This window comes from Marinobacter sp. ELB17 (assembly GCF_000169375.1).
GTDB lineage: Bacteria > Pseudomonadota > Gammaproteobacteria > Pseudomonadales > Oleiphilaceae > Marinobacter.
Genome location: NZ_AAXY01000004.1, coordinates 173015 through 343129, shown reverse-complemented (window position 1 = coordinate 343129; position 170115 = coordinate 173015). Strand labels below are relative to the sequence as shown.

Sequence of the window (170115 nt, the reverse complement as noted above, 5' to 3'; positions counted from 1 at the left end):
GCTGTCGCCGGGCAGGCACGGTTAAAGCCTGATGAAAACGATCCATCTAACCAGGTTTTTCCACGCCCCACAGGCCCCCATAGATACACACCTTGAACATCCGCGTCGCCTGATTGCAACTTTTCATAGCAGCGCTGCAAACTCAAGGCAGTCCGGTGCTGAGCGGGGTCGTCTTTAAAACCCGCGGCCAGTGCCTGCTGGTAGGCCGCATAGGGGGAAAGCATGGTCATTCAGGTTGTTTTTCCTCAGTTGGCACGCCCAAACACTCTTTCGAAGAAACCGGCGGTTTTTACCTCTGGTATGGGCAAGCTGTCTACTTCGGCCGTTGCCTTGCGCCAGAACTTCTGCGGGTCGTCCAGTTCTGCCACCAACGCCCGCTGCTCTGCCGTGTAATGGTTATGTTCGCCGGTCAAACCCTGTGCAACCAGTGCTTTTGCCCACAGATAAAGGGCGCCGCGAACGATTTTGAGAATTGTGCTGTATTCCTCGCGACTTACATTAATCGCAAGCTCCGCGCTCAGGTTGATTTGCTTCTGAAGAACGGCGGTTATCTCTTTACTCAACTGTATCCGTTTGCCGTTGCCTTTTTTGCTGGTCAGGCAGAATTTCTCCAGATCGTTGACGCCTTCGGTCAGGTCAAGCCGGCCAAAGTCCGTTGTTTGCTGCGGGTTCACCGGCGCTGGAATCCAGCCATATTGGGGAGAGTTCGCAACAATGTGGCCGGGCAAACCGCGGCGATACGGCGGTGCGGCATCCGCATTCTCATAGCCGTCAAATTCAGTCCTTAACCAGGCCGACATATTCTTGTGTCGCAGCATCATGGCAAAGGTGATCGCTGAGGGCATAATGCCTTCAAGCAACTCCGATGAATCCTGAGTTCGTTCCTCAAGCTGGGTAGCAGATACTGGCATAATTTCCCCTAAAGCAACCGGTGTTATCTTATTCCTGTCGCCAGAAATTGTTGTTTTTTATTTAGTTCGCTTAATCGAATATCAGCACTAAAAAATAGCCAATACACCGGTCGGCCACTGTTGTTAAAAGGTTGTTAATTTGTAACATTGCGTATTAGTAGCGGCTATAAATTGCAATTTTATGGTGCACTCGCATTCAATCTCTCAAAAATGGATTTGCTCTGGCTTTTGTTTCACGTTTTATACCGCCCGCGTAGCGATAACGTCTAACTCTACCCAAATAGGGTCTGTTCCAACTGTCATGTGTTTGTCCTGTTCAAACCCGTAGGTCAACTCCGGCCAGCTTCCGACTTGAGCTGTTTTAATCGGCGCCACAACGTGGTCTGGCTAATGCCCAAATACTCCGCAGCGCGGGTTTTGTTGCCTTCAAACTGATTCAGTACTTTCAGAATTTCCTCCTGTTCCAGAGCCTGAAGGTGGCCGCTTTCCGCCTGGCCTGGCACCTGCTTCGCGACCGTTTCAAATAGCTCGGGAATCAGGCTGGGCAAGTGCGCTGAAAACTGACTGATGGAGTCGTACAGTGTCGAAGACACCAACAGACGCTCAAGCAGATTTTCAAGTTGACGAACGTTGCCGGGCCAGTGATATCTGAAAAAGTGTGGAACCAGAATGGCGACCAGAGAATCCTCATCTGCGTCAATCTGATAGCGTTGGCCAAGCAACGAAATAAAGTGCCGGGTAAGCGGTTCAATATCTTCCGGGCGCTCTTTTAAAGGAGGAAGGTTAACGATGAATACATTAAGCCGATAGTAGAGGTCTTCCCGGAAACGGCCCGTCCGGACCTCTTCAATAAGATCGTGAGTCGTGGCTGCTACAAATTTGATGTTCAATGCAATCAATCGGCGTGACCCAACCGGCCGGACTTCCCTTTCCTGGAGAACCCTCAGCAGTTTTGCCTGCTGGGGCATTGGCAGCGAATTGATTTCATCCATGAAGAAGGTGCCGTTGTTTGCTGACTCCAGCAGACCGGACTTACCACCACTACGGGAGTTGGTGAAGGCTCCGTCAGCGTACCCAAACAACTCGGATTCAAACAACTCTCCGGGAATGGCGGCGCAATTGATGGCGACGAAAGGACCGTCATGGTTGGCACTCGACTCATGAACAATGCGGGCAGCAAGCTCCTTGCCGGTTCCGGTTTCGCCCCTAACCAGAACCGCTCCGGGCGTAGCTCCGTAAATCCGCAGAAATGCTTCACTTCGGCCATGGACAACGATTGAGAAACAAGCCGCTCTGCCGACGAATGTCTGTCCACACTTTTTTGAGGAGCGGCCTTGATGGAATAGAGATGGCCTACACGTTTGCCATCGATATCAAACGCCGCTTTGTCGACCCGACATAAACGGTCATCGAGCAGTATGGCTTCCGCCACCGTATTCGGTGTCTGCAAAAAGCGACCGTCGAGGAAACGGTCAACCCGCTTGTTACGAACCAGCCCGTTCACCAACTGCAAAGCCTGGCGGTTGAAACCAATAACCTGTTCATCACGGTTGGTGATGATTGCTGCCACTGGCGACTGATCCAGCAGGAACTGGCCAAATGCCCGCTGTTCTCCCTCGCGCTTAAACTCACCCGCGACAGTAATAGCCTTTCGAATCATTTGACGACAGGCGTTACGAGAATAAATCAGGATGTACGGAATACCGGCCTGCTCAGCAAGATCACAAACATAGCTCGTCCCGATCACCACCCCGAAGCCGTCTTTGTCGATCCCGTTGAAAATGTCTTTTGCCTCTTCCGCCGTCTGATACGTGCGATGGACAATCTCGACCCCCTCAACATAATCCAGAAACTCCGTCCACGCGCCCTGGTGTTCATGGGTCAGTATCAGCATTGTGCGGCTGACCTGCCGGGCCTTGAGCACAGCATTCACAAGATCTGACTGCAGCACTTCTAACGCCACCACCGGAACCGGCAGCGTATCCTGAAGGTAGAACGCGTTGGCACCGGCACTGACAAACACATCAACGGCATCATGCTCCACCAGCCTTCGTGCAGACATCAGTGCATCGTTGAAAATACTGTCGATAATGATGACGTCTGCAATGGATGCATATTCCGGTATCAACGAATGAACCAATTTGCTGAGCTTGGAGTTGCCAATAAGGCACACTCTTACCCGGCTGGTTGCGGCATTATTGAAATCCAAGGCGGCTCTCCTTCGTGTAAGCTACTTAACGAAATATCCAGGGCTCAAGGGGAAGTCGCCGAACCTCGTATTCACGAATGGTTTCGCCAAAAGCCAAAGTGCGGCCAATATCGTCCAGGCCACTCAACAGATTATCCCGGCGACCTGGCTCCACCACAAACGGCCACACATCTTTACCGTGACCAAGCTCGCACTGCTCAAGATCAACATTCAGGACACATTCGCCCGGCTGGTTCGCAAGTTCGAACAACCTGTCTATTACAGACTGCGCAAGAATCACCGGTAGCAGGCCATTGTTGAAACAGTTGTTAAAGAAGATATCACCGAAGCTGGGAGCCAGCACCACGCGAATGCCATAATCATGCAGCGCCCACACAGCATGCTCGCGAGAAGATCCACACCCGAAGTTTGCACCCGCAAGCAGAACAGTCCCGTGATCATATGGGGACTGATTCAGAATAAAATCAGGATTCGGTCGTCGTTCAGTGACGGGAATATCCACATCGCCGGGGTCCAGGTAGCGTTCGTCATCAAACAGAAAATCACCGTAACCGGTTTTCCCCAGCATCTTCAGATACTGTTTGGGAAGGATGGCATCTGTGTCTACGTTGGTTCGGTTGAAGGGAATAACCAGGCCCGAATGTGCTTTGAAGGGCTCCATATCATAGCTCCCGAACATCGGTGAGTTTACCGGTCAGCGCTGCTGCAGCTGCCATCAGAGGACTCATTAGATGAGTTCGGCCGCCCTTACCTTGCCGCCCTTCAAAATTTCGATTAGAGGTGGATGCACAGCGCTCGCCGGGCTGTAAGCGGTCATCGTTCATCCCAAGGCACATCGAACAACCTGCCGAGCGCCATTCAAAACCGGCTTTCTGAAATATCGCATCCAGGCCCTCTCTCTCAGCCTGAAGCCGAATCTGACCGGAGCCCGGAACAATCAGCGCCTGGGTAATTGAGCGGCTTACCTTCTGGCCCTTCACAAGATTCGCAACTGCCCTGAGATCTTCCATCCGGGCATTAGTACAGGAGCCGATAAACACCTTGTCTACAGGCAAATCTTTCAACGCCTGCCCGGGCTCAAGCCCCATGTAGTCCAGTGTGCGCTTGAACGAAGCCCTTGCGGCCTCGTCAGATCCGGCCGATTCAGGCACACATCCGTCAATGCCCACCACCATCTCAGGGGACGTGCCCCAGGTTATCTGCGGTATCAGCGCGGAGACCGGAAAGTACTCCTCACGGTCAAAAACCGCATCATCGTCTGAGTGCAGCTTTTGCCAGTAGCGACAGGCATCCGCATATTCAGTGCCCTTAGGCGTATAGGGCCGGCCACGCACGTAAGCCTCGGTGGCCGCATCGTAAGCGATCATGCCTGCCCGGGCGCCAGCCTCAATACTCATATTACAAATGGTCATACGCCCTTCCATGGACATATTTCGTATGGTTTCTCCCGCATATTCTATGGCGTAGCCGGTTCCGCCAGCGGTACCAATGCGACCGATCAATGCCAGAATCAGGTCCTTGGGTGTCACGCCAAATCCCAGGGTTCCATCAAACACCACTCGCATATTTTTCTGGCGATGAGTACGCAGTGTCTGGGATGCCAGCACATGTTCAACGTCGCTGGTGCCAATACCCATGGCCAACGTTGCAAACGCACCATGGGTCGCGGTGTGGGAATCACCACAAACGATGGTCATACCGGGCAGAGTCAGGCCCTGTTCGGGGCCCACCACATGCACAATGCCCTGGCGTTCGTCTTCAAGCTCAATAAGCGGAATACCAAACTCACGACAGTTATGGGTCAGCGTTTCAACCTGAATCCGCGCCACCCGATCGGCGATTCCCGCAACGCCAAGCTCCCGCCGCATGGTCGGTACCGCGTGGTCCGGAACCGCTACGTTAGGGCTTATGCGCCACGGTTTACGGCCAGCTGAACGCAAACCTGAAAACGCCTGGGGAGACGTCACTTCGTGGAGCAGGTGTCTGTCAACGTAAAGCAAAGCGGAACCGTCTGCCAGCTCAGCTACCAGGTGCCTATCCCAAAGTTTGTCGTAAAGCGTCTGTGAAGCCATACCGCTATCCTCGTTGTGAACGCTTCAGTGCCGTCTGAACCGTCTCCCAGTCAAGCCACTGATAAAGGTCATCGCCCTCGTCGGCATCAAGCCGATAACCGCACCAGGTGTCCAGCCGGCCATTTTGCAACGGCTCAATAATGCAGTAGGGGCGCAAGCAACCCGTTTTCGTCAAACCCTCGGCCTCAAGCTTCTGTTGGCTGTCTGACAGTCGCATTTGCGCCTGACCCTGAGCCTCCGCATTTTCGGCCGCCAGAGCTGCCACATTTTCACCAAAGCCACTAACGTAGGCCTGCCTGTAGGTCTGGCACGCCGCAGGTGTGCGAGCAAGCTCCTCAATAAACTGCACCCGATTGTCGCCACCCGCTTTCATTCCAGGCTGCGCGGCGCATCCGGATAGGCCCAGCAGCATCGCCAGCGCCGCCAGAGCCGCCGTTCTGTTAAGCCAGGAACCGAAGAGTTTCTTCAAGGGAAAGTACATCGACATATTTGATTCCCAAGTCTCGCAGATTGGCCTCATGCGCCGCAGCATCACGATCACCCACGGCTTCCCGCGGAACTAACGTACGGTAGTTGTATTGCAGACTGTCCAGGGCCGTTGCGCGCACGCAACCGCTGGTTGTGAGCCCGGTCACGACCGTGCCGTCCACACCGGCGGCCTGAAGCCTGTCATGCAAATCGGTTGCAAAAAAGCCGCTGGCCCAATGCTTGACCAGCACCGGCTCATTCTGCTGAGGCGTAAGCCTTGCATCGATGTCTTCGAGGCCGGAGCCAATCTGGAGCACATTCAGCGCCGGCAGTTTTTCCCGGAACACCGTGGCTTGCGATTCATCGGAATAGGCAACTGTGGTGAAAAACACCGGCCAGCTCCGTTCCCGAAAAAACGCGAGCAGCTGTTGATTGGCTGCCACCACACTGTCCGCGTCCGAAGCCAGCGGGCTGAGCGCCGGGTTGGTAAACCCGACGCACATGTCCACCAGGATCAAGGCGTAGCGATTACCACGCCTCAATACGTTGGATGTGAGTTGCATCAGTGCACCCCGGAGGTTTTCCAGACAGGTGTTGCAGGTGCCGGTAATCCGGTCTCCGCCTCGCACCTGGCTTTGATCTCTTCAATGGTTCCCCCTCTTGAGAACAGATCGTCGCTATTGCGAGAGAGTGCCATTTCGGCGCGCAGCTCCGCGGTATCTCCCGCATCGAACTTGCCCATTCTGTCCAGAACAACGCCGTAACGACGGGCGCCTTCAACACTGACCAGACCCTTTAGGACGTCCGTTGCGACCGTCGCAGGGTCACGTTCCAGCGGGTTACCCCAACCGCCACCGCCCCAGGTATCAAAGATCACCAGATCTCCGGCTTCAACCTTGATATGGTCGCATTTAGACGGAAGAATCCGGCTCTCACCGTTGGCTTTTATCAGCTCCTTGCGACTGCGCATTCCAGGATCACCACCGATGACGCCCCAGGGATACGTCAGCCAGCGGTCATCATGGATGGATATCTCACCGTCAGCCAGAAGGCGATAAGCCATCCGAATGCCGTTACCACCACGGTGCTTACCTGCGCCACCCGAATCGGTAATCGTTTCGTAAGTCTCGATCCGAAGCGGGAAGTAGGCTTCTACAAACTCGTTGGGCACGTTGGTGAAGTTAGGCCAGAGGCTGTGGCCATCAGGGCCATCTCCAATCGGACGACCGGGAATTCCGCCAAAGCCAATCTGGAACAATTGGAACCACTCGCCTTTCGAGTCATACCCGGAATACATAAAGTGCGGCGAATCCGAAAAGCCGGCCGCATTCATGGCATCCGGTGTTCCTTGCCCCAACAAACCGCCCATCACGTCAAAGATGCGACCAAGCAGGTGCGTACGGCAGGAAAGTGCCGCAGGGAAATTCGGTTTCAAGATAGAGCCTTGCGGAATGCGCACATCCACCAGATCGTAAAACCCGTCATTGAACAGAATCGAGGGGTCAAACAGATTAATGGTGAACGCGCCGAAGAACATCTTGAACATTTCCTCGTTGAGGAAGTAGTTCACGGATGAAGGCGCCTGAGGGTCGGTCCCCTCAAAATCAAAAATGGCTATATCACCCTCGCGCCACATGGTGCAGCGAATGGTGTAAGGCCCCAGGCCCGCACCGTCATCACAGATGTAGTCTTCAAAAGACCGTTTTTCTTCAGGCACAACACTGCGAATGATCTCGCGCATCGCCACGTAGTTACGCTGCAACATCATGCCCAGGGCGCTGGCAAAAATGTCGTCACCAAAACGGTCGGCCAGTTCCACACAGCGGCGCCCCGCGATGCGGCAGGATGCAACAATGGCGTTGAAGTCAGAACGGTTCCAGCTGGGCATCCGCACGTTGTGCAGGATGAGCTCCAGAACGTCGTGATTCAGCACGCCTTTTTTGTAGATCTTGACCGGCGGAATCCGAATGCCCTCTTCGAAAATCGTCTGGGCATCGGTTGGCAGACTGCCGGGCACTTTACCGCCAACGTCGGACATGTGGCCAAACATGGCGGCCCAGTTGATCAGGCGGCCATCCTTGAACACCGGCACAAGAACCAACCAGTCAGGAAGGTGGCTCACCGCTCCGTCGCACATGTACGGGTCGTTCGTCAGGAAGACATCGCCTTCTTCAATATCTCCGCCGTAGGACTGCGTAAACCCGGTAATGAACGAGCCAAACTGACCGACCACCATTTTGCCTTCGTGGTTAGCGATCATGGGAAAGGCATCACCCTGTTCCCGGATGCCCGGAGACATGGCCGTTCGTATCAGTACCGCATCCATCTCATTACGGGCGTTAGCCATAGCATTCTCGATAATATCGAGGGTAACGGTATCGACATCAATCCGCTTGAGCGGAGTGGTATTTGGTTGAATAATATTCGCAGGCATACGATTACTCCTTACCTTGGTAGCCAACGGGCTCTATCAGCAGGTTGCCGACTTTGTCCACGGTTGCCTGATGGTCCGGGAAGATAACGGTAGTGGAGTCCATTTCCGTCACAATGGCGGGGCCAGGCACAACGTGACCCGGGCAGAGCTTGTCACGGTCGTACAGCGTCGCCTGATAGTCCGTGCCGCGAAGATAGATCGGGCTGTGCCCTGTGACGGCATCCGCAAGTGCTCCGGCCTCTGCTTCCCAAACACGATCGGCGATATTCGGCCGCGGCGCACGGGCAATAGCGCGCACGTTGACAAGCTCTCGGTCCTCCTCAAGAGAGAAGCTGAACAACTTTTCGTGCTCTGCATCGAATGCTTTTTGCAGTAACTCAAGGCCGTCTTTACGCAAATCGTCAGGCGATACATCCTGAGTCAACAACAGCGCCTGCCCTTGATAACGCAAATCCGCCTGCCAAATAACAGTCTGTTCATTGGCGGGTATTCCCTGTTTTTCCAGTGAAGCGCTGACCTGCCTGGTCAGGCCATCAAGAAGGCCCACCACCTCGTCCAGACTGAGTTCAGAGAAGTTCTTCACCAGCGAGCGAGATGCTTCATCCTTAACCCGTGTTGTCGCATCGCCATAGGCGCAAAGCACACCGGGCGATGGCGGCACAATAACCGGCCATGCGCCCATAAGAATGCCGAGCGCATTGGCGTGGAGAGGTCCCGCGCCGCCGAAACCACACAGAGCAAACTCTCGCGGATCGTAGCCCTGTTCAACAGAAATAAGGCGCAAAGCACCAAATATGTGTTCGTTGGCAATGCGTACAATGCCTTCGGCAGCCTCTTTTAGTGAGACCCCCATGGCATCCGCAACTCTTTGAACGGCGGCTTCGGCGAGGTCCACGCAAAGCGCCATTTCACCACCGAGCTTCTGGCTTGCAGGCAAGTAACCCAGCACAACGTTGGCATCTGTTACCGTCGCCTTCTCACCGCCTTTGTTATAGGCAGCAGGTCCTGGCTCTGCTCCGGCGCTGTCTGGCCCGACACGCAGGGCTCGAGTCAGTTCCGGTACGAAAGCAATGGATCCGCCACCCGCACCCACCGTTCGAACGTCCACCGAAGGCGCACGAACGGCTACATCACCCACTCTGGTTTCACGTCTTAAGCGCGCGCTGTTGTTCTCTATGAGAGCCACGTCGGTGGATGTGCCGCCCACGTCAAATGTCAGAACCTTGTCGAAACCGCCGCGAGAGCAAAACCAGATTGCGCCAGCCACACCGCCGGCAGGGCCAGAAAGCAGAAGGTTCACCGGCGTATAAGATGCCGACTCACCGTTGGCAAGGCCACCGTCTGAACGCAAGATTGAAAGCTCAACATCATCGGCCAGCCGCGCTCGAATCTCGGTTTCAAGGTGGTTCAGGTAGTTGGAAACTTCCGGGCGAACAAAGCTGTTTACCACGGTGGTTTCTGTACGCTCATACTCTTGCATCTCGGGCACGACGCGAGACGACAGAGAGACGGGTATTCCCGGCATTACCTCCGCCGCGATCTCGCCAATCCGCTCTTCGTGAACCCCACTGACATAAGCATTGATGAGCGATACAGTTAACGCCTCAATGCCTGCATCCTTCAGAAACTCGAGCTGTTTGCGGATATCAGCCTCGTCCAGGGGCGTTACAACTTCACCGCCCGCGCTCAGCCGCTCTATTGCTTCTACGGTATGCTCCAGTGGTGCAAGCAGGGGCTGCTTTTTGAACGTCACCCAGCCGCCCAGGCCACCCGGCACAAACGAGCGGGCAATGTGCAACACCTGCCTGTAACCGCGAGTCGTGACAAGGCCGACCTTTGCACCTCTTTGCGTAAGAATGGCATTGGTTGCCACCGTGGTTCCGTGCATGACCGAGCGAATCTGCTTTGGGTCAATTCCGGATGTCCGGCAAATTTTTTCAATGCCGTTCAAGACCCCCACGGACGAATCCGCAGGGGTAGAGGGTACTTTAGCCGTGTAGGTAGCACCCGTGTCGTCGTTGATGAGGAGCAGGTCCGTGAAGGTTCCACCGACATCAGCCCCAAGTCGAAAGCTCATACTTCTCTCCTGACTCTGTAATAGGGTTTGTGCCGGTTCAGCGAACGGCTGCCTGTTCAAGCTGGCGCAGACTTATGGAGTTACCATCAACACCCGGCGTGTTAAATTTTGGTATAGGGTTCAAAAAGACAGTGGCATGGCGACGTTGGTAATCGATGGTAAAGCCAGCCATTGAAACGATGCCGCGATCGCCATCTTCTGTATCTATGGTGCGAAGGCTGTAGTTCATCCATTTCCAGAACTCACCCTTGCGATCATAGACATCCGCCATATAAAACCGCGGAAACTCGGTATCCATATACATCACTTTTTTGCTGTACGGATGCTCCGGCGGCGCAATGGCTTCAACTACCCATACTTCACGGGGCTCCCACTGTTCCTTCGGGTTCCAGTAGGGTGCGTTATCCAGATCAACAATGGGGAATCTGGCGTTGCCACTGGCATCAAAGTCCCACGGATTGATAGTGCTATTTGCGACCACCAGGATCTTGCGCTTACCCAGCAGTTTGTATTCCGGATACCAGGTTGGGTGAGCATTAAAAATTTCAATATCGTCGTTGAGCTGATCGGTTCCACCGATCGGGTCCATCCAGGTTCCCCCGGATAAACGGCGGGTACGGCGTACCGATTTAATGTACGCCCAGCTGTCATCGAGCTTTGGGCTGTCATAACGAACCGTGTAAAGACCCAGCCCGCGAATATCCGCTGGATAGGTGGCGTACAACAATTGCTTCCAGAGCACGTCGTCATTGCCCTCAACAGTGTCCTCTTCGCCCAGGCGCCCTTTCATGTAATAGCGAAGCAAAGCCCACTCCTGAGTTCGTTCCAGGCCGCGTTCGTCATCTATAAACAAATAAGTAAACTGCGAGTAGTCCTGATAGTTCTTGATCGGCTGAGCAACGTTATGATTCCAGATCAGCTTTTCAGCGGCATTCGGTGTGTCTTCAGTGATATTTGGAAACGGTATGCCTGCCTTCCAACCCTCCATCATCCGGGTATCGGTGTTGAAGCTGACACCACCGGAATACTTCCGGGTGGCCGCCAGGTAATCGTCGCCCAAACGAATAGGTTCAGGATCTTTCAGAGTTATCACCAGGCCTTCGTCGCGGATCAGTTGCTGCTGAACATCCGTTAACAAGGTGTCTATTCCGTCGCCCAAAAAGGTATCAGAAAGACGCTGGTCAAGATTGCTCGCATTGATGACATCACCGGCAGACAGGTCCGCCGCCGACAGAAAACCCGAGCTCGTTATCAAACCCACAGCAAGGGCGAGGCTTTTAACAGAAGTAATTGTTTTCATTATTATTCTCCTTGAATCCTCAGAACTGATAAGTCAAACGGGCGACGAGTTGATCGTTGCCAGAGAAATATCCGAACAGATTGGTATCGTTGAAGCCCTGAAGCGGGCGATCCTGATCTTTTTCATGGAAGAAGATATCCGCTTCCAGACGTACTCGCACATGGTTACCGTAAGCAAACTCCACCGCAGGAATGATGAAGCCGCCGCCGTAGGTAAGGTCTGAACCCAGTGCCAAAGATGGATTGATCTGATCGTTAGCATAGTTGGCTGCAAGAACGGCCGTGAGAATACTGCTGAACTCTTTGGTTTCACCGCCAAAGCCGGCAAGGTTTACAATCTGCTCGTCTTTTTCAAAATCCGTTATCCAGTTATTGAACAGCTGAACAGTGAAGAAAGACGGGCGACTGGTACCCAGCGCACTCTGGAGATCAAGCTGCTTGTCTACGCGAAGCATTGAGCGGAAAAGGCTCTTTTCCTCGATGCCACAAAAACCCGGGAAAAATCCGCAACCCGCGCCTTCTGCGATGCTCTGGATACCCACGTTGTAGGGTGCATTGGGGATATAGGCCAGTTCGGCACTGAAGACCAGGTCGGGGCCGGCAAAGTAGTTGTTGGCGGTTACGCCAAAAACATCAATGTAGGGGAATATAAACTCGCCCGCTTCCGTGGCACCGCCTTCATAGACTCCTTCATAAGCGCCCGTCTGAAGTTGTGGCTGGCCGGGGTTTGTCGCCGGGTTGGCGTTCGCAACCGGATTGGGGTTAGGCCCATGAAAATAGCCCAGAGAATAACCCCAGTCACCCGCCAGACCACTCCAGCGCAAACCAAAAGAGTCATCGTCCATATCGGCATCGGGATGGTCGTAGTTGTAGCGTACGTTGGCGCCAAAAGGTGCCGAGGCAAAGGTGATACCCTTGTTCGGATTGTTCGCCCAGCGACCGCCTTCAACATCGTAATTATTGCCCCGGTCTTTACCGTCATTCAGTTTGCCCGGGATGTAGAGCACCTGAAGGGTTCCATCCAGATCATAGATCTGCTGAGTCAGGTTGATCATGTTCAACGGTTTGCGCAGTTCCTCGTTCTCAGGTTCAAGGAACGAACGCCAGCGGAAGTCATAACCATGAACAACGTCCAGCAGCTGGAAGAAGTCAGTTTCGCCCCAGACAACCTGCTGCCGCCCAATCTTTATATTGGTTGTTTCGGTCAGGTTGCCCTGTACCCAGAACTCGCGCAGCTCTTCAGTATCGTATACATCGTCTCGTAGATTCACCGCAGAGCCGGAGGCACCGCCGGTAACCGCCCACTCATCCATTACATCCTGCAAGTCGTTGCCATAATCCGTTGGCGATTCCCGGCTAATTCGCCCGGTTATTTTCGTCCGCCAATTACCAAAGTCGCGGTAAAGATCGAGTTTCGCCACTGAGCGAGCCATCGACAAATCGTATCGATAGTCATCCCTTTGCTGCCCATCGGGGCCTATCAACGTTGGATTCTCAAGATTCCAGGACAGGTGCTGGCGAAGATACCCGTTTACTTCCCAATCCCGGGTCAGCCAGTCGCCCTCATCGGCAAACACCGCCTGGGGCGTGCAAACTGTCGCTGCCATAACACCAGCAGCCAACAGCCCTCGCTTCAAAGGCCCGCCGCCCAAATATCTATTTTTGTTATCACTTTTCATGTTGGTACCCATTTCACTGAGTGGATTGCGCCAGCCGCTCCGTCTATTGACCGGATTCAGCATTTTTGATGCTGTCACCGAAGATAAACTTCGGTTTCAGCACTCGGATCAGGGATGGCATAACGAACAGCGATGTAAACGCTGCCACGAGCAACCAGAGCCCAATCAATGTCCCCATCTCCGCCTGGAACCGCAGCGAAGAAAGAGACCAGAACAAAACGCCAGCCGCGAGGGTCACAGAGGTGAGGAGCACGCCGCGGCCAGCAGAAAACAGAGATTGCCGAACAGCCTCCATGAGCTCCGACTCAGGATATCTCTCAATATATTCTTTAACAGAATCAACGATATAAAATGCATAATCGACGCCCAGACCAATACCAAGCGCGACCACCGGCAGGGTGCTGATGCTCATGCCAATGCCCTGCCACGCCATAAAGGCAAAGGTCACCACGTTGGAGATAAGTACCGGGACGATGAAGAAAACACCGCTGGCTGAAGAACGGTAGACCAACAGACAAGAGAGAATGACCACCAGCAGAGCAAGCGCAATCGCTTCAATCTGGTCGGACAGAAGGATTTCATTGACCGCAGCAATAATGCCGAGAGAGCCACCCGCCAGGCGAACGTTCACGCCTTCCAGAGGGTGCTCGTCTATGTATCTCCGAATCTGATAGGTCGCCTGGCGCAGGGTTTCACCCTGGCGATCACGGAAAAACAGAATGACAGAGCCATTGCGGAACAAGGGGTCTGCAAACTGTGCCAGGTCATCAGGTGCAGCACCCTGCATGTAAAAACTGATCAGTTCGCCATTCTCGAGTTGTGTTGCGCCTAACTCGCTGTAACGGGGATTGCCTTCGTAAAGGTTTCTGCGCACACCCAGCACGATGTCGGCCAGAGAAACACTGCCACCCACTTGCGGCAAGCGCTCCATCCGTCGCTGAAACCCCTGCATCCAGGAGAGCACGTCCGGGCGTTTCAAAGCATCAATATCGTCCGACTCAATCACAATGAACATCTGTTCTGTGCCCGGATAACTCGCGTTGATCCGTGCGCTATCACGATTAAAGGCCGACTCCTCCCAGAGCACCGGTGAGCCGGTGGTGGCGTCACCGATCGTCAGATCCGTCGCCTTGAATACAAGCAGGCCGACAACCAGCAGGGTCACCGGTATCACGAAAAAGCGCGCCCGGGTTTCCACAACCCGAACCGCAAGTGAGAGAACCGCTGTCTGCAAAAAGCGCAGATTGAGCGGGTGTGCATTACGCAGAGGGGTCTTTACCCAGCTCAGCATGACGGGCGTAAGGATAACCGCCGAGAAACCGATGGTGACAACCCAGATTGCACCGATAATAGCTACTTTCTGGATCAGCGGGATGGGCGTGAGCAGCACGCAAAGGATTGCACCCGCATCGGAAACCAACCCAAGCAATCCGGGACGAAACAGCTCCTTCATGGTCTGTTCGGCAGACTTGCGGGGAGAGATGCCCTCACCCTCGCAAATATCATCAAATCGGGTGATCAGTTGTACTGCATGACTGAAACAGCGCGCGGTGATGATGAACGCCACAACAATAACCAGTGGGTCGAAGTTGAACCCAAGCAGCACGCCGATGCTCAGTGCCCAGATTGCCGACACAACGCCACTGAGCAAGGGAAGCAGTGTTCCACGCCAGGTGCGGTTGAGCAGAAAGAGCGCAAACAGCATGGCTCCAAGGGAGACCAGTGCGATCGTGACGGTTTCGTCGAGGAAATGATCCACCCAGCCATAAAGAATCGGTTCACCAACAACATGATATGTAACCTGATCGGCTACCGGTGAGGCATCCAGAATGGCCTGAACCTGCGGGAAAATACGGCTGTAATCCACCAAATGGTCATAGAAATCCATCTGGATGAGGGTTGATGAAAGGTCTTGTTCAACGTAGATCCCGTAAACCAGCGGGTTGTTGACGATGGCTTCCCTCAGTTCATCAATTCCTGCCCCAGTCTCCGGCACATCCGGCCACATCAGTGGAACGCTTTCAATTCCCATGGAGGAAGCGCGGACAGACTTCAGTTTTCGAGAGGCAAGGGAAACAATCTGGAACGAGTTTACGCCACTCACTTTCGCCAGTTCTCGGGTTACCCGCTGGACTTCCTGCAATATCGGGAGGGTCATAATGTCCCCTTCCCGGGCCTGAACCAGAATAGAAACCTTGTTACTGCCGCCGAAGGTTTCTTTGTAGGCCTCATGCACGTCCACGTATTCGTGGTCGCTCGGGATCATGTCGCTGAACACAGTGCGCACATCGATTTTGAGCAGGTTCAGAGCCATCAGCGCGGTGCTGACGAAAATAACAATCGCAACCCAGCCCCGATGGCGGATAGAGAATTCAGATAGAGAACGCGCAATCTCACTAATCATGATCAGCGTCCTCCTGCCAGCGAATCAGGTAAGCTCATCCAACGCTCGCCAGACAGCAAACCGATGGACTGGCCAGCAATAAGAACACCGTTTTCTGTCGCTAATAAGCGCGTGTGGTAGCCGTCTGCGAAACCTTCGGGAGAGAGCAGGTTCCAGCTTTCACCATCTTGTGAGCTCAACAGAGCGCCGCCGTTACCGGTCGCCAGCCAGCGCCCATCGTCTTTGATCACATCGTAAAGATGCTCTGTTGTGGGTGACGACACCTCCGCCCAGTTCAGGCCGGAATCGTCTGTGCGGAAAATCACCCCACCGTTGCCGACTATGACGCCTTTGGTTCCGTAAAATGCCAGGGAGCGCAGGCTTTCGTAACCGAGCTCCTGACTTTCCCAGCTATCGCCTTGGTCAACAGAGTGATAAAGCGTGCCAAACTCAGCGGTGATCCACAGATCACCATTTTCTGTTCGGGCAATATCATTAAGCGCTACATCGCCCTCAATACTGAGATCTTCCCACTCAGTGGCTGCGGCGTCCGTGCGGAAAATGGCACCCATCTCGCCGATCACCCAGAAGTAACCGTCCTGCCACGTAACTTCGATCAATTTTCCTGCAATGTCGGAAACCGGCAGGTGATGCGATGCCCACTCTCCGTTACCGTGGTGCCGGAATGTCCAGCCGGAATTGCCAACCGCCAGCACCGTTCCATCGGTGGAAGCAGCAATGCCCTGAAGATTCACGGGCTCCGACATGATGTGGCGTTGCCATTGCTCTATCGTCTGTCCACCTTCGAGAATCAGGCCGCTATTACCCGCGAACCAGAACTTGCCAGGTGCAGATTCACTCACGTCATAGAACAGGTCGCGAGGCTCGTTAAGCGGTTGCGGCAACGGCAAAGCCTCGACACCGGGCTTGATGAACGCCGCTGCGTAAGCCAGCCCACCCACGATCGCCCAAGGCGCTATTTGCGCTGCAAAACCCAGGACCTTACCCACCATGAGAAGTCCCCGCGGTAGAAGCTTTTGACAACTGCTGACTGAGCCAGCGAAAACTCTTCCCACCCAGGGGCACGCCGGTTAGCTGTTCGGCCAGACATACAACGGGAACGAGATCGAAGGGATTAATGCCCGTGTCATGGCCCATACTGTTGAGTAACAGCACCACATCTTCGGTGGCCACGTTACCGGTGGCGCCCGGCGAGAAAGGGCACCCGCCAAGACCACCAATAGAGGTGTCGAATTCCCGTATGCCGTGATCCAGGGCCGCCGTTATATTGGCTAAAGCTATACCCCGAGTATCGTGGAAATGACAGGACAGAATGTCCGAACCCACTTCGCTGATGACCCCATTGAGCAGACGACGAACATGTTCCGGATTGGCGGCACCAATGGTGTCGGCAATGATGATCTTGCTTGCCCCGGCCTGTTCCAAACGTTTGGCCAACCGCGCAACAACCGCTGGCTCCACCAACCCCTCAAACGGACACTCGAATGCCACCGCCAGATAAGCCTGAACCTCGACTCCCTCGCACCGGCCGCGCTCAATAATCGCCGTACAAACCTCAACGGTCTGCGGCAGAGACATGCGGATGTTTTTCTGATTCATGGTTTCAGTCACAGAAAGAACGACATTTACCACATTTGCGCCGGCAGCGACTGCAAGCTCATAACCTTTCATATTCGGCACAAGCCCGGCGTAACGGACCGCGCTTCGCTCTGGAAGCAGCGCAAACAGATCATCCGTACCCGCCATTTGCGGCACTGCTTTTGGTGATACAAAGCTGCCTGCCTCGACGTTTTTCAGTCCGACCTTCACCAGCGCCTGGATCAGCGACAGCCGGTCCTCAACCGACAACGTTTTGCCCTGGCTTTGCAGCCCGTCGCGGGGGCCTACTTCATTGATACGAATTTTCATGCTGCGCCCTCCGTTACCCGACGGCCTTACTGGCCTTTAACTCGCTTATGCGCTGATCGCTGTAACCGAGTGCTCTGAGCACCTCCTCCGTGTGCTGCCCCAACAAGGGTGGCGCGGTGAAGGAATCCGAGGAGTCAACGCTGAGTTTGATCGGGTTGCCGGGCGCTTTGACCACACCGCCATCGGACTGGGGTATATCTACAACCATTTTGCGGAACAGTACTTGAGGGTCCGTCAGGGCATCAGAGAACTTGTTAACCGGCCCGCAGGGAATGCGAGCACTGGAGAGCTGTTCAACCCAGTACTCTGTGGTGTTGGTTTGCAGCAGTTCAGAGAGAATTCCGTTGATTTTGTGCTTGTCGGCAAAACGACCAGGCTGAGTTTTGTATTTCGGGTCCCTAAGCTCATCAATGCCGAGCAACTCGACCAGGCTGTCCCAGAAACTGTCGAAAATAACCGCGATGATCACAAAACCATCGTTGGTTCTGAATGAGTCGTATGGCACATGAACAAAATGACCATTACCAATGGGCGTCGGGTTATCACCGCTGAGGAAGTGCATGGTCGCCATGTAATTCAGCATGCTGATCTGGCAATCCAGCATTGATATATCCACATGCTGGCCGAAGCCCTTGGCGCTTCGTGACTGCAGCGCCGCAAGAATACCCATGGCTGCGAACATGCCACCTCCAAGGTCACCAATGGGCACACCTGAACGCGCTGGATGTTCTGAATCATGGCCTGTAATGGACATGCCACCGCCAATACCCTGCACCACCAGATCAAACGCCGGCCGGCTGAAGTTGGGGCCATCCTGACCGAATCCGGTAATAGAGCAGGTAATAATGCGAGGGTTTATTTCTGAGAGGTGTGTGTGATCGATTTTAAGTTTGGTCGGGACACCTGCGGAAAAGTTATCCAGAACGATGTCTGCTTCCCGAACAAGATCGTAGAAGGTGTTAAGACCGCTCTCGCTTTTCAGATCAATACAAACGCTTTTCTTGTTCCGGTTGAGCGTTATAAAGTAGGCGCCCTGACCGTTGTGGGAGTTTCGGGGGTCTTTAGCGAGAAGCGCGCGAGTGCCCTCTCCATTAAGAGGCTCTACCTTTATGGTGTCTGCCCCCATGTCAGCAAGGAGCATTCCCGCGTAGGGACCAGATAGCATATGCGTCAGATCGAGGATCCGGACGCCTTCCAGAGGTTTGGTCATGTTCAGTCAGCACACTGTTGTCGAATGAATTATTGTTGCCCTTCGCAACGGGGCTTTTAAATCATTTAGAGCAAAGGCGGTGCCAACTCATAAAAAAAGACGAAAAAATTCGCAACCAACTGAAAAACAGTTATTTTATAGTACGTAGAAACCGAATAGGCATAACTCGAAACATAAAAAATTATTTCATAATGAAATAGGTGAATTTCATTATGAAATCAATCGGAGCTATTCCTGATAAAGCAGTGTGCAAAATGAAGAAGCTGCGCGCAGTTCCGATGACTTTTTATCGGACTGAACGCCATACATTGCGGCTCGTCAAAACAGATACCGCAAAGCAGCCGCGGCGAAGACACCGGCACCAATCGCTGGCAAGGGTTTTTGAAGGACAAGCATAGTAACAGCGGTCACTGACAAAGCAGCAAGCGCCCCTGCATCGCCCTCAAATGCCATGGGCACGATGATAGCGATAAGCACAGAGCTGGCCATGGTGTTGATAAAGCTCTCTATACGAGGGTTTATCCGCACGAAGGACATGATAAACACGCCGCCAAAACGGGTCACCAAGGTCACCAGCGTCATGATCAGTATCAGTATCAGAACGCCCGTTGTGGTGGTTTCAATGGTCACGTGGGTGTCTTCCCGGCAGTCTCTTTACCCGGTTTTTTCTCAAGCCAGAAGAAACCGACCACACCGCCAGCAAGGGCGCCTGCGACGACGTGCGTGTTGGCGGGCAGCCATTTCCACGCGGCTAACGACGCCAGCGCTGCCGACGCCCAGGCAACAAGAATACGCGGGCTCTTCTTCCCGCCTAAAGCCATGGCCAGCAGAAAGCAGCCCAAAACCATGTCTAACCCCAGGTTCTTCGGGTTCTGCAACAGCCCGCCAAAGTAAACGCCTAACCAGGTGCCCACAATCCACGCCAGCCAAAGCACCAGACCACCGCCCAGAATGACCTCCAGGTTGCGATTACCTCTTTGGTAATCCTGAGCGGCTACGGCCCAGTTGGCGTCGGTAAGAACCAAAAGCACGCCATAACGTTTGGCGGGCGCTACGTCTTTCAACATGGGGTAAAGCGACGCGCCCATCAGCAAATGCCGGGAGTTGATGGCAAATACCACGACCATAACCGGGATAACAGACACTTCCGCTCCCCACATGTCGATCGCGGCAAACTGAGCTGCCCCGGCGAACACCAGGGCGCTCATCAGAATGGTGTCTAAAGGAGCCAACCCCTTCTGCACTGCAGCCAAACCAAACGCAGCACCAAACGCCACCACAAATAGGGAAATGGGGAGCATCCGCATGAGCTCGGAGCGAATCCTGGCGGGTTGAAACCGGTATGAATACAACGTGCTTTTCATAGGCGCAGGCTAAGTAGGTTTTAAGGGCGCGTGTGTCAGTCGTTTTTCTACAAGCCGATCTACAACCTGGAGCCAGTATGCCCCTGGTTGTCATCAGCAAGCCTTTAGAGCCAGGTAAGGCCCGAAGCCGTCATTACGCCCATAATACCGGCGTAGAACGGAAACTGAAAACGATACCTGAGCCACCTTTAACCGCTTCGTGCAGGCTATCAAGTAGCCTCTTCGGCGTCTGGTGCAGAATAACGGCCATGAACAGAAACATGAAATTGACGATGTTCAAGTTCAAACCGCCGCCATCCATAAAATACTGAAAAATAAACGCCAGCCCACTAAAGCCAATCAGCCAGGCCAATACCCGGCTGTTTTCCAAATGATCTGCCGGGCGTTTTATAGAAATGCTGGTGTCTGGTTCGTCATTCAACACCGCTGGGTCTACGTAAACGCTGTCTTCTTCTTTTGGCAACATCAGGCGATTCACCAGCGGAACAACAATAAACAGCGCCCCGATGATGGCAAGATTGAAGAATGCAAAGATTGTTTCGCCCGAACCAATAACGCCAATAATATCCTGGCTAAAGTGCCCCTCGGTCGCTATAACCAGCGGAATTGAGCCGGCAAGGCCCCCGTGCCAAACAATAAAACCAGAGTAGGCGCTTGCGATCAAAAGCGGATAGTGAACCCTGACTTGCCGGGCTAGAGCCTTGGCAAAAAGAGCGCCCACAACCAGGCCGAATCCCCAGTTAATCCAGCTTGCAATAAGCGCTACAAAGGTAACCAGAATAATAGCTTGGCCCGGCGTACTGGCCAGTGCGGCAAAGCGGTTCAGTATTCCCCGAACAAACGGCGTGCTCGCCAACATGAACCCTGTAACCAGAACAAGCAGCATCTGCATCGAGAAGGTGAGCAGGCTCCAGAAACCGTCGCCCCACATTTCAATCACGGCCATTGGGCCGTGACCTTCAAACGCCATAGCCGCACCGAAAGAGACCAAGGTCAGAATAATGACAAAGATGTACGGATCTGGCAGATATTTATCGACCAGACTGACCATAGGCCGGGCGGCTCTGTCGAGCATTGATATTAACCTTATTTTTTATTAATTTACAGGAGCTTAGGTTGTTCTGAGCCGGAATTCAAGGAATAAGTGCGGCACTAATGATTCGGGAGCTTGGTACTCAAAGTGCTGTATCGAGAAGCATCATTAAAACAAACCCGATTATAAGCCCACCCGTTGCCCAGCTTTCATGCCCGGCGCGATGGGACTCGGGAATAATTTCATGACTGATCACAAACAGCATTGCACCTGCCGCAATCGCCAACCCCCAGGGCAGAAGATGAACCGAAAGGCCGATCAATGCCACGCCCAACAGGGCCGCGACAGGCTCCACCAGACCAGAAAGAGCACCAACGCCAAGGGCTAACCCTTTGCTGTAACCAACGCTCATCAAGGCCAAAGCAACCACAAAGCCTTCGGGAATATCCTGTATCGCAATACCCACCGCCAGAGCCTTTGCACCCACCAGATCCGGCCCGGCAAATGAAACACCAATCGCCATGCCTTCAGGAAAGTTGTGCAACACGATTGCCGTGACAAAAAGCCAGACCCGCTTAAGCCTTGTTGCCTGCTCGATATTGACTTCAGATCGGGCGCCGCCTTCAAGGCCTTTGACAAAATGCTCATGGGGCACAACCCGCTCAATCATCAGCAAACCCAGAGCGCCCAGTATGATGCCTCCGCCAACAATACCCCCGGCCAGCCAGGAACCTGCGCCCTGATCAGCGGCAGTATCCAGTGCCGGTATAATCAATGAAAACGACGTTGCTGCCAGCATAACCCCGGCGCCAAAGCCCATTAGCGTATCGATAAGACGCTGCGAAAGCTGGCGCGTTAAAATAGCAGGAATCGTACCCAGCGCCGTCGCCCCAGCGGCAAACAAACCGCCCAGCAGCGCGCCTGTCATGTGTGGATCACCCGCAGCCAAACGCACGTATATGCCGGGCAACAACGCGACGAAACCGCCAATCAGAATCGTCAGAACTACCCAGTATCGCAATGCCATAAAATCACCTTGTGTTCATTATGTCGCCAGCGTGGCGCCCAACGCCTGTAACTGGCATCCGCAGGCGTTCATCATGCTTGAGTTACGCCATTTGCACAAAACCTGGGAATCTCGCAGAGAGTGCTAAAAAGGCTGACGGGCGAGCCAGGCAGCGGGACTAAGACTTGCGGGTTATCAGGCAGAGTCTTTTTTGGTGCCGGGCACCGGCACCGCAGATACGAAAACATCCCGCACAGTAATGGGCTCACCTTCGGCGTTCTGTACCTGAACCATTTGAATCGGTTGCCCTGTTGTCCGGTCGCGCAAATCCAGCGAGGCGTCGTCGGGCGCAGGGTTCCACTTGTTTCCCCACTGGCGCAAGGCAATAACCACCGGAAACAGATCCCGGCCTTTCTCGGTAAGCCGGTACTCAAAGCGGGAGCCGTGTTCGCCAACATCTACTTTTTTCAGCACGTCGTTGTCCACCAGGCGAGCCAAGCGGTCGCACAGGATATTTTTGGCGATACCCAGTTCCTGCTGAAAGTCCACGAAACGCCGGGTGCCATACATGGCGTGCAGCACAACAAGCAGAGACCACCAGTCTCCCACTTGATTCAGGGCGCGGGCGACGGAGCAGTTAGAATCATCAAAACGTTTTTTAGTCATAAGCTGGAGTTTACAGAATTTGGTTGCATATTGAAACCAGATTAAATAGAGTTGCGTTAAGAGACTAAATTAGTGAGGTAACTACCGGTTTTCCCCGCCATCTTATTCAGCATCGAAATGCTTCAAGGAGTCGTAACGAATGACCATGAACCTGGGCCCAATGTTTGAACCTTTCAACGTTCATAACCTGACACTTCGCAACCGCGTTGCCATGGCACCCATGACCCGGAATTTTTCGCCCAACGGCGTTCCCGGCGAGAACGTGGTTGCCTATTACCGGCGCCGTGCCGAAGCCGGTGTGGGCCTTATCATTACGGAGGGCACCACGGTGAATCATCCCGCGGCCAGTGGCTATCCCGATGTACCCACGTTTCACGGTATTGATGCGCTGTCGGGCAAGCCCACCATGTCTGTTGGCAGCGTTGGCCTGACAGAAGATTTCATTAGCGGCACTATGGCCAGCAAGCAGGAGTCGGTTGAACAGTCTGGTATCGACGAGCTGGTAAAGCGCATGAACAGCCACGAATTCGAGCTTATTGCTGTCGGCAGAGCACTTCTTCAAGACCCGGAATGGCTCACCAAAGTGAAGGAAGGGCGGCTTGGCGAGGTGGACGATTTCGCCCGTAAATCCCTCACCAAGCTTTACTGAATCTGTTGACTATATAACGACTCAATTACCTCCGCGTATTTTTCATAAATTTTGCCCCGGCGTACTTTCATGGTGGCGGTCACCTCGCCGTCATCGTGATCCAGCTCTTTGTTTAGCAGATGAAAACGCTTGATCTGCGCCACCTGTGGCAGCCTGTCATTGCCTTTGGTAACCTCCGCCTGAATCAGCTCCCGCACCTTCTCGTGCTCCGTCAGGCTGCGGAACGTGGTGTAGACAATCCGTTCTTGCTCCGCCCATTTTGCTGCTGAATCAAAATCGACCTGGATCAGCGCCGAAACATACTTTCGGGCCTCGCCCACAACAATACACTCCTTGATGTAAGGGCTCGCCTTGATGGTGTTTTCAATTTCCGTGGGCGACAGATTCTTACCCCCGGCAGTAATCATAATGTCCTTGAGCCGGTCGACGATTCGCAGCTGCCCGTCCTGCCACTCACCGACATCGCCGGTATGCAGCCAGCCGTCTCTGAGGGTGGCTTTCGTCGCCTCATCGCTCTTGTAGTAGCCTTTGAATACTGTGCCGCCGCGCATGAGGATCTCGTTTTGCTCCCCCAATGCTACCTCCAACCCGGCAAGCGCTATGCCGACAGTGCCAAGGCAAACATTGTCAGGGCGCTGGGCCGTCGCTACACCCGTGCTTTCAGTCTGGCCGTAAACCTCAACCAGGGGCACACCCAGGGTTCGGAAGAACTGGAGAATGCCCGTTGAAATCGGGGCCGCGCCGGTTAGCGCAATGGAACAACGGCGCAACCCGATAAAATTCTGCAAAGCACGGAACACCAGCCAATAATAAAGGCTGTAGGTAAACCGTTCCCCCATGCTCCACTGAGCCTTTGGCTTGGTCGCCAGAGGCTCACAGGCGCTCATTGCGCGATTGAAAAGCCCCTGCCGCAAACGCCCTGTCTCCTGCATCTTGATATAAATGGCGGAATGGAGCTTTTCCCAGATTCGCGGAACGCCCAGAAAAAAAGTGGGTGCAATCTCCCGAAGATCTTCCTGAATTGTGCGCAGACTTTCACCAAAACTCACTGCGCTGCCCACATAGACAGGCGCAATATTGGTCAAAGCCTGCTCTGCCACATGGCACAGCGGCAGATAGGACAGGCTGGTACTGTGCTGATCCACACCCAACAATTCGATCAGTCCCGGCGCGCCCGCCTGCAGGTTGCCCCAGCTGATCATTGCCCCTTTGGGCCGGCCGGTAGAGCCGGAGGTGTAAATCATCAGAGCGATATCATCCATCTGCTGGTTGTCGAGCAACTCGTCAATTAACTCGGGATGGCTTTTCTCGAACTGGCGCCCAATGGTCTCGATTTCTTCAAACGCGGACGGCGGCGACGCATAGGAACGCAGCCCTTTAGGGTCAATAACAATATTGTGTTTTAGCTGAGGCAGTTCGGGCCAGGCTTGCAGAACCTTATCGGTCTGCTCCTGATCTTCACACAGCACCATTTCTGCATCGCTGTGCTCGAGCACATAGGCCACTTCATTCCAGGGGCTGGTGGGATAAACGCCAACACAAATGCCTTTTACCAAACCAATACCCATCTGCGCGATGACCCACTCCACCCGGTTTTCCGCAATAATGGCAACGTGGCCACCTTCGGAAAGACCGAGCGCATGCAAGCCCAGGCCAAAGTGCCGCGCGCGCTGATAATAATCCTGCCAGGAATAAGCCTGCCAAATGCCGAAATCTTTCTGCCGAAGCGCCAGCATGTCCGGGCGCTCGCTTGCGTGAGCACGGAGCATTTGGACAAGCGTGAGATCACGAACCTGCGGTGTTGTCATGATAGCCACCGCTTTCGGCGTTTGTAATGCTTGATGTCCCGGTAACTGCGGACCTCCCCTTCCTTGCCTCCAACCCCAAGGTAGAATTCCTGTACGTCCTCGTTGGTTGCAAGCCTATCCGCTGGGCCGTCAATCACGATTTTTCCGTTTTCCATGATGTAGCCATAAGACGCAATCGCCAGAGACACGGCCGCATTCTGTTCCACCAGCAATATTGCTGTGCCCTGCTCCCGGTTTATGCGGGCAATTATGGTGAATATTTCCTCCACAAGCTGCGGGGCCAGGCCCAGGGACGGCTCATCCAGCATGATCAGTTCCGGCTGCGCAATCAGTGCACGGCCAAGCGCCAGCATCTGTTGCTCCCCGCCAGACAGGTAACCCGCCAATTGCTTACGGCGGTCCCTGAGGCGGGGGAAATAATCGTAGACCAACTCGTAGGAATCGTGCAGCGAATTCTTGCGCCCACTCAGCGCATAGGTTGCCGCAACAAGGTTTTCCTCAACGGTCAGATCCTCGAATACCCGACGCCCTTCCATCACGTGAAAAAGGCCACCGCGAACCAGCTTTTCCGGTGCTACTCCTTTCAAGGACCGGCCCTTGAAGCGGATCTCTCCGGCCGTCACCTCGCCGTTCTCAAGAGCTAGCAACCCTGACACACTCTTCAGTGTCGTGGATTTCCCAGCACCGTTGGACCCCAGTAGCGCCACAATGGCGCCATGGGGAACACGCAGTGACAGGCCCCGGAGAACCTGCACCGCCTTGTTGTAAACCACTTCGATATTATCGATTTCCAGCAAGGCTTCCATACAGCGTCTCAGTCGAGGTGAATCCAGTCAGATACCGGCTCATAGCGGGCCTCTTTAGCGTTCACGCGCCAGATACGACCAACCGGGAACGACATGTCCTGCACCGAAACCGGAATACCGATAATGCCGCCGGTGTCCCAGTCTTTGATAGAAGCCAGAGAATCGGCCATGTTCTCGGCGGTCAGCTCCTTGCCGGCATCCATGGTGCGCTTGATCACCTCAGTCCAGACCATGGCGTTGAACCAGCCCTGTATATAGCCAGTGGGGCGGTAGCCGGCATCCGGATCGCTCTTTTCTGCCTCGGCACGCAGCGCGTCGAGCATAGGTCCGCCTTCAGCGCTGTCATAATAGTTGTAAGGCATAACACCCATATAACCATCAGCATCTGCACCCATCTTGTTGATGATGAGTTTGTCAGAAGACCAAAAAGTGCCCATAAATTGGGTATCAAGGCCCATCTGCCGCATCTGCACCATGAACTCGTTTATAGGCGACAGCACATAGCCGTGGAATACCACAAAGTCGGGGCGTACCCGGCGCAGCTTTAGAATCTCTGCGGACACATCCACACTGCCGGGCTTGGTAACAATCTCTTCTACGACTTCGATGCCCATCTCGGCGGCTTTGGCCTTGCCGTTTTCAATAGGGTCTTTGCCAAACTCGGTATCGCTGTATACAAAGGCAACGGTAGGCATATCGCCATCTTTGCCCTGAGTCGCAATGTACTCAAGAATAATGCCAAACATCTGGGTGTAGTTCGGGCCGGGAATGAACTGATACGGGTACTGTTCATTGTCGGTCAGCGCGGTCGCAAACGATGCGCCGCTCATCAGCGTGGTGCCTCTGCTGTTCAGTTCCGAGGCGATTGTTTTCATGAACCCGGTGCTGTCGCCGTAGTAAACCGGCACTTTGTTGCTGCCGGTGATTTTCTTGAAGGCGGCCACGGAACGGTCTACTTCATAACCCGTATCTTCCATTACATATTTCACCGGATGGCCGTTGATCCCGCCCTGGCTATTGATCCAACTTGTATAGTCGGTCAGGCCTGCGTGGAGGTGCACGCCGGCAAAGGCGAACACACCAGACAGCGGAATGGAGCCGCCGAATACAATGGGCTCCTTATCCTGTGCCATGGCTGGCGCGGATGCCACCAGAACAGCGGCAATACTACCGATCCCTGCGAGCCTGCGGCCTTTGTTAAGGATGCTCTTGAACATGTTTATTCTCCTTGCGGCTTTTTGTTGTTAAATCCACTAATTTCTGAAAGGCCATAAGCTGAAAAAGCGCCGAATTCGATGCCAGATCTCCGCCAGCCCGTGCGGTTCAAAAATAAGGAAACCGACAATCAGCGCGCCGAAAATGATTTCAAGCATCGGCGACATGAATATCGGTGCGTTCGGGTAAAACGGTGTCAGGGCTGCGGTGAGCAGTTGGAGAACCTCTGGAATCAGCGTCATGAAAGCAGCACCCAGGATTCCGCCCAGCAGGTTGCCCATGCCGCCAACAATGACGGCCGCCAGATAGAAAATAGACATGGAGAGCGGGAAGCTTTCCGGTGTCACAACCCGGAAGAAATAAGCAAACAGGCCACCGGCAACACCGGCATAAAATGAGCTGAGCGCGAACGACATCAATTTGTAATGCAGCAGGTTAATACCCAGAATTTCGGCCGAAATATCCCGGTCCCGGATGGCGATAAACGCCCGGCCGATGCGGGTGCGGAACACATTTTTGGCGGCAAGCACCATCAGTACCGCCAGCGGAACAATGATGAAGTACATCGCAAAATCGGTCTGGAACGTCAGCCCGAACAGATGCGCCGGCTCCAGGCTCAAGCCACCCATGCCTCCGGTTACGGACTCCCACTCGGCGAAAATAAAATGCAGGAAAACACTGGCTGCCAGCGTAGCAATCGCCAAATAAAGCCCTTTTACCCGGAGAGAAGGGAGCCCCACCAGAATACCGACGGCGGCCGCCAGCAGCCCGGCAAGCAAGAGCGTTACCGGGAAAGGTAACCCGGTGTTCATGGATAACCAGGCTACGGTATAACCGCCCACACCCATGAAGCCGGCCTGGCCAAGGGAGATCAGGCCAGTAAATCCGGTCAGTATGTTCAGCCCCGTGGTACTTATAACCGCAATGCCGACCAGACAACCCAGATACATCAGGTAGGAGTCCGCCATAAACGGAAAAATCAGCAGCGCAAGCAGGAAAAGCGCGAACCAGATTTTCTGCGTGGAACTGCTCAAAATGGCCTCATCGGCCTCATAGTTCTGTTTGGCGTCACCGATGCGCATCTTACACTCGCTCTATTTCATGGGTGCCGAAAAGGCCGTAAGGGCGAAAAATCAGAATGACGGCCAGCACGGCGAATGTAGCCGGCATGCGATACTCGCCACCCAGGTAAGCGCCAGCCACGGTTTCCAGCCAGCCAATAAATATCCCGGCAACAAGCGCACCGACGATGCTGTCGAGACCCCCAACAATAACCACCACCAGCACGCTCAGGCCAATAGCACCAAACTGCGGGCTAAGCCCACCGGTTGCAGCCACTAGTACACCCGCAAGTGAGGCTGCGAGAGAGCCAAAAACCCACGAAAGATTGAACACCCGCCGCACATTAATACCCATGGAATAGGCTGCAGCCTGATCTGACGCGGTAGCGCGTAGCGCCACGCCGCCTCGGGAGAAACGGAAATACAGCAGGTAAACGATCAGCAGGGCGGCGCCAATGAGGAAGCCGTAGGCAATTTTAGGTGCCAGATACATCTCGCCAATGAACACCGGTTTACGAGGTAGAAAACCTGGCAGAAGCTGCGGGTCTGCGCCCCATAAAAGCTCTACCAGCCCCACCAAAATACTGGCAATACCGATAGTGACCATCACAACTGAAATGGATGACTCTCCCAGCATCGGGCGGATCATCGTTTTTTCAATCACACCACCCAGAATACTACCCCCGAGCACCGCCAGCGGAAGCGCAATCCAAGGCGACATTTCCATACCCCCGGCAAAGGTCAGAAACAGGTAGGCAGCGAACATCATGATCTCGCCGATGGCAAAGTTGATAACCCGGGTGGCTTTGTAAATGATCACAAAACCCAACCCGATCAGAGCATAAAGCCCGCCCATCGCAAGGCCCGCAAGGCTGATTTCTCCAAAAAATAGCCAATCCACTCAAGCCACCTCCCGTTCGGAGTTTAGTTTCTTGCGCAGGCTGTCCATATCACTGGTGCCCAGATACGCCTCAATGACTTCGGGGTTCTTCTGCACTTCCGCAGGCAGGCCTTCGGCAATCACCTGACCAAAATTGAGCACGGCAATGTGGTCGGAAATATCCATGACCATGCCCATATCATGCTCCACCATCAGCACCGTAATACCCCACTCTTCGCGAATATCGAGAATAAACCGGGCCATATCTTCTTTTTCTTCCCGATTCATGCCTGCGACCGGCTCGTCCAGCATCAGTACCTTCGGCCGCATAGCCAGAGCACGGGCCAGTTCCACCCGTTTCTGCAGGCCATAGGACAAGCTGGCTACCGGCTGGCGTCGGATATGGTCTATCTCTAGAAAATCAATAATATGGCGCTCAACATCGTGACGCACCGCCATTTCCTCGCGACGGGCCGCACCGAAATAAGCCAGTGAGCCTAGCAGGCCGCTTTTCATGTGCACGTGAGCGCCAAGCTTGATGTTATCGAGCACTGTCATGCCCCGAAACAGGGCTATATTCTGGAAGGTTCGCGCAAGACCCAAGGCAGCGCGGGCCGGCGGTTTTACACCCGTGAGCACTTTACCCTGATAACTAATGGTGCCTTGCTGAGGCTTGTAGAAGCCAGAGATGCAGTTAAAAAGCGATGTCTTACCAGCGCCATTCGGACCGATCAATGTGGTCACAGTATTTTCCGGCACCCGGAAACTAACATCCTGTAACGCCTTTAAACCGCCGAACGAGAGCGAAATATTATTAATTTCGAGGATACTAGACATGATTCCTCGCACTTCCTGGTTTATGTTTATTGTTGTTTACGTAAACGTTAGGTGAATCCCCTAATTCAAACAAAACATAGTCTATTACCATCAAAAAACACAAGAAAATCTGACCTATAGTTACTTGATTACTCTCTGCGAAGGAACTCACAACGATGACAGCCAACCCATTAGTCCCGTTATTTGATGAAAAACCGGGATTACGCTGCATCGTGTTAACCGGCGCAGGGAAAGCATTTATGGCCGGTGGCGATGTCGCCAGCATGGCCGGCACCCCGGAACAGACCCGAGACTTGATCAATGGTTTACTGGTGCCGCTCCATGAAGCGATTCTGCTGCTACGGAGCATGGATGCTCCGATAATTGCCGCTGTGAGAGGTGCCGCCGCGGGTGCCGGGCTGAGTCTCGCGCTGATAGCAGACATAATCGTAGCTGAAGAAAACGCGAAATTCCTGATCGCCTACAACGGTATAGGCGCCGTACCGGACTGCGGCGGCAGCTGGTCGTTGCCGCATAAGATCGGCGCAGCACGTGCTACGGCGATGATGCTGTTGGGCCGCCAGCTCACAGCCACTGAAGCCAAAGACTGGGGCCTGCTGACCGAGGTCGCCCCTTCGGATTCCTTTGACGAAACACTGGTGGCTATCGTGAGGCGTGTGGCCACCGGGCCAACCCGGGCCTTTGGTGCTTTTCGCCGGCTTGTTGATCAAGCCAGCGGAAGGCCATTGGCCGCGCAGCTTGAAGCTGAGCGGCTGGCATTTTTGCAAGCAGCGGAGACCAGCGATTTCAAGGAAGGCGTGTCCGCTTTTGTCAGCAAGCGGCCCGCTGAATTTGCCGGTACGTAGCCGCTCACTAACACCCCTCAGCCCCGCAACGCACCCACCAGTTTGTCGATGCTGTCTTTGGCATCGCCAAAGAGCATGCGAGAGTTGTCTTTGAAAAACAGCGGGTTTTCCACCCCGGCATAACCCGTGGCCATTCCGCGTTTAAGAATCACCACCTGCCGTGCCTTCCAAACCTCAAGCACCGGCATGCCGGCGATCGGGCTGCCAGGATCTTCTGCTGCGGCCGGGTTCACCGTGTCGTTGGCACCGATAACCAGCACCACGTCGGTCTGCGGAAAATCGCCGTTGATTTCGTCCATCTCCAGCACTATGTCGTAAGACACATTCGCTTCCGCCAACAGTACGTTCATGTGCCCGGGCAGCCGGCCTGCAACCGGATGGATGCCAAAGCGCACCGTTGTTCCGCGCGCCTTCAGCAGTTTGGTCATCTCGCTAACCCCATTCTGGGCCTGAGCTACGGCCATGCCGTAACCCGGTACGATAATCACCGAATCGGCGTTACGCAGCTCCTCGCATACCTCATCGATATTGGTTTCCAAAGCCGTTTGATCAGATCCGGCAGCGGCAGAGCTGCTGCTGGTTTGACCGAAGCCACCCAAAATAACGCTGACAAACGACCGGTTCATGGCCTTACACATAATATAACTGAGGATCGCGCCGCTGCTGCCAACCAGCGCACCGGTTACGATCAGCAAGTCATTGCCCAGCATGAAACCGATAGACGCTGCGGCCCAGCCGGAGTAGCTGTTGAGCATCGAAACCACCACTGGCATGTCGGCACCGCCAATGGCCATGATTAAATGCACACCCAAAGCGGCGGCAATCACCGTCATCAGTACCAGTGCAATCACGCCCAGGGCAATGCTGTCGGTGCCCAGGAACCAGGCACCCAGAAGCACCGACGCCAGCAGCGCCACCAGGTTCATCAGGTGCCTGCCTGGCAACGTCAGGGCTTTACTGTCGATACGGCCATCCAGTTTGCCGCAGGCAATCAGTGAGCCGGTGAAGGTAACGGCGCCAATAAACACACCTAGAAACACTTCCACCAACTTGATGGTGTGCTCGGCACCGGTTGTTTGTATCAGCGGCTCGATGTAACCAGAAAAGCCCACCAGCACCGCAGCCAAGCCGACAAAGCTGTGCAGCAGCGCCACCAACTGTGGCATTTGGGTCATTTCCACCTTATTGGCGATAACAATGCCAATGCTGGCCCCCGCCAGCACCGCAATCACAATAGCAACAAGCCCGCTGTCGCTAACGCTGGCCACAGTAGCCACCAGCGCAATGAGAATGCCGGCAACCCCGTAAAGATTGCCGCGGCGCGACGATTCCTGATGGCTCAAGCCTCCAAGGCTGAGAATAAACAGCACGCTAGCGACCACATAGGCCACACTGACAAGTCCTGAACTCATAGCGGGTGCCTCCTAGCGGCGGAACATTTTGAGCATGCGATGGGTAACCCGAAAGCCGCCCCCTACGTTGATGCTGGCAATCAGCACCGCCACAAACGCCATAATTCCAACCGCAAGATTTTCCGCCTGCGCCAGGTGCAATATGGCGCCAATCACGATAATGCCGCTGATGGCGTTGGTCACACTCATCAAGGGTGTGTGCAAAGAAGGCGTTACATTCCAGACAACCTGCCAGCCAATAAAGCAGGCCAGCACGAACACGGTGAAGTGCCTCAGAAAGCTATCCGGTGCGTGAGCGCCGATGCCATAAAGCGCGGCAACGGTGACAATCAACAGTACGCCCTTGCCTATTAAACTGCGGCGCTCGGAATCTTTGCGCGCCGCCGCTTTCTGTTCCGCTGAGGGTTCTTCCGTTCCGGGCGCAGCCTTGGGACTGACCGGCGTGTGCGGTTGCGGCGGTGGCCAGGTTATTTCTGAATCCAGCACTACGGTCAGGCCACGGATAACATCGTCTTCCATGTTCACCTGTGGCTGGCCGTTTTTCTCTGGCGTCAGTTCGGTGACAAGGTGAAACAGGTTGGTGGCGTAAAGGTCACTGGCCACTTTGGCCATGCGGCTTGGCAGATCTGTGTAGCCGATCAGCGTAACGTCATGCTTCTCGACGATTTTGCCAGGCTCGGTGAGCTCGCAGTTGCCGCCGCGTTCGGACGCCAGGTCGACAATCACGCTGCCGGGCTTCATGGATTTCACCATGTCCGCGGTAATTAACTTAGGTGCGGGTCTGCCGGGAATAAGAGCGGTGGTGATGATGATATCCACCTCTTTGGCCTGTTCCGCGAACAGCGCCATCTCCGCCTTGATGAACTCATCGCTCATCTGCTTGGCATAACCGCCGGTGCCGCTGCCCTCTTCCTCACCAAAATCCAGTTGCAGGAATTCGGCGCCCATACTTTCAATCTGTTCTTTCACTTCCAGCCGGGTGTCGAACGCCCGCACAATCGCACCCAAGCTGTTGGCAGCGCCCACAGCCGCAAGTCCGGCCACACCGGCACCTATGACCATCACCTTGGCCGGCGGCACCTTTCCTGCGGCCGTCATCTGGCCAGTAAAAAAACGCCCAAAATGACTGGCCGCCTCCACCACCGCGCGGTATCCGGCAATATTCGCCATGGCGCTTAGCGCATCCATTTTCTGGGCCCGGCTGATTCGCGGCAGGCTGTCGATAGCGAAGGTGGTGATTTTACGGGCGGCGAGATTTTGCAGAAGCTCAGGGTTTTGCCCCGGCCAGATATAACTGACCAGAAAACCACCTTCCTTCATCAGATCGGCTTCGTGCTTACCCAGCGCCGGATTTTCCATGGGTGCGCGAACTTTTAGAATAAAGTCCGAGTCACTCCACAAAGCGCCGGCATCCGCTGCAATGGTCGCGCCAACGGCCTCATAGGCCGAATCGTGATAGTGCGCCGCCTCGCCTGCACCCGCCTCTACCGTAACCTGATAGCCCAGCCCAATCAGTTTGTGCACCGAGGGTGGCGTTGCCGCAACTCGTCGCTCGTCTAAGTAAATTTCCTTTGGAATACCGATCTTCATGTGCAGATACCCTTCAGCTGAACCGATGAATCGAATGAATGGCTATCTATAGCCTAGTGCAACTTCAGGACATTGCTCAGGAATTGCTGTGTTGCGAAAGGCAAAAACCCGGTTTAAAACCATAAATCTGCTTCGTTATACGCTCAACTTATCTCAGCGTGCCTTCAGGCACCGAACACGGTGCGCAATCGCGCCCGCCTGTTGTGCTGTTTGCCTTTTATTTCCGAGGCATAGCGACCACTCAGGCGGAGAGTTCTGTGCTAGCTAAACACTAAAGCGCCGTGTGCTTTCGGAAATCACATTAGCCTGCTCGGACAAACGCTGATTCTGCCTGCCAAGCTCAGCGCCAATGGCTTGCGTTTCGACACTCTGCCCGCGGATTTCTTCCATTTTTTGCGCAATGTCCTCAGTGGTGACGGAAATTTCCTCCACGGCAACCACAACCTGATCCATTTCTGAGTTCAAGGTGACAATCGATTGAGCCACCCCACCCATAGCGCCTGCAATCTGCGACGCATGGTGTTCACCTTCTTTCGCAATTTTGAGCCCGTTGTTAGCCAGGGTGTCCATGCTGGTGGTCTGCAAGTTGAGCTCGTCAATAATGCCAACAATGTTGGTGGTGGCGGCAACGGTTTTTTGTGCCAGGGTGCGAACTTCGTCAGCCACCACTGAAAAACCGCGCCCTGCGTCACCCGCCCGAGCAGCTTCAATCGCAGCGTTAAGCGCCAGCAGATTGGTTTGGTCCGCCAGACTGTTGATGACGCCAATAATGCCGGTGACCTTGGCGCTGGCCTGGTTGAGCAGTTTGACATGGCCATGGGTATCTTGAATGACCCCCGACAGCAGGCGCATGGAGGTCACGCTGGCTTCAACCACGTGAGCCCCAGACTGCGCCGACTCGTTGGCGGCTTGAGTAGCAACACCCACCTGCGATGCGCGTTCGGCAACATCGTTCAGGGTGACGGATATTTGCTGACTGGCAGTGGCCACCAGGATAGTTTGGGATTCAACTATCTCGTTGTTGTGTGCCAGTCGAACCATGGTTTTTTCAAGCTCGCGATGAACCTCGATCAAATCCCGGGTGCCGGCAATAGACTCTCGCATCAGCGCGCCGATTTTATCGATCATCTGGTTGGTGGCCCTGCCCAGAATGTTGAATTCATCGTTGGCATTGTCGCCGAGTGTCAGTTTCTTTGTGAGGTCGCCCTCTGACACCCGCGACAAGAGCTCAACCACCCGGTTGAGCTGGCTAACCAGAGCCCGCGAGGTAAGGAACAGCACCAGAACCAACAAAGGTGCAAACAGTAAAATAGAGCCAATGCTGACCATTTTGGCCGACACTTTGGCGTTTTCGGCGTTCAAAAGAGTGCTCGCAATAAGACCGGATTGTAGAGCCTCACTTTGAGCTATAACTTGCTGCTGAAGGTTTCCGCCGGCTTGTTCCGCATTGTTGGAAGCGGTGGCAATTTGTTGCAGAACGGCATCAGCTCGGTCAAACGCGTCACGGTACTCGCGGGTTTTTTCGCCAATCACGATGTTTTCCCACTCGTACTCTTTAACAAAATCTTCCAGCACCTTAATGGCTTGGCTTGAGGCTTCCGCCAGCGCGGGATCGCGAGTGTTCATGTAATTATAGGATGTTCTCTCGATTTCAAGAATAGCCTCATCAATCAGGCCGAATGACTCCTCCTGGAGTTGTGCCATAACGACAGCGAGCTCCTGGCGAATCCCGGCCGAGTCAGACAAACCGAGCACCGTCGTCTGCCGCAGCCCTTCCCGACGCAGCGTCACATAACGTTCGGCTTCCGTATAAATGGACTCCGCAAAGCGGATACTGCCTGGATCGTTCAGCTGGTTTGCTTGGCGTTGCAGTGCCTCGGCGTCTGATGTTAGCTCATCCAGCTTCGCCAGCAGCTCATCCTGGTCGCCCCCGGAGAGCGTGCTGAGTTGTTTTTCAACCGTGTTCAATTTGGTGACAAGCTTACTCGCGCTCGTTTCGTAGCGTGATATCTGATAAACGGACTCATAGGACGATGAAACGGCCTCTAATCCCCAGAAAATAGCCCCGGCGATAATGGTCAAGCCTGTCAATGTTACGACGATGAGCATCCGGAACTTCTGGCGCCAGGACAAGTTGAACTTCACGGTAGAATCTCCATTGTTGTTATGATTGTGGCGTTTACAAGCAAGACATCTAATCTAGAGACCCGGCTCGGGTCAACACAAAAACCCCAATCCTGTTATCGACGTATCGGCATCGTGGAAGATAACTTGAGCTTCTCAGGCTTAAACGGCCACCCAGCAAAAACGCCGCAGCCCAAGATGTGCTAAGGTGCCGCCCCTGACGTGCGAGTCACCAAGCATTTTTCTTATGCTTTAGCCATCCGAGCGCTTCCCTCAGGCGTTTTCTCGACATCTCGCATTCAGATCTGTGGTCTTCCCACTCCTGACTCTCTGTCTCTTCCGACAGTTGCTGTCTGCATCCTATTCCGCCATCGGTCAATCCGAATTTGGTGTGTCTCACTGCGAAACCTCATGGGTTGATCGTTACCGGTCAAAGCTGAGCCCTTTTTCGCTTCCAGTTGTCGCCCTGGCCGCTCTTGCCCGGTGCTCGATACAACGCCTTAAACAGGAATCATTATGAGTTTTAAAATTGCCATTTTAGGTGCAGGCCCCAGCGGCTTGGCCCAATTACGTGCTTTTGAAGCAGCCCGCGACGCCGGTGCAGATATCCCCGAAATCGTATGCTACGAAAAACAGAGCGACTGGGGCGGTCTTTGGAACTACACCTGGCGAACGGGCCTGGACGCCTATGGCGAGCCCGTGCACAGCAGCATGTACCGCTATTTATGGTCAAACGGCCCCAAGGAATGTCTGGAGTTCGCGGATTACAGCTTCGAAGAACATTTTGGTCGCCCTATCCCATCTTACCCGCCCCGCGCGGTGCTGCGCGACTACATTATGGGCCGTGTGGCCAAGAGCAATGTACGACAGTACATCCACTTTAACACCGCGGTGCACTGGGTTGACCACAACGAAGCCACCGACAAGTTCGCGGTTACGGTGCGGGACCTAAAACAGGACGAATTGAGCACCGAAGAGTTCGACCATGTCATCGTTGCTACCGGGCACTTTTCGACCCCCAACGTGCCCTATTTTGAAGGTCTGGAGCAGTTTCCCGGCCGTGTGCTGCACGCCCACGATTTCCGCGACGCTTGCGAGTTCAAAGGTAAGGATCTTTTGCTGATCGGCAGCAGCTATTCCGCAGAAGACATAGGCACACAGTGCCACAAGTACGGCGCCAAATCGGTCACCTTCAGCTATCGTTCACAGCCCATGGGCTTCGAGTGGCCGGAGTCCTTCACCGAAGTGCCGTTGCTAACGGAAGTGATCGGCAAGACGGCCCATTTCAAGGATGGCTCCAGCAAAAAAGTCGACGCGATCATTCTGTGTACCGGGTACCAGCACCACTTCCCGTTCCTGCCCAACGAATTGACGCTGACCACGCACAACCGGATGTACCCGGAAGGCCTGTACAAGGGCATCGTTTCCCTGCCCAATCCCAAACTGATATTCCTTGGCATGCAGGATCAGTACTACACCTTCAACATGTTCGACGCCCAGGCCTGGTATGCCCGTGATGTGATGCTCGGCCGCATCACACTGCCGGCAAGCGACGCCATGGCGGCCGATAGCCGTGAATGGGTCGCCCGCGAGCTGAAGCTCGCCGATCCCGTCGACGAGATCGATTTTCAGGCCGCCTACATACAGGATCTGCTTGAACCGACCGACTACCCGGCGTTCGATGTAACCGCCGTTGCCGATATTTTCAAGCAGTGGGAACACGATAAGGAAGAGGACATTCTTGGGTACCGCAACAAGAGCTACCGCTCCACGCTGACGGGCACCCTGGCGCCTGTGCACCATACGCCCTGGATGGATGCGATGGACGATTCTCTGGATGCCTTTCTCAAAGTGAAGCAAACCCAGCCAGCAAAGGAGACTGTATGAATCAACCAAGCCTGAGCCAGGCTCGGTCGCGTTTCACCTCCAGCAGCATACGCTGGGGCTTTATGTGGGCTATGTGGGCCGCCGTGCTCTGGGGTGCCTGGTATGTACCAGGGTCCGCTGTGTGGTTTGAAGCGCCCTATATTAATTTGAGTTTCGATACCAACGCCCAGTTTCTGCTGGCTGCAGCGGTGCTGACAACCTTCAACGCCATTGCCGTGTTGTTCTTTCTGTTTGTCTGGAACGGGGTATTGGGCAAACTGGGGGAATACGTTCGCACCATCAGGCAGATGCGTTTTATATCCAAGTGGTTCTTCATCGGCGCTATATTTGGTGGCCCGATGGCCATCTTTGGTTCGTATCTGGCGATAGGCTACATCGGCGGAGCCTTCGCGGCCATTTCAGCGCTGATGTACCCCATCATCGGCGCCACCCTGGCCAGGCTCTGGTATCAGGAGAAGATCACCAAACGCGCAGCGGTGGGCATTTTTATCATCCTGGCAGGTGGCGTGACAGTCTATGCACCCGGCATTATTGCTGAAATCACAGGCACCGGCGACGCCGGCTGGCTTGGCTATCTGGGCGGCGCAATGGCAGCCATTGGCTGGGGTGTAGAGGGCGCAATCGCAGGCCGAGGGCTGGATGTGGCCGATCCGGATGTGGGTATTACGGTCAGGTTCACGGCCGAAGTCCTGTATTGGGTTGTGCTGATTTTACCAGCGATCTACCTCTTTACCGACCAACCGGTTGTGGAACTGGTCATCGCCACGTTCAACTGGGCGGTCATCGGCTGGCTGATGCTGGCGGGCGTGAGCTTCGCCTTCTGCTATGTCTCCTGGTACAAGTCTTTCCCACTGATAGGCGTTGGGCGAGGGCAAGCGATTGCGGCGTTGTACGGGCTTTTTGCCGTCATCTTCCTCGCCGCGTTCACCCTCGAATTTCCGGATTGGAACTTCCTTGCAGGCTTGGCCCTGTTCGTAATAGGCGGGTTTGTCATGTTCACGGAAAGCGACGAAGTGCTTGAGGTAGTCCGTGCCGTGTCGAGCGACACCAAAACGTCCACCGCTACGGCGAGTGCGGCCAACTCATGATCATTGGAGCAACCCATGAATAAATTGCACATGAAAGGCCGCATTCTACAGCTGATCCATGACCGGCAGAATAGCGGCATATGGGACTGGCAAATCACCGATGCGGTGATGAGTGAATACGGCCTCAGCGGTGCCTACTGGCGTGGCAATACCCGTGTCACACTGACTGACCTGTTCTCCAGCGGCATCATCGAAAGCGTTGAGGAAGAGCTCGACCATCAAGCCTATTTTGGCGCTGGCCGCGTGTTGTTCAAATTCAGGCTCAACGACTTCGGTCGTCAACGGATGCGCGACACCGCACTGGCCTGATAGCCGGTGCCACCTAAAATTTTGACCAAGGAGACACTATGTCTGATTTCTGGGGTTATCCGGGGGCTGACATGCTCGCCGTTGCCGTTATTATTGTGCTCAGTGGCCTGGCCCTGTACCAGGCACGCACCTTTGTAACCAAGCTTTAAACGCAAACGCTGGCCGCCCTTTCGGGCGCGCCAGCACCCATTGTGGTCACACCTTCCCCGTATGATTTCCTTCAAACGTTGATATATACAGGTCTTCAACCTTATCTCTGGCCCACTGAGTTCTGCGTAAAAACTTCAACGACGATTTGATGGACGGATCGCTCTTAAAACAATTTATGTTGATTCTTTGAGCCAACCCCTCCCAGCCGTAATGTTGTTCCAGCCTGGTAACAATCTTCTCAAGCGTCACTCCGTGCAATGGGCTATTCGGTTGTTCTTCACTCATGCTTTTAATACACCGTTATTTATTGAAGGGGTAACCGATGGCATCCAGACCGAAGACTAATAAAACCTTCGAGCCTGACTGATCCGGCCGCGCCAATAGTAGCCATTAAGGGATGAGCGCATAACGCCGGACGATGTCGATGCGTGAATAAAACTGTCATCGCCCATGTAGATGCCGGCGTGCTGATCCTTTCCCTTTATATTAAAAAACACCAGATCGCCGGTGCGCAGGTTGTCCAGGGGAACCCTTTCTCCGGCGGCCAGCATCTGATGAGTGGTGCGGGGTAAACGGCGCTCTATGGCTTCGTGGTATGCAGTGGTGATGAAGCCGGAGCAGTCAAAACCGCTGGCAGACGTACCTCCGTAGCGGTAAGGCGTACCTTCATAGCGCTCGAACACCTGCCAGAATTGCTGAGCTGCAGCCATTTCATTACCGGTAGCGGGCCGCTCTGACGGCTGCCAGCGATTATTGTCTGATGTACGAAGATCCTGAGTGCTGGCGCAGCCGCCAAGGCCAAACAGTATCGCGATAGTAAACAGCGGTAGCAGCGATCGCCATGTCATTGGAATTGCCCTCGAAACTTTCAATATTGGCCTACTGTAGAAGCCCGTGTGCTCCGTGTCAGGTTAAACATTGCGTTTAAGTGTGTCTTGCCCGCCAACTGAAAGAAGCTGGCGCATAACAGAATCACTGTTCCGTTTGCTTGCGCCCCGTAACCGCAAATGCCACACCGGTGATAGACACCACACCACCGGCTATGGCCAAGACACCCAGGTGCTCATCGAACAACCAAAAAGCTTGCAGCGCGGTGACCGGCGGCACCAAATAAAACAGACTGGCCACCTGCGACGCCGCACCCCGACGAATCAGCAGCATGAGCAATAGAATGGCACCGATCGATACCCCGAACACCAGCCACGCCATAGACAACTGTAATTGGATGTTCCAGACCACCTCGCGGGTTTCAAGCGCGAATGCACCAATCGCGAAAAACACCGAGGCGGCGCTGTACTGAATAAAGGTCCCCGCCACCAGGTTAACGCTCTCGCCATGGCGCTTCTGGTAAACCGTGCCTACCGAGATACCAAGCAATGACAGCATCGCCCACCCCAGAGTCCAAAGGGGAAAGCCCTCTATGCCAGGCCCGCCACCCAGCTTTTCCATCAGTACCAAGCTTACGCCCAGCAATCCCAGCGACAAACCCACCCACTGCCGCAGAGTAACCGACTCACGTAATATCACGACCGCCGCCAACGCCGTGACCAGCGGCTGCAACCCAACAATCAGGGAAATAATCCCGGACGGCATGCCACCCTGAATGGCGTAATAGACACCGCCCAGGTAACAGCCATGCACCAGCAAACCGGTAACCGCAGTGTGTCCCGCCCCGCGCCAAGACGGCCAGGTAACCTTTAGCACCAAGGCCAGCACGCCCAACAGCACCAGCGTGAACAGCATCCGGTAAAGCAACAACGTGAAAGGTTCAGCGTAGGGTAAGCCGTACTTGGCACCAATAAACCCGGTGCTCCAGAGCCATACAAACACGGCAGGCACAACATAAATCTGGAACGCAGAACGCATGCAAATAGCCTTATAAACGTGGAGTAGTGACGGAAATCCGGAACGCACCTATTTTCCAGCCATAGAGCTGGTAAAGCAAAAGGTTCCAAAATGAACTTGAGTTTGGAGGAGATTTTCCGGTTAACGATTGACCCCTGAGCTCACAGCGATTAGCTTACAGTCAACCCGACCCCACAAGGGCAATCCCCTTCGGGAGATCCGGGCGCATGAAATCAAACGCCGGCCATAAGCCGGACGACAAAAACAATACCGCCACTGCCGCCGAGATCCGGCCAGGTGGAGAGGATTTCAAAATGTCTATATCAACACGTCCCCAAGGCGTATTGTGCCGTGCACAATCGCGTCTACCTGTTCAGATAATCACCTTTTATTTCCGCGAGTCAGCATCCACTTGGGCCAAGGAAGAGAGGTGATCCCCCATGACCGTATTCAGCCATCCCGAATTTGATAACCACGAACACCTGTCGTTCGTCTGTGACCCGGAAACCGGGCTCAAAGCTATTGTAGCCGTGCACAACACCTCCCGTGGTCCCGCTCTGGGCGGTTGCAGAATGTTCCCGTATGCCAGCGATGAAGAAGCCCTGCGCGATGTACTGCGTCTTTCGAAAGGCATGACTTACAAATCCGCACTGGCCAATCTTGACCTTGGCGGCGGCAAATCGGTGATCATCGGCGACCCGCGCAAGCAAAAAAGCGAATCCTTGCTGGAAGCCATAGGTAAACACCTCGAAGGGCTTGGCGGCCAGTACATTGCCGCCGAAGATTCCGGCACCAGCGTGGCAGATCTAAAAATCATGGGGCGGCATACGAAGCACGTCGCCGGCCTTGTCGAGCGCATCGGTTTTGACGGCCAGCCCAGTAATGGAGACCCCTCCCCCACCACAGCCTACGGCACCTTTGTGGGTTTGAAAGCAGCAGTAAAGCACAAGCTCGGCCGCGAGGATCTAACCGGGTTGAAGGTGGCTATTCAGGGTGTGGGCAACGTGGGTTACCGCCTGGCCCGTCATCTGAGGGAAGCCGGCGCAGAACTCTGGGTATACGACATTCATCACGCGAACATGCAACGTGCGGTGGATGAACTGGGTGCCCACGCGGCTTCAGCCGAGGACATTCTGTTCCTGCCGGTGGACGTGATTGCCCCCTGCGCCATGGGCGCCGTGCTGAACGACGACAGCATTCCCAGCCTGAAAGCCACGATCATTGCGGGCGCCGCCAACAATCTGTTGCAACGCCCGGATCACGATCAGGCATTAAAGGACCACGGCATCCTTTATGCACCGGACTTCGCCATTAACGCCGGCGGCATCATCGACGTGTTCTACGAACGCACCGGCGCTCCACCAGAGAAGGTAAGCGCCCATGTGGAAGGCATAGGCCGCACGCTTACCGAGATCTTTACACGCTCGGATCGCAGTGGCGTGCCAACCGGTGCGGTGGCCAACACGCTCGCCGAAGAACGTTTCCGAAAACACTCCGGCGTAGCTGCGGCATCGCCCGAGCGGCTTGTTGCCGCCGGATGATGAACGCCATTTGCTCTCCCAAACAAAAACAACGATCTAGCAGGAAACAATTATGTCTGAATCACATGCGCCCACTGCGGAAGCAATAGAAGGCTCCAACGCCAAACGGGGGCTATGGTCCTCACGCTTTGCTTTTATTCTTGCGGCCACGGGTTCTGCCGTGGGCTTGGGTAATGTCTGGAAATTCCCCTACATCACCGGTGAAAATGGTGGTGGCGCCTTTGTACTGGTTTATCTTCTGTGTATCGCCGCGATCGGCCTGCCGATCATGATGGCCGAAGTGTTGATTGGTCGCCGCGGTGGCCGCAGCCCGGTTAACAGCCTGAAGGCGATCGCCGGGCGCGACAGGCTGAACCCGGCCTGGCGCATGGTCGGTGCCATCGGAGTGATCGCCGGTTTCCTGATTTTGTCGTTCTACTCGGTGATTGGTGGCTGGGCGGTATCCTATGTGGGCACAGCGGCCAGCGGGCAACTCACAGGCCAATCTGCGGATGCCATTGGCGCCATCTTCTCTGACCTTCTGGCCGATCCGGTAACGCTGCTGATGTGGCACACCCTGTTTATGGCTCTGGTTATGTTTGTGGTCGCAAAGGGCGTTCGTGCGGGGCTTGAGCGCGCGGTCACCTTTCTGATGCCGGCCTTGTTCCTGCTGCTGCTCACGGTTGTAGGCTACGCCATGACCACCGGTGAGTTCGGCCGAGCCGTGACATTCCTGTTCCAACCGGACTTCTCCAAGCTCACCACCTCGGGCATTCTGGTGGCGCTGGGCCACGCGTTCTTCACTCTGAGCCTTGGCATGGCGGTGATGATGGCTTATGGCTCTTATCTGCCGAAAGGCATATCCATCGCCAAAACCTCCATTGCCGTCTGCGTCATCGATACCGGGGTGGCGCTGCTTGCCGGCCTGGCCATCTTCCCGATTGTGTTTGCGAACGGCCTTGAGCCCGGTGCCGGCCCTGGGCTGATCTTTCAGACCCTGCCGCTGGCATTCGGCCAGATGCCCATGGGCAGCTTGTTCGGAACCCTGTTCTTTGTATTGCTGATATTCGCCGCCTGGACGTCGGGTATTTCCCTGCTGGAGCCCATCGTTGAGTGGCTGGAAGAACAGAAAAGCATGAACCGGATGACTAGCACGCTGGCCGCAGGCTTCGTGTGCTGGTTACTGGGCATTGCATCGATTCTTTCCCTGAACCTGTGGTCCGATTTTGCGCCACTGGGCTGGATCGGCATGCTTGAGGGCAAAACGATCTTTGATCTTCTCGACTTTTTCACCGCCAACATTCTGCTGCCCCTGGGCGGACTTCTGGTTGCCGTGTTTGCCGGCTGGGTGATGTCGCGGGAGGCGATGGAGAAGGAGCTGGCGCTGTCAAAGCCTATGTTCCGCCTTTGGTACATCACCGTGCGTTACATTACGCCAGTGGCTGTGGGCGCTGTGTTTATCTACAACCTGTTCGGATAATAAGCAGCGTCGGGCAAGTAGACTGTCGATAACGGATCGGGGAGGCCTGCGGGGCCTCCCCGATAAACGCCTTCAAAAATAAATCCAAAAATAAATCTGTCCCGGTTTTCCGTCGGTCCCGGTTTTCCGAAAAGGCGATAGGGCCCTTTAAGATTTTCGATAATCGCCATAGCTTCGTCGTGGAAGACCACTTAGCGATCTGTCTGGTTTTAGGGGTTTAGTTCTATGAGCCCTAAATTGTCAGGCGCTGTAATGTTGCTTTTTTGAAGTGTCACGGCCTTTTGTGCCAGCAATCTGCCATTAACTGACGCACCCGTGTTCACTGCGATCAATGTTTTACCCAGTATCACACCTTCAAAATGTGCATGGGTTCCAATCGTTACTGAACCTGCAACCTGCCAGATAATATTCTTAGCTAAGGCGCCACCCGCTAAGGTTACTTTTACTGCACTGGCCTCGGTCAGTTCGCCTGACACCTGCATGATCCAGACATCATTCGGACCGCCAGAAAAAGTGACGTCAGTGCTAATGTTAAGATCTGAAGACCATTTGTAAAGTCCGGGAGCAAGGGTTAATCCGCCAATTTCACCCGCACCAAGTTCTGTGAAATCGGGCGATGTTCGTCCTGCTGCGTTTTCGTATGCAAATCCCATATCGTTTATTGCTACAGACAGCGAGCTAGGAGCAATGGCGTAACAGGGAAGCGGACCAGCCGCATCGACGGTATATATATTTCCGGTTACTTCGTCGCACTCAAGGAGTAACGCTGCACCAGTAATAGGACTTGTACCCACATCGCCAACAATTGCCGAGCGGTAAACATCGGTAATACCGCTCTGACTAAGAACGGCAAAACTTCCTGCACTTCTCAAATTTATGGGAGACGGGCCAGACGCTGCTATTGTACTTCCTGAAAACAAACCACCTATAATTAGCGGTAACAGTATTTTTTTTGAAATATTCATAGTTATTTTTTCCTTGTTTTAGTGTGTGATAATTAAATTATTAAAGGTGAATATTGTTTATTGTCATTTACCTGACAATATTGCAATGAGCATTCCAATGCAGACTTTAACTTATATAAATAATATCAAACTGATATTAAATAGACAATGTGGTTAGCTAGCGCCTCCAGCCACTATATGATGAGGCATCATTGGCCTCAGCCGTAACCGCATTAACCCTCTAAAATTAAGCGCTGACAGTAGATTATGGGAGCCGAGCCTTCCTATTTGGATTTCTAAATATTAACTCTTAAATAGTAGGCCTTGATCACAGAAATATCTGCAATAAATATGTTTTTAATTGTCAGTATTTGTAACGAAGGGGTGTCTTAATATAAGCCCAGGGAACCTCTAAATAACTTTCCCAAATCATTGAACCACTACAGTCAGAGAAGGCCGTTAAAACAGATCAGTCAGCTATCAGGGATTGCAAAAGCTCACCATTGAAGACCCTGTAGCCGGTTCCAGGGCCCCGGCTGTTTATCGGTCAGTCCCCAACCCCGGCTTGCTCTTCCCAATGTATGGCCTGCTCCGCATTTTCTTGCACGCCCTTGCCTGTACGGTAACCCTTCGCGGTTTCATCTATACCGAAACGGTCGCCTGATTCTGCCAGTCTGAGGAACCATTGAAAGGCATTTGCGTCACTTTGCTCAACCCCTTTGCCTTCCGCGTACATGTTGGCGACGTTCAGCATGCCCTGGCGGTTGCCATCTTTAGCTAGGGTCATATAGCGTTCAAACGCCAGATCATACTGGCCCATTTTGTACACTGCGTAGGCTTCCAGGACCCGGATCATATCCCGGGCAACACGCGTCTGGTCGTCTGCCGGCTGTGCCTGTGCCTGTGCCTGTGTTGTGTACGGCACCAAGGCGATCAGGACCACAAGCGCCATCGCCTTGAGTGCGTGCCTGGTGGGTTGCATAAGAGCGTCCTTTACGGGTGGCGTGAAGTTTGTTTGATCAATTCACGTTAGCAGCACCGGCGGGCAAGGTGAACGGTACTTAAGTACCTTATCGCTCGATTAAACACGCCTAAACGCTAGCTGGCAGCTTCAATCCTGCGGAAAGATAGGGCACTGATGGTTTGCGAAGCCCGCGAGCGTTGTGCCGCGGGCCGGGATGGTGAAGCAGCGCTAGCTCTGTTGCCGCTTTGCCTCTCCTGGACGCTGACGTACCTGCCATTGTTCATCCATGACAACAGGTGCATCTAAAGATTGGAGGGGCTCCTTGCCCCGGATCAGATCGGCGGCTCGCTCAGCAACCATGATGGTAGGCGCGTTCAGGTTGCCATTGGGTATGGTTGGGAAAATCGATGAATCCACAACACGCAGATTTTTGATGCCATGAACCCGGGTTTGCGGGTCTACCACTGCGCGCTCATCGATGCCCATCTTGCAAGTGCAGGATGGGTGATAAGCGCTCTCTACCGTCTGCCGAACGAAAGCGTCAATTTGCTCGTCGCTGTCAACCGCGGTACCTGGCTGAATTTCCTCCCCGCGGTACTCATCCATTGCTGGCTGGTTAATAATCTCCCGGGTCAGGCGAACGCACGCCCGAAAACCTTCCCGGTCGGCGTCGTGCTGTAAATAGTTGAACTGTATCCGTGGTGCTTCTTTTGGATCAGCAGACTTTACGTTTACGGTGCCGCGGCTTTTGGGTTTGTTGTGGCCAACGTGCAACTGAAATCCGTCGCCGTCAAATGCTTCTTTGCCGTCATAACGCATTGCCGCAGGCAGGAAATGGTATTGCATATCTGGCCATTCCACGCCCGCTTTGGAACGGATAAAACCGCAAGATTCGAAGTGGTTGGTGGCGCCAAGGCCATCTTTTTTCAGAATCCAGCGCACGCCTATTTTCAGTTTGTTCCACCAGTCGAGCTTGCGGTTTAACGACACCGGCTGTTCACAGCGGAACTGAAAATAAAACTCCAGATGATCCTGCAGGTTTTCACCCACTCCCGGCAGCTCGTGCTTCACCTCAATGCCGGCCTTTTCCAGAACCTCGCGGTTACCAATGCCGGAAAGCTGCAACAGGTGCGGAGAACCAATGGACCCTGCCGACAAAATCACCTCTTCAGTGGCTTTCACCTCATGGATCTTACCGCTCTGTTCGTAACGCACACCCGTAGCGGTATTGCCGTCGAGAAGCACTTTGTGCACCAGAGCATGGGTAACCACGGTCAGATTAGGGCGATCCATAGCCGGCCGCAGATACGCATTCGCAGTAGACCAGCGACGACCATTTTTAACCGTCATGTGCATGCTGCCAAACCCTTCTTGCTGGGCGCCGTTATAGTCCTTTGTGGGCAAATAACCGGCGTCCTGACCTGCGTTAATAAAGGCCTTATACAGTGGGTTTTGCATGTTGTTGCCGTTGTTTACGCCCAACGGACCGTCACCGCCACGGTAGCGATCACCGCCGAATGCCCAGGTCTCCGCTTTTTTGAAATATGGCAGTACCTGTTGGTAATTCCAGCCTTCTGCGCCTTCCGATTCCCATTCATCAAAGTCGCGAGCGTGACCACGCACGTACACCATGCCATTGATGGACGACGATCCGCCCAGCACTTTGCCGCGTGGGCAATGCATGCGCCGGTTGTCCAGATAAGGCTCCGGTTCGGTTTCGAACTGCCAGGCGAACTTTTTGGTGTTCATCGGAATGGATAAGGCGGTCGGCATCTGAATAAAGATGCTTTTGTCGCTACCACCGGTCTCCAGTAGCAGAACCTTACGCTGGGTATCTTCGGTCAGGCGGTTAGCCAGCACACAGCCAGCAGAGCCCGCGCCCACAATGATGAAGTCGTATTGGTTTTCTTTCACACACGTTCTCCTTTGTATCTCCGAAATTAAAATGGTGCGTCGATGTCTTCCATACCTACATACACAGCCTTGAGCTGGGTGTAGTGAGAGATCGTCTCGCGGCCATTTTCGCGGCCAATACCAGAGAGTTTGTAGCCGCCCACGGGCATTTCTGCCGGCGAAGCTCCGTAGCTGTTAATCCAGCAAATACCAGCCTGCATCTGATGAACAACCCGGTGGGCACGGCGAATATCATTGGTAAACACGCCCGCCGCCAGTCCGGTTTCAGTCGCATTAGCGCGATCAATCACTTCATTTTCGGTGGTGAACGTGAGCACCGACATCACCGGCCCAAAAATCTCTTCCCGCACGATGGCCATATCGTCAGTGCAGTCAGTGAAGATGGTCGGCTCCACAAAGTAGCCGCCCTTGGAATCTTCCGGCTCAAACGCATGACCTCCATGACGGAGTGTTGCGCCTTCTGCCACACCTTTAGCGATATAGCTCAATACCAGCTTGCGGTGCTTGTCAGAAATAAGCGCACCAAAGTTGGTTTTTGGGTTCATCGGATCGCCCGGCAGGATGTTGTTGCGGGTACGCTCCAGCAAACGCTCCATGAATTTCGGATAGATATCCTCATGCACGAACACTCGGGTGCCGTTGGTACAGATTTCGCCCTGGGTGTAAAAATTACCCACCATGGCGGCCGAGATGGCATTCTCCAGATCAGCATCGTCAAAAATAATGAGCGGGGATTTGCCACCCAGTTCCATGGTGACACTTTTCACAGTGGTCGCCGCCGCGGCCATGACTTTCTTGCCGGTGCCTACTTCGCCGGTAAACGACACTTTGGCAATTTCAGAGTGGTGAGTCAGCCAGGAGCCGACTTCCGCCGCGCCCTGCACGACGTTAAACACACCGGCGGGAACACCTGCTTCAATATAAATTTGGGCCAGTTTGGTGGCGCCCATTGGGGTTTCTTCAGACGGTTTGAAGATCATCGCGTTGCCACACGCCAGTGCCGGAGCAGACTTCCAACAGGCGATCTGTAGTGGGTAGTTCCAGGCGCCGATACCGGCGCAGATGCCCAGCGGCTCTCGGCGGGTGTAATAGAAATCACCCCCAAGATCCTGCTGGTTACCCTCAATCGACGGCGCCAGGCCAGCAAAAAATTCAATAGAGTCTGCACCGGTTACGATGTCCACCGCTTGCGCTTCCTGCAAGGGTTTTCCGGTATCCAGAACCTCAATAGCGGCCAGCTCGTCGTTACGTTCACGCAGTAATGCGACGGCTTTCAGCAGAATACGGCTGCGCTGCACGGCGGGCATGGCAGCCCACTCTATAAATCCAGCCCGCGCGCTCTCAATGGCGGCCTGCTGCACAGATTCATCCGCTATTTCTACTTCGTAGATCACTTTGCCCGTGGCCGGATTGACAACCGGAAACACCTCACCGGTATGGTTGGCAAAGAAGTGACCGTGAATGAAGTTCTGTAAACGAGGTATTGAATGGGACATAAAAACTTACAACCTTAACGTGAATAATGGATTGTTCTCTCTAACGGTTGTTCTCTCTGAGTGACGCTAACGGATGTTGTCTGGGGCCGGGCCAGCGTGTCCTGTACAAAGCGCTTGCACAGCCGCTCACCCGCTTCGAAACTTTCCTGTGGGTCCAGACTCAAGGCACTGCGCAACCAGAAGCCGTCTATCATCGCAGCCGTTTGCCTCGCTGCCTCGGTCGCTGCCGTAGGCTCCATCACTTGAGCGAAGGCGTAGCGCAGGTTGCTATAGAGACGCGCATTGTTGATCTGTTGCAAACGCTGCAGCCCGGGCTCATGCGTGGACCGCGCCCAGAAACTCAACCAGGTTTTTGCCGCCAGTGCCGAGCGCTGGAAATTGGAAAAGTTGGCATCAACGATGCAATTGAGACGCTGTTCCGGCGACCCGTCGGTCTTCGCCATACGTTCAAGCAGCTCTTTTCCGAGCTGGTCCAGTAAATATCGTAGCGCTGCTTCAATCAGGCCCTGCTTACCACCGAAATAGTGGCTGATGATGCCCGACGACATTCCCGCACGTTTGCTGATGCTGATAATGGTGGTCTTCTGCATCCCCAGTTCGGCAATCGACTCCATCGTTGCTTCAATAAGCTGCTGTTTTCGAGTGTCTTTTACTCCAACTTTTGCCATGATTATCCGCTGTTTGATCGTCCTGAAATTATTAATTGATCGTTCAATTAATTTTAAGGCTACAGAAACCAAGAGGGAGCTGCAACCTGCAGAAATGCAAGAAATAGCCGATCAAAGCCTGGTAAGGCGGTGAACGAGGATCAAAAAGATACCCACTACCACCAGGGCGAGCATGTCACTTACGAAGTAGGAATACAGCCTCACCAGCTAATGGTCTCGCCGGATGAATGATCGGTCTTGCCATTGCATCTGATCCCGAGGGCAGTTCAGGCTCTCTACCTTTTTTTCTTTAAGCCAAACCGTCTGCCCTTTATAATCATGCGCTTTCCAGTTTTCTGTCACTTCTATACAAAAGCCGGGGCGGTCAGGAAGAGACTTGATAACCGTTTTTGGATACCCCTCCGGCTTTTCGCCAATGACAGCGGAGTCCACGTCATTTACGTTAATGACACCTTGTTGCGATGAACAACCGCCGAGAAAAGCGGCAAGAGCAATAGTGATGATTTTTTTCAATGTTCTTCCTCTTCATCGCCAGCACATCGACTACTGCTCCGCGTAGTCTGCGGAACAATGCCCCAACGTTAGTTGGCCATGACAATCTTGTTCACAGTGGGCCTTTAGCGCCTGATTGTTGGCCGGACAAAATGTGGTGCAAGCTGCGGCACTCCACCATAGGATCGTCACAGTTGACGACAATATCGGAACGGGCAATCACATAACTCTTGCCGGTAATCTGGTTCTTCACCATCTGGATCTCGCCGCTCTGCTCCACGGCACTGAACTCGCCGATGAAGCTGGTTTCCCGCAGAGAAACAGTTTCCAGCCGATCGCCGGGTTTGATGCTGCCTTCATAATTCATCAATGCCAGCCGCGCCGACGTCCCGGTACCGGTGGTGCTGCGGCAGATGACGCCGGGATGCACATAAGTAGCTGAACGGGAACGGTAATAGCCTTCGCCCACAGGCTCCACCGGCCCCATGAAGTGGAGGAACGGCAAGGGCCCCACATCGCCTAACGTGTGATGGGAAAAACGTCGTTCCGCCTGCACCGCCTCCACAATGGCATGAGCCGCTTCGGTAAGCCTGCGCTCTTCGTCCAGCGTAAGGTCAAACCCCAGCTCTTTCGCATCTACCAGAGCATAGAAACCGCCACTGTAAGCAACGCTGTAGGTCACCATCCCCAAACGCGGCACCTCAACGGTAGCCCTGTAGGTGTGAATGTAGCTGGGCAGACCTTCACAGGTGATGGATTCCACCACCCCGTCACGCACCGTTGCGTCTATTTGCACCAGCCCGGCCGGCGATTCCAATAGAAACTGTTGCCGGCCTTCCTGCTTCGGCACAATGCCCGCTTCCAGAACTGCGGTGGCGGTGCAGATGGTGTTGGAGCCGGAGTAAATCGGATAGCCCATCACTTCCATGATGATGTATCCGGCCGCTGCTCGCGGATCTGTCGGCGGCACCAGCAGGTCTACAGACATCTCGGGAATACCGTGGGGCTCTTCCAGCAACAATCGGCGCAAGCCATCGGCATGGTCCCGCAGGTATTCCATCTGGGCTCGCACGGTGTCCCCCGGCAGCGGAGCAATACCGCCGGTGACAATCCGGCTGACATCGCCACCGGCATGGGTATCCATCAACTGAATGGTCAGTTCCGGTTTCATCACACATTCCCCAGGGTGAAAGGCTTGCCATGCTCGTTCCACTGCGCGTCTGGAACAATCACGATCTTGCCGAGGTAATTGCTGCCCCGATTCTCAAAATAGACCTCGGCATGATGCAGATCCGACAGTTTGAACGCGCCGTGAAGCACCGGCTTCAATTGCCCGCCGCGAATCCAGGCCATGAGCTGATCGGCTTCCTCACGGGTACCGTGAGACACCCCAAAAATCTGTACCTGATAAAGGTAAATGCGGGTCCAGAGAATCTCGCTGATGTTGCCACCACTGGCACCGGCGATGCTCAACCGCGGGTAGGTACTGCGGGCATTCATATCAAAGATCATGGTGTCGATGAACGTGTCAGTCATCTCTCCACCCACCAGATCCATCACCGCGTCAAACGGTTTGCCGCCCGTTACCGCCTTTACCCGGTCAACAAAGCTGCTCATATCAGAGCGGTCCAATACGGCCTCGGCCCCAAGCTTAAGCAACGCATCGGCCTTGTCGTCTTTACTCAGTGCATAGGGGATAGCGCCCACAATGCGGCACAACTGGATCAGCGCGGTACCCACGCCGCCACTGGCACCGCTTACAAGTACCCGCTCGCCTGCCTGAATATTGGCTGAGGTAACCATGTGGTAGGCGGTCTGGTACGAGCACATACCCATGGAGGCCAGTTCAGCATCAGACAGTTCCGGGTTGGGAATGTGATGAAATTGGTCCGAAGGCAGTGCGACATACTCTGCATAGCCACCGTCTGCACCGTGGCCGTAGTAATCAGGGGTCAGGTTGATGTCCCTGCGGGCATTGGCGTAGATGTTAAAATCCAGTAACCCACGCGCGCCCAGGCAGCTTTCACTCACGCCCTCACCCACCGCCACCACGCGACCCGCTATGTCGGCGCCCTGGATGCGGGGAAAAATCAACGTTGGCTTGCCACCCATCTGGAAAGACGTCATCTCTCCCTTTTTGGTGGGATAAAGCCCTTCGCGAGCTTTACGGTCGGTATTGTTCTTGGCGGTTGCCGTCACCTGCACCAGCACCTGCCCAGGCGCCGGATGCGGTGTCGATACGCTCTGGTATTCGAGCTTGTCGATCCCACCGTGACCGGTTAGAACCATCGCTTTCATAGTATTAGGAATCATAGGCGAACCCTCCGTGTCAGGTTACAAATTGAACCTGAGATAGATCTGGTCCGGTTTGTGGTAACTCTTATTCCAGCACCCCGGGCCAATTTGCGTTGGCCTTGAGAATAAAGCCTTCCGGGTCTGCAAGCCATTGGTCGTGCACTGATTCGTTGAAGTTCAGATACAACCGCCCGTTTCTGATAGCCCAATGCTGCGGGTCGCCCTTGGCCAGATAGCCTTGGCTTACAGCCCAGGCGCAATAACCTCCGTAGGAAGGCGCGTAGCGTTGTGGATCGTTTTTGAATCTGGCAAGATTTTCGGCGTTCGTGAATCGCCAGGTGGCGCCGCTATACTCTGTTGCGTGCCTGGCAGAGCCCTTGGCTGGCTGCCCTGACTCAAAGTAGCTTACGGTGTCGTAGCCACCCACAGCGGTATGACTTAGCAAGCCGGTGTAAACGGGCGGTTCAGACGCCAGCGCGCTGCTGGTGAAGAGCAGAATTATCGTCGCAAGAGAGAAGAGCCCAGTCATGTCATTTTTCCTTCGAATGGAGGGGGGTAATGACTAGACACCATTGAATAAATTTTGTTACCAACGGCTTTGAATATTTTGCTTCGAGTTGCAGGCCAAACACTCGAATCATGCACAGCTGGCTAATGCAACGGCCGCGTCAAACCAGCGTGCTGGCCTGACGCGGTCTACTCAGGGATGCATTTCCAGGCCTTAACCAACCGCTCTCTGTACCGCCACATAATGCGTGACCTTAGCCCCATCCATCACCGGTGATACCTTCCATTCAATGTTGAAAGGAGTACCGTCCTTGCGATAATTAATGGTGCTGCCGTGGAAGGTCCGATTGTTCTTCAGATCATCAGACAAACGATCTGTCTCCGCTTTGTCGGTCTCCGGCCCCTGCAGCAGACCAGGCGTTTTACCCAGCACATCGTCTGCCGAGTAACCCGTCAGGTCGGTGAAGGCCTGGTTGACATAAATGATCACTGAATTCTTATGGTTATCGGTCACGTCCGTCACCATCACCGACTCGAAAGCCAGACCCGCAACAGACTGAAAAAGTGGGGATTGCAGTAATTCTTTGGAATGATTCATACATTTCCTTTTGTATTACGAAACTGATCCGAGTTTTAAGGATCACCCGGAAATTATACGCACAGCAGCCCGTGCTGTATCAACCCCGGCAACACGATAGACAGGGGTACATTTATTTTTCAGAATTGGCTCTAACCGGTTTTCCTCAAGTGAAAAAACGCTGACAGCCAAGATGTGTTAGCCTTAGGGCTCTGGTATACGAGTTATCAAGTAGTTTTCCTGCTTGACCAGTTCGAGCGCTCTCTTCCGGCGTATTCTCGAGATCTCGCGTTTCATCGGCGGCCTGCCCGCCCTCGGCCCTCTGTTTCACCGACAGATACAGCCTGTTCAAAGACAGATACAGCCTTCATAGAATTGCGCCATTGATACATTCGACCCTGGCGCGCACTGCCTAAAAACCGAAGTCATTGTGACTTTTAGAAGTGTCATTTTGGGCGCCGGATTAATGACGTGCTTTTAAAAAAGCTCACGACGCCATCATTGTCGTCTATTTTTTTGCCCAGATATAATTTTGCGTTGAAAACGAGACAGGACTTTGCCTGTAATCAAAGAAAGTACGTAATCATCCATTACGGATAATAATACTTTTCGGAGATGTGTATGAGATTTTTAAATAAACTTGCTACTGCCGCTGCCGTTAGCTCACTGGTGCTTGGCGCGACTGTAGCCCAAGCAGATTCAAAAGAGCCTATTGTAATTGCCACCCATAACTGGACCAGCCAAATTACTATGGCTTACGTTATTGGCGGTATTTTTGAAAGCATTGGCGATAACGTTTCTTACGTACCTGCTGATAGCCAAGCAGTTTACGAATCTGTTCGTAACGGTGACGTCACTATTGCTCACGAAGTATGGCAATCTACCTTTGGCAAGTCTTTTAACAATGCTTTAGACGCCGGCGGTATTATTGATGTAGGCACGCACGCCTCTGCTACTCAAGAAGAGTGGTGGTACCCTGCTTATGTAGGCGATTTGTGCCCGGGCCTACCCTCTTGGGAAGCACTGAACGATTGTGCCGAACTGTTTGCAACGCCAGGCAGTGGCGGTAAAGGGCGTTATCTGGACGGCCCTATGGACTGGCATGGCCAGGAAACCCTGGATCGCATTGAAGCACTGGACATGAACTTTACAGCCAAGTTTGCCGGGTCATCCGGTGCACTTTGGGCTGAACTGGAGTCTGCGGCTAAAGACAACCGTGCCGTGGTGGTATTTAACTGGTCACCTAACTTCACCGATGCCGGTGACGGTGGCAGCTTCGTTAAATTCCCCGCGTATACAGATGGCTGCAAGAAAGCAGACGGCGGTGATGGCAAGTGTGGCTCGCCCCCAGCAGGTTGGTTGAAGAAGGCGGCGTATTATCAAATGCCCGCAAAATGGCCAACTGCTTATAAAATCTTTAACAACGTATCCTTTACCAAAAGTGATATCGGCAATATGGCAGCATTAGTAGACATCGATGGTATGACCCACGAAGCAGCCGCTACTAAATGGCTGGCTGATAACGAAGCAACCTGGAAAGCCTGGTTGTAAGAAAAACACGCTAACCTGAGCGCGCTGCGCTCAGGTTAGCTCTTGTATTCAGAATCTCTATTTATTTATTCTGTTTTTTCAGTAACAGCAGTGCTTTTGACGCGGTGCAACAATAATCTATTGCGCTTGTTAGTCCGATATATTCACTGAATTATTGCCATCAACCCTATCTCTTAGCACCTCTTTTTTTACAGGAATTTGATTATGTCAACGTCAGCTCAGCGGGTCATCAAGTGCGAGTCTGTCTATAAAATTTTTGGCGCTAACGCTGTAAAAATTCTGGAACAATCAGGCGGAAAAGTAGATACAGCATCGTTACTTGAAGCAGGATGTGTTATTGGTGTCAGCAACGCTTCTTTTGAAGTGCACAAAGGTGAAATGCTCGTCATCATGGGCCTGTCAGGCTCTGGCAAATCCACACTTCTGCGCTGTATTTCACGGCTAATCGACACAACTGCAGGCGATATTTTTATTGATGGTGAAGACCTGCTTGCTATGAATGCAAAGGAACTCATCAACATTCGCCGTAATAAAATGGGCATGGTATTCCAAAGTTTTGCCCTTCTGCCTCACAAAACCGTTCTAGAAAACATTGCCTTGCCATTACAGGCAAAAGGCATAAGCACTCGCGACAGCATGGCCCGTGCGATGGACATGGTGAACCTGGTAGAGCTCACAAATTGCGAAAACGATTTTCCCCGCCAGCTCTCCGGTGGTCAACAACAGCGTGTCGGCATTGCCCGCTCATTGGCCGTAGAACCTGAAATCTGGTTTCTCGATGAGCCCTTCTCAGCCCTGGACCCACTGATTCGCAGGGAAATGCAAGACGAATTCCAGCGCTTACAAAGTGTATTGCACAAAACCATCTTATTCGTTACCCACGACTTCGATGAGGCGCTACGCCTTGCCGACCGCATCGCCATTATGAAAGACGGCGTCATCGAACAAATTGATACCCCAGCCAACATCGTACTCAAGCCAGCCACGGAGTACGTCGCCAAGTTTACCCGTGGCGTGCCGCGTGAGCGCGTACTTTCTTGCAAAGCCATCATGGAAGAATACGACGCAACCGCCACGATGAGCGACGTCACTGTCTCTGCCAATGCCATTATCGAAACCGTAGCTGGATCCGTGCTAACCGAGCAAAACCCAGTGGCTGTCATTGATGCCGAGGGCAATATTGTTGGCGCTTTAAATCGCAACATTATGATAGACGTCTTGTTTGGTGAAACTAACAGCATGCCAGTTAATAACTAAGTTATGAGCAACGCCTAATGCAATATTTTACCGAACATAAATGGATGCAGTTTGTCGCCCTATTGGTGGTGTTCTTTGCGCTTGTAATGGCCATAGATCCAGCCACAGGTGGCAACCTGTGGCGCCTGCAAGAAACCCGATTCTGGTTGCTGCCTGACGTTGTCAACGATGGCCTTAAGTTCCTCATCGATGATTTTTGGGTGGTCGAGACTTACGATGCCGAGTTAGACATCATCGAACAGTCGACCATGATGAAAGAGTTTACTCGATACCTGTCTGGCGTGGTTCTGTTCAGCATCAATTTGATTCGTGAGCTCCTGTTAGGGGGCGTCAAAACCGTTGTGGCGTTCACCAGCTGGGACTTTATCAGCGAAAACGAGTGGGCTCGAATCCCGGCACTGCCGTGGCCCGCTGTTGCTGCGGGTGCCTTTTTAGCAGGACAGTATCTTGGTGGCCGCAACCTGTCACTTTTAGCCGGCATCAGCACCATTTACATTGCCGTGTTTGGTCAGTGGACACCCGCCATGCAAACCCTATCGTTTGTGTTGGTGGCCGTACCTTTATCGGTTTTGCTGGGGTTAACCCTGGGCATCATCGCCTTCAGGAACAAAACCTTCGAGGCTGTCCTCGCACCACTGCTGAACGTGGCTCAAACTATGCCCCACTTCTCGTACCTGATTCCGGTGGTGGTGTTCTTCGGCATTGGTGACCATGCGGGTGCTATTTCAACGGTTATTTTTGCCACCCCCCCAATGATTCGCCTCACCATTCTCGGCCTTAAAAAGGTCTCTCCAGAAGTGGTGGAAGCCGGCATGATGAGTGGCTGCAACTCGCGCCAGCTTATGTTTAAAGTACTCATCCCTACCGCACGCCATGACATTTTAATCGGCGTTAACCAGGTCATCATGCAGTGTTTGGCCATGGCCGTTATCGCATCGTTTATTGGCGCAAAGGGCTTAGGCTACGACTTACTTGTGTCTTTGAATATGCTCAAGATAGGCCAGGCCCTCGAACTTGGTATATCCATTGTCCTGATTGCGGTGGTTCTGGATAGGTTATCCCTGGCCTGGGCAAAAAAACAGGTTGATTACTTTGCTGACGTACCGTTTCATTTGCGTCACAAGTACTCACTCGCCTTCGTGGGGATTTTGATATTCACCTCCATTGTTGCCTATATCGCGTCCATGGCTTTTCCAGACAAGGCCAACTACTTTTATTTTATTCATGAATCACAAGGGCTTACTACCGAAAAGTTCTGGGATTCTATTGTAGACTGGATCATCACCAACACTTACGACAGTGTGCAAAGCTTCAACTTCTTCATGATTACCTCGATTTTGATGCCCATGAAAGAAGCCTATTTATCGATGCCCGTCGCAGCCACTCTGTTCCTGGTTGCAGGTACCGGTTACATCGTTGGCGGCCTTCGCTCTGCGATTGTTGCGACGGCTTTTATTGCCTTTATTGCCCTGACACCCTGGTGGGACCGCGCTCTGATTACGGCCTACATGACCACCTTTGCAGTGATCATTTCCGTAACGATTGGCTGTAGCGTCGGCATTTTGTGTTCGCGAAGCCCCAAAGCAACCAAGTTTATGTTGCTGGTGTGTGACACGTTTCAGACGTTTCCGTCGTTCGTCTACTTAATCCCGGTCATCATGCTGTTTGGTGTCAGCGATTTATCAGTGCTTATTGCGGTGATCGTGTACGCCACTATTCCTGCCACACGTTACACCGTGGAAGGGCTGAGTAACGTGCCGAAAAGCTTGCAGGAAGCCGGCTCCATGTCAGGGGTTAACCGCACGCAGCGTTTATTGAAAATTGAGCTGCCTCTGGCGTTTCCGCACATTATGCTGGGCATCAACCAAACCGTTGTATTTTCACTGTTTATGATCATCATCGGCGCCTTTATCGGTACCGACGACTTAGGTCAGCTGATCATGCAGTCTTTGTCTGAAGCCAACGGCATGGGCCAAGGCATCGTGCTCGGCTTATGCGTTGCCTTTATTGGCCTGGCGGTCGACCACTTAATTAATACCTGGGCAGAGCAGCGTAAGAGAGTGCTGGGGCTTAGTTAACCGATAAACCGGGGAGTCGGAAAGAAGCAAAACGAAACCCAAAACTGTCGATTTAGCGACGCTTACACAATCGCGGGGATGAGTGCCATACTGCACGTACGCAATAGTTCCGCAGACAGGGAATCGGATATATGGCAAATGGCACATGGAACTGGGATCCGCACAGTTTCCTCGATGATTTTCCAGTCGAAGATACCCCCGGCATAAAGCTTTTGCTTAACAGTACTGGCGTGCTTGTGGCCGGCAGTGGCGAAAGTATCGACAAGATTCTTGATTCAGATCAACATTCGCTCGGGCAATGCATCGACACTTTATTCCCCGAAACGGCGGGAAACCGGGGACTACGAGAGGCCCACGCCAAGGCTACGGAGGGCGACCTACAGAACTGTCGCCAGCGAGTTGGTGGCATGGATGTAGCCTGGGAACTCATTCCTGTGAATACAAAAAGAGGCCGGGAAGTGCTCGCGTTGGCCATTGTACTGACCGACGACCAACCCCTGGAGAATAACCCGCACCAACTCCCGGATATGGATCCGACCACGGGTATTCCAACCCGGCACGTGGTTATGGCGCAAGCTGAAGAAGCATTCAACCGCCACCCCAACACTCAATGGGCCGTCCTTCGGCTTAAAATCGAAGGCCTGAGGCGCGTTAACCAGGCCTTGGGCCAGGATTCGGGTGATCACGCGTTCCATCAGGCTGTCGGACGTATCGTGCGATCGCTAGCCAAGGGTGAGTGCGTTGGCCGGGTAGCCGGCAACGAGTTTATTCTGCTCATCCAGCATAAAAGTGACGACCATACCGTTGAGCGCATTCAGGCCATGGACCTGTTGTTTGATGAACCACTGAAGGTTGGTCTGCTTCAGTTCATGCTTCGCATAAATGTGGGCATCGCCCGCTCTCCTCAGGACGGCTCAACTGCAAAGGATCTGGAACGGCGGGCCACCATCGCCCTTGAGCGGACCCGGCGTTCCGGCCTCAACCACTCATTTTTCAGCCTGGCCCTGGAAGACCACGTATTAGCCCACAGCTGGGTACCGGCTGAAGCCCAACGCGCCCTTCGTGAATCTGAGTTTCAACTCTATTACCAGCCTGTGGTTGACACACGTACCGGGGAAACGGTTTCTATGGAGGCCCTGATCCGCTGGCAACACCCGTGGCGGGGGATGATCCTGCCCGGGCACTTTATTCCAGTGATTGAAGAAATGCAGCTTATCGTTAATCTCGATCTTTGGGTCCTTGAGCGTGCGTGTCATGAAGCGATGTCCATGGGCAAGCCGGTAGCGGTCAACATTACAGCCAATACCATTACGGCCCCAGACTTTTTGACAAGACTGGACGCCGCCCTGGCCCAGAGCAAGCTGCCACCAAGCTGGTTGACCCTGGAACTCACAGAGCGGGTATTCAGTTCACCGGAACTGGTGCTGGAGCCTTTAAAGGCAGCACACGAGCGCGGGGTTCAGATTGCTGCCGACGACTTCGGTGTGGGCTATTCGTCGTTGTCTTACCTTTGGCAGTATCCGCTGGATAAGCTCAAGCTCGATGGTTCTTTTGTCCGCGCGGCGGTGCTGGATCCGCGTGCCCAGGAGCTGGTAACCGGTCTTGTGCCACTAATAGATACCCTTGGAATGACGCTGATTGCGGAATGCGTTGAGACGGAAGAGGACCGGGCCTGGCTGCACGAAGCAGGCGTGTTTTTCCAGCAGGGATACTACTTCGCACACCCCGCTCCTTTCTCATAACTTGCAGTACAGCTGGCGCAGCCCAGCTCTATGGCGAGTGCCAAGTCTGTTCTGGGAACCACCGGCATGACGGCTGCGGCACTGGGCTCAAGATGGGATTACCGGACGGTTTTGAGGGCCTGGCTTTCTTGGGCATGAACCAGCGTTAACGTCACCGCGTTCAACCTCGTGTTAGCTTAGCGGAGTATCGTGATTTTAGGAGTTAATAGATTATGAAGTCTATTCTGATGTTTGCCCTGTTGGGCGTAATGATTGGCGCAGCACCGGCAATGGCGAAGTCATCTCATAGCGATCAGCTACCGCCGGGCCTGCAGAAGAAAGTCGAGCGTGGCCAGCCACTGCCGCCGGGCTGGCAGAAAAAGCTGAACTATCGGAAAGGTGATCATTTCGACCGGGAGTTGCTGCGCTTCGGCACTATCCGCGACGTCGATGGCAACCGTCAGCGGGTAGAGATCGAGGGTCGCGTCTATACGATTATCAAGGATACCCGCGAAATCATCGATATTCTCAACCAGTAACATCAAAAAAGCCGGGACAGATTTATTTTCCAATCCCGGACTCCCTGAAGTTACAGAGCCCTGTGGGTCACACCAAAGCACCATTCACAATGGCCCGCAACTCCTGCCGGATCGGGTAAGACGACGAGGGAATCAGTTGCGTCATGAAGATCATGACCAGCTCCTCCACCGGATCGATAAAAAAGTTGGTGCTCGCCAGGCCGCCCCAACCGTACTCGCCGGCCGATCCGTTGGTCTGGGATTTGGCAACGTCTGTCTTAACCGAGAAACCCAGGCCAAAGCCGGTTCCGGCATAAGGCGTTTCACTGAAGGCTCCAACCGCAAGGCCCGGCAGGTCCTGATTATCCGGCAGGTGGTTGCAACGCATGAACTCCAGAGTTTTTCGACCAATAATCCGCCGCCCCCTAAACTCTCCGCCCTGGCAAAGTGCCTGGGCAAAATGGAAATAATCGTCAATGGTGGAAACCAGCCCGCCGCCGCCTGACACAAACTTATTTTTTTGCCGGAAATGTGACGTTTCCGGATCGTCCTGCAGCTTAAGCTGATCACCCGACTGGTACTGATAGCAGGCGGCGAAGCGGTCAAGCTGATCGTCACGAACCTGGAAGCCGGTGTCTGGCATGTCCAGAGGGCCAAAGATATTGTCGCGCAGATACTCGTCTAAAGGCTGGTCTGCCAGCAACTGCACCAAATACCCCAGCACATCCGTGCTGACGGAATAGTTCCAGGCCGTACCCGGTGAAAACTCGAGCGGCAGTTCCCCAAGCTGGTTCACCAGTGCTTCCAGCGTCAGGTTCCGGCTGCCATCAAGCCCTAACTCGCGGTAGGCCGCGTCAACGTTGGTGCGGTTCATGAATCCGTAAGTCAGGCCCGACATATGGGTGAACAGGTCGCGGATGGTCATGGCGCTGGTGGCCGGCGTGGTCAGAAAATTGGGATAAACACCGCTTTTATAAACCAGCAGGTTTTTCCACCCCGGAATGTACTTGTGTACCGGGTCATCCAGCAAAAACCGCCCCTGCTCGTAAAGCTGCATCATGGCGATAGATGTGATCGGTTTGGTCATCGAGTAAATGCGGAAAAGCGTATCCCGGCAGACAGGTTTGTTGCGTTCCACATCCATCAGTCCCTGGGCTTTCACGTAGGCAATTTCCCCTCGCCGGGCTACCAGTGTCAGCGCGCCAGGCAACTTTCCTGGCTGGATGTAGCGACGATCAAGATGACGTTCAATGTTGCGAAGCTGGTCTGCTGAAAGGCCGGCAACCTGTTTGAATTCCGTCATAGAGAAAGCACCTTGTCGTGTGGTTTTTAAAATCGTTGTGTGGCTTTGAAATCATTGCGTTACAATGAACCAATGACCCTGAAACTCGCGAAAAACCGCAATCATACAATTTACTGATCAAGGGCAGCATCTGGATCATCCACCAGCCGCGCCCGAACCCTTGGTAAATATTCCGGATAGCTGCCCTGAACAAAGGTCACCAACCCCTCCCGCACCGCGCAACGTAAATCCCAGGCCTTGCTGGAATTCGAGGCACTCATCAGGAAACGTACCTGTAACGCCCGCTCGTTCGAGTCGGTCACCTGCACCGTCTCCGTTTTTCCGTCCCACAGGGAAGAGTGTCTGAGCAGCCGCGCGAATTCCTCGCGCAACGGCTGCACCGGCATGGCGTAATCGAGTGAGAGAAAAACCGTGCCCATCATGTCGGCCGTATTACGCGACCAGTTCTCAAACGGGTTCTCGATAAACCATTGCAACGGTACGATCATCCGGCGCAGATCCCAGACCCGCAACACCACGTAAGTCGCTGTCACTTCCTCGACCCAGCACCACTCATCCTGAACATGGAGTACATCGTCTATACGGAACGGTTGGGTCAGCGCAATCTGCACGCCCGCCAGCAGATTGCCCAGCACCGGGCGAGCCGCGAAACCCAAAACAATACCGCCAATGCCTGCGGAAGCCAGCAGGCTGCCACCAACGTGGCGCACGCCGTCAAAGGTCATCAGGGCGCCCCCCAACCCTATAATCACAATCAGGACATTGAGGCCGCGAACCAAAAAACGGGTCTGTGTTTCAACTTTTCGGGCACGTTTCCATTGGTGCTCAAGTGCCGGGTTGAGTATAACAACCACATCCCCGATGGCCGAGGTGCAGCGCACCGCCGCCCAGGTCATCGACAAGATCAGCAGCAGCGTGGCGAAATGCTGCAGCTCCGCCAACAGGGGAAGACCATCAGGTGCGGTTTCCAGAACCCCATTCAGCACCAGCAAACATAAAAAGACGCCCAGGGCGCGGGCGGCAGCGTCCAGAAAGATACGGGGAACGGCCTTGGAGCGGGTAACCCGACGTGTCACTCCCAACGCAACGCGAAAGGTGGCGTAGGTTGCTACCAGCGCCAGTAACGCAGATGCGCCCGGCAATAGCCACGCGGTTAGACCGGCCTCGATCGACTCCAACATCCCGTACTCCCGCGACAATAACTCTGAAGTCGTCAAACTAGCGCATGCCGCGGGTGCTAGCAAAAAAAAGTGCCAAAAGAGGTAATAGGAAAGTCAAAGTTCACGAGTCTGCTACCATGAGCCAACTTCCACACAAGAGCAGACGCATAATGGATACAACCAAGTTCTACATTAACGGAAAATGGGTAACGCCTGAGGGCACCCAAACCATAGACGTTATCAACCCTTCTGATGAAACCAGATTTGCCAAGATTACTTTGGGTTCTGAGGCTGATACGAATATGGCCGTCAGCGCCGCAAAAAGTGCGTTCCCGGCCTGGTCGATGTCGACCAGAGAACAACGTATTGACCTGCTAGAGCGCTTGCTGGAAACCTACAGCGCGCGTGCTGAAGAGATGGCACAAACCATCAGTAAAGAAATGGGAGCGCCCATCAATTTGGCAAGAACGGCCCAGGTAGGCGCCGGCGCTACGCATCTAAAAAACACCATTCGTGCTCTAAAAACCTTCAACTTTGAGCACGCCCTGGGTGACCACGCGCCAGAGAACAGAATCATGCACGAACCGGTGGGCGTTTGCGCTCTGATAACTCCCTGGAACTGGCCGATGAACCAAATAATGCTGAAAGTGCCGGCTGCAATTGCGGCTGGCTGCACAGTGGTTCTCAAGCCGTCAGAGATTTCACCCTTGTCGGCGATGCTGCTGGCAGAAATGATCGACAGTACGGGCTTTCCAGACGGCGTGTTCAACCTGGTTAACGGCGATGGCGAAGGCGTTGGCTCGCAACTTTCAAAGCACCCGGATATCGATCTGGTCAGCTTTACCGGTTCAACCCGTGCCGGCAAAGCCATCACCATTGCCGCAGCAGACACCGTGAAGCGAGTTGGCCTGGAACTGGGCGGCAAAGGCGCTAACATCATCTTTGCAGACTCCGATGAAAAAGCCATAACGCGTGGCGTGCGCCATTGCTTCGCGAACTCAGGCCAGTCCTGCAACGCGCCCACACGGATGCTTGTCGAGAAGTCACTTTACAAACAGGCTGTTGAAACCGCCGCATTGGTTGCCAGTCAGACAGATGTTGGCCCCGCCGACGTAGACGGCCGCCAAATCGGCCCCGTGGTCTCTGAACAACAGTTCCAGAAAATTCAGGCACTGATCAAAAAGGGTATTGCAGAAGGCGCGACGCTGGTATCCGGTGGCGAAGGCCGGCCAGAAGGGCTGAACAAGGGCTATTTTGTAAGGCCAACCGTTTTCGCAGACGTCACGCGCGAAATGACCATCTGGAGCGAAGAGATTTTCGGCCCGGTTCTGGCCATCACACCGTTTGAAACAGAAGAAGAAGCGGTAAAGCTGGCGAACGATACCCACTACGGGCTGACCAACTACATCCAGACCTCCGATAAAGAAAAAGCCCACCGACTGGCGCGGCAATTGCGGTCGGGCATGATCGAAATTAACGGCAAATCCGGATCGTCAGGTTTCCCGTTCGGCGGCATGAAACAGTCGGGCAACGGCAGCCGGGAAGGCGGCGTGTGGGGGCTTGAAGAGTTTTTGGAAGTGAAATCTGTCACCGACTGGTAACTAGCCGGTCGGGTTAACCACCCACTCCGGATCTTCAAACTCACCAAGGGGCCGGATTTCACAGAAAGGCGCCGCACTGCGGATAATGTCAGCCACGTCGGGATTGTGTTGTGACTCCATCGCATCCCGGCTGGCTTTGCTGTCCCAGTGGGCAATGGCTATAAGCGTATCCGGCTCACCGGTCTTGCGGTGCAATTCCGTTCCCCGCGCGCCCGGTGCGCGCTGAATCAACTCGCTTGCACGCATCCAGGCATCCGCGTAATCCTCGGCGGTATAGCCCTCCCTGATATGCACTTCGAAGATGTATTTCATACGAGCCCGTCCTTCCTGATAAACAGATCCGACATTCGCGTAAGTCGGTCAATCGTCGCTGTCCTGCAAAATAAGTAGATTCTTCTGTTGGCCTTTGAGTCTAGCCCAAAACTCTCACAGAAAATAAATCTGTCCTGTTTTTCACTCGGCTATGCGCCATTATCCGAGCTATGCTGTTCGTGGACATGCCAATCAATAACCAAGGAGAAGGACGTGGATAGCCTATTTAGTAGTGTAGGTAATGCCTTCGGTGGTCTGCTGAGCCTGGTTTGGCTGGTCATCGTTATCTTGGCCATCGTTAAAGTAGCGAAGAGCCGGGCAAGCACTGTCGCCAAAGTGATCTGGATTATCGTACTACTTGCGTTTCCCTTGATCGGCTTAATCATCTGGTTACTGTTCGGCCCCCGAGGGTAGTGATTGGGGCTAGGACTGGGGTTAGGATTGGGAGCAAGGTGCTACAAGCCTATTTGCGACTGAAAACGAACAAACTTGACCGGGGAAGCACATGAGCACTGCAAAAAGCCGCCGACGTGTATATAAAGGCGGAACGCGTCATCGGCGTTTATGGCATGGGACTCACCCAGCACACCCACGGCTCGGTCAATGTGGGCATGCAGGTTAATTTGCTAGTGCTAAGAGGCAATATTGGCAGGCATGGCGCAGCAGAACCTGACGGTGATGATTTCCACCAAGCTTAATCGCAGTCATATTTTCCCAGGCAAATCAGCCTATGTATTGCCCTGCCCTGCGGCTTTCGCGAAAGCGACTCAAAGCGCGATGGTGGTGAACCAAAAAGTCATTTCCAGCCTACTTTACTGAGGTACACTTTTTTTGACGCGAACAGGATTTCAGCATGATTACAGTTCACCACCTCAATAACTCCCGCTCACAACGTATTCTCTGGATGCTGGAAGAGCTGGGAGTGCCCTACGAGATCCAGCGCTACGAGCGTGATCCCAAAACCATGCTGGCGCCTGACAGCCTCAAAAAAATACACCCGCTGGGTAAATCACCGGTGATCACCGACGGCGACTTGGTTATCGCGGAGTCTGGCGCCATTATCGAATACCTTGCCCACACCTATGGCAAAGACACCATGCTGCCGAAGAGCGGCGGCCAGGCTTGGCTTGATTACACATACTGGCTGCATTACGCCGAAGGCTCTTTGATGCCACCGCTGCTGATGCGCCTAGTATTTGAAAAGGTAAAAACCAGCCCGATGCCGTTTTTTGTCAAGCCGGTGGCAAGAGGCATTGCGAACAAAACCAATGAGGTTTTCATCGGCCCGATGATCAAAACGCACCTGGATTTTGTTGAATCTCACCTGGCAAAAAACACCTGGTTTCTTGGCGATAACCTGAGCGCTGCGGATATTCAGATGAGCTTTCCGCTGGAAGCCTCAGTGGCCAGGGGCATCACCGGCAAGAACCGGCCTGGTATCACAGCCTGGGTGAAACGCGTGCACGCCAGACCGGCTTACCAAATCGCCCTTGAAAAAGGCGGGGAATACGATTTTGCCTGAGTAGACGGTGGAGAGAGCTCTGCCGCCCTCCCCGCTTTGTGCCACTAGCTCAGATCCACCGAATGCTTCTTCAGGTCTGCCAGGTCACAAACCTCCAGCGCGGCTCGATGCGTCGCCTTCAGCCGAACCCGGGGTGCACAGCCCGCATCCAGCGCTTCACGCCAACGGCCCGCGCACAGGCACCAGCCGTCTCCAGCTTTTAAACCCGGGAAGCCGAACTCCGGCCGGGCTTCGGTCAGATCGTTACCCCGGCTGCGGGAAAACGCCAGGAAATCGTCAGTCACCACCGCACATACCGTATGGTTGCCCATGTCCTCGGGCCCCGTATTGCAGCAACCGTCCCGAAAAAAGCCGGTCACCGGATCTTTGCCGCAGACTTCCAATGGTTCACCAATAACGTTGGTGGGTTCTTTCTTTGCCAGCATGCTGGGTTGCTCCTCATACAGATGATAAACGTGGTGATCAATATACCCCATTGACGGTTTTTCAGAGCAATGAAAAGGAAGGGGTTTGTCGTCGTCTCTTAAACTATCACAGAAAATAAATCTCTTCTGGTTTCTGAAAAATACGACCGCAATGTGGCATTTTTAGCGACCTTCAAAATTAATCACTTGTAACTCCTACCCAAATCATTACTCTGGTGGCTACGTATTAACCGAGGTCTCAACATTTGCACTGCCTTTCAAATACGCTTTCAAAGTGCGAAACCATCTCCCGAGAAGTCTTCAGGACTCCCTCATCGGCCCCTGTGCCGTGTACGTTTAAACCCAAAATGGAGTACCCATCATGCGTAAACTAACGCCCGTGGCGCTTTTGTGCGCCCTGTCTGCACCCTCGCTCGCTGCCGCCGAATGCGGTGAAGTATCCATCACCCAGATGAGCTGGGCCTCCAACGCCGTCGTAACAGGCGTCGCCACCTTTATTATGGAACAAGGCTACGGCTGTGACGTAACCGTGATTCCTTCTGACACCGTTCCTGCCGTCACATCGGTCGCTGAAAACGGCGAACCAGACATCGTGACCGAGCTGTGGCTGAACTCTGCTGGCGAGGCCTACCTGCGACTGGAAGAGCAAGGCAAAATCAAGCGCGTGGCCGAAGTACTGGACCCGGGTGGTATTGAGGGCTGGTGGATTCCCACGTATCTGGCCGAGAAACACCCGGAACTGAAAACCATCGAAGGCATCATGGCAAATCCGGAACTGGTAGACAGCCGCTTTAACAACTGCCCGAGTGGTTGGGGCTGCCGTGTTGTCAGTGACAACCTGGTCCGCGCTCTTGATCTCGAAGCGTCAGGCATCACGGTATTCGATCACGGTTCCGGTGAAACCCTGGCGACGTCTATGGCATCCGCGGTTCAGAGCGAAGAGCCCTGGTTCGGTTACTACTGGGGCCCGACTGTACCACTCGGCAAGTACGACATGACTCGGGTTAAAATTGGCGATTACAAGCCAGAAGTTCATACCCGTAACCAGACCCAAATGGCAGACAATCCCGGTGTTTCCGAGTTCCCTGCTGCCACCATTCTGACCGCAGTCACCACCAGTTTCGGTGAGCGCGAACCAGAAGTGGTTGAGATGCTGGGCAACATGACCTTCAAAACCAGCACCATGAGTGCCTTGCTGGCCTGGATGGATGAGAACAACGCCTCCGCCGAAGAGGCTGCCGTTTACTTCCTGAGTAACAATACCGACGAGTGGTCTAGCTGGCTGAATGCTTCAGCCACCGAGAAACTCGCCAACGTGCTTGGCCAGTAGATGTTATTAAGAAGAGCCGGTTCGCCGGCTCTTCTTTTATTGATCCAATAAAAATCACACCGAATACCCCATTCTGAATGCGCAAGGAATATTGAACGCTCATGGCAACCTATGACTTCCTATTTTCATCGCTTGGACTCACGGAGTGGTGCGCTGAAGGCAAGAGCGACGCGCCCATGTCGATGGCCGCATTACTCAACAAATCCAAAGGTACGGAAGCCGAGCAATCCCTATGGGACGTGCCGTTTCCATCCATGGATGCACTCAATGACTCCTGCGCAGCCTTCCCTCAGTCCCGGGAATTAACCCAGGGGCTGGAGCAAGGTTTTCTTGCCGTCAAAGACAACCTCAGCGTTGTGCTGGACCCCATCACCCAGCCCTTGAGCTGGGCCCTTGATGGCACTCTTTACGGCATGATCACGACGCCCTGGTGGATCGTTATTCCGATTCTGCTGGCGGTTGTTCTGCTTGTCACCAAATCCTGGAAGCTGGTCGGCTTCGTGGCTGGCAGCCTGTGCCTGCTTGCCTTCATCGACTACTACGTATACGCCATGCAAACACTGGCGATTATATTTGTCTGCGCGTTCATCTGTGTGCTGCTGGGCGTGCCCATTGGTATCGCCATGTCGCGAAATAACATGATGCAGAGGCTGACGATCCCGGTACTCGACATGCTGCAGACCCTGCCGCCTTTTGTGTATCTGATCCCGCTGATTTTTCTGTTCAGCGTGACCGAGTCCAAACTGTACGGCATCGCCATTATTCTTTACGCCATTGTGCCCGTTATACGCATGACCAACCTGGGTATCCGGCTGGTAGACCCAGACGTGATTGAAGCGGCGAATGCCTTCGGCATGACCAGTCGGCAAAAGCTGTACAAGGTACAGATTCCACTGGCGCTCCCTAACATCATGGCAGGGGTAAACCAGACCATTATGATGAGCCTGGCCATGGTTGTTATTGCCTCCTTGGTGTCGGCGCCCGGCCTTGGCGTGCTGGTACTTCAGGGCATACGCAATCTGGAACTCGGTGTTGGCCTGGTAGCGGGTCTTGGCATTGTTATTCTGGCGGTCATTCTGGACCGGGTAACCAAAGCATCGCTGGCGCGTATTAACGCCTCGCAAAAACAGTAAGGAAGCGCATTGTGGATCGGGACATCAAAATTTCAATCCGGAACCTGTACAAGATTTTCGGCCCTACTCCCGACGTTGCCCTTGAGTACGTAAAACAAGGCATGGGAAAGGCCGAACTGCTCGAAAAGCACCAGCACGTGCTGGGCCTTCAGGATATCAACGTGGATATGCGCGAGGGCCATGTAACCGTCATCATGGGGCTGTCAGGATCTGGCAAGTCCACGCTCATTCGGCATCTCAACCGGTTGATTGAGCCCACCGGCGGTGAAATTGCAGTCGATGGCGAAAACGTGCTGGCGTTTGACGAAGACCAGTTGCGTAACCTGCGCAGGGAACGCATGTCGATGGTGTTCCAGAAATTCGCGCTGCTGCCGCACAAAACCGTTCTTGAAAACGCCGGGATGGCGCTTTCCGTGCGCGGCCATAAAATTGAGGAATTCGAAGCGGAAGCCAAAAAATGGATCGCCCGCGTGGGTCTGGAAGGCAACGAATACCAGTACCCGCACCAATTGTCTGGTGGCATGCAACAGCGCGTTGGTATCGCCCGGGCACTGGCCTCTAACTCACCGATCATGCTGATGGACGAGGCCTTCTCGGCGCTGGATCCGCTGATACGGTCCGACATGCAAGACCTGCTGCTGGAGCTTCAGGACGAGTTGCACAAGACCATCGTTTTCATCACCCACGATCTGGATGAGTCACTGAAACTGGCAGACCACCTGGTCATACTCAAGGAAGGTTATATTGTTCAACAGGGTGAGCCGCAAGAAATACTGATGCACCCGAACGATCCTTACATCGTCAACTTTATCAGCGACATCAATCGCGCTCGGGTACTGCGGGTTCGGTCCATCATGAAGAAAACCACGGAAGCGCCTGACAACGTGGCCGGCGATATCGGTGAAAGAGACAACCTGGAATCTGTGATTGCGCGGTCTGGAGGCGACACCAGCCTCACCTATCGCGTGGTTCGCAAAGGTAAGCAGGTCGGGGTTCTGGAAGTCCAAGACCTGTTCAAGGCTCTGGTGCCTACCGAAAGCCCAGAAGGCGACACCCGCTCGCATTATTGAAAGAACAAAAACCGGGGCAGGTCTGGTCTTCAGAATCAGGCCTGCCCGGCTTTCGAGTTTTGCAGTGCCTGCTATGCCCCCGGACGATGAAGTGCCCTGTAGCGCTCCTCTAACTCAACACGAATCGCACGGCGTTCCTGGCCGTTCGCAAATCGCCTGATTTGATCATCAGTGACGGGTTCCATTTTGGGCACTTCGACGGATTTTCCATTTTCATCAACCGCCACCATCGTGAAAAAGCAGCTGTTGGTGTGCCTGACCAGTTTTTCACGGATGTTCTCCGTGATCACCTTAATGCCCACCTCCATTGACGTGCGCCCGGTGTAGTTAACGCTGGCCAGAAAGGTCACCAGTTCGCCCACATGAACGGGTTGAAGAAACATAACCTGGTCGACAGACAGGGTAACAACATAAGCACCTGCATACCGGCTGGCGCAGGCATAAGCCACTTCATCAAGATGCTTAAGCAAGGTACCACCGTGCACATTGCCGGAAAAGTTGGCCACATCCGGCGTCATCAAAACGGTCATGGTCAGTGTTGCAGATCCGGGTTCCATAGCGTTCTCTTTGTTATCGGGCCTTTCAGTGTATGCGTAGAACGCAGGTCATGGAACTGGCAAAACCGGGGACAGATTTCAAATCTGTCCCCGGTTTTGCCGTTTTCTCTAGCGTTATATTCCAGCTTTATGATTGAACATCAGCGAATGGATCCGCGGGGGCACACCTATAGGAACCGGCTAGGTGTAGTAAGCTTCAACCGTACCTTTTAGCGTGATCAGCATAGGCTGGCCACGCCGATCCAGTGCTCTAGGCGATGCAATTTTTACCCAACCCTCGCTGATGCAGTATTCATCGACATCTTTACGCTCTTTACCATTCAGCCTAATGCCGATTTGGTGCTCGAAAAATTCTTCCAAATGGTGTGGGCTACGAGGATTGCCCGCAAGACGGTCTGGCAAGGTTGGTTTTGAGTTTGTGTCGCTCATGTTCATGGCCTGAAGTCTGTGAAAAGTGCGCCATTGTAGATAATGCGCGGCTTTCGCTCAAGAAGCTTACTGACAACACGCTAAAGAGTAAGCAAAGCGCAGTTCGGCAGAAATTAGTTGACTCGCAATGGTCGAGCGAAGTGAATGCAAAGCCAATGATAAGAAGGTGGCTGCACCGTCTCCGACTTACCGTTCCAGTGTCACGGCGGGTGGCCGACACGAACGCACAGCTGGGCACCAGATTACTCAAGCGCCCCCAGCCGTGTCGTAAAACCAACGGAAATCGACCAACTTACTCATACACATCAAGCAGCGTCAGCTTCTCAAAATCCGGAACCACACCCAACCCGGGGCGATCACTGAGGATCATCCGGCCGGAACACACCTCAGGCACTCCGGTTGCCAACTGGGAGGTGTTGTAATTGTGGAGATCGGTTGTCGTCAGCAACGCTTTTGCCGGGGTGCTGGCCGCCAGATGCGCATAGGCTGCTGTGGCTATGCCACTGCCCCAGGCATCTTCAATGGTCATCGCTATGCCGGCATCTACGCACACGTCCCGAATGACCCGTGATGGCGTCAGACCGCCAACCCGACTGACCTTCAGGGCCATGGCGTCCATCGCATCGTCGCGCAAGGCCCGTTGCACATCGGCCAGGCAGTTCAGGCTTTCGTCCAGTTTAACCGGGTGGCGAATTCGACGGCGAACCGACAGGCACTCCTCGTAGCTGTAACAGGGCTGTTCAAGATAGATCTCCAGATCTTCAAGCGCCCGCGAGAATCGCACGGCTTCATCCTGCCGCCAGGCCCGATTGATGTCGCACATCCAAAACTCATCTGCATGTTTAACCTTGCTCAGAGTGCGAACCAGATCGATATCTTCCTCAACACTGCGCCCAAGCTTGATCTGAAACCGGCGGAACCCTTCTGACCGAAACTGGCGCAAAGATTCTTCCATCTGATCCGAGTCCGCCAACGGAACATTTCGGTGCAGCGGCATAGACGGCGACAGCAGCCCGCCGAGCAAAGCGTAAACTGGCAGCCCGGCATGCTTGCCCAACACATCCCAGCAGGCAATATCAATGGCCGCCTTGGCAACCGCGTGCCCGGTCAGCGCCTGGTTCATGCACTCGTGAATACGCGTGATGTGCGTGGGATCTTGGCCGATCACACTGGGCGCCAGCAGCGACAGGCAAGAGGGAACCCCCTCGGAAAAGGCCGCCATATAGTTAGGGCCGCAGGGGCAGACTTCACCGTAGCCATGCAGCCCCGTATCCGTGGTCACCACCACCACTGTACTGGTAAACACCTGATGCGATCTTCCCCCCGCAAAGGCATAAGCCTTACCCGTGTAGGTTAAATCTGCCGTATACACCGCAATACTCTCAATACGCATGTCGCGCCTCCTCGTCCGGCAGCATTCAGTTTCTCTTCAGCATAGTCGTCACAGGCATATGGCGCCGAGATTTCCTTACCTGAATCCGCGGTTTCGCATGGCCCGGGTGGGTCATTGCCTGAACATGCAAAAGCGACAGTTTAAGGTAGAAAAATCGAGGTAAACTGTAAAGAACAGACTCACTGTGGGATTACTGGACGCTTACCGAAAAGCGACAAAAAGGCGCAGCGGTCTGGCCATTCCTTGGCTACTTCCGTGGTTCTGGTTGAGGCGGGATAGAATGAGACGATTACAACGAAACGGCAAGGTAGAGGCAAAACGCTAGACCTGACCCCGGTACTTATATTTTTGCTCAGTCCTATCAAAATCGATCCGCTTTGGGCTTTTCTACAACCTCAACGCCCGGCTCACGCGCCGGTTTGAAGCCGCGAAACGACGGAAAATCGGTCGTTGTGCAGCCGTTGGTTATGCCCTGTGCCCAATTTCCGACACGGAGTTCCACGGACGAATATTTTTCAACTGACCCTCAAGAGCCTCTTCCGCAATCTCTGTATCGTAGGCTGCCTGGGCCCGCAGCCAATACCCGTTGGACAAACCAAAGAAGCGGCACAGGCGCAGGTCAGTGTCTGCGGTTATTGAACGCTTACCCGCAATAATCTGGCCTATTCTCTGAGCAGGCACGCCAATTTCTTTAGCAAGGCGATATTGAGAAATGCCCATCGGCTCAAGAAACTCTTCTTTCAGTAACTCGCCTGGCGTTACGGGATCAATGTTGCGCATGAATTACCTCCTAATGATAATCAACAATTTCGACCTCTTCCGCACCGGCTCGGGTCCAGCGAAAGCAAACTCGGAACTGCCTGTTGATTCGAGTGCTGTGCTGACCCTGCCTGTCGCCATGCAACGGCTCCAACATATTGCCGGGCGGTACTTTAAGATCACCCAGCTGGCTTGCAGCCTGAAGTTGCCGAATTTTCCTCAAGGCAACGCGTTCGAAATTGACAAAACGCCTGACGCGGCGACCGCTTGCCAGCTTCTCGGTGTCCTTACACTTGAACGATATGATCATGGGCCAATAATGACGCAACACATTAATAACGTCAAGCGTTACTATATGCGAGCCATGGCTGCCATCCCCCACCCGACCATGAGTTCGATTGAAGTGTTGGGTATACACCCCGTTAAGTTGGCGCACACCTCTCGAAAGATTGCCGTCAGGTGTTTCAATCAAAGGAGGGTAGTGATTGCCCATTAGGCAGTAGGCGTGACATTCCCAGTTGAAAGTCTCACACACTTCGTCGAAAACTGACAAAAAGACGCGGCGGTCATCGTCAGATTCAAAAAACATCTCACGCTGATTTCGGCGAAACCTCAAAGAGAAAAACGCACCGGCAATTTCCAGTCGCAGCGGTCTGGCCATTCCTTGGCTCCTCCGTGGTTCTAATTGATGCCGGATAGAGTGAAAGATTACGACGAAAGGGCAAGGCAGGGGCAAAACGCAAGACCTGAGCCCCCGGAACTATTCTTGGTCATGTGTTGCTTCAGGCAGCGACAAGCTTCTTAACCTTGAGCTCATTGCGATGTTGCTCAGCATGCCAGAGTTCATATTGAGACTGCTGGTTCAGCCAACTCTCTGCCGAGGTATCAAACGCGATAGAAAGCCGAATAGCCATTTCGGGACTAATACCAGCCTTGCCGTTCAGCACGGCGCTCAGAGTTTTGCGGCTTACCCCCAATGCTTCTGCGGCAGCCGTTACAGACAAGCCAAGGGGTTCCAGACAAAGCTCTCGCAAGACTTCACCCGGGTGGGGAGGGTTGTGCATCAACATCGGCGGTACCTCAGTGGTAATCTTCGTAATTCACTATCTCGGCATCTCCGTCCTCAAACCAGAACGTCACTCGCCAGTTACCACTGACCGTCACTGACCAAATTCCGGTGCGATTCCCCGAGAGCTCGTGCAGTCGAAGGCCTGGTAAGTCCATATCATTAACGTCTGACGCTGCGTTTAGCCTACCGAGAATAAGCCGAAGCCTCTTTGCATGAGCGGCCTGAATCCCTGCAGTGCTGCCGGACTTGAAGAATTTAGCCAGGCCCTTATGTTTGAAACTTCGAATCATTCCTTGAATGTACCCTGTAACGTATCGGGTGTCAAAAACACATAACACCCGCCGCATCCACGACTTTGGAATGAGGGTAGGTGCGGCGGTCTGGCCATTCCCTGGCTCCTTCCACGGCTCTAATTGAGACGGGACAGAGTGAGACGGTTGCAACGAAAGAGCAAGGCAGGGGCAAAACGCAAGACCTGACCCCGGGACTCTGTATACCCCTTTTTCCAGCGTTCGCCCGCAGAAACGCCCAGCTCCTTTAGAATGGCTGTTTTTCAAGCACCGAACCAGGCGGAGATGGGTTACCCCGTTAGGATCACTGCTGGTCTAAATCGTGGAACCTGGCGAACCATGCGAACCACACCGCTGTCACAGAGAAGACACGGCCAGCATCGTTGAGACGCCGGGTTCTCCAGTGTCGCTTCTGATTTGGGCGGCTGCGATAAACAGTGCAGGATAACCGCCAGTTTGCGGCGTCGAGTGCAGTTGCTCAGGTAGCCAAAATGACGAATTCGCATAAAGCCCTTCGGCAGGATATGCATCAGGAATCGCCGTACGAACTCCTGGCCATCCAGCCATTGGGTCTTCAAGGTAGCGTAAACACCAAATGGAAGTAAGGCACTTGCAGTAACAGGGAGCGCTGACGTGCGCTCCATTGTTCAGTTGCATGGCCCTGGCATTGCGGACAATGGCGATCCCGGCATCCGTAGTAGCAGATGGAGCGGGCCTGGCAATGATCACAACGCACCTCCGAAACTTGCGATCAGGTCTGCAGGACCCCCGTTTTGGGGTGTGACGCCCGGCAACCAGTGCAGATACCGTTGAGTGCTGCGCACATCGCTATGCCCCAAGAGCCGTTGCAGCTCATGAATGGGCAACCCCCGCTCCAGCTGGTGCGTGGCGTAGGCATGGCGCAAGGCGTGAATGCCACCGCATTTTTCAATGCCACTGGTGGTCTTGGCGGTGTGGTAGACCTTCTGGGGCGTGGTGATATGAAGGTGTCTGTCTGGCAGTAAATCACTGGGAAATAACCAGAGCATGGGATGACGAATCCGCCAATAGCGACGGAGGCTATGTTGTGCCTGTCCATCAGGCTATCTTCATCAGGCTAACTTTAGTTGAACGGCTTGCTCTCGTAGCGGCGTTCTATGCTCTCCACCAAATCACTGATCCGTAGCATTTAAAGCTTCGTCCATTTTCTTCAACTCCTGGATCATCTCATTGAACGTCCATGGCAGGTCACCGGGAAACATGTCACCCATCTTATCCCAGTCCTTCTCTAGGCTTTCTGCAACAGCTCCCTCTGGAATCAGAAAGAGGCTGCCCGGCACCGCTTCACTCCACTTGGACGCCCCTCGCTTGAAATACTTCTGTTTATGTTCGACGACTTGCGCTAGCAGTCCTGTGTCCCCAATAAATTCGGGATTGGATCTGTTGATCGACACCACATCATAGATATGTCGGGATTGCCGCTCCCCTAGAGCCTCCACGCCCCGATGGTTTATCTCATGAAGGGCTGTAATTTTCTCAAAAAAGGTACGATCGCAGCCGAGGACATCTACCAGGCAATCATCGACGGTAATATCGAGACGAGACAAGGCAATGGGACTGATCATGTGGGTCGCAGAGGGCTCCAGACCCGCCTTTCCGCCGCATTCGAGCAGCACCCTTTGTTGGATGTAGCCACCGCCTCTGAAAATCCGAGGGTATTGAATCTCAAGGTCAGTCCCGGTTTCCAACACCTTAACGGTGAATTCTTCGTCGTATTCTTTGAAGCATTTATCCAGAAAAGGCTTCAAAACGTCCGCTACTGTCTCTTTGGTTGCCGCATCCAGTCTCTTCAACCGGGCCTTCAACTGGCTGCCAGACTCCCGCATGTCTGGGGCAGGGTGGCCCAGTAACTTCATATCGAGAGACAGATCGATATCCTCGGACATGCGATCGATGCAACCGAACACTTTACTCAGCGTGGTTCCCCCTTTAAACATGAAGGGAGTAGCGGTCTTCCCCAGACAATCTGGCTTCAGCTGCTCGAAAAAGGTCTACCCGATCTTTGTTGTTAAGACTAAACAGATACGGCACGCTCACTGGAACCCTCCACAACGGACTTGGCCCATTTCATTCTTCCTTCAAAAACACCCAGTAACTTGGACTGTGCTTTCTCTGACAGGTGCTCAAATGCGCTCGAAAATGCCTTCAATTCTCTACGAGCGTGCTCTTCCCCGGCGTAATGAAGGGCAACCCATAGTTTTGCGGCCTGTTTCTTCTCTGCGGCAGGCAACCCAGCCAGCTTGGACTCTACTGATCCCAGTGAACGGCTGTATTCGAACTTGATTATCGTTTTACCCAGCTGGATCGGCTTGATTCGCTTGGTTGAGATATAGGATGGCTTCATGGCCATTTGAGTGGAGGCCCCAATCTCGTTAAGAGCGGTGGCGCCAGCAGAGACAATGAACGCCTCACGGATCTTTTCCAGAACCGAGACCACGGTCTGCGGTGACGCCTGGACAATGCCAAAGCGTGTTTTCTTGGGGCGCTGCCACAACCCACGCTCAATCGGCATGACCACCTGGGTTTTTTGCAGCTCAGCCAAGCTCTGGGAGATACGGCTACCATGCCCCCCAAAGCGAACGACCAACTGTTGGTGCGTGAATACACTCCCGAACGATCTGTGCTTCACGTATTCCTCAACTCGCTCACCAATGTTCATTGCTCTAATCTCAGTGTTAGCAGAACCTATAACGCTTTTTTACTAAACACATTGTACACTTTTTGCGCCGTTTTTCACTGTGTTTGGAAAACTCACCCGTTTAGGAATACTGGCCCCAGCGTCCGTGAAAATGCCCTTTGTCGATGCAGATGCCCTTATCAAGCGGATTCGGTAGTCCAACACTCTGTCTATTAGCCTATATACCGTTTTAGGATCTGATTTGAGCGCCTGGAATCCGACAACAAGAAGGAAAGCACCAGGAAAGCACCAGGGTGTTCGGCGACAATTAGGATGACCGGTTAACGACAATTATCTTGGCCGGTTGGGTGTAACAATCGGTACTTTGTTTTCCACTGTGGAGCACAAGGTGCCTGGTCAACACATAACCAACCGACAAGAGGAGCTGTACATGCAGCACCGACAAAATGGCGCAAGCCAAGAAGTAGCTGCCGCCAAGGCAGGCGTTTCTGTCCGATCTGGGCGACGCATCGAGACATCAGCACAAAAACCCTGCCTTGACACCGAGCGGCAATGGCGTACCCGAGAAGATCCACTGGAAGCGGTTTGGGAAACAGAGTTGCTCCATCTGTTAGAAAATGAGCCTAAGCTGACCGGTACAACTCTGCTTGATTATCTGCAAGAGCATTACCCTGAGCACTACGATCAGACCATTCTGCGCACCCTGCAACGCCGTGTGAAGCTCTGGCGGGCGCTACACGGGCCGGAACGCGAGGTCATTTTTCGCCAGCAGGCGGTTGTGGCGCAACAGGGGTTTTCTGATTTTACCCACCCCGACAACCCGGTTACGATTCAATCCAAGACCTTTCCACACCTGCTCTATCAATTTCGATTGGCCTACAGCGGTTGGCGCTCGGTTACCGTCGTTCAAGGTGGTGAGAGTTATGCGGCTCTGGCGGCGGGCTTGCAGCGAGCCTTACAACAGGTGGGTGGCAGTCCCATTGAGCACCGCACCGACAGCTTAAGCGCGGCACGCAATAACCGTCAAAACGTGTGGACTGAGGCTTACAGCGAGCTGTGCCAGCATTACCGCATGACACCCACTCGCAATAATCTGGGGCAGTCCCATGAAAACGGCGTGGTGGAGTGCGCCAATGGCTCGCTCAAGAAACGCTTGGCACAACAGTTGTTATTGCGCGGTCACAGTGACTTCGACGGTGTTGCGCACTATCAGGCTTTTATTGATCGCGTTGTCGACAAGCTCAATCAGCGCAACCGATCGCGCGCGCTTGAAGAGCAGGCGGCCTTGCAGCCTCTGCCGGAGTTTACGGCGGCCGAGTATCAGACCCTCCACCTTAAGGTGACGCGCAGCTCAACGATCGAAGTCCGGCGCGTTGTTTACACCGTGCCATCGCGGCTGATTGGAGAGTCGGTACAAATCCGGTTGCACCACGACAAGCTGGTGCTGTTCGTCGGACAGCAGCCGGCACTGACATTACCGCGCATTTACCCCAAACCTGGCGAGAATCGCGCCCGCAGCGTCAATTACCGGCACGTTATCCGCTCGCTGGCCTCGAAGCCGCAGGCCTTCCGTTACTCTCAGTTGCGTGATGACTTACTCCCGGACGACAACTACCGTCAACTCTGGCAGCTTGCGGATACGCACCTTGAAGCCCGAGAAGCCTGCAAATGGATCGTGACAACATTGCGACTGGCCTTCGAGTACGATGATGAACAGTCGCTGGGGGAGGATCTGCTGATTGAGGCCCAAGCAGGCCGGTTCGCGTCCATTACCGAGATTCAGTCACGCTACCTTCGCGGCAACCCAGACCTCAAGTGCTCTGCATCAAGCCAACACACCTTAGTGAGCTACGACGAGCTACTGTCCTCGATCAACAGTCAGGAGGCACAGATATGACAGGCTCTGTCGCTTTACTGTTAAAAGAACTCCGTCTGCCGGCCTTCCACCGTCATTACCAATCGCTCTGGGAAACCGCCATTGAGAAGAACTGGTCACACACCGATTACCTAGCGGCATTGTGTGAGTACGAGCTCTCAGACCGCTACCAGCGCCGGACCCAGAAGTGGGTACGCGAGGCAAAACTTGCCGCCAACAAGACCTTCTCAGCGCTTGATCAAAGCGCGTTCAGCCGCCCCTGCAACACCGCACTGGCAAGGCTGCAACAAGACAGTGACTGGGCACACCATGCCGACAATGTGCTGTTGATTGGCCCCAGCGGCACTGGCAAAACCCATATCGCTAATGCACTGGGTCATCAACTCACCGAACAGGGGGTACGCTGCAAACTGTTCCCTGCCATAGCGCTGGTTCAGCACTTACAACAGGCCAAGCGCGATCTCGACTTGATGACAGCCATGACACGGCTGGATAAATACAGGGTCGTCATCATCGATGACATCGGTTATGTAAAAAAGACGGATGCAGAAACCCAGGTACTGTTCGAGTTCATCGCCCATCGCTATGAGAGTGGCAGTCTAATCGTCACAGCCAACCAACCATTTAGTGAGTGGGATCAAATCTTCCCAGACAGCATGATGACTGTAGCGGCCATAGACCGGCTGATACACCACGCAACTATTATCGAATTAGAGGGGGAAAGTTACCGAAGACAGCAGCATCTCAAGCAGGCTGCAAAGAGTAAGAAGTAAGACCACCCAACCGGCCATCATAGTTGTCGCGGACCGGACAGGATAGTTGACGCCGAACACCGGGACAGGCACTCTACACATTGTGATAAAAAGCTGGACATTTACGCCGAACACCAGGGACAGGCACTCTACACATTGTGATAAAAAGCTGGACATTTATACAGCCTTTTGTGATAAACCTTACAGGGACAGAAAACGACAAGGAGTCATTATGCCCAGGCCACGCAGCGAGCAGATCAGCATTGCCGACACCCCCTTCTACCATGTCATTTCACGCTGCGTACGGCGCACATTCCTGTGCGGCAAAGATCGGGCTACCGGGCGCTGTTACGAACACCGGCGCGGCTGGATTGAAGAGCGGATTCGCCTACTGGCCTCTGTGTTTTCGCTGGATGTAGCGGCCTATGCGGTTATGTCGAACCATTATCACCTGGTGGTGAAACTCAGCCCGGCAGAAGTAGACTGTTGGAGCAATGATGAGGTGCTAGCGCGGTGGTGCAGCCTGCATAAGGGGCCGCCTCTCGTTCAACGTTACCTCCGGGGCGACAATCTCTGCCCGGCAGAGTTGCGGCGGGTGGACGAATATGCGGACCGCTTTCGGGCTCGGCTCGGGGACTTGAGCTGGTTTATGAAGTGTCTGAATCAACCGATTGCGTGGCAAGCGAACCGGGAAGACCAGTGCACCGGACATTTCTGGGAAAGTCGTTTCAAGTCCCAGCCCCTGGATACCGAAGAAGCCCTGCTCTCCTGCATGGCCTATGTGGATCTGAATCCGGTTCGTGCTGCGATGGCAGAGACTCCAGAGCAGTCAAACCACACCAGCATCAAAGAGCGCATTGCTCCGCAGTTCGATCTGGCCGAAGCCATTCGCCGCCAGACCCAGCAACAGGCGCTGAACGAATTTGCAGTGCCCCTGAAACCACTGTTGGGCTTTGAAGGCGTCATCCGCAACGGCTTCCAGCGCGGCATCCTGTTCAGTTTTGAAGATTACCTGGAATTGGTCGACTGCACCGGCCGGATTAGCCGGGACAACAAGCGTGGGACCATTGATGAGAAGGCCTTGCCGATTCTGGAGCGGTTGAACCTTGATCCTGACCGATGGTGCGAAAGGGCCACTAGGTTTGAGGATACCTATCAGGATTACCGACAGAGCCGCCGACGACAGGCAGCCTGAGCGCTTCCCTCCCCTCTGAGTAACACTTTCTAATCTGGCAGATTTGCCGGAGTTTTGGCGTGTCTGGTACACAGCGCTACCGGACAAGATTGTTCATTTTTCACACACACGCTTGGGAATAAACCCGGAATACCCGCGTCAGAAAAAGCAAAGCCCCGAATGCAGAACCTCCGGGCTTTTTAGATCAGGTCAGACTATGTTGTGCCTGTCCATAGTGGTCTGTCGAAAACTGACAAAAGGCGCGGCGGTCTGGCCAATCCCTGGCTCCTTCCGTGACTCTAATTGAGAAGTTATGGGATGAGACGATTACCAAAAAAGGCCAAAGCACGGGCAAAACGCAAGACCTGACCCCGGAACGACTGAATCATAACCCTTTGATTTGCGGCTGCTTTGTAGCATCAGCGGACAAACAGTCCGACAACAGCGCCTTGTTGTTGCAACTTGCCTCAATTGTGGCGCATTGCTACAATTGAGGCAACTCAGTGCAGGAGGTACAAATGGCTACAAACAGTATTCGCTTAGACCAAAACCTAATTGAAAAGGCCACTATTATGGCCAAAGCGCTTAATCGAACACCACCCAAACAAATAGAACATTGGGCAAAAATCGGCGAGATGATGGAAGATAACCCCGATTTACCTTACGAGTTTGTAAGACAGGCCATCATCGCGCAGGCAGAGCGGGACGCCGGAAAGCTGGAGGCCTACGATTTTGGTTAAAGCCACCAGTGTATTACAGACCCCTACATTCAAAAAAGCGGTAAAGAAGCTCAAGCCCAACCAGAAGAAAGACCTTGATTTGGCCGTTAAGGACCTAATGGCCAACCCCAACATTGGCGAGCAGAAGAAAGGGGATCTGGCCTTTCTGCGAGTGCATAAGTTCAAAATGAACAAGCAACTGACACTGTTGGGCTATAGTTTTGATGATGGCGCCCTTGCCCTTGAACTGATGGCCCTGGGCTTACACGAAAACTTCTACCGCGATATCAAGCGGAAAGAGTGACGTTGTAACGCTTAGGTAACCGGCACCGGAGCGCAAGCGGAGGGAACCAAAAGCGGTGTGCTTTTGGTGTCCGGTTGACCGTCTGGTTAGGGGCTACGGCGCACCGGGATCATTTGATTCAATGACGATGCCGGTCTGTACGATTTCATACTTGCCCTTGCCCAGATGGTTGACACTATAACCATCTCTTGTTTTAAGGTGCTTGAGGCCCTCGCTTGTTGCGTTGGGATTATCGAATGTTCCGGCGTCGTTTATATCCGCATGAATATCAATAAGATATTCTCTGCCATCCGAATCTATAGCAACGAAGGTTCCATCAAGCCTGATGTCCTGTGGCATTTTTGTGTTCCTCCCTATAACGACAGAACTCAGCCGAACGTTGCCGCGCCACATAGCGACGATATGAATGGCGCGGCAACGGTCGGCTGGATTGACTGATTAGGTGTATTATTCCATTGGCTTAAGCTGCTCGTCGCTGAAACCTTTTAAAACCTTATATTTCACCTGGGTATTGTTTGCATCGAGAATTTCAACCTGCGCACCCTTGAATGAAATCATAGTGCTGGCTTGAGGAGAATAATCGTACGTTGCATCTTGAAAGAATGATGCTCTTGCATAATCATTCATGTATTCACGATATGTAATTTTAAGCTCACCCTTTGAAAGACCTGAATAGATTATTTCCTGCTTTACAGAATCTGTTTGATTCGTAGACTTTCCATTCATGTAATCAACAAAGACCTTGCCTTTTTTATCGTATGTGTAGATTGCCTCCCCTACACCGGCTGTCGACACCGTACCTTTTTCTGGGTCACGAGAAATAGTTTCTGGCATTATTGAACACCCTGCCAACGATGTGACTGCAAGAACAGCGCCTAGCATTAATGTTTTTTTCATCTCTCTTTTCCTTTATGCCCTTTTTCGGTGACTTGCCAGGTGCCGGGCAAATTGAGCACCTAACGAGGCTGTAGTAAAACCCTCGAGCCCTTTTGTGATAACGTTCCTACGTAAAATCTAGGTCTGCCTTCAACGATAAGTGCTCCAGATTTTAAGAATAGGCGCTATTTTTAGCTTAATTATTGATCGATTCAAGGCCGAAAAAAGCCTTTGACCTTTTTCTACAGCCTCAACGCTGCCAGCATGCGCGGCTGCGGAATGGAGGCGAAGCCGCAATGCAGCAGACGTCGCCGTGACTGGCCTTGTTAGGGCTATTGCGATATAATTGTACGGAGTTACCGTACGTAATGGTGGAATTATGAATATCATCAGTGTAAATAAATTCAGAGAAAACCTGAAAAGCCTTGTAGAACAGGTTATTAGCACGCACGAACCCCTCAAGGTGACACGCCGCGCCGGAGAGGCTTTCGTGATTATGAGTGCCGAAGACTGGGAAAGAGAACAAGAAACCCTGCATGTTCTTCAGAACCAAGACCTGATGCAGCAGATTGCGGCCTCCTTCGATACTCACAGCCGTGGCCAAGGATATACACCTAATGATGAGCAGATGAATGAGATCACTGGTATTTGAGGGCAGCACCTGGGAAGCCTATGAAAAGATGCGAGAGAAAGACAAGAAGCTGCACAAAGCTCTCTGCAAATTGCTGAAAGAAATGCTCCGCTCTGACGACCCATCAACTGGCATCGGCAAACCTGAACCGCTTAAACACAACTTATCAGGCTTGTGGTCACGGCGCATCTCACAGAAAGACAGGCTCATATACCGATTCGACGACAAATCCATTTATGTTTTCGCCATTGGAGGGCACTACGACCAGCCCTAACGCCAAGCTAAGCGGTGCCCGACTAGGGCATCCGGTGGACGGCCTTCAGGCCGGGAACGAACTTGAGCGATTGGTTAGCTGGGTATAACTGACAGGCCCAGCTCTTGGCACTCAAAATGATAGCCTACTCCGCTGCTGCTCTTGCACCAAAATCCGCCGATGCACAGTGTCAAAAAGCACCGCAGCCGATGCGGCGAATGAACCTGAACGCCAGATTACCAGGCGCAGGCCCAAGTTTGCGCGGATGGCCCCGCACGGCGAGCACCAACCTTTATGCCAACACTGCTGGCCGATTGAACCGCCAAACTGACCACGGATTCCGACGGCCTTGGCGTAACTGAAAATTACCGGTTTTGCTACCAACTCTGGGCCAAGGCCACTGGCACCGAACCACCAAAAAGGAACCACATCAATCCAGCTAACAGCGTGTTAGATAGCGCTCTTCATTATTGTGAAAAACTGACCGCCGCATAACACGCAATCCTGCAACTGGAAATTTTTACTTTTCCCCATAAATAACAATTGCTTAAAAATTAAAGCTAAACAGCTCTCTGTAATCGTTTGACCGCTTCGTTATTGCAATAATGAAGAATGCTCTGCCCTCCGCACCTCAAGCACGCGCCCCATTCGGGCAAGATTCCAAGCAAACTCACCCCGAATCACAAAATACAAATCAGCGGCCAAAGATGCAGGCACTACAGGATTCCGAAAGCCAAGAAAAAACAGGGTCAATACAGAAGAGATCATCGGCTGTCCTCCTTAACAAGTAAGTGCGTATATTGTACTAATACGTACACACTAAACCCTTTTCGGTCTTATGACTTCCCCAAATTGACCAAAACCCGCAAAAAAAAAGCCCCCGGCTCACACCGAAGGCTTTTCATCAATTCGTTACCTAATTCAACAACAAATCACTTCACCTTAGGATCCAACTCCCCACGCTCATAAGCCTCATACATCCGCTCAAGATTAATCGGCTTGATCTTGCTCGCATTACCCGCACAACCAAACGCTTCATAACGCGCAATACAAATATCTGACATGGCCACCATGGTGGCTTTCAGGAATTTGCGTGGGTCGAATTCGGCCGGGTTTTCGGCCAGGAAACGGCGCACGGCGCCGGTGCTTGCCAGGCGCAGGTCGGTGTCTATGTTGATTTTGCGCACACCGTGTTTGATGCCTTCCACGATTTCTTCGACCGGTACGCCGTAGGTTTCGGGGATTTGGCCGCCGTATTGGTTGATGATTTTCAACCATTCCTGGGGTACAGAGCTAGAGCCGTGCATTACCAGGTGGGTGTCTGGAATGCGTTTGTGAATGGCTTTGATTCGCCCTATGTCCAGGGTGTCGCCGGTGGGCGGGCGGCTGAACTTGTAAGCGCCGTGGCTGGTGCCAATTGCGATGGCCAGTGCGTCTACCTGGGTCTTTTGCACGAAGTCGGCGGCTTCTTCAGGGTCGGTCAGCATCTGGCTCATGTCCAGGGTGCCTTCGGCGCCTATGCCATCTTCTTCGCCGGCCTGGCCGGTTTCCAAAGAGCCCAGGCAACCCAATTCGCCTTCTACCGATACGCCACAGGCGTGGGCCATTTCTACTACGCGGCGGGTAACGTCTACGTTGTAGTCGTAGTCGGTCGGTGTTTTACCGTCTTCACCCAGGGAGCCGTCCATCATCACCGAGCTGAAGCCCAGCTGAATGGAGCGCTGGCACACGGCGGGGCTGGTGCCGTGGTCTTGGTGCATAACCACCGGGATGTGCGGAAACTCTTCAATGGCCGCCAGAATCATGCGGCGCAGGAAGGGGGCTCCGGCGTATTTGCGGGCGCCGGCCGAGGCTTGAACAATCACCGGTGAGTCGGTTTTGTCCGCCGCTTCCATAATGGCGCGCATTTGTTCCAGGTTGTTCACGTTAAAGGCTGGCACACCGTAACCATGCTCGGCGGCGTGGTCCAGCATTTGCCGCATCGAAATCAGGGCCATTAGGTTGTCTCCTTAAAATTTGTACGATTGGTTAAAGGCGTTTTACGCGCCACGCTCTTCCAGCATGGCGACTGCGGGCAGGGTTTTGCCTTCTACGAATTCAAGAAAAGCACCCCCACCGGTTGAGATATAAGAAATCTTCTCATTTACACCGTACTTGTCAATGGCCGCCACGGTATCACCACCGCCGGCGAGTGAAAATGCTGCGCTGTCGGCAATGGCGTGGGCCAGCACTTTGGTGCCGTTTTCAAACGGGCCGAATTCAAACACACCCACCGGGCCGTTCCATAAAATGGTTTTGGCGTTTTTCAGCAGCTCGGCAAACTGGCCGGCGGTTTCGGGGCCTACGTCCAGAATCATGTCATCTTCGGTCACGTCTGAAATGTTGCGGATGGTGGCAGTCGCGGTTTCAGAGAACTCGCTGGCAACCACTACGTCAACCGGCAGCGGGATTTCAACGCGGGAGGCTATGTTTTTTGCAACATCCAGCAGGTCGTGCTCGCACAGGGACTTGCCGACTGGATAACCTGCAGCGGCCAGGAAGGTGTTGGCTATGCCACCACCGACGATAATCTGGTCACAGACTTTTTCCAGGGCGTTGAGTACGTCCAGTTTGGTGGAGACTTTGGAACCGCCAACAATGGCAACCACCGGCCGGGCCGGGTTATCCAGGGCTTTACCCAAAGCTTCCAGCTCACCCGCCAGCAGCGGGCCGGCGCAGGCTTCGGGGGCAAACTTGCCGACGCCGTGGGTAGACGCCTGGGCGCGGTGGGCGGTGCCGAAGGCGTCCATCACGTAAATATCGCAAAGCGCGGCGTATTGTTTGGCCAGGGCTTCGTCGTCTTTCTTTTCGCCTTTGTTGAAGCGCACGTTCTCGAACAGCACCACGTCGCCGTCGGCCAGGTGTAGGTCTTCGCCGTTCAGGTAGTCTTTGATCAGGCGTACGTTCTGGCCCAGGGCGTCACTCAGGTGCTCAGCCACAGGCTTAAGGGAAGCGGCTTGGTCGTACACGCCTTCTTCCGGACGGCCCAGGTGCGACATCAGCATGACTTTGGCGCCGGCGCTTGCGGCCGCTTTAATGGTGGGCAACGCGGCGCGGATGCGGGCGTCGCTGGTAATGCGGCCGTTTTTCAGCGGTACGTTCAGGTCTTCGCGAATCAGTACGCGCTTTCCTGCCAGATTCAGGTTGGTCATTTTTTTGATGGCCATACTCTTTTTCCCTTGAACGGTTCGTCAGCGTCAAATGTGAATCAGGTTGTTCGTCAGATCGGGAATCGGATGATGCGTCAGCTCACCGCCAGCCAGTGCCGGCTGACGTCCAGCATGCGGTTGGCAAAGCCCCATTCGTTATCAAACCAGCACAGCACTTTCACCATGGTTTCCCCGGTAACCCGGGTTTGGCCGCCATCGACCACGCCGGAACGGGAGTCGTGGTTAAAGTCGGAGCTTGCCAGCAGTTCGTTGGTGTAACCCAATATGCCCATCAACGGTAAGGTGGTGGCCGCCCGCTGCAGGATGCCGTTAACGTCGGCTACGGTCACCGGCGTGCGTACGTTGAGCACCATATCAATGGCAGACACATTTAACGTGGGTACGCGCATGGCAACGGAACTGAAGCGGCCGTGCAGGTGGGGCAGCAGGCGTTCAATGCCAAGGGCCAGCGCGGTGTCTACCGGTACGATGTTGTGCAACGCACTGCGGGTGCGGCGCAAATCCTGATGGTGGTAAGCGTCAATCACCGGCTGGTCGTTCATCGCCGCGTGAATGGTGGTGGTGGTGCCCTGCTCTATGCCCAGCGCATCGTCCAGCACTTTGATCATCGGCACCAGGCAGTTGGTGGTGCACGAACCGGCAGCCACAATGCGATCACTGTCTACCATTTCAAGATGATTGATGCCGTACACCACGGTGCGGTCAACATCGGCTTCGGCCGGCTGCGAGAACAGCAAACGCTTGGCGCCAGCGGCCAGGTGCTGTTCCGCCGTCGCGCGGTCAGAAAAGGCACCGGAGCATTCCAATACCAGGTCGATGCCCATTTCTTTCCAGGGCAGTTCGGCCGGGTTGGTGCTGTTTAAAACGCGGATGACGTCGCCATTCACCCACAGGCTGTCACCTTCTACCGCCACCGTGCCTTGAAAGCGGCCGTGGGTGGAGTCGTAGCGGGTTAAATGCGCGATGGTGTCGATGTCTGACAACTCGTTAATCGCGACCACCTGAAAGTGGTCGCGATAACCGTTTTCATACAGCGCCCGCAGCACGCACTGGCCGATGCGGCCGTAACCATTGATGGCGACGCGATAAAATGCGGGCTGGGTCATCAGGCTTCCAATAGCTCGGCGGCTACGTCCAGGACGTTATCGACGGTAAAGCCGAATTCCTTGAACAGTTCGCCCGCGGGTGCCGATTCGCCAAAGGTGGTCATGCCCACAATGCGACCGTCCAGGCCGACGTACTTGAACCAGTAATCGGCAATGGAGGCTTCCACCGCGATGCGGTTGGTGACGTCCAGCGGCAATACCTGCTGTTTGTAGTCGGCACTTTGCGCATCGAAGGTGTCGGTCGACGGCATAGACACCACGCGAACGGCCTTGCCCTGCTCGCGTAGCTTGGCGGCTACGTCTTGCGCCAAGCCAACTTCGGAACCTGTTGCAATCAGAATCAGCTCTGGCGTGCCTTCGCTGTCTGACAACACATAGGCACCGCGGGCAACGTCGGCAAGTTGCTGCGCCGAACGGTTTTGGTGGGGCAGGTTCTGGCGGCTGAATACCAACGCAGTGGGGCCGTCGGTGCGCTCAAGCGCGGCTTTCCAGGCAACGGCGGATTCTACGGCGTCGGCCGGGCGCCAAGTGCTCATGTTGGGCGTGGTGCGCAGGCTGGCGAGCTGTTCAACGGGCTGGTGCGTGGGGCCGTCTTCACCCAGGCCGATGGAATCGTGGGTGAACACGTAGATGGCGCGCTGCTTCATCAGTGCGGCCATGCGTACCGCGTTGCGGCAGTATTCCATAAAGATCAGGAAGGTGGCGCCGTAGGGTACGAATCCGCCGTGCAGGGCCAGGCCATTCATGATGGCGGCCATGCCGAACTCGCGCACGCCGTAATTGATGTAGTTGCCGCTGGCATCTTCTTTGGTGACGGTGTTACAGCCACTCCAGATGGTCAGGTTGGAACCGGCCAGGTCGGCAGAGCCGCCCAACAGTTCCGGCAGCATCGGGCCATAGGTGTTCAAGCTGTTCTGGGACGCCTTGCGGCTGGCGATGGTTTCACCTTTGTCCTGAACGCTCTGAATGTAAGCCTGGGCTTTTCCAGAGAAGTCGGCGGGCAGATCACCGGCCATGCGGCGTTTGAACTCTGCGGCCAGTTCCGGCTCGGCTTTCTGATACGCGGCGAAGGTGTCGTTCCAGGCGCTTTCGGCGGTCTGGCCTTTTTCTTTTCCGTTCCACTGGGCGTAAATGTCGTCCGGCACTTCAAAGGCGCCGTGTTTCCAGCCCAGTGCTTCGCGGGTCAGAACGATTTCGTCTTCGCCCAGCGGTGCGCCGTGGGCCGATTCGCTGCCCTGCTTGTTGGGCGAGCCAAAGCCAATCACGGTTTTGCAGCAAATCAGCGTGGGCTGCTCGGTGTTGGCGCGGGCCACTTCAATGGCCGCACTCAGGGCGTCGGCGTTGTGGCCGTCTACGTCGGCAATTACCTGCCAGCCGTAAGCTTCAAAGCGCTGCGGGGTGTTGTCGGTGAACCAGCCGTCTACTTTGCCGTCAATAGAGATGCCGTTGTCGTCGTAGAAGCAGATCAGCTTGCCCAGCCCCAGCGTGCCGGCCAGCGACGACACTTCGTGGGAGAGGCCTTCCATCAGGCAGCCATCGCCTACAAAGGTATAGGTGTAGTGGTCAACAATGTCGTGGCCCGGGCGGTTGAACTGCGCCGCCAGGGTTTTCTCAGCCAGGGCAAAACCCACGGCGTTTGCCAAACCCTGCCCCAAAGGCCCGGTGGTGGTTTCAACACCCGGGGTATAGCCGTATTCCGGGTGGCCCGGGGTTTTGGAGTGCAGTTGGCGGAAGTTTTTGATGTCATCAATGGAAACGTCGTAACCGCTCAGGTGCAGTAAGGAGTACTGCAACATGGAACCGTGGCCGTTAGACAGTATAAAACGGTCGCGATTGGCCCACTGCGGGTTGGCAGGATTGTGGCTCAGGTAATCATTCCACAGCAACTCGGCGATATCAGCCATGCCCATGGGCGCACCCGGATGGCCGGATTTGGCTTTCTGAACCGCATCCATGCTCAGCGCGCGAATGGCGTTGGCGAGATCTTTACGAGAGGGCATCAACATTTCTCCAAGGTTTTTCAAGGAAGTAGGGATAAATTCCGTACTGCTGACCGCACTACAACAAAGCGGCCACAGAGCGCTTAAAAATAAGGCGCATATTTTCGCCGATTACGGTGGGTGGGGGCAAATCGACTTTGCATTAACAAGCTATATCAAAAAACTTTGATATAGCACTTGCCTGACTTAGAAAAGCTCCTTACACTGCTTCCCTATGAAAGACACCAGCACTGCTATTCCCGACACCGCTCCAGCGGACGCCCTGGCCACGATCTATAAAGCCAGCGGTGATTCTTTGCGCCTGGAAATTATGCGGGTATTACGGCGGGACACGTTTGGCGTGCTGGAGTTGAGCCAACTGTTTGATATGCGCCAGTCGGGCATGAGCCATCACTTGAAGGTGATGCACAAGGCCGGCCTGGTGGAGCCACAGCGCGAAGGCAATTCTATTTTTTACCGCCGCCCGTTAAATCTGACCGTGAACACCCTGACCGGACAGACCATTCGCCAGGTTTTTTCCACCGTTGATCAGGTGCCGCTGCACTCACATTTGCAGGAGAAAATTGACGTAATTCGCGGCCAGCGGGCCGATCAGTCGCAAATGTTTTTCTCCCGCCACGCGGCGCAGTTCCGCGAGCAGCAGGAGCTGATTGCACCGTTCGAGCTTTACGCCAAGCCCGCGGCAAGGCTGATACGCCAACGTGCGCCTAAAAAAAGCTGGCCAACCGTGCTGGAAATCGGCCCCGGGGATGGCAGCTTCTTGCCGGTGTTGTCGCCACTGTGCCATCACTTGGTGGCTCTGGATAACAGCCGCGACATGCTGGCTAAAGCCCAGCAGACCTGTATTGATGAAAACCTGAATAACGTGGATTTGATTGAAGGCGTAACCGACACCTTACTGGCACGCGGCGATGGTTTTGACCTGATAGTGGCCAATATGGTGTTGCACCACGTGCCCAGCCCTGCGGATATTTTTCTGGACGCCGCAGCCTTGATGAACAACGGCGCCTGCCTGATTATCAGCGAGCTGTGCCGCCACAATCAGATCTGGGCGCGGGAAAATTGCGGCGACCTGTGGCTGGGTTTTGAGCCTGAAGAATTAACCGCCTGGGCCGCCGCTGCGGGCCTGCAATCCCGTGAATGCATATTTATTGGCCTGCGCAACGGCTTTCAAGTGCAGGTTCGGGAGTTTTGGAAAACCACTGCAAAGCGGTAAACACTGGCCTTGCAGGGGACTGAACATGAATATCAAAAAAGTTTGATATAGATGTAAGTGTTATTACGTATAGCTAGTCAATCGTACCATTTTGGGCTGCTCACATAATTTTAGTCCGCTCATGTTTTAGACCGCTCAAAAAGGAGCCACCGCTAATGTCTGACTACAGTGTTTTCACCTCCGAATCCGTTTCGGAAGGCCATCCGGACAAACTGGCAGACCAGATTTCAGATGCCGTGCTAGACGCCATCCTCACTGAAGACCGGCACGCCCGTGTTGCCTGTGAAACCATGGTGAAAACCGGTGTGGCTATTATTGGTGGTGAAGTAACCACCAGCGCCTGGGTAGACCTGGAAGATCTGGTGCGCGGCGTGATTAGAGACATCGGCTATACATCGTCTGACGTTGGTTTTGACGGCGGCACCTGCGGAATTATCAACATCATTGGCAAACAGTCGGTGGACATTGCCCAAGGTGTAGACCGCCAGAAACCAGAAGACCAGGGCGCCGGCGATCAGGGCCTGATGTTCGGCTACGCCAGCAATGAAACTGACGTGCTGATGCCTGCCCCCATCACCTTTGCTCACCGTTTGGTAGAGCGCCAGGCTGAAGCCCGCAAAAACGGCGTACTGCCGTGGCTGCGCCCGGACGCCAAGAGCCAGGTAACCTGCCGCTATGAAAATGGCAAGGTTGTGGGCATCGATGCGGTGGTGCTGTCTACCCAGCACGATCCAGACGTCAGCCAGGCCGATCTGAAAGAAGCCGCGATGGAAATGATTGTGAAGCACGCGTTGCCGGCAGAATTGCTGCACAAAGGCACCCAGTTCCACATCAATCCCACCGGCAAATTCGTGATCGGTGGCCCGGTCGGCGACTGTGGCCTGACTGGCCGTAAAATCATCGTAGACACCTACGGCGGCATGGCACGCCACGGTGGCGGTGCCTTTTCCGGCAAAGATCCGTCAAAAGTTGACCGTTCCGCCGCTTACGCTGGCCGCTATGTGGCGAAGAATCTGGTGGCTGCCGGTTTGGCCGAGAAATGCGAAATTCAGGTTTCTTACGCGATTGGTGTGGCACAACCCACGTCTATCTCCGTAAACACTTTCGGTACCGGCAAAATCAGCGATGACAAGATCATTGAACTGATACGCCAGAACTTCGACCTGCGTCCTTATGCCATTACCAACATGCTGGACCTGCTGCACCCTATGTACCGGGCCACAGCAGCTTACGGTCATTTCGGCCGCGAGCCGCAACAAGTCACCGTAAATGGCGAAACATTCACCACATTCCCATGGGAAAAAACCGATCGCGCGGCAATCCTAAAAGACGCAGCCGGCATTTAATCGACAATGAACTGGAGAATACCTGAATGAGCACTCCCGCAGAAAAAATGAACACCGTTGAAGACTTTAAAGTACGTGACATCTCGCTGGCCGCATGGGGCCGTAAGGAAATCAACATCGCCGAAGGCGAAATGCCGGCGCTGATGGCGCTGCGCAACAAATACAAAGCTGAACAGCCTTTGGCTGGCGCTAATGTGCTTGGTTGCATCCACATGACCATTCAAACAGCCGTGCTGATTGAAACCCTGATTGCACTGGGTGCCAACGTGCGCTGGTCGTCGTGCAACATCTTCTCTACCCAGGATCAGGCCGCTGCGGCCGTTGCTGCAATAGGCGTTCCGGTGTTTGCCTGGAAAGGCGAGACCGACGACGAATACGAGTGGTGCCTGCATCAAACCGTCGGCGCAAACGTGGAAGGCTGGTCGCCCAACATGATTCTGGACGACGGCGGTGATTTGACCGAACTGCTGCACAAAGAATACCCGGCAATTCTGGCCAACTGCCACGGCGTGACCGAAGAAACCACCACCGGTGTACACCGCCTGCAGGAAATGCTGCGCGACGGCACCCTGAAGATTCCGGCCATCAACGTGAATGATTCCGTCACCAAGGCCAAGAACGACAACAAATACGGTTGCCGTCACAGCCTGAACGACGCCATCAAGCGCGCCACTGACCACCTGCTGTCTGGTAAGAAAGCACTGGTTATCGGTTACGGCGATGTGGGCAAGGGTTCTGCTGCTTCCTTGAACCAGGAAGGCATGATTGTAAAAGTCACCGAAGCCGACCCCATTTGCGCCATGCAGGCGTGCATGGACGGTTTTGAAGTGGTTTCACCGTACATCAACGGCGAAAACGACGGCACCGAAGCCAGCATCGACAAAGCCCTGCTGTCTAAAATCGACATTCTGGTGACCACTACCGGTAACTACGGCGTGTGCGACGCCAACATGCTGAAAGCCCTGCGCTCTGGCGCGGTTGTGTGCAACATCGGTCACTTCGATAACGAAATTGACACCGCGTTCATGCGTAAGAACTGGGAATGGGACGAAGTTAAGCCGCAGGTTCACATTGTGTACCGCAACAAAGCGGCCAACGACCACTTGCTTCTGCTGTCTGAAGGCCGCCTGGTGAACCTGGGTAACGCAACCGGTCACCCATCGCGCATCATGGACGGTTCTTTCGCCAACCAGGTGCTGGCTCAGATGTACCTGTTTGAGCGCAAGTTTGCTGACCTGCCAGAAGAAGCCCGCGCTAAGGGCGTATATGTGCAGGTTCTGCCCAAGCACCTGGATGAAGAAGTGGCTCGTGCCATGGTCGAAGGCTTTGGTGGCGTGATCACCAAGATGACCCAAAAGCAGGCCGATTACATCGGTGTTCCGGTGGAAGGCCCGTACAAGCCAGAAAGCTACAAGTACTAGTTATAAAGGCTATCTACACGCACTTGTATAAGCACTTAGCCGCCACGGCGGATGCGATCACGGGCCAGCTTCGGCTGGCCCGGTTCCAACCCTACATTCTGGACATCAACATGGAATCCCAAAAACAATTCAAGCGGCGGTTCAGTTTCGAGTTCTTCCCGCCCAAGACCGAACAGGGCAAAATAAAACTGCAAGGCGTTCGCGACGAACTAGCAGCCGTAAACCCGGATTTCTTTTCAGTGACTTTTGGTGCCGGTGGCTCGACTCGGGACCGCACACTGGAAACCGTTTTTAGCCTGCACCAACAGGGCATCTCAACCGCCCCGCACCTGTCTTGCGTCGGTGGCACTCGGGCAGAAATCAGTGAACTGCTCGACACCTATAAAGCAAACGGTATTAACCGCATTGTGGCGCTTCGCGGCGACCTGCCCTCAGGAATGGGTGCAGCCGGTGAATTGCGCTACGCCAACGAGTTGGTGAGCTTTATTCGCGAGCACAGCGGCGATTATTTCAATCTGGAAGTGGCCGCCTACCCGGAGTTTCATCCTCAGGCCCGCAGCGCCGAGGAAGACCTGAAGAACTTCGCACGCAAGGTAGAAGCCGGCGCCAACAGCGCTATTACCCAATATTTCTTCAACGCCGACAGCTATTTGTATTTTATTGACCGGCTTGAAAAATCAGGCATTACCATCCCGGTGGTTCCCGGCATTATGCCCATCGTTAATTTTTCCAGCCTGGTGCGTTTTTCCGACATGTGCGGCGCCGAAATTCCACGCTGGATACGTAAGCAGTTGGAAGCCTACGGCGACGACAGCGAAAGCATTCGCCAGTTCGGCGAGGAAGTGGTTACCCGCATGTGTGAAAAACTGTTGAAAGCTGGCGCGCCCGGTTTGCACTTTTACACGTTGAACCAGGTTGAACCCAGCCTCGGCATCTGGAAAAACCTTGGCTTGGGCGAGCGCGAAAAAATACCGTTTTAACCGACAAAACACCCGTAAGAGCTTATAACCATCTGCTAATACGGGTATTTTTTGCTTCGAAAAAGCCTTTCCGAGTGTCACGCATTTGATTTTGCACCGTAGTCTGAGTAATAGTCTAAAGTGTACTTAATGCGATTCTGAGCATGGTTTTCAACACAGCTCTTATACGTAGCTCTTAGCGCAATTCATAACACAGCCCCGACAATTCGCTCCGGTTATTCCCTGCCCCTATCGGCTCGGAAAGCCGTTCATATTGCGACAGCCGGGGTTCTATAAAAACCAAGGAGAAAACATGAGCAAAAAATGGCTGAAAACACTGACTGCGGGTCTGGTTCTGACCGTAGCAGCTGGCACTGTGAGCGCAGAAAAACTGAAAATTGCGACCGACCCCAGCTTTGTACCCTTCGAAATGCTGGACATAGAAACCGGTGAAATGATCGGTTTTGACATGGAAATGATCGCCGAAGTCGCCAAACGGGCTGGCTTTGAATACGACATGAACACCATGGATTTCAACGGCATTATTCCAGCCCTGCAGACGGGCAGTATCGATATTGCTATTGCGGGCATCACCATCACTGAAGCTCGCGGGAAAATCGTCGACTTCTCTGACCCGTACTACGATTCGGGCCTGCGCCTGCTGGTGCGCGTTGATAACAACGAAATTCTAGAATTCAAAGATCTTGAAGGCAAAAAGATCGGCTCCAAAATCGGCAGCACCAGCTACGACTACCTGACCGGCAATCTGGAAGATAGCGCCGGCGTAACGCCCTACCCGGGCAGCGCAGATATGTACCTGGCGCTGATGTCCGGCGCTGTTGATGCCGTGTTCTACGACGCCCCCAACGTGGCCTATTTCGCCCGTACCAAAGGCGAAGGCAAAGTAAAAACCGTTGGTGCCCTGTATGAAGGTCAGCAGTATGGTATTGCCCTGAAGGCCGGTAGCGAATGGGTCGACGAAGTGAACACTGCTCTGGCAGAAATCCGCGAAGACGGCACCTACAAAACCATTTATGAAAAATGGTTTGGCCCTCTGCCCGACGCTAAGTAAGCTCGGGGTTTAACGATCTGTTCTACTGCACCGGGGCCACGAGCCCCGGTGTTTTATCTCGCTAACTCCTGCGGAGACATTTACTGTGGAATCACAGTTCCAATTTGACTGGCAAGCCGCCATAGATTCCATACCCTTCCTGGCGAAGGGTATTCCTTACACCTTGATGATTTCGTTCGGCGGCCTCGTTATCGGTTTTCTGCTGGGCATTCTGTTTGGCTTGCTGAGCATTAACAAACACTGGTATTTCCGCTGGCCCGCAACAACTTATATTGAAATATTCCGCGGCACGCCCATTCTGGTGCAGGTGCTGTTCATATTTTACGGTTTACCCGACCTTGTTGGCGGCCCGATTGATCCGCTTGTCGCCGGTATTGCGGCCATCGCCCTGAACTCGGGTGCCTATATTTCTGAAGTGGTTCGTGGTGGTGTGCAGTCTATTGACCGCGGCCAAACCGAAGCTGGCCTGTCGTTAGGCTTGTCCCGTACCCAGAGTTTCTGGTCGATTGTGTGGCCCCAGGCGTTTCGCCGGATGATTCCACCCCTCGGTAACCAAGCCATCGTCAGCATTAAAGATACCTCGCTGTTTTCTGTTATCGGCGTGGGTGAACTGGTTCGCCAGGGCCAGGTGTACATCGCCAATACCTTCACCGCCTTTGAGGTGTATTTTGTAGTGGCCCTTATGTACCTTGCTATAACCCTGTCACTGTCTATGGTTCTGCGCTACATGGAAAAGCGCGGCCGGGCCTCTGTGTGAAGGAAACTGACTGATGACTCATATTGTGCAGCTCAAACGCATGAACAAGTACTTCGGCAAGCTTCACGTGCTGAAAGATATTGATCTGGCCGTAGAGGCCGGCGAAGTGGTGGTGATTATCGGCGCCAGCGGCTCCGGTAAATCCACCTTGATCCGCTGCGTGAACGGTCTGGAAGAATACGAATCCGGCCACCTGGAAGTCGACGGCCATAAACTGGCGCCCAAAGGCGGCAACCAGGAATCTCTGGCTGAAATCCGCAAAGAAGTGGGCATGGTGTTCCAGCAGTTCAATCTGTTCCCTCACCTGTCGGTGAAAAAGAACATCATGCTGGCGCCTATGAAGGTTAAAAGTGCCGATAAAACCGTTGCTAATGCCACTGCAGATCGCTTGCTTGAGCGCGTTGGCATCAGCGATCAGGCCGACAAATATCCCAGCCAGCTGTCTGGCGGCCAGCAGCAACGGGTAGCCATCGCCCGTGCCCTGGCGATGGAACCGCGGGTAATGCTGTTTGACGAACCCACCTCGGCGCTAGACCCGGAAATGGTGGGCGAAGTGCTGGACGTCATGCGCGAACTTGCCAAAGAAGGCATGACCATGATGGTGGTGACCCACGAAATGGGCTTCGCCCGCGAAGTAGCCGACCGGGTGATTTACATCCACGAAGGCCAGATTGTGGAAGAAGGCAAACCCGACGATGTGTTCGACAATCCCCAGAACGAACGTACCCAGGCGTTTCTGTCACGGGTGCTGGCGCACTGAGTGATATTGTCATTCGCTCTGGCATATTCTTGATTGGGAATGCCCAGAGCGTTCTGCAATATCAACGCTACAAACACCAGCCAGCGCTAGGTAAAAGCGCGGAACAGCGTACACTCAAGTAAGTGTCACTAAGCGCCTGAATAACAATATGGCTAGAGTCAACAGCGTTATGATCAAAAACTACGGCATCCTGCTATTACCAGAATTCAGTAATTTATGCTTTTCCAACCTGATTGAACCACTCAGGGCCGCCAATGACCTATCCAGTCAGCCGGTCGCCAAGTGGCATTTGTTTTCGCTGGATGGCCGCAGTGTTTACAGCACCAGCGGCCTGACGTTTCCGATTAACAAAAGCATCGCTGATATTCCAGACACCGCACCGCTGGATATTCTTTTTATTCTTGCCAGTTACAACTACGAGTCTTACATCACGCTGGCGCTGGTTCGGCAGCTTCGCAAGCTGAAACCTTACGCAAAACAAATTGCCGGTTTGGATGCTGGCCCGTTTGCCCTAGCCAAGGCAGGTTTGCTGAATGGTTATCGAGCCACCATTCATTGGGCAGAACTTGAAGTGTTTCAGGAAACCTTCCCTGAAATTAACGTGTGTGCCGACCGCTATGTTATAGATCGAGACCGGATTACAACGGGCGGCGCCAGCACCTCGATGGATCTGATACTGGAAGTCATTCGCCAGCACCACGGCGAGCAATTGGCCATTGCGGTTGCCGAGTTCCTTATTTTTGATATCGAACGTCCCGGCAGCAATCAGCAACGGGAATTTGCCCCCGCACGGCTCAGTTTACGCGCACCCCGCCTGGCCAAAGCCGTTAAGGTTATGGAAGCCAATATCGAAACGCCACTCGCCATCTCGGACGTAGCTCAAACAGTGGGTACGTCTCAACGACAACTGGAACGGGAATTTCGCGACGTTTTAAAAACAACGCCGGCCAGCTACTATACTTTTCTTCGTGCTGCGGCTGCCCGACGATTATTACAGGAAACCAACTTCAATATTACCCAGATCGCTATGCGAAGCGGCTTTAACTCTTCTGCGGCACTCATCCGAAATTACCGGACTATTTATAATTGCACCCCGTCAACCGATCGTAAGTTACATAAATTACGCACGATGCCCGCCGACCAGCCATAAAAAAGCCCCCGAAGGGGCAAAGGTCACAACAACACAACAATGCAATTCAACTCAGATCAGTCAACCATCAGTCTAGGCAGGCGCCCGCGAACAATCTCGGTGGCATCCTTCACAATCCGCTGAACTAACTCGTCGACGGTTGGAATATCATGGATCAGCCCCTGCGACATTCCCGCCCACCAGATACCCTGTTCCATATCACCGGTTTCCAGCACTATTGCACCACGCTTGCCTGACACCAGTTCCGCCACATCCGCAAACTCGCTGCCTTCGCGCTGCTCAATATTTGCCACTTCTTTTGCAACAGAATTACGATGCACTCGTGCGGTATTGCGGAACTTACGGAAAATAAGCTGGGTATCCAGCTCGCTACTGGCTACCAGCTTGTTTTTCAGATTTTGATGCACCGGCGCCTCTACCGTGCACAAAAAGCGGGTGCCCATGCTGATACCCTCAGCGCCCATGGCTAAGGCTGCGACCAAACCACGGCCATCACTAAAGCCACCACAAGCAATGACTGGGATATCCAGCGCATCCACCGTGCGCGGCACCAACACCAGTGACGGAATATCGTCTTCGCCAGGATGACCTGCGGCCTCAAAACCATCAATGGTCACAGCGTCGCAACCAACCTCTTGTGCCTTTAGTGCATGACGCACCGAGGTGCACTTATGGACGACCTTGATGCCGGCAGCCTTGAACGCGGCCATAAACGGCTCAGGGCTGCGCCCCGCGGTTTCGACAAATTTAACGCCAGAATCGATGATAACCTGCGCATATTCCGCGTAAGGGGGCGGTGTAAGGGTGGGCAAAATTGTTAAGTTTACGCCAAACGGTTTATTAGTCATTGATTGGGTACGAGCGATCTCCTGCGCCAAGGCCTCGGGCGTTGGCTGTGTCAACGCGGTAAGAAACCCCATTGCTCCTGCGTTGGCAACTGCCGAAACCAGCTCTGCCGTTGATACTCTCTGCATGCCACCCTGAAGGACCGGGTGCTCAACTCCGAACAGTTCGGTAATCCGCGTCTTAAACATATTATTTCGCTCCTGTTACAGGTTCTCTGACCCTGATTTGTGATGCTTTGCCAGCCATGCCCCTGCCTACTTCCACCGTTGATGATGGCTGCAGCTCCGGGTGATCTACTCGTAACCACCGCAGTAACGAGAAGAACGACATGAACATCACCACCATCAAGGGTACGCCAACGATCAGACTCGCGGTTTTTAGTGGCTCCAGCCCGCCGATGTTCATCAATACTAGCCCGGATGCCCCCAACGCTACTGCCCAGAAAAACCGGTTGGCAACGTGAGGTTCAATACCTTCACTAAGGTTGCGCGACGTCACCGACGCCAATACATACGCGGACGAATCCACGGTAGTGCCGGAGTAGACAAAGCCCACGAAGATAAATAGCACCAAAATAACGTTATAGAGTGGCAACTGCTCCAAGGTGCCCAAAATGGCAGCTGAGGGACTTTCATTGGCGATGGTATCGAGCACAGGGAACGTTCCGCTCAGCTCGGCATGCATGGAGAGGCTGCCAAACAGGACGAAGAACAAAATGCACCCGGCACTGCCTGCGCCTATTACTGTCAACCCCATATCACGGAAGGTGCGGCCACGGGATATACGGGCGATGAAAATACCCATATACGGCCCCATCGCAGCCCACCAAGCCCAGTAAAAAATGGTCCACCATTGTGGGAACATACTTTTGCCCACTGGGTCGGTGTAGAACGCCATGCGGGCGAAGTCAGTGATCAGCAGGCCCATACTGTTGGTAAAGCTGTTCAGCATGAAGAAAGTCGGACCAACAATGAAAATGATGACGCAGAGGATACTCAGAGCATACAGATTGATCTGGCTTAAGCGCTGAATACCCCGCTTTAAGCCCAGCACCACCGAGGTGATAAAAATGACACCCCAGATCAACACCACCCCAATATCAACCTTGAAGGTGTGTTCAATGCCCAGTAAACGACTGATGGCTTCTGCCAGCATTGGCGTGCCCGAAGCCAGAACGGTACCAATTCCTCCCACCAGGCCGAACACCATCAAGATATCAATCCCCTTGCCAACAAGACCATTGGCATGTTTGTCACCAATGAGCCCCGCGCAGCCCAAACTCAAGCGCAACCCTGATTGCTTGCGGTTATAGAACGCATAACCGATAGGGAACGCCGTCAAACAATAAAACGCCCAGGCTAACGGCCCCCAGTGGAACATGCCGTACATCGCCGCGTAGTCTGCCGCCAAATCACTTTTCGGTTCCAGATAAAAGGGTGGCGCTGTGAAGTAGTAGGTCCACTCAATGGACGACCAAAAAATCAGCGCCGTGCCAATGCCGGAGCAAAAAAACATCACGATCCAACTAAGCCTTGAGAATTCCGGCTTGGCATCCGGCCCACCGAGCCGAACCTGGTTGTAGCGCCCTAGCGATAGCCATAACACCGCACCGAAGAAAAACGCTCCAGCCCAGATATAGGCAAAACCTAATTGATTGGTGACAAAGTCAAACGCAACTTTGATAGCTGCTTGCGTCTGGCTTTCGAACATGACCATTACGATGATTACGGCGGTAACGATAATGCAAGCGGGCCAGAAAATATGGCTATCTATCTGGGCCTCCTGCTTTTTCACAACCTTTTTTGTTGTTGAGTTCATTCTGCAGTACCTCTATGTGATCTATTTATTATTGGACGATCTAAAGCTTTCTTTGGGCAAAAACAGTTACTGCGCCTGAGCCCTCATCAGTTCCTTCGAAATAATGTGGCGCTGAATTTCCGACGTGCCTTCCCAAATCCGCTCGATTCGGGCATTCCGCCACAACCGCTCCACGACCGTTTCATTCATTAGCCCCATACCACCGTAGATCTGTACCGCCTCATCGGTCACACGCCCCAGCATTTCACTGGCATACAGTTTTGCCATACCGGCATCGCCATCGGTCATCGTGCCCTCATCCATTTTCCAGGCGGCGTGCAACGTCATCAGCTCAGCCGCCCGGATCTCAGTGACCATGTCCGCCAGCTTGAAGGAAACACCCTGGTTGGCACCGATCGCTTTGCCAAATTGCTTTCTGTCGGCGGCCCATTGCGTTGCCAGCACCTGCGCGCGCTGTGCCTGACCAACACAGTGAGCAGCTACCATGACCCGCCCCGCAGTCAGCCAGGAATTGGCGACATCCCAGCCCTTACCCACTTCACCAAGTACTTTGGACTCATGCACCCGACAATCATCAAAAAATATTTCATACTGGTGATAACCACGGTTACTGACACAGATGGGGCCACGACGGACGGTAAAACCCGGGGTACCTTTATCCACCAGAAAAGAGGTGACCTGATTACGGGGACGTCCTGAAGAGCTATCGGTACCGGTAACCGCAAACACAATGGCAAAATCGGCCTCACCGGCATGACTGATAAAGTGTTTACTGCCGTTGATCACGAAACTGTCGCCATCTTTACGTGCACGCGTGGTGATGCCTGCAGCATCCGAACCCGCTCCGGGTTCGGTCAGGGCAAAACAGTCCGTCTTTTCGCCGCGCACACACGGCATCAGGTAGTCATTAATCTGCTCATCACGGCATACCATCAAGATATTGCTGGGACGCGCGACATACACTTGCAGCGCCCAGGACACCTTTGCCAACTCTCGCTCAATCAACGCTTGGGAAACGTGATCAATCCCTAGCCCACCCACAGACTCGGGCATATTAAACGCATATATACCGGCTTCTAGTGCTTTCTGTTTGATAGTGACAGCAAGCTCCGGGGTAACCTCGCCGCTGGCTTCAACGGCATTTTCATGCGGCAGCAGCTCTTTTTCGACAAAGGCGACGGTGGTACGCACCAGCATGTTTTGTTCGTCGGTCAACTGAAAATTCATGGCCTTCTCCCAATTAGGAATTCGTTATTGTCCAGTCCACTCAGGGGCACGGCCTTCAAGGAATGCATTGGCGCCCTCTTGGGCATCACTACTTTCAAGCATGGCCATAAACGCCGGCCACTCTTTTGCCCGCAGGGCCGCGTAGCTTTCAGCGAAGGTCAGGCCTTCAGTCAGTTCGACCGCTTCTTTAATAGCCGCCAACGAAAGTGGCGCAGCCTTGATCAGTTCGTGTGCCAACTCACGGGCGGCGGTCATGGCTTCGCCCTTGGGCACGACGGTATTCACCAAACCAAGGTCCATAAGCTCCTGGGCAGACAAACGTTGTGCGGTCATCAGAATGGCAAAGGCTTTTTGCCGTGGCAGCAATTTCGGCAGCAAGAAGGTAGCCACATCAGGAGCCACGCCTAGTTGCGCCTCTGGTAACCAGAACTTCGCACTTTCATCGGCAATCACAAAGTCTGAACGCAGCAGCATTTCAAAACCGGCACCGATGGCATAACCATTGATCGCGCAGATCACCGGTTTGTTTAGATTCGGCAATTCAATAAAGCCACCAAAACCGCCTTCGCCAAAGTCACCGATGTAATCTTCACCGTCTGCGACCGAACTCAAGTCCCAGCCACCACAGAAAAACTTCTCCCCGGCGCCGGTAAGAATGGCCACCCGTAGCGATGGGTCGTCACGAAATTGCGCAAATAATTTGCCCATCTCACGACTCAGCGCTGCGCTGACCGCATTGCCTTTGGGTTTATCCAGGGTTATCTCAAAAATTTCACCGTTACGAACAGCGTGTAAATATTCCGACATTGGTATATTCCTTTTTTGTTCTGAATAGAAAATCGTTATCTATTCGCCAACCCAGCGGGGTTCGCGGCCTTCACCAAATGCTTTGGCACCTTCCATCGAATCGTCGCTTTCCAGCATGGTTTTGAACGCCGGCCAGGTGTCTTTGCGTAAGCGCCCGTAGCATTCGGCAAAGGTGCTGGTTTCGGTACTGTTAACCACTTCTTTTATCGCTGCCAAAGATAAAGGCGCAGCCTTAAGCAGAGTGTCTGCCCACGACCGGGCCGTGGGCATCAGTTCTGATTGCGGAACTACCTGATTCACCAGACCCCAATCCGCCATGCGTTGGGCCGAAAAACGGCGCCCAGTCATCAGCACTTCCATTGCACGTTGACGTGTCAGTAGCTTGGGCAACATAAAAGTGCCAACATCCGGCGCAATGCCGATACGCACCTCCGGCAGCAAAAACTCAGCGTGTTCAGCGGCCACCACAAAATCAGCCCGCATCAGCATTTCGAACCCAGCACCCACAGCCATACCATTGACGGCACAAATTACCGGTTTATTGAGATCTTTCATTTCGGGGAAACCGGCAAAGCCACCTTCCCCAAAATCGCCAATATATTCCTCGCCCTGGGCTACCGCATTCAGATCCCAGCCTGCAGAATAAAAACGATCGCCAGCACCGGTCATGATGGCAACCCGTAATTGTCGATCATCGCGAAATTCTGCAAAGACACGACCCAGTTCCAGACTCAGAGGGATGTCAATGGTGTTTGCTTTAGGGCGGTTGAGAGTAATCTCAAGCACCGCCCCGCGACGCTCCAACAATAGAAATTCACTCATTACACAATCTCCTGAACGCCAACCAATCTCGCGGGCTGACGGCTCTGGTAATGGCCGGGAACAAACCGTATCAACGCATCCGCAGCCATCGCACCGTGTCCTTCGGGCATTACCATGAGTGGGTTAACGTCGAGTTCGATCAAAGAGTCAGTGTGATTTTCGGCATAAGCCGCAATTGCTAGAACAGCATCAATAACTGCCTCAAGATCTCCCTCGGACCGGCCGCGAAAACCGAACAACAGACGTGACGTCTGTAGCGAACGCAACGCCTTCTCAACCTCGGTGCGGTTAGTCGGCAGCAGCAACGGATGACTGTCTTTGAGCAGTTCCACTAAGATACCGCCAGCACCGACCACCAAATGCAGACCGAACTGGTCATCGCGACTGACACCGACAATGAGTTCAGCAACGCTGCCAGAAACCATTTTCTCGATCAGAACGTCGCGGCCCATCGTCAACATGTGGCTCACGGCCGCTGCAACTTCGCCGGGTTGAACTAAGTTCAAGCGCACGCCCCCTACATCGGTTTTGTGGGCTACACCCAGTGCTTTGACAACCACCGGATAGCCCAACTCTTCTGCAGCAGCAACACCATCGGCTGTCGACGACACTATCCGGAACCGGGGTATACTCAAGCCGCACGCCGCCAACGCTTCTTTAGCACTCGCTTCGTCAATGACGTGCTCGCCAACAATGTCAACGTGAGCTCCAGACAGAAGCAGTTGCGTTGGCTCCATACGGCCCCAGAGTTGGCCTATGCGGGCCGCAGCCTCAATAGCAGGGATTGCCGCCTGAACTCCATTCAAAGGTACGATTCCGTAATCAAGCAAACGCAGCGCCAGCGCTTCAGGTAGATTGTCCGAAAGGGTTGACATCACGGCCGTCGGATACTTCAGATTTTTGGACGCGTCAATAATGGCCAGCTCGGCACTTTCCCAATCCGAGGCATCACAGCGATCTTCTCTTGGCAAGTCCAACATGCTGATAATCAGGTCAAACCCTTCGTTCATAAAAGCTTCGTAGGTGCGCCGCAAACCTTCCCGATTACCCCAATCAAACAGCTGGTAATCCAGCGGGTTAGCTACCACCATTCGTTCATGCACAACGCGTTTCAGAGCCATAGCACCGCTGTCTGAAAGTGGCGGAAGCACCAGCATTGTCTCGCTGATAGCATCAGCCAAAATTGACATATCGCCTCCAGAAGTGCTCATCGCACCGACGCGAACGCCGCTTAGGGGACCGTGCACATGCAACAACTTCAAAGTTTCAATCAGGGTTTCCAGCGAGCTCACCCGCGCGACCCCACAGCGTTCAAACAATGCATCGATCAGTGAATCTGAACCACTCAAAGCGGCTGTGTGGGATATCACCACCTGACTGGCGACCTCAGAATAGCCGGATTTCAAAGCAACAATCGGCTTGCCAAATTTACGAGCAATCTCTGCGGCCTGTTGAAACGCCCGCGGGTCGGAAACCCCCTCGACATACAAGCCGATCGCCGACACTTCGTCTTGTTGCGCAAAGGTAGTGATTGCATCGTGAAGATCAAATTTCAAGCGATTGCCCAAAGACACCAAGTAGGACACTGGCAAGCCACGACGCTGCATGGTGAGGTTAAAGGCGATGTTGCTAGACATGGTGATAAAGGCAACACCGCGGTCTACCCGGCGACCACCCTGCTGGTCCGGCCACATCATGGCGCCCTGAATGTAGTTCAGAAAACCGTAGCAATTCGGCCCCAGCAACGACATATCACCGGCGGCCCGTAACAGACTTTTCTCGAGGGCTTTGCCCGCCTCACCGGACTCAGAAAATCCGGTGGCATAACACACGGCACCACCTGCGCCCCGAGCAGCCAGTTCGGCCACAATCTGAATACTTAGATCGCGGTTGACGGCAATATAAGCCGCATCAGGACTATCAGGTAACTCAGCCACTGACCGATAAGCTTTACGCCCAGAAACTTCGTCATGCTTTGGATGAACTGGCCAAATTTCTCCGGTAAAACCAACAGTTTCACATTGCTCAATAACTTTTTTGGCCTCTCGTCCACCAAATACGGCAATGGATTTAGGGTGCAGGAAACGTGCAGATAACATGGATAAGATCACTCCGGCTTTAAAATATTGTTTTTGCTCTACTTCACCATTTATTCCGGTAGGTACCTCTGGAATAACCCTCACAACATCGATCCTTCCCAGCAAGGCCGCTAGTGTCACCCACCTATCCATCCGCTGAATTCATAAAAATCGACGGATAGTAACGATAAAACGACATCCCGTAGATTCCTTAGTCACATGTCCTAAATCAGGTCATGACTGGCAACATTCACGGTTATTGGTTTGTAACAGACGGGTTTATATAGCTGCAGTAATACGAACAGTCATGAGTGCTTTTAATACTTATGGCGCCTAGCAACTCGCTTATCAAAAATTTCCATGTCACTCTTCCCTGTTTTAATGAAGGGCTAAATGGAACGGGATGTTCGGCAAACCGAAAAAAAAGCTTACCCAAGCGTTTCTGTCGCGGGTACTGGGGAATTGATCGGTTATTGAAGTTGAGTTAAAAAGTTACAGAACAGCGACAAAGCCCCCGTATTCGGGGGCTTTGTTGTTTTAAGCCTCGCTCACTGGCCGGGTCGACGTAGCCAGCAGGAACTTCGGGCAAACCTTACTTGAACGTGCCATCTGTTGATGCTAATTTTGATGCATATAGTCATCAAATTAAAGATCAGGAGGCGTCATGCGGACAACCGTAACCATCGACGACGAGTTATATCAGCAGGCGCTCAGCATGGCTGATCCCGGCATGGACAAGGCAGAACTGTTTCGGGAAGCCATAAAAGTGTTTGTAAGAACTCGCGCAGCCAAACGCTTGGCGGCGCTGGGTGGTACCGCACCCGAAATGCAAGACATCCCCCGCCACCATGAAGACGCTCCGGCGTCATGAATGTACTGGTTGATACATCCGTCTGGGCAGACCACTTTCGTCATCGCAATACAACGCTTACCAAGCTGTTGTTCTCAGATCGAGTTCTGACACACCCCATGGTGGTTGCCGAACTGGCTTGTGGTACGCCGCCCTCACCGCGCGCACAAACACTCTCCGATATCGGCCTGCTGGAGCCCGCGAAGCAGGCAAGTCTTGCCGAAGTGCGGACTCTGATTGAACAGGAAAAGCTCTACGGTTTAGGTTGTGGACTAGTGGATATTGTTCTCCTGGCGTCCACATTGATTACACCGAGTGCCCAACTATGGACCTTCGACAAGCGACTGGAAAGATTGGCGGAGCGTTTCGATATCCATTATTCAGGGCTCAAGCAATAGCTCTCAGCTGTGCCAGCAAACGACGGATCTGCGGAGCATGATTACCTGGGGTTGCGATTAAAGTCTCTATTTGCCGAACCCCACCAAAGGCAACGGTTAACACAGAAAGCAAACACAGAATGAGTGAAAACAATATTGAATATTCCAAAATGCTCACTTTGACATCACTCATACTAATGTTTTGAGAATTGCATTCGCAATTAGCGCAATGGCAAGCATGCCGAAGAGAAACAGAGCCGGCACTAGCACCCAGGCTTGCCAGATTTTCGGTAAATTGACATCCGGATCCCCGAGTAGCGCCGCTCTTTGCTTGAAGAAAGGGCCGGGGAAGCTTCGCAACAAAATATATGCAAACACGTTACTACTTCTTATAAACCGGCTGATCACCCCCCCCCGCCAGAGCATTCGGGCGGTTGCAATGCCTCCAGCATCGTCAGCAACGCGATCTTCAATTAGCACTACATATCTGAATCCTATGGTAATAATAACAAGAAGTGGTAGAAGCCCCAAAAAAAGACTGTAAAAGCCGATATATGCCAAGATGGCAATGGTTTCTTCAGTCACGATTTCGAACCTCGTAAATCAACTGCCCCATGTCCTCACCTGCATCTCCAGAGATCTGGCCGCCCAAAGCACCGCCAATACCAGCAGCAATAATCCCACATGCAACCCCTCCAAGGCCCATAGTGCCCGCCCCGACCACGGTACATAGTAACGGTGCAACATACGCTCCAACAGAACCACCGAGGATTGAGCCAACCAGACGCCCAGATTCAGTATGGCTCACTTGCTCACACTGCTCAGCTCGACCAATCGAGCACGCCTCGTAGATTTTATAGCCGGTGAGCCCAACATCCAGCGCAATCGCTAGACGCCCCCCTTTTTTGATAAAATCAGCAGCATTAGAAGCTTTCGTGTAATTCGCTCTATAACCCGGAATACTTCCAATACCGGAAGCCTTCCACTCATGAACTATACTCTTAGACGACAAACCCAACGCTCGTTTTAGTTTTGGATCATCGCCGAGAGACATCCCTTTTCTGGCCACTTTGCCAAGCGCGAAATCCAGCTTGGTAAACAGCCGTTGTCGCTGCTCAAAAAACTCCGAATAATTGAGTGAGCCATACTTGCGAAACGTATCCTGATGCAGAACTTCCAGCTCTTTCAGAGTCGAGTTGATACTCTTGATTTGCTGGCCAATCATTGTCGCGCCTACACCAAGGCCTGTGGCAGAGTTAGACGTCATTACTTCCAGCAAGTCGTAGTGATCGATAACAAACTGGGCCTCTTGATCACCAAGTTGACGGACCTCTGAGTTGAATTGTTGGGCAACCTGCATCAGGTCGTTTTCTTCAGTCGTGCATTCAAGGCTTTTCGGGTCGGCGACGACAATCATTTCGCCAGGTAATGCGCGATTTCCTATACCAGGATTAAGGCGCTCGAAATTATCCGGTTTGGCGGATGCATCTCCATACAGCAGTGTCAGCAGTTCATTTTTACTCATAGGGCGACGCACTACGTGAAAGCCTGGCTCGCTCAAATCCTTATCAGACTTCTCGTTCGAGCCGGGAGACGACGTATTTTTTGGTCGCGAACGCCCACTAAAGCCCAGAGCTTCATTTGACACTGATGGGTTAGAGGTAGCCTCTGTTTTTTGAGGCGTAACAGCTTTCTCTCGTATCGGCGCAGTTTTGGCCACTGCAGCAGAGCTTCTGGCTAACGCTACCATCGGTGACACTCCCGAAAACGCCGCCGGCGTATGAGCATCCCCAATCACCACCGAACCCGAGCCAATAACCACACCGCCACAGGAAATCGCACTGCCCGTTACGCCGGCAGGTATCCCGTTAATAACAACGGTGGAAGAGCCAGCGGCAATGGCCCGCGGATGGGGTGGGTGTTTGGGCTTTGAATGGGGTGCTAAGGGGTCGCCCAGGCGGGCAACGGGTTTGCCGTCAATTAAAACATTGGTTGAACCGGCAATCACCGGCGTTGGCGGGAATCCACTATGATCGGAACCCAGGTCTCCGAGAAGCACCACTGCTTTGCTCATGTCGCATCCTTTGCGTTGAGTTCGTCCTTGTTGAATCATCGCCTGTGATCGGGCAATTCTCGCCCCGGCGATGAAGGGCCTATCTTATACCGCCTGCTCTCGCTGGCCAAATCACCTGAGCTCACAATGTGATGCGGTCGAGCGGCCCGCAGTTCTCAGCTAGCCGGGGTTCCTTTTGGCATAAGATACCAAAGGATAATCGCTACAAGAAACAGAGCAGGAATATCTCCTAACAGGTTCGCTCGCTCTGTTTCATCGACGAGCGCTTGCACCAGCATAATTCCAGCGTGAACAATGCTCGACCAGATCGTGAACCATATCAGGCTTGCATTGGCTAGCGGGGCTTTTGCAGCCCGAATGAGGAACACACCCAGAGTGGCGTACATCCCCATAATCATTTGTTCGTATTCGGGTTGCTTGGGCGTCCAGGCCCAACCAGACGGCCATACCCACATCATCATTAAATAGATGCCTGCAATGAAGAAAATACCGATCACCACAAGGGCGACTTTCAAATACTTAAGCTTCAATTGGTCATGCATGAGATGTCTCCTGCTCAATGTGCCAGAGTGTCTTGACGTCTACTCCTCCCCGAAGGGTCTGCATGACGACACAGCAGGCCTCCGAACGCGCCATCAAGGCTTTTAGTCTTTTTTCATCGGTACGCGTAGCAATCTGAAGCCACACATTGCAATCCATGCGCTGGAAACCTACCGGCACGGATGAGTCCACCATTAGGGTGCCCCGCGCGTCGCACTCTGCCCCAACCATAACCTCGACGTCAGCGAGTTCGATCTCTAGCCACTGTGCGATCATGCGAGTGGTTGAATGCAGACATGCGGCGAGTGAGGCCGCGAGCAGATCACCCGGGTTCGGGGCATCGTGATAACCCCCAACCGCTTGATGGATACCTAAAGACCAGCGCTTTCCGGCGTTGTTTGCCGGTTCGATCTCACTGTGGAAGGGGTCAGCACTGCTTCCTATGACCGCCCGGGCTTCATCGCGAATCCAGGCGGCTTCGGGTTCTTTAAGATAGCGTTGCCGCAATGGGGTCTGGCGAGCTGCAACCAGCTTCGATTCGGTGTTCGTAGCATTGGTGTTCATGATTTAGCGCCTTCTGTTCGAAGAATGAGACTCCAAACTACGTCACAACGGGAGGCCGGGGCATGAGGCAGCTGTCCCGGTTCGACGGAAAGTATTGCGGTTATAGGGGACAAACGTCCCGGATGGAGATCAATCTGTGCCGAACCCCTTTTCTCGTGCCTGCACGATCAATTGTGCGCGGCTCGAAATATCGAGCTTGCTGCAAATGGCACTGACATGATTGCGGACGGTCTTGCTAGCAATCGACAGGGCCTGGGCGATTTCGATATTCGACTGCCCCCGTGCTACCCGGTCGAGAATCATTCGCTGGCGGGGCGTCAGCTCGCCAACCTCGGCAGCCGAACTCCAGGGTGTCGCAGGCCCATCGGAGAGAAAGCGGCGCAATTCACCAACGAACACCGGCCAGGAACTGTCTTCGAGCTGCAGTATGTGGTTTGCGCCCTTAAGCGGTAAAAATCGTGAATCGGGTAGTTGCGATGCAAGGCTGCGCCCCAGCTCGAAGGGCACCATGGCATCACCCTCAACATGAGCGACCAGTGTCGGAACATGGATATCCTGAAGCACGTCGCGGACGTCAATCTCGTGGAAGCCGCGCCACAACCGGACGGCATTCTCCGGTGAGGCCGTGATCTTTTGCAGTTCGTCCCACCAGTCAATCTGCTCCGCACTGTGACCAGGAGACAAACGACGGGCAAATAGCTCGCGGAAAGCACCGGATTTGCGTCCCCAACCGATTTTTATCATGGTCGCCAACGCCTCGGCCTCTTCGCTACTGCGTTCACTGGCTCCGCTAGTGAACGCCCCGTTGGTATAGGCGTTGTAGAGCACCACCCGGTCTACCCGTTCGGGATGACGAAAGGCGTACAGCAAAGCGATGGGGCCGCCCTGGCATAGACCGATCAGCGAGAAGCGTTTCCAGCCCAGGCTGTCGGCAACTGCCTCAAGGTCTCTAACCCACGCTTCCATGCCCTGTTCGCAGACCTCTTGATCAGACAATCCGCTACCACGGATGTCGAAGCGAGCGAGAGTGTGCTCATGGGTAAGCTCGCGCATCCAATGTTGCCACACAGGGCTATCCCAATCGCGTTCCACATGCGTTAGCCAACCCCCGACGCGAATGAGCGGAGGGCCACTGCCTGCAACAGCGTACGCAATGCGTACACCATCCGATGTCGTGCAGAAACTAATTCGCTGCCTCATATGCCACCGCCGCGCTTCGGATCAGTTTACGTCATGTGGAAAGCGCCGGTTTCGGGTCGGGCTTTTAATAGCTTAGCAGACCTGAATGCGGTGACTAATAAATCCCCGGGGGGCTAAGGCACTGTGGTCAGTCAGCGCTGTTAACTGTATTATCGCCAAAGGTTAACAGCCGCCAAGTTATTACGTCAGAACCATCGCCTTATCGGAGAGCTAACATGCGCAATGCCGACCTCGTAGCCCGTGACCTTAAGTCCGTGTGGCACCCCTGTACCCAGATGAAAGACCACGAAACCTTGCCGCTGATCCCGATTAAAAAAGGCAAAGGGGTGTGGCTGGAAGACTTCGAAAATAACCGCTATATCGACGCGGTAAGCTCTTGGTGGGTGAATCTGTTTGGCCACTCCAACGACCGCATCAACAACGCGATCATCGAACAGATCGGCCAGCTGGAACACGTTATTCTGGCTGGTTTCAGCCACGAGCCCGTGGTGAACCTGTCAGAGCGATTGATTGAGGTAACGCCGGAAGGACTGAACAAGTGCTTTTACGCCGACAATGGTTCGTCGGCTATCGAAGCGGCACTGAAGATGAGTTTTCACTACTGGAAGAACCAGGGCCAGCCGAACAAAAAGTACTTCGTGAATCTCGCCAACAGCTACCACGGTGAAACCTTGGGCGCGCTGGCACTCGGTGATGTGGCGATTTACAAAGACACCTACCAGCCATTGTTGATGGAAGTGATTACTGCGCCCTCACCGGACGCCTACCTGAAAGAGCCCGGTGAAACCGACGAAGCCTTCGCCCTGCGTCAGTTTGAAGCGATGGAAGCGCTGCTGGCAGAAAGGCACCACGAAATCTCCGCGGTGGTGGTGGAGCCGCTCATTCAATGCGCCGGCGGCATGCGCATGCACCACCCGATTTACCACACCAAACTGCGCGAAGCGTGTGACCGGTACGGCGTACATCTGATTGCTGACGAAATTGCCGTGGGCTTTGGCCGCACTGGTACCCTATTCGCCTGCGAGCAGGCGGGCATCACACCGGATTTCATGTGCTTGTCAAAAGGCCTGACCGCAGGCTACCTGCCATTGTCTGTGGTGCTGACCACTGATACCGTCTACAACGGGTTTTACGACGATTACGAAACCATGCGGGCGTTTTTGCACAGCCACAGTTACACCGGCAACCCCATTGGCTGCGCCGTAGCACTGGCAACTCTCGACATTTTCCGTGATGATCGAGTCATTGAGAATAACCGGCGCCTGTCGGCCTGTATGGCTGAGTCGGTCGCTCATCTGGCTGATCACCCCAACGTGGGTGATATTCGCCAACACGGCATGACGCTGGCCATTGAAATGGTTAAAAACAAAGCCGACAAAACGCCCTTCCACTGGAAGGAAAGGCGCGGTTTGAAAGTGTACCAGCACTCGCTCACCCGCCAGGCCTTGTTACGCCCGCTGGGCAATGTGGTGTATTTTATGCCGCCCTATGTGATCACCGAAGACCAGATTCAGCATCTGGCCCGGGTAGCCACGGAGGGCATTAATATCGCTGTGCGCGACTGATTCGCGCCTTTAAGGAAAACTGCGTTGCGAATACCACGAATCTACACCGACACTCCGTTACAGGCCGGCGCAGACGCGCAGCTGGACGACAACGCCGCACAACATGTGGGCCGGGTATTGCGCATGCAACCTGGCCAGGCATTAAGCCTGTTCAACGGCGATGGCCAGGACTACCGGGCGCTGATTGCCAGCGCCAGCAAGAAAAACGTGACGGTTCAGGTGGAACAACCCACTGCAAACAGCAGTGAATCGGCGTTGGAGATCGTGCTCGGGCAGACCCTGTCAAAGGGTGACCGCATGGACTACGCAGTGCAGAAAGCGACGGAAATGGGCGTTACCCGAATCGTGCCTCTTTCCACCGAACGCTGCGATGTACGCCTGAAAGGCGACCGCGAAGACAAGCGCCTGAGCCACTGGCGCTCGGTAGCCATCAGCGCCGCCGAACAATGCGGCCGCGCACGGGTGCCGGACATTCTACCGGTGATGAACATCACCGAATGGCTGGAATACAGCCAGCGCTGCGACGTGCGCCTGGTGCTCCACCACCGCACCGAACAGTCACTGGATTCTCTGGCCAAGCCCAACAGCGTTGCCCTGATGATCGGTCCCGAAGGCGGCCTGAGCGCCGACGAAATTGCCCAAGCCGAAAAATCCGGCTTCCTCCCGATTGCTCTCGGCCCGAGAGTGCTCCGCACGGAAACCGCACCGGTTGCCGCCATGGCACTCTGCCAGTGGCTGTGGGGTGATTTTGGTGCCTGATCCCCGTATGTGCTTTCCCGAGCTGGCTAAATCACCCACACACCCAATCGTTAAGACGTGCGGATGACAAGCCTGGCCACTTCCATCGAACTCTTGCAGTACCTCAGCATCCCGGTAATCGCAGCCTGTATCGGCTGGGGCACCAACTGGCTGGCCATCAAGATGACTTTTTACCCCATCGAATTTTTTGGCTGGCCACCGTACCTGGGCTGGCAAGGCATTATTCCCTCAAAAGCCCGAAAAATGGCGTTCATCAGCGTCGACGCCACCATCGCCAAGATTGGCACCGTGCCGCAAATCTTCCAGCAGCTAGACCCCAACGTACTCGCAACCCAGCTCATCCACACCATAAACCCGCGGCTTGAAGGCTACGTAAACGAGCTAATGATGCGCGAATCGCCGGCGTTGTGGCAGAGCTTGCCAGGCCCGGCCAAACGGCTGGTGTACGAGCGAGCGCGCAAAGCCTTGCCCGCGCTGGTGATGCAAGTAATGGACGACATAGCGCAAAACGCGGAACAGCTGTTAGACATCAAAACCATGGTAGTAGACCGGCTCACCGCCGACAAAACCCTGCTGAACCGCATATTTCTGACCTGCGGCTACCGTGAATTCCATTTTATTGTAAAATCAGGCCTGTATCTGGGTTTTGGCTTTGGCCTGTTACAGATGCTGCTGTGGTACGTATTTCCAGTGTGGTGGGTACTGCCGCTGGGCGGTTTACTGGTGGGCTTTGCCACCAACTGGATTGCCCTAAACGTTATTTTCCGCCCGCTGTACCCAGTGCGCATTGGCCGTTGGCGCATTCAGGGGTTGTTTCTGAAACGTCAACCAGAGGTGGCCGAATCCTTCTGCCACATTGTGGCCCACGACATACTCACGGTGGGTAATATTATAGATGCCATACTGGATGGCCCCCGGGGCGGGCAGGCGCTGGATATCATCAAAGCACATTTACGGCCGCTGCTTAACGCAGACGCAGGCGTCAATCAAACTCTGGCACACATGGCGCTGGGTCCCGCTGCCGCAGCCAGCTTACGCAACCAGCTGGAAAGCAAGGCCGTTGAGCTGTCCCGCAGATCCTTAAGCCAACCGGCTTTTCAAAAAGATCGTGCACGAGCCATTGAATCCATTATGGTCGAGCGCATGCTGGCGTTGTCTTCCGGCGAGTTTCAGGACTTGCTGCGGCCGTGCTTTCAGGAAGATGAAATCAAACTGATTCTGGTGGGTGCAGTGCTGGGTATGTTGGCCGGTATTGGCCAGCTGATTCTGGTGTTTGGGCAGGCCTTGGCGTAGGTCATTCAGCATGCAGTAAACATGGAAACGTGCCATTTTAGATCTATAGTATAACGTGTCGGATTCGCGGCATGGATCTGTCTGCACACTCAACCACTCGCCTGCATTCTGCTCCGGAGGTTTTAATGCCAGGACTGCTTTCCTGGATCAGCGGTTACTTCAACCGCGCCGACACAACCACGCCGACGTCAGCCCTCGGCAATGGTTTCTTCAGCAAAGGTGGTTCCAGTAGCAAGGCGGAAGCCCATAGTCCGCTCGCTGAGGCACTGCGCCAGCACCTTTTTTGCTGGTTGCTGGATACGCGGCCGCAAACGTTGGGAGCCAACCTGGAAAACGCAGAGGCGACGATCGAAGCGATGGCAAAGCGCTTGCGCGCCGGTGAGCTCAGCGAACTACCGCGCCAACCCATGAGCCTGCCCATGCTGATGAGTGCGCTGTCTGATGACACCACCACGCGCCAGGATCTGGGTAATATTATCCTGCGTGATCCAGCGCTGACGGATCAGCTGCTAAAAATCGCCAACAGTCCGTTTTTTCGTCCGGACAAAAATGACATTGAAACCGTAGATCAAGCAATTTTAATGCTAGGCATGAACGGAATCCGCAGTGTTGTATCCGCCGCATTAATGCGACCAATGATGTCATCACGTGACAGTGAAGAAACCACCTTCACCGATCGTGCCTGGCGCTGGGGCATGGCTAGCGCACGCGCAGCAGAAACCGTTGCCCGCCTTCAGGGTAAGGACGCCAGCATTTATTTTATGGCGGGCTTGCTGCCTGCTCTAGCCTATATAACGCTTTACCGCGAGGCTCATCGCCTGGTGCCCGCCGGCGCAGATGGCACTTTAGTCAAACTCAAGCCGGCCACTTTGCACCAGATTCTAGTGCGCTATCAATGGCCGGTGGCCCGGCTTATCGCCCGCACTTGGGGACTTTCTGACAACTATCAGGGCCTTCTGCACGGGCCCGAGAACCCACGCAGCCACGAAAACTCCGCGTTAATCGACGGCATTATTATTGCCACTCGCGAAGTGCTACGCCAAGCGCGTCAGCGCAATTTGGCAGAAGAAGACCTTCCAGCATTGGTGCACTTGAGCAAGCAAGACGTCACGCGGGTTCAGGCTGCCCTGAAGCCCATGCTCGAAGATACCAAAAATACGCCGGCAGCTCATGACTAAGGCGCTAACGGGCTCTGTCTGTCTTCACCGGCCAGCAGTTCAGCAAAGGTGATCTCGTCGCCCTTCGTGGATCGGCCAAACAGGCTTTTTGGTAGCAGCGCTGGCAAACGGGCCACCACGTTATCTTCATCATTACGCACGGCCTTCAGTACGTCACCCACCGAAATTCGCTCCAGCGACCGGGCCGGGTGCAAGCAGTCGCCCTGGCTGCCTGCCAGCGTCAGCAGTTTGGCGCGGATGAGTTTGTCACTGACATTACGGGTGACCTCCCCCGGAACTCTGAGCTCGTGCTCAACCGCTTCCTGCCGCGGCGCGGGCCGGCCCTCGTGAAACGGCTTGGCCACCATCCACATCAACGCCAAGGCGACATGTTCCTGCAACTCCGGCGCCAGCTGCACCTGATGGCGCTTGGCCACAGAGCCCGGATTCTGCAAGTAAAAGCTCAAACTGGCGCCCAGCAGCAGTATCATCCAGTTCAGGTAGATCCAGATCAGCATGATAATGCCGATGGCAAAGCTGGAGTAAATGGCGGCGTATTTGGCAGACCCGGCCACGAACGACGCAAACAGCATCCCAGCCCCCTGCCAGGACACGCCAGCAATCAGGCCTGCCAGAAACGCGTAACGTAACTTTACTCGTGTGTTGGGAATGAACACATAAACAAACGTGAAGGCTCCCACTACCAGAAAGAACGGTGTAAAGCGGCTGACCAGTAAAATCACCGAACCGAAAGGTTCTATCTCAATCAGGGTTTGCACAAACGATGAGGAAAAAATGGTGGCGCTAATACCAATAGCGGACACCATCAGCAGCGGCCCCACCATGATAACGCTTAAATAGTTACTGAAGCGCTGTGCCAAAGAGCGCATCTCTGGCACCCGCCAAATCATATTAAACGAGCGCTCTATTTTCTGCACCAGCGACACCACCGTGTACACCAGCACCGCAAGGCCCACCGAGCCCAACACACCCACTTTCATATTGTCCACAAAGCCCAAAATGCGCTCTGCTATTTCAATACCCTGGGGGCCCAGCGGCTGGAAAAACTGGTACAGGAACGGCTCCATTTTCTGATGCACGCCCAGAGCCTTCAACACCGAAAAGCTTAGCGCCAGCAACGGCACAATGCTCAATAACGTGGTGTAAACCAAGCTCATGGCGTGAAGAGTAAGCTGGCCGCTGATAAAGTCACGAATCAGCGCGTACAGCGAACGCCCGGTTTTATAGAGCCAGGTCCAGGGCCAGTTTTGCGGCGGATTAGGATTTGCCAGTATCCATTTTTCAGCAGCAGCAAGACGTTCTTGTATCTGAAGAGAAGCCACTTTTTGTCCCGTTGCCAGACTATGAAAGTGCCCCTGTTTCAAGCAGGGGCATACAAATTCAAGTATGGCTCAAATAAGTGCCGGGTGGAAAACCGGCCGCTGGTGCGCAAGAAACGGCACCTTCAGCCGCAGCCGTTTACCAGGAAACGGATTCATTGGGCCCACGCTTGATAATGGGCGTTTCTACCTCCCAGGTTGCCAGGCCTGTCACCAGGTCGGTCAGTGACAGTTGAATGTAATATTCAACTTGCTGCTCTTTACCTGCTTTGTGATTGCGCTGCAGAATCTTACCGGACAGGCTCAGGTCTGGCGCCTTCAAGGTGCCTTTGCGTTGCACATTCGACTGGTCAAACTCTTCAGAATCACGCAACTCGCGCGCACGCGCGCTCATTTCATCTTCAGCACCATCAAGACCTACCGCTGTGGTGGTCACGACTTTGCCGGAGCGCAGCAGCGCCACACGGATCTTCTTGGTGAGCTGATCTGTGTCGATACGCTGCATCGTGTCATTGGTAACGCGACTGACCACCATGATGTAACGCTCGCCATTGGGTTTACTAACGGCGCCGCTGGCAAGCATGTCATCAACGGCCTCGGTGGCCGCTTTTTCGAAATCCCGGTAATCCATGGTCATGGTCACAGGGCCATCGTCAGCAGCCGGGTCGATATATCGGGTAGGAGTCGCACAGCCGGCAAGCATGAGCATGCTGACACAAAACACAATGGGAAGTTTGAACATACAGAATCCTTATTGCTGAGGCTCACGAAGATGGAGCTGATAATCGGTAACGCGGGCGTGGGGCGCCGTTGCGGTGAAATAACGGGTTTGACCGGTTAATAGCGAGACTTTTCGATAGCCCTCGCCAACGCCTTTTACGACCATGCCGTTGGGATCAAACCAGGTCACTTTCCAAGCCAGATCGCCGTTAGAGCGTGCCTCAACAGCGTACTGGATTTGCAACAGGGCCTCTCCGCCAGGCTGAGCAATGCGCTGGCTTAGCAGCTCTGTTACGGCCACAAAATAGTTTACTTCCGGGTCGATCTGAAGTTGCTCGCGGTCGATTGCAGCCGCTGTTTCGGCGGGTGGCTGAATAGCGCAACCGACCAATGCCAGTGCACAACTAAAGGCGATGATCTGTTTTTGAAATCTCATGGCTTGGGTTTTCATGGCTTGGACTCTCATGGCTTGGCCCTGATTGAGTTCAGTGAGTGGCTGTCAGCAAATCCTTTCCCGACAATTGCACCGTTGATGCCGGGTTACGCCCTTGCAAATCAAGCGCGACGACACTGGCCGGGCCAGCCAAAGTGGGCCGTTTAACGTAAAGCAGAGTAAACGGCTGGTCAGGTATCACAATAGTACCCAAGGAATGACCATTTGTGCTTGTTAGCGTTAGTTTACCACTCTCGGGGCGATCGATCCGAGCGGCCTGCCAGTGGTTGGGCAAGGCCTGCCAGCTGCGCAAATCAGCCTGGGTTGTGGCAATGGTCAGCGCGGCAGCACCTAGCTGACCCCACACGCCAAAATTTTCTGCGGCTTCGTTCTGGATGACCGCTTTTATCACGGCAGACGACACTGCTCGCGCCAGAACACTGGGGAACCGCTCTTTCATTTCAGTGCGAATCACCGACCCCATGTCCGATATACGCTCTGTTTGCACAGCGATGTCAGCGCCGGCAATTACGCCCAGGCTCCCCGGAACAGCCGCACGATCTCTGTATCTGGGCAGTGCAATGCCAAAGTAAGCAGGTGCCTGCTGGTTACCATGAAATATAAGCAAAGGCACATCAATCCGGGCCTCTTCCAATACCGGGCCCAGGCCGTTTTCATAAACAACCCACACCTGCGGGGCCAGTTCAGCCATCGACTGCCTGCCAGCGGCCAACGCCTCGGCAAGTTTGGCGTCACGCTGCAGAACATCGCTTGCCCTGTTCATCGCGGCAACACGTGTGAGGGACGTGGCGGCCTTCTCGTAATCGGCACGGCTACTGGCGTTGGCCAGGAAGTAAATGCCATGCAAATAGGTGCTGGCCGGCACAATAAACTCGGGCAGCACCGACCACTCAGACTCTACCTCATAGCGCTGCGACACAGCATTGCGCAGGCTTTGGTTATTCAGGCTGTTGCGAACCATGGCGGCCGTGTTTTGCCCGCTCTGCGCCTGCTGGTTCAACGCCTCCCGCTGTTCGGCGATTTCCTTACTGAAGTATTCCACCGCACGCCGTGTGCGGTCATCCGCGCGGTTAAGCTCGACACGTGCAAATTCGTTATTGCCCTCAGCCAGAAACGCCAGACTTTTATAGGTGTTGACAAGAATCGCCTCCGACATCAGCGCTTGATAATTGCGTTCGGAGTCGTTCACCATCAACGCCACGAAAGCCGTTGATGATTTTTCCAGGATATTGGCCAGGTCCAGGTTCTTCATACCCTCTTCAGCCAAATCATAGGTTTTGGTGGCCTCTTGATAGCGGCCCAACAAACGGTACAGCTCCGCCTGATGCAACAAATCCAGCAAATGCTCATCGGTATCTACAGCCTTACCCTTGGCGGTTTTAAAGCTCACCACTTGCAACGCAAGGTCATAATTGCCTACCGCATAAGCATCATTAAAAGCGCTCATTTGATTTTTTTGCTGGAATGAAGAACATCCCACCAACAGCGTTGCCAGAAAAGTTGCCACCAAAAAACGAAACACAACCTCCACTCAAACACTCCCTGAGCTTACAAGTGCGGCCGGGGCCGCCCGATTTTGTCTATACTGATATTATTCCTACTCTCATCATACGGCGAAATTCTGCTCCACACGTCAAAAACCAATTGCAAAAGGCAACATTATGGATCATGAATTCTGGCATGCCCGCTGGGAACGCAAAGAGATCGGATTCCACCAAAAGTCGGTCAATCACTATTTACATGAGCACTGGCCAGACCTGACAGGGCCAGAAAAAAGCCAGGTTCTGGTACCACTGTGCGGTAAATCCCATGATCTCTGGTGGCTTCATGATCGCGGCCATCCCGTTCTGGGCGTGGAACTTAGCAGCATTGCCTGCAAAGATTTTTTTGAAGAAGCCGGCGAAAAAGCAATGGTGACACCCGGTTCGCCGTTTACCCGCTTCCGCCATGACGACACCCTGGAATTGTGGTGCGGTGACTTTTACCAGCTATCCCCGGCGGACGTAAACAACGTACGTTGGGTGTACGACCGCGCCGCACTAATCGCCCTGCCACCGTCCATGCGCCAGCGCTATGCCAGCCACCTGAGCGCCATCTTGCCTGAGAGCTGTGGCATACTACTCATTACCTTGGATTACGATGGCAGTGAAATGACCGGGCCGCCGTTCAACGTTACTGACACCGAGGTGTACGAATTGTTCAGCGATGACTTTACTGTTGAGCGCCTGCGCCAAGATAAGATGGCAAAAGACGACCCCTTCGCCAAACGCAAAGGCCTGGGTGGCGCCACAGAAAGTGTGTTCCGGCTACACAAACGCTGATTGGGCGAATTTATCGTTTTGGCCGCGGAACTGCTACCGCTAAGCCACTGTCCAAACCGGCAAAGTTAAACTAAGCTTCCGATAAGTAGGCCAAAAACAAAAAAGAACCCTATAACTAGTCACATCACGCACGCCTAGCTGCGGGCAGTCCCGCCCAGACGTGCGGCGACAATATACTGATGAGGAATACGCGTTACGAACGGCTAAACCATTGCAAGCGAGGGGCATCCATGAGCATTCTGCAACAGTACAAAAACCGTTATGAAAGGACTCAAGAAGAAGAATTTTCTCTAGAGGAATACTTGGAGATCTGCAAAAACGACCCCGGAGCTTATGCTAGCGCTTCCGAGCGCCTACTACTGGCTATTGGCGAACCCGAACTGATAGACACCTCACGTGATACCAGATTGTCGCGTATCTTTTCCAACAAAGTCATCAAACGCTACCCGGAATTTTCCGAGTTCTACGGTATGGAAGAAGCGGTGGAAAACATCGTGTCTTTCTTCCGCCATGCGGCCCAAGGGCTAGAGGAAAAGAAACAGATTTTATACCTGCTGGGCCCGGTAGGCGGTGGTAAATCGTCACTGGCAGAAAAGCTCAAATCCCTGGTGCAAAAGGTGCCATTTTACGCCATCAAGGGCTCCCCGGTTAACGAGTCACCACTGGGCTTGTTTGATCCAGCCGAAGACACCGAAATTCTGCACGAAGAATACGGCATCCCCCCGCGTTATCTAAAAAACATCATGTCGCCTTGGGCCGTGAAGCGCCTGCACGAATTTGGCGGCGACGTCAGCCAGTTCCGAGTGGTGAAACGTTATCCGTCCATTCTGGACCAGATAGGCGTATCCAAAACCGAACCGGGCGACGACAACAACCAGGATATTTCCGCCCTAGTGGGCAAAGTGAATATCCGCATGCTAGAAGACTATTCCCAGGATGACCCAGACGCATACAGTTTCAGCGGCGGCCTGTGCAAAGCCAACCAGGGCTTGCTTGAATTTGTAGAGATGTTCAAGGCGCCCATCAAAGTTCTGCACCCCCTGCTGACCGCCACCCAAGAAGGCAACTACAACACAACCGAAGGCATGGGCTCTGTGCCCTTTGATGGCGTTATCCTGGCTCATTCTAACGAATCCGAGTGGCAAACCTTTCGCAACAACAAACACAACGAAGCCTTCCTGGACCGTGTGTACATTGTGAAAGTGCCCTACTGCGTGCGGGTAACTGAAGAGGTTGATATCTATCGCAAGCTGCTGGAACACAGTTCCCTGTCCGGTGCGCCCTGCGCGCCGGACACCCTGGACATGCTGGCCCAGTTCTCTGTGCTGTCACGCATAAAAGACCCGGACAATTCCAGTATTTTCTCGAAAATGCGGGTCTACGATGGCCAGAACATCAAAGACACCGACCCCAAGGCCAAATCGATTCAGGAATACCGCGATGCGGCCGGTGTGAATGAAGGCATGGATGGCCTGTCTACCCGTTTCGCCTTCAAGATCCTGTCGAAAGTGTTCAACTTCGACACTAACGAAGTTGCCGCCAACCCGGTGCACCTGCTGTATGTGATTGAAAAACAGATTGAGCAGGAACAGTTCCAGCCCGAAATTCAGGAGCGCTACCTGCGCTACATCAAGGAATTCCTGGCGCCCCACTACGTGCAGTTTATTGGTAAAGAAATTCAGACTGCGTACCTGGAAAGCTACAGCGAATACGGCCAGAACCTGTTCGATCGCTACGTCACCTATGCCGACTTGTGGATTCAAGATCAGGAATTCCGCGACCCGGACACCGGGGAAATTCTGGACAGAGTCTCTATTAACGAAGAACTGGAGAAAATCGAGAAGCCGGCGGGTATCAGCAACCCCAAAGATTTCCGCAACGAGGTCGTCAACTTTGTGCTGCGCGCCCGTGCCAATAACCAGGGCGACAACCCTTCCTGGCTGAGCTATGAAAAACTGCGCAGTGTGATCGAGAAGAAAATGTTCTCGAACACCGAAGACTTGCTGCCGGTGATTTCATTCAATCCCAAAGCCAGCAACGAAGACCAGAAAAAGCACAAGCAGTTCGTCGACCGGATGGTAGACCGCGGTTATACCGAAAAACAGGTGCGGTTGCTCGCCGAGTGGTACCTGCGGGTTCGCAAATCCCATTAACCGGTAATGGGCGCACTGTATAGCGCACTGCATAGAGGGAAGCGTTATGGGAAGCACCCACATTATTGACCGACGTCTGAACGGTAAAAACAAAAGCGCAGTGAATCGGGAACGATTCCTGCGCCGTTATCGCCATCACATAAAAAAGGCCGTGGCTGAAGCGGTGAAAAAGCGTTCCATTACCGATGTGGAGCACGGGGAAAGCGTGAGCATTCCCAACCGCGACATTCAGGAACCGATCTTTCACCACGGCCAGGGCGGGCGCCAGGAAGTGGTGCACCCCGGCAATCAGGAGTTTCTGGCAGGCGACACCCTTCCCAAACCGCCCGACGGTGGCGGACAGGGTCAAGGCAATGGCCAGGCCAGCCAAGATGGCGAGGGAATGGACGACTTCGCCTTTCAGATTACTCAGGAAGAATTCCTGAACTTCCTTTTTGACGATTTGGCGCTGCCCAATCTGGTGCGAAAACGTCTGAAAGACACCGAATCGTTCAAATACGTGCGTTCTGGCTTCAGCACCCAAGGGGTGCCCGCCAAGCTGGACGTTATTCGTTCTCTACGCGGGGCCCACGCCCGCCGCCTGGGCTTAAGTGGAGCCCGCCGACATAAAATCCGCGAACTGGAAGAGCAGCTCGCAGCACTGAGAATCGCGCCAGATGATCTGGACGCTGCGTTCAGCCACGCCGATCAGATTCAGGTTCTGGAAGAAGAAATCGCACGGCTGAAAACCAACGTGAAGCACATTCCGTTTATTGACGAAATCGACTTGCGCTACCGCCAGCACCTGAAGCAGCCGCAACCAGCCACCAGCGCGGTGATGTTCTGTCTGATGGACGTGTCAGGCTCTATGACGCAAACCCACAAAGACATCGCTAAACGCTTCTTTATTTTGCTGTACCTGTTCTTGCAGAAGAACTACAAAAAAATCGACGTGGTGTTTATTCGCCACCACACCAGCGCCAAAGAGGTGAACGAAGAAGAGTTTTTCTATTCGCGGGAAACCGGCGGAACCATTGTGTCCAGCGCCCTGAATCTGATGCAGAAAATCATCGACAGCCGCTATTCACCGGCCGAGTGGAACATTTACGCCGCCCAGGCATCCGACGGCGACAACTGGAATGACGACTCCCCGGTGTGCAGCAAACTGTTAACAGAGCGGCTGCTTCCGCTGGTGCAGTATTACGCCTACATAGAGATTACGCCCCAGAACCACCAGATGCTCTGGTACGAATACGAGAAAATTCTGGCGCGCTTTCCGCACGCATTCGCGATGCAGCAAATTGCCGATGCCAGCGATATTTACCCGGTCTTCCGCCGGCTGTTCGAGAGGAAAGCCGCATGAATGAACACGACGACCGCACACCGCGCGTTGACAGCCCGCCCGAGCCGTCTAAGGCGGTAAAGGCGCGGGAGCCGATTTCGACCGGGTCAGAATGGACCTTTGACCTGATCCAGCGCTACGACGAAGAAATCGCAAAATGTGCAGCTGAACTCGGCCTGGACACCTACCCCAATCAAGTAGAGGTGATCAGCGCCGAACAGATGATGGACGCTTACAGCTCTGTGGGCATGCCGGTAGGCTACAATCACTGGTCGTTCGGCAAGCAGTTCCTCAACACATCGAAAGGTTACCAGCGCGGGCAAATGGGGCTGGCCTATGAAATCGTCATCAACTCAGACCCGTGTATCGCCTACCTGATGGAAGAGAACACCCTGCCCATGCAAGCGCTGGTGATTGCCCACGCCTGCTATGGCCACAATTCTTTCTTTAAAGGCAACTATCTTTTTCGCACCTGGACCGACGCCAGCGCGATTATTGATTACCTGGTATTTGCCCGCCATTACATCGCTGAATGTGAGGAGCGCCACGGTGTAGACGCGGTGGAGGAAGTGCTGGACTCCTGCCACGCGCTGATGAACTACGGGGTTGATCGCTACAAGCGGCCATCGCCCATTTCCGCCGGCGAGGAGAAGCTGCGCCAGACCGAACGCGAAGAATACCAGCAACGCCGCATCAACGATTTGTGGCGCACCATTCCCCTGCCCACCGATGACAGCGACCCCGAAAGTAAGAAAAAGCGTTTCCCGGAGGAGCCCCAAGAAAACATTCTGTACTTCATTGAAAAGAACGCGCCTTTGCTGGAAACCTGGCAGCGGGAAATTATTCGCATTGTGCGCAAACTGGGGCAGTATTTTTATCCACAGCGGCAAACCCAGGTGATGAACGAAGGCTGGGCAACTTTCTGGCACTACACCCTGATTCACGCGCTGTACGACAAAGGGCTGGTAACCGACGGTTTCATGCTGGAACTGCTGGCTAGCCATACCGCGGTGGTTTACCAACCACCGTTCAACAGCCGTTATTATTCCGGCATAAACCCTTACACCCTGGGGTTTGCGATCTTCACCGACTTACGCCGACTTTGTGAGCAGCCCACAGACGAAGATCACGAATGGTTCCCCGACATTGCCGGCTCCGATTGGCGGGAAACCCTGCATTTCGCCATGAAAAACTTCAAAGACGAGAGTTTCATCCAGCAGTTTCTGTCGCCCAAAGTGATGCGCGATTTAAAACTGTTTGCCATTGAAAACGACGATAAAGAAGACGCCTACCTGGTGACCGCCATTCACGATGAAACCGGGTACCGCACACTGCGTGAGAAGCTGGCGCGGCAATACAACCTGAGCAGTCGCGAGCCGGATATTCAGGTGTGGAATGTGGACTTGCGTGGCGACCGCTCGCTGACTCTACGCCACATTGTGAATGAACGTAGGCCGTTAGCGGACGATAGCGAAGAAGTGCTGCGCCACATACACCGGCTGTGGGGCTTCGATGTGCACCTGCAAAGTGTCAGTGACGGCAAAGTGGTGACAAAATATCAGTGCCCTTCGGCAGCGCCAAAGACTTAACGGCGTTTTCCAGAAGATTGCCGACGATTTCCTGCAAATCCTGGGCGTCCATCCGTACTGGCAGGTTTTAGGCAGGCGTTCCGCCAGGGTGATCAACACGGCAACAGGTGTTTTCAACACGTGGGCCAGATTACCGGCAGCGGTTCGTTACATCCATGCCACCGTAAACGAAGGCATGCCGCAAATTGAAGCTGGATGACCGCAGCTAAGCAAAAAACCCCTGCTATCGGCGCTTAGGCTCTGGTGGCTGTCTTGCCGTTTCTGCAAAATTCTCTTGTGTCAGCATTCGTTTATCGTGACAGTACCTCATATACTGAAAGGTCAGGGTTCTCTGCCCTTTTTCATGTTCCAGATACAGTAGGGGTGCGCACGGAATGAAACGCCTGGCAACATTGGACGCGTCTTGGCTAGCGGTCGAGTCTGACGATACACCCATGCACGTGGGCAACTTGCAGATTTTCAGCCTGCCCGACAACGCCCCATCTACATTCGCGGGCGACTTGGTCAAAAGCATGAAGCAAGCCGGTAATGTTGAGCTTCCCTGGGGCTGCAAGCTGGTATGGCCAGGCTTTCTGGGCCGCGTTCTGGCGCCCACCTGGAAGCACGACAAGCATATTGATCTGGATTATCACGTGCGCCACTCGGCCCTACCAAAACCCGGTGGTGAACGCGAACTGGGGGAACTGGTATCGCGCCTGCACTCCAACCCGCTGGATCTGTCGCGGCCGCTGTGGGAGTGCCACATGATCGAAGGGCTGGAACACAACCGTTTTGCCCTGTACACGAAGATGCATCACTGCATGATTGATGGCATCAGTGGTGTACGCCTGATGCAAAGGGTGCTGAGCAAATCCCCCGACGAGCGCGACATGCTGCCACCCTGGTCAGTACGCCCGGAAAGCACGCGCGGCAAAAAGACCGACAGCGAGGCCAGCGTGCCGGGTGCTATATCCCAAGCTATGGAAGCTCTCAAACTGCAGTTGGGCTTGGCACCACGGCTGTGGCAAGCCAGCAATCGCCTGATTCACTCGGTACGCCATCCGGAAGACGGTCTGACCGCGCCCTTCACCGGCCCGGTTTCCAAGATCAATCATCGGGTTACTGGCCAGCGCCGCTTCGCCACCCAGCAGTATCAGTTAGAAGATATGAAAGCCATGGCCCGCGCCTCGGGCAGCTCGATGAACGACATTGTGCTGTATTTGTGCGGTACTGCGTTGCGGCGTTTTCTGCTGGAACAGGACGATTTGCCTGAAATATCATTAACAGCAGGCATACCGGTCAACATTCGCCCGGCGGATGACGAAGGCACAGGAACCCAGATCAGCTTCATGATTGCCGCCCTGGCCACCAACCAACCTGATCCGCTAACGCGCCTGAAATGCATCAAGGAATCTTCGTGCAAAGCCAAAGAGCACTTGCAAAAATTGCCCAAGAAAGCGTTGACCCAATACACCATGATGCTGATGTCGCCCTACATATTGCAGCTGATGTCTGGCTTGGGCGGGCGCATGCGACCGGTATTTAACGTAACCATCTCCAACGTTCCGGGGCCCACCGAAGATCTTTATTACGAAGGCGCCAAACTCGAAGCCATGTATCCGGTGTCGCTGATCACCCACGGCGGAGCGTTGAACATTACTTGCCTGAGCTATGCCGGATCATTGAACTTTGGTTTCACTGGTTGCCGCGACACCTTACCCAGCATGCAGAAGCTGGCCGTGTATACCGGGGAAGCATTGGAAGAACTCAGAACCCTGCTGTTACCGCCAAAGAAAAAACCCAGCCCACGCAAACCTAGAACGGCCGCGAAAAAGAAGCCCGCGGTGAACAGCAACGCTAGCTGATCTGCAGCAGCTGCAGCAACTGCGATTGCTGTGGCTGGCGCACCACGTCGGCGAGGGTGTAAGTATCCAGGGTCGCTAAAAAAGCCTGCAAGGCTTCCCGTAACATCGATTGCAAACTGCAAACCGGGGTAATACAACACTGATTGTTCGCGGAAAAGCACTCAACCAGATTGAGATCCGGCTCGGTATCGCGAACTAGAGCACCAATATTGATGGAGCTGGGCTGACGTCGCAGCCGCATGCCGCCGTTTTTGCCTCTCACTGTTTCTATGTAGCCCTTAAGGTTGAGCTGGTGCACCACCTTCATCAGGTGGTTTTTGGAAATATCATAGGCATCGGCTACGTCCTGAATGGTAACCAGGCGGTCACCACAAGCAGCCAGGTAAACCAGCACTCGCAGCGAATAATCGGTGTAACGGGTGATGTGCATAAACAACTCCAGCTAGCGTGCATCTGACACTAATAAGTCGGACGGGTCAGCAAATAGCATGCAACAGCCACCAGCGTAATCCCCACTATCATCAAAACCAGCGGCTTCGCGCCGCCCCTGAACAAAAAACCCCAGCTTAGCGTCATCATCGAGCAGGCCAGCACTTTGGCGCTGGCCGGAACGGCTTGGCGGGTGCGCCACTGCAAAATAGCGGGGCCAAACGTAGGATGATTATCTAACCGAAAAACGTCGAGATATACCGAATCCGGTTTTACGATAATGGTTACTCATAGTGCTGATTTCACAACCATTAAACTGTGGCTTCAGTATAACGTTGATCAGTGGATCGGTCTGCCCAAACGGCTCAGAAAAACCAGCCGCACAATGTAGGAAATTTTGATACCCACCGCGAACAACAAGGTACCAATGTGAGCTAGAACCTGCAGCATCATTGGCAACCGGGCCGCCAACGGGTACGCCAACACAACGGTCACCAGCAGACCCAGCACCGACCAGACAATTGCGCTATTGGCACGAAACAGCATCTTTTCCACCTTTTTACCCTCGGCTACTTTTAAACATCTATTTTATAGATATCTTTGAGAGAAGCACACTTTTTTCTGCCCTGCGAATGATCTAAATGATGTGCACTCGAAAGTCAGGCAAAGCTACCCCGCTGGGGGTATCGGATTTCACGCTCCGGTCTGCGATAATCTGTGCTATAACTTTTAAAAGATTCGAACTGGCTGCCACGGGAACTGTGCCAATGTCTAACAACAAGCTAACGGATCGCTTCGGGCGCACCATCAATTATGTCCGTTTATCAGTGACCGACCGCTGCGACTTCCGCTGCGTTTATTGCATGGCGGAAGACATGACCTTCCTGCCCCGCCAACAAGTGCTCACCCTGGAAGAAATCGCAAGGTTGGCCCATAACTTTGTGGAACTGGGCACCGAAAAAATACGCCTGACCGGCGGTGAACCACTGGTGCGAAGGGGCATCGTTGATCTGGTGACAGAAATCGGCGGTTATGGCCTGCGTGATTTCGCCATGACCACCAACGGCAGCCAGCTGTCCTCTATGGCAGAACCGCTGCGCAAAGCAGGGCTTCATCGCTTGAACATCAGTCTGGATTCGCTGGACGCCGAAAAATTTCGAAGCATTACCCGCACAGGCAAACTGTCGCAGGTGCTTGAGGGCATAGACGCCGCCCGCGAGGCCGGTTTCCGTGGTATTAAACTGAACACAGTGGTGATGAAAGGCCGTAACGATCAGGATGTGCCCGAACTGGTTGAGTACGCCCGCCGCAAGCAGGTAGACATCACCTTTATTGAAGAAATGCCCCTGGGCGAGATTTCAGAACATGATCGCGGCGAAGCTCTTTGCACCAGCGACGAAGTGCGCGAGATCATTACCCGCCATCACGACCTGATTCCTTCCGCCGCAGACTCCGGTGGCCCGGCGCGCTATTACCGCATGGCAGACAGCCCGATTCAGGTCGGTTTTATTTCACCCCATTCCCACAACTTCTGCTCCACGTGCAACCGGGTGCGGGTCACTGTGGAAGGCCGCCTTCTGCTGTGTTTGGGCAACGAACACTCCGTGGACCTGCGACGAGTGCTGCGCGCCAACCCCATTTCTGACCAACGCCTGCAAGATGCCATCGCCCAGGCGATGGATCTGAAACCGGAAAAACACCACTTTTCCATCAACGGTGAGGTGCAGGTGCTGCGCTTTATGAACATGACCGGCGGCTAGGGCGGCCCAAGCCGCACGTCAAACACGCTTCAGGCACGCTGCCTGTAAACCAAAGCACCGTCAGAACCGAGGAACCCCGCAATCGCGGGGTTTTTTATTGCCTGGCGCCCCGCCAACGTCGCTTATTTTTCACACAAATATTTGCAAGGCAGCTATGCTGTTTTGATGTGATCTTCAATAAAACCAATCATAAAACGCCATGAAACACTATCAAACCGATGTTGCCGTAATCGGTGCCGGCCTGGCCAATACTCCTGGTAAGTAATGAACTACCGAATTGCCGTACGCGAACTGGAGGCATACAAACCGACACCTGTTCAAGAGTGCTGTCAAAAAACGGCAGCCCCATACCCGGCCTATACGCAGCGGTCGAAGCGGCAGGATTTGGTGGCGGGGGCATCAGCGGCATACGCTCGCTGGAAGGTACGTTTTTATCAAACTGCGTACTTAACGGAAGACGAGCTGCTCCAGCCACCGACTTAGTTTGGTGCTATTACCGAGCTCTGCAAACCGAATAGACCGAGATATTTACCCCATAGGGAAAAGGCCACGACATGAAAAAAACAGGCGCCACCTTAGTAAGACACGCACTGGAACAACTGGGCATCCGCCACACTTTCGGCATACCGGGCGTTCACACCACTGAAATCTACGACGAACTGAATCGCTCCGAAACCATCACACCCATACTCGTTACCCATGAATGCGGCGCGGCGTTCATGGCCGACGCCGTCAGCCGCAGCGGCGCCGATATTGGCACCCTGCTGATCGTACCGGCTGCCGGCGTAACCCACGCCGCCAGCGGCATCGGCGAAGCTGGTATAGACGGCATACCCATGCTGATCATCTCCGGTGGCATACACTCCGCCAGCGGCCACCGCTACCAACTGCACGAAATGGACCAGCACGCGTTACTGAAACCCATCACCAAAAAAACCTGGCGCGTAACCAGCCACCGCGACATTATCTCCACGCTTTACCAGGCTTATAACACCGCCATCAGCGGCGAACCCGGCCCGGTATTTGTGGAAATACCCTACAACCTAAGCAACTTCCTGGGCGATGTAGACGACATGCCCGCCTATCAGAAGCCAGACGCCCACCCCCTGCCCGACCAGACTCAAATAGACGTCGCAGCGAAAGCCCTGATCGCCGCGCGCCAGCCTGGAATTTTCGCCGGCTGGGGCGCAGTAGACGCACAACCTGCGCTGATCGAACTGGCCGAGCACCTTGGCGCGCCGGTCGCCACCACATTGCAAGGCCTGAGCGCCTTCCCCGGCGACCACGCTCTGCATACCGGCATGGGCATGGGCAATTACGCCGTGCCGGCCGCCACCAATGCCTTTGCCCACATCGACTGCCTACTGGCCATCGGCACCCGTTTCGCGGAAATACCCACCGGCAGCTACGGTATAAAACCACCGAAAAACCTGATTCACCTGGACATAAACCCGCGAGTATTCAGCGCCAACTACCCTGCCAGCATAACCCTGGAAGGCGACGCCAAAAGCCTGCTTCCGGCGTTGCTCGCAGCCGTAAAGGCCCAAAAATCAGAAGCGGCAGACAGCACTGAATTGGCGAAACAGATTGCCGCAGACAAAGCCGCCTACCGCAAAGAATGGACGGATCACGACAGCGGTGACCGGGTAAACCCGGAACTATTTTTCAGCCAGCTGAACCAACGCCTGGACGACAACGCCATTGTGGTAGCAGACGACGGCAACCATACGTTTCTTGTGGCCGAACTGATGCCCATACTGGGGCCAAGAAACTACATGTCCCCCAGCGACTTCAACGCCATGGGCTACTGCGTGCCCGGCGCTATCGGCGCCAAACTGGCCAACCCGCAGCGTCAGGTAGTGGGAATTGTAGGCGACGGCGCGTTATTGATGACAGGCATGGAGCTGGTGACGGCGGTGCGCCAGCAAATCGGAGTGATGATCTTCGTGTTCAACGATGGCGAACTGTCACAAATCGCACAGGCCCAACAAATCCCCTACAACCAGAAAACTTGCACCGTACTGGGCCTGGTGAATTACCAGGCGTTCGCCCAGGCCTGCGGGGCAGAGTACGTTTCCATGGCTGGTAACGAGGACGTTGGTGATGCGCTGGACAACGCTCTGGCGCGCGCAGCAGCTGGGCATCCGGTGCTGGTGGATGTGCGCATCGACTACAGCAAACCCACCCGCTTCACCCAAGGCGTGGTAAAAACAAATCTGGCCAGAATGGCCACTCGTGACAAAGTACGAATTGTGGGAAGAGCGCTATGGAGAAGAGTGCGGTCGTAAGCCGGCCAGCGCACCAAAGTCGATGACCGCTTGGTTGCGGTGCGATCAGTGCTCCATCGAACCGTGATCCATAGCTGCCGGGCTGGCAGCATTCAGGTCAGACATTGTGATGTCAGCAAACGCCTTTACCTGGCCACCAAATTGAGCGGCAAATCCATCGGCAGCGGTGCTGTCTGCAAACGACGCCAACGTGGGCCCCATGGCGCCCATCCGTTCGGAACCAATCACGTAAAACGCCTCGCGGGCATCAATGAGCGCCGTATCCAGCGGGCTGTCCCACTCCGATTGCGCCATGTCGTGAACGTATAAGGTGTGATCGCGTTTGATATTTTCCGGCTGCAACACCCACGAAAACATATCCCTGGTTGAACAGAACTTATGTACCTGCTGTCGTTTCTCCGTAATAACTTCACCCTTCGGGCCGGGGAAGCCGGTAATGGCCATGCCGCAAACGTGGCACTCTTCGCCATCTTCGATGTGCACGGCTGCCGGCTTTTCCGTCGCGGCACTTTTCTGAGGCTCGGAACAGCCTGCCAACGCCAGCAGGCTTATCAACAAAAGGCCCAGCCCCAGAATCGACTTCCTAATACACCAACGATTTCCACTATCCATGCTCATTAACGACCACTCCGTTGTAGAAAAAAGTTCGGGCCACACCGAGAGCTCCGGCAAAGACGCTCGCGGCTAAATGCGACGATTGCGAAATAGCGCCCAAGCCGCCGTTAACGGCAGCACACACCAAAGCAGCAAAGCCAACCAAAGCCCGCCCTGGCCGATGGGTAAATCACTACCCAGACTCAGCACGCCACTGAGCTGGCGCCCCTCACCGAAGGCCAGAATATTCAACAAACGGTAGATATCTGTCGGGTTCAGCATCAGCAACCAGGGCAGCAGCTCCGGATTCAGCTTGCCTTCGCTGGCCACCAAAGAGCCCAGTAGCAGCAAATCAAACACCAGCACAAAGAAGAACCAGATCGCCAAGGCCAGGCCCGCGGCAACCGGCTTCTCGCTCGCGCGCACGCTCACCACATAAGCCAGGGCAATAAAGCTCCATCCCAACAAAATGGTAGAGCCAATAAATCGTAGCATCGCCAGTGCAAGGTCTGTGATGCCTACGTCTTCTACCAGCACCGCAATGGCAATACCCGCTACGCCAAAACCCAGAATCGTAGCAAACGCCAATGTCAGGCCGTGGCCCAGAAATTTGCCGAACAACAACTGACCGCGGCTAAGGGGATAGGTCATCAGAAGCAATAAAGTACCGCCCTCGTCTTCGCCAACGATTGCATCGTAGGCCAGCAGCAAGGCAATCAGCGGAATCAGGAATATGCCCAGGCTGGCCAAGCTGGCAATGGTCGCTGGGGTGGAGGCGTAGCCAACCTGACCAGAGGCAGCCGCACCAAACCAGGCGATGCCCGCGGCCAGAACAGCAAACACAATAGCAATGGCCAGCAGCCAGCGGTTACGCAAGCTGTCGCTGAGCTCTTTACGGGCGATGGTCCATACGCTGTTCATTGCACTTCCCCACGGTGAGCCAAGCCACCGGAACCGATAAAATGCACGTATATGTCCTCCAGGGTGGGCTGATGAATGCCCACATCCGCTACTTCGCCGGAGGCCATCAGTGCCGTCAGCAGTGGCATTTTATCGGCGGGGCGTACGTCTACCTGCAATCGGTTGTTGATGTTTTTCATCACCGGTCTGGTGACGCCGTTGCACTGGCGAATGGCGTTTTCCAAGGAATCCAAAGAGCCCGTTGGCTCCAACATCAACGTGACCGGCATATTAGCCTGGCGCCGCAGCGCTTCCAGATTGCCGCTGGCCTTTAAGGCGCCGTCGGTCAGAATCGCCGCGCGGTCGATGTAGGGCTCCACACCTGGCAACACATGGGAACAAAGCACAATGCCGGTTCCACTATCGCGCAAGGTGCGCAGCAGCCGGTACAGATCGGCGGTCGCGACTGGGTCAAGCCCCACCGTGGGCTCGTCTAACATCAACAGTTTGGGCTTTCCCAATAACGCCTGAGCCAGGCCCAAGCGTTGGCGCATGCCTTTCGAGTAGGTTTTCACCCGCCCGTCCATGGCATCGTCTAACCCAACCTGAGTCAGCAACTCTGGCACCTGGCGCAAGTCTGCGCCCTTTAAACGAGCGAAGTGCGCCAGAATTTCACGGCCGGTCAGCTGCGGATAGAACATGACGTTTTCTGGCAAATAGCCGATGTGCCGAGTTACCTGGGGGTCGCCCGCGCTGCCATCCAGCACCGACAAAAACCCCCCTACCGGCTGCATCAGACCCAGAATCAGCTTGATGGTGGTGGTTTTACCGGCACCGTTATGGCCAAACAGACCCAGAATTTCCCCAGGCTCCAGGCGCAAATCCACACCCTGCAGCACGGGGGCTTTGTGGTAACGGTAACTGACATTTTCAAGACGAAAACAGCTCATTTCGGCTCCGCAGAATTCGGGTTAGAAACAGCCGATGGAACACGTTCAGGCTCAGGTGGATACATCAGTGGATGGGAATCCTGAACCCCGGCGGCCTTGATCACCGGAAACGCATCCTGCACCCTGCGCAGGGTATCCACCGCCGGGCTGAACATCAGCACCTTGGCTTCCGGATAGGTCCATAGAAGACGATCGACGTTGTCATTAGGCTCGTAAGGAACGTCACCGGTGCCGTCCTGGTTACGATCCCAGCCCAGGTAGTCACTCCAGTAATTACCCACGCCATCTTTCGACCACTCCTGGGTGCGGGTGGCCACATACTTCACCTGGCGCTGGTTATTCACGAAGGCATTGTTGAACATTGTATTGTCTTCCGAGCCGGCGGTTAAGTGAATGCCAATATTGCTGTTGGCAAACACGTTATCGGTAAAGGTGTTGTACAGAGAGTTGTAAATAAACACCGCCTTACCCTCGGCACCCAACATCGCTGCCCCGGCAAACTGCCCCTTCGACACACCGGTAACCACATTGCCCCGCAGCTCGGACTGGGTAATAAAATTCATCAAAATGCCGTAATTCTCATCGTTCTCGGAACGGTTATTCAGCACCGTCAGCCGCTTGCTCTGCATCAACGCATAACCCGTGCGCGTGCCACGGGTAACATTGTTTTCCAGCAGGTTGTCCATCGAATACATGTAATGAATGCCATAGCGCAAATCGACCATCACATTATTGCGAATGCGGTTGTTGTTGGAGGTTTCAATATAAATCGCATCGCGGGTCTGACGGATGTCATTGCCTTCAATCAACGCGCCCTGAGTGTTGAACAAATGAATCCCGTTGCCCCGGTCATTGGAACGCATACTGGCATCGCCACGAATCACATTGCTAAGAACCGTCGCATCCGGCGTAGCATCCAGCCACACCCCAAACGCCGGACCCTGCAAGTTGTTGTTCGCAACCGTAACGCCGCGCGCCTCACGGGCCACAAAAATCCCCGCATCCAGCTCATTCAAATCCGAGCCCCAGTTACGCACCGTGCAGCCACTGAACGTAACGCCGGCAGCCAAAATATGCACCGCATTGCCCTCGCCTCCGCCATTAATCACCGTATCGGCATGGCAGCGAACCGTCACATTCGCCACCCGGATAACGATCGGTGAAACCTGTTCAGGCGGCAGCTCAAAAACCGCCCGCGGTTCCAGCGCATCCAGCTGTTGCTGGATGTCCGCTTGTGCGGTTAGCGGTAGCAAAGCGACGGTAAGAGCCACCACTAGGCGTAAAAGTCGGTGCATCAATCATTACTCAGTAAGGTAAAAGCCGCCAAACTCTGGCAAAACAAAAGAAAAAGGCTTTCCAAAACTGTGCGGAGCCATGGATGGCGGAGCTCAAGCGTCCCATGGACGGGCTTGAGCGTGTTTTGGAAAGCCTTCTTCTTTTGATTCGCTTCTCCGAAATACCGTAAAAAGCCGGAGCCCTGTATAAAGGACTCCAGCCCAAATACGAAATTAAGCCTTTTCGACCAACATCCGCCCCGTCATCTCCATATGCAGAGCGTGACAGAACCAGTTGCAGTAGTACCAATGCACACCTGGCTTATCAGCCACGAAGGTCACCGACGACGTCTGCTGCGGGCTGATTTCCATGCTCACACCGTGGTTCACCACCGAAAAGCCGTGGGTAACGTCTTCAATGGTGTCCAGGTTAGTCACATACACCGTCACCTCGTCACCCTGCTTCACCGTGAACTCGGTTGTACCGTAAATAGGCGCCACCGACGTCATATAAACGCGCACTTTTTTGCCGTCGCGGATGATCTTGTTATCGCCTTCCAGCGTGACACCGTCTTTCTCGGCCTGGGCGCGGGCACTGGCGAAGTACGGATCGTCACGGGTATAGATTTTCTTGGTTTTGATCTGATCACGACGCACCATAATGCAATCGTGTGGTTCGGCGAAGGCCGGGCCATCGTGAACCAGCTTCATTTCATCGCCAGAAATATCGATCAGCTGATCGTTCTCCGGGTGCAAAGGCCCAACCGGCAGGAAACGGTCTTTCGAGAACTTCGACAACACCACCAGCCACTTGCCATCGGCATCGCGGGATTCCGTCAACGACGCGTGGTTGTGGCCTGGCTGATAATGCACATCCAGCTTCTGGCGCAGGTAGTTTACGTCTTCACCGTTGTAATGCTTGATGGCATCTGCAATGTTCCACTTCACCACCTGGCTGTCGATAAACAACGTGGTGTAGGCGTTACCGCGGCCATCGTACGTGGTGTGAAGGGGTCCAAGGCCCAACTCCGGTTCGGCGACAATCACGTCACGCAGTTCGATTTTGTCGTCAAACACGTCGTCCAGCTTGTCGATGGCAATCACCGAACAGGTTGGCGACAGCTTGCCGGCAGCAATGAAGTACTTGCCATCCGGTGACGTGTTCACGCCGTGCGGATTCTTCGGCACCGGAATGTAACGGGTCAACGGGGATTTGCTGCGGCCATCCACCACGGGCACTTTGGAATCGCCCAGGGTTTTGAAGTCGCCGTTTTTAACCGCTTGCTCGATGCGTTCAACGTTAAACACCACCACCCAGTCGCGGTCGTTACGCATGGTACCGGCCAGATCTTTCGCTTTCTCGGAGTTGTAGCAGCTAGAGGCCGCGTATTTTCCAGTGTAGTCAGCGTCAGTGTTGTCCAGGTTACCGTCGACAATCACCTGCCAGGCCACTTCCATGGTTTCCGCATCCAGGGCATTAAACATGGTGTAGCTGTTCTCCATCGAGAAATCGCTGCCATCGTTCGGGTGCGGAATCACATATTCTGCGTTGCAGAACACGTATTTTGTGTAAGGCACTTTCTGCAGGCGCAAACCGTGAATGGCCTGCACGTTAGGAATGTGGGTAATCTTATCGCACTTCATGATGTCCAGACGGATACGGGCCACACGGGTGTTAGCTTTGTCGTTGATGAACAGATACTTGCCATCGTAACGGCCGTCGGTCATGGAGATGTGCGGGTGGTGACAGTCGCCGTTCAAAAACGTGTTGTCGTGGCCGAGTACGTCTTTGCTCTCGTTGGTCAGGCCCCATCCAGTCGCCGAATCCACATTGAACACCGGAATACGCATCAGCTCGCGCATAGACGGTATACCCATTACTCGCACTTCGCCTTGGTGACCACCACTCCAGAAACCGTAGTACTCATCCAGCTCGCCCGGGCCCACGTGAATGTTGTTGCGTGCCTCTTTGGCTGCGGCTGCAAAAGCCTCACGGCTCATGACTGCGCCGCCAAGGCCAGCTACACCAGCGACACCAGCCGCCGCGGTGGCACCCAGAAAACGCCGGCGACTCAGGCCAAGATGTTCCGTTTTCGCCCGTTCTTTATGATCTTGCTCATGGTCTTTGCTCATGATGCTCAGCTCCGTTTCAGTTTTAGGGGTTGTTCTTTTTTCGTTATGGCACTGCTTTTTTTTGGCCGTTAAGGCTCTGATTTATTCAATGTCCGTCACTTCACTGCCTTTCATTTTACTTCGACGACTGGAATCTGTTCCGGGCGCCCCGGCGAATTTTGGCCACGGCGCTTGCCGCGATGCTTCACAATCAACGGCGGGCACTTGTTGTCGTCGAAATAAGTCACCTGGCAGTCAAGGCAGTAGTGGCATTCCATGAAATTGATGGTGCCGTCTGGGTGAATGGCCTGTACCTCGCACTCTTTTTCGCACAGGCGGCAGGGGGTGCCACATTCTTTGCGGCGCTTGAGCCAATCGAATACCCGCAGTTTGGTGGGCAGCGCCAGCGCGGCGCCCAGCGGGCACAGGTAGCGGCAGTAAACCTTGCGAGTGAACAGGTTGATCACCAGCAACACCACCGCGTAAAGCACAAACGGCCAGGAGCGGGCGAAATGCAGAGTGATGGACGTTTTGAAAGGTTCAATTTCCGCCAGCCTTTCTGCCATCGCCATGGATTCCAGCGACACCCCGAACAGCACCAGCAGAATGATGTACTTGATGGCCCATAGGCGTTCGTGCACGGCAAACGGCACGTTGTACTGAGGTATTTTTAGCTTGCGGGCGATTTCATTCAGCAACTCTTGCAGCGCACCAAACGGGCACAGCCAACCGCAATAGACCGCGCGGCCCCAAAGCAACACAATGCCCGCCACCACTGCCCACAATATGAACATGATCGGGTCGATCAGAAACGTCTGCCAGCTAAAGCCAGACATGAAGCTGTGCACAAACGTCAGCACGTTCACGATGGATAACTGACCCAGGGCGTACCAACCAATAAAAAACAGGGTGTAGGTGAGGAAGCCATGGCGAATCCAGCGGGTCAAATTGGGCCGCTTTACCAGCCAGTCCTGAAAAAACAGGACAAACAGCAGCACCAATATGCCCCCGCCCAGCACAACAATCTGGAACTGTTTCTGGTACCACACCTGCACCCACATGAGTTGGGTTTCCAGCCATTCGTCCTGGCTGACCACAACGTCCGCACGGGTGTAATACTGCTCGGGTAGCTGGTACTCCAGCGGGAACACTTGGAATTTGCTGTCCAGCGGGCCGGTCTGGCGCTTTACGGTCAGTTCGAGGGTCCAGGGCGTGCCCGGGTCAACGTTGTACTGTTGGCGGATAATGAAGATCGCCATTTCGGAAAAGTCGGGCATTCCCTCGCTGTATACATCGCTTAAACGATAAAAATCGAGATCGCGGAAGTTGAAGGTGTCACCAAACTGGCGAATCTGAATGCGGTCGAAAATGCCGCCGCGCACATAGCCGGAGCCCTTGAACGAATAGGAGCCGCTGGCCATCACCGCAATGGCGTGTTCGCCTTCTTTCAGCAGAGAGTTCAACCATTCGTACTGGCTTTCACCCAGCAGATTGCGACCAATGGTGGGGGCGTTCAGATAGGCTGCATACAGGTCTATCAATGCGTCTTCACGCTGATCGGGAGTGGCGGCCTCTACGCCTTCCGCGTCGGTGCCTTTAAATGAGTCATCCACTTGGCCACGGGTCAGCAGCAGGCGGCGAATGGAGCCATCGTCCGTCAGTTGCTGCCAGTTGGCTTGCTGAAACTGCTCGTTATTAACTTCCGCAATGGGTGGTCTCTTTACGCCCGCATCTTCCACCAAGCCGAGTTCTACGCCGACTCTGTGAGCCGAACGCATGATGACTTCGTTCACCACCATCACCGTAACGGTCGCGCCGGACAAGCCGTCTACTGCCACCTTGCGCTCGTTCGTGTTGCCGCCCACAGTAACCCGCTGATCAGCTTTCAGACCGGTGTACTGGTCGGTAAAGTCGTGCAGTTTGTACTCGGGGATACCGACCAGCAAAATCGGCTCGGAGTGATGAATCACGCGGGTTTTAAGGATTTCACCGTCGGTATTCATCAATACCTGAATGTTCAGGGGTTTGCCCGAATAGGCGGGCGTTTGCACGAAATCGAGGCTTTGGTAGGTGTAGCCCAACAGCTCTTCGCCGGCGAAGAGCTCGCCAATGGCGCGATTGCTATCGCGGAGGCGTACTTCGGTTACCTGGGGCAGGGTTTGCGTGATCACTTGGCGACCGGCAACCGGCTGGTATTGGTCAACGGGTTCCGCTTTTACATGGGTGACACCTGCGAGCAGTGCCAGTACCAACGCCATTACAATCAGATTTACGATACTGCTGAAACGGATACTCACAACATGTCCCCGCTGACGATAGTTGCTGCACAGATTAGATTATTGAAAAGTAAATGAAATACCTCTTATTGGTTACTGCTTGATAGGAAACTATCCCTATCAAATCAGCCTGATCAGCGGGCGCTAACCCAAATCAACCGCTTCGCCGCTGACGTCTAAAGGCAAATAATTGCCAACGTGGCCCATGCGAATGCTTTCGACCATCATGGTCATGGGCTGCTGCGCTTCGTCGCTGGACGGGGGCACGCCGCCACGGCCAGACATAGCCGCCACGAATACGACGTCCCAGTTCTGACCCGTGTTGCGGGACTCGTCCACCAGCTGACTGAAATCTGCGACTTCGGCAGGGGTTTTATCAACGCAGATCACCGGCGAAAGTGCGCCGCCCTCGCCTCGCTCAAACGCTGCGCGTTCGTCGGCATTGGCATCGTCTGGCAGCTCGACGCGGCAGAACACAAACAAGAGACGCTGGGGTTCGTGTTCTTGTTTGGTAGCGGCAATCAATTCGCGGTAGTTGCTGATCATTTGATAAACCTTTAAATGTTAAACGATGTCGGACAAGCGCCTAGTGTCCCGTCTGGCGGGCGATCAGTGGTTTGCCGAGCTCGCGCACTTCGGCGCAAACTTCGGCAACAGCCTCTTCACCGTAGCTTTGCCCATAGTGTTTTTTGAAACCGTATTCATACAACAATATATGTCGGTCGGGTGCCACGCCTACGTTCGCCAGGCAGGCCTTGGCGCATTGCAGCGGGCAGCCGTCGATCACGGTGATAGAGCGACCGGATTGGGCCACTCTCACCAATGCTGGTACCTGGCCACCAACGCCAGAGATGCACGACATTTCGAAGTCGCCGGCGTGGTCGAGAGCAACCGCTGCATTGTTTGCCAGCTGTGCTACATCGGAGCAGCCAGAGCAGGAATAGATCAGCGGGCGTTGCTTTCGCGGTGTTGGCTGTTCACTCATGGCAAAATCCTCCTGTGAAGGTGGAGGGCGAATTATTGGCTGATCTGAATCAGCTTGCTCGGGTCGGAAATAAACACCCGGCTGCGATTTACCCGCACCAGGCCGTTGGATTTCAGGTCGGCCAGAATGCGCGAAAAAGTTTCCGGCTGCATGGCAAGGCGCGATGCCACCAGGCATTTGGGCAGTGGCAATTCCACTTCACCACCCTGCTCGCTGCCTTCTGGCAACAAATCTACTAAATAGCGAATCAGCCGATCGCGGGCGCTCTGCACGGTCATGATTTCGAGATCGTGAAAACGAGTCACTGCGCGCATGGCGTAATGGCGCAAAGCGGCCTGGGTATAGCTGTGATTGGTGTCCAGCAAGTCCTGATACGCTTTCACGGGAATCATCAGCACTTCGCTGGTTTTCAGGGCTTCGGCGTAACAGGCGTAGCGGGCGGGATCGGCGTATATCATCACTTCGGCAATGCAGTCGCCTGGCGCGATGCTGTCCAGAGTGCGGTCGATGCCTGATGCATCCAGCCGGTACAAGCGCAAACGGCCGGACAACACAAAGAAGAAGTGGTGGGCCGGCATGTCCTGGCGATACAGCAACTGGTGATGGCCCAACCGCAAGCGGCGGGCATGATGCAGAAGCTCTTGCAGGTCGTCTTCTGCCAGAGCGCTGAACATGGCGTGGCTACGCAAAAGCGCCAGGCTGTCTTCGTGGTCACCAGGCTTAACCGCAACCAGAACCGGTTTTGAGTAGTTCATGGGGGTGTCCTGCGTGCGAGTATCGGCAGCCTGTATCAGCGCCATGGCGGCATCCTCTTTAGCGTGTTCATGCATTCATAATCTATGTATGAATACTAGAGGGATTAACTGTAAAAATCGCTCCCTCTTCGGAGGTAACCCATTAGCAGTGCGGCCTGCACTGTTTCCAGCCAGGCCGCACATATTGCTTTTAAAATCCGCAACCGGATCTATTGCATCAGTGGTGAATCCGGCAGTTCCAGATCAACCCCTTCAACACCGGCTTCGGCCGCCAGCACCTGCAAGTACTGGCGGCATGCGCGGCGGGTCACACTTTCGCTCAGGTACTGGCGGATTTTTGGTTTTACATGCTCGTAAGGCAATGGCTGGCCATCAATGCGCTGGTCTACGCGCACAATGTGGTAGCCGTACCGGGTTTCGATCAGCCCGGAATGCAGGCCCTCCTTCAAATTCAGCACCGGGCGCTCAAACTCGTCTACAGTCTGGCCTTTACTGATCTGCCCGAGGCTACCGCTCTGGTGGCGGGATTCGCAGGCTGAATACTGCTTGGCCAGGTCATCAAACCGTGACCGACCTTCAAACAGTGCTTTCAGCAACTGATCCCCTACTTCTTCCTGGCGCATAAGCTCGGCCACGTCATCCGGTGCTGCCGCCAACAATATGTGGCTCACGGCCATTACCACCGGGCTGCAAAACCGCCTGGGGTTGGCGTTAAAGAAGCGCTCGCAGTCCTGCTCTGTCGGGTCTGGAACACCCAGCTCTGATTCAAGCACTTTGGCGATACGGTCTTCTTCATCCAGCTCTTCAGGCAGTTTCAACAGCCTGGCCTGATCCAGCAGCAACTGCCTTATTACCAGGCTTTTGGCCGCGTCGTGCCAGGCCGTCGCGGCTTCTTCGGCGGGGTGATACTGCATTTCCCGCGCTATGTCGTCTTCGTTGATCAGCGTATCGCCAACAGTCACCGGCGGAAACCGGTTTCTGGGTTGTTCGGCATCGCCAGTAGGAATCAATTGCATGGTATTACCCTCTTCACGATGGACCTAAACCCGCTTACGCACCACTTGGTACCTGCGGCCGAAATACTCCAGTGGCACGCTCAGCATGTGCACCAGGCGGGTAAACGGGAACAGCACAAAGATGGTCAGACCCAAGAAAATATGAGTCTTGTAGATCCAATGCACACCGGCAATATGCGATGCGGCATCACCCTGAAAGGTCAGAATGCCCTGGGCCCAAGATGCCAGCAGCAACATGGTGCTGCCATCCAAATGGCCCAATGTGGGGTAAATAGTCAGCATGCCCAACGCAACCTGAACCATCAGTATCACAATGATCATATTGTCAGAGAAGCTGCTACTGGCTTGAACCCGCGGATTGGTCAGGCGGCGAACCGCCAACGCGATGCCACCGATCAACGCCATGATTCCGGCGATGCCGCCCACGACAATCGCCATTACCTGTTTGGTGCCGGCGCTCATAAAGGGCTCATACACAAAGTGCGGCGTCAGCAAGCCCACCAAGTGGCCAAAGAAGATCACCAATACGCCCACGTGGAACATCACGCTGGCCCACACCATGTTTTTCTTGCTTAAAATCTGGCTGGACTGGGCGCGCCAGGTAAACTGGCTGTTATCGTAGCGGGCCCAGGTACCAACCAACATAATCAGAATGGCAATGTAAGGATAAATTCCGAACACCAGTGTATTTAAATAGGACATTGTTCTCTCCTCCTACGCGCTCAGGCGTTACTCACCGGTTGTTGAGCCGGGCGAGGTGTGACATCCGCCATCAGCTGATCGCTCAAGTGAATGGTCTGGGTTTGCTCCAATTCACGGCGGCGCTGACCTACTACACCACCGGTGCTGCAGGAGCTGCCCTGATCATCCACAAACTTAACCATTTCCTCTTCCCACACTTTGTCCAGCGCTTCGGGGGTGTCGTCGCGCTCTTCCGAGGCCACAATCTTCGCCAGTTCCTTGCGGTCGGTTTTGCGGCCAGACAGTTCAAGCAGCGAATCCATAATTCCGTGGTACACGCTTTCACGCTGGTACAGACGCTCACCCAGCAAGCCCAAAATGTGGTGAATATCTTCCAGCCAGTTTTTGATCTCTTCCCATGGCCGGGTAGACAGATACTCCATGAACAGCGGCAGGTAATCCGGCAGTTCGCGGGCATCAATCTCCAGACCGTTGGTTTTGTATTGCTCCATCAGGTCTACCATCGCCTGCCCGCGATCGCGGGATTCGCCGTGCACGTGTTCGAACAACAGCAAGGACGTGGCGCGGCCCCGGTCAAAGGTGGCTACGTAGCTTTCCTGCAGGTCCAGCAGATTGCCGTCGCAGAGCATGTCAATGCAGCGCAGCAGCTGCTCTTTGTTTTTGCGCGGCAAGCGGCTGTCTTCCAGCACCGCAGCCGTCAGCTCATCGCGGCCACGCTGCAGATCGGCGTTCGGGTATTCCAGCAACAGCGCCATCACTTTTAGAATTTTCATAATCTGCTCCTCAATCCTGCAGCTGTTTCGGGTCAACCTGTTTCACCGTGGTCAATTTTTGCACCATGGTGGTGGTCTGGCTTTTGCCGCCGAACATGTTGAATTCACTGGTGCTGCCACCACAGCCGTCACCAAAGCTGAAACCACAGCCGCCACGCTCGGGAAAAGCTTCTTTGGCCATTTCGCGATGACCGGTGGGAATCACGAAACGGTCTTCGTAATTGGCAATGGCCAGATAGCGGTACATCTCATCCGCCTGAGCTTTGGTCAGCCCGACTTCTTCCAGTGCCCGCAGGTCTTCCACGCCGTCTACGGTTTCAGCACGCTTGTACAGACGCATGGCCATGATGCGTTTTAGCGCACGTACGATGGGCTTTTCGTTACCGGCGGTGAGCAGGTTGGCCAAGTATTTCACCGGAATGCGCAGGCTTTCGATTTTTGGCAGTACGCCATTAAATTCGACCTGGCCAGCTTCGGCAGCTGACTGAATCGGACTCAGGGGCGGCACGTACCACACCATGGGCAGAGTGCGGTATTCCGGGTGCAACGGCAGGGCCAGTTTCCACTCAACCGCCATCTTGTACACCGGGCTGCGCTGGGCCGCGTCGATCACGTTCATCGGCACGCCGTCTTTCGTTGCCTGCTCGATCACTTTCGGATCAAACGGGTCCAGGAAAATTTCCAGCTGCTTCTCGTACAACTCGTGCTCGCCGGGGGTACTGGCCACTTCTTCGATCCGGTCAGCGTCATACAGCAGCACGCCCAGGTAGCGAATGCGGCCTACGCAGGTTTCCGAACACACGGTGGGCATACCGGCTTCAATCCGTGGGTAGCAGAAAATGCATTTCTCGGATTTACCGGTTTTCCAGTTGAAGTAGATTTTCTTGTACGGGCAGCCAGATACACACATGCGCCAGCCGCGACATTTGTCCTGGTCAATCAGCACGATTCCGTCTTCTTCCCGCTTGTAAATAGCGCCGCTGGGGCAGCTGGCCACACAGGTGGGGTTCAGACAGTGCTCGCACAGACGCGGCAGGTACATCATGAATGTGCTTTCAAACTGGCCGTAGATGTCGGCCTGAATCTGATCGAAGTTTTTGTCCTTGCGACGCTTGGCAAACTCGGTGCCCAGGATTTCTTCCCAGTTTGGGCCCCATTCAATTTTCTGCATACGCTTGCCGGTAATCAGCGAGCGCGGCCGTGCAACCGGCTGGTGTTTGCTGTCGCCAGCGGTGTGCAGGTGCTGATAGTCGAAATCGAACGGTTCGTAGTAGTCGTCAATTTCCGGCAGATCGGGGTTGGCGAAAATGTTCGCCAACACCCGGAACTTGCCACCGATGCGGGGGCGGATTTTGCCGCTAGGGTCGCGCAGCCAACCGCCTTTCCACTTGTCCTGGTTTTCCCACTCTTTCGGGTAACCAATACCAGGCTTGGTTTCAACGTTGTTGAACCAGGCGTACTCCATGCCTTCACGGCTGGTCCATACGTTTTTACAGGTCACTGAACAGGTGTGGCAACCAATGCACTTATCCAGGTTCAGCACCATGCCTACTTGGGAACGGATTTTCATTTCACACTCTCCTGAACAGTGTCGCTGCCCTCGCCATCAAGCCAGTCAACGTTCTTCATTTTGCGCACTACAACGAACTCGTCGCGGTTGGAACCCACGGTGCCGTAGTAGTTGAAGCCGTACGAGAACTGGGCATAGCCACCAATCATGTGAGTGGGCTTCGGGCACACCCGGGTAACCGAGTTGTGAATACCACCGCGGCTGCCGGTAATTTCCGAGCCGGGAATATTCACAATGCGCTCCTGAGCGTGGTACATCATCACCATGCCCGGCATCACCCGCTGGCTAACCACCGCCCGCGCTGACAAAGACCCGTTGGCGTTGAACACTTCTATCCAGTCGTTGTCTTCCACACCTATATCGCGGGCGTCGTCTTCACTCAGCCACACAATGGGGCCGCCACGAGACAGGGTCAGCATCAGCAGGTTGTCGCTGTAGGTACTGTGTATACCCCACTTCTGGTGCGGTGTAAGGAAGTTCAACGCCTTCTCCGGGTTGCCGTTGGGCTTGGCGTTCAGCAGCGGTGCCGCCGCTTTGGTGTTGATGGGCGGGCGATACACCAGCAGGCTTTCGCCAAAGGCGCGCATCCACTCGTGGTCTTGATAGAACTGCTGGCGACCGGTCAGCGTGCGCCAGGGAATCAGCTCGTGCACGTTGGTGTAGCCGGCGCTGTAGGACACATGCTCGTCTTCCAGGCCAGACCAGGTCGGGCTGGAGATGATTTTGCGCGGCTGCGCTACGATGTCGCGGAAGCGGATTTTTTCGTCTTCTTTGTTCAGTGCCAGGTGCGTGTGATCCAGCCCGGTGAATTCAGACAGCGCAGCCCAGGCTTTCACGGCGACCTGGCCGTTGGTTTCCGGAGCCAGGCTCAGAATCACTTCACATGCATTAATGGCCGTGTTAATTTTCGGTCGACCCGCATTGGCGCCGTCAAGGTGTTTGTGGTTCAACTGACCCAGGAACTCCACTTCTTTTTCGGTGTTCCAGTTGATGCCTTTGCCGCCGTTACCCAGCTTGTCCAACAGAGGGCCAAGGGACGTGAAGCGCGCGTAGGTGTTCGGGTAGTCCCGCTCAACCGTCATGAAGTTAGGCGCGGTTTTGCCCGGAATCAGTTCACATTCGCCTTTTTTCCAATCTTTTACATCAAACGGCTGACCCAGCTCAGCGGGCGCGTCGTGCAACAACGGCACCGTAACCACGTCTTTCTGGACACCCAGATGGCCTTCAGACGCTTTGGAGAATGCCTTGGCAATGCCTTTGTAGATTTCCCAGTCACTGCGGGATTCCCACGCCGGATCCGTAGCCGCGGTTAGCGGGTGAATGAACGGGTGCATATCCGAGGTATTCAGGTCGTCTTTTTCATACCAGGTAGCGGTAGGCAGAACGATGTCGGAATACAGGCAGGTGGTGGACATACGGAAGTCCAGAGTCACCAGCAGATCCAGTTTGCCTTCGGGCGCTTCGTCGTGCCATTTCACTTCCTGCGGCTTAACGCCGCCATCGTGACCCAGGTCTTTGCCCTGCAAACCACTCGTCGTACCCAGCAGGTACTTAAGCATGTACTCGTGGCCCTTGCCGGAAGAACCCAACAGGTTGGAACGCCAGATGAACATATTGCGCGGGTGGTTTTCCGGGGCTTCCGGATCTTCCGAGGCAAACGCCAGTGAGCCGTCCTTCAAGGACTGAGTCACGTACGCTGGCACATCCATACCGGCGCTTTCCGCTTCGGCGGCAATGCCCAGCGGGTTACGGTTAAACTGCGGCGCAGACGGCAACCAGCCCATACGCTCGGCGCGTACGTTGTAATCGATCAGGCTGCCACCGAATTTGGACTTGTCTGCCAGCGGCGACAAGATTTCGCTCACATCCAGTTTCTCGTAGCGCCACTGGCCAGAGTGGGCGTAGAAGAAGGATGTGCCGTTCATCTGGCGTGGCGGGCGCTGCCAATCCAGGCCGAAGGCCAAAGGCTGCCAGCCGGTCTGTGGGCGCAGTTTTTCCTGACCTACATAGTGGGCCCAACCGCCACCGCTCTGGCCGACACAACCACACATGATCAGCATATTGATCAGCGCACGGTAGTTCATGTCCATGTGGTACCAGTGATTCATACCGGCACCCACAATGATCATGGAGCGACCATTGGTTTTGTGGGCAGTCTCGGCGAATTCACGGGCAATGCGGGTCACTTTGTGGGCGGGTACGCCGGTGATCTTTTCTTGCCAGGCAGGTGTGTACGGCTTGATCTGGTCGTAGTCGGTAGCACCGTCGTCTTCACCCAGGCCACGGCTGATGCCGTAGTTGGCGATCATCAGGTCGTACACGGTGACGACTAAAGCTTCCTCGCCGTCTGCCAGTTCAATTTTACGGCTGCCCAGTTTGTGGGTCAGGGTGTCGCTGATCTCAACGGATTTGAAGTGCTCGTGCTTGATACCGCCGAAATACGGGAAGGCAACGTCCACAATTTCGTCGTGCTTTTTAACCATCGACAACTGCAGGTTCACGTCTTCTGTTTTTGCAGTTTGCTTCAGGTTCCACTTGCCTTTTTGACCCCAGCGGTAACCAATGGAGCCGTTTGGCGCGGTTAGCTGGTTGGTGGTTTCATCAATGGCAATGGTTTTCCACTCGGGGTTGTTCTCTTCGCCCAGTCCGCCCACCAGATCGCTGGCGCGCAGGAACCGGCCCGGCACATAACGGCCGTCTTCCATTTTGTCGAGTTTCACCAGGTACGGCATATCGGTGTAGCGGCGCACATAATCGGTAAAGTAAGCGCTGGGGTTATCAACGTGAAACTCTTTCAGAATCACGTGGCCCATGGCCATACCCAGCGCGGCGTCGGTGCCTTGCTTGGGGTTCAGCCACTCATCAGACAACTTGGCAACTTCGGCGTAATCCGGGGTAATGGCAACGGTCTTGGTGCCTTTGTAGCGCACTTCGGTAAAGAAGTGGGCATCCGGAGTACGGGTTTGTGGAACGTTGGAGCCCCAGGCAATGATGTAGCTGGAGTTGTACCAGTCTGCGGATTCGGGAACGTCGGTTTGCTCGCCCCAGGTTTGTGGGGAAGCCGGCGGCAGGTCGCAGTACCAGTCGTAGAAGCTCAGGCACGTGCCACCAATCAGCGACAGGTAACGGCTGCCCGCCGCGTAAGACACCATGGACATCGCAGGAATCGGCGAGAAGCCGATGATGCGGTCCGGGCCGTGCTTTTTCGCGGTATAAACGTTAGACGCTGCAATCAGCTCGTTCACTTCGTTCCAGTCGGAACGCACAAAACCGCCCATACCGCGGCGTGGCTTGTATTCAGCGGTTTTCTTCGGATCTTCCACGATGGAAGCCCAGGCATCGACCGGGTCGTTAAACTGGATGCGAGCGGCGCGCCAGAGCTGCATCAGATGCTTGCGCATCAGTGGGTACTTCAGGCGGTTAGCGCTGTACATGTACCAGGAATAGCTCGCGCCACGAGGGCAACCACGGGGCTCGTGGTTCGGCAGATCCGGGCGGGTACGGGGGTAATCGGTTTGCTGGGTTTCCCAGGTTACCAGACCGTTTTTAACGTAGATTTTCCAGCTGCAAGAGCCGGTGCAGTTTACGCCGTGGGTGGAACGCACAACTTTGTCGTGCTGCCAGCGCTGGCGATAGCTGTCTTCCCAGTCACGGTTTTCGGTATGGGTTTCGCCGTGGTCGCCAGAAAAGGATTCACGCTTTTTGCTGAAGTAGCTCAGCTTGTCGATCAAATGACTCATGGTCTCTCTCTCCGTTTGCCGGATCGCGTTAACGATTTGAGACCATTGTGTGACAACCCAATAGCGAAAGCAGCGTGGTTACTACCTCTTAACCAGCCCCTACCACCAGGGGGGTAGACGGCACCTAGACCACCCGAGACTGTGAGAAAGACAGCTCCCGGCGTTCACGCCGCCGGGTGTTTCGGGCGAACAATAAAATACAGGCTACCAGCATCACGAACAGCAGCATGAACACGGCAGAACGCACATTCAGCCAGGCGTTGATGGCGGCAAATACAATGGGCAACATGAATGCCACAGCGAACGCACCCAGCAGCAAAACGCCCGCCACTACCGCAGCCGCTTCACGGCTGGCTAAAATAATCATCCGCTGCAGAGCACCAATAGCTGAGCCCAGGGCTGCTCCGAGCATAATCATCACACCGCCTTCGCACACCCGCGGCAGCAAAAGTTCTAGATGATAAGAGCGCCCAACACCTTGTACCGAGAGAGTCATCGGTGGGTAAGACAACACAAATAGCGCCGCCAGCGCCAACAGCAAAGCCCATATAACGACCCGGCTGCTACCTAAACGATCGGCCAGCGCACCGCCCGCAATCTGTGCCAGAGCGCCCGGCAATACAAACCACAAAGCCTGATGCGCACCCAGGCCTACCGGCAGGCCCGAGCGTGCTGACAGGTAATCCGGCAGCCACAGGGCCAATGCGAAAAAACTGCCGGCAATAACAGAAAAATAACCACACAAATGCCAAACTCCTGGCGCACAACATTTGCGCCAGGCCGTGGCATTGCTCGCAAAAGGTGTGGTTTGGTCGTCGGGCTCGGTGAGCATCAGAAACAGTGCCAATATCAGCAGCAGCACAATGACATAAGCCAAAGGAACGCCTTGCCAGGAGTAGGCCTGGTGCAGAAGTGGCACCAAGTAATAATTGAAATCGGCCCCGGTAATACCCGCACCAAACACACCCAACACCAGCCCGAGCCGTTGCGGCCGGCAATGAATGGTTACAAATTGCAGACCCGCACTGTAAAAACCACCGGCCAGGCCTAAACCACCAGCGGCGAGAATATAACCAGCAAAACTATCGGCAAAGAACACTAGCGCCATACTTAACGCCAGGCCTGTAAGGCACCACAACATGACTTTTCTGGCACCCCACATACCCGCAAACAGTCCTGCCGGGACCGCTAGCAATGCGCTCACCGCCATCGGCATTGCCAATAACAGGCCAAACTGAAGCTCGCTCAGCTGAAAATCGTTGCGCAGAGTTACGCCGACCACCGCAAACAGGGTCCAGCAGGCGGCCGCAATAATGAAACCGGCCAGCGCTAGTGGTAACACTAACAACAGCGATGCATAGCGCTCTTCGCCCCGTTCGTCATCCGATTCGGTGCTGTCGACCGATAGCTGTAAAGCTCGGATTTCGGACGGCCCTGGCCCCACATTCATCGGCTTTATCCTGTTGGCAGACGTGACTTTGAGTGTCTTACTTTACCTGTCTGGCGGTCAAAGACTATGATGGCTTAACAACCTCGTGGGTAGCTGTCTATCCGTAAAGAGGTAGTTGGCATTCAATCAATACCCACTCGCCACCTAAAAAACCCTATGACCTCCAGAAGCTCACTCGTTAACCGGATTGCCATTGCCGTCAGTGCGGTTGTACTCACCGCCATTGTCAGTATGGGGGCCACTCTAGGGGTGTCACAAAGCATTGCCGGTAACGCCACCGCCATCAACCTGGCGGGCACTCTGCGTATGGGCGCGTATCAGTTGTTGGCGCAGGTAGCGCGACTGGAAGACCAGAATACCGCCAATGGGCGCCAGGCCCTGGACCAGATGGTAAGCCGCTACGATCAACGCCTGGTCCACGCTGATATTATCCAGTCATTACCACTTGCTACCGATCACCCGCTGGCGCAACGCTACCGCGACGTAGTCAACCAGTGGGACTCCAGCGTTAGCCCCATGCTGGCACAACACCGTCCCGGAGACCCGCTAACAGGCTCTATGATTAACACCACCCAAAGCTACGTGGACAATGTCGATGTGCTGGTGTCTATGCTTGAACATCGCACCGAAGCCCGCATCCGCCTGCTGGACCTGATACAGGTGATCAGTCTGGTGTTCGCTATCCTGATCGTATTGGCATTGTTTCTGGACTTGAAAAAGCGAGTTCTGCGGCCGCTACGAAAACTGGTGAGCATTGCCGAATCCGTGAGCAAGCAAGATTTTTCCCGCAAGGCCGAGCTGAGCGGCTCTGATGAGCTGGCGCAGCTCGGGTCGGCGTTTGACCAGATGACCAGCGAGCTGGCGCTCACCTACTACGAACTGGAAAGCAAGGTCAAAGCCAAAACCGAAGAGCTGGAGAAAAGCCACGCTGCGCTCGAATTACTGCATTCGTCCAGCCGCACTCTGTTTGCGAATCACAGCTTGTGCGATGGTGCATTGCCCATGTTGAAGCAGCTGGAGCAGATGCTCGGCATAGGCCCTATCAATCTGTATCTGCACGACAAAGCCTCCGCAGAGCCGGTTCAAGCCGTCACTACTGCTACAATGGTGCGCCCATTTTACTGCCGCGATCACAGCTGCAGCGCCTGCCTGGTGACCGAAGAGGAACACGACGAGCTGCCAATGCCCGGCAATGACGGGCGCCGTTTGCTGCTGCCCATTCGCACCCCCGGCCAACTGCTGGGCACACTGGAAGTCTGGTACCCGGCCTCACAGGAGTTGTCTAAAACCGCACGAAGGCTGTTGGAAACTCTAAGCGATCAGCTGGCCACAGCCATATTTCTGGAGCGGCAAATTACCGAAGAACAACAGCGGACGCTGGCCGAAGAACGCACCGTTATTGCCCGCGAGCTCCACGATTCCCTGGCCCAGTCTTTGTCATACCTTAAAATCCAGGTTACTCGATTGCGCAGAATGAACATGGACGGCCCACAAAAAACCGGTTATGACGCGGTATTAGACGAACTGAGCACCGGTTTAAGCAGCGCCTATCGTCAGTTACGGGAACTGTTAGCGACCTTCCGCTTGAAGCTGGACACACCGGACCTTGGCGCCGCACTGCGCCAGACCGTGCACGAGTTTTCCGGGCGCATGGCCAAACCCGTCAATCTGGTGTACAAGCTGCCCGCACAGACGCTTTCACCCAATGAAGAAATCCACACGCTTCAAGTTGTGCGCGAGGCGCTGGCCAACGCGGTAAAGCACAGCAAGGCCGAAGCGGTGTGGGTCGACGTCAGTTTCGAATCTCCGCAGGTTAAGGCTAAAATCCGTGACAACGGTCGCGGGCTACCCGATTCAGGTCAGCCAGAGAACCATTACGGCATGATCATTATGCAAGACCGCGCCCGCTCACTGGGCGGCCAGCTAACGGTCGCTAATCATCCGCAAGGAGGGGTGGAAGTGAGTTTGCATTTTATTCCCCACGCCCGAAACCTGATCCCGGTTAAACCGGCAAACAACCCGCAAACCGCGGATTCCAATTGACGGTTTACCCACACAAAGAGAGAGCCATGTCTGATACACCTGCAAGCATATTGTTGATAGATGATCACCCTTTATTGCGCAAGGGCATCAAGCAACTGATCGAAATGGAACCAGATCTTGAGGTAGCAGGCGAGGCCAGCAATGCGACGGACGGCGTGCGCATTGCTCTGGAACTGGAGCCAGACCTGATCCTGATGGATCTGAATATGCCGGATGTGAGCGGTATTGAAGCCTTGCGGCAGCTACGAGCCCACAACATCAGCTCGCGCATTATTATGTTCACCGTGTCAGATCAGCAAGACGATGTGGTTGAAGCATTACGCGCTGGTGCCGACGGCTATCTTCTAAAGGATATGGAACCGGAGGATATGATTAAACAGCTGCACCAGGCCGCCGTAGGAAAGCTGGTCATCAGCGAACGCCTTACCTCCCTGCTGGCAGACGCACTGCGCAATAACAAATCGCAACAGCCGGCGCGGCCAGACTTCGACAGCCTGACGCCAAGAGAAAAAGACATTCTGAATCTCATCGCCGAAGGTCTGTCTAACAAGATGATCGGCCGCAAGCTGGATATCAGCGACGGCACGGTCAAAGTGCACGTGAAGCACTTGCTAAAAAAACTCAATTTGCGGTCGCGGGTGGAAGTCGCAGTGTGGGCTGTTGAAGAGGGTCTGCACAAGAGCTGAGCGATATCAACGCGGCACGGGCCAGCCTTGGTTAATGTAGGTGTTTCCAGACGCGCCCTTAGCGGCGTGTTTGACCAACAACGGAGACACTCATGGCCCTGCACATGCCAACCTTTTTGCCTCGCCCCTCGCTAACCGCATTCCATACCCTGCCAGGCATGTCGCGTGTGCAGGCCACAAGCCAAAAACTGATCGCTAACCCGTTAATGACCGATTCACTGGCGCTGCTGAACGAGTATCTACCCTCGCCTTCTCCGTTATTGGCCACTATTGATCATCATATTCCGCTGGTGTTGAAGCAGCTGATCATCGAAGCGCCGTTGAACGGGTTGTTTGCCGAGGCCATTGCCGACGGCGAGTTTGATGATTTTGAAGGGCACAGAATTCGCCTGGAACTGAATGGCGGTCAGCCCGGCGTCACCTTTGGGTTCTGGGCGGGCAGGCTGCGCATTGTAGACGGCCCAGGTGAGGCGACCATTCGGGGTTCTCTGAGCGCTTTCAAAACCCTGGCCGAACAGAATCAGGACCCAGACCAGCTGTTTTTCCAGCGCCGCATTGTGATTGAGGGCGACACTGAACTGGGCCTGGCACTGAAAAACCTGCTGGACAGCCTGGAATGGAAACTTAATATCCGCCAATTGCTTTTCTTCTGAAATCTTTTACTGCTGGAGCCATATCAAATCCGTGCCGCCCTATGGGATGGCTCCCTCGGTTTACGAAGTTTAGGAGGTTTTGCATGGCAAAATGCATTGTGATCAGGCAGCTCAGGATTGGCAGCCTGGAAAAGCTTGCGGGTACCGAAACGCTAACGGGCATACACAAACGGGAGATCGATTCCGCCTACCTGAATGCCAGCGGCCTAAGCGATGACCAGCAGGGTGACAAGCGCCACCACGGCGGTCCTGAAAAAGCGTTGCATCATTTTGCCTCAGACCACTATGCTTGGTTACGGCGCAAGCTCCCTGTTCCAGCCTCAGAACATTGCCAACCTGGTGCTTTTGGCGAAAACCTGGTGACTGACGGACTTACCGAATCCGATGTTTGCGCCGGAGATATTTTTGAGCTTGGAGAGGCCATCATTCAGGTATCCCAGCCGCGCCAACCCTGCTGGCGGCTGAATCTGCGCTTTGACATACCGGATATGTCCCGCCGACTGCAAAACAGCCTTAGAACAGGGTGGTACTACCGGGTTCTGCAGCTCGGCATGATCAGCAACGGAGACACGCTGATACTCAAGGAGCGTCCCCATGAAGACTGGCCGCTTAGCCGGGTATTGTCCGTGCTTTATGAAAACACCATGAATCAGCACGCCCTTACAAACATGGCGGAGATGAAAGAGCTCTCCCCTAATCTTCGCCAGCTCGCGAAACAACGCCTTGAAACACAACAGGTCGAAGACTGGGAGAGACGGTTATTTGGTCCGGCATCGGTCGTGATGTAATTTTTGCTACGCGGAGCTAAAGCATGCGGCCATTGCAGGTGACCAAGGTATGAAACACGATCTAAAAAGCCTGTCACCGGCCTATTTTGGCATTGTGATGGCAACCGGCATCATATCGTTAACCGCTCACATGCTGGGTTTTGATCTGATAGCCATCAGCCTGTTCACTGTAAACATAGGCTTCTACGGGGTTTTGTGGGCGGCTACATTTGCCAGGTTTCTGAGGTATCGTCGAGAATTCCTGCTCGATGTTATAGATCACCTTCGTGGTCCCGGGTTTTTTACCCTGCCTGCCGGCTCCAGTGTTCTTGGCAGCCAGTTCATTATGTTGACGGATTACACTCTGGCCGGCCGAATTCTCTGGGTGGTTGCCATACTGCTTTGGCTTTGGCTGACGCTGACCTACACCATATTTACGGCGTTCACGGTCAAAGAGGAAAAGCCGTCTCTGGATAAAGGCATTACGGGAGGGTGGCTGCTTGCGGTGGTGGCAACCCAGTCAATTGCGGTACTCAGTGCGTTGATTGCGGTGGATATGCCACAACCTTACAAACTCGGCATTAACTTTCTGGCGCTATCCATGTGGCTCTGGGGCGGTATGCTGTACATCTGGATGATGTCGTTAATCTTCTATCGCTATACGTTTTTCAAGTTTTCCCCTAGTGACCTTGCGCCCCCGTACTGGATAAATATGGGCGCCATGGCCATTTCGACACTGGCCGGCTCGTTGCTGATCGTGAACGTTAAAGATGCGCCTTTTCTGGATTCACTGCTGCCATTTCTAAAAGGCTTTTCGGTTTTTTATTGGGCAACTGGAACCTGGTGGATACCCATGCTTTTTATTCTGGGTATATGGCGGCACGTTTATAAGCGCTTCCCACTGGAATATGACCCTTTGTATTGGGGTGCGGTGTTCCCTTTGGGTATGTACGCCGCCAGTACCCATGAAATGGCGGCTGCTCTGGGCTTTCACTTTCTTGATTTCATACCCATCAGCTTTTTCTATCTTGCCCTCGCGGCCTGGGCAGTGACTTTTGTTGGACTTGTGCGATCGTTCAAGCCGGCGAAACTGCACGATTGACGACTGGGGGCTTATTGTTCGGCGTCACCCGAGATCTGTCTGTGCACCCGCAAGCTGGTAATTAGAACAGGTTCTGGCGTATACGCTTTCGGGCCCGTTGCACTCTCGGCTGCTACCACGAAACGCTGGAGAAGCAATATGAAACCCTGGACAGCAGCCAAGGCGATGACGATCTTTCCTGGCCCAAAACACTCGGGAAGCGGATCTGTTTCGGGAACTGGCCGCCAACCAGCAGACCGAGGCCCGCCTGCAATCGCGAGAAATCGGCAGGTTGGATATGTAACAGCATCCGCCAGAATGAATTTACCATCGTTAATTGATGGCGCGTGGCATCGGGTTCTTTTTTTGCACATTCCGCTTGTTTGTTTGGATCATCTGCTAACCTTCAAACTGAATACTTCTTTTTTTCTAGGGCATCAAGCCGATGCTTGGGGGAACAACGCCATGAGTGGTTTTATCGTCAGGCTATACCGCTATAACCCCGAGCAGGATGAAATACCTTACAACCAGGATGTTGAGGTGGGCGACGAGTTCCGAAGCCGCATGGTGCTGGATGTACTGGAGCACCTGAAAACCCGGGATACCACGCTCACGTTCCGGCGCTCTTGTCGAGAAGGTGTTTGTGGCTCTGACGGGCTCAGCATGAATGGCCGCAATGGCCTGGGTTGCATTAGTGCGGTCGCGGACGCCTTGGGTAAGAAGAACGTTCTGGAAATTCGCCCACTACCAGGTATGCCCGTGATCCGCGATTTGGTGGTTGACCAAGCACTGTTCTTCAAGCAGTACGAACGTATTCAACCATGGTTGATCACCGACACCCCAAATCCAGCGATCGAAAGACTGCAAAGCCCGGAGGACCGCGCAAAACTTGATGGATTGTACGAATGCATTCTCTGTGCTTGCTGCTCATCTGCCTGTCCGTCTTGGTGGTGGAATCCGGAGAAATACATCGGACCAGCGGGCTTGCTTCAAGCTAACCGGTTTTTGGTGGACTCACGGGACACTGCCACCCGCGAGCGTTTGGCAAAACTGGGCGATCCGTTCAGTGTGTTTCGCTGCCGTGGGATAGGTAATTGCATGGCGTACTGTCCGAAAGGGCTCAACCCCATGAAGGCCATTGGCCATATCAAAACGATGCTGCTGCGGGAACAGGTATAGTCAGCCATGTCCATTTGCTGGTTCAGATCATTTGACCCAATATCCGCCAATTGTTTCCGTTCTAACTATCTTTGAGCCCATCACGATGGCTACAGTGGCGACATCAACAGTCGCCACAGCATGTATTACTTCCAGTAGTTATTTGCGGCAGCCACGGTTTGAAAATGAACAGCAATCACTTCCGATGCATGTCTGGGCCTTCTCGTTCCAAAGTATCGTTTTCAACTATCTAGCCTCTCGCAACCAAGCGACGCAAGCGCGCCATCACGTCCAGGTTGTTGCTTTCCATCGCCTCCAAGGCCTTTAAAGCATCTTCTGCGCGGCCGTCATGATGAGCTCGCACAGCGTCTTTGGCATAAATGTGTACCAGCCGATGGGGCTCTTCAATGGCTCTAAAATCCACCTGGCCCGCGAACTGTTTATGGCCTCCCCCTTGATAATACCATTGCCCCAATGCGCACTCCGTGGCGTCAGGCAAGCTGTCGGCTGCCTTGTCAGAAAGACCTGCCAGAATCTGGTATACGGTCAGCTTAATGTCGAGCTCTTCAAGATTGGCCAACTCAATTTCAGACAATACAGCGGCGTGCCCTAATGCATCCGAAGACGTACCGGCCATATCAATCAACATCAGCAACCGTTCGCGTGCGCCATCAGCCTCTGCGGCAAGCTTTTCCATTTCTTCGCTATTAGAACGGCTGGCCCCGGCCACAATTTTTGTCTGCGTTCGAATACGCTCGATGGCTGACTCAATTTCTTGGGTAGCCTCGCCTGCACGGAAGGCAAGATTTCTGACCTCTGTTGCCACCACACTGAACCCGCGCCCATGTTCGCCAGCGCGGGCAGCCTCAATGCTCGCATTCAATGCCAACAGCGACGTTTGGTCAGAAACACCGTCAATTACATCCACCAGTGATGTAATGCTGCCAGTTTCAGATTCCAAAGAGTCCATATCCCGTGCCGAGCTGGCAGCACTATTGCGGGCATCTCCTAGTCTTTGCACCAGCGATACCATCCGGTCTCTTACTTGTCCGGATTCATCTCGTGTCCTCAGCGCCTCACTGCGGCGGGACCCCAGAAGCTGCGACAATTCACTGAAAGAACCCTTCAGTTCTTTCAGTGAATTGCCAAACTGGCCTAGCCCTGCCATCAAACGTCGGCTCAACGCCTGCTGCGTTTTTACCTCCTCTAGCGCGCTGGCTTCTGCTTCGAACCGGAGTTCAAGAAGACGTTTGTCTTCGTTGAGCTGCGCCACACTGTTATGTACCGCAGACAACTCCAGCTCAAGCACTTTAGCCCGCTGTTTGTACTGCCAAAAAAACATGGTGAGGCTCCGACAACAAAATAGATTTATATTATATACATGTTTTAGGCGCAGCGTAAGGAAATTTAATGACGCTTTATACCATCGGTGCCCAAAGCCGATCCGCCACCAGATCCATCCCCGGTTTGCCGTACCAGTAGCCGTTACAGGGGGGCGCTTCCACCAATTGCAGTGGGTCAATATCTGGCATTTCACCCCGTCGCACCTGATCAAAGCGCTGCACCACCTCGGCCATACCTTGGTGTTCCGGACTCAAACGCACGGTATCAACACCCATGGCGACCATATCCGGAAGCTCCCGCAATAAATCATAACGGGCGCCAGACAAGGTCGATGTACCGTTCAGGCGAAACAGCTCCTGGGCTTCACGGGACCGCAGTTCCAAACCATCTGGATGCTGTAGGCAGCGAAATTCACAGTTGTCTTTTGGCAGGTTGTAATGGCGTGCGGTAAAGCAGCGCGACGACCAGGCCAACGGTAAAAAACCCCAGGCAAACACTTCCGCCGGCAAATCCAGGCCTTCGGCTTTTAGCTCTGTAATCAGCTCGACCAGAGTTTCACGGCCCAGCTCCACGGGCAGGTTCCATCCCTTCAAACCCCGCTTTGCCAGCACCTTCAACGTCGCAACGTTGTAAATGTTCAAGCCTGGCCCCGTTACAAAGGGCAAATTATTGCTACTGGCCAGCTGCAGCGCGCTTTGGTCATTGGCTTCAATCAGGTAATCCTGTTGACTGCAAATGCGGCGCAGCAGGCGCAGATCAGCTTCGGATTCAATCAGGGTTTGGGTGGACAGCACCACCTGCTTGCCAGCGTCTTTCAGTACGTCCGCGATTTCTAGCCAGTCGGCGAGTTTCAGTTCGCGGCGGCGGGCGCATACGGTTTCACCCAGGTACACCGTGTCTACCGGCCATTCCGCAGCGTTGGCGTAGAAATCAAACACGGTTTGCCGTGACCAAAACCAAAGTACAGGGCCTAATGAGAGTTTGAGCATAGGATATTTCACCTTATTTCCATTTGCGGTGATAGGCGCCGATGGTGGTCAAGCCGCCTTCTGACAAACCTGCCAGAGTGGCATTCCAGGCCGGGTCTACCGCAAATTCAGCGGCGCTATTTTCAAGCCTGTCCAGAGCCTGGCGCCAGGTGCGGGCCACGTCGGCGATATAAGCAGGACTGCGCTGGCGGCCTTCTATTTTCACCGCGCTGATGCCCAGTTCTTGCAACTGCGGAAGCAGGTCTATGGTATTCAGGCTGACCGGTTCTTCAATGGCATGGTAAACGCTACCTTCTACTTCAAAGCGACCTTTGCACAGGGTTGGGTAACCGGCGGATTCGCCCTTGCCGTAGCGGTCAATCAGGATGCCATTAAGCCGCGATTCCAATCCCTGCAGAGTTTCCTGCCAGCGCACGGCTTTGGCCGGCGAGCAGGCACCGCGGGTGTTAGGAGATTCATCGGTGATATAGGAAGACAAGTAACAGCGGCCTTCGGCCATAATGCACAGGCTGCCAAAGGCGAACACTTCAAGCTCTACCGGGCTGTGCTTCGCCAGGCCGCGAATCTGGTCCAGCGATAGCACCCGTGGCAACACCGCACGACGAATGCCAAAATTATCTTTATAAAAGCGTAACGCTTCGTAGCTGGTTGCTGACCCCTGTACAGACAAATGCCTGTCTATTTGGGGGTAGCGGCTAGCGGCATAATCCAACAATCCCATGTCTGCCAGAATCAACGCATCTATGCCCAGCCTTGCGGCTCGGTCTACCGCGGAGATCCAGGTTTTCCAGCCCTGAGGCTGAGGAAAGGTGTTGATTGCACAGAACACCCGCGCGCCGTTTTTGTGGGCGTACTCAATGCCTTCTGCTGCGCGTTTGTCGTTAAAATTCAAACCTTTAAACTGGCGAGCATTGGTGCTGTCTTTAAAACCAATGTAAACCGCGTTGGCGCCGTTATCCACCGCTGCTTTCAGCGCCGGCAAGCTGCCGGCCGGACATACAAGTTCCATAACCGTCTTCCATACATAGAGTTACGAAACCATACGCCGTGCAATCTGCAGTGCATTGACCTTTGTCAGGGGCCCACCAGATACCCCTAGATAGGTATTCTGCGTAGTAATACTAAGCTAGACGTTAATCTGCTTCTTTCTTAGACTCCCACCACCGTCCACATCTTAAGTTGTCAGATTCCCATGAGCACACTTCTCCCGACTGGTCTTGGTTTAATCCTTTACACCAAAAAGACAGGCACGCCTGACTCACCATCAAAAACCGGCCCTCTGCGCAGGAGAACGCTATGAATTGGCTTAGATCGTTATCTATGCGCAGCAAACTGATAGCTCTTGTTTTACCGGTGCTTTTGGCCATGCTGTTGTTCGCCAGCCAAAGCGTCATCAGCAACTATGGTGATTTAAAAGGGATGCGTGAACTGCAGGGCATGACTGACCTCGTGGCCCTTGCCGATCCTGTGCTCGACGCTCTTCAGGTAGAGCGCGGCCGTTCCGCCGTTGTGTTGTCCAGCGTTGCCGGCAGCGATGAAAGACGCGCCGCAGTACAGGCGCTGCAAACCCAGCAACAGCGCACCGATCAACAGCTGGCAGAATACCGTCGCCAGCTACCCGATATGATGCAGGCCCAAAAATTTGATCCTGGTGTTCTGTCCACTATCGAAGAATCTCAAAGCAGCCTGTCGAACCTGGCCACTTTGCGTCAATCCGTACTGGATGGCCGCGTGACACCCCCGGAATCAGCAGCGCGCTATACGGCTTTGATCCGCCAGCTGATTGACCGCATTCCATTGATTATCCGCCGCACCGACAACGCCGAACTGACCCGCCAGGTAAACGCTTATTTGAATATGGCTGAGGCCGCCGAGAACGCAGGGTTTGAGAGGGCCCAGGGCGCATCATTGATCAACGCCGGTGATTTCAATCTGGGCCGTCTGCAGCAGCTGGCTGAATTAGCCGGTGCACAAAGCGGGCACATGAGCGCAGCCATTGCCATGCTGCCGAGGGCCTCACCACGGCGCCAGAGACTGGTGGATTTTGAAGCGTCGAACCAAAGCCTTGCCTTGACTGAAATGCGCAACACACTGTTCAGTTCGGCCGCGGGTATATACGCTCTTGATACCAATGGATGGTTCGACGCAACCACCAACCGTATTCAAGCCATGAACCAGGTTCGCATCCTGATATTGGATGAAACCCACAACAGAGCCCAACACCACGTTGACAACGCTCGCTCAAAACTTATCACCGCAATAGTGCTGGCGAGCCTGGCTGCGCTGATTGCCCTGGTGCTGATGGTACTTCTTGTTCATGCGATTAACCGGCAAATAACCAATTTACTCGACGGCATCCGTTTTGCCATGGACAACAAAGATCTGCGCCAGCCCATTGTGATTACCAGCAGCGATGAACTTGGGTCCTTTGGTAAAGCCACCAACGAGTTATTCAGTGTGTTCGGGCGAGCACTGAAACTGATCGACCAGTCCAGCATACAGCTAGCCACGGCGACCGAAGAGACCAGCTCCACCGCGAGCCATAATGCGGAGCAAATCCGCAGCCAGCAGCAACAGATCGAGCAGGTTGCAGCGGCAACCGAAGAAATGTCTGCCACGTCAGAAGAAATTTCACGCAACGTGCAGCAGGTGGCAGATGCGGCCAACAGCGCTATGGCGAAAAGCAAAACCGGCGAGCAAGTGCTGCACAGCAGTGTTAGCCGTATCCGCTCGCTGGCAGATTCGGTGCAGCAGGTTAATAAGGTGATTGCAGAGCTGGAGGAGCGCAGCAGCCATATCAGTGACGTAGTCAATGTGATTCGTCAGGTAGCAGAACAGACCAACCTGCTGGCCCTGAACGCCGCTATTGAAGCCGCCCGCGCCGGTGAGCACGGCCGCGGCTTTGCGGTGGTAGCCGACGAAGTGCGGACTCTGGCACGCCAGACCCATGAATCGACCACCCGCATCGAAGATATCATCAAGGGCGTGACGGATATGACCGCAAGCGCCAGCCGATCCATCATAAGTAGCCACAAGTTGGCGACTGAAACCAGCCAACAGGCCGAAGAGCTGGAACAGACCTTTGCGGATATTCTGGCCGACGTTAACAACATTTCAGGCATGGCCACGCAGATTGCCGCTTCTTCTGAGGAGCAGGTATCGGTCACCCGAGAGGTCGCCGGCAATATGGAATCGGTTAGCGAATCAGCACTGCTGACCCTGACCGGCTCCCAGGAAATCACCCAGGTGACTGAAGAGCAGGCTCGCCTGGCGCGCCAACTGCATGACCTGGCCAACGAGTTCAAGGTTGCCACGGCTTAGATTTAACGGTGAAAAAAAAGGGTGCCGTGAAGGCACCCTTTTTTATGTTCCAGATTGCTTTAACAGAAATCAAGGTAGGCTTACCAGAGTAGAACTGCCCGAATAAACATCAGATAATTCGTGAAAACCGCTGAGTGGCCCCTTCTTTGCGATAGGCATCAAAAATCTGACAAATGGCACGAATAAGCAGCCGTCCAGCGGGCTGCACCTGCAGTACGCGGCCGTTATCTGCAATTAACTCATCTGCCATCATTGGCTTAAGGCGCGACAGCTCATCGGCGAAATACTGGTCAAAATCTTCGTTCCATTCGGCGGCAAATTGCTGACGATCCAGACGGAACTGGCAGATCAGCTGGCCTATTACCCAGCGTCGCAAACGGTCGTCACGGGTCAGGTTCACGCCTTTTGTGATCGCCAGTTGGCCTGAATCTATCGCGGCCTCCCAGGATGGCAGATCGTGGTTGTTCTGGAAGTATGCGTCATCGGTCTGGCCAATGGCCGACACACCCAAAGACACCAGATCGCAATCCGAGTGGGTGGTGTAACCCTGGAAATTGCGATGCAGGCGACCGGCGCGCTGGGCTAGCGCCAGGCTGTCATCCGGTTTGGCAAAGTGGTCCATACCAATGTATTCGTAGCCGGCAACCAGCAACCGATTAATGGTGTTGTGCAAAATAGTCAGCTTTTGCTGCGGCGTGGGCATGGTGTCGCCCTTGAGCCGTGTTTGCGGGTAGAACCGCTCTGGCAGATGGGCGTAGCTGAACACCGACAGCCGGTCTGGCGACATGTCGATCACTTCTTCCAGTGTTGCCGCAAAGCTGTCCGGGGTCTGGTACGGCAGGCCGTAAATCAGGTCAAGGTTAATGGAACCAAAGCCCAGGCGGCGCGCTTCATTCAGCACGCCGCGGGTCATTTCTTTGGATTGCACCCGGTTGACCGCTTTTTGAACCTGAGGATTCACGTCCTGCACGCCCAGGCTGATGCGGTTAAAGCCCAGCTCCCACAGGGTAGACAATGTGTCTTGGTCTACTTCGCGCGGGTCGATTTCGATACTGTAGTCGTGGCTGCCATCGGTTTGCAGATTGAACAGTTCGCCGTAGCCGTGTATCAATTCGCGCATCACATCGCGGGGCAGGAACGTTGGCGTTCCGCCGCCCAGGTGCAACTGTTTCACCGGCCGGTCAGCACCGAATAATTCGGCTTGCATGGCCGCTTCTTTCAGCAGGCGCTGCACATAAGGCTGGGCATTATTACGTTTCTTGGTGATCACTTTGTTGCACGCGCAGTAGTAGCACAGGTGCGCGCAAAACGGGATGTGAGTGTACAACGACAGCGGTCGGCCGGTGGCCTTGCTGCGTGCGGCCGCCTGCACCATATCGTTAATCGGATACGTCTGATTGAATTCCACCGCCGTAGGGTAAGAGGTATAGCGCGGGCCGCTCAGGTCGTAGCGGCGAATCAGCGCGTCGTCCCAGGTAAACTCGGGCAGAATAATGGTGTCAGAAGACGGAACTGCGGTTGTGGAAGCCATAAATAAAAACTCTGAGCGCCTTGGATATGGAGCAGGCTGTAAACCGGCATCGTAACCGTGTTTCAGCGCAGCCATTTTGATTCGAATCATCTGTGAAACCGGCAACAGTATATCAAATCGGAAATAACCCAGCTGTTGCGCTTGTTGAGTATGTTGCCTACCCCTTTTGGAACACACACTGTTTGGATAAAGCACTATGGCTAACCTGATTTTGATTCTCGCAGACCAGCTAACGCCAGGCCTGAGCGCTCTGGAAGGCGCCGATCGCGATACCGACCGCATTGTTATGGCGGAAGTTCACAGCGAGGCCAGCTACACCAACCACCACAAGAAAAAACTGATACTGCTGTTCAGTGCCATGCGCCATTTTGCCAGCCAGCTGGAAGCCGACGGCTACAGCGTGCATTACCAGCGCTATCACCCCGATAACACGGCGCAAAGCCTGGAACGGGTGATGGCCGAGCAAATAAACGCCCACCAACCCGAGCGCATTATTACCACCGAGTGCGGCGAATGGCGTCTGCACAACATTATCAGCCAGTGGCATAAAGCCCTGGGGGTGACCACAGAAATTCGCGTGGACACCCGTTTTATTGCCACTAAACAAGAATTTGCCGACTGGGCCGAAGGTCGCAAACAGCTGCGCATGGAGTATTTCTACCGGGAAATGCGGCGTAAAACGGGGCTACTGATGACCCCAGAGCAAAAGCCTGAAGGCGGCGAATGGAACTACGACGCCGAAAATCGTCGCAAATGGACAGGCAAACCACCTGCTCCAGCGCCGTTCCGGATCGAACCGGATGCCGTCACCCAGGAAGTCATCAACATGGTTGAAGAGCACCTCGGCGATCATTTCGGCATCAGCGAAGACTTTCATTTTGCAGTGACCGCCGCCGACGCCGAGAAAGCCCTGGAACACTTCATTGACTACGCCCTACCCTGCTTTGGCGACTACCAAGACGCGATATCTGACCACGAAGACTGGTTGTTCCATTCCATATTGTCGCCCTACATAAACTGCGGTTTGCTAGACCCGCTTACCGTATGCGAGCAGGCGGCCCAAGCCTGGTACGCTGGGCGTGCGCCCATCAATGCGGTGGAAGGATTTATTCGTCAAATAATCGGCTGGCGCGAGTTTGTACGTGGTATTTACTGGCTGCACATGCCCGAGTACGCCCGCAACAACCAGTTGGGCAATGACCGCGCCCTACCCGGGTTCTACTGGACCGGCGACACCCGCATGCGCTGTATGCACAAAGCCATTGATGCCACCCGCCGTAATGGCTACGCCCACCACATTCAGCGTTTAATGGTTACCGGCAACTTCGCCCTGCTGGCTGGCATTACGCCGGATGACATTTGCGACTGGTATCTGGCAGTGTATGTGGATGCCTACGACTGGGTGGAACTGCCCAACGTGCTGGGCATGGTGATGCACGCCGACGGCGGCTATTTAGGCTCAAAACCCTACGCAGCCAGCGGTAAATACATCCAGCGCCAATCAGACCACTGTAAAAACTGCCATTACAAAGTGGCGAAAGCCACCGAAGACGACGCTTGCCCGTTCAACTCGCTGTATTGGCACTTTATTGACCGCCACCGCGATCAGTTCGCTAAAAATCCGCGCATGACTATGATGTATCGCAATTGGGAAAAACAAAAACCGGAGCGCCGCGACGCTTTGCTGAAACGCGCCAATTATCTGCTAGACAACCTGGACAGCCTGTAAAACTTCCGGGCAAGATCAACCATCAGGAAACCCCATGCGATGAAAATTGGTGAGGTATCCGGGCACGCATCCGTTCCCGTCGAAACGATTCGCTACTATGAAAAAATCGGTTTGCTACTAAAACCGGATCGAGACGCCAGCGGTTACCGTGTTTATGGCAATGTACACTTGAGTCGTCTTTTGTTTATTAAGCGCTGCCGTAACCTTGACATGACTCAGGACGAAATCCGCGAGTTGATTCGGCTGTCCGAAAACCCCGAAGCAGACTGCCATGAAGTGAATGCACTTCTGGCCCGTCACCTGAACCACGTGCGCGACCGGTTGAGTGAACTCGCGAATCTTGAAACGGCTTTGCAGCATCTGCAACAGGCCTGCTCAAAGACAGGCACCGTTGAGCAATGCGGCATTATGGGGGGCCTGAGTTCAGAGCTGGACGACCTGTCTGGCAACAACACAGACCAGCGCAATCACGTGCCCGGAACTCATAAACCGAGTAACCACTAAAACTTTTCGAAAACAGCTTGCCGGATATTGACCCTGTAGCTACTACAGGGTTTTTAATACACACCTACTTAATAAAAGGAGGTGTGTATGGCGTGCGGTTGCTCTGGTCCAGTACTAAAATCCCCGGCTCCGGGTTTTCGTCGCGCACTGTTGATTGCCCTTTGGGTTAATCTGGCCATGTTTTTTGTGGAAGGTGCTGCCAGTTTGCAATCTGGCTCCGTTTCCCTGATGGCGGACGCCATCGACTTCTTTGGCGATAGCGCCAACTACATTCTGTCACTTTCCGTTCTGTCCCTCGGCATGCTCTGGCGCGGGCGCGCGGCCATGGTTAAAGGTATTACCATGGTGGTGTTCGGCATAGTGGTTTTGGCCCGTGCGCTGTGGGTGATGGAACAGGGCGTTACCCCCGAACCGTTTACCATGGGCACCATTGGGCTGCTGGCGCTGATTGCCAACGTAGGCGTTGCATTGGTGCTTTTTCGGTTTCGGGATGGCGACTCTGATATGCGTTCAGTCTGGCTGTGCAGCCGAAATGACGCCATTGGTAACCTGGCCGTGATGGCAGCCGCTCTGGGCGTGTTCGGAACGGGAAGCGCCTGGCCGGATCTGAGTGTTGCCGCCATTATGGGCACCCTGGCCATATCGGCCGGTATCAGCGTTGTGCGCCATGCTCGAATGGATATTTCTGAGGCCAAAAGCCCCGCTGGCACCGAAGTAAAGACGGTGTTCCGCTAACCGAAAAACCTGCCAATCCTGCCACATACCTCTTTAGAGGTAACTCCCTTGCCTGCTGGCATGAAACCTCACAACGACCGATAATATTCATTACTGATACATCTTTTTGGCTCATTAATGAGTTCGTCAGGTAGTTCAAATCAACCAAGGGGGCATTCCAATGGCCGAACGCTTTACCAAAAGCATGGCCAGAAACATCTATTTGGGAGGAAGCACGTTCTTCATCCTGCTGTTTCTGATTCTGACTTTTGACACTCAATCGCGGGCGTTGCCCGAGCGAGATAACCGGGACCAGCTCACCGAGCAGGTTGTTAATGGCAAACACGTCTGGGAAAACAACAACTGCGTTGGCTGTCATTCTCTTATGGGTGAAGGCGCTTACTTTGCACCGGAATTGGCCAACGTATTCGACCGCCGCGGCGCCGGCAACAGCGACGTGTTC

The 170115-nt window shown here is 54.2% G+C and carries 160 protein-coding genes and 5 pseudogenes (1 of these 165 running past the window's edge); 60 read left to right on the top strand and 105 right to left on the bottom strand.

Going from position 1 to position 170115, the window contains the following annotated elements; all coding sequences use genetic code 11:
* From zapE to MELB17_RS07830, 21 genes and pseudogenes are all read right to left on the bottom strand, one after another.
* Nucleotides 1-230: pseudogene (gene zapE, locus MELB17_RS07925) on the bottom strand (AFG1/ZapE family ATPase); the annotation flags it as partial.
* Nucleotides 231-245: 15 nt separating this feature from the next.
* On the bottom strand, nucleotides 246-911 hold the full coding sequence (locus tag MELB17_RS07920) for a hypothetical protein (RefSeq protein WP_007349661.1): 666 nt from the start codon (nucleotides 909-911) through the stop codon (nucleotides 246-248).
* 329 nt (nucleotides 912-1240) lie between these two features.
* The gene (locus tag MELB17_RS25485) at nucleotides 1241-2080 is read right to left on the bottom strand and encodes a sigma 54-interacting transcriptional regulator (RefSeq protein ID WP_264673221.1); all 840 of its coding nucleotides are present in this window, start codon (nucleotides 2078-2080) and stop codon (nucleotides 1241-1243) included.
* Nucleotides 2081-2592: 512 nt separating this feature from the next.
* A pseudogene (locus MELB17_RS25480) lies at nucleotides 2593-2973 on the bottom strand (PrpR N-terminal domain-containing protein); the annotation flags it as partial.
* A gap of 172 nt (nucleotides 2974-3145) precedes the next feature.
* Nucleotides 3146-3781, bottom strand: coding sequence for a 3-isopropylmalate dehydratase small subunit (leuD, locus tag MELB17_RS07910; protein ID WP_007349658.1), 636 nt, complete (start codon nucleotides 3779-3781; stop codon nucleotides 3146-3148).
* 1 nt (nucleotide 3782) lies between these two features.
* Nucleotides 3783-5192 (bottom strand): 3-isopropylmalate dehydratase large subunit, encoded by a 1410-nt coding sequence (leuC, locus tag MELB17_RS07905; RefSeq protein ID WP_007349657.1) that lies wholly within the window; start codon nucleotides 5190-5192, stop codon nucleotides 3783-3785.
* 4 nt (nucleotides 5193-5196) lie between these two features.
* Nucleotides 5197-5679 carry a hypothetical protein gene (locus tag MELB17_RS07900; protein WP_227498831.1) on the bottom strand — a complete coding sequence of 161 codons (483 nt, stop codon included), beginning with the start codon at nucleotides 5677-5679 and terminating at the stop codon, nucleotides 5197-5199.
* A complete protein-coding gene (locus MELB17_RS07895; RefSeq protein ID WP_007349655.1) occupies nucleotides 5633-6223 on the bottom strand; it encodes an isochorismatase family protein in 591 nt (196 codons plus the stop codon). The genes MELB17_RS07900 and MELB17_RS07895 overlap by 47 nt, the downstream gene beginning before the upstream one ends.
* Nucleotides 6223-8094, bottom strand: coding sequence for a hydantoinase B/oxoprolinase family protein (locus MELB17_RS07890; protein ID WP_007349654.1), 1872 nt, complete (start codon nucleotides 8092-8094; stop codon nucleotides 6223-6225). The genes MELB17_RS07895 and MELB17_RS07890 overlap by 1 nt, the downstream gene beginning before the upstream one ends.
* A 4-nt stretch (nucleotides 8095-8098) precedes the next feature.
* Nucleotides 8099-10171 (bottom strand): hydantoinase/oxoprolinase family protein, encoded by a 2073-nt coding sequence (locus MELB17_RS07885; RefSeq protein WP_007349653.1) that lies wholly within the window; start codon nucleotides 10169-10171, stop codon nucleotides 8099-8101.
* Nucleotides 10172-10208: 37 nt separating this feature from the next.
* A complete protein-coding gene (locus tag MELB17_RS07880; protein WP_007349652.1) occupies nucleotides 10209-11471 on the bottom strand; it encodes a DUF1329 domain-containing protein in 1263 nt (420 codons plus the stop codon).
* Nucleotides 11472-11490: 19 nt separating this feature from the next.
* The gene (locus MELB17_RS07875; RefSeq protein WP_227498830.1) at nucleotides 11491-13149 is read right to left on the bottom strand and encodes a DUF1302 family protein; all 1659 of its coding nucleotides are present in this window, start codon (nucleotides 13147-13149) and stop codon (nucleotides 11491-11493) included.
* A 43-nt stretch (nucleotides 13150-13192) separates the two neighbouring features.
* Nucleotides 13193-15553 carry an efflux RND transporter permease subunit gene (locus MELB17_RS07870; protein WP_007349650.1) on the bottom strand — a complete coding sequence of 787 codons (2361 nt, stop codon included), beginning with the start codon at nucleotides 15551-15553 and terminating at the stop codon, nucleotides 13193-13195.
* 2 nt (nucleotides 15554-15555) lie between these two features.
* The gene (locus tag MELB17_RS07865) at nucleotides 15556-16545 is read right to left on the bottom strand and encodes a WD40/YVTN/BNR-like repeat-containing protein (protein WP_007349649.1); all 990 of its coding nucleotides are present in this window, start codon (nucleotides 16543-16545) and stop codon (nucleotides 15556-15558) included.
* Nucleotides 16535-17461 carry a hydroxymethylglutaryl-CoA lyase gene (locus MELB17_RS07860; RefSeq protein WP_007349648.1) on the bottom strand — a complete coding sequence of 309 codons (927 nt, stop codon included), beginning with the start codon at nucleotides 17459-17461 and terminating at the stop codon, nucleotides 16535-16537. The genes MELB17_RS07865 and MELB17_RS07860 overlap by 11 nt, the downstream gene beginning before the upstream one ends.
* 13 nt (nucleotides 17462-17474) lie before the next feature.
* Nucleotides 17475-18671 (bottom strand): CaiB/BaiF CoA transferase family protein, encoded by a 1197-nt coding sequence (locus MELB17_RS07855; protein WP_036183918.1) that lies wholly within the window; start codon nucleotides 18669-18671, stop codon nucleotides 17475-17477.
* 318 nt (nucleotides 18672-18989) lie between these two features.
* Nucleotides 18990-19301 carry an AzlD family protein gene (locus MELB17_RS07850; protein WP_007349646.1) on the bottom strand — a complete coding sequence of 104 codons (312 nt, stop codon included), beginning with the start codon at nucleotides 19299-19301 and terminating at the stop codon, nucleotides 18990-18992.
* Entirely contained in the window at nucleotides 19298-19978 is a 681-nt protein-coding gene (locus MELB17_RS07845) for an AzlC family ABC transporter permease (RefSeq protein WP_007349645.1), read from the bottom strand. The genes MELB17_RS07850 and MELB17_RS07845 overlap by 4 nt, the downstream gene beginning before the upstream one ends.
* A 190-nt stretch (nucleotides 19979-20168) precedes the next feature.
* Nucleotides 20169-21110 carry a TIGR00366 family protein gene (locus tag MELB17_RS07840; protein WP_227498829.1) on the bottom strand — a complete coding sequence of 314 codons (942 nt, stop codon included), beginning with the start codon at nucleotides 21108-21110 and terminating at the stop codon, nucleotides 20169-20171.
* Nucleotides 21111-21210: 100 nt separating this feature from the next.
* Nucleotides 21211-22095: a ZIP family metal transporter gene (locus MELB17_RS07835; protein WP_007349643.1), complete on the bottom strand. Its 885-nt coding sequence runs from the start codon at nucleotides 22093-22095 to the stop codon at nucleotides 21211-21213.
* Between the two features lie 174 nt (nucleotides 22096-22269).
* Nucleotides 22270-22740 carry a winged helix-turn-helix transcriptional regulator gene (locus MELB17_RS07830; RefSeq protein WP_007349642.1) on the bottom strand — a complete coding sequence of 157 codons (471 nt, stop codon included), beginning with the start codon at nucleotides 22738-22740 and terminating at the stop codon, nucleotides 22270-22272.
* Between the two features lie 145 nt (nucleotides 22741-22885).
* Here MELB17_RS07830 and MELB17_RS26425 point away from each other — a divergent pair.
* A pseudogene (locus MELB17_RS26425) lies at nucleotides 22886-23137 on the top strand (12-oxophytodienoate reductase); the annotation flags it as partial.
* Nucleotides 23138-23382: 245 nt separating this feature from the next.
* Here MELB17_RS26425 and MELB17_RS07820 read toward each other — a convergent pair.
* From MELB17_RS07820 to MELB17_RS07795, 6 genes are read right to left on the bottom strand one after another with little or no spacing between them, the layout of a single operon-like run.
* Entirely contained in the window at nucleotides 23383-25197 is a 1815-nt protein-coding gene (locus MELB17_RS07820; RefSeq protein WP_007349640.1) for an AMP-dependent synthetase/ligase, read from the bottom strand.
* Nucleotides 25194-26003: an ABC transporter ATP-binding protein gene (locus MELB17_RS07815; RefSeq protein ID WP_007349639.1), complete on the bottom strand. Its 810-nt coding sequence runs from the start codon at nucleotides 26001-26003 to the stop codon at nucleotides 25194-25196. The genes MELB17_RS07820 and MELB17_RS07815 overlap by 4 nt, the downstream gene beginning before the upstream one ends.
* Nucleotides 26004-26011: 8 nt before the next feature.
* Nucleotides 26012-27220: an ABC transporter substrate-binding protein gene (locus MELB17_RS07810; RefSeq protein ID WP_007349638.1), complete on the bottom strand. Its 1209-nt coding sequence runs from the start codon at nucleotides 27218-27220 to the stop codon at nucleotides 26012-26014.
* A gap of 36 nt (nucleotides 27221-27256) precedes the next feature.
* Nucleotides 27257-28300 carry a branched-chain amino acid ABC transporter permease gene (locus MELB17_RS07805; protein ID WP_007349637.1) on the bottom strand — a complete coding sequence of 348 codons (1044 nt, stop codon included), beginning with the start codon at nucleotides 28298-28300 and terminating at the stop codon, nucleotides 27257-27259.
* 1 nt (nucleotide 28301) lies between these two features.
* Nucleotides 28302-29180 carry a branched-chain amino acid ABC transporter permease gene (locus MELB17_RS07800; protein WP_007349636.1) on the bottom strand — a complete coding sequence of 293 codons (879 nt, stop codon included), beginning with the start codon at nucleotides 29178-29180 and terminating at the stop codon, nucleotides 28302-28304.
* The gene (locus tag MELB17_RS07795; RefSeq protein WP_007349635.1) at nucleotides 29181-29996 is read right to left on the bottom strand and encodes an ABC transporter ATP-binding protein; all 816 of its coding nucleotides are present in this window, start codon (nucleotides 29994-29996) and stop codon (nucleotides 29181-29183) included.
* A 155-nt stretch (nucleotides 29997-30151) separates the two neighbouring features.
* On the opposite strand from MELB17_RS07795, the gene MELB17_RS07790 reads away from it, so the two are divergent.
* Nucleotides 30152-30841, top strand: a complete 690-nt coding sequence (locus MELB17_RS07790; RefSeq protein ID WP_007349634.1) for an enoyl-CoA hydratase-related protein — start codon at nucleotides 30152-30154, stop codon at nucleotides 30839-30841.
* 17 nt (nucleotides 30842-30858) lie between these two features.
* Here MELB17_RS07790 and pntB read toward each other — a convergent pair whose 3' ends face one another.
* The 3 genes from pntB to MELB17_RS07775 form a co-directional block, all read right to left on the bottom strand.
* Nucleotides 30859-32253, bottom strand: a complete 1395-nt coding sequence (pntB, locus tag MELB17_RS07785) for a Re/Si-specific NAD(P)(+) transhydrogenase subunit beta (protein WP_007349633.1) — start codon at nucleotides 32251-32253, stop codon at nucleotides 30859-30861.
* Between the two features lie 12 nt (nucleotides 32254-32265).
* On the bottom strand, nucleotides 32266-33843 hold the full coding sequence (locus MELB17_RS07780) for a Re/Si-specific NAD(P)(+) transhydrogenase subunit alpha (RefSeq protein WP_007349632.1): 1578 nt from the start codon (nucleotides 33841-33843) through the stop codon (nucleotides 32266-32268).
* Nucleotides 33844-34107: 264 nt separating this feature from the next.
* Nucleotides 34108-35988: a methyl-accepting chemotaxis protein gene (locus MELB17_RS07775; protein ID WP_036183911.1), complete on the bottom strand. Its 1881-nt coding sequence runs from the start codon at nucleotides 35986-35988 to the stop codon at nucleotides 34108-34110.
* A gap of 495 nt (nucleotides 35989-36483) precedes the next feature.
* Here MELB17_RS07775 and MELB17_RS07770 point away from each other — a divergent pair, with 495 nt between their 5' ends.
* Genes MELB17_RS07770 through MELB17_RS07760 form a run of 3 tightly spaced genes read left to right on the top strand, consistent with a single transcriptional unit; the run spans nucleotide 36484 to nucleotide 39251 of the window.
* Complete coding sequence (locus MELB17_RS07770; protein ID WP_007349630.1) at nucleotides 36484-37854, top strand: NAD(P)-binding domain-containing protein; 1371 nt, start codon at nucleotides 36484-36486, stop codon at nucleotides 37852-37854.
* The gene (locus MELB17_RS07765; protein WP_007349629.1) at nucleotides 37851-38942 is read left to right on the top strand and encodes a DMT family transporter; all 1092 of its coding nucleotides are present in this window, start codon (nucleotides 37851-37853) and stop codon (nucleotides 38940-38942) included. Before MELB17_RS07770 ends, MELB17_RS07765 begins: the two co-directional genes overlap by 4 nt.
* A 15-nt stretch (nucleotides 38943-38957) precedes the next feature.
* On the top strand, nucleotides 38958-39251 hold the full coding sequence (locus MELB17_RS07760) for a hypothetical protein (protein WP_007349628.1): 294 nt from the start codon (nucleotides 38958-38960) through the stop codon (nucleotides 39249-39251).
* Nucleotides 39252-39446: 195 nt separating this feature from the next.
* On the opposite strand, the gene MELB17_RS07755 is transcribed toward MELB17_RS07760, so the two are convergent.
* The 3 genes from MELB17_RS07755 to MELB17_RS07745 all read right to left on the bottom strand — a co-directional run bounded on the left by MELB17_RS07755 (nucleotide 39447) and on the right by MELB17_RS07745 (nucleotide 41267).
* Nucleotides 39447-39686, bottom strand: coding sequence for a VF530 family DNA-binding protein (locus MELB17_RS07755; RefSeq protein WP_007349626.1), 240 nt, complete (start codon nucleotides 39684-39686; stop codon nucleotides 39447-39449).
* 56 nt (nucleotides 39687-39742) lie between these two features.
* Entirely contained in the window at nucleotides 39743-40249 is a 507-nt protein-coding gene (locus MELB17_RS07750; RefSeq protein ID WP_007349625.1) for a C40 family peptidase, read from the bottom strand.
* A 124-nt stretch (nucleotides 40250-40373) separates the two neighbouring features.
* Nucleotides 40374-41267: a DMT family transporter gene (locus tag MELB17_RS07745; protein WP_007349624.1), complete on the bottom strand. Its 894-nt coding sequence runs from the start codon at nucleotides 41265-41267 to the stop codon at nucleotides 40374-40376.
* A 206-nt stretch (nucleotides 41268-41473) separates the two neighbouring features.
* On the opposite strand from MELB17_RS07745, the gene MELB17_RS25475 reads away from it, so the two are divergent.
* Genes MELB17_RS25475 through MELB17_RS07735 form a run of 3 tightly spaced genes read left to right on the top strand, consistent with a single transcriptional unit; the run spans nucleotide 41474 to nucleotide 44246 of the window.
* Nucleotides 41474-41680, top strand: a complete 207-nt coding sequence (locus MELB17_RS25475) for a hypothetical protein (RefSeq protein WP_157133261.1) — start codon at nucleotides 41474-41476, stop codon at nucleotides 41678-41680.
* A 6-nt stretch (nucleotides 41681-41686) separates the two neighbouring features.
* The gene (locus tag MELB17_RS07740) at nucleotides 41687-42787 is read left to right on the top strand and encodes a Leu/Phe/Val dehydrogenase (RefSeq protein WP_007349623.1); all 1101 of its coding nucleotides are present in this window, start codon (nucleotides 41687-41689) and stop codon (nucleotides 42785-42787) included.
* Nucleotides 42788-42839: 52 nt separating this feature from the next.
* Nucleotides 42840-44246 carry a sodium-dependent transporter gene (locus MELB17_RS07735; RefSeq protein ID WP_007349622.1) on the top strand — a complete coding sequence of 469 codons (1407 nt, stop codon included), beginning with the start codon at nucleotides 42840-42842 and terminating at the stop codon, nucleotides 44244-44246.
* A 209-nt stretch (nucleotides 44247-44455) separates the two neighbouring features.
* Here the strand turns inward: MELB17_RS07735 and MELB17_RS07730 are convergent, their stop codons facing one another.
* The 10 genes from MELB17_RS07730 to MELB17_RS07685 form a co-directional block, all read right to left on the bottom strand.
* The gene (locus MELB17_RS07730) at nucleotides 44456-45211 is read right to left on the bottom strand and encodes an ice-binding family protein (RefSeq protein ID WP_083796362.1); all 756 of its coding nucleotides are present in this window, start codon (nucleotides 45209-45211) and stop codon (nucleotides 44456-44458) included.
* 526 nt (nucleotides 45212-45737) lie between these two features.
* On the bottom strand, nucleotides 45738-46172 hold the full coding sequence (locus MELB17_RS07725) for a tetratricopeptide repeat protein (RefSeq protein WP_007349620.1): 435 nt from the start codon (nucleotides 46170-46172) through the stop codon (nucleotides 45738-45740).
* Between the two features lie 210 nt (nucleotides 46173-46382).
* On the bottom strand, nucleotides 46383-48068 hold the full coding sequence (gene betA / locus MELB17_RS07720; protein WP_007349619.1) for a choline dehydrogenase: 1686 nt from the start codon (nucleotides 48066-48068) through the stop codon (nucleotides 46383-46385).
* A gap of 26 nt (nucleotides 48069-48094) precedes the next feature.
* Nucleotides 48095-49564 carry a betaine-aldehyde dehydrogenase gene (betB, locus tag MELB17_RS07715; protein WP_007349618.1) on the bottom strand — a complete coding sequence of 490 codons (1470 nt, stop codon included), beginning with the start codon at nucleotides 49562-49564 and terminating at the stop codon, nucleotides 48095-48097.
* A gap of 14 nt (nucleotides 49565-49578) precedes the next feature.
* Entirely contained in the window at nucleotides 49579-50232 is a 654-nt protein-coding gene (gene betI, locus MELB17_RS07710; RefSeq protein WP_007349617.1) for a transcriptional regulator BetI, read from the bottom strand.
* 207 nt (nucleotides 50233-50439) lie between these two features.
* On the bottom strand, nucleotides 50440-50745 hold the full coding sequence (locus tag MELB17_RS07705; protein ID WP_007349616.1) for a hypothetical protein: 306 nt from the start codon (nucleotides 50743-50745) through the stop codon (nucleotides 50440-50442).
* Between the two features lie 91 nt (nucleotides 50746-50836).
* A complete protein-coding gene (locus tag MELB17_RS07700) occupies nucleotides 50837-51895 on the bottom strand; it encodes a proline racemase family protein (protein ID WP_007349615.1) in 1059 nt (352 codons plus the stop codon).
* On the bottom strand, nucleotides 51895-53037 hold the full coding sequence (locus MELB17_RS07695) for a zinc-binding dehydrogenase (RefSeq protein ID WP_007349614.1): 1143 nt from the start codon (nucleotides 53035-53037) through the stop codon (nucleotides 51895-51897). The genes MELB17_RS07700 and MELB17_RS07695 overlap by 1 nt, the downstream gene beginning before the upstream one ends.
* A 67-nt stretch (nucleotides 53038-53104) precedes the next feature.
* Nucleotides 53105-53548: a YHS domain-containing (seleno)protein gene (locus tag MELB17_RS07690; RefSeq protein ID WP_007349613.1), complete on the bottom strand. Its 444-nt coding sequence runs from the start codon at nucleotides 53546-53548 to the stop codon at nucleotides 53105-53107.
* A gap of 192 nt (nucleotides 53549-53740) precedes the next feature.
* A complete protein-coding gene (locus MELB17_RS07685; RefSeq protein WP_007349612.1) occupies nucleotides 53741-54124 on the bottom strand; it encodes a PAS domain-containing protein in 384 nt (127 codons plus the stop codon).
* 600 nt (nucleotides 54125-54724) lie between these two features.
* On the opposite strand from MELB17_RS07685, the gene MELB17_RS07680 reads away from it, so the two are divergent.
* From MELB17_RS07680 to MELB17_RS07660, 5 genes are all read left to right on the top strand, one after another.
* Nucleotides 54725-55654 carry an ABC transporter substrate-binding protein gene (locus tag MELB17_RS07680; protein ID WP_007349611.1) on the top strand — a complete coding sequence of 310 codons (930 nt, stop codon included), beginning with the start codon at nucleotides 54725-54727 and terminating at the stop codon, nucleotides 55652-55654.
* Nucleotides 55655-55858: 204 nt separating this feature from the next.
* Nucleotides 55859-56911, top strand: a complete 1053-nt coding sequence (locus MELB17_RS07675) for a quaternary amine ABC transporter ATP-binding protein (RefSeq protein ID WP_007349610.1) — start codon at nucleotides 55859-55861, stop codon at nucleotides 56909-56911.
* A 17-nt stretch (nucleotides 56912-56928) separates the two neighbouring features.
* The gene (locus MELB17_RS07670; RefSeq protein WP_007349609.1) at nucleotides 56929-58989 is read left to right on the top strand and encodes an ABC transporter permease; all 2061 of its coding nucleotides are present in this window, start codon (nucleotides 56929-56931) and stop codon (nucleotides 58987-58989) included.
* 131 nt (nucleotides 58990-59120) lie between these two features.
* Nucleotides 59121-60731: a putative bifunctional diguanylate cyclase/phosphodiesterase gene (locus MELB17_RS07665; RefSeq protein WP_007349608.1), complete on the top strand. Its 1611-nt coding sequence runs from the start codon at nucleotides 59121-59123 to the stop codon at nucleotides 60729-60731.
* A 212-nt stretch (nucleotides 60732-60943) separates the two neighbouring features.
* Nucleotides 60944-61249 carry a hypothetical protein gene (locus MELB17_RS07660; RefSeq protein WP_007349607.1) on the top strand — a complete coding sequence of 102 codons (306 nt, stop codon included), beginning with the start codon at nucleotides 60944-60946 and terminating at the stop codon, nucleotides 61247-61249.
* A gap of 67 nt (nucleotides 61250-61316) precedes the next feature.
* On the opposite strand, the gene MELB17_RS07655 is transcribed toward MELB17_RS07660, so the two are convergent.
* Nucleotides 61317-62531, bottom strand: coding sequence for a serine hydrolase domain-containing protein (locus tag MELB17_RS07655; RefSeq protein WP_007349606.1), 1215 nt, complete (start codon nucleotides 62529-62531; stop codon nucleotides 61317-61319).
* A 110-nt stretch (nucleotides 62532-62641) separates the two neighbouring features.
* Nucleotides 62642-63712 (bottom strand): mechanosensitive ion channel family protein, encoded by a 1071-nt coding sequence (locus MELB17_RS07650; RefSeq protein WP_007349605.1) that lies wholly within the window; start codon nucleotides 63710-63712, stop codon nucleotides 62642-62644.
* Nucleotides 63713-63858: 146 nt separating this feature from the next.
* On the opposite strand from MELB17_RS07650, the gene MELB17_RS07645 reads away from it, so the two are divergent.
* Nucleotides 63859-65292: an aldehyde dehydrogenase family protein gene (locus MELB17_RS07645; protein WP_036183998.1), complete on the top strand. Its 1434-nt coding sequence runs from the start codon at nucleotides 63859-63861 to the stop codon at nucleotides 65290-65292.
* Here MELB17_RS07645 and MELB17_RS07640 read toward each other — a convergent pair whose 3' ends face one another.
* The gene (locus MELB17_RS07640; protein ID WP_007349603.1) at nucleotides 65293-65604 is read right to left on the bottom strand and encodes an antibiotic biosynthesis monooxygenase family protein; all 312 of its coding nucleotides are present in this window, start codon (nucleotides 65602-65604) and stop codon (nucleotides 65293-65295) included. It lies immediately after the preceding gene.
* A gap of 213 nt (nucleotides 65605-65817) precedes the next feature.
* Here MELB17_RS07640 and MELB17_RS07635 point away from each other — a divergent pair, with 213 nt between their 5' ends.
* From MELB17_RS07635 to MELB17_RS07630, 3 genes are all read left to right on the top strand, one after another.
* Nucleotides 65818-66018: a PLDc N-terminal domain-containing protein gene (locus MELB17_RS07635; RefSeq protein ID WP_007349602.1), complete on the top strand. Its 201-nt coding sequence runs from the start codon at nucleotides 65818-65820 to the stop codon at nucleotides 66016-66018.
* Between the two features lie 240 nt (nucleotides 66019-66258).
* Entirely contained in the window at nucleotides 66259-66423 is a 165-nt protein-coding gene (locus MELB17_RS26310) for a hypothetical protein (RefSeq protein ID WP_007349600.1), read from the top strand.
* A gap of 34 nt (nucleotides 66424-66457) precedes the next feature.
* Nucleotides 66458-67126 carry a glutathione S-transferase family protein gene (locus MELB17_RS07630; RefSeq protein WP_007349599.1) on the top strand — a complete coding sequence of 223 codons (669 nt, stop codon included), beginning with the start codon at nucleotides 66458-66460 and terminating at the stop codon, nucleotides 67124-67126.
* A gap of 44 nt (nucleotides 67127-67170) precedes the next feature.
* Here MELB17_RS07630 and MELB17_RS07625 read toward each other — a convergent pair whose 3' ends face one another.
* Nucleotides 67171-67551, bottom strand: a complete 381-nt coding sequence (locus MELB17_RS07625; protein WP_036183903.1) for a DUF2237 family protein — start codon at nucleotides 67549-67551, stop codon at nucleotides 67171-67173.
* A 361-nt stretch (nucleotides 67552-67912) separates the two neighbouring features.
* On the opposite strand from MELB17_RS07625, the gene MELB17_RS07620 reads away from it, so the two are divergent.
* The 3 genes from MELB17_RS07620 (at nucleotide 67913) to MELB17_RS07610 (ending at nucleotide 71084) form a co-directional block, all read left to right on the top strand.
* Nucleotides 67913-68881: an ABC transporter substrate-binding protein gene (locus MELB17_RS07620; protein ID WP_007349597.1), complete on the top strand. Its 969-nt coding sequence runs from the start codon at nucleotides 67913-67915 to the stop codon at nucleotides 68879-68881.
* 101 nt (nucleotides 68882-68982) lie between these two features.
* Nucleotides 68983-70014: an ABC transporter permease gene (locus MELB17_RS07615; protein ID WP_036183900.1), complete on the top strand. Its 1032-nt coding sequence runs from the start codon at nucleotides 68983-68985 to the stop codon at nucleotides 70012-70014.
* Between the two features lie 11 nt (nucleotides 70015-70025).
* Nucleotides 70026-71084 carry a betaine/proline/choline family ABC transporter ATP-binding protein gene (locus MELB17_RS07610; protein ID WP_007349594.1) on the top strand — a complete coding sequence of 353 codons (1059 nt, stop codon included), beginning with the start codon at nucleotides 70026-70028 and terminating at the stop codon, nucleotides 71082-71084.
* Nucleotides 71085-71155: 71 nt separating this feature from the next.
* On the opposite strand, the gene MELB17_RS07605 is transcribed toward MELB17_RS07610, so the two are convergent.
* From MELB17_RS07605 to MELB17_RS07555, 13 genes and pseudogenes are all read right to left on the bottom strand, one after another.
* Entirely contained in the window at nucleotides 71156-71641 is a 486-nt protein-coding gene (locus tag MELB17_RS07605; protein WP_007349593.1) for an acyl-CoA thioesterase, read from the bottom strand.
* Between the two features lie 180 nt (nucleotides 71642-71821).
* On the bottom strand, nucleotides 71822-72070 hold the full coding sequence (locus MELB17_RS07600; RefSeq protein WP_007349592.1) for a DUF3297 family protein: 249 nt from the start codon (nucleotides 72068-72070) through the stop codon (nucleotides 71822-71824).
* A gap of 292 nt (nucleotides 72071-72362) precedes the next feature.
* A complete protein-coding gene (locus MELB17_RS07595) occupies nucleotides 72363-73463 on the bottom strand; it encodes a mandelate racemase/muconate lactonizing enzyme family protein (RefSeq protein WP_007349591.1) in 1101 nt (366 codons plus the stop codon).
* A gap of 465 nt (nucleotides 73464-73928) precedes the next feature.
* Nucleotides 73929-74243 (bottom strand): HigA family addiction module antitoxin, encoded by a 315-nt coding sequence (locus tag MELB17_RS07590; RefSeq protein WP_007349590.1) that lies wholly within the window; start codon nucleotides 74241-74243, stop codon nucleotides 73929-73931.
* A 10-nt stretch (nucleotides 74244-74253) separates the two neighbouring features.
* Nucleotides 74254-74532, bottom strand: coding sequence for a type II toxin-antitoxin system RelE/ParE family toxin (locus MELB17_RS25465; protein WP_036183995.1), 279 nt, complete (start codon nucleotides 74530-74532; stop codon nucleotides 74254-74256).
* An 81-nt stretch (nucleotides 74533-74613) separates the two neighbouring features.
* A pseudogene (locus MELB17_RS25460) lies at nucleotides 74614-74883 on the bottom strand (transposase); the annotation flags it as partial.
* Between the two features lie 121 nt (nucleotides 74884-75004).
* Nucleotides 75005-75292 carry a HigA family addiction module antitoxin gene (locus tag MELB17_RS07575; RefSeq protein WP_007349588.1) on the bottom strand — a complete coding sequence of 96 codons (288 nt, stop codon included), beginning with the start codon at nucleotides 75290-75292 and terminating at the stop codon, nucleotides 75005-75007.
* Between the two features lie 10 nt (nucleotides 75293-75302).
* On the bottom strand, nucleotides 75303-75581 hold the full coding sequence (locus MELB17_RS07570; protein WP_007349587.1) for a type II toxin-antitoxin system RelE/ParE family toxin: 279 nt from the start codon (nucleotides 75579-75581) through the stop codon (nucleotides 75303-75305).
* A gap of 290 nt (nucleotides 75582-75871) precedes the next feature.
* On the bottom strand, nucleotides 75872-76111 hold the full coding sequence (locus MELB17_RS25455) for a hypothetical protein (RefSeq protein WP_264673219.1): 240 nt from the start codon (nucleotides 76109-76111) through the stop codon (nucleotides 75872-75874).
* A gap of 44 nt (nucleotides 76112-76155) precedes the next feature.
* On the bottom strand, nucleotides 76156-76317 hold the full coding sequence (locus MELB17_RS25450) for a transposase zinc-binding domain-containing protein (protein ID WP_083796360.1): 162 nt from the start codon (nucleotides 76315-76317) through the stop codon (nucleotides 76156-76158).
* On the bottom strand, nucleotides 76307-76621 hold the full coding sequence (locus MELB17_RS23630) for a tyrosine-type recombinase/integrase (RefSeq protein ID WP_227498836.1): 315 nt from the start codon (nucleotides 76619-76621) through the stop codon (nucleotides 76307-76309). Before MELB17_RS23630 ends, MELB17_RS25450 begins: the two co-directional genes overlap by 11 nt.
* 111 nt (nucleotides 76622-76732) lie before the next feature.
* The gene (locus MELB17_RS07560) at nucleotides 76733-77557 is read right to left on the bottom strand and encodes a nucleotidyl transferase AbiEii/AbiGii toxin family protein (RefSeq protein ID WP_007349585.1); all 825 of its coding nucleotides are present in this window, start codon (nucleotides 77555-77557) and stop codon (nucleotides 76733-76735) included.
* 77 nt (nucleotides 77558-77634) lie between these two features.
* Nucleotides 77635-78279, bottom strand: a complete 645-nt coding sequence (locus MELB17_RS07555; protein ID WP_007349584.1) for a DUF6088 family protein — start codon at nucleotides 78277-78279, stop codon at nucleotides 77635-77637.
* Between the two features lie 409 nt (nucleotides 78280-78688).
* Between MELB17_RS07555 and istA the strand changes: the two genes are divergently transcribed.
* The 5 genes from istA to MELB17_RS07525 all read left to right on the top strand — a co-directional run bounded on the left by istA (nucleotide 78689) and on the right by MELB17_RS07525 (nucleotide 83083).
* Nucleotides 78689-80155, top strand: a complete 1467-nt coding sequence (gene istA / locus MELB17_RS07550) for an IS21 family transposase (RefSeq protein ID WP_007348517.1) — start codon at nucleotides 78689-78691, stop codon at nucleotides 80153-80155.
* A complete protein-coding gene (istB, locus tag MELB17_RS07545; protein ID WP_007348516.1) occupies nucleotides 80152-80907 on the top strand; it encodes an IS21-like element helper ATPase IstB in 756 nt (251 codons plus the stop codon). Before istA ends, istB begins: the two co-directional genes overlap by 4 nt.
* Nucleotides 80908-81118: 211 nt before the next feature.
* Nucleotides 81119-82081 carry a transposase gene (locus MELB17_RS07540; protein ID WP_007349583.1) on the top strand — a complete coding sequence of 321 codons (963 nt, stop codon included), beginning with the start codon at nucleotides 81119-81121 and terminating at the stop codon, nucleotides 82079-82081.
* Nucleotides 82082-82578: 497 nt separating this feature from the next.
* Nucleotides 82579-82800 carry a TA system antitoxin ParD family protein gene (locus MELB17_RS07530; RefSeq protein ID WP_007349581.1) on the top strand — a complete coding sequence of 74 codons (222 nt, stop codon included), beginning with the start codon at nucleotides 82579-82581 and terminating at the stop codon, nucleotides 82798-82800.
* Nucleotides 82793-83083, top strand: a complete 291-nt coding sequence (locus tag MELB17_RS07525; protein ID WP_007349580.1) for a type II toxin-antitoxin system RelE/ParE family toxin — start codon at nucleotides 82793-82795, stop codon at nucleotides 83081-83083. Before MELB17_RS07530 ends, MELB17_RS07525 begins: the two co-directional genes overlap by 8 nt.
* 93 nt (nucleotides 83084-83176) lie before the next feature.
* Here the strand turns inward: MELB17_RS07525 and MELB17_RS07520 are convergent, their stop codons facing one another.
* On the bottom strand, nucleotides 83177-83422 hold the full coding sequence (locus tag MELB17_RS07520) for a hypothetical protein (RefSeq protein WP_007349579.1): 246 nt from the start codon (nucleotides 83420-83422) through the stop codon (nucleotides 83177-83179).
* A gap of 108 nt (nucleotides 83423-83530) precedes the next feature.
* Nucleotides 83531-83980, bottom strand: coding sequence for a hypothetical protein (locus tag MELB17_RS23190; protein ID WP_007349578.1), 450 nt, complete (start codon nucleotides 83978-83980; stop codon nucleotides 83531-83533).
* A gap of 358 nt (nucleotides 83981-84338) precedes the next feature.
* Between MELB17_RS23190 and MELB17_RS07510 the strand changes: the two genes are divergently transcribed.
* Both MELB17_RS07510 and MELB17_RS07505 read left to right on the top strand, forming a co-directional pair.
* Nucleotides 84339-84611: a type II toxin-antitoxin system Phd/YefM family antitoxin gene (locus MELB17_RS07510; RefSeq protein WP_007349577.1), complete on the top strand. Its 273-nt coding sequence runs from the start codon at nucleotides 84339-84341 to the stop codon at nucleotides 84609-84611.
* Complete coding sequence (locus MELB17_RS07505; protein ID WP_007348079.1) at nucleotides 84592-84864, top strand: Txe/YoeB family addiction module toxin; 273 nt, start codon at nucleotides 84592-84594, stop codon at nucleotides 84862-84864. Before MELB17_RS07510 ends, MELB17_RS07505 begins: the two co-directional genes overlap by 20 nt.
* Before the next feature lie 573 nt (nucleotides 84865-85437).
* On the opposite strand, the gene MELB17_RS24985 is transcribed toward MELB17_RS07505, so the two are convergent.
* The 5 genes from MELB17_RS24985 to tkt form a co-directional block, all read right to left on the bottom strand.
* Complete coding sequence (locus tag MELB17_RS24985) at nucleotides 85438-85611, bottom strand: hypothetical protein (RefSeq protein WP_007349575.1); 174 nt, start codon at nucleotides 85609-85611, stop codon at nucleotides 85438-85440.
* A 164-nt stretch (nucleotides 85612-85775) separates the two neighbouring features.
* Nucleotides 85776-86840 carry a class II fructose-bisphosphate aldolase gene (fba, locus tag MELB17_RS07495; RefSeq protein ID WP_007349574.1) on the bottom strand — a complete coding sequence of 355 codons (1065 nt, stop codon included), beginning with the start codon at nucleotides 86838-86840 and terminating at the stop codon, nucleotides 85776-85778.
* 42 nt (nucleotides 86841-86882) lie between these two features.
* A complete protein-coding gene (locus MELB17_RS07490; protein ID WP_007349573.1) occupies nucleotides 86883-88049 on the bottom strand; it encodes a phosphoglycerate kinase in 1167 nt (388 codons plus the stop codon).
* A gap of 77 nt (nucleotides 88050-88126) precedes the next feature.
* Nucleotides 88127-89158, bottom strand: coding sequence for a type I glyceraldehyde-3-phosphate dehydrogenase (locus tag MELB17_RS07485; protein ID WP_007349572.1), 1032 nt, complete (start codon nucleotides 89156-89158; stop codon nucleotides 88127-88129).
* Nucleotides 89158-91158 carry a transketolase gene (tkt, locus tag MELB17_RS07480; RefSeq protein WP_036183987.1) on the bottom strand — a complete coding sequence of 667 codons (2001 nt, stop codon included), beginning with the start codon at nucleotides 91156-91158 and terminating at the stop codon, nucleotides 89158-89160. Before tkt ends, MELB17_RS07485 begins: the two co-directional genes overlap by 1 nt.
* A 214-nt stretch (nucleotides 91159-91372) precedes the next feature.
* Here tkt and MELB17_RS07475 point away from each other — a divergent pair, with 214 nt between their 5' ends.
* From MELB17_RS07475 to MELB17_RS07440, 8 genes are all read left to right on the top strand, one after another.
* Nucleotides 91373-92374 (top strand): metalloregulator ArsR/SmtB family transcription factor, encoded by a 1002-nt coding sequence (locus MELB17_RS07475; RefSeq protein WP_007349570.1) that lies wholly within the window; start codon nucleotides 91373-91375, stop codon nucleotides 92372-92374.
* Between the two features lie 155 nt (nucleotides 92375-92529).
* Nucleotides 92530-93720, top strand: coding sequence for a methionine adenosyltransferase (metK, locus tag MELB17_RS07470; RefSeq protein ID WP_007349569.1), 1191 nt, complete (start codon nucleotides 92530-92532; stop codon nucleotides 93718-93720).
* 26 nt (nucleotides 93721-93746) lie between these two features.
* A complete protein-coding gene (ahcY, locus tag MELB17_RS07465) occupies nucleotides 93747-95141 on the top strand; it encodes an adenosylhomocysteinase (protein ID WP_007349568.1) in 1395 nt (464 codons plus the stop codon).
* 110 nt (nucleotides 95142-95251) lie between these two features.
* Nucleotides 95252-96121, top strand: coding sequence for a methylenetetrahydrofolate reductase [NAD(P)H] (gene metF, locus MELB17_RS07460; protein ID WP_036183984.1), 870 nt, complete (start codon nucleotides 95252-95254; stop codon nucleotides 96119-96121).
* 292 nt (nucleotides 96122-96413) lie between these two features.
* A complete protein-coding gene (locus MELB17_RS07455; protein WP_007349566.1) occupies nucleotides 96414-97172 on the top strand; it encodes a transporter substrate-binding domain-containing protein in 759 nt (252 codons plus the stop codon).
* Nucleotides 97173-97257: 85 nt separating this feature from the next.
* Nucleotides 97258-97929: an amino acid ABC transporter permease gene (locus MELB17_RS07450; RefSeq protein ID WP_007349565.1), complete on the top strand. Its 672-nt coding sequence runs from the start codon at nucleotides 97258-97260 to the stop codon at nucleotides 97927-97929.
* A 13-nt stretch (nucleotides 97930-97942) separates the two neighbouring features.
* Nucleotides 97943-98689, top strand: coding sequence for an amino acid ABC transporter ATP-binding protein (locus MELB17_RS07445; protein ID WP_007349564.1), 747 nt, complete (start codon nucleotides 97943-97945; stop codon nucleotides 98687-98689).
* Nucleotides 98690-98858: 169 nt separating this feature from the next.
* The gene (locus tag MELB17_RS07440; protein WP_007349563.1) at nucleotides 98859-99839 is read left to right on the top strand and encodes a GlxA family transcriptional regulator; all 981 of its coding nucleotides are present in this window, start codon (nucleotides 98859-98861) and stop codon (nucleotides 99837-99839) included.
* Between the two features lie 56 nt (nucleotides 99840-99895).
* On the opposite strand, the gene MELB17_RS07435 is transcribed toward MELB17_RS07440, so the two are convergent.
* The 6 genes from MELB17_RS07435 to MELB17_RS07410 all read right to left on the bottom strand — a co-directional run bounded on the left by MELB17_RS07435 (nucleotide 99896) and on the right by MELB17_RS07410 (nucleotide 107458).
* Nucleotides 99896-100873 carry an NAD(P)H-dependent flavin oxidoreductase gene (locus MELB17_RS07435; protein WP_007349562.1) on the bottom strand — a complete coding sequence of 326 codons (978 nt, stop codon included), beginning with the start codon at nucleotides 100871-100873 and terminating at the stop codon, nucleotides 99896-99898.
* Between the two features lies 1 nt (nucleotide 100874).
* A complete protein-coding gene (locus MELB17_RS07430; protein WP_007349561.1) occupies nucleotides 100875-102503 on the bottom strand; it encodes a BCCT family transporter in 1629 nt (542 codons plus the stop codon).
* Between the two features lie 66 nt (nucleotides 102504-102569).
* Complete coding sequence (locus MELB17_RS07425; RefSeq protein ID WP_007349560.1) at nucleotides 102570-103730, bottom strand: acyl-CoA dehydrogenase family protein; 1161 nt, start codon at nucleotides 103728-103730, stop codon at nucleotides 102570-102572.
* Nucleotides 103731-103754: 24 nt separating this feature from the next.
* Complete coding sequence (locus MELB17_RS07420) at nucleotides 103755-104537, bottom strand: enoyl-CoA hydratase-related protein (protein ID WP_007349559.1); 783 nt, start codon at nucleotides 104535-104537, stop codon at nucleotides 103755-103757.
* Nucleotides 104538-104576: 39 nt separating this feature from the next.
* Nucleotides 104577-105359, bottom strand: a complete 783-nt coding sequence (locus tag MELB17_RS07415; protein WP_007349558.1) for an enoyl-CoA hydratase-related protein — start codon at nucleotides 105357-105359, stop codon at nucleotides 104577-104579.
* Entirely contained in the window at nucleotides 105359-107458 is a 2100-nt protein-coding gene (locus tag MELB17_RS07410; protein WP_007349557.1) for an acetate--CoA ligase family protein, read from the bottom strand. The genes MELB17_RS07415 and MELB17_RS07410 overlap by 1 nt, the downstream gene beginning before the upstream one ends.
* A gap of 643 nt (nucleotides 107459-108101) precedes the next feature.
* Here MELB17_RS07410 and MELB17_RS07405 point away from each other — a divergent pair.
* Together MELB17_RS07405 and MELB17_RS07400 are read left to right on the top strand one after the other, a co-directional pair.
* Nucleotides 108102-108308, top strand: coding sequence for a type II toxin-antitoxin system VapB family antitoxin (locus MELB17_RS07405; RefSeq protein WP_007349556.1), 207 nt, complete (start codon nucleotides 108102-108104; stop codon nucleotides 108306-108308).
* The gene (locus MELB17_RS07400) at nucleotides 108305-108685 is read left to right on the top strand and encodes a type II toxin-antitoxin system VapC family toxin (protein ID WP_007349555.1); all 381 of its coding nucleotides are present in this window, start codon (nucleotides 108305-108307) and stop codon (nucleotides 108683-108685) included. The genes MELB17_RS07405 and MELB17_RS07400 overlap by 4 nt, the downstream gene beginning before the upstream one ends.
* Before the next feature lie 168 nt (nucleotides 108686-108853).
* Here the strand turns inward: MELB17_RS07400 and MELB17_RS07395 are convergent, their stop codons facing one another.
* The 5 genes from MELB17_RS07395 to MELB17_RS07375 form a co-directional block, all read right to left on the bottom strand.
* Nucleotides 108854-109249: a hypothetical protein gene (locus MELB17_RS07395; protein WP_007349554.1), complete on the bottom strand. Its 396-nt coding sequence runs from the start codon at nucleotides 109247-109249 to the stop codon at nucleotides 108854-108856.
* Nucleotides 109242-110777, bottom strand: coding sequence for a type VI secretion system PAAR protein (locus tag MELB17_RS25445; protein WP_157133259.1), 1536 nt, complete (start codon nucleotides 110775-110777; stop codon nucleotides 109242-109244). The genes MELB17_RS07395 and MELB17_RS25445 overlap by 8 nt, the downstream gene beginning before the upstream one ends.
* 116 nt (nucleotides 110778-110893) lie before the next feature.
* Nucleotides 110894-111280, bottom strand: coding sequence for a DUF6632 domain-containing protein (locus MELB17_RS07385; RefSeq protein WP_007349552.1), 387 nt, complete (start codon nucleotides 111278-111280; stop codon nucleotides 110894-110896).
* Nucleotides 111273-111842 (bottom strand): OsmC family protein, encoded by a 570-nt coding sequence (locus tag MELB17_RS07380; RefSeq protein WP_007349551.1) that lies wholly within the window; start codon nucleotides 111840-111842, stop codon nucleotides 111273-111275. Before MELB17_RS07380 ends, MELB17_RS07385 begins: the two co-directional genes overlap by 8 nt.
* Nucleotides 111843-111971: 129 nt before the next feature.
* Nucleotides 111972-113042 (bottom strand): alpha/beta fold hydrolase, encoded by a 1071-nt coding sequence (locus MELB17_RS07375; RefSeq protein ID WP_227498828.1) that lies wholly within the window; start codon nucleotides 113040-113042, stop codon nucleotides 111972-111974.
* Nucleotides 113043-113257: 215 nt separating this feature from the next.
* Between MELB17_RS07375 and MELB17_RS07370 the strand changes: the two genes are divergently transcribed.
* From MELB17_RS07370 to MELB17_RS07355, 4 genes are all read left to right on the top strand, one after another.
* Nucleotides 113258-114607 (top strand): adenosylmethionine--8-amino-7-oxononanoate transaminase, encoded by a 1350-nt coding sequence (locus MELB17_RS07370; protein ID WP_007349549.1) that lies wholly within the window; start codon nucleotides 113258-113260, stop codon nucleotides 114605-114607.
* A gap of 24 nt (nucleotides 114608-114631) precedes the next feature.
* Nucleotides 114632-115366, top strand: a complete 735-nt coding sequence (locus MELB17_RS07365; RefSeq protein ID WP_007349548.1) for a 16S rRNA (uracil(1498)-N(3))-methyltransferase — start codon at nucleotides 114632-114634, stop codon at nucleotides 115364-115366.
* Between the two features lie 63 nt (nucleotides 115367-115429).
* Nucleotides 115430-116659: a DUF445 domain-containing protein gene (locus tag MELB17_RS07360; RefSeq protein ID WP_007349547.1), complete on the top strand. Its 1230-nt coding sequence runs from the start codon at nucleotides 115430-115432 to the stop codon at nucleotides 116657-116659.
* A 125-nt stretch (nucleotides 116660-116784) separates the two neighbouring features.
* Nucleotides 116785-117837 carry an HDOD domain-containing protein gene (locus tag MELB17_RS07355; RefSeq protein WP_007349546.1) on the top strand — a complete coding sequence of 351 codons (1053 nt, stop codon included), beginning with the start codon at nucleotides 116785-116787 and terminating at the stop codon, nucleotides 117835-117837.
* On the opposite strand, the gene MELB17_RS07350 is transcribed toward MELB17_RS07355, so the two are convergent.
* From MELB17_RS07350 to MELB17_RS07335, 4 genes are all read right to left on the bottom strand, one after another.
* Complete coding sequence (locus tag MELB17_RS07350; RefSeq protein WP_007349545.1) at nucleotides 117834-119159, bottom strand: YihY/virulence factor BrkB family protein; 1326 nt, start codon at nucleotides 119157-119159, stop codon at nucleotides 117834-117836. The genes MELB17_RS07355 and MELB17_RS07350 overlap by 4 nt on opposite strands.
* Before the next feature lie 136 nt (nucleotides 119160-119295).
* Nucleotides 119296-119898 carry a penicillin-binding protein activator LpoB gene (gene lpoB / locus MELB17_RS07345; protein ID WP_007349544.1) on the bottom strand — a complete coding sequence of 201 codons (603 nt, stop codon included), beginning with the start codon at nucleotides 119896-119898 and terminating at the stop codon, nucleotides 119296-119298.
* A gap of 9 nt (nucleotides 119899-119907) precedes the next feature.
* Nucleotides 119908-120312, bottom strand: a complete 405-nt coding sequence (locus tag MELB17_RS07340; protein ID WP_227498827.1) for a YcfL family protein — start codon at nucleotides 120310-120312, stop codon at nucleotides 119908-119910.
* 49 nt (nucleotides 120313-120361) lie between these two features.
* Nucleotides 120362-121777: a COG3014 family protein gene (locus tag MELB17_RS07335; RefSeq protein ID WP_227498826.1), complete on the bottom strand. Its 1416-nt coding sequence runs from the start codon at nucleotides 121775-121777 to the stop codon at nucleotides 120362-120364.
* A gap of 214 nt (nucleotides 121778-121991) precedes the next feature.
* On the opposite strand from MELB17_RS07335, the gene tmpT reads away from it, so the two are divergent.
* The 5 genes from tmpT to MELB17_RS07310 all read left to right on the top strand — a co-directional run bounded on the left by tmpT (nucleotide 121992) and on the right by MELB17_RS07310 (nucleotide 129558).
* Entirely contained in the window at nucleotides 121992-122651 is a 660-nt protein-coding gene (tmpT, locus tag MELB17_RS07330; protein WP_007349541.1) for a thiopurine S-methyltransferase, read from the top strand.
* A gap of 230 nt (nucleotides 122652-122881) precedes the next feature.
* Nucleotides 122882-124804 carry a PrkA family serine protein kinase gene (locus MELB17_RS07325; protein ID WP_007349540.1) on the top strand — a complete coding sequence of 641 codons (1923 nt, stop codon included), beginning with the start codon at nucleotides 122882-122884 and terminating at the stop codon, nucleotides 124802-124804.
* A gap of 46 nt (nucleotides 124805-124850) precedes the next feature.
* On the top strand, nucleotides 124851-126146 hold the full coding sequence (locus MELB17_RS07320; protein ID WP_007349539.1) for a YeaH/YhbH family protein: 1296 nt from the start codon (nucleotides 124851-124853) through the stop codon (nucleotides 126144-126146).
* Nucleotides 126143-127714 carry a SpoVR family protein gene (locus MELB17_RS07315; protein WP_007349538.1) on the top strand — a complete coding sequence of 524 codons (1572 nt, stop codon included), beginning with the start codon at nucleotides 126143-126145 and terminating at the stop codon, nucleotides 127712-127714. Before MELB17_RS07320 ends, MELB17_RS07315 begins: the two co-directional genes overlap by 4 nt.
* A 374-nt stretch (nucleotides 127715-128088) precedes the next feature.
* Nucleotides 128089-129558, top strand: coding sequence for a WS/DGAT/MGAT family O-acyltransferase (locus tag MELB17_RS07310; RefSeq protein WP_007349537.1), 1470 nt, complete (start codon nucleotides 128089-128091; stop codon nucleotides 129556-129558).
* On the opposite strand, the gene MELB17_RS07305 is transcribed toward MELB17_RS07310, so the two are convergent.
* The 3 genes from MELB17_RS07305 to MELB17_RS07295 are packed head-to-tail and all read right to left on the bottom strand — an operon-like array spanning nucleotide 129551 to nucleotide 130533.
* Nucleotides 129551-129988 carry an Rrf2 family transcriptional regulator gene (locus MELB17_RS07305; RefSeq protein WP_007349536.1) on the bottom strand — a complete coding sequence of 146 codons (438 nt, stop codon included), beginning with the start codon at nucleotides 129986-129988 and terminating at the stop codon, nucleotides 129551-129553. The two genes, MELB17_RS07310 and MELB17_RS07305, sit on opposite strands and share 8 nt — an antisense overlap.
* A gap of 29 nt (nucleotides 129989-130017) precedes the next feature.
* Nucleotides 130018-130266: a DUF454 family protein gene (locus tag MELB17_RS07300; RefSeq protein WP_227498834.1), complete on the bottom strand. Its 249-nt coding sequence runs from the start codon at nucleotides 130264-130266 to the stop codon at nucleotides 130018-130020.
* A gap of 60 nt (nucleotides 130267-130326) precedes the next feature.
* Nucleotides 130327-130533: a hypothetical protein gene (locus MELB17_RS07295; RefSeq protein ID WP_007349534.1), complete on the bottom strand. Its 207-nt coding sequence runs from the start codon at nucleotides 130531-130533 to the stop codon at nucleotides 130327-130329.
* A 221-nt stretch (nucleotides 130534-130754) separates the two neighbouring features.
* Here MELB17_RS07295 and moaA point away from each other — a divergent pair, with 221 nt between their 5' ends.
* From moaA to MELB17_RS07285, 3 genes are all read left to right on the top strand, one after another.
* A complete protein-coding gene (gene moaA / locus MELB17_RS07290; RefSeq protein ID WP_007349533.1) occupies nucleotides 130755-131747 on the top strand; it encodes a GTP 3',8-cyclase MoaA in 993 nt (330 codons plus the stop codon).
* Between the two features lie 233 nt (nucleotides 131748-131980).
* A complete protein-coding gene (locus MELB17_RS24350) occupies nucleotides 131981-132265 on the top strand; it encodes an FAD-binding protein (protein ID WP_198136458.1) in 285 nt (94 codons plus the stop codon).
* Nucleotides 132266-132301: 36 nt separating this feature from the next.
* A complete protein-coding gene (locus MELB17_RS07285) occupies nucleotides 132302-134035 on the top strand; it encodes a thiamine pyrophosphate-binding protein (protein ID WP_007349532.1) in 1734 nt (577 codons plus the stop codon).
* A gap of 45 nt (nucleotides 134036-134080) precedes the next feature.
* Here MELB17_RS07285 and MELB17_RS07280 read toward each other — a convergent pair whose 3' ends face one another.
* From MELB17_RS07280 to MELB17_RS07210, 15 genes are all read right to left on the bottom strand, one after another.
* Nucleotides 134081-134653: a nitrous oxide reductase accessory protein NosL gene (locus MELB17_RS07280; protein ID WP_007349531.1), complete on the bottom strand. Its 573-nt coding sequence runs from the start codon at nucleotides 134651-134653 to the stop codon at nucleotides 134081-134083.
* A gap of 66 nt (nucleotides 134654-134719) precedes the next feature.
* On the bottom strand, nucleotides 134720-135550 hold the full coding sequence (locus tag MELB17_RS07275; protein ID WP_007349530.1) for an ABC transporter permease: 831 nt from the start codon (nucleotides 135548-135550) through the stop codon (nucleotides 134720-134722).
* Nucleotides 135547-136479 carry an ATP-binding cassette domain-containing protein gene (locus MELB17_RS07270; RefSeq protein WP_007349529.1) on the bottom strand — a complete coding sequence of 311 codons (933 nt, stop codon included), beginning with the start codon at nucleotides 136477-136479 and terminating at the stop codon, nucleotides 135547-135549. The genes MELB17_RS07275 and MELB17_RS07270 overlap by 4 nt, the downstream gene beginning before the upstream one ends.
* Nucleotides 136476-137774, bottom strand: coding sequence for a nitrous oxide reductase family maturation protein NosD (locus MELB17_RS07265; protein WP_007349528.1), 1299 nt, complete (start codon nucleotides 137772-137774; stop codon nucleotides 136476-136478). The genes MELB17_RS07270 and MELB17_RS07265 overlap by 4 nt, the downstream gene beginning before the upstream one ends.
* 213 nt (nucleotides 137775-137987) lie before the next feature.
* The gene (nosZ, locus tag MELB17_RS07260) at nucleotides 137988-139886 is read right to left on the bottom strand and encodes a TAT-dependent nitrous-oxide reductase (protein ID WP_007349527.1); all 1899 of its coding nucleotides are present in this window, start codon (nucleotides 139884-139886) and stop codon (nucleotides 137988-137990) included.
* A 110-nt stretch (nucleotides 139887-139996) separates the two neighbouring features.
* Nucleotides 139997-142162, bottom strand: a complete 2166-nt coding sequence (nosR, locus tag MELB17_RS07255) for a transcriptional regulator NosR (RefSeq protein ID WP_007349526.1) — start codon at nucleotides 142160-142162, stop codon at nucleotides 139997-139999.
* 123 nt (nucleotides 142163-142285) lie between these two features.
* A complete protein-coding gene (locus MELB17_RS07250; protein ID WP_007349525.1) occupies nucleotides 142286-142687 on the bottom strand; it encodes a hypothetical protein in 402 nt (133 codons plus the stop codon).
* A gap of 40 nt (nucleotides 142688-142727) precedes the next feature.
* Nucleotides 142728-143126, bottom strand: a complete 399-nt coding sequence (locus MELB17_RS07245; RefSeq protein ID WP_007349524.1) for a putative zinc-binding protein — start codon at nucleotides 143124-143126, stop codon at nucleotides 142728-142730.
* A gap of 32 nt (nucleotides 143127-143158) precedes the next feature.
* The gene (locus MELB17_RS07240; protein ID WP_007349523.1) at nucleotides 143159-143956 is read right to left on the bottom strand and encodes a Crp/Fnr family transcriptional regulator; all 798 of its coding nucleotides are present in this window, start codon (nucleotides 143954-143956) and stop codon (nucleotides 143159-143161) included.
* 134 nt (nucleotides 143957-144090) lie between these two features.
* Nucleotides 144091-144897 carry a peptidylprolyl isomerase gene (locus MELB17_RS07235; protein WP_007349522.1) on the bottom strand — a complete coding sequence of 269 codons (807 nt, stop codon included), beginning with the start codon at nucleotides 144895-144897 and terminating at the stop codon, nucleotides 144091-144093.
* 24 nt (nucleotides 144898-144921) lie between these two features.
* Nucleotides 144922-145599, bottom strand: coding sequence for a respiratory nitrate reductase subunit gamma (gene narI, locus MELB17_RS07230; protein ID WP_007349521.1), 678 nt, complete (start codon nucleotides 145597-145599; stop codon nucleotides 144922-144924).
* Between the two features lie 20 nt (nucleotides 145600-145619).
* Nucleotides 145620-146372 carry a nitrate reductase molybdenum cofactor assembly chaperone gene (narJ, locus tag MELB17_RS07225; protein ID WP_007349520.1) on the bottom strand — a complete coding sequence of 251 codons (753 nt, stop codon included), beginning with the start codon at nucleotides 146370-146372 and terminating at the stop codon, nucleotides 145620-145622.
* A 10-nt stretch (nucleotides 146373-146382) separates the two neighbouring features.
* Nucleotides 146383-147942, bottom strand: coding sequence for a nitrate reductase subunit beta (gene narH, locus MELB17_RS07220; protein ID WP_007349519.1), 1560 nt, complete (start codon nucleotides 147940-147942; stop codon nucleotides 146383-146385).
* Entirely contained in the window at nucleotides 147939-151682 is a 3744-nt protein-coding gene (locus MELB17_RS07215) for a nitrate reductase subunit alpha (RefSeq protein WP_007349518.1), read from the bottom strand. The genes narH and MELB17_RS07215 overlap by 4 nt, the downstream gene beginning before the upstream one ends.
* Before the next feature lie 124 nt (nucleotides 151683-151806).
* Nucleotides 151807-153132: an MFS transporter gene (locus tag MELB17_RS07210; protein ID WP_007349517.1), complete on the bottom strand. Its 1326-nt coding sequence runs from the start codon at nucleotides 153130-153132 to the stop codon at nucleotides 151807-151809.
* A 156-nt stretch (nucleotides 153133-153288) separates the two neighbouring features.
* Between MELB17_RS07210 and MELB17_RS07205 the strand changes: the two genes are divergently transcribed.
* From MELB17_RS07205 to MELB17_RS07180, 6 genes are all read left to right on the top strand, one after another.
* Nucleotides 153289-155175: a histidine kinase gene (locus MELB17_RS07205; RefSeq protein ID WP_007349516.1), complete on the top strand. Its 1887-nt coding sequence runs from the start codon at nucleotides 153289-153291 to the stop codon at nucleotides 155173-155175.
* 26 nt (nucleotides 155176-155201) lie between these two features.
* Nucleotides 155202-155861, top strand: a complete 660-nt coding sequence (gene narL, locus MELB17_RS07200; RefSeq protein WP_007349515.1) for a two-component system response regulator NarL — start codon at nucleotides 155202-155204, stop codon at nucleotides 155859-155861.
* Nucleotides 155862-155953: 92 nt separating this feature from the next.
* Entirely contained in the window at nucleotides 155954-156514 is a 561-nt protein-coding gene (ubiT, locus tag MELB17_RS07195; protein ID WP_007349514.1) for a ubiquinone anaerobic biosynthesis accessory factor UbiT, read from the top strand.
* An 83-nt stretch (nucleotides 156515-156597) separates the two neighbouring features.
* Entirely contained in the window at nucleotides 156598-157302 is a 705-nt protein-coding gene (locus tag MELB17_RS07190) for an MOSC domain-containing protein (protein ID WP_007349513.1), read from the top strand.
* A 49-nt stretch (nucleotides 157303-157351) separates the two neighbouring features.
* On the top strand, nucleotides 157352-158383 hold the full coding sequence (locus tag MELB17_RS07185) for a tellurite resistance/C4-dicarboxylate transporter family protein (RefSeq protein ID WP_007349512.1): 1032 nt from the start codon (nucleotides 157352-157354) through the stop codon (nucleotides 158381-158383).
* A gap of 444 nt (nucleotides 158384-158827) precedes the next feature.
* Nucleotides 158828-159541, top strand: coding sequence for a succinate dehydrogenase iron-sulfur subunit (locus tag MELB17_RS07180; protein ID WP_036183958.1), 714 nt, complete (start codon nucleotides 158828-158830; stop codon nucleotides 159539-159541).
* Nucleotides 159542-159666: 125 nt separating this feature from the next.
* Here the strand turns inward: MELB17_RS07180 and MELB17_RS26420 are convergent.
* From MELB17_RS26420 to ubiU, 4 genes and pseudogenes are all read right to left on the bottom strand, one after another.
* Nucleotides 159667-159726, bottom strand: a pseudogene (locus MELB17_RS26420) (hexameric tyrosine-coordinated heme protein); the annotation flags it as partial.
* 44 nt (nucleotides 159727-159770) lie between these two features.
* Nucleotides 159771-160862, bottom strand: coding sequence for a methyl-accepting chemotaxis protein (locus tag MELB17_RS07175; RefSeq protein ID WP_007349510.1), 1092 nt, complete (start codon nucleotides 160860-160862; stop codon nucleotides 159771-159773).
* A gap of 76 nt (nucleotides 160863-160938) precedes the next feature.
* Nucleotides 160939-161853 carry a U32 family peptidase gene (locus MELB17_RS07170; protein ID WP_007349509.1) on the bottom strand — a complete coding sequence of 305 codons (915 nt, stop codon included), beginning with the start codon at nucleotides 161851-161853 and terminating at the stop codon, nucleotides 160939-160941.
* 13 nt (nucleotides 161854-161866) lie between these two features.
* Nucleotides 161867-162862 carry a ubiquinone anaerobic biosynthesis protein UbiU gene (gene ubiU, locus MELB17_RS07165; RefSeq protein ID WP_007349508.1) on the bottom strand — a complete coding sequence of 332 codons (996 nt, stop codon included), beginning with the start codon at nucleotides 162860-162862 and terminating at the stop codon, nucleotides 161867-161869.
* 287 nt (nucleotides 162863-163149) lie between these two features.
* On the opposite strand from ubiU, the gene MELB17_RS07160 reads away from it, so the two are divergent.
* Nucleotides 163150-165174 (top strand): methyl-accepting chemotaxis protein, encoded by a 2025-nt coding sequence (locus MELB17_RS07160; protein WP_036183886.1) that lies wholly within the window; start codon nucleotides 163150-163152, stop codon nucleotides 165172-165174.
* 109 nt (nucleotides 165175-165283) lie between these two features.
* Here the strand turns inward: MELB17_RS07160 and hemN are convergent, their stop codons facing one another.
* Nucleotides 165284-166705 (bottom strand): oxygen-independent coproporphyrinogen III oxidase, encoded by a 1422-nt coding sequence (gene hemN, locus MELB17_RS07155; protein ID WP_227498825.1) that lies wholly within the window; start codon nucleotides 166703-166705, stop codon nucleotides 165284-165286.
* 196 nt (nucleotides 166706-166901) lie between these two features.
* Between hemN and MELB17_RS07150 the strand changes: the two genes are divergently transcribed.
* The 4 genes from MELB17_RS07150 to MELB17_RS07135 all read left to right on the top strand — a co-directional run.
* On the top strand, nucleotides 166902-168434 hold the full coding sequence (locus MELB17_RS07150) for a cryptochrome/photolyase family protein (protein WP_007349505.1): 1533 nt from the start codon (nucleotides 166902-166904) through the stop codon (nucleotides 168432-168434).
* A 39-nt stretch (nucleotides 168435-168473) separates the two neighbouring features.
* On the top strand, nucleotides 168474-168938 hold the full coding sequence (gene cadR / locus MELB17_RS07145; protein WP_007349504.1) for a Cd(II)/Pb(II)-responsive transcriptional regulator: 465 nt from the start codon (nucleotides 168474-168476) through the stop codon (nucleotides 168936-168938).
* 87 nt (nucleotides 168939-169025) lie between these two features.
* A complete protein-coding gene (locus MELB17_RS07140; protein WP_007349503.1) occupies nucleotides 169026-169673 on the top strand; it encodes a cation diffusion facilitator family transporter in 648 nt (215 codons plus the stop codon).
* A 160-nt stretch (nucleotides 169674-169833) separates the two neighbouring features.
* On the top strand, nucleotides 169834-170115 hold the 5' portion of the coding sequence (locus MELB17_RS07135) for a c-type cytochrome (protein WP_007349502.1). 168 nt of this gene lie beyond the right edge of the window; only the first 282 of its 450 coding nucleotides appear in the window; the start codon lies at nucleotides 169834-169836; its stop codon lies off the right edge, out of view.

Bases quoted from the DNA above. Each gene is read 5' to 3' on its own strand.
- MELB17_RS07445 (WP_007349564.1), top strand. From the start codon at position 97,943: ATGACTCATATTGTGCAGCTCAAACGCATGAACAAGTACTTCGGCAAG.
- MELB17_RS07595 (WP_007349591.1), bottom strand. From the start codon at position 73,463: ATGCGTATTGAGAGTATTGCGGTGTATACGGCAGATTTAACCTACACG.
- MELB17_RS07650 (WP_007349605.1), bottom strand. From the start codon at position 63,712: ATGTTGGAGTCGATCGAGGCCGGTCTAACCGCGTGGCTATTGCCGGGC.
- MELB17_RS07185 (WP_007349512.1), top strand. From the start codon at position 157,352: ATGAAACACGATCTAAAAAGCCTGTCACCGGCCTATTTTGGCATTGTG.
- MELB17_RS07675 (WP_007349610.1), top strand. From the start codon at position 55,859: ATGTCAACGTCAGCTCAGCGGGTCATCAAGTGCGAGTCTGTCTATAAA.
- MELB17_RS07860 (WP_007349648.1), bottom strand. From the start codon at position 17,461: ATGAAAATTCGTATCAATGAAGTAGGCCCCCGCGACGGGCTGCAAAGC.
- MELB17_RS07310 (WP_007349537.1), top strand. From the start codon at position 128,089: ATGAAACGCCTGGCAACATTGGACGCGTCTTGGCTAGCGGTCGAGTCT.
- MELB17_RS07730 (WP_083796362.1), bottom strand. From the start codon at position 45,211: ATGAATATTTCAAAAAAAATACTGTTACCGCTAATTATAGGTGGTTTG.
- ubiU (WP_007349508.1), bottom strand. From the start codon at position 162,862: ATGGAACTTGTATGTCCGGCCGGCAGCTTGCCGGCGCTGAAAGCAGCG.
- MELB17_RS07425 (WP_007349560.1), bottom strand. From the start codon at position 103,730: ATGAATTTTCAGTTGACCGACGAACAAAACATGCTGGTGCGTACCACC.
- nosZ (WP_007349527.1), bottom strand. From the start codon at position 139,886: ATGAGCAAAGACCATGAGCAAGATCATAAAGAACGGGCGAAAACGGAA.
- metK (WP_007349569.1), top strand. From the start codon at position 92,530: ATGTCTGACTACAGTGTTTTCACCTCCGAATCCGTTTCGGAAGGCCAT.
- MELB17_RS07750 (WP_007349625.1), bottom strand. From the start codon at position 40,249: ATGACATGGCGATCGCTGCTACCGCTGTTTACTATCGCGATACTGTTT.
- metF (WP_036183984.1), top strand. From the start codon at position 95,252: ATGGAATCCCAAAAACAATTCAAGCGGCGGTTCAGTTTCGAGTTCTTC.
- MELB17_RS07385 (WP_007349552.1), bottom strand. From the start codon at position 111,280: ATGCATGACCAATTGAAGCTTAAGTATTTGAAAGTCGCCCTTGTGGTG.
- MELB17_RS07725 (WP_007349620.1), bottom strand. From the start codon at position 46,172: ATGCAACCCACCAGGCACGCACTCAAGGCGATGGCGCTTGTGGTCCTG.
- MELB17_RS25475 (WP_157133261.1), top strand. From the start codon at position 41,474: ATGAAATCAAACGCCGGCCATAAGCCGGACGACAAAAACAATACCGCC.
- MELB17_RS07820 (WP_007349640.1), bottom strand. From the start codon at position 25,197: ATGACAACACCGCAGGTTCGTGATCTCACGCTTGTCCAAATGCTCCGT.
- MELB17_RS07770 (WP_007349630.1), top strand. From the start codon at position 36,484: ATGAGTTTTAAAATTGCCATTTTAGGTGCAGGCCCCAGCGGCTTGGCC.
- MELB17_RS07240 (WP_007349523.1), bottom strand. From the start codon at position 143,956: ATGCATGAACACGCTAAAGAGGATGCCGCCATGGCGCTGATACAGGCT.
- MELB17_RS07640 (WP_007349603.1), bottom strand. From the start codon at position 65,604: ATGAAATACATCTTCGAAGTGCATATCAGGGAGGGCTATACCGCCGAG.
- MELB17_RS07285 (WP_007349532.1), top strand. From the start codon at position 132,302: ATGAAAAAAACAGGCGCCACCTTAGTAAGACACGCACTGGAACAACTG.
- MELB17_RS25445 (WP_157133259.1), bottom strand. From the start codon at position 110,777: ATGATTCAACAAGGACGAACTCAACGCAAAGGATGCGACATGAGCAAA.
- MELB17_RS07355 (WP_007349546.1), top strand. From the start codon at position 116,785: ATGCCAGGACTGCTTTCCTGGATCAGCGGTTACTTCAACCGCGCCGAC.
- MELB17_RS07735 (WP_007349622.1), top strand. From the start codon at position 42,840: ATGTCTGAATCACATGCGCCCACTGCGGAAGCAATAGAAGGCTCCAAC.
- MELB17_RS07265 (WP_007349528.1), bottom strand. From the start codon at position 137,774: ATGCACCGACTTTTACGCCTAGTGGTGGCTCTTACCGTCGCTTTGCTA.
- MELB17_RS23190 (WP_007349578.1), bottom strand. From the start codon at position 83,980: ATGAAAAAAACATTAATGCTAGGCGCTGTTCTTGCAGTCACATCGTTG.
- MELB17_RS07150 (WP_007349505.1), top strand. From the start codon at position 166,902: ATGGCTAACCTGATTTTGATTCTCGCAGACCAGCTAACGCCAGGCCTG.
- MELB17_RS07410 (WP_007349557.1), bottom strand. From the start codon at position 107,458: ATGTTATCTGCACGTTTCCTGCACCCTAAATCCATTGCCGTATTTGGT.
- MELB17_RS07320 (WP_007349539.1), top strand. From the start codon at position 124,851: ATGGGAAGCACCCACATTATTGACCGACGTCTGAACGGTAAAAACAAA.
- MELB17_RS07630 (WP_007349599.1), top strand. From the start codon at position 66,458: ATGATTACAGTTCACCACCTCAATAACTCCCGCTCACAACGTATTCTC.
- MELB17_RS07315 (WP_007349538.1), top strand. From the start codon at position 126,143: ATGAATGAACACGACGACCGCACACCGCGCGTTGACAGCCCGCCCGAG.
- MELB17_RS07835 (WP_007349643.1), bottom strand. From the start codon at position 22,095: ATGGCATTGCGATACTGGGTAGTTCTGACGATTCTGATTGGCGGTTTC.
- MELB17_RS07865 (WP_007349649.1), bottom strand. From the start codon at position 16,545: ATGGTGGGTAAGGTCCTGGGTTTTGCAGCGCAAATAGCGCCTTGGGCG.
- istA (WP_007348517.1), top strand. From the start codon at position 78,689: ATGCAGCACCGACAAAATGGCGCAAGCCAAGAAGTAGCTGCCGCCAAG.
- MELB17_RS07420 (WP_007349559.1), bottom strand. From the start codon at position 104,537: ATGTCGGAATATTTACACGCTGTTCGTAACGGTGAAATTTTTGAGATA.
- MELB17_RS07685 (WP_007349612.1), bottom strand. From the start codon at position 54,124: ATGAATCATTCCAAAGAATTACTGCAATCCCCACTTTTTCAGTCTGTT.
- MELB17_RS07505 (WP_007348079.1), top strand. From the start codon at position 84,592: ATGAGATCACTGGTATTTGAGGGCAGCACCTGGGAAGCCTATGAAAAG.
- MELB17_RS07700 (WP_007349615.1), bottom strand. From the start codon at position 51,895: ATGAAACCGGAACTGACCATTCAGTTGATGGATACCCATGCCGGTGGC.
- pntB (WP_007349633.1), bottom strand. From the start codon at position 32,253: ATGAGTTCAGGACTTGTCAGTGTGGCCTATGTGGTCGCTAGCGTGCTG.
- MELB17_RS07600 (WP_007349592.1), bottom strand. From the start codon at position 72,070: ATGAGCGACACAAACTCAAAACCAACCTTGCCAGACCGTCTTGCGGGC.
- narH (WP_007349519.1), bottom strand. From the start codon at position 147,942: ATGAAAATCCGTTCCCAAGTAGGCATGGTGCTGAACCTGGATAAGTGC.
- MELB17_RS07765 (WP_007349629.1), top strand. From the start codon at position 37,851: ATGAATCAACCAAGCCTGAGCCAGGCTCGGTCGCGTTTCACCTCCAGC.
- MELB17_RS07405 (WP_007349556.1), top strand. From the start codon at position 108,102: ATGCGGACAACCGTAACCATCGACGACGAGTTATATCAGCAGGCGCTC.
- MELB17_RS07845 (WP_007349645.1), bottom strand. From the start codon at position 19,978: ATGCGGATGCTCCCCATTTCCCTATTTGTGGTGGCGTTTGGTGCTGCG.
- MELB17_RS07190 (WP_007349513.1), top strand. From the start codon at position 156,598: ATGGCAAAATGCATTGTGATCAGGCAGCTCAGGATTGGCAGCCTGGAA.
- MELB17_RS07670 (WP_007349609.1), top strand. From the start codon at position 56,929: ATGCAATATTTTACCGAACATAAATGGATGCAGTTTGTCGCCCTATTG.
- MELB17_RS24985 (WP_007349575.1), bottom strand. From the start codon at position 85,611: ATGATCTCTTCTGTATTGACCCTGTTTTTTCTTGGCTTTCGGAATCCT.
- MELB17_RS07540 (WP_007349583.1), top strand. From the start codon at position 81,119: ATGCCCAGGCCACGCAGCGAGCAGATCAGCATTGCCGACACCCCCTTC.
- MELB17_RS07560 (WP_007349585.1), bottom strand. From the start codon at position 77,557: ATGTTTAAAGGGGGAACCACGCTGAGTAAAGTGTTCGGTTGCATCGAT.
- MELB17_RS07415 (WP_007349558.1), bottom strand. From the start codon at position 105,359: ATGAGTGAATTTCTATTGTTGGAGCGTCGCGGGGCGGTGCTTGAGATT.
- MELB17_RS07805 (WP_007349637.1), bottom strand. From the start codon at position 28,300: ATGCGCATCGGTGACGCCAAACAGAACTATGAGGCCGATGAGGCCATT.
- leuC (WP_007349657.1), bottom strand. From the start codon at position 5,192: ATGGCTTCACAGACGCTTTACGACAAACTTTGGGATAGGCACCTGGTA.
- MELB17_RS07440 (WP_007349563.1), top strand. From the start codon at position 98,859: ATGATCAAAAACTACGGCATCCTGCTATTACCAGAATTCAGTAATTTA.
- MELB17_RS07455 (WP_007349566.1), top strand. From the start codon at position 96,414: ATGAGCAAAAAATGGCTGAAAACACTGACTGCGGGTCTGGTTCTGACC.
- MELB17_RS07695 (WP_007349614.1), bottom strand. From the start codon at position 53,037: ATGATTCCTAATACTATGAAAGCGATGGTTCTAACCGGTCACGGTGGG.
- MELB17_RS07900 (WP_227498831.1), bottom strand. From the start codon at position 5,679: ATGTCGATGTACTTTCCCTTGAAGAAACTCTTCGGTTCCTGGCTTAAC.
- MELB17_RS07275 (WP_007349530.1), bottom strand. From the start codon at position 135,550: ATGAACAGCGTATGGACCATCGCCCGTAAAGAGCTCAGCGACAGCTTG.
- istB (WP_007348516.1), top strand. From the start codon at position 80,152: ATGACAGGCTCTGTCGCTTTACTGTTAAAAGAACTCCGTCTGCCGGCC.
- MELB17_RS07215 (WP_007349518.1), bottom strand. From the start codon at position 151,682: ATGAGTCATTTGATCGACAAGCTGAGCTACTTCAGCAAAAAGCGTGAA.
- MELB17_RS07660 (WP_007349607.1), top strand. From the start codon at position 60,944: ATGAAGTCTATTCTGATGTTTGCCCTGTTGGGCGTAATGATTGGCGCA.
- MELB17_RS07295 (WP_007349534.1), bottom strand. From the start codon at position 130,533: ATGCTGTTTCGTGCCAATAGCGCAATTGTCTGGTCGGTGCTGGGTCTG.
- MELB17_RS07520 (WP_007349579.1), bottom strand. From the start codon at position 83,422: ATGCCACAGGACATCAGGCTTGATGGAACCTTCGTTGCTATAGATTCG.
- narI (WP_007349521.1), bottom strand. From the start codon at position 145,599: ATGTCCTATTTAAATACACTGGTGTTCGGAATTTATCCTTACATTGCC.
- MELB17_RS07280 (WP_007349531.1), bottom strand. From the start codon at position 134,653: ATGAGCATGGATAGTGGAAATCGTTGGTGTATTAGGAAGTCGATTCTG.
- MELB17_RS07475 (WP_007349570.1), top strand. From the start codon at position 91,373: ATGAAAGACACCAGCACTGCTATTCCCGACACCGCTCCAGCGGACGCC.
- MELB17_RS07680 (WP_007349611.1), top strand. From the start codon at position 54,725: ATGAGATTTTTAAATAAACTTGCTACTGCCGCTGCCGTTAGCTCACTG.
- MELB17_RS07895 (WP_007349655.1), bottom strand. From the start codon at position 6,223: ATGCAACTCACATCCAACGTATTGAGGCGTGGTAATCGCTACGCCTTG.
- MELB17_RS07745 (WP_007349624.1), bottom strand. From the start codon at position 41,267: ATGCGTTCTGCGTTCCAGATTTATGTTGTGCCTGCCGTGTTTGTATGG.
- MELB17_RS07140 (WP_007349503.1), top strand. From the start codon at position 169,026: ATGGCGTGCGGTTGCTCTGGTCCAGTACTAAAATCCCCGGCTCCGGGT.
- MELB17_RS07880 (WP_007349652.1), bottom strand. From the start codon at position 11,471: ATGAAAACAATTACTTCTGTTAAAAGCCTCGCCCTTGCTGTGGGTTTG.
- MELB17_RS07690 (WP_007349613.1), bottom strand. From the start codon at position 53,548: ATGACTGGGCTCTTCTCTCTTGCGACGATAATTCTGCTCTTCACCAGC.
- MELB17_RS07570 (WP_007349587.1), bottom strand. From the start codon at position 75,581: ATGATTCGAAGTTTCAAACATAAGGGCCTGGCTAAATTCTTCAAGTCC.
- MELB17_RS07890 (WP_007349654.1), bottom strand. From the start codon at position 8,094: ATGCCTGCGAATATTATTCAACCAAATACCACTCCGCTCAAGCGGATT.
- MELB17_RS07605 (WP_007349593.1), bottom strand. From the start codon at position 71,641: ATGGAACCCGGATCTGCAACACTGACCATGACCGTTTTGATGACGCCG.
- moaA (WP_007349533.1), top strand. From the start codon at position 130,755: ATGTCTAACAACAAGCTAACGGATCGCTTCGGGCGCACCATCAATTAT.
- MELB17_RS07885 (WP_007349653.1), bottom strand. From the start codon at position 10,171: ATGAGCTTTCGACTTGGGGCTGATGTCGGTGGAACCTTCACGGACCTG.
- hemN (WP_227498825.1), bottom strand. From the start codon at position 166,705: ATGGCTTCCACAACCGCAGTTCCGTCTTCTGACACCATTATTCTGCCC.
- MELB17_RS07175 (WP_007349510.1), bottom strand. From the start codon at position 160,862: ATGTTTTTTTGGCAGTACAAACAGCGGGCTAAAGTGCTTGAGCTGGAG.
- MELB17_RS07170 (WP_007349509.1), bottom strand. From the start codon at position 161,853: ATGCTCAAACTCTCATTAGGCCCTGTACTTTGGTTTTGGTCACGGCAA.
- MELB17_RS07430 (WP_007349561.1), bottom strand. From the start codon at position 102,503: ATGAACTCAACAACAAAAAAGGTTGTGAAAAAGCAGGAGGCCCAGATA.
- MELB17_RS07575 (WP_007349588.1), bottom strand. From the start codon at position 75,292: ATGTTGATGCACAACCCTCCCCACCCGGGTGAAGTCTTGCGAGAGCTT.
- ubiT (WP_007349514.1), top strand. From the start codon at position 155,954: ATGGCCCTGCACATGCCAACCTTTTTGCCTCGCCCCTCGCTAACCGCA.
- MELB17_RS07245 (WP_007349524.1), bottom strand. From the start codon at position 143,126: ATGAGTGAACAGCCAACACCGCGAAAGCAACGCCCGCTGATCTATTCC.
- MELB17_RS07740 (WP_007349623.1), top strand. From the start codon at position 41,687: ATGACCGTATTCAGCCATCCCGAATTTGATAACCACGAACACCTGTCG.
- MELB17_RS07780 (WP_007349632.1), bottom strand. From the start codon at position 33,843: ATGAAGATCGGTATTCCAAAGGAAATTTACTTAGACGAGCGACGAGTT.
- fba (WP_007349574.1), bottom strand. From the start codon at position 86,840: ATGGCCCTGATTTCGATGCGGCAAATGCTGGACCACGCCGCCGAGCAT.
- MELB17_RS07815 (WP_007349639.1), bottom strand. From the start codon at position 26,003: ATGGAAGCCTTGCTGGAAATCGATAATATCGAAGTGGTTTACAACAAG.
- leuD (WP_007349658.1), bottom strand. From the start codon at position 3,781: ATGGAGCCCTTCAAAGCACATTCGGGCCTGGTTATTCCCTTCAACCGA.
- MELB17_RS07375 (WP_227498828.1), bottom strand. From the start codon at position 113,042: ATGAGGCAGCGAATTAGTTTCTGCACGACATCGGATGGTGTACGCATT.
- MELB17_RS07655 (WP_007349606.1), bottom strand. From the start codon at position 62,531: ATGACGGAATTCAAACAGGTTGCCGGCCTTTCAGCAGACCAGCTTCGC.
- MELB17_RS07490 (WP_007349573.1), bottom strand. From the start codon at position 88,049: ATGGCCATCAAAAAAATGACCAACCTGAATCTGGCAGGAAAGCGCGTA.
- MELB17_RS07325 (WP_007349540.1), top strand. From the start codon at position 122,882: ATGAGCATTCTGCAACAGTACAAAAACCGTTATGAAAGGACTCAAGAA.
- MELB17_RS07615 (WP_036183900.1), top strand. From the start codon at position 68,983: ATGGCAACCTATGACTTCCTATTTTCATCGCTTGGACTCACGGAGTGG.
- betI (WP_007349617.1), bottom strand. From the start codon at position 50,232: ATGGCAAAAGTTGGAGTAAAAGACACTCGAAAACAGCAGCTTATTGAA.
- MELB17_RS26310 (WP_007349600.1), top strand. From the start codon at position 66,259: ATGGCGCAGCAGAACCTGACGGTGATGATTTCCACCAAGCTTAATCGC.
- MELB17_RS07840 (WP_227498829.1), bottom strand. From the start codon at position 21,110: ATGCTCGACAGAGCCGCCCGGCCTATGGTCAGTCTGGTCGATAAATAT.
- MELB17_RS07380 (WP_007349551.1), bottom strand. From the start codon at position 111,842: ATGAACACCAATGCTACGAACACCGAATCGAAGCTGGTTGCAGCTCGC.
- tmpT (WP_007349541.1), top strand. From the start codon at position 121,992: ATGGATCATGAATTCTGGCATGCCCGCTGGGAACGCAAAGAGATCGGA.
- narJ (WP_007349520.1), bottom strand. From the start codon at position 146,372: ATGAAAATTCTAAAAGTGATGGCGCTGTTGCTGGAATACCCGAACGCC.
- ahcY (WP_007349568.1), top strand. From the start codon at position 93,747: ATGAGCACTCCCGCAGAAAAAATGAACACCGTTGAAGACTTTAAAGTA.
- MELB17_RS07210 (WP_007349517.1), bottom strand. From the start codon at position 153,132: ATGAATGTGGGGCCAGGGCCGTCCGAAATCCGAGCTTTACAGCTATCG.
- MELB17_RS07510 (WP_007349577.1), top strand. From the start codon at position 84,339: ATGAATATCATCAGTGTAAATAAATTCAGAGAAAACCTGAAAAGCCTT.
- betB (WP_007349618.1), bottom strand. From the start codon at position 49,564: ATGTCCCATTCAATACCTCGTTTACAGAACTTCATTCACGGTCACTTC.
- MELB17_RS07340 (WP_227498827.1), bottom strand. From the start codon at position 120,312: ATGAGATTTCAAAAACAGATCATCGCCTTTAGTTGTGCACTGGCATTG.
- MELB17_RS07400 (WP_007349555.1), top strand. From the start codon at position 108,305: ATGAATGTACTGGTTGATACATCCGTCTGGGCAGACCACTTTCGTCAT.
- narL (WP_007349515.1), top strand. From the start codon at position 155,202: ATGTCTGATACACCTGCAAGCATATTGTTGATAGATGATCACCCTTTA.
- MELB17_RS07180 (WP_036183958.1), top strand. From the start codon at position 158,828: ATGAGTGGTTTTATCGTCAGGCTATACCGCTATAACCCCGAGCAGGAT.
- MELB17_RS07485 (WP_007349572.1), bottom strand. From the start codon at position 89,158: ATGACCCAGCCCGCATTTTATCGCGTCGCCATCAATGGTTACGGCCGC.
- MELB17_RS07830 (WP_007349642.1), bottom strand. From the start codon at position 22,740: ATGACTAAAAAACGTTTTGATGATTCTAACTGCTCCGTCGCCCGCGCC.
- tkt (WP_036183987.1), bottom strand. From the start codon at position 91,158: ATGCCCTCTCGTAAAGATCTCGCCAACGCCATTCGCGCGCTGAGCATG.
- MELB17_RS07370 (WP_007349549.1), top strand. From the start codon at position 113,258: ATGCGCAATGCCGACCTCGTAGCCCGTGACCTTAAGTCCGTGTGGCAC.
- MELB17_RS07360 (WP_007349547.1), top strand. From the start codon at position 115,430: ATGACAAGCCTGGCCACTTCCATCGAACTCTTGCAGTACCTCAGCATC.
- MELB17_RS07625 (WP_036183903.1), bottom strand. From the start codon at position 67,551: ATGCTGGCAAAGAAAGAACCCACCAACGTTATTGGTGAACCATTGGAA.
- MELB17_RS07590 (WP_007349590.1), bottom strand. From the start codon at position 74,243: ATGCGCAACATTGATCCCGTAACGCCAGGCGAGTTACTGAAAGAAGAG.
- MELB17_RS07875 (WP_227498830.1), bottom strand. From the start codon at position 13,149: ATGAAAAGTGATAACAAAAATAGATATTTGGGCGGCGGGCCTTTGAAG.
- MELB17_RS07250 (WP_007349525.1), bottom strand. From the start codon at position 142,687: ATGATCAGCAACTACCGCGAATTGATTGCCGCTACCAAACAAGAACAC.
- MELB17_RS25465 (WP_036183995.1), bottom strand. From the start codon at position 74,532: ATGATCATATCGTTCAAGTGTAAGGACACCGAGAAGCTGGCAAGCGGT.
- MELB17_RS07205 (WP_007349516.1), top strand. From the start codon at position 153,289: ATGACCTCCAGAAGCTCACTCGTTAACCGGATTGCCATTGCCGTCAGT.
- MELB17_RS07920 (WP_007349661.1), bottom strand. From the start codon at position 911: ATGCCAGTATCTGCTACCCAGCTTGAGGAACGAACTCAGGATTCATCG.
- MELB17_RS07870 (WP_007349650.1), bottom strand. From the start codon at position 15,553: ATGATTAGTGAGATTGCGCGTTCTCTATCTGAATTCTCTATCCGCCAT.
- MELB17_RS25455 (WP_264673219.1), bottom strand. From the start codon at position 76,111: ATGCATATCCTGCCGAAGGGCTTTATGCGAATTCGTCATTTTGGCTAC.
- MELB17_RS07235 (WP_007349522.1), bottom strand. From the start codon at position 144,897: ATGCAATTGATTCCTACTGGCGATGCCGAACAACCCAGAAACCGGTTT.
- MELB17_RS07665 (WP_007349608.1), top strand. From the start codon at position 59,121: ATGGCAAATGGCACATGGAACTGGGATCCGCACAGTTTCCTCGATGAT.
- MELB17_RS07855 (WP_036183918.1), bottom strand. From the start codon at position 18,671: ATGACCAAACCTCTGGAAGGCGTCCGGATCCTCGATCTGACGCATATG.
- MELB17_RS07270 (WP_007349529.1), bottom strand. From the start codon at position 136,479: ATGAGCTGTTTTCGTCTTGAAAATGTCAGTTACCGTTACCACAAAGCC.
- MELB17_RS07795 (WP_007349635.1), bottom strand. From the start codon at position 29,996: ATGTCTAGTATCCTCGAAATTAATAATATTTCGCTCTCGTTCGGCGGT.
- MELB17_RS07160 (WP_036183886.1), top strand. From the start codon at position 163,150: ATGAATTGGCTTAGATCGTTATCTATGCGCAGCAAACTGATAGCTCTT.
- MELB17_RS07435 (WP_007349562.1), bottom strand. From the start codon at position 100,873: ATGTTTAAGACGCGGATTACCGAACTGTTCGGAGTTGAGCACCCGGTC.
- MELB17_RS07335 (WP_227498826.1), bottom strand. From the start codon at position 121,777: ATGAGCGCTTTTAATGATGCTTATGCGGTAGGCAATTATGACCTTGCG.
- MELB17_RS07305 (WP_007349536.1), bottom strand. From the start codon at position 129,988: ATGCACATCACCCGTTACACCGATTATTCGCTGCGAGTGCTGGTTTAC.
- MELB17_RS07755 (WP_007349626.1), bottom strand. From the start codon at position 39,686: ATGAGTGAAGAACAACCGAATAGCCCATTGCACGGAGTGACGCTTGAG.
- MELB17_RS07555 (WP_007349584.1), bottom strand. From the start codon at position 78,279: ATGAACATTGGTGAGCGAGTTGAGGAATACGTGAAGCACAGATCGTTC.
- lpoB (WP_007349544.1), bottom strand. From the start codon at position 119,898: ATGTTCAAACTTCCCATTGTGTTTTGTGTCAGCATGCTCATGCTTGCC.
- MELB17_RS07530 (WP_007349581.1), top strand. From the start codon at position 82,579: ATGGCTACAAACAGTATTCGCTTAGACCAAAACCTAATTGAAAAGGCC.
- MELB17_RS07810 (WP_007349638.1), bottom strand. From the start codon at position 27,220: ATGTTCAAGAGCATCCTTAACAAAGGCCGCAGGCTCGCAGGGATCGGT.
- MELB17_RS07790 (WP_007349634.1), top strand. From the start codon at position 30,152: ATGACAGCCAACCCATTAGTCCCGTTATTTGATGAAAAACCGGGATTA.
- cadR (WP_007349504.1), top strand. From the start codon at position 168,474: ATGAAAATTGGTGAGGTATCCGGGCACGCATCCGTTCCCGTCGAAACG.
- MELB17_RS07760 (WP_007349628.1), top strand. From the start codon at position 38,958: ATGAATAAATTGCACATGAAAGGCCGCATTCTACAGCTGATCCATGAC.
- MELB17_RS07620 (WP_007349597.1), top strand. From the start codon at position 67,913: ATGCGTAAACTAACGCCCGTGGCGCTTTTGTGCGCCCTGTCTGCACCC.